This window comes from Paenibacillus nasutitermitis (genome assembly GCF_014641075.1).
Classification (GTDB): domain Bacteria; phylum Bacillota; class Bacilli; order Paenibacillales; family Paenibacillaceae; genus Paenibacillus_Z; species Paenibacillus_Z nasutitermitis.
Map to the genome: position 1 here is coordinate 2,133,846 of NZ_BMHP01000001.1, position 226,247 is coordinate 2,360,092.

Below are 226,247 nucleotides of genomic sequence, written 5' to 3' on the forward strand. Positions count from 1 at the left end.
CAGCTTGGAGCATTTGGTGACGTAGCTCTGCGCCATCTGGGTGCCAAGCCTTGGGATATTGGCGCCGCATCGGCAGCCTACGGCGCCCAGTCGTTCGGGACGCTGTGCAAAGATACACCGGACGGAACAGAAGCAGGTGCCGTCAGGCTGCAATTCAATGTCGGGCAGGGCAGAATAGACCGCTGGTCGGTCAATATTCCCAAGACGATCGTGATGTTCCAGCAGGGGACAGGTCCAGTGATTCACGACGGAGTCCCTGCCAGAGACGGAACGGGAAGTGTCGATGAAGGGATATTAAAGGCAGACGACGCTTGCGGGATGGACTGGGAGCTGGATCGTCTGCATACTGAGACGGGAGCACCTTATTTTGCATATCCTTATGCGGATATCTGGAGAGAACGGTTGATAGCACATCTGTTGCAAATTGTAACCGGCAAAGGAATGACAGTTCCCCTGATCGGCTACTGGCCCGACGGCGTTCCGTGCGTAGCGACAATTTCCCATGACAGCGATCATAATATCGACGAGAGTGCCGAAACCACGCTGGAGGTTCTGAAGGAATGCGGGATTCATTCAACCTGGTGCATGATTGAGCCGGGATACAGCCCATCAGTCTATGAGCGTGTGCTGCGCGAAGGACATGAGCTTGCCTTTCATTATAATGCGCTCGATGTGCAAAACGGGAGATGGGGCGGAGATGAATTCGGCCGGCAGTTCGAATGGCTGAAGCAGGCGACAGGACTGCATGCGGTCACCTCTAACAAAAATCACTATACCAGGTATGAAGGCTGGGGAGAGCTCTTTGAATGGTGCGAACAGAACGGCATCCAGGCCGACCAAACGAGAGGCCCGAGTAAAAAGGGCAATATTGGCTTTATATTCGGAACCTGCCATCCTTATTTCCCTATCGCTTGGTTCGATCAGCATAACCGCCTGTACGATGTTTTGGAGATCAGCTTCCTGACACAGGATCTGGATCATATCTCCTTAGCGGATTCCAGTGTCGTCATTCCCTTCCTGGAGCAAACGGCGAAGGCGGAGGGAGCAGCGCATTTTCTCTTCCATCAGATCCACATCCATCAGCAGCCTGCGGTGACGGATGCGCTGCGTAAGGTGGTTGACGAGGCGGTCAAGAGGGGCTTCCGCTTCTGGACGTCTGAGCAAATCAACCAATGGGAGCGTGCGCGCAGAGAAATACGGATCGACGGGATTGACGAGCAGGGAGAGATCCGGGCAAGCGGTACAATCGGAGTTAATGATATCATCGTCTATCTTCCTTCGCCGGATAAAGAAGCGGGGCCGGATATGGTGGAGCGTTTTGGTGTGCCATGCAGAAAGGTGGTACTCAACCGATCTGCAAGCAATCAACCCGTATAGGAGATTTTCGCTTGGCAGACCGAAAGTGATAGTCGGTCCGTTTATGGCAGCGGACAAGTGATTTCCTCCGATGCTACCGAAGGGGAGGAAATCACTTCCAGTCCGTTTACAGACCAGAGGAATGCATGCCGTCATCCGGTATCAGAATGCGATTCCGGTATTTGCCGATCTGAAGTCGCATACCTGCAAACATCCACACAAATTATGTCAACTTACATCACACATAATTATATATTATTGACATGATTAGAGCATCCCCAAAATAAGTGATTATCTTAAAAAAATTGATAGCGATTACATCTTAAAAATTATAGTTGACGTTTGTTTTTTTTAAAGAATATAATACAGGTATGATACATATAACATATTTGATTGTTAGTTTTGATAACATGAGGGAGGTTATGATTTATGAAAGCATCGAAACAAATTATCCATCTTATCATGATGCTGGCCTTAATCCTGATTCTTGGCGCTTGTTCTTCCGGGAACAAGAACAATGAAGGAAACGCGCCCGCAAATGCAGAAGCCGGTTCAAAAGGAAATGAGAAGAAGGAGGTCGTAGATTCCGGTACGGAACGCCTCAAGCTCAACTGGTTTGTCAATTCATCGGGAGATGCTGTACTTCCTAAAGGGAATACGGATTTCATCAGACAAGCGATCGAGCAAAAGTTTAATGTTGAACTTAATATCCAGCACATGCCGGCAGGTGGGGATTTCGAAAGCAAGATCAGCCTTCTGCTAGCTTCCGGAGATACCCCGGACCTGTTTACATCGACAGGAATCGCTTCCCAGAAATTTATTCTGGACGGAGTCACGGCAGATATGACCCCGTTTGTGACCCCTGAGAAAATGCCGAATTATTTCAAATGGATCAGCAATACAGAGCTTGAACGCTATGCGGTCGAAAAGAAATTCGAACGTGCTCCGGTTATTTTCCCCCGCGAAGTATACCGGTCCTATTATATCCGCCAGGATTGGCTGGATAATCTGGGGCTGAAAATGCCGACCAATTATGAAGAAATGCTGAAGGTGATGCATGCATTCACATTCGATGATCCGGATGGGAACGGCAAGAAAGATACGTTTGGTTTGACAGCCGCCGGGAACGGCACTACCCTGTCTTTTGATTTCCCCCAGTGGATCGAGAATGGGCTAATTGGAGCATTCATGGTGCGGGACAACAAAATTGTAGACGTTCAAAGCGATCTGGCTGTCGGTCAGGTTCTGCAGGGCGTGAAGGATATGATGAAGGAAGGTACGGTTGATCCTGATTGGTTCCTCCTTAAAGGCACCGAGCATATCGATAAAGCCGTTGGCGGCAAAGCGGGGATTGTAGTTGGCGGATCTCAGTCATTCGCTTTTGACAGCGAGCCAACGAGTATCCAGAACAAAACGAAAGCCATAAATCCTAAGGCGAATTGGATGCCATTCCATCCCTTTGCCGCAACAGGTACATGGACGGAGAACCTGCCTGAGACACCGTTCTTGTTCTCCCGCCAAACAGCGGAGAAAGAACCTGAGAAAATCGAGCGGATTGTACAAATTCTGGACTGGATGGCAAGTGAAGAGGGATTCCTGCTAATCAATTATGGGGAAGAGGGCAAGCACTATACACGTTCCGGCAAGACGATCACCGTGACGAGTTCCAATATGGATGCATACAACAAGGATGTTGTTGAGCAGGGGAATTTCCCGGATGTGTACCGTTTCTTCTATTCGCATAACCCGGAATATACGCCGCTTGGGCTTGATTTAGTGGATGAGAGACTGTCGGACCGCGACCGTCAAATCAACGACATGATTCAGACGTATAAGCTGATTCCTTCGATCGGAACGAATGTTTCTCCTCCAGCCGGTTTCAATCTTTCTGATTTCCGCAAAAAAATGAGGGAATATCACGTTCGTATTCTATTTGACGAGGCGGATGCGTCCAATTGGCCGAAGTATCAGGAAGAGCTGCTTACGAAGTTTGGCGGACAGCAGATGATTGACACCTATACCGAACAAATCAAAGCAGCTGGCGTCATCAAATAGTTTACATGAGCACGGGAAGGGGAGTATATGGATGAAGCAAAACGCAGTTCTTGAGCGCTCCCCTGTGGGTGCCAAACCGCTACGTCAGCGATTTTCCGGAGCATTACTCCGATATCGCTGGTTTTATCTCATGATGGTTCCAGGCTTGCTCTATTATGCAATCTATCACTACGTCCCGATGGCCGGCTTAATTATTGCGTTCAAGAATTACAGCCTGGGCAAAGGAATCTTAGGCAGTGAGTGGGTAGGCTTTGACAACTTCAACATCATCTTCCATACGCCTGACTTCTACAAACTGCTACGCAATACGTTATTGATCAGCGTCTACAGGATCCTGTTTAATATGGTGCCGGACGTCCTGCTGGCCCTCATGCTGAATGAGGTTCGTGTCTTGTGGTTCAAGAAGATCATCCAGACGGTTACTTACGGCCCTTACTTTCTGTCCTGGGTAATTGTATATGGTTTGGCTGTAGCTTTCCTGGCACAGGATTCCGGAATTGTAAATTACTATACCCGGGAGCTGGGCGGGACCGCAGTCAATTACCTGGCCAGCAACGAGTATTTCCGGCCGATCATCCTGCTTACCGATATGTGGAAAAGTACAGGTTTCGGAGCAATCATCTATCTTGCCGCGCTGGCTACAATCAACCAGGAGCTGTACGAAGCCGCAGTCGTAGACGGCGCAGGGCGATGGAAGCAGCTGTGGCATGTCACGCTACCCGGTATACGGGACGTGTTCATTCTGCTGTTGATTTTAAGAATCGGCCACATTATGGATGCAGGTTTCGAGCAGATCTATATCTTCCTAAACGCTCGTGTGTATGAGGTTGGAGACATCATCGACACCTGGGTGTTCCGCCGCGGGCTGGAAGAGCTTGAATTCAGCATTGCGATCGCAACGAATCTGTTCAAATCCGTGATCGGCTTCATTCTTATTATCGGAGCCAATAAACTGGCCAAAAAATTTGGTGGATCGGGAATCTGGTAGGAGGTCGAATGCATGTCCCTGTATAAATCAAAATCGGACCGAATTATAGATGTCTTGATCTACTTGCTGCTTGGCATCTTCGGCTTCCTTACTCTTTTTCCTTTGTATTATGTATTTGTTGTCTCGATTACCCCATATTCTGAAGTACTGCGGCACGGCGGATTCATTATGCTGCCAACCTCGGTTACGATGGACGCTTTCCAGGCGATATTCTCAAGTCCGACGGTTCCGCAGGCGCTTAAAATTACAATATTCGTCACTGTAGCCGGCACCTTTCTCAATCTTGCCGTGACGACGCTGCTTGCTTATCCGTTGTCCAAGAAATTTATACCTGGCCGGAATATCGTCCTGATAGCCATCGTATTTACCATGCTGTTCTCAGGCGGTCTCATTCCGCTGTACCTGGTCGTAAGGGCTACAGGCTTGATGAATACAGTTTGGGCGCTCATTATTCCGGGTCTGGTTTCAACCTTTAATATGCTGATCATGAAAACCTATTTTGAGAATTTGCCAGCCGAAGTGGAAGAAGCAGCCAAAGTGGATGGCTGCGGCGATGTCGGTACATTATTTAGAATCGTATTGCCTTTGTCAGCACCAATTATGGCAACGATCGGATTGTTCTACGGGGTGGGCCATTGGAATGCCTACTTCCAGGGGATTATGTATATTAACGACAAGACGCTGCAACCAATACAAGTTGTCCTGCGGAATATGATTCAGACGCCCAACGTAAGTCAGGAGCTTGCGATCTCCAACCCGATGCTGCTGCAGACGCTTCCTCCTGAGACAATCAAGATGGCAACCGTCGTAGTCGCGACCATCCCGGTTTTAGTGATATACCCATTTCTGCAGCGTTACTTCGTTAAGGGAATGCTGCTGGGTTCGATAAAAGGATAAGGAAAATAGGCGGCCGGGTAAGCTTGATATCTCCGGCTAGTCGAAACGCACGGAATTATGACCGGGATAAAATAAGCTTCACCCGGTCAGTCACTTCCGCGGCGGACTCCATACCGGTCCAGAACAGCGTCATTTCAGTCTCCAGCTCATCGACAAGACTTGCATCTTCAAAGATTTCATGCAGAAAATGACTCTTTTCGATCGAATTATCATAGATTTGGAGCGATTCCAGTCCGAGTTGGCTCCATGTCGCCTCGTTAATCGCTTTGCGGACGGAAATAAAACCTGTTGTCGCGCTCAACTGCTGCTGCACCTCCGGATTTACCGCTGTTTCCAGAAACGCCCGCGCCAGTTCAGGCTCTTCACTGTTCTTCGGAAGCATAAGAACGTTGGCGATCAGCATGGTCTGCTTTTGTTTTCCAAACGGCAGCGGTGCAATCTTGGGGGTGAAGGGCATCGTCTGGTGTCTCCAGCCGGCAAGCTCAATCGATGTCGTCAAGACCATGGCTGCCTTTTCCCGTGTGAATGCTTCTGAGTTGAGTGCATTTCGGGGTGTGAGAAAAGCAGAACGGCGTTTGTATAACAGGTCGTGAATGAACTCCAAAGTGTTCAGAATTGGTTCCGTACTGTCTACTTCCTTGAAATTCACGCCGTTCTGCAGTGCGATGACAGGCCAGCGGCTTAGGGACGACGCTAAAGAGAAACCATAAACGTCATTAATGCCATCGCCATTCAAATCCATCGTTAATTGCTCAGCGGCTTCGAGAAAATCATCCTGCGTCCAGAATGGAGATGGCTCAGTTACACCATGGCGCTGAAACAATTCCGGATTATAGGCCAAATAAACGGTTGAAAAAGTAACGGGCAGCGCCTTCAACCGCCCGGAATCGCTGAATGATTTCCATAAGCTCGGGTAAATGCCTTCCTGGCTGCCGCCAAGCTTGTCCTGCAGATCCGAATATTGTTCCAAATCTTCTACTTCGTAGAATTGGCGGTCGGACAGGAGGATAAGATCTGGCTTCAAGCCCAGATCAATGCTCGTATTGATAGAATCCCAGAAATCACCGGCCGAGAAACTCATACACTTGACTTCGACGCCCGGATTGTTCTTCTGAAACGCATCGATTACGTGCGGCATGCAAATATCATAGAAGTGGGAGGGGGAAGTAGCGAAAATGCGCAAAACCTTATTGGGCGACGCTTCAACAACAAAGTCAGGGGAAACGATAGTTCCCTGTCCGACCTTCTTGATAATTAGCTTCTCCAGCAAAAGCTGATCCAGCGATTTGCGCACCGAGCTTCTGCTCATGCCGTAATGCTTGCAAAGCTCATGCTCGGACAATAGAAATTCCCCAGGCTTGATGAAACCGGAATGGATTTGTTCACGTAGAATATTAGCCAATTTTAAATATCGGAATTCATTCTCTCTTCTCAATATAATGACTCCTATCTTTATGCTGGTATGATTATTACTTCAACATTGTAAAGCAACAACAAAAAGAATACAAGTAAAATACAGATGTTAGATTGTTGTAAGAAAGCCAACCATTAAATCTTTAAATATGGAGCAGGAAATCGAAAGCAGTTTTTGATTTAAACGGATAAATTAACATGGACATGATATGTATCTTTATTCTGAAAGATGAAAAGGGGGTGAGTGACGAGATAGGTTTGTCATATTGTGTAAACGAATTTAAATGAAGGGGAGGAAATTATGAAGCCTTTACTAAACCGATTGGTTATTGTTCAGCTGTCTGTGCTGTTGTTCGCGGCATCTGGACTGCCGGCGCCGAAGGCGCTGGCCGGGGAAGGAAGTTCGGAACAAGTGCGGAGTATGAGCTTAGGGAAAACGAAGTCGACTTATTATACGGCGGAAAAGGTGACGAATGCGCGCAGTAACATCGAAAAATATGACTGGGCGAAATCGATTCGCGACAACGCCGTCAAGAAAGCGCAATTTTTCTTAGACTTGGATGACGAATTTTTATGGCATTTTCCGACTTCGCAGGCGCTGCCCCGCAGTTTGGGCGTGCTGACGCGGTACAAGCAGCGGGTGAAGGGCAGTCCGGGTCCGGATGGGGCCGAGATCAACAAGTACGGCAACTACCCATGGATCATTGATCCGATTAATCATCCGTGGAAGCTGAAAAGTCCCGTAACAGGCGAACTATACCCAACCAACGATTTCAAGTCGTATTATGAGAGCGGTCTCAACGAGCAGGGTGAATTCGATCCGGAGCTGGCCAAAATAAATGGCTCGCAATTTTTGAAAAATGAGTTATACCCCGAACGGGGCGAAAATTGGGGCGTTGATGACGGCTGGGGATGGAAGGACGCGGATGGCGACGTCTGGACGTTCATTGCATATTACAACCATTGGGCTCATTGGGTGACCGGTGGCGGCAACGCCAACCACGGATATATTACGCGCGGATTGGACGCCTTGCGCGAAGCATATTTGTATACGGGAGATCCCAAATATGCCCATAAAGGGCTGATCCTGCTCGATCGGATCGCCGATTTATACCCGGATATGGACATTTCGGTCCATCATTGGGATTTGGGCTTTGACAACGGAGACCCCAGCGTTCATACCGCACAAGGCAAAATTGTACATGACATATGGGAAACGGGCATAGTCAAGTCGTTCACCTATGCTTACGATGCGTTTTACCCGGTGATCGATCAAGATCCCGAGCTTCTTTCGTTTCTTAGCTCGAAAGCGGAGCAGTATAAATTGGGGAAATCAAAAAATACGCCGGACGATATACGCAATAACATCGAGGACAACATTTTGCGCTATATTTACCCAGGTGTGCAAAACTCTCAGATCCGGGGCAACATCGGGCAGCATCAAAGCGCATTGGCGCTCGCCGCCGTGGTGCTTGACGAAGAAGGAACGAGCAAGGAATGGCTCGATTTCGTGTTCAAGCCCGGAGAGCTGATCAAGCAGCCCGACCCCAATGCGCCCTTCGGACGAAAATATATTTTGACAGGTGGAAATTTTGACCCTGTGTTCTATAACGACATTGACCGGGACGGCTGGGGCAATGAAGCATCGCCAGGCTATAACATGGGCTGGCTCGACAATTTCCAGATCGTCGCCGATGCAGTCGACGGTTACGAGCGTTACCCGGAGTATGATTTGTACAATAATCCGAAGTATTTGAAAATGTTCCAGGCGTATTATCCGATCATCATGCTGGACAACTATACGCCGACGATCGGCGATACAGGAAAAACAGGCAGTCCTGGACTGATCGGCAGCTTGGCGAACGATTTGATCGGCTTCGAAAAAACGGAGGATCCCATCCTGGCCCAGCTCGCCTACAAGCGGAACGGAAATAAGACGACGGGCATGCACGGCAGCATTTTCTCGGCCGATCCCGAAAAAATCGTCAGAGATATAGAGGAAGTGATCCGGACAAAAGGGGCGTTCCGGTTGGGCAGCACGCACGAGACCGGATTCGGGTTTTCAGCGCTCCGGGACGGCGATCAGGACAACCAGCGCGGCTTGTGGTCGTATTATGGCCGCAATACCGGCCACGGTCATCTCGATACGCTGAACATTGGTCTGCATGCGTTCGGAATCGACCTGTCGCCCGATTTGGGCTATCCGGAAGTGACGGGTACCGATCCGGAACGATTGAACTGGACCAGCGCAACGTCGAGTCATAATACAGTAGTTGTGGACCGGCAATCGCAGAAGCAACAAGTGGCGGCGATTCCCCGCCATATTGATGAAACAGAAACCGTCAAGCTTCTGGATATTGAAGCCCCGAATGTGTATCCAAAGACGGAGCTGTACCGTCGGACGACTGCTCTGATCAAAGCGGATGAAACGAATTCGTATGCCATCGACTTTTTCCGGATCAAAGGGGGGAGCGACCATGTGTTCAGCTTCCACGGGGCGGAAGGCACCGCGACGGTGGAAGGTCTGGAGATGGTCCCGCAAAGCGGAGGCTCTTATGCGGGGGCAGACGTTCCGCTTAAAGATCCTGACTATAACAAGAACGGGCTTCTCAGCGGCTTCAATTATTTGGGAAGGGTGGAGCGCGATCCCGATCCGACCGCAGCCTTCAGTGTTGATTGGAGCCTAAAAGATACGTGGAACGTACATCCGGTCGATCGGGACATTCATATGCGACTAACGATGCTTGGAGAAACCAACGATGTGGCACTTGCTGACGGGGTGCCTCCGCAGAACAAGCCCGGCAATCCGAAGACACTGCGCTATATGCTGGCGCATCGGAGCGGATCCAATTTGGAAAGCAACTTTACATCCGTGATAGAGCCGTACGAGAACGAACGATTTATTGCGGACATTCAAGAAGTGTCCGTAAAGACGAACGGCAAAGCGGCTACCCCATTAGAAGCGAAAGCGGTCAAGGTGACACTGCTTGACGGTCGGATCGACTACATCGTCAGCGCTTTGAATGAAGAAGCGTTATACGATGTTGATGACAAGTTCAAGTTCCAAGGAAGTTTTGGGATGATATCTTATCGGGACGATAAGCCGGTGTATACGTATATGCATGATGTATCCCGACTGAAGCCGGATAAGGGACCGATGCAAGCTAAGCTGCCAGCCATTCAAGGTACAGTCGAGAGCTTCACGAAGGAGCTGTCATCGCAGAACGAGATTGTTGTAGATATGAAGCTGAATCATGGCGTGAAACCCGAACAACTGGTCGGGACATTCATTCATTTGGAAACGGACGGAGTGCGCAACGCCTCGTACGAAATCAAGAGCATCGTGAAAACGGGTGGAGGTCACCGCTATGTGATCGGCATCGGCGACATAACCCTGATTCGCGGCATGCAGGATAAGACGGACCGGAGCAAAGGGTTCGTCTACGATATTGCGAAAGGTGCCTCGTTTACAATTCCGTTAACGTACGAAATACGCTAACTGGACTGACCGTTCTACTTCGACAAAAACGGGGCTCCTGGCTCATAGTCGATAAGCATTGACCGCATCCGTTAAGGCTGCCAGCAGATCGATTTGGCATTATAACGAGATCTGAGCTTGCAACAATGTTGAGCAGGGTGATACGGAATGACACAGTAAAAGCAGCTATGGCTTAATGCCTTAGCTGCTTTTGTGCTTTTTGATTTACAAGACAGAAGCAACGGATACGGTTTGGTTAGTCCGGTATCATTGAAGGCAGAAATTGAAGATTATAACCAGATCGATCAAATTTCCTCCATAGTACATCAATAAGCCACCTGTTTCACCCTGGACTTGAGGTATCCCTTCCGGAGGCCGCGCATAAGCTTGGATATTATTCCGTGACCTGCAAATGCAATGATCATCCTAATGGAACGCAGCATATAACTGGTTCGATGCAGGGTTACTTTGTAGCATTCCCGATAAAGTGTGCAATGCGAAGGCAAGCATGGAGAGCATGCCACAGGAAACAGACTGTAAACACTCCCATGCTGAGCGTGTTTTTACCTATTCCTTATACTGATCTATGCTGTCTCGCAGAAGCTGGAGCACCGCATCTCTCAGACGGGGTGGGGATAGGACCTGTACATCGGGGCCGAAGCGGATCAGTTTACGGGCCGTAAACGGAAATTCTTCTAGCGGAACCTGACCGCTCCAATGATCGTCCGTAACCGTATGAAAAATGGGGTCGTCTTTGGCGAGGCGCGCACCAAAAGAGGAAAACCGAAGTAACACTTCGGCTGTCTCACGATTATCGGGAGTCTGCCCCCACTCGGCGAGGGACGGAACTTCGAGATCAACCGGGCCAGTCCTCTCCACGTTTTGAATCCGATCCACCCGAAAGAGGAGTACCTTGTCCTCGTTCCGAGCAGGCATATACCAATAGCCGTTTTCGAAATATATGCCGAAGGGGTATAAGTTGTGCTCCTTTTCCCCATTGGCGGACCTATAGGCGATCCGGATTTGCTGCTTGGTAATCGCCGCCTCCAAAATTTCCGTCGTCCAAGGTGCAGGTTCATATAGTTGAATCATCCGGATGGAAATGTGGCTGCGCATCTGATCGATGTTCGTCTGCACATCGGAAGGCAAGCTTCCGTAATACTGTACGGCCAGGTGGGAACGAATCGCGTCAAATGGGAAATCAGGCACCTTCTCCAGTATTTCAAGCATCAGAAACAAGCCGAGCGCCTCGCTCCGGGTCAACTGCAACGGCGGCAGAATGCGGTTCTCCAGCGCGCGGTACCCGCCATGGGCCCCTTGTTCGCTGTACAGTGGAAAACCGATTTGCTGCAGGTAGTCCAGGTCGCGCTGGATGGTCCGAACCGAAACGTTAAAGCGTTCAGCCAGTTCGCGGGCCGTAAACTTCTTTCGGGAGTCGATGATCCGCATCATGGTTAATCTCCGCTCGTTCATGGCAACCTCCAAATTACGTCAAGTTTTGTCGTATTTCTATTGTAACATATAGGATAGAAGGGAGCGATCAAGCAATGGAAAACTCCGGACAGCATTGTTAAAAAGATATCCTCACTTACATTAATAGGACATATGGTGACGTATTTGAGGTCTATTATGGGTGGTAGATCAACGAAAGGAGTAACAAATTATGACGCGAAGAATAATTTTAGATTTAGCGGTTACTTTAGATGGTTTTATTGAAGGGAAAAATGGTGAAGTTGATTGGTGCATTATGGACGCTGAGCTGGGGTTCAATGATTTTTTAAATCAAATTGATACCATTCTCTATGGAAGAAAAAGCTATGATTTATGGGGACAATTTACTCCGGAAATGGAACATACGGATGCTGACAAAGAATTTTGGGAACTGGTTCATAGTAAAAAGAAATATGTGTTTTCCAGGACGCAGAAGGGGACTGATGATAAAGCGATATTCATAAATGATCGTATTCTTGAAGAAGTAACTAAATTAAAGAATAAGCCTGGCAAAGACATCTGGCTATATGGCGGAGCAAGTCTTATTACAACTTTTATCAATTCAGGGCTTGTCGATGAATTCAGATTATCTGTTCACCCTGTTGTTTTGGGAGAAGGGAAACCCCTGTTTGTGGATATAAAACAGAGGGTGAATTTGAAACTGGTTCATACAAGAGCGTTCTCCTCAGGCGTTGTACAACTTATTTATCATTTGGATGGGAACGAATAATATTGCCTAACAAACTTTATCTGCATGGAGAACATTCGTCTAATCATGACAATATAGAAATCGGAGGTGGAGTCTATGAACGTCAATGATATCGTAATTGAAGGAGCACGCGAGAATAACCTGAAAAACGTGAATGTCCGCATCCCGAAGCGAAAAATCACGATCTTCACCGGCGTCTCGGGCTCCGGCAAATCTTCTCTGGTCTTCGACACTATCAGCGCCGAAGCTCAGCGGCAGCTTAACGAAACGTTTTCCGCATTCATCCGCAATCGGCTGCCCCGTTTTAGTCAGCCGGATACCGATCTCATTGAGAACTTGTCTACCGCGGTAGTGATCGATCAGAAAAGGCTCGGAGGCAACTCCCGTTCGACGGTCGGCACGATCACGGATATTTATGCGATGTTCCGGCTGCTGTTCTCCAGAATCGGTAAACCTTTTGCCGGCAATTCGCATGTTTTCTCATTTAACGACCCAGCCGGCATGTGCCCGGAATGCTCCGGAGTCGGACAGGTGGTGCAGTTTGATGTGGGCAAGCTGCTTGACCGTTCCAAATCGCTGAATGAAGGCGCAATCCTGTTCCCCGTATTCAAAATAGGAAGTTGGTATTTGAATACGTATATCCATTCCGGCTTGTTCGACAACGACAAGCGGCTTGCCGACTATACGCCGGCAGAATGGGATACCCTCCTTAACGGCAAAGAAAGCAAAATCGTATACCGCACCAAAGGCGGCGATATTGAATCGAATTATGAAGGTCTGCTGCCCAAGCTCACCCGCTTGTATTTAAAACGGGACAGCAGCGAGATGTCTGATGCCAAACGCGAAACCCTATACCGCTTTCTATCCAATAGGGAGTGTAACCTTTGCGGGGGAAGCCGGCTTAATCAAGTGGTCTTAAACTGCCGGATTAACGGTTACAACATAGCCCAATGCACAGCCATGGAGATTGGAGAGCTAATACGTATGATCGAATCCGTTCGGGAACCCGTTGCCGGCCCGATGATTGACGGGATTCTGACCCGGCTGAACCATTTGGTCTCCATTGGGTTGGAGTATCTGAGTCTGGACCGACAGACCGCAACTTTGTCGGGCGGGGAATCGCAGCGCATCAAGATGGTCCGTCATCTGAGCAGCAGTCTTACCGACATGATCTACATTTTCGACGAGCCGACGGTCGGGCTGCATCCGCGGGATGTCCATCGTCTGAACGATATGCTGCGCCAGCTCCGGGACAAAGGGAATACCGTACTCGTCGTCGAACATGACCGCGAAGTCATGGAGATCGCCGATTACATCATCGATGTCGGACCTCATGCGGGAACCCGCGGCGGAGAAATCGTCTACGAAGGCGACTTTGCGGGCTTGCTCCAAGCGGATACCTTGACAGGACGGTACTTGAAGCAAAGTCTGCCCTTAAAAACTTCAACCAGGGTGCCCAAGGGTCGGATGACTGTAGCCGGCGCCAGCCTGCACAATCTGAAGGATGTGACAGTCGAAATACCCGTCGGTGTGCTGACCGTGGTAACGGGTGTAGCCGGCTCAGGCAAAAGTACGTTGATTAACGGAGCATTCCTACCATCGCACCCCGAGTCGATTGTCATCGACCAGTCGGCCGTGGGCACATCCATCCGCTCCAATACGGCCACTTATACGGGGATGATGGACGAGATCCGACGGCTGTTCGCAGCCGCCAACAAGGTGAGTGCATCGTTGTTCAGCTTCAACTCCAAGGGAGCCTGTTCCAACTGCCAGGGTCTCGGGATGATATACACGGATCTGGCCTTTCTCGAGCCAATAAGGACGATATGTGAAATTTGCGCGGGCAAGCGGTTCAGCGATGAAGTGCTGCAGTATACACTGAACGGAAAATCCATCAGCGACGTCCTCGCTATGACGGTACGGGAAGCTTCGGCGTTCTTCAGCGGGAAGGAACTTCTCCACCAAATGCGGACGCTTGAGGATGTAGGACTCGGGTACGTAACGCTTGGCCAGCCTCTGAGCACCTTGTCGGGCGGGGAATGCCAACGCATCAAACTGGCCGCGGAACTTCACAAGGAAGGCAGTCTCTATGTGTTGGACGAGCCGACAACCGGACTGCATATGTCCGATATCTCTCGTCTGATGGGCATTATGAACCGCTTGGTCGACGGGGGCAACACGGTGGTGGTCATTGAGCACAACCTCGATGTGATTAAGAGCGCGGATTGGATTATTGACATGGGTCCCGAGGGCGGCCACCGCGGTGGCCGAATTGTATTCGAAGGCACTCCTGTCCAGCTTGCTGCTGCCGAGCATTCGATAACAGGGGCGTATTTGGGCAAGGCAGTAAACGGCCAGGGAGCGACTTCCTGACAGAGTGCTTTGCAACGGGCTAACTTCTTGTCCTTTGCTAAGACAAGAAGTTGCACATTTCTCCGATAATGGACATAAAAATGATATGTTTTCCGCAATAACGAAACCATGAATATTCAGGATTTATTTTTCATCATGCAATAATCTGCGGTATTCCTTTGGCGTAACTCCATACAGGGAAATAAACTTCCTATAGAAAAATGATAAATTATTATAACCGATTTCTTTGGAAATCTCCTCAATGGTTTGATTGGTTAGCTTCAGCAGCAGCGCAGCATGTGTAAATTTCTGCTCGTGTACTAAAGTAGAAAAGGTTTTTCCGGTCACATTTTTGATGATCCTGCCTAAATGCGCTGCTGAATACCGAAAGTGCTCGGCCGTTTGTTCTAATGTCGTGTTTTGATAGTGTTTATTAATGAAAGCTATTATTTCGATTACAGAGATATTCGATTTTCTAACTCCTTTGTCCAAGAACATTTTGTAACGATCACTTTCTAATAGTTTGCTAAATAGGATGGTCAGATAAGATTTAATAATCTCCCGGTTCACATATCCACTTCCAAATGACTCGCATAAAATGTTTTGAATCGTTTGTTTGATTTGCCAATTATTTGACGTGTGGAATAACAGAAAATTCTTTTCTCTCGAAGCATCTGCGATAATCGAAGCAATTGTTTTACCGAGTATATTATCCCCAAGAATTTTGTAAATGAATGAACTGTCAAAAAACTCATTCTTCGCTAAAAAGTTGATGAGGATATCATTCTCACCACTTTTATCAATGGAATGCTCCACATTCTTATTGAGAATAATCAAGTCTCCCTCTTTTAATTCAAACCGTTCACCCTGAATTTCTTGATAAAAAGTACCGCTATAAATGTAATTCATCTCAAATAGGTTATGAGTGTGCTTTAGCATTTTTACAAACCTGGTATGTCTGGAGATGGTGAAGATTTCTCCAGTGACATTCAATTGAAGCGTATCCCCCTCCAACGTGTAATGGTATATGGGTGGGTGAGTAATTGCCTTAGACGGAGTAGATGCTTCACGAGAATTGTTTTGGACAGAGAATCTTTCCTCTGATAAGGCAGGGGAGAGAATCCGATTTTTAATGATTTCATCTGTCAGATCGTTATCTTTTAATTTAATCTCCAATTCTGTCAATTCAAATAACATACGGTCCAATTCTTCATAATCCATGAAATCGCCTCCTATAGATATTTTATCAGTTTTGGTTAGTAAAATAGGCGAATATGGACATTGGATAAGGAAGGATCATGCGTTACTATATCAGAAAAGGTTAGTTTCAATTTGCTCCTGCGATTAGTGCCATGATTGATGCTCGACGGTACTTGGAACTAAGATGCTATAGTTACGTTTTGTTCATGTATTGTAATCGGAGGTAATCATTATGAAGCTTGGCTATATTGAAGATGGATCATTGTTTTCAAACCAGGCCATCAGAAGCGTTGTTGAAGAAATGTTCATAGAAGGCGAACAATTGCTTCGAATTCATACCGCTTGGCAGTTAAAAAATGGTCAGATCCTACTCTATGAATATTCACCCAGAAACAGTCCCGCAAGTAATTTTTGCTTCATTGATTGTATGGAGGATTATAACGAACTGTGTAATGAACTTAAATGGGTCCATGGAAAATAGAGTTTAACAACGAATTAGGCGTATATTTGTGTCATTTATTCTTGACACAAATATACCCCATAGTAAGAGTTTGCCACAATACTTCCCTCAAATGGCGAGCTGGGGAAAGTAAGGGATGGTACATGAAGCGAGATCATTTGGCACAAATGCATAACCTCGCCACCAACCAGTCCGGGGTCTGATCATTCCAGTTCGTGGACAGCAACAGCAGAAAATAGCGGAAAATCCGCTAAACAAAAGCGCCGCAACCCTATCATTCGGATTGTGGCGCTTTTGTTCTCGTTGAATCATCCTTCTACCGTTCTTTGGCAAGCCGTGCTTCCAACTTGGCAATCAGCTGCTGCACATGTGCCCGCCATTCGTCCCAGCTCGACGATTCCCGCCACAGCTCCGCCAAATCCCCCTCGGAATCCCCCTCAATGTCAGTCCAAATCACGTTCAAATGCTCCAGCAAAGCCCCAAGCGCGGCACGATCGGCCGTGAACGCCCGCACTTGCGTCAAGGCGCGTTCTTCCTCCTCATGATCGTAATCCAAACTGCCATTAAGCACTCCACCGATTAATACTAATCTTTATTAAATTTATTATTGAATGTCCATTAAAAAACTGGTAAGCTACTTGGTGAAGGAGGTGCTAAGTGAAGAATATTGTGATTTCCGGTGGAACCGATAAGGCGCTCGCGCTTACATATCTAATCCGAAGGGATAACATCGTCATCATTGGCACACAAGGTGGCAAGTTGAACGACCTACTCGGTGTCGCCTTCGCTGACAAGTACGGGGCGGGCCGACCCGATACGTTTATGTTCCACCCGAGCACAAGTCCTTCAACAAGGACGCCACGAAGCGGCTCTATGACGTCACCCGGGAATTGCTGTCACATTGACATAAAGTTGTATGTACGAGGAGGTTAAAATAATGGCCAGACCCAGAGAGTTCGATACGACAGAGGTTCTTTCCAAAGCTATGAATTATTTCTGGAAGTTTGGTTATGAAGGTGCGTCCATGCAAGAATTGGTGAATCATGTGGGAATCAAGGCGCAAAGTCTTTACAACACTTACGGGGGCAAACGCGATCTGTTCTTCGCGGCGCTCAAGCATTATGTCAATCAAAGTACGGTGGTTCATACGCTCGAACATACGTCTTCGGGAAAAGAAGCCATCACTAAAGTGTTCCGTGAATTGCTTGCAGATCTTGCCCAATCGGATCGAACGAGGGGATGCTTCATAAACAATACTTGCGTGGAACTCGCGCCGCACGACTCTGAGATTGCCGATTTTATAGAAAAAGAAAGAATCCGTCTTGAACGCGCTTATTACCTTGCGTTGACCCGAGCCAAAGAACAGGGGGATATCAATGAGCGCTATCAGGATCTTATGGCTCTTGCGCGATATTTGAACAATGCGCAAGGGGGATTGATGGTTACCGCCAAGACAGTAACGGATATGACTGTTCTGGAGGATATCGCTGGGGTCACTCTTTCGATATTCGATTGAAAGAAGGTCCCCTTTTTTTCTTTGTTTTTTAATGATCGTTCAATAATATGATAGATAAAGGGAGATTGAAAATGAACAAGTACTTGGTCCTTTATTTACTTGCCTTTTGCGTATTTGTCATGGCATCTGCCGAAATTGTTGTAGCGGGTATTCTAGGAATGATTGCACAGGATACGAATGTGTCCGTAGGTATGGCCGGGCAATTGGTGACCGTCTATGCCATTGTCATTGCGGCTGGATCACCCATTCTGCTATCACTAACTTCAAGGATGGAAAGGAAAAAACTTCTTCTGCTTACCTTTTTTGTTTTCATATTCGGGAATTTTCTTGCCTTCTTCAGCCCAAATTTCACCATTCTCATGGCTTCTAGAATTGTTCAGGCGGCGAGTGCTGGTGTGTTTACAGTAGTCGCTTTGACTGTAGGCGCAAGTATGGCAGCGCCGGAGAAGCGTGGCAGTGCTATCGGCATCATTATCATGGGTGCAAGCACGGCCTTGGTCGTCGGCGTTCCACTTGGGACTTTAATAGGAGAATATTGGGGATGGCGTTTAGTCTTTATGTTTATCAATATTTTAGCCCTGTTTTCAATCATCGGGATTTCTGCTTCTGTTCCCAAAATGGAAAGTCAGGAATCGGTTTCGTTAAAAACTCAGGTTGCGGTATTACGGGATCGCCGCATAATTAGCGGATTGTTCATTACGTTTTATTGGGTCATAGGGTATCAATTAATATTTACCTATATCTCCCCCTTTCTACAGGAGGCTGCAAGCCTCAATACGACACAGATCAGCACAGCTCTATTCATATGCGGTATATTTGCAGTAATAGGTTCGCGTATCGGAGGATACGGCACTGACCGATGGGGGATTTACCGGACTCTGCTTGTCAGTCTGCTGCTCCACGCTGTGTCGCTAGCGGTACTTTCTTGGGTGGGAACAACATTTTTAGGGTATATAATAATCCTTTCCGTTTGGATAGGATCTGCCTATATGACAACGCCTGCACAGCAGTACTATCTTGTGTCGCTTTCTCCGAACTCCTCCGGTTTGGTGCTCGGCTTGAACAATTCCGTGCTTCAACTTGGAATTGCTGTTGGAGCCGGTGCAGGGGGATGGGTGGTAAATCAAACATCAGTCATGAATCTGGGCTGGATTGGAGCAATTAGTGTTGTGATCGGTATGTTTGTCGTATTTTACTCATTTACATTAAAAAGTAAACCACTAAAAGAACCGAATGCAACCTCATAAACCGGTTCCCTGTAAGCTACAGCGGTCCCTCACATGCCTATCATCCTAATATTTCTATTTCAACTACTATCAACCCACTCCTTAATTGATTACTAAAAATCATGATAAGTATAAAATTTATAAATTATACGCCATATAAGAACAAGTATACAATTCTATCTATGAGGAGGGATAGTAAATGGTGAACAATAAACAGTTACAATTTGAGTGGCAGAAACCCACAGCACATCTGGTGACTGGAGGTGGAGGCGTAAAGCTGCATGTCGAGGAGTCCGGCAATGCTCATGGCCAACCTCTCCTATTTATTCATGGAGGATCGCAGAGTCACTTATGTTGGAATAAGCAGCTTTATTCTGAGCTCGCTTCGGATTTTCGGTTGGTCACAATGGATTTGCGGGGTCATGGTCTTTCGGAGAAACCAAAAGACGGATATGGTGAAGCGCAGCTGTGGGCGGATGATATTCACGCCATCATCCAGGAGTTGAATTTAATGCAGCCGATATTAGTCGGTTGGTCGTTCGCGGGAATTCCAATTCTCGATTATATCCGGGTTTATGGAGAGAAAGATATTGGGGGCATTTATTTTGTCGGGGCTATAACCCGACTTGGCAGGGAAGCTTCTATGGTTGATTTGGGTAGTGCCACGCTGCAGTTTTCAACAAGTTTTTTTTCAAATGAACCGATGATAAGGGTACATGCACTAGATCAGTGGTTAAAGCAATGTGTTCATCACAAAGAGCTGTCACAAGAGGAGCATTATTTCTTTCTCGGATGTAATGTAATCGTTCCGGCTTATGTTCATCAAGGAATCTTCACCAGGCAAGTGACGAATGACGATCTGTTAGCATCCCTTACCAAGCCAGTCCTTGTAGCACAAGGAATGCACGATCGAACAGTTAATCTTGGAGTCGGGCAGCGAATCGCTGAAATCACCCCCAGCTCCAGATTATCGCTGTATGAAGAGGCGGGGCATGCCGTATTCTGGGATCAGCCGGAACGCTTTAATCATGAACTGCGAGAGTTTATAAACTCGATATCGTTGAACTAATGGGACGCTATAGTTTCACTAGGGGGCTGTCCCAAAAGTAGGTCTGCTCATTTGAAGAGACAGCCCACTTTATCAATAATGGGCAAAAATAAAGCAATGGCGGTACTAGGGAGTTATCCTTGTACCGCCATTGCTGGCTTTTGGTCAATTGCTGCTTTCTTGAGCAAATTGTGGGCGAGTGAAAGCCACCCGACCTCAAGACTACCGCCGGCTGCAGCTCTGACTTTTTGAGATAAATTCCTTCCTTTGCTATTCACTTAGTGTGACTTTTGGTTTGGGAGTTAGTTTGGTTTCAAATGTGTTCAATCGTATGTAGAATTCGGTTCATTGCAGCCAGCTTGAAAGCCTGGAAATGCGCAACAAATTGACCTTTAAGTCGTCTAAAATATAGGAATATTTTGGGGTTCGAGAATGAAACCCTGAAATCAACGTATATTCCTTTTCGGCATTGGTCGGAACGAACGATTAAAGGAGGTCACGATGATGAAAAAACTAACATGCATGTTGACCCTGGTTGGCGCAATTATGTTCGGATCGACGGCTGCAGCCGCGGGTAATATAGGAATTACTTACCTTGGGAAATTGGTGCAGACGGACAGCCCGCCCATTATCGACAAGGGAAGGGTGCTCATCCCACTTCGGGTTGTTTCTGAGGCATTAGGCGCCAAAGTCGATTGGAGTCAGCAGTCTCAAACAGTTACCATCGATAAGTGGATGCAGCATATGTCACTGACGTTAGGACAACAAGTCGCTATCATTGAAGAAAAGCATGCCAACGGAACTTCCAAAGAAACGGTCAAACTAGATGTGCCCGTCAAAGCGATCCATAATCGGATCTATATTTCAGTTCGATTCGCTTCAGAACATTTCGGTTACCGGGTCGATTGGGCCGATCGGACAGTGTCCATCAAATCGCCGATGAGTGATAGGGAGCGTGCCAATCTCTATACCGGTGACCTGACGACAGCACGAAAAATCGTTATTCATGCGAAAACATCTGGAGGCGGCGGTCATTACGAGTATCCAGCCTTGGAGACTTTACACCCGACGTTAAACTATGACAAAGAATTTCTCTTTCCCAAAGGTGAGGCGTTTCGATTCTTTTACATTTATGGTGATGAAACAGCTACGTTGTTCGAATACAAGGATGACTTTCCCGTGGCGACTTGGCAGGCTCATCTCGATCCGTACGCAGCGGATCCGTTCGTACAGTTGCTGAACGGACGATTCAAAGATGCTACAGGTCCGATGCCCGATATCGGCGGCCCCTTCCTCTACTACGAAACCGGCTTCTCGGGTCCCACGAGCTGGGAATCAAGCGGCCAAGTCGGAATGGATGGGAAGGTAGAAGTCAGGGCGTACAAAAATAAAGATGCCGCAGATGTAACGCATGTGTCCGGCACGATTGCGTATTCGCTGCCGGGGGAAATCCGCAAGGAGGCTGTCGAAATACCGAAGCTTTGACGTAATGGGGGGAACGTTAGATTGAAAGTACGGAAAGCAGCCATGACGGTGAAATGGACATAAAGCATCTAACCTCATGATACGAACCAGCTAATAATTTGTTAAACTAAAAATAGTTGCACCAAAGAACCTTTTTGTGATCGCCAGCGATTGAAATAACGGGTACGAGTGGAATAAATATTTTTATAAATCAATTTCAATTTTTCTTGCAGAAGGAGGAGGAAATTGGACAAGTTCCAAGAGAAACTGAGTGCGTTACATGAATGGGAAATTCGGGCGGTTCTTAATGACCTTTTGAAGATGGCAGATTATTCTACCACTAAAAGAGAAGGGGAGGAAAGGATACTTGGAGAGGGGATAATGAAGTTGTGGAACGACCGCATGGAAGAAGCGCGTAAACGTCGGATGGAAGACGAAGAACTACAAAGTGGCATCCATCTTGTGTTCAGTTTGTCCGATGCCGGTGCCTTAAAAGTAACGCTCAGCGAGATCGGCAAACGACGGGAAAACAAAGTTCTAGCGTTTAACGACCTGTTTTCAATTGGTCCGATTTTGCATTTAGATAAGCTGGAAGGACAGCAGCGTAGGATGCTTTGGTTAATGGAACGATTTTCTGACTATCATCTTAATAGCGTAATTAACCAGGAACATCAAATCGGGCAAATGATCGAAACGATTGCGAGAATTCCGGAACATAAGTCCATTACCATCTGGTGTGGTGATAACGCTCACGATCAGGTGGGCATGCGTTTTGCGCTTTATTTGTTGAGGGAAAGAGAGCAGCCTGTGAGGATAGTAAATGTATCGGAGATCTGCAAGGAAATGCCGCTGTACATTGAAGAGCAAGTACCTCCGTATGCGCAGGGCTTAATCGTAATAGACATTTATCGAGAGATTGTCAAAAGATACAACGACATTATGCTCGTGGAACCCAGTCGGAGACGGCGTTATGAATTGGAATGGTTAGAGATATCGGGTCAGGCTCATATGTTGCGTTTATGGCAGGATGGAGAGATCAAGGGCAGTGGAGTGGATGAACTGGACGGTGTTATCTTGGGAGCGATAACTAAACTTCATGAAGAAAAGAATGGGGGTGGTTTCGTTAAGGCGGGCAGTGTAGTGAACAAAGTGTTCGAAATTTCAAATCAACTTGTCGGGTTCCAATTTATTGAGTACAGAATTTGGACTTTAATTAGTGATGGTATTCTGGCTTTTAAAGGCCTTCCAGGCGCAATGCATCAATATTCAATACGGATTCTTTGAAATTACATACTACACGCTTCTCCACCCCGCCTTTGGAGGATTTCACTCCCATGTCTCAACGGGGGACTAAGCCCTTTAATTCCTCCCTTGTTACACCTGCCCAAGGGGTGGAGGCCGTCGGTGCCCTCTGGTGCATGAACGAGAAGCTGCTTTTATATAGTACATTCCATGATCTTAAGAGCAGTTCAGGTTTAGACACCGATAGAACTTTTCAAATTCTGACTTTCGGCTTAGTGAAATCGTGCACTTGCTTTGCCGGCAGGAGCGACAGCTCCTGCCGTTTTAATATAGTTGCATTACCATACATATATCAAACCTTGTGATCAAGACATGGAGTATTACGTATATATACAGTTAACATCCGCGCTATATCTTCGGGAGGAATTGCACGATCCGTCATAAACCAGTGTTGTATAATTCCAAATTGTGCATTTCCTAAATAAGCAATGGCATAATCAGTAAATAAGCGGCTTTCATTGTTCATAGTTGATTGGTCTCGTTTCAGATTTTCATACAAGCGTGTGCCTACTAAATACTGGAGCCGTTCTCTTAATTCTGCTGGAGCTCCCGAATGGAATAGTGCTCTAAAAAAGCTGGCATGCTTATGCATGTATTGAAAGGCTCTGGTGATTGGAGGATAAGCTCCTTGTTGATCAGGGTGGTGCATTAACTCCTGAATATGGATAGGTTCGAATACACTCAATAATCCTTGAATAAACGCCGTTTCCTCAATCAGATGAAAAATATCTTTATAATGCAAATAAAAGGTGCCTCGATTTATCCCTGCTTTTTCACAAAGGTTTTTAACTGTCAGCCCTTTAATACCTTCTTCCTCTAAAATAGACAACAATGCGTTCTCCATTAGCGTCCGACTGCGGATTACTCTCATATCCGTGCTATTTTCGATCATTTGTTTACCTCCTCTTATGAATGTTGGTTTTTTTTATCAACACTATTGACGTTATATCTATTAATCAACACTTGGCCTTTTATGTTCATTGATCTCCTCGTTATGCTTGATTATAATTGGTTCTACAGCCTTAATCAACACGAGTTCATTATCTTTGGGCTGTATAGATTAAAGGAGGAAAACCATGAAATACCGATATCTTGGAAGGATTGGTACAAAAGTCAGCGCGTTTGCGTTAGGCGGATCAAGTTTTGGTTCTAGGGCAAGCGAAGAAGAGAGCATAAAAATTATTGAAGAAGCTTTGGACTTTGGCATCAATCTGATTGATACATCTAATATTTACGGAAAGGGGGAATCAGAACGTATTATCGGTAAAGCGATTAAGAACAAGCGGCAGAATGTCATATTAGCTTCTAAATTCGGTGCCGAGGCTACTAATGAGTTCAATCAAAGTGGTGCATCTCGTCGTTGGATACGAACTGCTGTTGAACAAAGTCTATTACGTTTGCAAACCGACTATATAGACCTTTATCAACTACATCTACCTTTTGAATTTGTTGCCTATGAAGAGATTCTACTAACGTTGAACGATTTGGTGAAAGAAGGGAAAATTCATCATATCGGCACTTCAAATCACCTGGGTTGGCAAATTGTTCAAGCACAAGCCATTAGTGATCGGTATCATATTCAGCGATTTGCAAGTGAGCAAACACCATATTCCATTATTAATCGGCGAATGGAATTTGAACTTGCTGAAATAGCGAAACAGTATGACCTAGCTCTATTTGTGTACAGTCCCTTATCTGGTGGCTTACTAACGGGAAAATACACGGCTGGCCAGGCCCCGAAAAGCGATTCACGCGCTGCCACATTAAAAGGATATGTGGATACATTAGATCCTGAACTAGCTGAAAATGAATATAAGTTTAAGATCATTGAAAAGTTGCAACAGCTGGCAAATGAAGCGGGGATTTCACTAGCGAATATGGCGATAGCTTTTACACAAAGTCATCCATCCGTCACATCAACTCTATGGGGACCACGCACTTTAGAGCAATTGAAAGCCTATATTTCCGGTGCACAAGTGAGGCTAAGCACAGATGTGTTGGATGCTATTGATGCCATTGTTCCACCAGGCAAACGTATTGATGACAAGGAGCAAACCTGGACTCCTGAGTGGATGAGTACCGAACGGCGCAGGTGGCACATTAACTGAAGAGTCTATGGAAGAGGGGAGTAGCCTCCTCCAAATTCTGGCTCGATTTGAAGAGAACGCAGTTCAATTGACAACCACTTTATCCAGTTATTTACTTATTGTTTTTATTGACGTATAATGGATAAAATTGCATATCAATATAAATGCTTTGATGGAGATAAGTAATTCAATACCTTCTTACAGGGAGGAAACGCCGAAGACTGAGAGTGCTTCTGGGGAAAAGGATTGAATAAAGTTCGCTCTGGAGCAGTTCCCTTGAAACCATTTTCGGTAAGTAGAGGCAAACCGGTTTATCCTTTATATATTAAAGTGAGAGCTTTTCTGTTTTTTTGCAGGAAGGTTCTAATATAGGGTGGTACCGAGGCTCCTCGTCTCTTTCGGACGAGGGGCTGTTTGTATTTTCTAGCACCCAACAACAAGGCTCGAGCGAAAGTTCGGTGAAAACATGTCTGCTGGTTATGCCCGCAACAGCTGGTATACATGGCGAAGATCAGCCATTATACGTAAAATCACGCTTGTCGGTCTGCAGTCGGCTGGCGGCAGGACGGAATCCGCGGAGGAGTCGTACATGCGGAGCCTGATGACGGACGAGCTCTGCTTCGTTACTAAACAGGAACGCGGAGAACGTATTTAGGAAAGTGAAATGAATGAGACAAAGGAAAAAGTAATATGTCCCATATAAGATATAATTTACCATCCCACTTAGATCTTGCCTATGTAATAACGTTTATGGTTTCCATGGTGCCCTTATTTATTTTGTCGCATTATTAAATGGAATATATCGACCAAGGCGCATTAATACTAGCTCGAAAAGTTGAAAAAAAGATGACTGCATAACTTAAAAAAGCGCAGAGTTGAAACCAACAACTCTGCGCTTTTTTAAGTGCATATTACCATCCCTGCTGGTTTTCGTGTAAGTGGGAAACTTCAAAAACGTCGTTTTTTCATGGATACTATCGTTTTCTGGCCTTGATTACAAAAGTTACTGGAAGCATCTTTGCTTTTTTTGCAAAATCGCTGTTATCGTCCCGAGATTGCATAATTTCATCATCAGATTGCTCTATCATTTGCTCAATGACAAATCCCGCTTTTGAGAGTGCATTCACATAGGTTGATAGTTTACGGTCCGATAAGGTTAGCGTACTTTCGTCAAGAGATACCGAATACCAAGATTCATCGAAATAACATTTTTTAAAAACAAGCACATTATTTTCTGCAACAACACATTTGTGTATAGGGTGAGACCAACTGAAAATAAATACGCCGTCTTTTTTCAGGTAAGAAGCAATCCGGCAAAAAGTACCCTCAAGGTCGGTTGTCCAGCCTATGGCATAAATCGAATAAACAAAGTCAAAATAATCTACTGGCAGGCCGCATTCTTCTTCCATGGGAGAACAGATCAAGTTTGCTGAAAGACCGCACGCCGTCAAATGTTGCCTTGTCTTTTCAATTTGGTTCTCTGATAAATCCATTCCCCAAAGTTCAGATGCTTGGCGTTCCCCTTGATATTGCAATGATTGACCGCTTCCACAGCCTATCTCCAGCATCTTTTTTCCTGAAACATCGCCAAAAAGCTGGCACTTTTCTTCTGAGACAAAGGCTCCATAAAAAGGAAGGGAGGTTGCTCCTAAAACATCATTTCCTTTTGTATCCCAAAATAAGCTGTTTGTTGAATGAACAACATTCTTATCCATGTCGACCGTGACGGCGTCAACCTCACCACCGCCAATAATGTTTGTTTTATAAACAGAATTCTTGTCCACACCGACGTCCTCCCCAACTATAAACAATATGAGTCTAAACGTATATCCCGACTTGCGCATCCCCATACCACATATCAAACATGAACACTCTGCGGTACTAATCAAAGAATAATTTACCATTATTCTATAAGCAAATCTACCAGAAAACATCCATCCAGCATCCATTCGATCGCGCGGACATGCCCGCCACATCCTGTGGCAACCAGGGTAAGAATAGGGACTTGTATTGCGCTCCAAAATCAGAAACTCATAGAGCAAATTTTCAAAGAACAAGCTGAAATTGATAAACAGGTCAGAAGAAATACTACTCAAATAACAGTAAGGATGAATATATTTTCGCCAAGGTGAATTACTTTCATTTAATTACTCCCGGGACAAGCTCCTGTTTTCCTGATCCAACTGGATCTACGGTGGACCCCGGCTTACCGGCTGCAACTGCTACTGGTGTTAAACGCGCGTGTGCGACGGGAACGGTAAGCTGTTAATATTGCAGCTGTCCTTCTTCAGCACCGGGTTATAATCCGGGAGACTGGCATTGATTTTTAGGAAAACGGTTTCAAATGTCAGATGTTACGGGTCGGAGGGGCTGTTATAATAAAAACCAAGGCCGAGGTGCCCTCTGTCTGGGATGAGGAAGCCAAGCAGGTGGCGACGCTCATCGGGGCGGAACTAATCTGTATGGGCTTCCCCGACGAGTTTCGACGAGTCCCGTAGGAACGGGATGAGTCCGGCTTGCGCTCATCAATGTGACTCGCAAGTGCCGTCCCCACGTCATTCTGATCCATTGGCCCGGCGATTTGTACAATCCCGATCATAGGGTGACCGGACAGAAATTGAAGGATGTGGCGATCATAACGACGGTACTGATCATCGTCACCGAAAATCCAGGACGGCGTCCGTTAACTGGAAGGCTTCATACGCGCCAAGGCTTGGCCGCGTGGCGTTACGGGCACGCTGCTTCCGCAAACGGAAAAGTCTAACTAAAATTCGGAGGGAATGCAAGTGACTAGAAATCGAGTGGCAGTTGAGTGGAGCAAGGGGCCGGTGAGAGGAGGCATATCCGTGACCGGAGGAACGATCGTAGAAGAGAAGATCATCAAAGGGAACGGCGTCGTGTCGAATGGCAGATTCACGGCGGAAGGCGAGGCGGTCCGGCTCGAATTTGTTGTCGAGACGGCGTCGGGGGGAAGGAGAGCGAATCCGGCTATCGTTACGATCGATGTAGAGGAGAATCCGTTCAGCTTCTTCTTGCGCGACGTTCACAAGCAATATCCGATGTATATTCCGGCTTACGGGGTTTCCGTTACCGAAGCGGAGGACGGACGCTCCTACAGGCAAATCGAACAGGACATCCGGTCGAGAGGGCTGCTCAGCAACCTGCAGCAAATCGAAGCCGAGCCGGAAGAGAGTTACGAGCAGGCTGCCGCCCATACGCGCGAGCTGCCGTGCGAGACGTTTCTCGGCTTATCGCGGGACATGCGGATTTTCGGAATGAGCTTCCGCGGGGTCGGTTGGGGGGACCGGTTGTGGGACTGGGTGCAGCCGCGGTTTCACGGCTTCGAGACGAAGCTGCCGGAGGCCGAGGATAAGCCGGTCTGCTATCGGTATTTACTGGGTCGCGGCGTTGGCTGCGTCGAGGGCGTATCGCGGCGGCTGGAGAACGGTGTGCTGCCGATTCTTCATGCATCGATTGTCGATGAAGACATTACGTACAGCACCGTATCGTTCGCTTCCTACGAATCGAGCCCGTTGAACGAGCGGACGCTTTTGGGAACGGATTACCTGGTGGCGGACGGCTTCGGCCACGGCCATATGCTGACAGAAGCGCAAACGGAACGCAGGAATGAACGGCTGGAGCGGGAGATGAACCGGGAAGAGGAGACGGTACTGTATTTCCGCGCGGTGGCGACGAATACGGCCAAGGTGCCGCGATACGCCTGGTTTAAAAATCCGATCCCGAACGCTTTCGTTTTGAATAATGACAACCATTACACATTCGACGACCGGAACGGGTTCGTGAAATTTGCGGACGACCGCATCTGCTGCGTATCCAAGCTGAACGGGCAGCCGCTGACCGAAGAGGAAACCGCGATATTGATCCTGCCGGGGGAGACGGCCGTCTACGAATTTTATTTGCCGCATCGTCCGATTCCGCAAGCACGTGCCGAGCAGCTAAGCAGACAAAACTTCGACTCACGGCTAGAGGAATGCCGCGCGTTCTGGAACGGCAAGCTCGCCCACGCCGCCCGCATCAAGGTGCCGGAACGGCGTCTGGACGAGATGATCCGTGCCGGCTTGCTGCATCTTGATCTCATCGCCTACGGTTCGGAACCGGACGGAACGATCGCTCCGATGATTGGCGTCTATACGGCGATCGGCTCGGAGAGCTCACCGATCGTGCAATTTTTCGATTCGATCGGATGGAGTGATGTGGCGGCGCGGTCTCTTCAATTTTTCCTCGACAAGCAACATGACGACGGCTTCATTCAGAATTTCGGAGGATATATGCTGGAAACGGGCGCCGCGCTTTGGAGCTTCGGGGAGCACTACCGCTATACGCGGGACGAAACCTGGCTGGCCTCGGTCAAGGAGAAGCTGCTGAAGGCGTTTGATTATCTGGTTGCCTGGCGCAACCGCAACAAGACCGAGCAGCTCCGTGGTCAAGGATATGGCATGTTGGAAGGGAAGACGGCCGATCCCGAAGACCCGTTCCGCTCGTTCATGCTGAACGGATACGCATACATCGGGATGAGCCGGCTGGCTGAGATGCTGGCGGCTACCGATCCGGGCTCAGCCGAACGCATTGCCGTAGAGGCGGCCGAGCTTAAGGCGGATATTCGAGCGGGCTTCTTCCGTGCATTGGCGTTGTCGCCGGTCGTTCCGCTGGCCGACGGCAGCTGGGTGCCGACCGCGCCGCCTTGGGTCGAGCATCGAGGACCGTTATCCTTGTACGCCGAAAGCGCCAAATGGCTGACGCACGCCTCGATGGTCCTTCGCGATTCGCTGCTCGGCCCGCTGTATCTCGTCTTCCAGGAAGTGCTGGCAGCCGACGAGCCGGCCGCCGAGTTCCTGCTCCAGTTCCATAACGAGCTGATGTGCAGCCGTAATGTGGCGTTCAGCCAGCCCTATTACAGCATTCACCCGTTCGTGCATCTTCAGCGCGGCGAAGTGAAGCCATTCCTGAAGGCGTACTACAACAGCTTCACCGGATTGGCCGATCGGGAAACATATACCTTCTGGGAGCATTATTTCCACGCCAGCCCGCATAAGACGCACGAAGAAGCCTGGTTCCTGATGCAAACCCGCTGTATGCTCTATAAAGAAGACGGACAGACCTTGAACCTGCTGCCTGGCGTTCCGAGAAAATGGCTCGAGCACGGCAAGGAGATTGAACTGAACGGGGTCGCCACTTACTTCGGACCTGTCAACCTGCATGTAGAATCGCAGCTTGAAAAAGGGGTGATATTTGCCACGATCAAATGTGCGACGAATCGCAAACCGCAGACGGTGCGCCTGCGCCTTCCTCATCCGGAAGGAAGGAAACCGCGAAGCGTAACCGGTACGGGGGTCCGTATAACCGAACAGGAGACAGTAACGGTCGATTCGTTCGACGGCAGTGTCAAGATCGAATTGCATTTCTGATTGCACCCGGAATATTCATGAAGAGATTACCCTTCAGATGATGTCCGACAACTTTTCCATTAATCCAACTTACTTTTCCAGACTGTTCAAAACGGTTACGGGTCAAGGATTGTCAAGTATGTCATGGGCCTGAAAATCTAGAAGTTATTCGTTCTTCCGTGCGGTTATTGAATCGCAAAGATAAAGCGTCGGAGACAGTCTTCTGTCTTGGCGCTTTATTTTTTTGGACTATGGCATGCTTGTTCACAGAGCATGTTCAAGGACCACGACTTTACTTTTGTCATCTCTCATGTTTTAAAGCCGCAGGGATAATAGCAATGTCGGACTATCCTGTCTTCTTTTGAGGCAGGCTGGTCTTATTTTGTTGTAGAAATTCGAGTTTGTTTCAGATTGCTACAGTAAGCGTTTCGATTGTCGGATGTCAGTGAAGGGGAGTATTGATATAATAAAGTTGGATTTGGAAGCGGTTTCAATGACTCTCGCAATCTTGCCCCTAAACTATCCTGCCAAACATTCGATTCTAGGCTGACGCAAGATTACTGCGATTATGTATCGGGAAGGAGATGGTAGTTATAAAAATACGGTAAGGCGCTTCATGCGGGAAATGGGCTTCTTGGCTGTCGATCCGGCCCGAACCTGAGCAAGCTTGCCATCAGGCAAGCTTTATCACGGCGCAAGCCCGTGATTCATCAAATAAACTGACTACATCTTTGTAGCACCGTTTTCGGACTTTCAAAGTAAAGGAGACGATATGATGAGAAGAAGTGTCATGGCTGTTTTTGTCGCGGTGTTATGTCTGGTTGTGTTTTATTCGCAGGCGAGTGCCTATGTCCCAACGATTACCCCGTTTCCAATCGGCGTCTATTGGTCGCCGGATTCCGATCATACGACAGATGCGCGGTATAAGGAAATTAAGGATATGAACGCCAACGTCGTGTTTGCCTCGAATGGCATGGATACATTCAATGAGGTGGACGCTGCGCTTACCCATGCTGCCAACAATGGTTTGGTTGTCATAGCTTATGATCAGAGAATGGCGTGGAGGACTAATGTAGTGTCCCAGACCAGCACAGGGGCCGGGCTGTATGTTCGGAACAATAATCCGCTCGGCCAAACGTTTAAAACGCCAAGCGGCACGGGCTGGGCGCTTAACACCGTTGAGCTCTGCATCGACAAAAGATTTTGGCCGTCCGGCACAACGTTAACGCTCTCGATTTACGACAGTCCGAGCAAAACGACGTTGATTGGAAACTCTTCGATTACGGGTCCGGTAAGCACGGATTTCCCGGTATTCGATATTTCCAAAGCCATTAACTCCAATTCCACCTATTACATGGAGTTGACCAGCAGCAGTCCGAATAACGTAGGTTGGGTAACGACAAGTCTTGGCAATGCTTATGCCGACGGCCAATTGTACGAGAACGGTGTCGCGGCCGCCAAAGACCTGTACTTCAAAGCTTCCTTTTCCCAATTGACATACAACGACGGCGGACAGCCTTCCAACGCGGATATCGACGATATTGCCAACCACTATAAAACCAATGCCTCTTTGCAGGGCTACAATATTTTCGATGAACCGTCTATCGGCATGATGACGCGCATTCAAGACACTATGACGAGATTCAGGCAAACCGATCCGAATCATATGACCTTCGTGAATCTGTCGCCTTCGAACGCCTCGCCGACGGCACAAGGACTAACGGAGCAGACAGGTGCTTATGTCACTTCCGCCCAGCCATTGGGACAAACTTTCAAGACCAAGCCTAGTCAAACGACGATTTCCACGATTCAGATGTGGATTGACAGCACCCAGTGGTCCACAAACGAAAATTTAACTTTGTCGCTTTGGGACTCGCCTTCCAAAACAAGCTTGGTCGCCCAGAATACGCTGAATGGCGCATCCAACAATTGGGTTGTGTTCACTTTAAACGCCAGTGTAAGTCCAAACACCTCCTACTATTTCGAACTTACCCATAATGGTGGAGGAAACAATTCGGTCGGATGGGTGATTCGTTCCTTGACCGGCGCCGATTGGATCAACGACGGTACAGCGTATGTTGCAGGCACGCCTGTAGATGCCGATTTTTGGTTTACCATCGACCAGAATATACAGGGCGGCACGTATGAGGACTACGTTTATCGCTGGGTCAGCAAATCACCGGATGTACTCGTTTACGATCATTATCCGTTCCTGGTGGGCGGGGGAATGACAAGCGATTATTTCAACAATCTCGAGATCATCAGACGTCAGGCTTTGGCGGGCGGAGTCGATTTCTGGTCCTTTATCCAGTCCATCGGCATTACCGATTATTTAAGGGTTCCCAATGAGACGGAAATGAGGTATCAGATCTATACGAACCTTACTTACGGAGCAAAAGGGTATATCTACTTTACGTATTGGACGCCGTCGTCGGCGGGAGGGGAGAATTTTCATGACGGGCTCATTTTACCGGACGGCACGAAAAATGCTTCCTATACGTGGGCGCAAACGTTGAATGCCGAAGTATTGCAGCTGGGTCCCAAGCTCATGTCGCTGACTTCACAGGCGGTCTATCACACAGGAACGCTGCCGAACAACACTAATGCGCTTCCCGTAAGCTTTTTCATGCAGCCTGCCAATACGGCGGAACCGCTCGTGTTCGGTTACTTTACAGATGGCAGCGGGCGCAAGTATGTGATGGTCACGAATAGGGATATCACCAACTCAAGAACGGTTTCGTTCTCGCTCTCCCCGCTTCCGAGCGCAATGAAAGAAATATCGAAGGTGACCGGGGCGGAAGTCGCTACCAATTACAATAGTACGACAGGGCAAATGTCCGCAACCTTCGCGCCGGGCGAAGGGAAGTTATTCGTTCTCCCGAGCGGTTATTGAATCTTTAAAGCCATCTTTCATGCTTAACGATAAATTTGAAAACGTAGTGTTTCAGGTTTGGGAGATTCGGGATTTACCGACAAGGGGAGAGACTCAGATGTCATCCCCTTGTCGGTTGAAGTTGCCGGCACGCCTAGGCGGTCTAGGTAACATAGAGGGAGGATGATGGAATAAGAAGTCTTTGCAGTAAGTGCATGGTATACTAAAGTGTAATTTATTTAAAGGGGTTGATAAGGATGCGTTTATCAAATAAATTTGTGACTAGTTTTAATTATTCTTCACCCTAATCCAATTTACTTTGAGGAGAAATTAAATGTTAAAAATCGACGTAGATTTAGTTTCGAAGTTAATAAACAGCCAATTTCCGCAGTGGTCTGATTTAGAAATCAAGCCTGTTAAAAAAAGTGGGAATGATAATCGAACGTTTCACTTAGGTAAAAGCATGAGCGTTAGGTTACCAAGTGATGAAGCCTATGTTCCCCAAGTTGAAAAAGAGCAAAAGTGGTTACCCATTTTAGCCAAGCATCTTTCTATACCAATATCTGAACCCTTGGCTAAAGGAGAACCAAGTGAATATTACTCATATCCTTGGTCTGTTAACAAATGGTTGGATGGAGAGACATTAACGTTAGAAAATATAGATGATTTAAATCAATTTGCAAATGATTTGGGTAAATTATTAGTTGAATTACAATCTTTTGACGCCAGTGGAGGCCCCTTAGCTGGGGAACATAACTTTTATCGAGGCGGTGATATTGCTGTATACGATGATGAGTGCAGAGCTGCCATTAATAATAATATAAATACTTTTGACAAAGTCTTATTGGAAGGAATCTGGGAATTGGCATTAGCTTCAAAATGGTCTGGTGAACCAGTTTGGGTCCATGGTGATATAGCACCTGGTAATATATTAATTAAAAATGGTAAATTGTGTGCGCTTATTGATTTTGGAATATTGGGTGTAGGAGACCCTTCTTGCGATGCTGCAATGGCATGGACTTTTTTTGATGAAAGTAGCAGAAAGATATTTAAGAATGCATTGAATTTTGATCAAGAAACTTGGAACAGAGCAAGAGGTTGGGCTTTATGGAAGGCTTTAATAACCTACGATTATCATAAACAATCTGACAAAATAATTGCAGATGAATCATGTAATATTATTAATGTAATCCTTAATGATTACGAAACTGAAAGATTAAGGCATTAATATAGACATATTTATTGCATTAACAGAAGACTTTGAGTGGAGCAGCATGCCGTGGCAACTGCTCCACTTTTTAACTAACCGGAAGGAAGCGATATTCAGTTGGTGCACCGTGGTCGCAGGAGTCAGTCTAACGGGTAACGGGAGGGCTCAAACGCACCAAAATTCATCGACCTGCGCGACTATGTCTGTGGGGCGAAGCCTTCGAAGGCATCTCGGAACAGCTCCTCAAGCAGTTCATTTTTATCCTTATAGTGAAAATAGAACGTGCTGCGATTGTGACTTTAAAGCATCACATTTAACGAATAATAAATCCATTGGCTCCGGCGAGACTCATTGATAAGTCCGCCGGATAATATTTTTTTCAAGTGCTGACTGACGTTGGATTGTGCCGCTTAGCTGCTTTTAATTTATAGAAATAGAAATGTAAGTGGATCTTGAATATTCCATAGTTCGTTTCGAATACCAAAAGGCACGATTGGGCAGCGTTCTTGAATGACTTCACAACGTATAACTAATATATTGGTTTAAATAAATTACTTGAATTTTTCAACTAATAACAGTATAACAATAGTAGAGGTGATCCTGTGGAAGATGTAAGGTTGTTGTTTCAGCAGATCTATAAACAATTTGGGATGTTAAATAAGAATTGTTGTACGGTTGGCGGGCAAGACGTTTCGTTGATTCAAAGCCAGATCCTGTATGAAATCGATCGGCAGCATCAACCATCCATGCAGCAAATTGCTCACTCACTCGGATTGGATATTACGGCATTTAGCCATCAGATCCAAACCTTGGTTCGCAAAAACTTAGTAGCCAAGAAACCCTCTGAAACAGATAAGAGGGTGTCGATACTTTATTTGACGACAGAGGGAAAATTCGTTGCTACTGTAATCGATCAGCAAGTAAACGGGTACTTGACTCAAATATTTGAAGGTATATCTGACAAGGATAAGGAGAACGTTATTCAAGGATTGAGAATTCTTAACGATTCGATGAAAAAGGTTCCTGTTTGTTGCAGATAGTTCAGGAGAGAGCGAATGCTTCTCTTTCTCCAATACTTGAAATTTTCAACTATTTATTGAAGGGGTGATATGCATGATAGATCAATTTGATGTTATTGTTATTGGCGGGGGGCAAGCTGGACTTGCATCTGGATATCATTTGCAGAGAAGAGGCATTCGCTTCATCATTTTGGAATCGCAACCGCTGGCAGTGGGGTCTTGGCCGCATTATTACGAAAGTCTCAAGCTATTCTCCCCGGCTGAGTTATCTTCACTTCCAGGAATGAAGTTCCCTGGGCAATCGGATCGTTATCCACTGAGAGATGAAGTCATCCAGTACTTTAAGCACTACAAAGAAAACTTCAAGCTACCGGTGGAGACAAATCAGCGGGTTGCCAAGGTTTTGAAAGAAGACGGGTATTTCTCCGTCTATACGGCAGAAGGCAAAGTATTTCGATCCAAAGCGGTGATTAATGCATCCGGGAACTTCCGCAACCCGTATACTCCGGTTATCCCGGGACAAGAGCTCTACGAAGGAAGGACGCTTCATTCTTCCGCGTACCGAAGCCCGGAAGCCTTTGAAGGTCAGCGCGTGGTTGTCGTTGGTCGCGGTAATTCCGCGGTTCAGATTGCCGTGGAGTTGGCTGAAAACTGCAACACAAGTTTAGCCGTTCAAAGCCCCGTTCAGTTCGTTAAGCAGCTTCTTTTAGGCAAGGATGCGCACTACTGGTTACGCCGGACCGGATTTGATACGTTTCCATTTTGGCGAGTAGGGCTTTCTGCTCCAAATCCAGGTTCCGTTATCGATTTAGACCGCTATCGGGAGCGCTTGGAGTCGGGTAAACCGTACCAGCAGCAGATGTTTACTGCATTTTCGAAAGATGGCGTGGTTTGGCCAGATGGAGTATCAGAAAGAGTAGATTCCGTCATTTGGGCGACAGGGTACCGGCCCGGCCTGGAGCACTTAAATGCACTCAAGGCATTAGATCAGGAGGGCAGGCCTCTTCATCAAGCAGGGGTGAGCATATCAGAGCCAGGCTTATATTATGTAGGATTATATGGGCAACAATCTTTTGCTTCGGCAACCATACGCGGCGTAGGTGGTGACGCAAGATACGTGATACGCAAGCTATTGCGGCATATTCAAAAATTCTAAGACGAATGAGGCATAAAGGATTAGAGCTGTAAAACGGTAATACTTATAAATCAGTTTTTAATTGATTAATCCTTGATTTCCCTTTTTCTCCATGGTAGACTCACTTCATCAAGAATTTTTGATTAAGGTGGTATTGCCCCCAGTGATTAATTATTATGTGGTCGAAAAGTTAATGAAATTTCAACAAGCAGACTTGGAGCAAAAAGCTAGGCAAGCCTGGAAATGGGAGAAATTGAACAACAAAAAGCAAGTTGTGTATAAAGAACCTGTCTTTAAACAGCCGGCATTAGCCTGCTGTCCAGCATGCTGTTAACGGAGGCGATTTCGATGATTAAAGAATTTCCGGTCAACCTTTTGCCCGAAGAAGCCATTGATTTCGCTTCCTATGAAGCAAGGTTCAAAGCCTTATCCGATCAAAAGCGGCTGCTGATCATGTATGAGTTGACCCAGAAAGGCAGCGTTTGCGTTTGCGATTTGACGGATATCGTGGATATGCCTCAATCCAAGTTGTCTTACCATTTAAAGATTCTGCTTGATGCCAAGCTCATTAAACGCGAGACGAAAGGCACTTGGAGCTATTACGAATTAAACCATTCTGAGGTAAACCAACTACTTTCTCCCGAATTGTGCTGCATCTTCCGGAAAACCGATGACATTCCCGAGTAATTGTTGTTTATAAGCCCACATTGTGGGTTTCATTTATCCAATAAATCAAAATATATTGATTTAACAAGGGAGAGATTTTGCATGAGTCACGTTCAAAATGATCAAGTACGTCAGCACGTGCGCAATCGCTATAAAGAAATAGCGATTCAGGACAACGCCAACACTAGCTGCTGCTCGCCGGCTACATCGACTTTAAGCTGCTGCGGCACTGCCGACGAAGTATCCTCAAAGCTGGGCTATTCAATCGAAGAGCTTTCGGCGGTTCCACAAGGTGCAAACCTGGGACTCGGTTGCGGGAATCCACAAGCCATTGCTTCGCTTCAGTCAGGGGAGACAGTGCTTGACCTGGGTAGTGGCGCAGGGTTTGATTGCTTCCTTGCTTCGAAACAAGTAGAAGAGGCTGGTAAAGTCTACGGAATTGATATGACGCCTGAGATGGTCAGCAAAGCTCGCCAAAACGCTTTAAAGAATGGGTACTCGAACGTTGAGTTTCGGCTTGGTGAAATTGAACATTTGCCTATTGTCGATTCATCCATTGACGTCATCATTTCAAATTGTGTAATCAATTTGTCTCCTGATAAGCAGCAGGTGTTTAATGAGGCATTTCGAGTGTTGAAATCAGGCGGAAGGCTTGCAATTTCGGATATTGTCACAACAGCGGAGTTGCCAACGGAGATCAAAGAAGATATGGACTCCTTAGCAAGCTGTATATCTGGGGCTTCTTCAGTCGATGAGGTAAAAGCTATGCTGCAAGCTAGTGGTTTTATCGATATCGTTGTTGAACCAAAAGATGATTCCCGGGAATTCATCAAAGATTGGATACCAGGTGCGGATATGGATGCCTATATTCAATCGGCTATTATTAAAGCCAAAAAGTAAAGAAAACTGCCATCCTATAAAAAAGCCGCTACCAGACCTAAAACTGAACTGTAACCCGTAAGATGGACACTTAAAAAAAGTGACCTCTTGCGGGTTTTTGTGTTTTAATCATACTATCGAGAAAATACGGGGAATGAACATCTTGAGAAAAATCAGAACAGGATTTACAGAAGCAGAGATCAGATTGTTGGAGTCCAATCCGAACGTAAGCCGCATATCAGGTAGAAATATCTCGTATGCTCCAGGATTTAAACTTGCTGCCGTGCAATCTAACCAAGCGGGAGAGCCGAAGCTCGGATATTACTGTTTTTTTATGATCGTGCGCTCGGAAATGCGTCGAAGAGAAAAAAGGAAAAAGCAATACTGAAAAAGGCATCCCAATCAGGCTTCCGAACCTAATAAGGATGCTTCTTTTTGTATTAATTGCAGCATTTACATTTTTGAACTATTTCACAAGATCAAGAAATTTGTTCGCCGCATTAGATAACGGCATGTTCCGCATGATCATAAATCCAACTTGGGAAGGCGGCATCTTGATGTCTAATTGAATTTCGAAGAGGGAGCCTTCTTCCAACTCCTTGGATATGAATTCTTTTGTTATATAAGAGATCCCTAGTCCTTTCCTTGCGAATTCGATGAGAAGATCAACACTTCCCACCTCAATCTCCGGTTTAATCTGATAGCCGTAACTTTCGAATAGCTCTGTGATCGCCATCCGAACCCGGCTATTACGTGAGAATAAGACAATAGGGTACTGAAGCAGCAGCTCCAGTGAGAGCACTCTGTCCTTAAGCTCGGCATAATGAACCCCCGCTACAAAGCAATCCTGAAGCTCAATTCCCTTCAGCACCTCGAGCTGTGAATCGACAATAGGCATACGAACGACACCCAAATCAATTTTACCTTCTTTCAAGAAGGCGATGGTCTCCGGGGTCGTCCCATGATTCAGATGCAATTTAATGCCTGGATGCTTCTGATGATAGGTCTCCAAATAAGGGAGCAAGTAGTGCTTGAACAACGAATCGCTGCCGCCGATTCTAAGCTCCCCGCTGTCCAGATTTTTGAGTGCAGCCATCTTTTCTTCTGCGAGCGTGATCAGGATCTGAGACTTCTCGATATAGGAATAGAGAATGACGCCTTCCTGCGTCAGGTTAACGCCTTTGGAATTGCGGTAAAACAAAATGACGCCAAAGCTGTCTTCCAGCTGCTTGATGGCGTGGCTGACGCTTGGCTGTGTGATAAACAACGATTTGGCGGCCTTAGATAAGCTTCCCGTCTTGGCGGCCCAATAAAAAACCTTATATAGCTCATGATTGATCATAGACGTGGTCTATAGCTCCTGTGAAATATACTAATTACTTGTATAGGTGATATTCGTATTATAGTGGATTTAAGAAATAGAAACCAGAGCAAGTAATTTAGCTCTGCTGGAAGGAGAAGAAACACATGGAGTCTACCACGTTTGTCTTGTTTGGAGCGACAGGGGATTTAGCCAAGAGAAAAATTTACCCTGCTTTGTATAATTTATTCGTTGATCAGAAGCTTCCTGAAGCCTTCCGTGTTTTTGGCCTTGGAAGAAGGGAACTATCTGATGAAGCCTTTCAAACGAGTGTAGAGCAATCTCTTCGTAAGTTTTCCAGGAGAGAAGTGAAAGATCCTGTTTTGTTGAACAAGTTTTTGCAAACTTTCCGATATAGCGTTCTAGATGTTAGCCATAAAGAAGATTATCAGAAGCTGCTGCAGCTCGTTGAGCAGCAGGAAGAAGAGCTTCGTATGGCGCCGAATCGTATGTTTTATCTGTCCGTAGGCCCTGAGTTTTTTGAAACCATTGCAGCGAGCATCCAGGAAAGCGGACTTGGTTCTGCGAGTGGCTGGAAGCGACTCGTGATCGAGAAGCCATTTGGCCATGATTTGCAATCTGCTCGAGAGCTGAATAATAATCTGAGCAAATCCTTTACCGAGGATGAGATTTTTAGAATCGATCATTATCTCGGCAAGCCGATGGTACAGAAGCTTGAGATGCTGCAGCAGAGCAATCCGGTCCTCCAGGCCTTATGGGATAACCGTTACATTGCTAACGTTCAAATAACAGCGAATGAAATCGTCGGCGTTGAAGAGAGAGCAGGCTATTACGATCATGTTGGGGCTGTAAGAGACATGTTCCAGAACCATATGCTGCAATTGCTTATGATGCTGACGATTCACCTCCCGAACAACAGCACGTCAGAGAATGTCCGTTTCAAAAAGAAACTGGTGATGGAGGCACTGGAGCTGCTGCAAAAAGAGGATATTGGCTCTCATGTTGTTCGCGGACAATATGGAGCAGGAACGATTCAAAGCAAACCGGTGTTCGGATACACTTCCGAACCAAACATTCCTGCAGATTCTAGTAACGACACCTTTATCGCAGTGAAACTGCAAATCGATGACTATTCATGGCGCGGCGTTCCTTTTTACATCCGCACAGGCAAAAGAATGAAGGACAAATCGACACGAATTGTGATCGAGTTCAAAGAGCCTTTGAAGCAGTCCAAGGCAAACGATGATACGAAGAAGCCTAATCTTCTCGTCATTGAAATCAGTCCCAATGAAGTGATATCGCTGCAATTAAATACAAGGAATCCTCAGAACAAAGGGGAGTTCAAGCCCATGCATATCGATTTCCACGAGAGTGGAGACAACGTGCCCGAGGCTTACGAGAATTTGATCAGCGATGCTTTGCACGGAGATTCTACATTCTTCGCGCATTGGGACGAAGTTGAATTATCATGGCAATGGGTTCAGCCCATCTTAGATGCATACGAAGAGAACCGAGTGCCGCTTCATCTGTACGCAGCTGGTAGCAATGGTCCAACAGAGTCGGATGAGCTGTTAGCTCAGGACGGCTATCATTGGTGGTTTGACGAGATGACGGAACAACAAATCGAAACCAAAGAAGGAGAACACTATGCCTACCACACAAACAATTGATCAACTGGCAGTCGATACGATCCGCACCTTGTCGATTGATGCCATCAATGCCGCTAATTCCGGACATCCAGGACTTCCTATGGGAGCTGCGCCTATGGCGTATGCACTTTGGGGCAAACTAATGATTCACAATCCAGCACACGCAAAATGGTTCAACCGCGATCGTTTTGTATTATCCGCAGGTCACGGCTCGGCCTTGCTTTACAGCCTTCTTCACTTGTCCGGCTATAACGTCTCGATAGATGATTTGAAGCAATTTCGCAAACTGAACAGCAAGACGCCCGGCCATCCTGAATTTGGCCACACGGATGGCGTAGATGCAACCACTGGTCCTCTAGGGCAAGGAATAGCGATGGCGGTTGGGATGGCGATGGCTGAAGCGCATCTGGCTTCGAAATTCAATCAAAGCGGCTTTCCAGTGGTGGATCATTATACGTATGCGCTTGTTGGAGATGGCTGCTTGATGGAAGGTATCTCTTACGAGGCCATGTCAATGGCAGGACATATGAAGCTGGACAAATTAGTTGTCTTGTACGATTCCAACGATATCTCCTTGGATGGAGAGCTTAATCTTTCCTTTGGCGAGAATATCCAAAAGAGAGCAGAATCCGCTAACTGGCACTATTTGCGAGTGGAGGATGGTAACGATATCGAGCAAACTACAAAAGCGATCGAAGCCGCCAAGCAAAATCATACCCAGCCATCGATTATCGAAATCCGCACGATTATTGGTTTCGGAAGCAAAGTAGCGGGAACGAATAAGGCGCATGGCGTTCCGCTTGGCAAAGAAGAAGCCCTAGCAACGAAGAAAGCTTATGGCTGGAAGTATGAGGATGAGTTCACGGTTCCTGAGGAAGTTAAAGCTCATTTTGCCCAGCTCAAGCAAAATGGTGAAGCAAAAGAAGCGGCTTGGAACGAATTGATCGCTACCTATAAAGCACAGCATCCTGCACTTGGCGCAGAGCTTGAGCATGTTATCGAAGGCTCCGTCGTAATCGATGCCGCCGATATCCTTACCTTTGATACGTCCAAGACCGTTTCAACTCGTATAGCAAGCGGTCAAGCGATCAATCATTTTGTGAAATCAGTTCCTTCGATTTTTGGCGGCAGCGCTGATTTGTCACATTCTACGATGACGGATATTAGTGGAGAGCAAGTATTTGCTGTTGAATCCTATGCCGGACGTAATATTTACTTCGGCGTTCGAGAGCATGCTATGGGCGCAGCTGGCAACGGTATGGCGCTGCACGGTGGAGTGAAACCATTCGTTAGTACATTCTTCGTGTTCAGTGATTATCTGCGTCCGTCGATTCGATTGGCTGCTCTGCAGAAGCTGCCTGTGACCTATGTCTTTACTCATGATTCAGTAGCAGTTGGAGAGGATGGTCCTACACATGAACCAGTTGAGCAGTTGACTGCGCTGCGTACAATTCCCGGACTTACAGTCATTCGTCCTACCGATGCCAATGAAACCGCTAGCGCATGGGCCTATGCCCTTCAGCAAAATGAAGGTCCAGTTGCGATGGTGCTGAGCAGACAGAACCTGCCTATCTATGAAGCAACTAAAGGCAATGTTGATGCAGTAGCCCAAGGAGCCTATGTCCTTACGGAAACCAACAATCAGCCGGATGTGATCCTGATCGGGACGGGTTCCGAGGTTTCTATAGCTGTTGGAGCCAAAGCAGAGCTTGAGAAGGAGAATATCTCAGTACGTATCGTTGCGATGCCAAGCCGCGAGCTGTTCGATCGTCAACCCGATGCTTATAAGCAGTCCGTACTGCCTACTTCTGTGACGAAGCGTTTGGCTATTGAAGCAGGTATCTCGCTTGGTTGGGAGCGTTACACAGGGCCAACTGGCAGCGTATTGTCGATCGATACCTTTGGCGCTTCCGGACCAGGGCCTGAGGTCTTGGAACACTTTGGCTTCACTGTGGATAATGTGGTCCGTTTGACAAAACAATTACTATAGTAACGTAACAATTGAGAACAGGTGACTGGTGACACTGTTCAGACGCAGCTTTCTTTCGCGGATATGTGTATATGTTTAATCCTGTTAAATGATAACCATAAAAAAACGGAGGTAATAAATATGAAATTTTTTATCGACACTGCAAACCTGGTAGATATTAAGAAGGCATACAAAATCGGCGTTTTATCTGGTGTTACGACAAACCCATCCTTAGTAGCCAAAGAAGGCGTGAAGTTCGAGGATCGCATCGCTGAGATTTTACGTGAAGTAACAGAGGTGGAATCTGTTTCTGCCGAAGTTACGCCAGATGCTCTAACAGCTGAAGATATGATTGCGCAAGCGAATGAACTTATCAAAATCAACAACAATGATAAAAATATTACCATAAAGCTTCCAATGACGCTGGCAGGCCTGGAAGCCTGTCGTTACCTGACCAAAAAAGGGGTAAAAACGAACGTAACCCTGATCTTCACTGTGAATCAAGCACTCTTGGCTGCTCGTGCAGGTGCCACTTATGTATCCCCGTTCCTTGGACGTTTGGATGATATCTCAGAGGATGGCGTTCTACTTGTAACCAAAATCGCTGAATTGTTCCGTAAACATAATCTGGATGCGCAAATCATTGCAGCTTCTGTCCGCCATCCGGATCATGTGACACGTGTAGCTATGGCTGGCGCACATATCGCAACCGTTCCTTTCTCCGTAATTGAACAAATTTCCAAGCATCCACTAACGGATCAAGGTATGGAGAAATTCGCTGCCGATTGGAAAAAATCCGTTCAATAATTGTAGTTAGACAGTAAGAACAGGGAGGTAGAAACCGTGAAGAAACAACAAATTGGTGTGGTCGGTTTGGCTGTAATGGGTAAAAACCTGGCCTTCAATATTGAGAGCAAAGGGTTCTCCGTTGCGGTGTACAACCGCTCCGCAGAGAAAACGAAGGAATTATTGGCAGAAGCAGAAGGCAAAGATTTCTTAGGTACGTACACTGTCGAAGAATTCGTCCAAGCGCTGGAGTCACCGCGTAAAATCCTCATCATGGTCAAAGCAGGCCAACCAACGGACGATACCATTAATCAGCTGGTCCCATATCTCGATCAAGGAGATATTCTGATCGACGGCGGAAATGCCTATTTCCATGATACGCAGCGCAGGAATAAAGATCTTCAGGCTCAAGGCTTTCACTTCATCGGCGCAGGCGTTTCCGGAGGCGAAGAGGGGGCATTGAAAGGTCCTGCTATTATGCCAGGTGGGCAAAAAGACGCGTATGATCTCGTAGAACCAATTCTGACCGCTATCTCGGCCAAGGTGAATGGTGATCCTTGCTCGACGTATATTGGAGGAGACGGCGCTGGCCATTACGTCAAAATGGTACACAACGGTATCGAATACGGGGATATGCAGCTTATCGGCGAAGCTTATCATCTACTCAAGGATGTATTGAGCCTGAACACCAGCCAGCTGCATGACATTTTTACAGAATGGAACAACGGCGAGCTGGATAGCTATTTGATCGAAATCACAGCCGATATTTTCAAGAAAATTGATCCGGATACAGGCAAACCAATGGTGGATGTCATTCTGGACTCAGCTGGGCAAAAAGGGACTGGCAAATGGACCAGCCAGAGCGCATTGGATTTGGGCGTTCCACTGTCCATCATTACGGAATCAGTGTTCGCACGCTTTATCTCCGCAATGAAAGAAGAGCGCGTAGCCGCAAGCAAACAGCTTAACGGTCCTGCTATATCCAGCTATGACGGCGATCCTAAGGAATTCACCGAAGCTGTACGTAAGGCGTTGTATACGAGTAAAATCGCTTCCTATGCACAAGGCTTTGCCCAAATGAGAGCTGCTTCTGATGCCTACAACTGGGATTTGAACTATGGCAGCATTGCGATGATATTCCGCGGTGGATGTATTATCCGTGCAAGATTCCTGCAGAATATTAAGGATGCCTATGATCGGGATCCGGCTCTGAGTAATTTGTTCTTGGACGAATATTTCGACCAGATCGTTGATAACTATCAAGATGCATGGAGAAAGGTAATCGCGATTGCCATCACTAGAGGAATACCGGTTCCTGCTTTCTCCTCTGCTTTGGCTTATTACGACAGCTATCGCTCGGAGCAGCTGCCAGCTAATCTACTGCAAGCGCAAAGGGATTATTTTGGCGCTCATACATTCCAACGCGTTGATAAAGAGGGAAGCTTTCATTTCCAATGGATGGAGAATAACGAATAGTAAGAAATAACGATGAATGTTCAACTAACAACGAGAAAGACATATTAAAATATTAAATAAAAAAGCACTCCTGGTGGGAGAGCCCTGCAAAAGCAAGGCTTTGGCAGGGCTCTCTATATGAGGGCCTTTTTGCTTTGGTATTCGATTCACGCAAGCGCTGTCGGAAGTCAAGAACATTGTCCCATTCTCATTACTTAATTTTGATTCCAGATCATTTCATCCGCCTTTATGGGTGGCGTGAGAGTCAGGGCATGCGGCTCCTCCATCTTGAATTTGGAATGACAAGATTTCTAATATTATGTTCAATTATTAGAATGGAATACGCTTTCATTCCTTGGTTTAATGAAACCAGGAACGGCGTCGATCAACATGGAACGCACTGGAAGTACGCCAATGGATAGGAGATGAAGAGGATGAGTGAGGCTTTGCGGATCCTCCGTATGGTGGAAGAACACTGGGAGCAGCTCTTGAACAAAATTGAACAGACCGATAATGAATGGGAGAGGGAGGCCTTGGTCACAAGAGGCTTAATCAACCTTTTGTCACCTCTCTACTGCCATTCTGAATCCAACTATTACAGGGATGCAGCGCTGCTCCCTTGGATCGAACAGGGTGTGGAATGCCTTCTGAATGACCAATTAGACAGCGGATGCATCTCGTTGGTGAATTGCAACATTGACTCGCCGCCCGACACAGCCTTTCAAGTGCATGGCACTGCGGTCGCACTCCATGTATTGGAGCGAAGCGGTTTCCCTGAGCTGTCAAATGTGATCGGGGGGATTAAGCTGTTTCTGGAACGGGCGAAGCCTTGTTTGCTGACCGGTGGCATCCATACACCGAATCATCGATGGGTGATGTGCGGCGCCTTGGCCAACATGTATGAAATATTCGGCGACGAAGCATTCAAACAACGTGCCTTCCAGTTCCTCGACGAGGGTCTGGACATCACGGATTACGGTGAATGGACCGAACGCAGTAATGCAGTGTATAATTCTGCACTTGCCATTCACTTGATCGATGTCGCTGATGTGTTTGAACATATGCCATCGTACGAAGCAGTTCGACGTAATTTACTCATGATGCAATACATGTTCCATCCGGATAACCATATTGTGACCGAATATTCCGGGCGCCAGGATCTGGGTCAGCGCGCAACAATGAATGATTGGTATTACACATCCCTGCATCTTATGGCGTCGAAGGACCGCAATCCCGTCCTAATCGCCATGGCCGCGCTAGCGGAGGAAACGGCGCAGGTCGGGTCCAATGCCTTGATGTATTGGATGTTATACCCAGAGAAAATGACATTACCGGAAGGTCAGATCGAACCCATGTCCGAGAACTATACGGTATTACTTGGCGAAGGGCATCGGGTGAGAGTCCCAGTCGACGTTCCTTACGGAAATCAAATCAGAAGACATCCATATGGCGCACCGCTCGTACGGCATCGTCGTGGAAAGCTCAGCGTGACGGTCATGTCGGGTCAGCCTGAACTGCTCTATATCCAGTTCGGCAATTCCCGGATGGTGGGTTATAAGCTCGGGCTCGGCTGGTTCGGGATTGCAAACGTATCCTTCCCTTCGATCGAACAGGTTGGGGATTCTCGATACCGCATGGACATAGAGCTGGAAGGATGTTATTTCGATTACTTGCCGCCGGAGAAGGTGCAAGGCTTGAACGGGTCTTTTGTCGATATGCCTAATCTAGAGCGTACGAAGACGCACGTCTCGAAGCTTCAGGCGGCGGTGGAGTTCGAACTGCTGGACAACGGCTTGAATATCATGCTTATTTCCGACAACGTGCCCGGTATCTACTTTCAGCATGTGTTCCAGTTCGATCCGATGGGCAAGATCGACGGGGATGGGATACGGCCGACGGACATTCCTGGGATTCAACAGCTCGCGAAAGGGTATGCCGTCTACGAGTATGAAGGGGATTGCATTGAGATCGGACCTGGAGAGAAGAAACATCGGGATGTCGTGATGCGTAATGAAAAGCCGAATCCGGATGTGATCCGGTTGACGATTAATAGCGTCACCCCCTTAAGACAGACCTTATCGATTCGCTGTTATGAAGCGCGGCAGTAAGGACATATCGACTAGATGAACGGAATCGGGCTGTCATAGAGCGCCGGTTTCTCCATCCTCCCGGAGAATTGGTTCAATGGATATTGGCAGTCCTATTCTGAAAGGGAGCTACGAAGATGACTGTAAATCAGGTGTACCGGGTATCCTCGACAGAAGAATTGATTGCGGCATTGGCAGAGTGTCGCGGAATAACAGGTCTAACTGAAATTGTACTCGCAGAAGGAGATTATTTTCTTAGCAGCACTTTGGTTCTTGACGCAGCCTATCAAGACCTGGTTATGCGGGGGGAAGGGCGTGTAAGGCTCATTGGCGGCAAGCGGCTCATGGGATGGAAGCCGGTAGAGGAAGCGGAAGTATTGACCCGGTTGGACCCCGAGGTTAGAGGGCGAATAATGGTCTGCGATTTAACGAGTCTAGAGATCGAAGAAACGGGCGGTCTCGTGTCGCGCGGTTTCGGACGCCAGACGGCTCCTTCGCATGCCGAGCCGATCTGGAATGGCAAGCCGATGTCCCTCTCACAGTATCCCAAGCGGGGCGAGTTTTTGAAGATCACCGGATTTGCTCAGGGACGCATGAATGAGCTGGAAGAAATGGCGGGAATCCAGGAGCATGGTTTTAACTACGATGATGACCGTCCCGCTGCATGGGCAGCCAACGACGATCTCTGGGTGCATGGCTACTGGAGCTTCGATTGGGCACAGTCCTATGAACATGTCCAATCTATTGATTTGACCAGCAAGCATGTTCTCACGCAGCCGCCCTACGCGGTATCGCCGTTTCGTATCGGACAGCGCTTCTACTTTCTAAATATTCTCGAAGAAATTCGCTATCCCGGAGATTATTATCTTGACCGGAAGACCAATAAGTTGTATTTCTACCCGGATTCCGAAGCGTCGGATACGGATAATGAGCTGCTCTTGTCGATGTTAGAATCCCCGATCTGCAAGCTTGCCGGTTGTTTGCGGGTATCGCTTATTGGTGTGACATTCGAATGCACGCGCGGTGACGGACTGCAAGTGGATGAGGGGTCTGACGTAGTTATCGACCGTTGTCTGTTCCGCCACATAGGGAATACGGCGATTCATATGGAAGGCGGCGTACGAAATACCATCCGCAATTGCACGATCCATGACTGCGGAGACGGAGGAATCAACGCGTATGGCGGGGATCGCGTAACGCTTGCATCCAGTGAATTTACCATTACGAATAATCATATCTATAGGATCGGGCAATGGAGCCGTTGCTACAACACGGCGATCAATATTAAAGGTGTCGGTATTCACGCGACTCATAACCTGATTCATGACCTCCCGCATATTGGCATTCTGTACTGGGGCAATGACATCGTTCTCGAGCACAATGAAATTTACAGCGTGTGTATGGAGACAGGAGACGCGGGGGCGATATACTCCGGGCGTGATCTAAGTTCCAGAGGCAATCGCGTATGTCATAACTTCATCCATCATCTGGGCGGTGTCGGCCTGGGTACTATGGGGATCTACAATGACGACGGAATATCGGGAACCGTAATGGAGGACAATTTCTTCCTCAAAGTCGGCCGTGCTGCCTTTATGGGCGGCGGCGTGGATTTTGTGGTGAGGAATAATGTTTTCGTCAAATGTTATCCAGCAATAACGGTGGATAGCCGCATTGCGCATACGAAGTATTTCTGGGGACCGGCCTATGAGGTGCTTAAGAAGAGCTTCTATGAAGGGGCGTCATCTTGGCGCAAGGACCCGAGCGAACCTACACTTGACGCAAGTCAAAGTCCGTATATCGAACGGTACCCCGAGCTAGCCGAGATCGACCGGATGTTTAAAGAGAACCGTCCGATGACAGGCGCGGCACAAATCTCTCAGAATGTATTTTGCTCCAAAACGCTGTTTCGCTATTTCTATGACAAGCGGGATGAAAATAACAAGAGAATGTATAATGGAGGCGCTCTGATACAGCCATCTAAGGAACAGCTCTCTGTTATTCTTGATTCTAGGCAAGATATTCATATGGAATGGTCGGCTGGAAAAGGTTCATGGCTGTTCGAGAAAAATTTCACGGCCCAGCCTTCTGACTTTGAGGATGCCGAACTGGGCGAGATTGCAGTCCGCCAAGGATCCGAAGCTTACGACTATGGGTACGAACGCAGAGAATTAAGCACGATCGGGTTAATAGATGAGGATCGCGATGTAAATCCGCCCAAGATCATAACGAGCTTAACCTATTCATACAGGGGGGATAGGACGCTTATTCTGACGATTCGTAATGAAAGCAAACAGACCGTAAGTGGCGTGATCCAGCTTTATACGAGCAGCAATGTTCAGTTGGCTCATTACCAAGTACCCTTCTCGCTCAATCCCAAAGAAGAGAATTCCGTAGTCGTCGGAACAGTCGATAGGGATGACGAGTTCACAGTCGAGGCTAGGAGCGAATTGCCGGGCGTAAGGCCATCAAGAATCTGAATCGGAGGATTTCTTCCATACACGTTTCTCACATTATCCTCATCTACTTCTTCGTCATCATGTATGTAACCAATGGCCTCACTGGTAGGGAATGGGTCGCCAGAAAAGGGAAATAGCAGCCGATGCCGATTTGCTAGATCGGCAACAAACTGCTTTTCCGAAATAAGCGGACAGGCTCAGCAAGTTAGGGCTCATTTCAATAACTCTACTAGACTTGTAGGAGTTCAGTATCTTAGATGGAATGACAGAAGACCGACGCCCGCACAAATAAATAGTGCCACCCGAATAGTAGGTTACCTTTACTGTGTTCTTTATGAAGCCGTTACACTCTGTGAAACAGGGAACGTACTCCGTTGACGATTAAGGCGACTGCGAATACACTCACAACTATGATGCCTACCGCATCAAACAGAGATTCCAGGCTTGGCAGCAAATCGGATATAGGGACGTAAATGAGGCTGAAACCACCAATGACACCACCCAGGGAGCTTATAAACTTAGACATATTGTTACACCTCCTTAAGCGATAATACACAGTTTATGCATGAGAGATTAATAGTGTGATAGAATCACGAGGCTTCCAGTATGAAAAGGCTGCCTCGTTAAACGATAGAGCAGGATTGCTCATCATAGAATACCTAATACGATTTGAGGTTAGGAGGGCTGAAAATGGATTTCATATTTATTCGGCACGGCCATGGAGAACATCTCAACGATTATCCAAATCGGTTGAATACTCTGCATCCTAGTCTTACAGAGTACGGCAAATTTCAAGTATCGCAGCTACGAAATAAAATTAAAATGGATCCTGACGATTTAGTTCTTGTAAGTCCAACTAAACGTACAATTGAGACGTATGGAGATACTGAAATTCTTGATTTCAAGTTGGATTGCTGGAAAGAAGGGATTAATCGGATCGAACAAGATATTTTTGAAGGATTTGCTAAGCGGTTAATAGATTGGATCGGGGAAAGCTATAAAAAAATATTCATTATTTCACATGATGGTACGATAACGAATTATCGGATATTGCTTGGAGAAAAAGGATTGACCAGAAAAGATTTTCTCGGTGAGGCTGGGGTATATCGAATGAAGTTGTAGTCTGTATCAGCAGCCGGCCATATCATGCAACATTAAGGATACAGTTCTTTCATCCCTTCTAACTTACATTTTATATACGTTATGGCTTCCATCGGCTCTGCAATTTTTGCTTCTTGTCCCAGCTCCCATATCATATCCGTATAAAACTCCAATTTGTTAACCGGTATGTGCATACGAATAATTCCTCCTCCATCGTCCTGACTTTCGATGAAATCTCTCAACCTTCCGTTCTCCTCTAATTTTCTCATTCCTTCTTGTGTTACGTGAACACAAAATAAAGTTTTTTCTTGACGCTCTAACTCCTCCGCATCCCAGTTGAACACTGACTTCCTATCTACATCTTCAAGACAAGAAACGTTATCATTCAGACTAGCGGTCAAAATTCGATCCGCTCGAAATAGTCTGTACGCTTGTCTCGTAAAACAAAAAGCCGGACAGTACCAATAACCACGGTCAGAAAAAAGTCCAATGGGCTGAATTTTTCTGGTATCCGGTCCGTTTCCGCTTGAATTGTACTCAATCGTAACGGCAGATTTTATCATGATTGCTTGTAATAAAACGGAGAGGCATGTGACCGACATACTCCGGTTTGGGGACCAAATGGCTACTTTATCCTGTAATCGGTTAATTTGTTCTCTCACATCAGACGGCAAATAGTGATAGAACTTATCTAGTGCCGATTCCGCTTGATCACCGAACGGAAGTGCACCAAAGTATCGTAGAGACTGGACGGCGAAAAAAATCGCAATTGCCTCGCTTTCAGTAAACGCTATTGGCGGAAGTATACGCTCATTTAGAAGCCTGTAACCGCCACCACGGCCTTGAATGGAATAAAGGGGTACCCCTAGTTCTCCCAGATCGGTTAAATCCCTAGAAATCGTTCGTGGTGAAACACCTAAATCCATCGCAAGCTCCGGAATGGTAAATGATTTTTTTGCATTAATGATCATCATCAATCGCAATAATCGTTGAGATTTATACATAAGCCCGCATCCTTTTTTTTTTAATCATATCACATAAACATGTAAGTACCTGTCATGTTTATAGGATATTCTTGTTTTGTCAGGAGACAAGATTATCGTTTCAGGAGGGAATCAAAAAGTGATCGAGGTAAACAAGTTCGTTGAAAAGTATGTAGCGGTTTGGAATGATTCAGATGAAAGTACCCGGCGTATTATTTTAAAGAAAAAACGCCAAATTACTACGCATATCAATTTTGAGCAAGAGAGGAGTTTACCCCAATGATGAAGGATAATTATACAGGCCAGCCAAATGGAAGAGATGTGAAAACTTCGCCATGCAGTCGAGCCTTTCAGGCTTTTCGTTCAGCATTTGAAGATGGGGACACGACTGATTTCCTCGCCCTTGCTGCAGAGGAATTTCATTTCTCGATCCCTTTACCATACGATGATTGGAAAGATAAACAGGTTGGTAAGCAAAGGTTTAAAGAACTGGTCAGCTTTGAAAGGGAAGTGCTTCGCGTAAAGCTTACTCCCCTTATTGTACTTTACGATCTCCATGTTGGAGTCGTAGTTTTTCAGGCCGAGGGGACATTGAATAAACAACCTTATCGCAATGAACTAACGGTAGTTTTCGAATTTGAGGGCGATCAAATCAAATCATTCAAAGAATTTGTTGGTATGCCACTAAAAAGTTACGAGAATTAGATAAAAATTCCGTCAGTAGCATCGGTAATGTTCTATCCTCATCCCAATTTGCTCAATATACGGTAGTAGGGTATTCTATAGAAGTGTGAGCAGGATGGATAGATATCGAAAGGAGGTTGATAAGGTGGACCTAATCAATTCATCTATCAATCAGTTCCTGGAACAGATGAAATTTGCTTATCAGACCAAGGATCAAACGGAGCAGATGAGATGCAAGGGGTCAGCGGGTGATGGGTTTGTTATGCGATTGGTTCCCAGGCCTGATATGCTGATCATGATAACCAACTGCACCTTCGCTGAGGATACGCAGGTCAACTTTGCTATTGAAGAAGCGATGGTCGAGTTGATGATATGTTTTCAAGGTGAGGGTGCGGTTCAGGCAGCAGGAGTGTATGGCACAATTCGTCCGAATACGTTAACGCTTGGACTTATGAACGGCATAAAGGGAGAGTATTTTTTTGCCGGAGACCGGCCGATGATTACGTTAGGCATTCATATTTCGGCTGCTACATTCAATCGTTATCTTACAGGGTTAGACGGATCTCAATCGACGGATTTCAAACAATTGATCGGCAGTCGGCCGCTATTTCAGCTCCAGCAATCTATTCTTGATACACCGATCTTACAGTTGGCCACTCAAATTATGAATATTCCCTATACCCAAAATATCCGTAATATCGCGTTGGAGAGCCTAGCTCTGGAGATAATATCCTATGCTTTGCAGTGTTTCGTATTTGATTCGAATCGTCCTGACCTGCCGGCTGCGATAACCAAAAGTGAATTCCAGAGGCTGCAGCATGCGAAAGAAGTGTTGCTGCATCAGATGGATAATCCGCCCTCACTGCTGGAGCTGTCCCGCATCATTGGGATGAATGATTTCAAGCTGAAGCATCACTTCAAAGCAGTATTCGGTACGACAGTATTTGGTTATCTGCGAGATATACGGATGGAGAAGGCAATACTGCTGCTGCAAGATGGAATGACGAGTGTAAGTATGGCCGCGGCGCATGTAGGTTATACCAATGCGAGTTATTTTGCAAGTGCATTTCGTAAACGTTACGGGATGAATCCAAGCGAATTCCTTCATTATGCAAATAATATCCGCTGAGCATTGCTGCTATCCGTGAGGAGGTAGCATCCATGTTTATCCGTATTCTATACTAAAGCAACAGGTAGAATATGCGTAGACAAGGATGGGATAAGATGGATAAAATAATGGCTGACGATGCAGCGGCTTATAAACTTGACGGGAAGAAAGCCGTTCCATGGATTTTGTTCGTGATGTTCTTCGGCGTGTTAAATGAAACGGTGTTTAATATATCAACGCCCAAGGTAGCGGTTCAATATGACTTGTCACCTACAGGAGTCAGTTGGATTATTACAGTCTTCTTTATTACCTTCGGTATCGGAACAGTCGTATACGGGAAGCTTGCCGATATGTACAGCGTACGTGCGTTAATTACGAATGGGCTTGTCATTTATGCTCTCGGCGCTTTGGTTGGATTTCTTATGCAGCAGTGGTATGCAGCTGTCATTATTGGAAGGGCTATACAAGGTGTAGGAGCTTCGGCAATTCCGGCGTTGATTATGATTGTGACAGCCAGATATTTTTCACCGCCCGATCGGAGCAAGTTGTTTGGCATTCTGGCTTCGACCTCATCTTTTGCCATCGGCATAGGTCCCGTTGTAGGCGGCATCATCTCAGCCTATATTCATTGGTCAGCTTTATTTCTTCTTTCGCTCATTCCGCTGTTATCCATCCCGTTCTTCCGCCGAACGTTTCCTATTGAGGTAAAGCGAGAAGGAAGGTTGGATATACCGGGACTTCTAATGCTTAGCGTGAGTGTGACCACATTTGTATTCTGGTTCACAGATCCGTCATGGCTGTTGCTGCTGTTGGGAATAGCGGCACTAGGCGCCTTTATATGGCGGATACGCACAGCTGCAGAACCCTTCATACAACCTGAACTTTTCAGAATCCGTTCTTATCGCACGGGACTGCTGGCAGGAACGATCTTGTTCATTGTAATGACCGGAATGCCATTTGTTCTTCCACTTTTCTTAAGCGGAGTACATGGATTCAATACAGATCGGATCGGCCTCATGTTGTTCCCGGGTTCGATAAGTGCGGTCGTCTTTGGAACGATTGCCGGACGGTTGGCGGCGAGCAAGGGGGCCAACTATGTAGCTTATATCGGACTATTGCTTGTTGGAGCAGCCCTGCTCGGAGTCATGTTTATGATGACACAATGGATTTGGTACATCGCGTTCATGTTGATCCCCCTATATATAGGTTTCGCATTCGTCCAAACCGGTCTCTATGACAAGTTGGCCCAAGTTATTCCACTGGAGCTGATGGGTGTTGGAATGGGGCTCTTCGGGCTTATTGCTCAAATATCTGGAGCGTTCGGAACGGCTGCGATTGCCCAGGTGTTGAACAAGGATTGGCTTGGCCACAGCATTGTTCCGATGTTTGAACTGGGAGCATCGACAGCCTACTGGAATTTGTTAATTGGATTTATAGTGCTGATTATCGTAGCCTGGCTGCTATATCGGTTGGCATTCGGTCACAAGAGGCAAGGACGATGATGTGCTACTTGGGGGGAGCTGCTTGATCGGTTCGGCAAAAACTTACCGTTGGGGAGTTAAAGCAGGCCAAATCTAACCTTCTCCAATAATCTCCAGAAAAATCGAGCCTTTACGGCTTTTCATAAAAGTAGATATATTCGAGATATGCTCAAGGCCATTGAAAAAGTCCGCCCTTTAGAAAAAGGTACAGTACTTCAAGAAAATTGAAGAGACTATACCTTTTTCGCATGTTAAAATATTTGCTGTTGAAAGCTATTTTTGAACTTTCTAATGTCGAACATTTTCGATCGGTTGAAGTACGAGCTATCGTTCAACTACACAACTTATTATTTTGCTACTTCAAAAATGGGAAATAACATGTATGCCACTAAATGTCTGTGGGCAAGAACTTGCATCGTTTCCCGTCTGAGGACAAGAACTTGCATGGATTGACGTGCTCACCTCAGCAGCGCGGAGGAGCTGAATAACGGGCGGAACACTTCCAATATGCGTTAATATACAAATAATTACTTCTTTGCTCAAATTCAGAGGGGCAGGCCTTGAACTCGTTGGAAACTGAACTTGGAGGGAGTTATTGAAATGGCTAAACTAATCTATGCTGCCAACATATCTTTGGACGGTTACATGGAGGACGAGCGCGGCAATATCGAGTGGACGATCTCCGATGACGAGGTGTTTGCGTTCTGGACTGACTTCGAGCGGCCGATTGGCACCTACCTCTACGGGCGTCGAATGTACGAGTCGATGGTGTACTGGGAGACGGCGAGCGCCAAGCCCGGCGATCAACCGGAGGTAGTGCGGGAATTCGCGCAGATCTGGCGAACTGCTGAGAAGATCGTGTATTCCCAGACGCTTCAGGCGGTATCAAGCGCCAGGACTAGGATCGAGCGCGAATTCGATCCTGATGCGATCCGGAGGCTGAAGGAGACTTCAGGAGCCGACATTACGATTGGCGGACCCGAGCTTGCTGGGCAGGCGATGAGCGCGGGACTGATCGACGAGTGTCATCTGATCCTTAATCCGATCGTCTTGGGTAGAGGTAAGCGAGCATTGCCGGACAACCTCCGCATGCGGCTCGAGCTGCTCGGTGAGCGCCGCTTCCGAAGCGGCGTTGTTCATCTTCACTACCGCGTGATCGTCTGACCGCGACGCTAGAGTGAAATTCGTACGGCTCCTAGTCCAAAAATATCTAAGTGACTTCTATCAAGGTGCTTTTAAAAGAATAATAAAAATATTTAGTTTACTCAAAGGTGTTTTTCGCAAAACAAGCTGACTCCTGGCATGTTGATCAAGAAAAACAAGGAAACGAAACGATGAATATAAGGGGACAAAACAATTGCATTCATTGTTTTCCCTACACGATCGAACAACAGAACTCCTAATCAAATGGCCATAAAATACTGGAGGCTGAATGCATGTAACATGATTATTGTTACTCCTTCTTCACTTATCCTGTAATAATAATCGTTAACTTATACTTAACGTTCCGATAACGCCCACTGCATTGATGAGGATTTCCTTAAGACCTATACTGGTAACAGATCAAGCGGTTCTCATAACAAAGAAGGAAAAAAGGAACTGTTCGATGTTCAAACTACAGGGTTTAACAATACAATCCGTTGGAATGTCGACCATATCATTTAGTGGATGGATAAGTATTCTAACCAAAGCTTCGGCTCCCCGTCTGCTTGTTCATCTTCGCTCTGATTCACGAAGAAAGAGAACTCAATATTTTGAGCGACCAATAAACCATAATGAGGAGGTATTTCCCTTGAAACAATCCATAAGCTCCGTTACATCCCGAACTAGCGAAGGCTTTGATGCTTTCAAGCAAGCTTTAGAAACAGGGCATACAGAAGATTTTCTTAATAAGGTTACGGAAGATTTTTATTTCTTCGTTCCGCTCCCGCTAGAAGGGTGGAATCACAGGCAGCAAGGCAAGGAGCGATTCGAGGAATTGATCAGGTTCGAGCGCTCCGTATTTCAGATGCAGCTGACTCCGCTCATCGTGATTGAGAATGAGGACAACGGGATGGTAGTATTTTGCGCGGAAGGTTTATTGAATGGACAGCATTTTCGCAATGAGCTTGCAATCATCTTCAAGTTCGAGGCAGAGCGGATCTCCTCCTTCCGAGAATATGTAGGTATGCCGTTAAAAAACTACGAGAACCCGTAATAATCGGATTTCAAGAATATGTCCGATTCCAACCTGCGTAGTATATTCCTGAAAAAAACAAATGGAAGAAAAGCAAAGGCCGCGAAAATCGCGGCTTTTTGCATGAATGGGATCAAGTTCTTGTCTATGCCAAATGACAAGACCTTGATCCCATTCCCGACAGAACAAACAAGATGACTAAAAATCCTTTTCTAAGCTGAAATTTGAAGTAGTAAACTAAACCCGTGACTCCAGAAGTCAATGATTGGAATCCCTTTTTAAAACCAGATGCGTCGAAGATAACTAAAGTTTTTATTAGAAAATCATTAAATAGGTTTGCAAGGATCAATGGAAACTAGGCTGGGGTCTGGTATAAAGAACAGAACATTGGATCAATCGGTTCATTGAAATTTTAGGTTGTTTTTAACATTTTTTTAAGAATTGTAGAATTAGCTCACTGATCTCTTTAGCATGTGTTTCGAGAGCAAAATGCCCAGTATCAAGTAAATGGATTTCAGCAGATGGAATATCACGCTTATAAGCTTCAGCTCCAGCAGGGAGGAAGGCAGGATCATTTTTTCCCCATACGGCTAAAAGTTTAGGTTGATACTCCCGGAAATAAGCCTGAAAGTCAGGATAACGATCCACATTTGTTCTATAATCAAGGATCAAATCCAGTTGGACTTCTTCAGCTTCCGGGCGCGACATGTAAGCAATATCCAAGGAATACCCGTCCGGTGAAACAAGGCTGGCATCAGCTCCATGTAGATACTGAAAGTTGCGAATGGTCTCGGGGGTCAAGGAATCGCGGCATGCTTCACGATTTTCAGGTGTCGGAGAGTGCCAATACGTTTCCCAGGATCCCCATGCGTCACTAAATCCCTCCGTATAAGCATTACCATTCTGACTAATAATTGCTTGAACTCTTTGCGGGTGAGCCACTGCCAAACGATAACCAACAGGTGCACCGTAATCAAACACATAAAGCACATACTGTTTGAGACCTAATGCTTCAGTAAAACCTTCCATAACCTGGAACAGGCTGTCAAATGTGTAGTTAAATTGACTGCGTGGCGGAGTTATTGTCTGACCGAATCCAGCGAGATCAGGGGCAATGACACGGTATTGTTCGGCTAGTTTGGGAATTAGGTCGCGAAACATATGACTTGAAGATGGAAACCCGTGTAATAATAAAATAACTTGACCGTCTTGAGGTCCGGCTTCACGATAAAAAACTTCAACATCTCCAACTTTCTGCTGATGATAACTAGTCTTCATTTCTACATCTCCTTCTGAATATTCTTATTAAGATGACAAAATATGGTTTATTTCTAACCAACATCATTATGTTTCCGTGATTCGATGGTGTTACGGAAATTGGTTTTGAACTAAAGTTATCGTATAATAAAAATATATATTTGACTAACGAATAAATTGAATGCCTACTATTTCAAATTAGAATATATGAGGGTGGTCGATGTGATAGATTCATTAGAAGGCCGTTTTTTTCTGGCGTTTATTGCCTTACTTGAAGAGAAAAGTTTCAGTCGAGCTGCGGATCGCTTAGGTTATGTTCAGTCCACAATAACCACCCATATCCAACATTTAGAAAAAATTAGCGGACAAAAATTGTTTCATCGCTATCCACGAGGGATAGAACTTACGGAAGCGGGGAAGGTATTTTCAAAATATGCTTATCAGTATGTTCACTTAAGTCAATCCCTTAAAGAAAGTATGAATGAACTGGATCAGCCATGCGGAACCGTACGTATCAGAACACAGGAATCTTTTTTTCTTACACGTATGCTTCCCTTTTTTCAGGAATATACGAGAAATTCTCCAAGCGTAAATTTGCGAATTGAACAAGGATCACATCAAGATATCCTAAAAGGTATACTGGATTATGAGCTGGATTTTGGAATTGTTCCTCAAAATCCGGATCGCCATGAAATTCTTTTTTATCCCATTATGGAAGAGACGATCGTTTTTGCTGCATCTGAGGATATATTCCGGAAAGTGAGAAATGCTGGAGTCCAGATTCTAAATGACGAACTTTTTATCAGTAGCGGCACATCTTGTTTGTATCATACGACTGCTGTAGATGTTTTAAAAAATGCCGGGATTACGGTTAAAGATGCGTTAGAGCTTTCAAGTCTTGAGATGATAAAACAACTTGTAAGCTGTGGAAGGGGTTTTGCCTTAGTCCCTGAAATTGCGATCAACAACGAACTAAAGACTGGCAGACTAAAGCTTCTTCCGTTTAGTTCCAACATGAGATTTACACATGGTCTAATTGTTCATAAAAATCGTGAGCTTAGTTTTACTGCAAAGAGTTTTCAATCGGAACTCCTGTGTTTTTTTAATAGTTATATGAAAAAGAATATTTGACTACAGTATTGAAATTAGGTCAAGAATAATAGAACAGTGGGAGTAATCATCTATGAAAAAAACAATAATTGCACTATTACTTACTTTCATATGTACCTTACTAATCGGTAGTCCAGCGATAAGCTTCGCCAATAATCTTTCGAATACGGTTGACAATGGAAAAATTGTAAATGGACGAATGCTGATTCCATTACGTGCTGTTTCAGAGAAATTTAATTCAGAAGTGACTTGGAACCAGGCCAAAAAAAGCATTACGATTATTCGTGGCAAACAAGAGTTAACGCTGCTTGTGAATTCTCGTACTGCTTTAATAAATAACACTGCTCTCAGCCTTGATGTGCCAGCAAAAATTGATAATGGAACAACCTATGTTCCAGCACGTGTTTTTGCTGAAGCCTTTGGCGGTACAGCGCTGTGGTCCGAACAAGAACGTAAAACAACCATTACGATCGGTCTGCAACAGGTCTTTATCTATACAGAGCCGTCCAAGCCTTGGAGAATGAGTCAGGAGAGAATAAACGAACTTAATGCAAAGATCAATGAAGCCACCGATCTCTCAAGCTTTTCGCAAATTCGAACATATTTCAGACCTTATTTCACGGACTCATTTATTAACAAGATTATTCACAATAATGGCATTGAAAATAACGCGATACTAACAAAAAAAGCCGATATTACCTACAGCAGCACCACAGCGGCGAGAATGCACCAATCTGCCTACTTTGAAAGTGGCCCTAACAATCTCGAGCTCGTTGATCGTTATGTATTCTATAAATTTGTTGATAGCAAATGGAAGGTCGACGATGTAAATGTGGGCAGACAAATTATTGAGCCATAATTTGGATTTGCAGTTCATTAAGAGGCGCTTATTAGCGAGATAATAAATGAAGATTCAATTTTTCTTAGGTCAAGAAATACTGCTAATTTGTTAGAGGAAAGATAATGTTGCCGACGTTGCCGTCGTCGTTCATTGAAACAGCCGGTCATTCCGACCGACTGTTTTTTTCGATGTACGTTCTTTTAATTTACTGACAATATCGTTACAGCTTTGCCGCCAATACCGGGAATCGATTGGATACTGTAAGTAAAACAATTGCGAATAAGAAGGAGGGAGCCGCATAATTTGGCTTATTGGTCTTGGTGCCATTGCGGGAACGCTCTCGCGCTTTTACCTTGGTAAATTGATAAATTCCAAGATGACATCGGGTTTTTATGGGGAACATGGGTCATCAATTTAACAGGTCCATTTATCCTTGAGATTCTTTTTTCCCTATATTCGAAACATGAAATATCAGACTCGATGTGGCTGATATCAGGAACGATGGCGCTACGAATAGTCGGTAATACGATCGGTTTGACAATCAACCGAATTGGCTGTCTTGACATTAATACGAATTCGTACTAAACTGAACACAACCATTTACTATGATTTCGTACTAAAAGGAGAATTGGCATGCATCAGCTATACGAACTCTTCCTCAAGAGCGGTTTGCGTCCGTTCGCTTTTATGTCCGATACGCTGCAGCTCGAACAAAAACTGACGCGCTCCGATTTGTCAACTCTGCTTATTTTGCTCTTCAAGGGAGATATGACGATGTCGGAATTGGCGTCCGTGATGGGGGCCCCTCTAAGTACGATGACCAGCATCGCGAAACGGCTTGAACACAAAGGTTACATCGCCAGGGCTGCATCTGCTCAAGATCAGCGTGTTAAACTCGTGACACTGACGCAGATAGGACGGAACGTTGCGAAAGAATCGGAACAAATCATGTTGGCGACGCTCGGCAGGCTCGAGGCGGCTTTTACACCGGAAGAAATGGAGCAATTCATGACTCTCCTGTTCAAGGCAGCCAAGGTTTTTCACGACAAGGGTCCGATAATGCCCCAAGAAAAAAAGACCGTTCCGAAGAAAATTATTATTGAAGAATAACCGGTTCGAACCGGATTCTTTTTTACATATTTACTACGGAATCGTACTAAAAGGAGCGAGCAAGCATGAGGATTATTATTTTCACGGGCAAAGGCGGCGTAGGCAAAACGAGTGTGGCGGCTGCGACGGCTGTAAAGCTGGCCAAACAAGGAAAGCGGACGCTTGTTCTCAGCACCGATGCCGCGCATAGTTTGGCGGATTCTTTGGCCGTATCGATTGGACCGGAACCGGTCCAGATCGGCGAAAATTTGTGGGGACAGGAAGTGAACAGTCTTTGGGAAACAGAACGCAATTGGGGAATGGTTCAAGATTGGCTGACGAAACTGCTTGACAAAGCGCAGCTGAAAGACATAACAACCGATGAGATGCTGGTGTTTCCTGGCATGGAGGAGCTTTTCAGTTTATTGCAGATCAAGGAACACGCTCAGAACGGACATTTCGATGTGTTAGTGGTGGATTGCGCTCCCACGGGAGAAACGCTGCGGCTGCTCAGCTACCCGAATGTATTGAATTGGTGGTTGGAAAAAATATTTCCGGCAGAGCGAAAATTAATCAAGCTCGTTCGGCCGGTCGCCAAGCTTACCAAAAATATAGAGCTTCCTTCGGATGACGTGTTGAACAGCATAGAGCGGCTCGCTCGCGGGTTAGAGGAAATGCAGCGGATCGTCCTTAACCCGAAGATCACGTCTGTGAGGATCGTACTGAACCCCGAGAAGATGGTGCTTGCGGAATCGAGACGCTCCTTCACCTATTTGAACTTGTTCGGGTTCAGCACCGATGCGGTCATTGTGAACCGTGTGCTGCCCGATGAGGCAGGAGATGGGTTTTTCTCGCATTGGCGGGATATTCAAAGAAAATATGAGGAAGAAATCGAATCGAATTTCCACCCACTTCCAATTTTGAAAGCACCGATGATGCGAGAGGAAGTAATCGGCCTCCCCGCCCTTGAACAATTTGCCGATATCCTGTATGAATCCCGTGATCCCTCGGACATGTTTTATCGCGGCAGAACAGAAATGATACGGGAGGAGGACGGGGTCATGCTGCTGGAACTGATGATTCCATTTGTCGATAAGGAAGTTCTGGATTTAACGCAAGCTGGCGATGAATTGACAGTGGATGCGGGTGCCTATAAACGGAAGGTCATTTTGCCAAGATCTCTGATGGGTAGGCAGGTTGAAGGCGCGAGGTACGTGGAGGACCGACTGATTATCCGTTTCGGCAAACGGAAAAGAAGTGAGGATCAATGAGAAATCCTAGGGAGGTGAGAATGCTGGAGAATTTGACTGCTTTGGAACGGTTGTTCATTCACCTGGAGCGTTGACAAGCCAAAAAGCACGTAACACACGGCATCAAGGAATGGTTGCTCGCTTCCCGTGCGGTGATTGACAGCGTCATTGATACGTTAGAGGATGAGCAGGGCCGCCAAACCGCCCGAAAAATCGAAATATCGAAAGATTAGCTGCTTGCGATGCAGAGTAAATGGACGATAATGATACATTGAGAGGTGAACGCGCATGGATCAAATTTATACATTACTGGTTGGCATCCATATTTTTGCCGCTATTTTAGGTGCGGGCCCTTTACTCGGAAATGGTTATCGGACCTAAAATGAAAACGATGCATGAAATGATCAGAACCTGTGAAAGTGACGAGATTCCGCAACAATATAAAATCTTGTCTAGTAAACTGACTCCTTATGATTGGTTTGGTAAACTACTCGTCGTTGCCATTATCATATTGATGGTGTTAAAACCGTAAATGAAAAGCAGTGGGTCAGAGAGGGGTTTTTTGAGATGAAGCGAAGCATTCGGAGCAAACTGATAGAATCTATTTTATTAATGAGTGGACTAAAACAACGTTATTCAGACAAAGTGAAGTTTGCAAAATTCCTCGAGCAAAAGCGAACCGAGAATGCAAAACCATATATTTTGCCTGGAGAAATCCAACAGAAACTGGATATTACGATGGAACAATCGTATGGAAAGGATTGCTATATTTTACAAGGAAATAAGCAAGCCACTGAAAAATATATTATTTATTTAATCGGTGGTGGTTATATAAATCAGCCTCGGGGCGCCAATTGGAAATTCATACGTAAAATAGCAGACATGGGTAATGCCACGATGATTGTACCCGTCTATCCAAAAGTCCCTCATCACCAGTATCATGAATCATATGATCAAGTACTCCCCATTTATGAAAAGCTGTTACTGAAAACCTCTCCGCAAAATATTATATTTATGGGCGATTCGGCAGGCGGTGGATTTGCGCTAGCATTAGCTCAATTGTTAAAGGAAAAAAATCTTCCACAACCGAGTCGAATTATATTAATCTCCCCATGGTTAGATATCTCATTGTCGAATCCTGATATTCAGAAATTCGAGAAAAATGATGCCTCGCTAGGTTCATATGGACTCGCCATCCTCGGTAAACTATATGCTGGCGACACAGACCCGAATTACTATCTTTTAAGCCCAATAAACGGTCATATTCAAGGCTTGGGGGAAATTTCCTTATTTATCGGCACTCATGATCTGATGGTAGCTGATGCGCGAAAGTTTAGAGACCGAGCGAAGAAGGAAGGTGTCATGATCAATTACTACGAATATCCAAAAATGAATCATGTCTTTCCCGCGATGCCGATTCCAGAAGCCAAAAAAGCAATCAGACAAATCATTGATTTGATCTCTTGAAGTAAAATACGGAAATATTCCACCACATATTACTTACTATACGACCCGGAAAAGCGAATGGTCACGATTTTCATTACCGCCACCGAATTTAAAACTCAACTTATAAATGCATCAACGAAGAATTAGATGAGATGCCGGGTGACAAGAACATGAACTCATTGAAGGCCGCGTAAATCTCGGTTTTTTTGTTTTATGGGATAGGATTCTTGTCAAAGCCCAATGACAAAGAACCTTATCCCATTCCCGATTTTGACAAGAACATGATCTCATTTCCGTCGGACTGCAGGAAAGTGGAGATCTTAACGACTAAGCTAACAGACAGTTTAGCGCAACCGCCACTTATTGATTTTTCATCATTGAACGGACAGCAGTTAATTCATGAGAAATGACCGGCGTGAAAAAAATTATGTTCTACCCGTTTGTACGAAGTGCCAACAAGCGTTTCAGGTTGTCATCAATAAATTTATTATCGGCACTGTTGATTCCGCGACCAGCAAAGTGGCCCCAGTTCGATTCGATAGGATTAAAAACAGCATTAGGTATAAGATTAGCCTCGTATTCGTTATCGTCCGCTGTGCAGAAGAGATCCGTGCTCCCCGGCATAATGCAGGCAAGAGCTGTAATGCTCTTAAGCGCCTTATCAAAATCTCCGTTATAGGAGGGGTTTGCACTAATGTCCGCATGTTGGCCTGTCCATAACATGGTCAGGACATTGTGCGGGTCCATTTTCATAAAGCTATGTTCCCAGACGCCGACTACAAAGCTTTCCAAGGAGTCAAATCCCAGCTGACGGTACAGCTCCTCTCTATAAAACGAATGCGATAATCCCCATCCCGCATAAACCCGGCCAACGGCGCGCATGTCTGCAGAAGTCAACTGGTTGAGTTTACTTGCGTCAAAGCCAACCGCAGCTAGCAGCGCAGCTCTCATACCGTCCAATACCACAAATGTATGGGGCCAAGGCTTGGCAATTCCTCCGAAGGGTGCAATTCGTTCTACCATCTCCGGATAAGTTGCACCCCATTGAAATGCCTGAATGCCTCCCATCGACCACCCAACTACGAGAGCAATCTTTTGAATGCCGAATTTTTCGGTCACCAGCCGATGCTGTAATCTAACGTTGTCATAGATGGTGACCTGCGGAAAATGAGCACGGTCGAATGGGGGAGGCGTGTTGCTCGGAGACGAAGATAATCCGTTGCCCAGCAGATTGGGAACGATAATAAAATATTTTTCCGGATCCAGTGCCATTCCGCTGCCAATCAGCCATTCATTCTGAACATGCTGGTCACCAAAAGCTGTTGGATAGACGATGACATTATCTTTCTGTTCATTTAATTTCCCATAAGTCTTATATGCAAGAAAAGCGCTTGGCAACGTCACTCCCGATTGCAAGGTTACATCACCCAAATTCATAATCTCATAATCCATCGTATAGTCGCTCCCTTCACAATGAAACCACACCATCTGTGTGTGATTTTCTTGTGCTTAGTATAAAGCAGTGATACTCTCAATAAAAGTGAATTGAATTCACAGTTGTATTCAAAAATTTTGAAAGCATAGGAGGTCGAAAGATGGAGTTGCGCCAACTGAATACGTTCCGGACGGTTGCATCAACCTTAAATTTCACTCGGGCTGCAGAAGTGCTGAATTACGTCCCCTCCAACGTCACGATACAAATTAAAACATTGGAGGACGAGCTTGGTGTTCGTCTCTTTGATCGCTTGGGCAAGCAGCTCGTTCTCACAACTGCGGGTAAACGCTATTTAACGCATATCCAAGACGTTCTTGACAAATTGGACGAAGCTCGCATCGATATTCATGACAATGAAATTCTAAGCGGCACCCTAACGATAAGCGCCAATGAGGTTATTTGCGCCTATCGGCTTCCAGCTGTCTTTCAACGGTTTCGTTCGCAGCATCCGGGCGTTCGCCTGATCTTCCGCTCAGTTCCAAATCAAGAGCTTAAGCAAACCCTTTTTGAGGGAACCGCGGATATCGTTTATATGTTGGATGAACCCATTCGCTCGAACGGGCTTGCAGTGGAACCGTTGCTGGAAGAAACCTTCCGCTTGTTCGCTGCTCCAGACCACCCGCTCGCAAAGCAAACTGTGCTGCAGCTGGAGGATTTTCAAGGAGAAGTGTTTCTGACGAATGAAAAGGGTTGTCCCTATCGAACCATGTTCGACCGCTCCTTTGAGAAAGAGGGCATTGATAACATTACGTATTTAGAGTTTCAAAGTGCAGAAGCCATTAAACAATGTGCAATTTCGGGAATCGGTATTGCCTTTCTTCCTGAGATTGTAACGGAAGCCGAAGTTGCACGCGGAGAGCTTGTTGCCCTTCCATGGCAAATTCCGGACCTGCAGGTGTATACACAGATGTTGTGGCATAAAGACAAGTGGCTTTCGCCAATTATGTTATCTTTCATAGAAGCAGCAAGGGAGATTCTCACTATAGAGAACTAACGAAAGTGATAATACCAACACTGTTACGCTCGAATGTAACTGAATTTGTAAAGGACGAACTCCAGCAGGTTGTCGATCAACATGGGGGAATTATGATAGCAGCTCCTAACAATGCAAAGTTCTTGTCCCGAGACGAGGACAAGAACTTATGATCATAGCCGAATAGATGAGTGTCCAATGAGATTAACATTTACAAGAAAGTTACTTAAATTTCAGCATTCGTTGCTTTTGAAGGAAGCATAAACATGAGACCAGCCGCTATAACATAGCATGCAATCTGCCATGGAAGAATAGAGGTAAGAGCGTCGCCGTAAGCAATTAATTGATTCGCTCCATCTGCAAACGATGCATTTAATTTGGTGAAGTAAGCAACACCTAGGATGGCAACACCCGTGGTGTTACCGATTTGACCAACGGTAGTGAGAACTGCGCCAGCGGCGCCTGCGTCTTTGACAGGTACTCCTGCAAGAATAACATTAACGAGTATTGGTGCAGTGAGCCCGATACCCAGTCCGCCGATAATCATTGGCAGGGCAAGCGCCCAGTATGAGGGATCGGCACCGTTTCGGACTATGAATAGTAGAAGCAACTGAGAGAGAGCGAGGAGTAAACTACCGGATACTAGTAAGGCACGACCCGCACGGTTAGCAAATTGGACTCCTATGCCTGATGTAATGAGAGATCCAATCGCGTACGGAAGAATGATCATGCCAGTTTCGAGCGCATTCCGTTCTGTTCCGATCTGAAGGTAGAGTGAAAGCAGGAAAAAGTATGAGCCAATGCAACCGAAGAATAACAGCGAAGCGGACAGACCGCTGGTAAAAGCTCTGATGCGAAAAAGGGCAGGATCGAGTATCGGTTGACCGCCGCGTGCCGCTAAGCGGTTCTCTCTCACAATAAAGAGTGCTGTTGTTGGAATGGACAGGGCAAGTAGCGCGAAGCTCCACCATGGCCAACCCCACTCACGACCCTGAACGAGAGGCAATAGCACTAGAACGGTTGCAAGCGCAGCGAGTAATGCGCCAATCAGGTCGAGTCTCGTAGAGCCATGTTCTCGAGATTCGGGTAAAAATCGGATTCCAAGAAGTAGGCCTATGATGCCAATTGGAACATTTATCCCAAAAATGGTTCGCCAGCCTAAATCAAAAAGATTAGCATTCACAAGCAATCCACCAAGCAACGGGCCTGCCACAGAAGCTAGACCTAAAACACCACCATAGGCTCCATAAGCTTTAGCACGTTGAGAGGACGTGAACGATGAACGAATAATACCAAAGACCTGAGGGATCATTAAACTGGCCATCAACCCCTGGGCAATACGCGCAGAAATCAAGAACATTGGATTAGAAGCGAGCGCACATAAGAGAGAGGCTATCGTAAATCCGGCAAGACCTAATAAAAAGGCGCGCCTCCGTCCAAACTGGTCGCCAACCCGACCGCCAATTATTAAACCTGCGCCTAATGCAAGCGTGTACCCGGCTATCGTCCATTGGAGCTCCGATTCGCTAGTTCCGAGCGATGCAGATATCGAAGGAGCTGCGACACTCAAGATCGTTGCATCAAGCAATTCCATGAAAACAGCTACTAAGACTACAATTAAAGCGATAAACGGCGACCGTGAACTTCCTGATTCAGTATTCAACATCAACTACCTCCACAATAAAGTATCTTTACCATGAAGTATTATATCATTTTACTGAACAAAAATGTCAACATGCATTTTTTTCTTCCGCAACATCTGCTGTAACCGTCTCGGTCCACCCGATCTGGTTCACGCCTTTACATCCATTTGAAGGTACATTACGATAGAAAGGTGTAAGCTGCAGATCAGCATGGGAGAACGGAGATAAACACACAATAGCAAACAAAACTCAACTATTAATATTCAAGGAGAAAGAACCAATGGAAAATCCTGAAACTAGAGACGTCATTAAGCATCGTGAGCTCATTGTGAATGAGTTACGGCAGTTTGGCGCGAATTATGCTGAGTTATCACGCAGATTCGCAACTTGGCTGAAATTGCACTCTACAGACGCTACTGCGTTGGTTGAAATCTTCTACGCCGAAGATATCGGCTCTCCGTTGTCACCAGCGCGACTCAGCGAGCGCATCTCTTTATCATCGGGAGCAACTACTGCTCTGCTTAACCGACTTGAAAGAGCCGGACACATATTCCGCTCTCGCGAGGACGCCGATCGACGGATAGTGACTCTTCATAGCGGTCCAAAAGTTCATGAGTATACTGCAGAATTTTTTGGACCACTCGCTGACCATGTGGACGCAATGCTCAGGAATTATACCCCCGATCAGCTTGATCAATTTGAAAATTTCTTAAATTGTTTTAACAATACGATGAGGAAAGTTTTGGAGAAACAAAATCTAGAGCCAAAACCAGAATCTTGATCCTCTTTTTGGGCCCGGGGGGGGAGTAAACAGGTTCATTAATAATAGAGTCATAATCCGAAAGTATCGGTCAGAAAAGCTCCGGGGTTCCCCTCGGAGCTTTATAGCGTTCGGGGAGTCCTCCCCGATCAAGACCTCTTATTTTCAGCTCCAACTGCTTGTTGTATCATTCATGAAGAATTGGAACGTAATGTTAAAATGGTCTTTCACTATTCCGAAGCAGGGACTGAATTCAGTTTCTTGCAACGGGAACATCACTTGCCCTTTTTCGCTAAATTTATTAAACATTTCTTCAATCTCGCTTTGTTGCGTCGCTGTAATGCAAATATTCACCTGATCTCCGATTGCATAAGGTTGCCCCGGAAAGATATCAGCGACCATCAAATCATTTTCACCGGTTTGCAACACGGCATGGGAAATACGGGTTTTCACTTCTTCAGGCAAACTATTGGCATCCTTGCCTTCCCCGTACATCGTTTTGTACAGTAATTTCGAGTTCAACGCTTCCTGGTAGAACTCAATCGCTTCCGCAGCTTGTCCATCCAGCATAATGAACGATGTTGAGCGCATTGACATGTAATCAATCTCCTTTTAAATTAAATTGTCCAATTTTTGCAGCTTTGGACTTCATTAGCATCATATCGTACAATAGTGACAATACTTGTCGCAATACATGAAAAGGAGATTATAATGGCGAAGTCCAAAAGACTGATCGAAATTATGATGGCCATCAACAAAAAGAAATCTTTCAACGCCAAACAGCTTGCCAGTGAATTTGGAGTTTCCACGCGGACGATTATTCGGGATATGCAGGAGTTGAGCGCGTTGGGGGTTCCTTTTTATTCGGAGGTCGGTCAGCATGGGGGATATAAGATGATTAACGAGAGAATGCTGCCCCCAGTTGCTTTTACGGAAGGCGAAGCGCTTGCTGTATTTTTTGCCAGCCATGCATTGAGGCACTACGCGGATCTTCCGTTCGAGGCGGAAACAGATTCAGTGTTGCGGAAATTTTACTCCTATATGTCGGAAGATATTCGGGACCGTATCGACCGGATGCGGAAACGATTTGATCTGGTTACGCCGATGAGACGTGCAAGTACACCTTATTTGAGCTTGTTGCTGGATGCTGCGATCGATCAAAAAGTGGTGCGCATGGAGTACGAATCAATACAGCATAAGCAGTCAAGAGATGTTCAGCCGATCGGCATTTATGCCAGCAACGGGTTTTGGTATTGTCCGGCCTATTGCTTTCACCGCCGCGATTTTCGCTTGTTTCGCTGTGACCGGGTTAGATCTGTTGAACTTTCCAAACTGGAAGCGGTTAATTTGACGCAAGTGCATACAGGAAACTGGGATTCTTACATTGAAGAGAAAGGTCCAGCTATGGAACTTTATGTTGAGCTTACTGCAACAGGGGTGCAAAGATGCGAGTCTGAACTGTGGCCAGCGCACAAAATTCAAATTCAAGTTCGAGAAGACGGCACAGGATGGCTGGGCAATCAAATCCCCGCGAGCAGCCTTCCATTTTTCGGCCAATTTTTTATTGGATTGGGTACCGATGCAAAGGTAAAAGCGCCAGATGAGTTGATCTATGTTATGAGAGACATGCTGGACAAACTAATGGCGCAATATCGGTAAAGATTGTCTAACACGAAGGCTGCTTGATGGTCACGTTTTTGGGGTGCAAGGCTCGAAGGTTCCGCTAGCGCGTCAGCAAAAGCCCGGCTTGCATATTGATTTTTTCCTTTCTGTGAACGGGTGGTACTATGCCTTATATTGTGTACAAAAACAGCTCCGATAATCGCCTAGCTGCAGGAAGGTTCCAGTTTACAAAAAAGCGTGCCGACTCCAGGACGTTTTTTACATCTAATTGGACGGCCATCGGCGATCCGTCTGGTTCGTTAAAATGTTAGCGTGACCCCATGATCTCATTGAAGGCCGCGTAAATCGCGGCTTTTTTTGTTTTATAGAATAAGGTTGTTGTCATTGGGTTTTGACAAGAACCTTATCTCATTCCCGACGGACTGCAGAAAAGTGGTGATCTTAACGACCGAGCTATCGGGCAGGATAGTGGGGAAATATGGTAAAATAAGATCAGTAAATAAATTGGTTAAGGGTCAGGAAATTGATACTGGGAGGCTATTCATTGAAGTACTTTTATGGAATCTTAATGGTTTTTGGAATTGCGTTGCCGTATTCACAATTTCTTCCTTGGGTAATACAGAATGGCCTTGATATTTCACAATTAGTAGATGATATCACCCAAACGCGTATAGGATCATTTGCATGGATGGATGTATTAGTATCAGCAATTGTACTTATCGGATTCATCCTCTTCGAAGGTAAAAGAAAGGGTATGAGTTTGTTATGGTTGCCGATTGTCGGTACGCTTGTAGTAGGGGTTTCATTAGGCCTTCCTTTATTTTTATTTCTTCGTGAAAAACACTTAGAGAAGCGATAATCACAAGGCTGAATTCAGCACGCACCTTATTACGCTCCCTCGGGCAACTATTGCTTAACAATCACCAGGACAAGGCTACCAGTATGAAATGGCAGCCTCGTTAAGCTAATGGGGAGGATAGTTCAATGTTACTATCGAAAGTGTTGAGTTATATTATCATCGACATGCTGACTTTTCCGTGCAGAAAATGCACGGTATTCGTTTTTTATCTGCGATAAAATTTATCTTGAAAGGAGGGAAAACGATGGATTGGTTGGACAGGATGAATAGCGCCATGGAATATATCGAAACAAACTTAGCGGACAATATCTCATATGATGAAATAGCGCAGAGAGCCTGTTGCTCTACTTATCATTTTCAAAGAATGTTTCCGTTTATTACTGGAGTATCGTTATCTGAGTATATTCGACGTCGACGTTTGACATTGGCAGCATTTGAGCTGCAGACAACAGATAAAAAGGTTATTGATGTAGCTATGAAATATGGATATGATTCGCCAGAAGCGTTTGCTCGGGCGTTTAAGATTCTTCACGGGATAATGCCGATATCTGCGCGCGATAAAGGCGTTTCTCTAAAAGCCTATCCTCGAATGTCCTTTCATATTTCAATAAAAGGAGATGTCGAAATGAATTACCGCATCGAATCAAAAGGGCCTTTTGAGATGTTTGGAGCTTATGGTCTGGTCAATTCAGATCCCCAAAAAGTATATGCTGAAGTTGCTCAATTCCGCCAACAATGTGATGTAGATGGCAGTGTTGAAGGGATGAATGGATTACTGGGACGCTTTAGTAACACCGTATTGCACGCTGCCTTATATGATCACACTGCAGAATCTTTCAAATATATGGTATGTTATTTTTTACCAAATGGACTTGAAATTCCTGAGAGATTTACAAAACTTTCTGTCCCGGCATTAACATGGGCTATTTTCCCGGATCAGCAATGTGATTTAATAAAGTTATGGGGACGGATTTATTCCGAATGGTTTCCGACATCTGAATACGAACAGGTTGAAGGCCCTCATTTCGAAATGTATTATGGAATGGCTGGTCATATTACTGGGGAGATTTGGCTACCAGTAAAGAAAAAATAACTTTTTTCTCCATGCGACACGCCTGTGTTTCTCATCGGGCACCCGCCGTACTACATTGAGCTAAAGGCGAACGACAGCTTAATCATGACTTAGCGGCGGCCGGCCATTCGATCGGCTGCTTTATCATTAAGGGAAGGGCAGTTCACATGTGTGCTATACTTTCAAAGTAACAATATGACTCGTCGTGTTTGAAAAATGTCGTATTCAGGAGGGCCATATTAATGGGGAAGACATTCTACAAAAGAACTAAAAAGATAATGGTAAATGGCTCTCAATTTCACTGCGTTATTAATGAAATCCCTAGTAATAAATTCGTGAATTTTAAGGTCTATTCATCAAAAACCTCTTATTTCGAAGTTTTATTTACATGGGAAGGCAGCTGGCACTTCATTCCACATAAGCCAAAGAACTGTGAACGTTTAATAAGATATGCAATTGAAAACGGATGGGAATATAGCATTGAAAAGAAGACATTGAAAATCGAGCAAGGAGATTTTCTCATTGATAAGTTAGGATTAGATATATAACTTCACTTTCCTCATTAAGCAGTCTGGGAAATATAAGATGAAGCTGCCGCTAGGAGCTTCATTCGACAGCAGCCGGTTATCGACCGGCTGCTGTTTTCTTAACTTGCACCAGTGGGAAAAGAACGGAGAGTGATCGATCGATCCGAACTTATAAGTCAGACCTATTGTTAGATGCCGGGTGTAAATCGCGGCATTTTTTTGTTTTATGGGATAAGATTCTTGTCAAAACCCAATGACAAGAACATGATCTCATTCCCGACGGATTACGTGCAAACATACATTCGCTATTGTTCCTGAGCAATAGACCTGACCACTTGATTGTCATAATTCAAATCGGGGGAGGAATTGAACAGCTATATGTCCCAAGTAGCCTATTACAAGGAGATGGTTGGGTAGGGGAAGTAAATTCTTCACAGTTAAGCAACTGTCTTAAAAAATGTACTGAATTTATTATATAATTTCAAAAATATCCTAAGTATAATAATCACAAATATATAAGCATTGTGTGAACAAGAATAAGAAAAGGAGGTTTTACTCGATGTTTACCATCAAAAAAGCACGAAGTCTTTCTACGGTAACAGCTCCCTATGTGTTTATCGGCCCATCGATGTTATTTATCATTGTTTTATCCATATTACCTATTTTATACTCTTTCTATTTAAGTTTTTTGAGCTACAACTTATCTATGCCAGCCTCTACAATCAAATTCTTTGGGCTTCAGAACTACAGTTATATTTTAACCGACAAGACGTTCTTAGGGTCAATTGCATGGACGTTGAGCTTTTCAATCATTGTCGTAGCCTTGAATGTCATCGTGGGAATGTCCTTGGCACTTTTATTGAACGGTTCCTTGATGGAACGCGCGTCCAGCGTATTCAAAACCATTTTCATTTTACCTATGATGTTGGCACACGTCGTCACTGCGACCATATGGAAGCTAATGTTCTCACCAGTATACGGCATTATAAATAACGTATTGGTGATGCTGGGTTTTAACAAAGTGAATTGGATAGCCGACACGGAAAATGCGAGATTCTCGCTCATTATTGTGGAGTTATGGGGATCTACTCCATTTTGCATGCTTATCTTTTTAGCTGCTTTGAAAACGGTACCAAAAGAATTGTATGAATCTGCACTCATTGATGGAGCAAATCGGATTAGGACTTTTTTTGGCATCACCCTTCCATTGATTAGAAACTTTTTGGCATTGGTCGTATCGATTCGAATCATGGATTCACTGAGAATGTTCGATATTGTATACACCTTAACCAATGGTGGGCCAGGGAACGATACTGAAACGATAGGCACAACCATTTACAAAACTGCATTCCGCTATTCAGATATTGGGGCAGGTTCTGCAGGAGCCTTCATATTCTTCATTTTGATCGTGATCGTAACATTAGTTTTTCTCAAACTCATTCGCAAGGAATCTAAAGACTAATCCATACCGAAGCCGAACAGAAGGTATGAGGGGTCCTCAGGTTTTCTAAAGAGAGCGCTTACTAACTGCAACAGATTGACTACGCTGCGGGGGGTGATTGTATTGCCATAAAAAAGGTGTGCTCATGTGAAGGTGTCATCAACCTATCCAAGTTAAAAAAGTCCCTATTGTGCTTGTACTCAAGTTAAGGATTTCATAATTTCTAATTACAAACTGGAGAAATCGCATATGGCAGGATACCCACTGTACAAACATATCCAAGATATAATCGTTAATCAGATTCGTGAAGGCGCATTGCGACCGGGCGATCGGGTCCTGTCTGAAAGCGAATTGATGAATCAGTATCATGTGAGCAGTATTACGGCAAAGAATGCCCTGATAAGCTTGGCAGACCAAGGAATTGTTCTCAGAGTCCAGGGCAAGGGAACCTTCGTAGCAGATAGTGACATAACGAATCAATTACAAGATAAAAACAACAGGAGAGCTGCTTCTAATGAGACGAATACATTTGTCGGAATGATCATGCCTACCATGAAAACAAAGGTAGAACAGAGATTGCTATATTATGTTGAAAAATATTTACATAAAAATGGGTATCAACTACTTTTACGCATAACGGATGAGTCTCTTGCGGAGGAGACAGGAGCGATCGAGAAATTCAGGCAAATTGGTGTCGATGGGATGATCGTTTTTCCTATTCTCGATGAAAAGTATAATGAGGCAATTTTGAAGCTTAAAATCGATAACTTTCCATTTGTATTGATTGACAGATTTTTGAAAAGCATTGATACCTTCAACGTTACTTCGAATAATGTAGAAGGAACTTACCAAGCCATTTCTATGCTCTTAAATAAGAACCATCGTAATATTGCATTTATTTCTCCTAAGATAACGAATTCGGCAACAGAAGAGAGGGCATCTGGTTTTGAGAAAGCGTTCTTTGAGTTAAATCTGCCGATTAATAAAAACCTCTGGTGCATTCATGAATTGGAAATAATTTCGTCTAATCGTTCTTATTCGCACATTTTAAATTTTTTGAAGAATAATCCCGAAATCACCGCGATCTTTACTGTGAATGTTGAAATGGCTTTATTAACTTACAATGCTTTGAGCCAGTTATCTTTGTTGAGCAAAGTAGAAGTCATAACTTTTGACGAAGTAGGTCTGCCGGACGTCCATTTTATTAAACAAAATTATAGAGAAATGGGCAGGAACGCTGTACATTCTTTGATCTCCCAAATCAATGGAGAAAGCGTTGATAAACACATTGTGGTTCCCGTCGAGTTTCATCCAAGACCTTGATAAAGAGGATGGAAGTTTGGCTATCTTTTGCTTAGGGGGGTCGATCAAGTGAAGATTCAATCCGAGAGACTTATCATTTATTTTCTATTGATCCTATTTGCGGTTTTCTTTTTATTCCCGATCTATTGGACCGTTACGTTGTCTTTTAAAACACCGGGACAAATTTTCGTCACTCCTCCGGAGTTTTTTCCATCAAGTTTTCATTTGGACAATTATGCAGATATATTCTCTAAAGGCGGGGCCGGAACCTATTTCTTGAATAGTTTGATAGTTTCCATCGCAACCACAGTCGTAGCTGTCTTGTTTGCAACGATGGCGGGTTACGGATTCTCAAGGTATAAGTTCAAAGGAAAGTATACGGCATTATACACAGTCATCATTGTTCGAATGATTCCCGGTCTTGTTTATACGATTCCCTTTTATATTGTTTATCAGAATGTGGGTCTACTGAATTCCTTGACTGGATTAGTCATCAGCTACATTACATTTTCGTTGCCACTGGCCATTTGGTTGTTCATGGGGTTTTACGACCAAATTCCAACGGAAGTGTTTGAGTCTGCGATCATTGACGGCTGTAACGATTACGGTGTATTTAGGCACATTGCCATCAAACTCGTTGTGCCAGGGATTGTGGTAGCCTCAATCTTGATTTTTCTCGGCGCTTGGAATGAATTCGGTCTTGCTCTGGTTTTATTGTTCACTGATACGAAGAAAACATTGCCTATCGGGATCAATGGTCTCATCGTCTATCAAGAGGATACACCCTTTGGCTCACTTGCCGCGGCTGGAACGATTGCTATGCTTCCTGCTATCATTTTGTCGCTAACGACTCAGAAATATATCGTTCGCGGGTTAACGGATGGAGCGGTTAAAGGTTGATGGGCATAGGTACGCAATCAAAACCACCGTTTATCAAATTTCTGAATAAAATTATTAAGAATTTTAAAAAAATATGAAATTGGAGGATTTGAAATGTCTAAGGTGATGAAAAGCGGGTTCATTTTCATTTTGGCTGTTGTTATGTTGATTACCGGATGCAGCGGAAATAATGAACAGGCCGTGGATAACAAGGGGAACGAAGAGGCTGAACCGGCTGCTACCTTGAAAGACCTTCCCGAGCCGTTCGGTATCAAGCTGCAAGATATGGATGGCGGCGGCACCTTGAAAGGACAGTACAAAGGAAAAAAAATCACTGTGGCGGTTTCAAGCGGAAGTTTTGAAAATGCTATCAAGGCTGTTGCTCCCTATTTTGAACAGGTTTCCGGCGCAAAAGTAGAAGTGCAAAGTATCCCTTCAGAAAACTTGACGGATAAAGTACAATTGGATCTAAACTCCAGTCATATTTACGATATTATCATTACGCCGATCGCCTTCATGCATGGCTTCGCCGAAGGGGATCAATTGAAAGACCTCCAACCGTTTGTTGATAATCCTGGTATCGCAAGTCCTAATTTAGATATCGATGATTTCATTCCAAGCCTTCTAGATATATATGGTAGGTATAAAGGTAAACTTGTCGCATTTCCATACAAACCGGACGTTCAGTTATTTTTCTATCGAAAGGATTTGTTTGAAGATTCTAATGTTAAGGCTGCCTTTAAAGAAAAAAACGGAAACGAACTAAAAGTTCCTGAAACACCGGAAGAGTTTGTAGAAACCGCAAAATTCTTTACCAAAAGTCTGAATCCCGATTCACCCGTTACATACGGATACAGTACGATGGCATCCAAAGGAAGAAGTCGTTGGCTGTGGATAAACCGTCTGGCCTATTACGGCGGCACTAATGTAGATGAAAACTTCAAACCTGCCTTCAACAATAAAGCCGGCTTGGATGCTATGAATACGATGTTGGAAATTCAGAAAACTACGCCTAAAGATTTGCTGCAATTTGGATGGGATGACGCCAATAACTTCTTTGCCACGGGTGAAGTTGCCATGATGGAACAATGGCCAGGATTATATTCCGTTATCCAAGGCGATAAATCCAAGGTTAAGGATAAAGTTGGATTTGCCGTAACGCCAGGCCAAGCACCAACGCTAGGCGGTTGGGCAATCGCTATGGCAAAAACATCAAAGCAGGAAGAGTTAGCTTACAAATTTATCGAATATGTGACCTCCAAAGATGCGGAACTGTTGAAAGTCGAACATACGATGGATCCGACACGAAAATCAAATTATGATAGACCGGAAGTAAGGGACTCCCAATCATTCTACCCCGCATTATTGGAATCATTAAAAGCGGCCAAAATACTTGCGGATACTGACGTTCCCTTTATTTCTGCCAAGTTAAATGATATTCAGGAAGTGTCAACTCATAGTGTTTTAAACGGTCAAACGACGCCGGAAGAAGCATTAAAAAGCATGGCCGATAGTTTTGAAACCGAAATCGGTAAATTGAATTTGTCAAAGTAACAATGAATGTATGTGTACTGTACGGCGAATGATGGAGGGGGTGACAGTCCTTGGACCATAGAAGGAGAAAACCTCCTGCTGAGTAAACCGACGGACCCGTGGGAAATGCAAGGGGGTATGGCGATTAACGAGTGCCCGGCCATTTTGAAAAACAAGGGGAAGATTTTTCTTATTTTCTCGGCAAGCACTTGTTGGTCTGATGATTATTCGCTAGGTATGCTGACGTGCTCAGAGCAGAATGATATGATGAATCCAACATCCTGGATAAAAACCTTAAGTCCAGTATTTCAAAAGAACCTGGAAAACCAAGTGTTCGGTCCCGGACATAATAGTTTCGTTAAATCGCCTGATGATAAGGAAGATGTGCCTTCTGGCGAATAAGGAATAGGAATCGAAAATTGTGATGGGAGAGAGAGAAAATGATGCGTTTGGCTATATTCGGAGATTTGCATTTTTTTGATAACCAATTTGCACAAGGAAATGAAGCGTTATTGAAGGCTAAAGAGCGTTTCTATGAAAGATATTTGCAAAAGGTATTCGAAATCGAGGCGGACTTATACATTTCCCTTGGTGATCTGACTCACATGGGAACGGAGGAAGAATTTAATAACGTTTATCAGTATATTCGCAGCTCCGGTATACCTTTCCGTCAGATATTAGGAAATCACGATGCCTATGAGTTACCTAAAACTAAATTACAATCGTTAATGGATCATCCATTAAACGATGTATTTGAAACCGATGAGGCTCTGTTCGTATTTGTTGATTCGACTAGAGAAATGGACCCAAAAGATTATAGCGGACATCTTAAAGCGGACCAATTGGAATGGTTGGAGGCACAATTGCTCGTTTCTCCATCAAAGCCAATCTTTGTTTTTGCCCATCATCCCCTGCATAACACGACAACCGGGTCATTGGATGAAAAGATGCATATAGACCCGACCATTGATATGCGAGCCATTTTACGAAAAAGACAAGGAAACTGTTTTTACTTGAACGGCCACAATCACGTACACTCCATTGTAAGGGAAGAACAATGGAACTTTATTCAAACTGCAGCAGGCCTGTGTCATCCTTCCGTACGCATTGTGGAAATCGATAAGTCTGAAGTGCGAACGCGAATAGTAGCCATCGATGATGAAGAAATATTAAGAGCTGCGCAGTTCCTATTTGATCAATTACCACTTTATCATCGGCCTCCCAATGCGAATGGACTGGATACGGATCGGGATCATATCATGTTGTTTTAGAGGCGCAATCATAACCTCTCATTGGAGCAACCCTGGATTTAATAGGGCCAATGCGAGGTTTTATTATGAATTTAAGTGATTTATGGAGGTTGCGATAAGCGGATCCAGGAATGTAGTCCAAGCAGACTCAAAGCATACGCTTGGCAGCTAAAGATGTTGGTATCACCTGCTTGGCTACGACATTATGGCCGATGCTTTGCGTGAAGCATTGGAACATAAGGGGATTCAAATTTTTTTATACATAAAAACGGAGCGCTGCGGGTTTGCGGGCTCCGTTTTCTATTTGCCACTCTTATATTGGGCTTCAGAAGCGATTGCCGATCCGCGGTATCGTCATATTGCGGAGCTTCATGCCGATATGGTACTCAAAGAATTTATGCAAGAAGATGGATGAAAAATGGGGTGAAGGTCGATCGCCGTCCCATCCTCAATGTCATTCCTAATCCTCTTTTTTTGGTTTTTCACTTTATAACTCAGGCAAGTAGGTGAATGGATTAGTAACACTAGCGGAGCTTAATTCATACATATATGTCATGAACGATTATCGGCATATGACTCGTGAGAGTGCCGATAATCATCACATGAACATATAACGGAGGCTACAAGGATGAATGAATTTAAGAATGATCTTCAAAATCTGAATATGGATGCGTTTAAAGCGAGCGGCATGACTCCGAATTCGGGTCAAGGTCAAATGGATCCCAATAATGCTCGTCTGTGTATCGGCATTTGCTTCGGCTTATGTATCGGCTTTTGTTCATGCGGAGGCTGTGGAGGCTGCGGAGGCTGTGGCGGATGCGCCGGTTGTGCCAGATGTGGAGGCTTCCGCTGCGCTGGCTGCGCACGTTGTGCTGGCTGTGCCCGTTGCCGTTAATAAGTTAGCTATTGCACGTAAATAAAGGTTCAAGACACCTCTGCAAACGTTGTTTGGATGCAGGGGTGTCTTTCTATGCATGTGCTGGCATGATGGACAAATAGCCTTACATACCTTTATAGAGGGACTCAAGTTAAGAAAAGTTAGATTTCATATTAAGGAGGAATGAAATTTGGATCCTTCTATGCGCCTTAAAGTGAGAGGAGATACTTTTTTTCTCCCCAGCCCGGACGGAAGTGTCTATTTCCGCAACAATATCGGTTCATTCCGGATGGAAGGCAGCACGATTAATCAATGGATTGAAAAATTAATACCTGTACTTAACGGTGAGCATACGATGCATGATTTAACAGATGGATTGCCGGAACAATACCGTGATCATGTTTATGAGATTGCAAAAGTATTGTATGCGAACGGTTATGTCCAAGATGTAAGCCGGGATCGTCCGCATCAGCTGCAAGAGAGTATTGTTAAGAAATATGATTCACAAATTGAATTTTTGGACAGCTTTAACGGGTCAGGTGCATACCGATTTCAATTGTATCGTCAGTCCAGCGTGCTTGTTGTTGGCGCTGGTACTTTTTTGATTTCACTTGTCAAATCATTATTTGAATCCGGATTGCCGCAATTCCACGTGCTAAGCTTGAACTCGGAAACAGTGAATCGAAAACGGATTTTGGAGCTGGAGCAGCATTATCGCAAGTTTGATTCAGAGGTCAAGGTGGACGAGATCAGCCTGCCGAAGGATGGAGGAGTGGATTGGTCTTCGATTGTACAGCCTTATGATGCGGTATTATTCGTCTCAGATCAAGAAGGGGAATCTGAGCTAAGATTACTTAATGAAATTTGCCGACAAAAAAACAAGGTACTGCTGCCGGCTGTTATTTTTGGGCAGGCTGGACTAGCGGTTCCACTGTCGTATTCTAATTCGGGGGGTGACTTGGAATCAGCATTGCGCAGAGTCCATCATTCTGCCATTTATAAGGATACCAATGTTCACACTGCTTCGTCCATTGCGGAATCGCTGCTCGCTAACGTAATCGTCTTCGAATGGTTGAAAACAGCAGCAGAGGTAACGAAACTAGAGAATAATAAACTGTTTCTTCTTAATTTAGAGACGCTGGAAGGGAATTGGCATTCGTTTCTTCCCCACCCGTTGGTTAATGGTCAACGATTCATCGAGAAGATCGATGTTGAGCTGCAAACCGGAGCGGCTTCAGAGAAACGAGCTTCAAGTGAATTATTACCTTTCTTCAGTCAGCTAACATCAACGGAGACAGGCATCTTCCATATTTGGGATGAAGGGGAGCTGCGACAGCTGCCACTATCGCAATGCCGTGTTCAGCCTGTTGATCCCTTGTCAGTTGGCCCTGCGCTTCTTCTTCCTGAAATTATATGTAATGGTTATAACCATGAAGAGGCACGAGTGGAAGCGGGTCTGAATGGAATCGAAGCTTATGTGTCACGTATTGCGAATTTGCAAATCAATCAGGTGCAGGAGGAAAGCGAAAAACCTGATGTTCCAAAATTCGATGAGATTGCAAGCGTAGGTGCCGGTTTAACGATCGAGGAGGGCGTTTGCCGCGCTTTGCAAAAGTATTTAATGAATGAACGGATAAAGTTATACGAAGCACACACACCGTCTATCACGCTGGTGAAGCTGAGCCATGTAGCGGATGAACGATGCCGTTACTATATAAATGCCTTAACTACGATGCAAGGAGCACCAACGTTCGGACTGGGTGAGAACGTATTAGGTTTTCCTATTGTGTGGTTGCAAGCAAATGACCGCTGGTATGACGCCGCAGATCTCAATGTAACTCGAGCGCTTCGGAGCGTATTGATGATTGCCCTGTTTGATGCTCAAAACAAAGCTGATCCATTTGCGGGTAAAGTGCATCATGTAAATGTAAAAGAAGTTAAAATGGACTATATTTCAATACCCGCTTGCGATCCATTCGAGTCCCGAGAGGTTTTGCAGACTGCTGTGCAGCAATTGAATGACATTCACAAACGCCTGCTCGTATTCGACTTAACTTCAGAACCTTTTTTGAAAAAGGAGCTGGCCGGAGTATACGGCATCTCCCTTCGAGAGGAGGTTGAAGAATGAGCGCTATTGTGGCGGTTGTTGGTGTAGGCCAGCTTGTGGACTATGTAAACGATATATTGTCTGCAAATTGTCAGCTTGTAAGGATGAACGAAATGGCTGCCGAGTTACCGGAAAAGGCTGATCTTGCACTCGTGCTTAGTGATGGCTACGATTCTGCCTCTCATCTCATGGCAGAGAAATTATTCAAGCAATCTGGTATTCCGTGGCTGCGCGGGTTTGTAGCATTTGGTGAAGGCATCATTGGTCCGCTTGTCGTTCCTGGGAAAGAAGGCTGCTCACAATGCGCTGATTTGCGGCATTTAATGGCTGGAAATGATCGGAAGGACATGTGGGAGCTGCAGCAGTTGTTCATGCATGGAGAAGTTTTCCCCGATATTTGGTCTTCTCGCAGCGGTCTATTGCACATGGCTCACCTTATTGCAGCAGAAGTCCAAATCTTTCTTATCCAGAGTACTGCACCTCTTGAAAATCATATTAAACTCTTACACTTGCAAACGCTCAATTGCTCGACTCATTTTTATTTGCCAGATCCGCTCTGTACCGTATGTGGGGAAATACCGGAAGACTCTGCCATAGCTTCTCGTATAAAGCTGCAGCCCAGCCCGAAAATCAGTGAAAACAGCTACCGCACCCGTTCGATGGTTGAGTTAAAGGCAGTTCTTTCCAATGATTATCTGGACAATCGTAGCGGTTTCCTGAATGGAAAAATGATCGACCTGATGTCACCCTTTGCTGACGCCAGCATCATTTTACCGATGTTCTCAGGGGATGAAGGCTGCGCAGGGCGTACACATTCTTTTGCAGACAGTGAAATGACAGCGATATTGGAAGGTTTGGAACGTTATTGCGGCATATCGCCGCGGGGAAAGAAGACAGCGGTTCATGACAGTTATAATCATTTATCAGAGATAGCGCTGAACCCTTCCCGAGTAGGAATACATGATAAGGCGCAGTATGAGCGCCCCGATTTTCCGTTTCAACCATTTGATCCAAGCAGGAAAATCGATTGGGTATGGGGATATTCGTTCTTGCAGGAGAAGCCTATACTCGTGCCGGAGCTGCTCGCTTATTACAGCTCCGGCTGCGGTCACGGCTTTGTATATGAAACCTCAAATGGCTGCGCTTTGGGAGGAAGCTTGGAGGAAGCTATATTTTACGGCATATTAGAGGTTGTAGAACGGGATTCATTTCTAATGACGTGGTATGCGCAGCTGCCGCTCGCTCCTTTAGATCCCTATTCCTCAGGCGATCTTGAAATGAATTTAATGGTGGAGCGGCTGCGCGATGTTTTCGGTTATGATGTGCATTTGTTCGATTCGACGATGGAGCACGGCATTCCAAGTGTGTGGGTGCTTGCCAAAAACAGAACAGATCAAGGCGTAAATATGATTTGCGCCGCCGGGGCGCATCTTGATCCTGTAAGGGCGGCAAAAGGTGCAATTCATGAGATTGCGGGCATGCTGCTTGCGTTTAACGAAAAGTTAGAGGCGAACCGCGAGCAGTATGAACAAATGCTGCATGATCCTTTTCTCGTTCGGCAAATGGAAGATCACTCCATGTTGTACAGCTTGAAGGAAGCGGAAGAACGTCTGAATTTCCTGCTCAATAATGATCGTCCAGTCCTCTCGTTTAAAGAAGCTTTTAAACCAAGGGCATGGCATGCAGATTTAACGGATGAATTAAACATTTTTCTCCAGATTTTCAGAGAACTGAATCTAGAAGTAATCGTTGTTAATCAAACGACGCCAGAAACGTTGAGAAATGGACTTCATTGTGTGAAGGTGCTCATTCCCGGCATGCTTCCCATGACGTTCGGCCAACACCTAGTCCGCTTGACCGGCCTGGAGCGGGTACTGCGAATACCAGCAGAGCTGGGCTATGTGCAGGAGCAGCTCACACAGGAACAACTTAATTGTTATCCGCATCCGTTTCCATAAACAGATTCTTTTCGTGTACGATGGTTTTCCTTGTGCTGGGACATAGGAGGAGGAGAAATGAGTCTGAAGGCATTCTTGCACCAATTGCAATACGAGCCTGAAAAAACCAAACCACATGATGTTGAGGTTGATTGGGAGAATGCGCCTCTGCCGTATAAGCTATATCGTCATTTGCCTGTATTTCCTCTCGCCTCCGATGTTCCGCTAAAGCTAACGGGCAAACGAGCGCAAGCGGAGCCAACACTTCGGGATATCGGGTATTTTCTATGGTACACCTTCGGTCTGGCAAAGCTTAGTCATTCTGTTATTGAGCAAAATACGGGGAAGGAATGGGAAAGCTCATTTCAGCATTGCAGACGATTTGTTCCTTCAGGTGGAGGGCTGTATCCGAGCGAAATTTATTTGTATTTGAAGCTGGAGGAATTACCTAACGGAGTTTATCACTATGATGCGGCTCATCATCGTTTGATTTTATTGCGCGAAGGTCAATTTGATTCCTATGTGGGCAAGGCCTTAGGCAGTCGTTGCGACGTAACAAGCTGCTTCGCTGCTGCTTTTGTATCGACTTTATTTTGGAAAAACTTTTATAAGTACAATAATTTCTCGTATCGATTGCAGGGACTGGACGCAGGCTTGTTAATAGGCCAGCTGCTTGAGGTGGCGAAGCGTTTTAACTTTGAAACGGGAGTTTACTTTCAGTTTCTTGACCGTGCCATCAACCATTTGCTTGGACTGCCTGAGTCAGAGGAAAGTGTATATGCTGTAATTCCGCTTACGGTAAATTCAAGTATTGAATGGTTCCACCATGACATTAGCAATAAAACGTCAGCAGAATTATGTAATGAGCTTCCAATCATTAAGCACGATCACTATATGCGTTCAAAAAGAGTATTGGACTATCCGATGCTGACCAGGCTGAATGATGCCTCCATAATGGATTTTTCCCTTTCATTTAAACAGCTAGGATGGGAGCAAAAGACAGTCCATCAAAACGACGATAGTCATTTTTTGCCTCAAGTAAATAGACTGACATATGATTTATCAGAGGTGTGCAGGTGGCGTTACTCGCCAGAAAATGAATTTGTATTGGAAGCAGTGAGTGAGTCGGATTTGGCGGCACTATTGCAAGAGATTATGATTTCCTATCGCTATCGGAATGATCTGGATGGTTCGTTCCCGAGCCCCATATCTCGCGTAAAGCTGTATGGCTGCTTTTATGGCGTTGAAGGAATTCGTGATGGTGCTTATCATTATGATGTTATGGCGCATGCGTTGCAGCTTGTTAGGGGCGGCGATCGAAGGGCATGGCTTCAGGATGGGATGTCTTTGGATAACGTGAATTTATTCCAAGTGCCGCTGAGCTTTCATGTGGCGGGTGATCTGGGACATCTTCATGCCGAGCTTGGTTATCGCGGCTATCGGATTCAACAAATGGAGGCGGGAATGCTGGTTCAGCGCTTGCTGCTCGCTGCTGGTGCATCCGGAATGGGTGGGCGGCCGCTGTTAGGATTTGACGTTAGTTCCATGAATGAGCTTTATGAATTGGCTCCGCTCGGACAAACGAGTCTGATCCAAATCCCGATCGGACCATGTCGGAGTCGTTCATGGCTTGAGGGCAGCTTAGCACAATAATTGATTAGGGGATAAAAGGGCAGATTGAATGTCATTACTATTCAATCTGCCCTTTTATAATTTTAACCTTAAGGCTGGTGAACTGCTGGCTTCTTCTGCGGTTCACCAGTTGGTTGGGATGTAACCGGTAAGGAGGGATGAGGTGGGTGATGATGCATATGCATCATAGGATGAAACCAAGCATGATGATAATCTATAGTTGTGAGCTCCCATCCATCGTGATGATGATGGGGATCGAAGAACATGTGCTCATCCCACATTTCATCCATCATTGGATGATAATCATGCATCATTGGATGATAATCATGCATCATTGGATGATAGTCATGCATCATCGGATGATAGTCATGCATCATCGGATGATAGTCATGCATCATCGGATGATAGTCATCCATCATGGGGTGATGTTCATGCATCATCGGATGATAGTCATCCATCATGGGGTGATAGTCATGCATCATGGCGTGATAGTCATCCATATGATGGAAGTCGTGCATGTAAGGAAAGTGGTGCATGTGACTAAAATCATCGTAGGGCGGGGGAGCAGAAGCAGGAGCAGGGGCAGGAACAGGAACAGGCTGCATATTCACAGCTTGAGGTCCCAAATTGGCCTGCATCGGGCTTGTTTGCATTTGTTGGTAATACTCGGGCATTACTGCCGATTGTGGCAGATTAGATTGATTGCGTATCATGGTGTGCCTCCTTTTTTTCATACTCTACAATATGCTTTGGACGAAAAAAGGGCACTTATCCCTATAAAATGGGCTACAGTCTTAGGGATTTAAGAACGAAGACTGACTTCAATATGTGCCGATCGGAGATATTTGTTGCCTTTGCAAGCTTTCGCGGAAAGTCTTGCTTATCCCATTCCCGATTTTGACTAGAACATGTTCTTATTCCCGACAGAATGCAGGAAAGTGGGGAGCTTAACAACTAAGCTATTCCAGCTAATAGCTTGTCAATATTTAATTATTACTAGCTAAATCATCAGGTGGTATACTTAAAAAAGAGCATGGAATAGAGCCCTCCCACATAGCATGGAAATGAATTCCATATACCCCCATAATATGTTTCTTATTCTAACCGGAACGCTCTTTAAGTAGTCAATATGGCAAAAATCCGGTGGATGAGTTTATTCACATAAGCAATTATCGCTACTTTGAACAGCTTTCCTTCAGCACGTTTTTATCATAATAAGCCCTTTATTTTTTATTTCTGTTTTTTCGAATACCACATCGGACAGCTTGGTATAGGGCTGTGCGAAGCCTCCTGAAACCATGCTTAGTGATTTTATCTTGGGTAGCACTATCGCATGTGATACGGGATCAATGTCCCAACCAGCTTAACTATGGTTGAACAAGTAGGGGGGATGAACAGAATAGCTCTCGGAATCCAAGTCCCACAGGCAGAAACGTTCGATCCCCGGTTTCCGCTATCTTACGACCATACAAGAAAAAGGTCGACCAGAAAGATCTGGTGACCTCATAATACGAACGGGCAGGATAACGCAGCTTTCGTAATTGTATGAGTTTACATTAATCGGTTGCAATTATACAATTGGAATGGCTTTGGACTTCTTCTACGACTTCTATTCTGTACGATTCATTAAACGCAAACAAATTATTGGACAAGTAGCAAAAAGCCTTGAAAACGCCATTAATCGTAGTTTGGTGTTGAATAGGTTAAAAACTCGAGCGAGGATAGGTGAAATACTCTGAAAGCAAATCGGATGGAAGCGTTCAGTGATGGTGTACTGGCGATCATCATTACGATCATGGTGTTGGAATTTAAAGTGCCGGAAGGCCATGACTGGCATGCGCTATTTGAACTCGTCCCAAAGATTCTTAGCTACATCTTTAGTTTTGTATATGTCGGCATCTATTGGAACAATCATCATCATCTGCTGCACATGGTTCGAACGATGAACGGGCGGTTGATGTGGCTCAACTTGTTGCTTCTCTTCTGGTTATCCCTTATACCGTTCACGACAGCTTGGATGGGGGAAAGTCATTTTGCTGCCACGCCAACGGCGTTGTACGGAATTATTTTACTACTTGCGGCGCTTTCATACTGGCTGCTTCAGCGCGCAATTATTAACCAGCATTTTGGAGATTCCTCATTTGTTCTGGCGATGGGCAAAGACTGGAAGGGGAAATTATCACCCTTGCTCTACTTGTTCGCGGCCTTGGCCGCATATGTGAGTCCTTGGATATCCGGCATCTTTTTCGTACTTGTGGCCTTGATCTGGTTCTTACCGGATAAGCGAATCGAGCACATTCTGCAAGGCCGCTAAAGCTGAACTGTTGCTCTTTTCTAGATGATTGCTCTAACGAGGAACGAGTGTTATAGAATAGGGAGCATTTGCTGCGGCAGCTGCTCCCTGTTTTTGTTAATCGAAGTTTATTGAAAATAGTCTATACGCAGAGTAATTGTTAAATGAAGCGGTAATATCAAATCCAGGAACCTTGGGTACAACACTCCATAAACGTGGCAAGAGCGGCAGAATATATAGCAATCGATTTACTCCATGCTGGGTACGAAATCGACACAAATATAGACGCGATGTCATAGCTGCGCAAGGCTGTCGAATAGGCGATTTTTCAGTTCCGTAATACTTGGTCGGAAACCAAGCAATTGAAGAGCTTCCTAAGCTGTCATGTGATGTGGTGCTAAACGGTATTATTGGAGCAGTAGGCCTGAAAGCGACCTTGCGTTCAGGGAGCGTGTTCGCTCCGGCTAGCCCAATATTTGGTATAAAAGTTCTATTTTTTAATCATACAATGTGTTTGTTATTAGCAATTGCTCCAATTGCTTTTACTGACGGTGTAGGTGGAACGAATACTAACCCAAATAAAGAACCTCGGGAATTACTGATTATTATTACAGAAGGGGGGTTGGTTATGAAAAAGAAAACAGTATTAAATATTGCATATTGGGCTGTATTCTCTTGGGTTGTCCTCTATCTTTTATTACGTCTTTATCCGTTTTTAGTTGTTTTCTTTCCATTATTAATTATTTTTTACTCTTTTAATTTCTGGTTTCTTGTATTATCAATTCTCTTGTTAAGAAGAAGCAAAACGTGGTCATCCAGAGAACGTATTGTTGGTGTTCTTCTTTTTATTCCATTAGTTTCCACGATAATATTGCCAAAAGTTATAAATGAATTTTCTCTTCGTACTTTAGTACCTACCGAAACGATGATTAGATCTTACATAGAAAATGAATTAGTTTTTACTAACCAGGATATTTTTGATTTATCTTCGCCTCTCATGGAGTATAGCGCTGAAAATAAGACATTGAGCCTTTTTCTGAAGGCTAGACCTGATATTTATCTTGACAATTTTGAGGAGGATATCCAACATTTTGCGCCAAAAAATATACATAAACTTTTTATTAATGAATTTGAATATTATTTTATCACGTTACTTAAGGATCTTAGAGAAACAACGAAAGTTCCTGAATCTGTTACTCTCTATGGCTACTGGGGAGAGAAGCTACTATTCAAAGTATATTACAGGGCAAATGGAGATCAGTACTCAATGGTTGAACCATACCCTGATATATCATTTATTGGAAAGGGGGATAAATGGTACTTTAAATACAACGTAAATAATTTTGATGAGACTTTATTTATTAAAAATGAAAAAGGACCCGATTTCATTTCGAAATTAATATTGCCATAAAAAAAGTCCCGATACTCCAAAACGGATGAAAACAAGATCCAAGCGCTTTTGCTATACGAGCTGAAACTCCTCATACCTTTTTAGCCCCCAAATGATTTGGACAATACACCCTTTACTCCTTTACAATAATAGTGATGTGGAGGGGACAACATGAAAAAGAAGCAGTATGACCTGAACTTCAAGAAGATGGTGGTGCCCAAAGCGAAAGAAATTGGCAACATGACCGCCGTGGCCAGGCAGCACGAACTGGATCCGAAAATGGTGTTCCGGTGGGTAGAGCGTTGAGCCGAAAGGATCTCGATCAGTTACGCTGAGCAAGCTCTTGAGAGGGATATTCTCAAAGATCTATTACAAACCCGCACTTGCGGATAAAATAGAGATTGCCCAGAGGTATGGTACGCTTGGGCACAGCATTAGTTATGTCCTGCGGGTATTTGGTGCTTGTATTGTAATATGATGACCTCTCTTTTCTCTTGTAAAAAAGCCTGATAATAACAACTCTGGTATAAACAATCTCGCGGAAAAGGGTGCAGTGCATGAACAAAACGGATCGTTTGTTAGCCATAGTGCTTGAGCTGCAGCGTAACGAAGTGTTACGAGCCGAGGATTTAGCCGCTACATTTGAAACAAGCGTGAGAACCATTTACAGGGATATTCAGGCTTTGAGTGAAGCTGGCGTATCCGTGATAGGAGCGCCAGGGCAGGGATACTCCTTAATGGAGGGGTATTTCCTGCCGCCAGTCAGTTTTACGGTGGAAGAAGCAGTGACGTTACTCATCGGGACAGATTTTATCGAGCATTGGTTTGATGTTCACTATGGCAGTAAGTCTCGAACTTCAAGAGGGAAGATTGAAGCCATCCTGCCGGAACCGATCCGTAGTAGGGCATCCCGGATTCGCAAGAGCTTTCGTTTGCTTGCTTCCGTTGAAGATATAGTACGAATACAAGAGAAGGCATACTTGGAAGCGATTCGTCGAGCGATACTGGAGGAAAGAAAAATAAGATTCCGCTATTCCAAAAGAATTGCCGAGACTGATGGGAACCGCCAAAGTGTACGTACGGTTGCTCCTTATGGACTTGTACTTCATCAAGGGTCATGGGTACTCGTTGCACGGTGTGAATTGCGTCAAAACATCCGTCATTTCCGGTTGTCCCGGATGTCGGAGCTTATCGAGCTGGAAGATAGATTTATGTTGCCAGCAGATTTCCTTTTAGATGTATACCAGCCTCCAGACGATCGCGACGTCCGTGTGCGCATCTTGGTCCAACCTGACATTGCCGATAAGGTAAGGGAATCGAACAACTTCTATATAGAAACCATAGAGGATCATACGGAAGGGTTGCTGGTGACCTTACGTGTTCGGCAGCCTGAGGAATTGCTGCAGTGGGTGCTCGGCTGGGGAGGCGGAGTGGTTGTGTTGGAGCCGGAATCCTTCCGACATCGGGTTAGAAACGAACTGAAAAAAACGTTAAAACGCTACTGACATAATGGTGTCAGTAGCGTTTTTGTATACTTAGAAAAAAAGATGATTAGAGGCGATGATCGATGATGATTACAACAAAGTTAGCATTACAACGATTTGAGGAAACTGCGGCACATTATATTCATGAACTGGATCAATTCAGTCTGGAGCAGCTGAGGCAAAAACAAAGTGACAACGAGTGGTCAATCGGACAGATGATTCAACATCTCATTAGCTCGGCGCTTTATATGCAGCTTCGTAATATTGATCAATGCCTGATGCCAAGCCAAGATCCCATGGTACCTCAAACGGAAAAAACCGAGGTTGGTGCGGCTATATTTTCTCAAGGAAGCTTCCCGCCCATTCGTATTCATGTTCCGCCTTCCCCACAATATACTCCGGAGCAGCCGGAAAGCAAAGAGCAGCTAAATCAAGGCTTACACACTGTCAGCCAGAGAATGAAGGACATTGAACCTACCCTTGAAAAAGTGTCCAAACAACATAAAGTGTCCCATCCGAGATTCGGTGGATTGTGTGCGGAGGAATGGTTTCTGCTTGTTGAAATGCACTACCGTCATCATCTTCTGCAGCTGGACCGCTTAAAACAAGGATTGGTACGGGAAGCGACATAATCATTTATTAAATAAGGAAGGGATTTCGAGGTATGCAAATGGAAGAAATAAGCCAACAAAGCCGCTTCTGGATTGGTGTTGTGTCCGCATCCCATGTGAAGTGTGGAGAGTTGGAGGGATTCGCTCAGCTCTGTCACGGCAAGTCAGCACCTTTACGTAAGATGCGAGCAGGCGATTGGTTGATCTACTATTCCCCGCGAACAGAAATGAGGAAAGGGGCACCACTCCAAGCGTTCACCGCTATCGGGGAAGTGGATGGTGATAAAGTCTACGAATATCAGATGTCAGAATCATTTGTGCCACTACGCAGAAATATCCGCTATATTTCATGCCGTGAGGTACAGATTAGAGATCTATTAGAAAAGCTTAGCTTCACTCGCGGGAACCGAAATTGGGGATAATCCTTCCGCTATGGTCATTTTGAGATCGGTCGGGAGGACTTTTTGACAATTGCCAGTGCGATGCTAAAATGAGCAGATAGAATGTTCTTAAAACTTGCCGTTATAGATCGTGCAGCGAACCTTACCATAAGAAACGGAGCTGTCGATAGGGATGTGATTATAATCCCCGAATTAGGATGGTTGCCGCAGCTGACAAAGGAGAACGAAACAATGAAAAAGTACATACTCTTCGATCATGATGGTGTGCTGGTTGATACTGAATTCTGGTATTACAAAGCGGGAGAACGCGCTCTGGCTGACATTGGATTTACCTTGGATAAAGATCAATACCTCAGCGACATGACGCAGTCATTGGGCACTTGGTCCCAAGCTAGGGCGGCAGGTATTGATGAACAGACCATCAGCAATCAGCGTGAGGTCCGCAACGTCTATTATCAGGAATATCTAAGAACAGAAGCCATAGAGATTGAAGGCGTAGTTGAAACTCTAGCCGAACTGTCAAAGTACGTCCGCATGGCCATCGTGACGACTGCAAAACGTGCGGATTTTCAACTTATTCATGAAAAGCGCCAGATTAGACAATTCATGGAATTCGTCCTTGTTCGCGAAGACTACGAGCGCACCAAGCCGCACCCGGAACCATACTTGACCGGCCTAAAGCGCTTCGGAGCTAACAAAGAAGAGACCCTGGTTGTAGAGGATTCAAACAGAGGGTTGAACTCAGCCGTGGAGGCTGGTATCGACTGTGCTATTGTCCATAACGACTTCACAAAAACACATGACTTCTCACAGGCCAGCTATCGAATCAAGACTCTGATTGAACTAAAGGACATTATCCTGAATGTAACCTGAGAGCATCCGCCGGCGTGTCCCATACTCACTTTAAAAGTGAAGAGCAGTGCGGGCGGCGCGGACTCACGTGATGCAAGTGGAACGTGACAATAATAAACATAAACCAAGGCTGCCACGATAACTATCTGGCAGCCCTGGTTTATATAATTGCATCAACAATGAAATAGAAAGGCGCTCATAGTAGTACGTTTAAGCAATGATTATCAGCTATTAACATCGTGGCTTAATAATAAGGATGTAATTGAATTTTATGGTGATGCAAATGATCCTTTAAATTTAGCTAGTGTTATTAAAAAGTATGAAACTAGAGTTAAAGGACTTCATATGGTAATGCAGGATAGTTTGGGAGTGTGGAATTATATTTACTCAACAAACGGGCCATTTTGTAGAATAAAGGAGTACATTTTACAGGAAATTTAGTGGATTAGAGAGAATGGGTAATAAGGAAAAAAAAATTTATAGGCAGGTGTTAAAAATGAGTTGGGACGAAGCATATATCGATGGGAGTTTTCGGGATATGTGGGATCTTTCGTATCCGTCACAGGAGTTGGTTGCTTTTATTGCCACTATAAACTTTCCAAAGGAGACAGTGGGTTTGGATGTTGGTTGTGGAGCTGGTCGAGAAGCAGTTTTTCTTGCCCAACACGGATTGAATATGATTGGAGTGGATCTAAGTGCAGAAGCTTTCAGGATCGCTGCTGAAAGGGCAAAGGAGGCTGGGGTACAGGTTGACTGGCGTCATGGAAATGTCCTAGATTTACCGGTTGAGGACCAGTCCGTAGATTTTGTAAATGATCGCGGCTGTTTTCATTCAATTGCCGAAGAGGAACGAGATCAATTTGCACGAGAGATTGCCCGCATCCTCAAGCCGGGTGGCATGATGTTGCTCAGAGGTTGTCGTGAAAAAAAAGAAGAGGGTCATTTTGTCCCAGTGACAGGACAAGCAGTCGACCGACACTTCGGTAAATACTTTGACCGTGGAGAAGTGTTTCCAATCCAAATGGTAACCGGTATTGGTTTCGGCCGTGAAGGAATGAAAGGAAACCTAGTGGTGCTTAAAAAAAAGTGATTAAAGTGGTAGTGAAACCTCTCTACTGAACTGTGACCCATAAGAAGGACACTTTGAAAAAAAAGTGCCCTCTTACGGGTCTTTTGTGATTTAATCAGAGTAATGGTGTGGGAGCGGGATAAGAAGATGGAGAATTTAAATCGTACGTTATTCACAGAAGCGAATATGAAGAGATTAGAAACGAATCCGAATGTTCAATATGGATCAGTTGCTAAGAGCTTTACCGCAAATGGAAAGTATTGAAATGTGATTGGGGTGGGTGTTCGTCAGGTACGAGGAAACCCTTGTCCCATCTGCCTTGGCGAATGCCGAGAGGCTACTTTATTATTTAGGAGGCGCTGTAATTTTTGAAATAGTGCACTCCGTCGTGAGCGGTATCACCCGTTTTTGTTCTTCGATTGGTGTTGAACCAAAGTTTATCCCCTTTGCCGATTCCGACGCCCTCGATCTCAAAAAGGTTAGAGTATGCAGCGGACGTGATGCGGAATGAGTAATTTTTATCTGCTTTTATTGTACCCGAGGCAGTAGATATATTACGATAAACAAGTACAATGCTGATGTTTTTATATGTCATCGGAACATATATTGTATTTTTATGATAACCGAAACCCTGGAATGCATACGAGTTGATGTTAGATATGGTACTACCGTTAACCCGAGCATCTTCAATATTTAGATTAAAGCCACCGGTTACATTAATTGTACCACTTTTTGCGTTCAGTGGGAGTGAACCTCTGTATAAGGTCCGTCCGGATTTGAAGAGAAAGTGTATGTTGTTAGCGTCTTTGCTGGTAATTTTCACACCCGACATTGATTTGTTTGAACCTTTGTATTTGATTGTGTAGTTACCAACTTTGTAATATTTCGTTCCTACATACTTCAGTTTCACGAGACTCATACTGCCGGAGTTCATGGTGACGACGAACATATAATAATTTCCGCCAATTGTGCTAAGCACCAAATCGTTGGCGTGGCCGAGGTAGGTAGCATAAGTTGTCCCCTTATCGCCGTTTGTCATGAGCGTAGTGGACCCGTCGCTCATTTTGGTACGGTAAATGACTGCCCTAGTATTGTCACCGTTGACTTTTGCGGAATAGACGTAGGTAGATCCCACTGCAAATCCCTGTGCGGCGTAAGCATTATTTGCATTGTTGAGCTTTGCGACGGTGGTGTAGGTGTTGTAATATGCTGCACTGGCTGTGTTGGGTGTCAACATCGCTATGCAGAGGAGAAAGACTACAAATAGGGTAAAGCGTTTCATCGTTCCCATTCTTCTTGTAAACATACACTATACCTCCATAAAAATATTGTAGTTGCGACTTTTTTTATTTAAGGACGCCAGTTCTTGTCCGATTTGTAATGTCCAGATCCATATTATAGCGGTTTATTCAGCCAAGAACTAACCGGTCATCGGACAGCTTATTCCCGCTGATTTTCTCAAATTCCCCTAGAAGCTGCGCTACGGTTATGTCTTTCTTCCGCTCTTGTTCGAGATCCATTAAGACTCGGCCTTTATCCATCATGAGAAGACGGGTGCCCAGACGGATTGCCTGCTCCATATTATGAGTGACCATCAATGTAGTGAGCTTCATTTCGCGGACGAGCTGCTCCGTCAACCTGGTAATCAGCTCGGCACGAGAAGGGTCCAAGGCAGCCGTATGCTCGTCAAGGAGCAGAATATCTGGTTTGGTGAAAGTGGCCATTAACAAGCTGAGCGCCTGCCTTTCGCCGCCCGAAAGCAGGCCCACCTTGGCCCCGAGCCGATCCTCTAGCCCCAAGCCGAGACGCTGGATCTGTTCGCGAAACAGGGAGCGTTTGCGGGATGTTACCCCAAGCCGCAGCCCTCGTGATTGTCCGCGCTTATAGGCCATGGCTAAATTCTCCTCAATGGACATATGGGGAGCGGTGCCGGCCATCGGATCTTGGAAGACGCGTCCGATCCAACGGCTACGCTTGTATTCTGAAAGGTGATGGATCACATTGCCCTCAATGCGAACTTCGCCGTAATCCGGTTTCGTGACGCCGGAAATGATGTTCATCAATGTGGATTTACCAGCCCCGTTGCTTCCAATCACCGTGACGAATTCACCGGCTTTCAGCTTCAAAGTGATCCCGTTCAGGGCGACTTTCTCGTCCGGAGTGCCCGGATTGAACAACTTCGATATTTTCGATAATTCAAGCATTAGCGGTCACCCCCGGCTGTGTTATCGGTAGGAGTCCCGGCAAAGTAAGCGGAACGTTTTTTCGCCAAGTTTTTTTGCTTCCATGTTCGTCGAACCGAAGGAAGAACGAGAGCGATGATTACTATGACAGCAGTGATCAGCTTTAAGTCGGAAGTATCGAGCCATTCAACCTGAAGGGCGATGGCGATCACGATCCGATAGATGATGGAACCGAGCAAAACTGCTAGAGTCGCCCGGAAGACGGTAGAGGCTCCGAATATCGCTTCTCCTATGATGACGGAAGCTAAACCGATTACGATCATCCCGATCCCCATCGATATATCCGCGAAGCCGGACTGTTGCGTGATCAATGCTCCAGATAAGGCGACCAGGCCGTTAGACAGGCTGAGCCCTAAAATCGTCGTATTGTCCGTATTCGCGCCCAGACTGCGAATCATTCGGGAATTGTCGCCGGTCGCTCGAAGCGCCATGCCTATGTCGGTATGAAGAAAACCATCCAACAGCAGCTTAACTATGATCACCAAAATCGGCATAAGAACGAGTGGATGGACGACGGTGAATATCGTATCCACCCCGAGCAAGGAGACATTGGGTTTTTCCATTATTCTCATATTGATGGAGTACAAGGCGATCATCACCAAAATTCCGGATAGCAATCCGTTGATTTTGCCTTTGGTGTGTAAAAACCCCGTGCAAGCTCCCGCGACTAGACCTCCGATTAAAGCGGCTAAACAAGCCACCCAAGAGGAAGTCCCATGGGAGATGAGGATCGCCGCAATCGCTCCACCGGTTGTAAAGCTACCGTCAACAGTCAGATCCGGGAAATCCAATATCCGAAATGTGATGTACACGCCCAGCGCCATTAAAGCATAGAGCAGCCCCAGCTCAATCGATCCGGGTAAAGAGTCAATCAATGACTCCATCATAAGATTTGCCTCCTTTTTTTCATGTAAAGAGGGTGGACATTAGGCGTCTGTCCACCCCCTTAAAAAGACATTTATTGAATAATGTTATTCTTCTGGTCCTTGACCGCACTCTTCATAGCGTCGGTAACTTCGATTCCCTGAGCTTTGGCCGCTTTCAAATTCAAGATGAGGTCGAGCTTGTCCGGCACGGTTACTTTCATATCGGCCGGTTTCTTTCCGTTTTTCAAAATATCCGCTGCCATCTGGCCGACTTGGTAACCGTGGTCGTAATACTTGAAACCTACGGTGGCAAAGGCACCTTTTTCAACGGTATCGCGGTCGCTGGAGAAGAAAGGAATCTTCTTGTCGTTCGCGACTTTCAAGATAGTATCCACGCCACTGACGACGGTATTGTCCAACGTAATGTATATCGCGTCGACTCGGCCTGACAGCGATTCAGCAGCCTGCTTGACCTCTGATGTATTCGTAACCGGCGCTTTGATTAACTCGATACCGTGTTTGGAAAGAGCGTTTTTAGCGTGATCGGCCATTACGACAGCATTTGACTCCCCTTCATTGATGACGACACCGATTTTTTTCACCTTCGGGAAATTATTGGCGACAAAATCCATCAGACTTATAATGGCTTCCGGATTCGTATCGGAGGCGCCGGTGACGTTGCCTCCAGGCTTGTCCATATTGCTTACGATTTTGGCGCCAATAGGATCGGTAACGGCTGCGAACAAGACTGGCGTATTCTTGACCTGCTGAACGAGTGCCTGTGCGGAAGGTGTGGCGATTCCTATGACCAAGTCGTTTTTCGCCGAGCCGATCTTCTGGGCAATGGACAAGTTGTTGGCGGAATCGTTTTGTGCGTTGTTGTAATCGACCTTTAAGTTGCTGCCTTCCGTGATGCCGGCATCTTTCAGCGCAGCCAAAATGCCGTTGCGGGTCGCATCCAAAGAAGAATGCTCTACGTATTGGGATATCGCGAGTTTATAAGATTTCTTGTCGGTATTGTCGCCTCCGGATGCTGCATCCTTCGTTTTCTCTCCGCAGCCGAATGTTGTAGCCAACAGGGCTGCCATAAGAGCAATAATTCCTAATTTCCTTTTCATAGTCGAAAACCCCTCCAGTAAGATTGGTAGCGTTGACTGGCAAACTTTTATGCATGAAAGCGGTAAAGTAAGCGCGCACTAGGTACAGCCATTATTCTATAGTATCTGGCGCCTTACAACCCGTCAAAGGTAATGATTTTTTTATAATATCATGGGATGCTCCAGGCGGTCGTCGATGTGATGACAGAGATAATTATGCTCTTAAGGCTGTTCCGCTTAAGAAATATCATACAAATAGGTTTACTATTTATTAGCAGTTGCGACGAGTTATACAAAGGAAACCGGCTCCGAAAAGCATCCGGGCAGCTAGAGGAATACAAGAGAGAATACTTTTGCAGGAGTATAGACCTAGATGTAGAAATACTCATCTACTAAGCGAATCGGAAAGGATCTGTCTTATCACAAACTACGCATTAAAAATTCTTAACAATAGATATGGTAGGTAGCCCTGCCCATCATCCACTGTAAGGATTCTCGCGTGGACAAGAGAGATAAAGGCTAGAAAAGGATCCTAGACCCATTGATCGTACCACAAAATAAAAAGAATCCATTTTGATCAAGCATTTTTTCAAAATGGATTCTTTTTATTTATGGGTTTGTAGGATGTTCAATCTAATTATTTTGCAAATATAATCAAACCGTTTACAACCGCCCTTCGTTTCCTTTAATAGAACCAGTAAAAATCTTGAATGAAATGGAGGAAACATCATGAAAAAGACCGTATTCCTAACAGCTCTGCTGCTCTTTATCATTACGGCTGCCGGGTTATCAGCCTATGCAAAAATGGACGATAAGCCTCGGGCCCAGTCGACACTAAATTCCAGCCAAAGTGATCATGTCATCCGGGTGTACGGACCGGGCGGGCCATTTGGACCGATCAAGGAAGCTGCTGAACATTTTTCAGGTAAGACGGGAATCAAGGTGGAAGTAACAGCCGGACCAGAGGGCAATTGGATTGGCCAGGCAAAGCAAAATGCAGATATTATTTTCGGTGGCTCCGAGTACATGCTGCAGGACTTCATCTTTAACCACCCCGAAATGATCGACACTAAATCACGAACTGAGCTTTACCCGCGTGCTGCAGGGATATTGGTGAGGAAAGGAAATCCTAAGAAGATTGAAAGCTTGAAGGATTTAACAAAAAAGGGAGTAAAAATAATCGATGTGAATGGGGCTGGTCAGCTTGGCCTGTGGGAAGACCTGGCAGGCAGGAAAGGGCTGATCGATGGCATATCCCAAAATATTGACTTTTCTGTAAAGTCGAGTGCCGAAGCCATTGAACGATGGAAATCGAATTCCAGCCTGGACGCCTGGATTACCTATGAATCGTGGTATTACCGGCTTCAGGATGTGACAGACCTGGTCGAATTGCCCAAAGAAGATAAACTCTATCGCGGAACGCCGATCGCCCTGACGAAAATCACCGATCAGAAAAAAGAGGCACAGCAATTTATTGATTATTTAAGAACGGAAGAATCTCACCAGATCTTTCAAAAATGGGGCTGGAAGTAAGGATGCGCCTTGAATCTGAAAAAAATGGAGGAACATACATGAAAAAGGGAATTTTCACCCTCGCGATACTATCGATTATTTTCGCTTTGGCAGCTTGCGGAAAAAGCACTGAGGGAAAAACAGAGACGAATCAACCCACTCAAGCCCAAACGGATCAAACTAATTCGGAACAAGCCCCGGCTGATAGCCTTCAGCTTTTGAAAGATGATAAAGCTGGAGAGTACCTGGCGGATCCACAGGGAAGGGCCCTGTATTACTTTAAAAAGGACGAAGCAGGAAAAAGCAATTGCAGCGGAGACTGCCTGGCAAACTGGCCGGTATTTACCCAGGAGAATTTCGATGTCCCGGAAGGTTTTGACAAAAAAGATTTCAGTACGATCACAAGAGAAGACAACGGGGAGAAGCAGGTCACGTACAAAGACTTTCCTCTCTATTATTTTGCAAAAGACCAGCAAGAAGGGGATGTAAACGGACAAGGAGTAAAAGATGTATGGTTTGTCGTAAACAGCGGAACAGAATTTGAATAAGCCTGCCCAGGGAACGATCAATCGCGGTCGTTCCCATCTTTACTTTTAACGTAGTAAAATGGCAATATATTTTTATCCAATAGCAGGGAGTGCCATATGAAAGAAAAACAAGATGCGGAATTAATGAGATTGGTAAACGAAAAACATAGTCATGCATTAGAGGAGCTTTATGATCGATATATAAAGCTTGTCTATGGCTTCGTTATGAAATTTTGCAATGGGAATGAGGATAAGGCGAAAGAGATTATTCAGTTGGTCTTTCTGAGGCTATGGACAACAAACAGCCTTTACGATCCAAATCAAGGGAGTTTTGTAAATTGGCTCCTCACGATTACCCGCAATATTTGCATTGACTACCACCGCAAAGAGAAGAGGCATACGCAACAACATCAAGAGGAACATGAAGAGATCGCCGACCCAGCCAATGAAATCGAGCAACGAGTAAATACGAGTAATATTGCGGAGGCGAAAAACAAATTGCCGACGGCGCAAAGAAAATTAATCGATTTGCTTTATTGGAAGGGGTATTCTCTTTCAGAGATCGCCAAGCTGGAACAAGAGCCGCTCGGCACGATTAAAAGCAGGCTTCACCAGGCTCTTAAAGGATTGAGGAAGCATCTGAAACTGGAGGATATAAAATGAGAAGAGATTGTGATCATTTAATTCCATATATAGCAAATGAGCTCAAGGAGAGCGAACACATGGCCTTTGTTGAACATTTAAAGTATTGTGCGGATTGCAAGAAAGAATATCAGGAATTGTCCCAGGCCTGGCATGCTTTGCCTTTTGATTATACCGAAATCGAGGTGCCTGAATCGCTAAAAGGCGAAGTGATGGGGTTTGTTCTTGATCACAACAGAAAAAGCGGTGCGGAAACATTCATGGTTAAAATGAGCAAGCTTGCCATGATGCTCAAAAATCAGTTCACTCCTGTTTCAACCAGTATCGTGGCCGTCTTGTTGCTCGCATTTATTGCTCTTGGAATAGCGAATGTAGAGGGAAACAATCGCCATGCCGAAAATACCCCCATTGAAATTTTAACGGCCATTTCCTTAAAAGCAGCCAATCAAAGCCATCCGGGAACCAACGGTATCGCCTATATTATCCAGCAGGGATCAGAGAAAAATTTGGTGGTGCAGATTCACGAATTGCCCGGCGTCGAAGGTACACAGGTATACCAGGTTTGGCTGCTGAAAAACGGCTCGAGGGAAAATGGCGGAATATTCAAGCCGGACGAACACGGATCCGGAATATTGACCCTCCAGCTCGCCAAAGGGCAGACTTTTGATCAAATCGGCATCACCGCCGAACCGGACGCCAACAGCAGCCAGCCAAGGGGAAAAAAAATAGCCGGGTCATAGAGGGTAACTGAAAAGACAGATATATTTTGTTCTACATCGACCTGTTTAAAACCAAGGCGCTAGGAGGATAATCATGAAATGGAATGCCAGAAAAATCATTATCTGAATGGTTTGTTTTTGCAGACGAGAATGTGAAAGGGGGGAAATGGCTTTTTTGTCGCAACTAACGGGAACGATGCGAACCCGGGAACGAAAGAATTACCTTTTCGAATTGACGCTCGGAGAGCCACCTAGAGACGTTAAGCCAGTAATGACCGGTTGGTTCCATACCAACGATAGCCGCATTAAGCTCGCTTGCGACTTGGAGGGAACGGATCCAACGTAGAAGATTTTGAAATCTTAACGCTCTACAGGAATGCTAACGGAGCACGATATAGCTCAAATAATAACAAGACGGAAGCCGGGCAGAAGATCGGTTGCCGTTTTCTCAACTAAGACAGGTAGTACTGCGTAATAACAATCAGTCGGTAATGTTCCCTCGAAACTACTTCTATAAAATAACGTATAAATGATTATTGAGGAGGTGAATTAACATTAAAACTCATCATGTGCTAAGTTTGTTATTCGCGGTTGTTGGCATTTTCATATTCGGAAATATTTTTGACAATTATGCCGTTGGCATTATTTTTGGAATATCCATGTCGTTGATTATAATGATTAGTTTTAGCGGGGGTAAGAAGAAAGCCCCTCCAGCGAATGGCGAACCTCCCACATATGGTTAGAGAAAATCCTATTGACGTAAATGATACGATACTTCAGTTCCTGGAACAAAATAAATTGCTCCCAGCTAGTGAGATTCCTTGAAAAAGTCGACCAGGTCGACTTTTTCTTTAATTTAAAATAGGGGATTTAAACAATGTAAATGTATGTGCAACAATAGAAGTTGCACGTGGAGAAGAACATATATCCATTTGAGTCCGCGATTTTACGCGGATTTTTTTATTTAATACAACTATTTGTCTTTCCCTATAGACAGGAAATTGCACTGTTCTCCAATAATGGACATAAAAATGATGTGTTATACGCACATTAATTCTTCTGATGGGATTGAACTTTTTGTAATAGAAATTCAGGATAAAATTTAGATTGACCATTAAAGATCATGATGTTATTATGTATCTATTCAAATCGATTCTTTATCGTTGGCTATTTTAAAAATGGAAATGGGGGGTGTGATTGCAGTGGGTACCAAGAAAATTGCTATACAAACGCAATTATGGGGAAACAGCAATTTGGAGCAGGATTTTCAGCCGATTTTCGATGAAGCGCGGAATGCCGGATACGAGGGGGCTGAGTGTAGATTCACTGTTTTAAAGCAAAAGGAGCGACTCAAACTTTATTTGACGGAACATTCTTTCACCCTAGTGGGGGTACATGCTTCCCCGGAGGCCTTTTTTGATCATGGCATTCCGAAACCGGAATTGGATTCGATCCTTGCCGACATGCAAGATTTGAATGTAATGCGCTTACTTATAAGCGGCGGGAACCTTGCTAATCTTCAGGATATTATGATATTAGCAGATCGATGCCGCGCCGTTGGAATTGAATTGCTATATCATAATCACGCCTACGAGTTTGAGCCGGGCTACCAGATATTCGATGAATTGTTGAAGCATCCCGGCGTAGCCATCGCACTCGATATCGGATGGCTTTACAGAGCGGGGCATAAATTGGAGGATTTTCTGGATCGGTATGGAGAGAGAATTCGGTATTTTCATATCAAGGACACGACTCCCGATCAATGGAGGGAGCTGGGTACAGGGGATTTGGATATGAAGGCCGTGATTAAATTGATTGAGCAGATTCCGATGGATTGGTGGACGGTTGAGCAGGACAATTCAGAATTAAAAGCTTTTGAAAGCGCTGCCCAGAGCAGAAAGTTTTTAGCTCAATCCGATTATTGAGGGGGGACCTATGAATTCATTTCAGCGATTGGCTGATGTTCGTTCCTTGCTTCAGCGTTCGAATACGGATGCTGTACTTATGACGCTCCAAAAAAACATTTCATGGTTTACGGGAGGAAGAAGTCATGTCAATATCGCATCCGAACCTGCTTGCTGCTCCATTCTAATTACCAGGATCCACTGCGTTATTGTCATAAATAATATTGAGTCAGGAAGGCTGCTGGAAGAAGAAATGTCTTCTGAATTCGCGAAAGCAGTCACTTCATGGGAGATATGGAGTTGGCATGAACCCGGGAAGAAGGAGGCGCTTATCCGCAAACATCTGGCCGATACCGAATTCATGAAGACGGACGCCCAATTGGAACCGGAATTTCTTAATCTTCGGAGCATTATTCCGCAGGATCGTTTCCTTGAGATGAAAAGGCTGGGGCAGCTAACGGGAGAAGCGATTGAACAAACGGCTACTGAAATTCAAAAGGGCGATTCGGAATTTCTGATTGCCGGTAAATTAGCCTATAGGTGTTATGAACGGGGGCTGGAACCGATCGTCAATCTGGTTGCTGTGGATGAACGTGCCTATCAGCGGAGACATCCGCTGCCCACCGACAAGCGCTTGAATGCTTATGCTATGGTGGTCGTCTGCGCCCGCAAGAACGGGCTGATTGCTTCTGCGAGCAGACTCGTTCATTTCGGACGGATTCCCGATTCCCTGAATGAGAAGCAGCATGCCGTGGTCCGCATCGATTCGCGGTTAATGCATGCGACCAGACCGGAAACTTCATTAGACGATTTGTTCATGCAAATGAAGCAATTTTATCGGGACGAAGGATTTCCCGAAGAATACCAGAACCATCATCAGGGCGGTTTAACCGGTTATGCGACGAGGGAGAAACTGGCGGTCTCGGGGGAAAGCTATAAGCTTCGCGCAGGCCAATTAGTTGCATGGAACCCGTCTATAGCCGGCGTGAAATCAGAAGATACCCTACTCGTTCACCATGAAGCAAATGAATGGATGACTGAAACGAATCAATATCCGTACTTAGAGGTCAAGATAGATAATAAAGTATACAGACGACCCGCTATTCTGCAGCGTTGACAGAATGATCGTTTAAGCTTGACGGGTGTATTATAATGAGAAAAGGTCAAGTTTGAACGATTAGAAGGAGGCGCTTTTTTGAACCGGATTATACTGGATCATACATTACCAATCCCACTTTACCACCAATTAAAGGAAATATTTGATTTCAAAATTGAAAATGGTGATTGGAATCAAGGTCAATTAATTCCCACGGAAAATGAACTTATTTCCTATTACGAGGTAAGCCGAACTACGGTGCGTGAAGCTGTAAATGCTTTGGTTATTGAGGGAAAATTGGAGAAGAAGCAGGGGAAAGGCACTCTGGTTTGCAAACCCAAAATGGAAGAGATATTAGGGAGACTGACCGGATTCGCGGAAGAAATGGCGATCAAAGGGCTTGTGCCCAGCGCGAAAGTCATCGAGGTGATGGAAGTTGTTCCAACAGCTCTTGTCCGCGAAAAACTATTGAATGGTCAAAAGAATGGAAAAGTGCTGTATATAAAACGGCTGCGTCTAGCAAACGATGAACCGATTGCCATTGAACGGAGCTACTGGCCGGCAGATATCGGGAGGCTGTTCGGAAATCTCGATTTGTCAACGATCGCATTCTATGCCGTTCTGGAACAGAATGGCGTTCGTCTTCGATATGCGGATGAGAATATTAGCGCGCGTTCGGCGGACAAAGGAGATGCCGCGATTCTGGAAGTAGACGAAAAATCCGCATTAATGAGAATGGAACGGGTAACTTATTCAATCCAAGGGCTGCCGCTCGAATATACAATGACGGATTACCGCTCTGATCGCTACATGTATAAGGTTCGGCTGGAACGCTGACTCTTATTTCATTGAAAGATCATGATGTAGGGATGTTAGGACATATTTTCACACACTTGATGTAGGAGGAGATTACGAATGAAGAGCTATAAAGTAGCCGTTATCGGAGCAGGAGATATGGGAAGCAATCATGCAGCTGCATGGAAATTAGCGGGTCACGAGGTTATTTCCATAACTGATATCGATGAGCCGCGGGCACAAAGCATTGCTAATCAATACGAATTGGAGAAGGTTTATACCGATTATAAACAAGCGGCTGCTGATCCGGAGGCCGAAATTATCTCCATTTGTTTGCCGCTCCCATTCCATGCTCCTGTAACGATCTATGCTGCGCAGCAAGGCAAGCACGTTTTTTGTGAAAAACCTTTGGCAAATTCGTTTCAAGATGCTGCTGCAATGGAAGAAGCTGTGCGAAAAGCCGGAGTTCAGTTCGGCATTGGTTTCCAAAGAAATTTATCGAACAGCTTGAAGCAGGTTAAGCAATGGGCCGATGAAGGCAAATTCGGGACGCCGATGGTCATCAATTCTACGAATATGATGGAAGTCAGACCGAAGCGGATTATGCATGACGCGAACGGCAATAATGGTCCAATCATGGACACGGGCTGCCATTATTTCCTCATGTGGCAAACGATTTTCGGATCCAAGCCAAAATCGATATACGCCAGAGGCGGAATATTGGCGAAAGATCGTGCAGAACTTTCCCATATTCAAAGTCTTGCGATCGATACCGGAATCATAACCGTAGAATACGAATCCGGCGACATTGCGGAAATGACTGTTTCTTGGGGGCTGCCTGCAGGGTTTAAAATGGGGGGGCGCACAGACCGGATTTTCGGTCCCAAAGGTGGTGCCGAGGGCTCGTTCAATAATGTTACCGATAGGCTGATGCTGTATGAAGGAGGGGAGAAGGAGGAGGTGCCGGTCGATCGGAATCAGAATCTGCATCAAGACCAGTTTGCTTTGTTCGCGGAAGCGATCGAAAAAGGCGAGCCGGCGCCGGTCAGCTTCCAAGCCGGCAAAGAAATGTTAGCGGTTACACTTGCCATATTAGAGTCGATAGAAACGGAAAAAGTGGTTTCATATGTCCATCCATAAGTGAGGTTCTGCTGCATGTCTGAGAGAAAAAAGCTTCGTATCGGTATGGTCGGGTACAAAAAAATGGGGAAAGCGCATAGCCAGGCGTATCAAACGGTTAACCGTTTTTTCCGCACAAATGTAGACATTGAACTAAAGGCGATTTGCGGGCGCGATCTCTCAGCTGTAAAAGAAATGGCCCGTAATTTCGGCTGGGAAAGCGTTGAAACCGATTGGCAGAAACTAATAGCTCGCGAGGATATCGACCTCATCGATGTATGCGCTCCTAGCAATGTGCATGAAGAGGTTGTGCTCGAAGCTGTGAAAAGTGGCAAGCATGTATTTTGTGAAAAGCCGCTTGCGCTTGATTTAAATGGAGCTGTCGACATGCTTCAGGCGGCACAACTCGCAAAGGTTATACATATGGTCTCCTTTAATTACCGTTTCGTACCAGCCATACAACTGGCTAGACGAATCATCAACGAAGGGCGGATCGGAACTATCCGTCAATTCCGAGGCCATTTCTTCCAGGATTGGCTGGTGAATCCGGAAGCTACGCTGACCTGGCGCTTGAAACGGGAAGAAGCGGGTGCGGGCGCACTCGGCGATTTGGGAGCTCATGTCATCGATTTGGCTGGTTACTTGGTGGGGGAAATCAGCTCCGTTATCGGTTCGCGGGAAACCTTTGTTCCCGAACGGACTAATGCAAACGGAGTTAAGGAAGCGGTCACCGTCGACGATGCTTTCTCAGCTCTTGTTCGCTTCCGGAACGGGGCAATGGGGACGCTTGAATCATCCAGGTACGCTACCGGCCGCAAATGTCAAAACGCGCTTGAAATTTATGGAAGTGAAGGCGCCATTCTTTTTGACTTCCAGAAGATGAATGAGCTGCAGTTTTTCTCCAGGCGGGATGACCCGCATCTTCAAGGTTTTCGCACCATAAGCGCGACGGTGCCCCAGCAGCATCCCTATGCAGATGCTTGGTGGGGGCCTGGACATGTGCTGGGATTTGAAAGTACATTCGTACACACGGTTTATGAGCTTCTGACGGCTTTTCAAGAAGAACGATTACCCGAACCTAATTTTGCGGATGGCGTGAAGTGTCAGCAGGTTATCGAAGCAATCGAAGCATCCATCCACATGGGATGTTGGACAAAAGTTGAAGATCGACTAATAAAGCGAGGTTCTATGCCATGAAAATAGGATTTTATAATTCCTGCTTTATGGAGTGGGAGATCGAGCGAACGTTCGCGTGGGCGAAGGAGAACGGATTTCACGGAATTGAGATTCACGGCGGCCCCCGTTACAAGCATGTCGATTGGCGGGAAGTTGCCGAAGGGCGCTGTACGTCGTCGATCATGCAAGCGCAGGAGAAATTCGGCATACCGATTACCGGAATCATGTTTGGCGTTCTCCCTTTCCTGTCACCGGAAGAGGCGAAACGAATAGAGGCCCTTCAATATATCGAGACTTTGCTGCAGGCGGCGTCCAGGCTTGGCGTGAAGGTGGTCTCTACATTTACCGGACGCGACCCGGCAAAGACTTTGGAGGAAAATCTGGAGCTTTATGGACAGGTATTTCCAAAGGTGGCGGATATGGCGGAGAGATACGGGGTAAAGCTCGCTTTCGAAAATTGCCCAATGTACGAGTTCTGGCCTCCTGTATACAATATCGCAGTCTCTCCTTATATGTGGAGGGAGCTATTCGCAAGAGTACCATCCCCGGCATTGGGACTTAATATCGATCCTTCCCATCTAATCTGGCAGGGGATTGACATCGCTGAAGCTATCCATGCATTTAAAGACCGGATTGTTTTAGCCCAAGCCAAGGATACGGAACTACTGCCTGGCGTCATGAGGGATCAGGGAATGCTCACGTTAAGATGGTGGAGACACCGGATTCCGGGGCAGGGAAATGTGGATTGGAATGCATTTATTACGGCTCTTCACGAGATCAGCTATGACGGAATCTTAAGCATCGAGCATGAGGACCCGGTCTGGAGCGGTTCGGACGATAAGGTGGCAAGGGGGCTGCTGCTAGCTCAGAAACATCTTGAAAACTTCATTTAATCCTACGTGGAGGCGAACTTTCTATGTTTGATGTGAAAATTGCATATTTGCCGATTGGCCGCAAAACGTTCGATATCGAGTCCGCGAACCGGATTTTTGAGGAAACTCGGGATTATTTAACATCGGTCTGCCATTGCGTCCAAGCGCCGAAACAGATTATCACATCGCCGGATGAATTAGGGGAAGTACTGAGCGGCATGGTGTCGAATGATGTTGATTGTATTGTGTATCAGATGACGACCTTCGCCGATGCTGAATTTATTGTAAAGGTGATGGAGTCTTGCAAACAACCGATCGTCGTCTGGTCTGTCAGAGAGCCCGAGATTGGAGGGAGGCTTCGCCTGAATTCCTTGACGGGCGGGAACAGCTCCTGCCATGCGCTGCGGTATTATGAGCGCGACTTTGATTTTATTTATGGCAATCCTTCGGAAATAGGCGTTCAAGCGAAGCTGGAAAGTAAGTTCGCGGCGAAGCAGACGCATCGTAAATTAGCCGCTTTGACAGTTGGCGTATTAGGCGATCATCCGCCGGGTTTCTATTTCTCGGGTACGGATGAGGTTGAGCTGCATCGTAAGATTGGTGTCAACCTGCACCATATCGATTTGCATCGGATGTTCAAGGAAGCACTGGAACTCGATGAAGAAGCGTGGAAGCCGATGCTGGACCGGGCAGCTTCGATGGTTGTCGGTCTTGATAAAAGTGATGAATCTGCCGTGAAATTCGCCAAATTCTCAACTTGCCTGAAGCAGTATGTGGACCGGCATCATATAACAGCAACGGCGGTTCGCTGCTGGCCGGAATTTTTCGCAGAATTAGGCGCTGCCGCTTGTTCTACATTGTCGCAATTTATTGAAGACGGCATTGTATCTTCCTGCGAATCCGATATTCATGGGGCGGTTACGATGTTTATTCAAAGGGAATTAAGCGGGGGGCTCCCTCCTTATCTGGGCGACCTTGTCCTGTTGAATGAAGCGAACAACAGCGTTGTCTTCTGGCACTGCGGCGCCGGCGCTTATTCGCTCGCCCATCCTGCTGTCGGGGCCAAAGCGGGCGTGCAGCCAAACCGGAAGCTGGGATTCGCACTTGATTTTGGATTGAAGCCGGGGAAGATTACGATATCCCGCTTAAGCAAATCATTCGACGGTTATCGCATGCTGATCATGCGCGGAGAAGCATTGGATGAACCTCAGCCGTTCACCGGAACCTCCGTATCGGTGAAACTTAACGGCCAAGCTGATCAGATCGTTCATTCACTGATGCTCGGCGGCTTCGAGCCCCATTATTCTATTATTTACGATGATATTGTCGACAAACTGAAAGAACTGTGCAAGTTGCTGAAGATCGAATACGTAATTTTCGAATGACAGAAGGGATATTCATGGGTAAGCGTAAAAAAACGAAAATAGCCGTCGGTCAAGCAGGCGGGCCTACTGCCGTAATAAATGCCAGTTTATACGGGTTTGTAAATGAAGCCGGCGATGCCTATGAGATTGTAGGGATTCTAAACGGCTTTCAGGGATTGGCCAACAACCAATTTGTCACCTTTAACGGGGCCCTTAAACAAGAACTGAGACAAAGCCGCGATGTTCCGGGAGCTTTCCTCGGATCCGGAAGATGGACGATGGAACGGCAAGACATGGTTCAAGCGGTTCAAAATCTAAAAAAATTAGATATTCATTATCTGGTATTCATTGGCGGGAACGGGACGATGTGGTCTTGCAAGGAGCTTGAGGAGACCGCGAAGGAATTGCATTATGATCTAGCCGTGATCGGGATTCCCAAGACGGTCGACAATGACTTGTATGAAACCGATCATGCTCCCGGCTTCGCCAGCGCTGCCCGTTACGTAGCTCTCTCTGTAAGAGATATCGGAAAAGACCTGCAGGCGATGCAGAACTTCGAATCGGTTCGGATCATTGAAACGATGGGGAGGAATGTCGGATGGTTGACCGCTGCGAGCGCATTGCTGAAGGAGACGGATGCGCAGCCTCCCCATTTGATCTATACGCCGGAGAAATCTCTCTTGTTCCATAAGTTTCTGAACGATATTTCGGAAACGGTAAAAACCATCGGTTATGCCATTGTAGTCGTCAGCGAAGGCATTCGGGATGAGAAGGGGCAGATCATCTCGCAACTTGCGCTGAATGAGCAGTCACAGCAACAAGTGCTGGGCGGCGCTTCCAGCTATCTGTCCCGATTGATTTCACAAGAGACCAAGCTCTCATCCCGTTCCGAGATTCTGGGAATGAATCAAAGATGCTCCCAGTGGTCGGTTGCGGCGCAGGATCGGCTGGAGGCTGAAGAGATAGGCAAACAGGCGATGAATGGGATAAGACAGGGACTTTCCGGATTGATGCTCACTTTGCTTAGCAGTTCGGAACTCAACGAACCTTATGCTTTCACAATCGGTAGCTGTCCGTTTGAGAAAGTAGCCGGGCTGGAACGTCCTTTGCCAAGCTGTTATCTCAATGATACAGGAACGGAAATTACTGATTCGTATCGAAAATGGCTCCGGAGAATCGTCGGCAACGATATTCAGGGCTACCCCGATGGAATGACACTCTTAGGGAAGATTGCGAGGTAAGTATATGAAGCTGGTATCCGGCAAGGAAATGTTGTTAGAAGCGAAATCGAACGGGTTCGCGGTAGGTGCTTTCAGTGCGCATAACGCCGAAACCGTGCAGGCCATTCTCCTTGCGTCGGCGGAGCAGAAGGCACCGGTCATGATTCAAATCGGTCAACGTGTGATCCGTTCAATCGGAATGGATGCCATGGTCGGCTTAATTCACAGTCTGGGAAGGGATCTGGACGCCGTCGTTGCGATTCATCTGGATCACGGCAGCAGCTTTGAACAGGCGATGCTGGCCGTTCAATTAGGATTTCAATCCGTTATGTACGACGGCTCCCATCTTCCGCTGGATGAAAATATTCGTATTACCAGACAGGTAGCGGATGCCGCCCATGCGCTGCGTATATCCGTGGAGGGTGAAATCGGCCGGATCGGCGGCACGGAAGATGATAGAACCGTCAGCGAGGAAGAGGCGTTTCTAACCGATGTTTCAGAGGCGGTCTACTTCTCAGAGCAAACAGGCGTCGATTATTTGGCAGTTGCCGTAGGTACCGCACATGGATTGTATAAAGGCGAGGTCAAACTGCATTTGAACAGACTGCGGCAAATCGCGGAGCAGGTGGATAAGCCGATCGTGCTTCATGGGGGCTCCGGTGTACCGGATGCGCTTATTCATCAAGCGATATCGGCAGGAGTCTCCAAAATCAATGTCGACACGGAATTACGCCAAGCCTTCGCGCTTGCGGCACAGCGGGTGTGGCGGGATGATCCGGATGAATATCATTTGGCGGTTGTACTTGGCGAGGCCAGGGATGCGGTAAAACAAAAAGTGGCTGAAAAAATCCGGCTCTTTGGGCAGCGAGGAGAGGAGTAACCGTATGAATGGATTTATGTATCGGAATGGCCGATGGGAAGAAGCGATGGACGGCCGAAGAAAGCAAGTGACGAACCCGGCGACCATGGAAGCCGTCGGTTCCGTTCCAATTGCCTCCAGGGAAGACGTTGCATTGGCTGTAGATGCGGCTTCGGAAGCCTTTCCCGCATGGTCGGCAAGACCGGCTGCGGAGAGGAGCAGCCTCTTGTATCGCGCATACGAAGAATTGATCAAAAGCAGGGACGAGGTCGCTGAGATCCTAACGCTTGAGCAGGGAAAGCCGCTGTCGGAATCCAAAGGCGAAGTTCAATTTGCCGCAGAATTTTTACGTTGGTACAGCGAAGAGGCGAAACGGAACTACGGGGAAATGATCCCTGCGTCCGTCCCCAATAAACGGATTATGGTCATCCATCAACCGATCGGTGTGGTCGGAGCTATTACGCCATGGAATTTTCCTGTTTCCATGGTAACACGCAAGCTTGCCCCGGCCTTAGCTGCAGGCTGCACTGTTGTACTGAAACCGGCCGATTCGACTCCGTTAAGCGCTGTCCTGCTGTTCCAGATTTTTGATAGAGCTGGCTTTCCCCCCGGTGTCGCCAATTTGGTAACAGGGCGAGGCAGCGTCGTAGGAGCCGAGTTCATGGAGAATCCGAAGGTCAAAAAGATTACCTTTACAGGTTCGACGGAAGTTGGGAAGACACTGATCCGCGACTCGGCCCAGCAGGTTAAGAAGCTGTCCCTCGAGCTTGGCGGCCATGCTCCGTTTATTATTTGCGACGATGCGGATTTGGAAACAGCAGTGGATGCATGCCTCATCAGCAAATTTCGAAATGCGGGTCAAACTTGTATTTGCGCGAACAGGATCTATGTGCATCATTCCATAATGAGTTCGTTCTCCGAGAAATTAGCCGAGAGGACCGGGCAGCTAAAGCTGGGTGCGGGCTTGGACCCGGACGTCCAGATCGGCCCCCTTATAGATGAGCAAGCCTTGGAGAAGGTTGATCTCCAGGTGCAGGATGCCGTTACCAAAGGAGCCCGCATTGTAATAGGCGGTAAACGATGGAAAGGAGAGGGACTTGCGGGTGCGTTCTATGAGCCTACGGTGCTGAGCCATGTAGATAAGACGATGAAGATTTGCTCTGAAGAAACCTTCGGACCCGTTGCGCCGCTGATTGTTTTTTCAACCGAAGAAGAGGTACTGCAGCAAGCCAATGGCATCGATTATGGACTGGCCGCCTACGTCTTCACACAAGACCTTGGCCGGTCCTTCCGCATCGCGGAAGGTTTGGAATACGGCGTTATCGGCGTCAACGATGCGGCGCCGTCCGTGGCTCAAGCGCCCTTCGGGGGCTGGAAGGAAAGTGGAACGGGACGCGAGGGCGGGCAGTACGGGTTGGCCGCCTTCATGGAAGTCAAATACATTTCCTTAGGGATCGGCTAGCTGGATGATGCAAACAGAATTTTGCAAACGCAATCATTTTGCGAAAAACCCTTAAAAAGGCAGGTGGAAGGGTATGGAACGTGCTGCTGTAGAATATCGGGAGAAAGGCAATGAAGATGTAAAAAACTCGATCTGGAAGGAGTATAGAAAAAATAAATTTCTGCTGTGCTTGATTCTCCCCGGAGTCATCTGGTATCTGATTTTCTACTATGCTCCCTTATATGGGATTCAGATTGCATTTAAAGATTACAAAATCATGGACGGTATATTGGGCAGCAATTGGGTCGGTCTCAAGCATTTTATCCGGATGTTCACCGCTTCGGATTTTCTGGATATTATCAAGAACACGTTGATTATCAGCTTTTATCACATTATTTTTGGTTTTCCGGCTCCGATCATTCTGGCTCTGTTATTTAACGAGGTCCGCTTGCAGACATTTAAACGAATTGCACAATCGATCTCCTATGTGCCGCATTTCTTTTCCTGGGTCATTCTGGGTGGAATTATGGCAACCTTACTGTCGCCCACAACAGGAGTTGTGAACGAAATCATCAAGATGATCGGCTTTGACCCGATTTATTTTCTCGGGGATAAGCAATTTTTCCGCTTCACGCTGGTTATGTCGGGAATATGGAAAGAAATCGGATGGGGGACGATTATTTATCTGGCTGCGCTCTCAAGTATTGATTCCCATTTATACGAAGCGGCGGTCGTTGACGGAGCCAACCGTTGGAAACAAACGTTGCATATTACCATTCCGAGCATTATGCCTGTCATTGCCATCATGTTCATACTGCGGATCGGCAATTTGATGGATGCCGGTTTTGACCAGGTGTTGAACCTGTATAATGCCGCCGTTTATGAGGTCGGCGATATCATTGACACCTATGTGTACCGTGTCGGCGTGACCCAGATGCAGTACAGCTTCACCACTGCAGTCGGCTTATTTAAGAACGTAGTCGGCTTTGCCATGATCCTGATGGCGAATTATTCAATCAAGAAGTCTGGACAAGAAGGGTTGTTTTGACATGGTGCACATGACATTTGGAGAGAAAATGTTTCAATATGTGTTACTTATCTTCATTGTCTTGATTTGCGGAGTGATGATTTATCCGTTTATTCATATGTTGGCCGTATCTTTCAGTACGCCAATTGAAGCCATACGGCCTGGACTTCATCTGATCCCGTTGGAATTCTCGCTGGACGCTTACAAGCAAGCGTTCGCTTCTCAGCAAATCTGGATCGGATTCGGCAATACGATATTTCGGACGGTCGTAGGCACACTGTTAGGCCTGTTCTTCATGTCGATTACCGCCTATCCGCTCGCCAAGAAACAACTGCCGCATAGAAAATGGTTTACACTGCTCATTGTATTCACGATGTTTTTCCAAGGGGGACTTATTCCCACTTACTTGCTGATTAAAAACATTGGTTTAATCAACACGCAATGGGTGTATATCCTGGCGCCGCCTTTTCTAATCAGCACATTCTCTCTGATTATCCTGCGCAACTTCTTTATGAACATCCCGAGCGAACTTGAGGATTCAGCCAAGATTGATGGGGCCAATGAAGTTCGAATATTGTTCTCGCTGGTGATTCCGTTGTCCAAACCGATATTGGCTACGGTAGGGCTTTGGCTTGCAGTGAGTCACTGGAATGCGTGGTTTGACGGCCTCCTTTACATTCAAGACACGACGAAGATGCTTCTGCAAATTTATTTGCGGAGACTCGTTATCGATAACAGTCAGAATGAGATGTCGATGATTATGGATCAAATGGCCGGCGATGTCGTTCCGGAATCGATTAAGGCGGCGGTGCTGATGATTGCCACCATCCCGATTCTGCTGGTATATCCATTCCTTCAGAAGTATTTTGTGAAAGGGATATTCATTGGTTCCTTGAAGGGTTAACAACTTTTCTTCGAAGGAACGTCTGGATATAGTTTCAACAGACCAAACGAGGGAGGAAAACAGAGTATGGGGAAAACGAAGAAGCAGCTGCTGGTCCTATGTTTTGTATGTGTATTCGTTTTATCGGGGGTACTGGCGGGGTGCAGCTCCAACAACAACAGCAAGAAAAGCAGTGCAAATGAAACGGCAACAACGAAGAACACAGGAACTACGAATGAAACGGAAAACTCGAACGCTAATACCGATAAGCTGATTGAAATTAACTGGTTAAGCTTTAATCCGCCGGAAACCGATAACACCCCGGTACAGCAAGCATTGGAGAAAAAGTTTAATGTCAAATTCAAAAATATTCGCGTAGAGCGCGCGGATTACCGGGGACAAATTAATTTGAAGGTAAGCAGCGGCGATATTCCGGACGTTATGTATCTGGATGGAGGAAAAGATGTCTCCGATCTTGCCGAGCAAGGCATCCTGGCCGAAATGCCGATCGAGGAAATTCAGGCGAAAATGCCGGAATATGCTCCTACCGTGGATCAAGTGGATCCGAATCTATGGAAGTACGCATTGGTGGGGGATAAAAATTACGCAATCCCGCTGTATTGGGAAATCGGCAATATGCCGTTTCTGCCTGCTTATAATGGGGCCTGGTTGAAGAAAATTGGTTATGATCATGCTCCGACAACCTTGGAAGAATTCGAGGATGTGATCAGAAAGTTCCGCAATGACGATCCGGACGGCAATGGAAAAAAGGATACCTTCGGTTATTCCGGCCAGGGGGCCGACGGCCGGTCATTCACTCCTATATTTAGCGCCTTCGGCGTCAAAAACGGCTGGATGATGGATGAGAACGGCAGCATCGTTCATGGATTGATGACAGACGGGGCACGAGGCGCCTTTAAGCTGTTGAACAAATGGTACAAAGAAGGTCTTATCGATCCGGAATTTATCACGAAAAATGCCGATGATGCACATAATGACTTCATTAATGGAATTGTAGGTGTTCGCGACTGGCAATCCTATCAATTCAATACTGATACGGGCATTATCGGACCGCGGTTCAAAGCCAAAAATCCCGATTCGGAGCTGGTTATCGGCAAAATGTTAAAAGGAACGGTTGAATCGGTCAAAGCATACTCTTACGGAGCCCCAAACGGCTTTATTGCCTTAGGTGCGCAGGTGGCGAAGGATGAGGAGAAGAAGGAACGGATATTCCAAATTCTCCGCGCATTATCATCGGATGAAGAGACTTACCTGCTCTCCGCCTATGGGGTTGAAGGCGACCATTACGATATGGTAGACGGTGTTCCGATTGTAAAGCCGGAATATTCCAGTGAAGTGACGAGAAATAAAATAGGTGCGGGAACATTTTATTCATTCTTCTATACGAAGACGAAGCTTATGGAGAAATACGATTATACGAAAAGCGCATTGGAATACATTGATAGGGTTACAGAGGGAGTTGACGTATACCCGACAATTCCCGGATTCGTGTCCGCGCAGAATGATTATCCCGATGTCGGAAAAGTCGCAAACGCATATTTTATTAAATTTGTAACCGGGGAACTGGATGGGGATGCTAATTTCCAAAAGTTTGTTGATGAGTGGAACAAATCCGGCCAAGCCAAAATAACCGAAGAGTTTAATGAAAAGTATGGAGATATTTATAAATAAAACAGACCTATTGGGCAGGTGGAGCAGATGAAACGATTCGCGGCACATCTGGAAATGAATTTTGCAGCGTCGGTACCTTTTCATGAGCGTTGGCGTTTGACCGGTCAATTTGGATTTACAGGTTGCGAGTTTGTATGGAGAATACATGATCTGGCCGATGTGAGGGCGCTTCGCGAGAAGCACCCTCTCCAGGTAACCTGCCTGGGCGGTACATCCGGATTCGCTGTGGGAAGCGGACGGCCGGTGCTGGTCTGGCCAGAGGACCGCGAGCAGCTAGCCCGGGATGTGGAGAAGGCGGTTGAATATGCGCAGGCGGTGTCTTGCAGACGGCTTATCTTTGTCCCCGGTAATCTGATCTCAGGCTGGAGCCTGGAACGAAACCGGCAGGAGGCCGTCCTGTCCTTGAAGTATATTGCACCGATTCTCGAGCAGGCTGGCATTACGGCCATTCTCGAGCCTTTGAACAGCAAGGTGGACCATAAAGGCATCTATTGCGATACATCCGCCGAAGCCTTCCGCGTGATCGAGGAGGTAGGCAGTCCGAATGTAAAAGTGTTGTATGACGTCTATCATATGCAAATCATGGAGGGCGATTTGGTTCGAACCATTTCCAGCCATTACGATTCCATCGGCTATTACCATATAGCCAAGGTGTCAGGCAGAACCGAGCCTATCGGAGGGGAAGTGAATTTCCCTGCTGTATTGGAGGCCATTCGCAGTACGGGCTACTGGGATTATATCGGGCTGGAATACAAGCCTTCCATCAGCCATGACCATGCGTTTACTCAAATTAAAGACAGTTTTCCGTCTTATTTTCAAGGAGGTTCCGAGGATGCATAAATTTCTGATTCATAAGCAGGGCGACCACGTCGGAGTAGCCACTACCGACATTAACGCCGGTGAGAACATAATCGGGGTGTATATGGATACGGATACAAGCATCGAGGTGCTCGCGAAGGATTCGATTCCGCTAGGTCATAAGATTGCTGTAGCGAACGTGGATGAGAACGGCCATGTCATCGAATATGGCTTGCCGATCGGTTATGCGCCGGAGGGGTTTCATTTGGGCGATTATGTGCATACACACAATATTAGGACTTTGAGGTGGTAAACATGAAGCAGTTATTTGGGTATAGGCGTGAAAATGGTACAGTAGGCATCCGCAATCATGTCATCCTTCTTCCAGTGGATGATATTTCCAATGCGGCATGTGAGGCGGTAGCAAGCCATATTCAAGGCACAATGGCACTCCCGCATGCATACGGCCGACTGCAATACGGCAAAGACCTGGAGCTGCATTTCCGCACGATGATCGGTACGGGCTCCAATCCGAATGTGGCCGCAGTCGTGGTCATCGGCATCGAGCCGAATTGGACCCGAATTATTGCGGACGGTATCGCGAAAACCGGGAAACCGGTAGCCTCCTTCTCGATCAAAGGATACGGTGATTTGGAGATTATCCGTCAGGCTTCCCGTCAGGCCAAAGAATTTGTTCAGTGGGCAACGGAATTACAGCGCGAGCCTATTGAACTTAAGGATCTTACCGTCAGCATCAAATGCGGCGAATCCGATACGACGACCGGTCTTGGCTCTTGCCCGACGGTCGCTCAAGCCGTCGACCGGCTCGTTGATGCCGGAGCTACGGTGTTCTTCGGGGAAACCTCGGAGCTCACCGGTGGCGAACATCTGATTGCCGACCGCTGCGCCACGCCGGAGCTCAGACATAAATTTATGGGGATATACGATGACTATATTTCTGAAATCAAGGCTTCCGGTGTGGACCTGTTGGGCTCTCAGCCAACCCAGGGCAACATAGCAGGCGGGTTGTCAACGATCGAGGAGAAGGCGCTCGGCAATATTGAGAAGACTGGGTCCAAGCCGGTTATCGGCGTACTCGAGCCTGCCGAAATGCCGGAAAACGGTCCTGGACTTTACTTTATGGATACCTCTTCTGCGGCGGCTGAATGTATTACGCTTATGGCGGCGGGCGGAGCAGTCGTTCACTTCTTCCCTACGGGTCAAGGCAATATTATCGGCAACCCCATCGAGCCGGTTATTAAAGTCACCGCGAACCCGATGACAGCAGGCAGCATGAGTGAGCATGTCGATGTGGATTGCAGCGGTCTGCTGACCCGTGAAATGAATCTGACCGAGGCCGGTGATCAATTAATGGATTATTTATGCCGGGTTGTTAATGGGCGTTATACCTCTGCGGAGGCTCTTGGACATAAAGAATTTGTGATGACCAAGCTTTATCGAAGCGCCTAACATGAATGGTGTCTAGCTCTATATGCATAGTTGGATATCTGGCCGATATCCAACTTGCAATTTTTGTGAGGTGATCGCGTGTCGGAGACAGATGCTTCCACTTATCGGACAGCTGATTTAATAACATTCGGCAAACAGATATTTATGAAGCTGGGGATGCCGGCAGTGCACGCAGACATTGCCATCGAGTCATTGGTCAGGGCCGACATGGAGGGAAATGAAAGCCATGGAATCAGCCGGCTGCCCATCTATGCAAAACGAATGCAGGAGGGCCGGATTGCCCCTGACCCCGATATCAAAATGGTCAGAAACGGATCGATCCTGCAAGTTGATGGCGGAAACGGGCTGGGTCAGGTAGTGGCTTACCGTGCTCTGCAAACGGCGATTCCGATGGCGAAGGAATATGGGCTTGTGGGCATGTTCATCCGCAGCAGCAATCATTTCGGAACGGCGGCATTCTTCTGCCAGCAGATCTGCAAGGAAAACATGGCGTTAATGGCGATGACCAATTCCCCGCCGGGAATCCCCCCTTGGGGAGGGAAGAAGGCTTTCTTCGGGACCAATCCAATTGCCTTCGGTTTCCCGATCAGGCAGGGTCCTCCAGTCATTATTGATATGTCCTCAAGTATAGTAGCCCGCGGCAAAATCATCCTGGCGGACAAATTAGGCCAAGAGATTCCGGAGGGCTGGGCCATGGATGAGAACGGTGCGGATACGACAGATCCTGCAGCAGCGCTGAAGGGCGCCATTCTTCCACTGGGAGGGGTCAAGGGTTATGCGCTGGCTATGGCAATAGAAATTATGTGCGGGGTGTTAAGCGGTGCCGCATACGGTCCGCATGTCCGAAATCTTTATCAAGACGGAGATCCCGCGGCGAATGTCGGGCATAGCTTTATTCTTCTTGACATCTCCCGGTGGATGACACTGGATCACTATTTTGATCTGATGGAAGGATTTATTCAAGAGCTTAAAGATACGCCAACTACTTCACAGACGGATCGAATCTATTATCCGGGAGAGCGGCGGGATGAAAGGTATCGGCAGCGTTCCGCTTCGGGGGTAACCATCTCAGATGAAGTAACCTCAGAACTGACGCGACTGGGTGAAGGTCTTGGGATCGTTTTTTGCGAAAGGGTGAAGCAGCCATGAAGATCGTAATTACGGAATTGAATTGGCCGATCGGCATTGAAAGGCTTCGGGAACGCGGATGGGAAGTGGTTTACGATCCGGATCTGTGGCATAATCGTGTGCGCCTGAAAGAAGAGCTGGCATTGGCCGATGCCGTTATCGTTCGAAACCAGACCCGAGTAGACGCTAATCTTCTTGCCTGGAGCGACCGCTTGAAGGTGGTTGGACGTCTGGGCGTTGGACTTGACAATATTGATCTTCAAAGAACAGCGGACAGCGGCATTAAAGTGATTTACGGGAAGAATGCAAATGCGACATCCGTCGCCGAATATGTGATAGCCGGTATATTTGCTTGTAGCAGATTATTGAAGGAAGCGGCATCTGATGTCAAATCCGGCAAGTGGAACCGAATAAAATATACGGGCACCGAGGTGTTCGGCAAGACGCTCGGTCTTATTGGTCTCGGTGAAATCGGTCACCGTGTGGCCGCTCGTGCTAAAGCGCTGGGTTTGCATATCATCGGACACGATCCGTTTGTTTCCCCTTACGATTATCCCGTGATGGAAACCGGAATTGAGCTTGCCAGCTACGAGCGGGTGATTGCGGAGTCCGATTACATAAGCTTGCATATCCCATTAACTGCATCGACCAGAGACTTGATCCATCTGGAAACAATGAAAAGCATGAAGAACACGGCGATCCTCATTAACAGCGCCCGTGGAGGCATTATCCATGAAGCCGATCTGAACTTGGCGCTGGAACAGCGAATCATTGGCGGTGCCGTATTAGATGTTCTGGGGGGAGAACCTCCTGCAGCCGATCATCCCTTGTTGATGAGGGAAAATTGTTTGATTACGCCTCATATCGCGGGTTTAACTGAAGAATCGCAGATTCGAACGTCAGAAATGGTTTCAAATGAAGTAGCCAGCGAACTTGAAGGACGGCCTTCTTTGTGCCGGGTGCATGTCAACAGAACGCAATAAAAAGGTTTAATTCATCAAGGGAGCTGAAGCTATGCAAATCCCGACAACGACACTTCGCGGCAAACCGGGACTACCCGATGTCAGCAATGGTTGGAGAGGGCTGTCCAGAGGAATCGCGCTAACTGTGATCCTGGCTGTTCTGGCTGGACAAATCGCGGAACTGCCGGGGTTTTCGATTATGGGAATCATGATTCTATCCATCCTGGCGGGTGTTCTGTGGAAATCATGCATGGATGTGCCTCATGGAGCCACAGCCGGAATTACGTTCAGTAGTAAATTTCTTCTTCGGATCGGTATCATTCTAATGGGACTCCGTCTGAATTTGCAGCAAATCGCAGAAGCCGGCTTCCCGGTGCTGGCGATTGATGTGATCGTGATTGCTTTTACTTTGACGATTATGATCTACCTTGGCGGAAAATTAAAGGTGAATAAGCATTTAGCCATACTTATCGCGGTAGGAACGGCAGTTTGCGGCGCAGCGGCAATCGTAGCCGTTGCCCCTCTGATCGGAGCCAAGAAGGAAACGACAGCGCTCTCAGTAGCCTGTATCGCGATTCTTGGAACGATCGGATCGGTTGCCTATATTTTCTTGTTTCCCTATATGGGAATGGATTCGTATCTATATGGGGTTTTTGCCGGTTCAACCTTGCATGAGCTGGCGCATGTCATTGCTGCAGCTGTTCCGGCAGGAGATACTGGAGGGGAAGCCGCGATCATTGTGAAGCTGGGCAGAGTGGCGCTGCTCATTCCGGCTGCGCTGATATTGGGATATCTCTATCGCGATAAAGATGTGCAGAGGAATCAGGAGAAGAATCGTTTAAGGAGCTTGCCGATTCCATGGTTCATTTTCGGTTTTCTGGCTATGAGCGTGGTTAGAACGATCCACATTTTACCGGACTCTGTCGTAAACGCGTTTATAGCTGTCAGCATATTCTTATTATCGGCGGCTATGGCAGGGCTCGGCTTAAGCATTAAATGGAATGACTTTAAACAGATTGGAAATAAGGCGATTATGGTCGCGGTTATTGGTTTTGTCGCGCTATCCGCACTGGGTCAGCTGTTAATCGACTTATTCTATTAGCTTCTCTGTGGTAAGAGAGTACGATGTATCCTAAGCGGATGGGACTGACCTCTAAATATGAAACAGGGATGATGGATCAGCTGCGCAAAGTTGGACAGAGAAAATAAGGGCTGGTAGAATAAACCTATCATCCAGATTGTGAAGGAATATGACCGCACAGCTGCTTTGAATATGACAGTATAGGAAGGAGGGAATTCGAATTGAAATATGCAGGAATAGTGTTAACATTTAAATGAATATGGGGGTGAAGAAAATGTTTAAAAAAGACTCAGATAAGAACAAAGATTCAAAGAAGAGGTTTGAAGAAATCCATTCAGAAAATGGCGTGGCTAATGGAAACAGAATAATAGTAGATAATGAAACAGGCGTTCATTATTTATTTAGTTGGAGTGGATATTCAGGGGGAATTACACCGTTACTGGATAAGGATGGAAAACCAACGATAAAACCGATTAATGAATAACACTGATGAAGGATCATAATCGTTCAAGCTGTCATATGCAGTACCATCCTATTTATGGTTTTACCGCCTTTGTAACGCCATCTTGCGTATACGAGAGGCTCGGCAAGATGCTGCTCCCTTCCTTAGTCGCTTCTTTGTACTCTAACGGAGAACAATAATTCAATAACCAAATGAAAAAGCAGCCGGCTCATATGGCTGCTTTTCAGCGCTAACAGCCAGGTTCGTTGATTAAAATAAATCTATTCCAACAATTTGTGTTAATTAGATGATACAATCAACAATATTTGTTAATTCACGATTTCGATTTGCTGAGATGGTAAACCATACACGATTTCACATCAAGATCTGTTCCTTGCCAGCAAAGCGGCAATTGAAGCAGATGAACAGGCGATCATCTTGAAATAAGTACGGGTATTGGATGTAAATTAATATCGAGGGGGAGCCCAGGATGTGGTATCCGGATCATTATTTTAAGCATTTATACGAGAGCGTGAATCCCTCTGAGAAATTTCAAGCATCTTCACAACAGGAATGGAGCGAGTGGAAAGCGCGTCTGCGCAAACGGTTTGTAGAGTTGTTAGGTGGATATGCAGCGGAGAGTTCAGAGCTTGCTCCGGTTCTTCTTGAATCCGAAGATTGCGGTGATTATATTCGCCAAAGGATTCAAATAGAGACGTATCCCGGGCTCCTTATGCCGGTCTATGTCCTTGTTCCAAAAGAAAGCAACGGGCGATTAGGTGCCGTCATTGCCTGTCACGGTCACGGTTATGGAAGCAGGGATCTTGTCGGATTAACCCCGAGCGGAGAGAAGAAGACCGGTGATATCGGATACCAAAAAAACTTTGCCGTTGAACTGGTTAAGAGGGGACATATCGTGGTCGTGCCGGAATTGTTGGGGTTTGGCGATCGTATGCTGGTTGAGGATAAGGAAGCAAAAGAACACCATTCCTGTAATCGTCTTTCTACTTTTCTATTAGCAATGGGCCAAACGATGGCAGGATACCGAGTATTTGAAACGTTGCGCTGCGTCGATTATTTACTTACACGCGATGATGTGGATACGAATCGGATCGGATGTATGGGGATTTCTGGCGGAGGGCTTGTCTGCTCGTTTGCTGCGGCAATAGATGACCGAATTTCCGCAACTGTCGTCAGTGGATTTACCAACACCTTTCAAGAGAGTATTTTATCCATTCACCACTGTATCGATAATTATGTTCCGGGTCTTTCGCTAGTTGCGGAAATGCCGGACTTACTCGGATTGATTGCTCCAAATCCTCTTCTGGTCGAAGCCGGAACAAGGGATCCGATTTTCCCAGTTCACGGCACTATGGAAGCATTCGAGAAAATTCGGAACGTTTACCGGCTGTTGGATCAAGAAGATAAGCTGGAGTTGGATCTTTTTGAGGGCGACCATGAGATATCGGGAAAAGTAGCCTTCGATTGGTTTGGACGAGTCTGGTTATGATGCGATGCCTGCTTCTTTTTCACTAAAAAATACCTGGAGCGACGGAGAGGAGAACTGTCCAAGGACACAAAACAAGGGACATAACTTATTGAAAAAAGCTTGAGAAATCAAGCTTTTTTTTATTTTTATGTCCGAAATCTTCTGACGTTACTGCAAAAACTAAGCGAAAAGAAGACACTTCAGCTGTAACTCCGTTATTGCCTGAAATAAGGGCAAAGGGGCATCTTAGATGGAATCAAGTGAGCCGGCTGCGTGAAGCTTACCGTAAGGCCATTAAGAATGTTAGAGAGCAGCGTCTGGCACTTCCAATAGAATTTCATTACGATGAATCAGAATATGTCGGAGAACGATGGCATTTTATTCTTAGAGATCTTAAAGGCTTTGGCCAGTTCCAAGGTGAAAGTAAGCGTTATAGAGGTTTTTAAGATAAAGACTGCTATGTGGTGACGATAGATAAAAGTGTTAGTCCGCCAAGAAAAAATTACATTTTCAGGTTGATCCCTAAAGGCAGGGAAGTGCCTCTGCCGGAAGAAGTCTTTAAGTTTATGTCAGAAATTCTATAAATGCTAAAGGAATCCTATAAGTCTGATTCCATTCCAGAGGTCGAGTATGATGTTGAAAGCAGAAAACATCTAATGCCGCCGAAAAGATATATTTTCCAGTACCAATCGAGACATATTAACGTTATATCTCTTAATGCCATCATTCGTTTTCTTTTGCATGGTATTATAATTCAATCTGCCTAAGGCAATCAAGTTGTATTGAAAGCTCATCTGTTGAGACATGCATTTGCGACCCATGCGGTTCAAACGGAAAAAATACCGGTGGACATTGTGAAAACGTTGCTCCACCAAAAGGACATTGAGGTGACTTCATACTATACTGCACCCACAGCTCAACAGGTTTCCGAATCCATAAACTCACTTCACGAAAACTGGATTTCATATGTCGATATTCAGAAGGGTATTCTTAGGGGACCGGAAGATCTTAAAGAGCTTTATGAAGATTACCGCGAAAAAGTAGGAACCATGTCAAAAGTTGTGGGAGACATATGTACCGTAAATCCGTATCATCTCAAATAACTGAACTGGAATGGCTTCAAGCATCTTACGACAAGAAGAAAGTGAATTTGAGAAGTTTATCAACGAATGAATCCTATCTCTTTAACAAGCAATAACCTTCAAAGAAAAGGGCAGATTAACTAATTTCTGCCCTTTTCAGATTTTAACAAAAATGCTACAATTAACAAGAACAAACATTCCCATTTTGAGGTGAAAAGGATGGGGGATAAGCTCTGATTTCGGTTTTGAGACTTATTTTCAAGATTCACGCTTCCGAATCAAGTAGACCGATGAATTCCCGGATCAGCTTTGTCTAAATAAACGAAGGCATCAATGACAACAAAACAATTTGACGATGAGGTGTTTAAAAATGGCATTAATGTCCACATTCACGAGCTTCAATCTGCCTGTAAACAACGTAGAACAATCGAAGGCGTTCTTCACCGGGCTCGGATTCGAGCTCAACCCGCAATTCCCCGAGAATGAGAAGTCGGTAGCCATCGTGATCGGCGACAACCTGCAGGTCATGCTGCTCACCAAAGAACTTTTAAAGTCGCTCACGCAGAAGGAAACCGTTGATACGGAAAAGTATGCGCAAATGACGATCGCATTGGCCTTCGAGAGCCGAGAAAAGGTGGATGAAATCGTGAATACTGCGGTCTCCTTGGGCGGGAAATCGTACGAAGAACCTGAGGATTATGGATTCATGTATCATTGGGCCTTCGAGGACTTGGACGGCCATATGTGGGCAATCAACTACATGAACACGGATGCAGCTCAAGGTTAAGGATAACGGAGAGCGCACTCATACTTGGATTAACAAGGGAAGACGCCGGGCACCTTCCCCGGCGTCTTCTTCGCGATGATTAGTTTTGTTCGGTATAGGCTATGAAATTGTCCATAATCGCTTGCCAGCCTGCTTGCTGGAGCTCGACGGGGTTGGAGCTTTCCGCGTCGAACGTTTCAATGACCTTCGTCTCATTCCCTTGATCGACGAAAGTAATGTCTCGGTATCGCCAATATTCAACAATGATAACGGACCAATTCCCTGATTTGACCATCCAATCCGTAGAGTCGCTTGGTGAAGGATTTCGGAATTACGCGATCCTTGTCAATGGAGAATGGGTATTTCGCTTTCCCAAGAGTCAACAAGGAGCAGATGAACTGAACAAAGAAATTCAATTGCTGCCTCTACTGGTCAATCGTTTAAAGGTCGATATACCGGAGTTTGAATACATCGGATCACAGAGTGATGGAAGTCCCTTTACAGGCTATCGGAAAGTCCAAGGTGAGATCCTGGGGGAAGTCGGAATCGTCTCTATCTCCGATAATGCAAGAGATCGACTCGCTTTGCAGCTTGCTGATTTTATGAATGCGTTGAACGCATTTCCGGTTGATTCGGCTACTGCGGCTGGAGTTCCCGTTCGAAACCTCAAGAATGACATTTTCTTATTGATGGAAGCCACGGAGAAGCATGCGTTTCCGCTTCTTAATCCGTCTTTACGGGACTATCTCACGCAGCGCTTTCAATCCTATTTGGAGGATACGGCATATACTCGATATACGCCGGCGCTGATTCACGCTGGTCTATCGCCGGATCACTTTTTGATGGATTCACATATGTCAGCATTAACAGGTATTATCGATTTCGGCGATGCCGCGATAAGCGATCCTGATTACGACTACGTGTACCTGCTTGAGGATTGCGGCGAGCCGTTTACCCGGCAAGTGATGGCTTACAGGGGAGAGGTTGCCCTGGACGCCCGCATCCGAAAAGTCTTCTTGTTCGTTTCGCTTGATCATACCTGGTCGAGGGATTAGAGTCCGGGGATCAGAATTGGATTACAGAAGGGTTGGAGGTATTGGAAAAGGACATGAGGGTCAATGTGGAAATATAAGGGAATTTCCCTAATCCGGCGGTATTGCCTTCGTCCCTCGGGCGATTGAACAAGAAGTGATCCGGAAAGCGCTGCGCTGGAGAAGGTGGAATATTGTAAGAGATGTAGTTTCATTCGATTTCGACACAGACGCAAACCGTTGGGTTCGCGGCTGTTTGAAGTCCAGCAGACGTTAAACTGGGGCTGCATGCCTCTCAGGCGGCGGCAATACCGGGGACGCGGAAAAAAGCTTGCACAGTCCCGCCAGTTGTGCGAAGTTACTCCGGTTCGCTTATATGAAGATTGCTCCGGTATTCAGCCGGCCCGTAGCCGGTCCGGTCTTTAAAGGTACGGCTGAAATGCTTCCAGTCCTGATAGCCGAGCTGTTCGGCTACTTCATAGATTTTGATTCCCGGTTCCGCCAACAGCTTCTTGGCTTTCTCCATGCGAAGATCGGTCAAATATTCGATGAATGTTTGGCCGGTACGCCTGCGAAACAGCCTGCTCAGATGTGATCTGCTCGTAAACGTGACATGGCCGAGTTGTTCCAAGGTAATCGGTTCTTGTATATGATCGCGTATATATTTTTTGGCTCTGTTCATAATTTGTCCTTTCTGCCGATCGGGGTCGATGAGCAGGAATAAATCGTTCATCCATTGTTCCATCGCTTGCAGAAGGACCTCCGGGTTTCGGGACCATAGAAGTTTGGCGGCAAAATCGGACGCCTGTTGAGCGTTCACCGGAATACGGCCCGGCGCCGCCGCGAGCGCCCAGTGGTGGAGGGTGAATATTATTTTTTCTAACGTCTGGACGGTTTCAGTGGGAGGCATCGTTTCCAACCATTTGCGGGCGATGCCGAGCACCGTATCCGATACCCTGTCGTAATCGCGGACATCAAGCGAGGCGCTAAAGGAAAACGTCCGCACTTGTGGGGAGGGCTGAAGGCTTACGACGGCGACACCCCGATAAGCAACTCTGCGACTATGGATATTTGGCATACCCCGTATGGGGGACCAGAACAGGCGATCGACGCCGGCTATGAGATCGTGAACGTCGATTCCGGGTACAACTATATTATTCCCACGATGAAAGACTATGTGGACTCCAGACTGTTGTATAACGAATGGGAGCCTAACAAGTGGGAAGCGGCCTCATTGCCGTACGGACACCCGAAATTAAAAGGCGGAAAGTTTGCATTCTGGAACGATGTTTCCCATGCCAGCGGCGTTTCCATGGATGATTCTCATGTGCGCATGCTGCCGGCCGTACAGGTCATATCCGAGAAGACGTGGACGGGAACGAGAGTGGATAAGGACTTCGGCCAATTTGAACTAAGGGCGTCCGAAATCGGCGATGCGCCGAATGCTGACCTTTCCCGCAAGCTTCAAGTAGACAATCCGAAGGGAAAGGTGATCGAATATCGGTTTGAGAACAATTATACGGATAATTCGGGCAACGGATTTGAAGGAACCGGAAACAACGTAACATATGCCGGTGGCAAATTCGGGCAGGGGATTCAATTCGGCGGAGGAAACAGTTATGTGCAGACTCCGTTACGATCGCTGGGTTTCGGATGGACAGTTTCGATGTGGATAAATCCCGATGCCGGCAATCCGTCCAATGCAGTCCTGATGGAATCGCCCGAAGGTCAGTTGAAGCTTACGCAAGGAACGACCGGAAAATTGGGATTTTCCAAAGAAAACTATAACAGCGTGTTCAACTATCAGGGATGAAACGGGCTTGTTGAGGGCCAGATTGGTTTGCTCGATTAGCTCGAGAGGCCTGTTGTGGATCGTGACATGGTCGAGGGTCCCTTTGAACGAGTTCGTTGCGCTTCCTATTCTCTGGAGCGGTCCGATCGGAATATGGACGCATTTGGTTCTGACAGGGGATCGGAACGGCACATCCCTGTATGTGAACGGCAATCAGTATGTTGAAAGGCTGGAAGGTCAGACGCTTGAAACCTTCGTGCTGAGGAGATCCTTGCTTATTTTAACTGGGCAGACGAGAGTGAGAAGAGGTTTGAAAAACAAGGCTTACCTCTTGAAGCGAAGAAAATGAAAATAGCGAAAAACCGTGCCAAACATGAGCTAGATGAAATTCGACTTATCGAAAAATACCAAGGGGACGAAATGTATGAACCGGGAATCCGATTCTCCAACAATTGATTGGTTACATGATGTTTATGAAAAAAAGAAGAGGCGTGCGGTATATGAAGCTTTCAAAGTCAGAGCTTGTGGAGTTGTTAATCCAATCAGAGCAATACATCGCACAGAATAATAAGCTCTGGTTGAAAGAAGAATTTGAAAAGCACCAGTAAGCATTATGCTTCGCGGCATCCTCATCTGGAGTTGGTTTCTATGGAAGTTTCACTTCAAAGGGCAGCTAAATATTTTGCAAGGATTTTCAAGGAGTTCGTGGCGTACTTGGAGAAATACAAGCAACGTTTCACAGAATTGAGGAACAAACCGATTATATTTTTAAGATTTATGATCCTAGAACAGGAACGAATTCAAAGCGAATTAAAATAAGAACTAAACAAGAACAAGACAACAGTTGTTTGGTCTATGTTTATTCACGTGTCGATGATGACTTCAATGTTAATTATGATTTCTATGAGGTTTCAGATGAAAAAATAATTCCAATATTCACCTCTATTTATAAAGAACCTTTGCTGATCAGAAAACGAAGAGAGGTCTGGGAATTAAATAACCAATTGTTTCACCTGGATTCAGTTGAAGGTGTAGGGGATGTTTTTGAAATTGAGGTTATTAGAAATGATAACCATGCTTCCGATGTGCACTATGAACAATCAGGAACTATAAAGTTATTTGAAAACTTTTTGTCAAGTCAAATTCAGGGGTCTAATGAAGATTTAATAACGCCGAAGGAGTAATAAAAATGTATAAATATACCTTGTGCTTTATTAGAAAAGGAAATCAAATTCTAATGTTAAATCGTTTTTTTTCTCCGATTATGGGAAAGTGGAACGGAATCGGAGGGAAACTTGAAGAAGATGAAACACCATATCAATGTGTAATTAGGGAAACATTTGAAGAGACAGGTATAAATATACAAAATCCTGAGTTGGTTGGAAAAGTTACTTGGATAACCGAGAAAGGTACATCGGGAATGTACGTGTTTATTGCATCGGTTCCAACAACACTCGACTTCCTGACACCTACAAGTGTGACAGAAGGCATTTTAGATTGGAAAGAAGCTGGTTGGATTTTAGATGTTAATAACAAAGGAATAGCGAATAATATTCAAGAGTTCTTACCTATCATGTTGAATGGAGAACGATTTGACCATAGATATACTTTCAATGTTAATGAACAAATAATAGACTATAGTTTATTACCATTGTCTGTGTAAAGAGAACCGAGGAACGGGTGAAGTCTTGGATGCAGATGTTGTAATAGTAATGATGCCTGCGGGGTATTTCGGATGATAATTGAATGCACACAGACACATTCCGAAACACCAAAACACAAGGAGCAAGATCCACGGAGATCTTGCTTGTCGGATGACAAGAATATCTATACAAAGGAAGTCGCATACACTACGACTTTTTTATTTTATGTATAGAAGTTCTTGTCGTTTGCTTAAGACAAGAACTTCTATACAATCCCGCGAGCCAAAAAGTACACGAGTTATTAAACTAACAATAGAGAACTTTGATAATATATTGTTGTATAATATTTCTAAAAACTGTATATAAGGAAAGTTAATGAAAATCAATAATAGAAAAAATGGAGGAAAATATGGATCAGGTATTAAATAAGATAGCCAATTTGATTAACAGTGAGAGTAAAAGAGTTACCATTGGAATTTCGGGTCATGGTGCATCTGGAAAGACAACTTTTGCCCATAATCTTTTAAAGCTTCTGGGACATGATGATGTGAATTATATTAATACTGACCCCTATATTATCGGCTCTCATCTTAGGAAGTACACTTTTATCGACTATGAATATAAGAATGAACAACATCATAATAAAATGACAGCTTGTCATCCTGCTGCTCATAATATATTCGCTTTAGAGAGAGACATCCATATGATGAGAGATGGTTTGGATTTTTATACATTAGGCACGAATTATACAAAGAGTACGTTAATATCTTCACAAAACAAAATAAATATTGTAGAAGGCATGAGTGTTGCCTTTACAGACCCAAATTTGTATGATCGGAAAGTTTACTTATATACGGATGGAGAAACCGAGTTGAAGAGAAGGAGCATACGTGATGTTTCTGAAAGAGGAACAGATATTAATTACTTAAGAAAATCTCATGAAGAGCGTAGAATTCAATATGATTTATTTATGCATCCTTATCATCAAAATTTTGATATAGTTTTAAAAAATTCCAATGAAGATTATATTGTTGAAAAAAGCTTTTTTTAATGTGAAATAAAGACAATTTAAATTGATTAAGTGCAATTGACCATTGTGCGATGAATCATTTAACTCCCTCGGTACGACTTGCCGTTTCCAACAGCGTGGAGAACCGTATTATAGTGACGGCAAGTTTTGGTCAGTGCCTTACTGTTAAAAACGGTAAGGAATAATGAATGATGTTCTCCCTGCAGAGGTTGAACTTGATGAGTCGGGTGCCTAGAAATTTTTCCTGCTACTCTAAGAGAGAAGGGAGGTCATTGGATGAATATGCTCGAAAATTTGAATAAGGCTTTAGACTACATCGAACAGAACTTGGAAAATGAAATCGATGAAAACGAGTTAGCAAGATTTGCTCACTGTTCGGTTTATCATTTCAAAAGAATGTTTTCCTACTTGGCGGATATTTCGCTTCATGAATATATTCGTCGCAGACGTCTATCGCTCGCAGCGCTTGAACTGCAGAACAGCTCAGTCAAGGTGATCGATGTCGCAATGAAGTATGGATACCACTCGCCAGACGCATTTACACGCGCTTTTCAAGCCCATCATGAAGTAACGCCAACAGAACTGAGAATGTCGAGCCAGTCACTAAAACTATATTCTCCAATGACTTTTCGATTATCAATTAGAGGTGGCGAACCAATGAAGTTTAGAATTGAAAATAAGGAAGCATTCCAAGTGATTGGAATATCCAATCGGGTTACACCGATTGAAATGGGTGAACATCCTGGTGTCGAGCAAGTTTGGAGATCAACAAATCACGACACGTACGCCGAGCTGAAGTCACTTAATAACGTGGAGCCAATCGGTATTCTTCATGTGAATGTAGGCGAAGCGGTTGGGCCCAGAAAAACAGATTTCGATTACTATCTATCAGTAGCTTCTACGGAATCGTGCCCAGACAAGTTCACTCGATTATCTGTACCGGCAATGACTTGGGCCGTTATTGATATAAAAGTTCCTTGGGAACCAGAAAAATGGAAGCAAATTTACGGAGAATGGTTCCCTTCCTCAGGGTATGAGCAGGTTGAGGGACCAGTGATCCAATTAGGGCCGGAGATCCAAATCGGTGTGGAAAAGCAAAGTTACACAGAAGAAGTTGAAGTTCAGCTATGGATACCCGTTAAGAAGGTTCGGTAGAAAAAGCAGATGTACTTATGTACAAAAGGGCCATCCAATAGATATGCTCCCCATACGGTAGACAGGTGAAATAATAAAACCTGTCACTGTAAGGGGAGCATTCTTTGTGTCAAAACCTAAACTCAATGCTTTAGAGAAATTGGTTATTCTCCAAGAAAGCGGTCATATTGGTAGGAATGCCGCTGTTAGAAAGTACGGCTTTAACAAATCCACTATAACGAAATGGCAGCGTCTTTATCATTTGTACGGTTACGAAGGATTAGTGATCCGCATCCATAATCGTAGTTATTCTGAAGAGCTTAAATATCAAGCAGTTAAGGATTATCTGGGTGGGGGATTGTCGCAGTACCAATTTATCGAGAAGTATAAGAATCGCTAGCCGTTTTCATTAAATCCTATTCAAATGGGGAAGGCGACTTGCATGGATCGCTTTGCCGACCGGCATACGAAGAAAAACAACTTAGTATATCAATCTGCCGGATGACAAGAATATCTATACAAAGGAAGTCGCATACACTGCGGCTTTTTTGTTTTATGTATAGAACGAAGTTCTTGTCGTTTGCTTAAGTCAAGAACTTCTATACATAGCCGAATTAGGACAAGAACTTCTATACAATCCCGCGAGCCAAAAAGTACACGAGTTGGCTGCTTGCAACGGCACTGCTATTGTCGCCGTTATCGTCGATTTATCCGCAGTCGGTTGACGGGCAGTCGGCCATCCGCGTCATTCGACGACGATATAGCTATCGGGAAGAGCTGGAGACGGCCGTATGGGATGCGCTGAATCGCCTGCTGGGAGACTACCGCACGTTGCCCGCGCCGCGAGATATCCGCTCGGTCGGGGTCTTTTATTTCCTGTGGCACGGCTCGAACGATACGCGGGAATACAAAAATATTTACAACAATACGGAGACGTTTGTGGCGGATTCGCACGCTTACCTGGATCCGGCAAGCGACGTCTCGCCGGATCCCGGCCATTTTTCCTACTGGGTGGAACCGCTCTTAAGTTATTACCGTTCGGACGAAGCCTGGATCGTGCGCAGACATTTGAAGCTTCCGATCGCTATCTTTACTAAAAATGTAGATTTCTACAGGATTTTTGTTTATATTAGAATAAAGCAATGAAAATATTGAACAAAATGTACAGAGAACATGTGACTTGGAGGAATTGCCTTGTTGGAATTGAACATGGAAAATATTGGTGATATTCAAAAGATCGCTCATGCGCTATCTTCAGAAGAGCGTTTACAAATTATTAATTTACTAAATAGCAGAAATATGAATGTTAATCAGTTAGCTGAATCTTTAGGTATCCCTGTGTCAACTGCAGCTTCACATATTAAGATTCTTGAAAACTCTGGTTTAATAAATACCGAGCTTCGTCCGGCTAGCCGAGGATCGATGAAAGTTTGCAGACGTAATTTTGATGATATTCATATTCAATTAAATAGTAAAATGAATTTCAAAATGAATACCCAAAATTATTATGAAACGGAAATGCCAATCGGGCATTATATTGACTTCGAAGTTGCACCTACCTGTGGGATGGCCGATCATGAGGGGATGATTATCCCAGAAGATAATCCGGTACATTTTTATAGTCCAGATAGAACCAAGGCTCAACTTATATGGACAAGAAAAGGTTATTTTGTTTATAAATTTCCACTCGTAATTCCTGTGAATGCAACCATTGAATCCGTTCAATTTTCTATGGAGATATGTTCAGAGGCCCCACACTATGATAATAATTGGCCAACAGATATAACGGTATGGATCAATGATGTTGAAATTGGGACCTGGACGAGTCCTGGTGATTTTGGGGATCGCCCTGGGAAATTGAATTCGAAAAAGTGGAGTGAAACGACGAGTACGCAATATGGTATTTTAAAAACATGGAAAGTAACAAAAAAGTCATCAACCATTGATGATTTTCATATTTCTGATGTGACCGTGGATGAATTAGGCGTATTAAACAATATGTATATGTCACTCAAGATTGGTATTAAAGAAGATGCGATCCATAAAGGTGGTATGAATCTATTTGGTCGCGAATTTGGGGATCATCCGCAAGATATAAAATTATTAATGGAATATTCATAATTATAAAATGGCTTTTCCTCTTCGGGATAGGCAATTTAGAAATGAATTGCTTCATTTGCGCGGCGTGTGCATCTTCCTCAACCAAATATTATATTTGAAGTTTAACAAAATGGTGATGTGGCAGCAGTTTCTGTGCGCATTCCGTCAATAACAGGGCGTCCAACAGTCAGATTTCATCGACTTTCTGGACAGTCCTGTTTTTAATTACAAGAATTCTGTATCATTACAAAAAATTAAAAGAAATAGTGTTGACAAATCAATTATGAAAGCGTAATCTTTATTTTAGATACAATAAAGCTGTCTTAATACAAATTTATTGTATCTAATATGCAGCAAAATGGACTAATCCAGAAAGGAGGATTTAGCTTAAAAACGATATTGTTTCTTGGCAAAGAGTTACATGCTTCTATTGACGTCAACTTCATGAAGGATTTTTCGTAAAAGGAAAATTATTAAGGGGGATCAGTTTTGAAGAAAAGTGTCGTATCTCTTCTATTAGCTACATTTGTAGTCGTTTCAGCTTGTTCAAATGGTGATTCAAATGGTGGTTCAAACGAAGGTTCAAACGGAGGTTCAAAGCCGGTTGAACCTGTTAACACAGAAGCACCTACTAATTTTAATGCGGAAGGTTTTCCGATTGTCAATGAGCCCATTACATTAACTATGTTCGCATCCAGGTCTGCTGCAAACGGTCCGTATAAGGACATGTTTATGTTCCAAGAGTATGAGAAAATGACCAATGTTAAGTTTGAATATAATGATGTACCTGCTGAGGGATTTGATGAGAAGAAAAATTTAGTATTTGGTCAAAAAAAATTGCCGGACATATTTTATAAGTCATATATCTCCAATGACAACTTAATTAAATATGGCAGCAGTGGAGCATTAATTCCATTGGAAGGATTAATTAAAGACCATGCGCCAAACATTCAAGCCCTTTTTGAAAAATATCCTGAAGTGGAACAAGCGATAACCACACCGGATGGTCACATTTATGCATTGTCAAGTGTTATTGCGCCTTTGGTACAAAGAACTCAAAAGTTATGGCTAAATACGACAATGCTTAAAGAGGTCAATATGGGTGAACCTGCAACAACGGATGATCTATATAACATGCTGAAAGCGTTCAAGGATAAGTACCCCGAGAGGACGCCATTTCTAACAGCTAACGTACAAGACCTTATTAATTCGATTAGCGGGGCATGGGGATTGTACCAGCAAATGGGCTATAGAATGAATATTGAAGATGATAAGGTTCATATTTGGTTGACGGATGATAAGTATAAAGAATTGTTAATGTATTTAAACAAACTGTATAAAGAAGGTTTAATTGGCCATAAAGTTATGGACCAAGAATTTGCTGAATACCTTTCCCAGATGCAATCGGGTAATCTCGGATTGTTTATAAACCAAGCAACAGACGCTTTCCCGCAGGTTGCTGAACAATACGAAGGTATGACGCCTGTTAAAGGCCCGCATGGGGATCAAGGATTTAACTCGAGTGCAATTCCTCGCGATTTGGGAACATTCGCAATTTCTTCTTCGAACAAACATCCGGAAGCGTCTATTCGCTGGATAGATTTCTTCTACGGGCCTGAAGGCGGTATGTTCTTTGGACATGGCGTCGAAGGAGAGACGTTTAATTTTGATGAAAATGGTATCCAACAGTACACGGATGAGGTGAAAAATTTACCCAAAGGCACTGGATCCGCATTCCCATGGCCAGGAGGCGGTACGCCACAGCATTCAACTGTGAAAACTGCAGTACACGTAAATACACCAAGAGATGCTGCGGCAGCTGCAAAGGTTGAGCCTTATGTTTTGAAGAGAGTGTATCAGGCGCCAATGTTTGAAGCAGATATATCGAAAAAGGTATTCGACTTGCGTAATGATCTTGACACCTATACCAATGAAAGCAGAGCGAAATTCATCACAGGAGATCTTAGCTTTGATGCCTGGGATGAATATGTAGCAACTGCAGAAAAAATCGGCATAGAAAAACTTCAGGAATATTATCAGGCTGCCTACGATAGACAATATAAATAAACAATAGGTAATTGGGCAAATCACTAGATTTGCCCACCCCCCTTTTCTTTATGCGGAGGTTAATGAATGAACAATAAACATGAAATGGCTTATCGTCCCCAAAATAAGTACTGGAAGCAATTTTTGAAGCGGTATGATCTCTATTTAATGCTATTATTGCCCTTAGCTTGGTACATTATCTTTATGTATATGCCAATGTATGGACTGCAGATCGCATTTAAAGACTATTTGCCCTCAAATGGATTTTGGGGAAGTACATGGGTTGGGTTTGAACACTTTGAACGGTTTTTCAATTCATTCTATTTTTGGAGACTGATAGAAAATACAGTTGTTATTCAAATTTTCTCCTTGCTTATTGGTTTCCCAATTCCGGTACTGTTAGCTTTGTTGATCAATGAAATCAGAGTGAAAAAGTTCCAAAAACTGCTTCAAAATATCACTTACATTCCTCATTTTATTTCAGTAGTGGTTATTGTAGGGATGTTAAGTTTGTTTTTGGATCCAGAAAATGGGATTATCAACAATGCGATGAGTCATTTTGGCGTCGACCCAGTACCGTTTATGCAAAAGCCGGAATGGTTCAAATCTCTTTTTATCTCATCCAACATATGGCAGAGTATGGGCTGGCAGTCCATTATTTACGTTGCTGCACTGAGTGGCGTGGATCCACAATTGTACGAAGCGGCTAGAGTTGATGGCGCCTCTCGTTTGCAAAGGGTTATACATGTTTCAATTCCTGCTATTTTGCCTACAATTATCATTCTTTTAATTTTGGATATCGGTAATTTTATGGACATTGGCTTCCAAAAAATACTATTGATGCAAAATGATCTAAATATGTCTTCGAGCGACGTTATTGCAACCTTTAATTATCGAAAAGGTATTTTAGAAGGTGACTACAGTTACACAACTGCAATCGGCCTTTTTAATGCAGTAATAAATTTCATATTGTTGATAACGATTAATCAGATAGCGAGGAAAAAAGCGGAGACTAGTTTATGGTAAGAAAGTGGGGTGAGTACGATTACAAATGTTAAACAAAAAATCTCCGATGATAAGGCTTTTGATGTAGTCATTTACATTATTGCGTTTGTTATTATTGCCATTGTTTTATATCCATTGCTTTTTGTTGTAAGTGCATCGTTTAGTGATCCCGCAAAGATCATAAATGGAGAGGTGTGGTTATGGCCAAAAGGGGTTACTCTCGATTCTTATGCAAATGTATTTAAAGATGAACGGATTTGGAATGCCTATAAGAACACAATTATGTATACAGTAGTTGGTACATTTATAAATATCGTATTAACTACTTTACTTGCATATCCACTGTCGAGAAAAGATTTGCCGGAAAGAAACTTTTTGATGCTTTTTATTGTTTTTACAATGTTCTTCTCGGGTGGAATCATCCCGACCTACTTGGTTGTACAAAACCTAGGGTTGATTGACAGTATTTGGGCTATGGTAATTCCAAGTGCCATTGCAACCTATAATGTTATTGTTATGCGCACGTTTTTCCAAAGCAGTATCCCATGGGAATTACAAGAAGCGGCTCTAATTGATGGTTGCAGTAATTTTAGACTGTTTCTGAGGATTATACTGCCTTTGTCAAAGCCAATTATTGCCGTCATGGTGCTTTTTTACGCTGTAGGTCACTGGAATTCCTTTTTTAGCGCTTTAATATATTTAAATGACGATCATCTGTACCCCCTTCAGATTATTTTGAGGGAAATACTCATTCAAAATCAGTCAGCTACTGACATTGGTCTTACGGACTTTGAAATGGTGAAGCAGATCATGTTGGCCGAAAGTATGAAGTATGCGGTTATTGTCATTGCTAGTTTACCGGTTATTGTTATGTATCCATTTGTACAAAAGTACTTTGTCAAAGGGGTAATGGTTGGTTCTATTAAAGGATGATTGCGCTTAAACGTTGCGATCATGGTACACGCCACGGGTCCCGCTGCTAGCGGAAGGGCTGGGCCCGGCTAAAGCCAGAGAGATCAAGCACAGCATCTATGATAGGAAGCAATCTTTGGACAGGCAGCTATCCATATGAGGAGTCAGTACAATAATAAGGAGAATACATCTAATGAATCTCAATCAAATTCCAAGAAAAGAATATCCTAGACCTCATTTTGATAGAGGGGATTGGTTAAATCTAAATGGGGAATGGAACTTCTCCTTTGACGAAGCCAATATAGGAGAAAAGGAAAAATGGTACGAATCTGGAAATCTCGAAAAAAAAATAATCGTTCCTTTTACGTATGAAACAATAGCAAGTGGAATTGGCGAAGAGAAGTTTTGTCCCAATATATGGTATTCAAAACGAGCTGCGGTTCCTAAAGAATATGGAGACAAGCAGGTTGTTTTGCATTTTCAAGCGGCGGACTACATCACTAAGGTTTGGGTAAATGGCAAGTTTGTAGGAAAGCATCAAGGGGGACAAGTCGCTTTTTCCTTTAATATTACAACGTTTATTGATGAAAATCGTGAGTTTACGATAGTCGTGAAAAATGAGGATAGCTTAAGCTGTCATCAACCAAGAGGAAAACAACGTTGGATGGATCAAAATTTTGGTTGTTGGTATGTACAAACAACGGGAATTTGGCAGACGGTTTGGCTTGAGTTTTTGAATGAATCCCATTTGGATTCAGTGAAAATAACACCGGATATTGATACGGAATCGGTGGAGTTTTCATTTAATTTCGCAGAAGAGATTGATTTTAATGAAAACTTAACGTTAAAGACGGAGATCACTTTTGATCAATTGTCAATCAAATCCTTTAGCACTGATGTTAATCGCCAGAAATATACCACGAGGGTAAACATTTCGAGTAATCGCTTTGATTGGAACGTGAAAATGTGGAGCCCTCAACATCCTAATCTCTATGACGTCGTATTTACTCTTTATAGAAATGGAGAGATATTGGACCGGGTGGCTTCCTACTTTGGAATGAGAAAAATATCTATTGACCATGGAAATGTATTATTAAATAACATTCCGATATACCAGCGCTTGCTTTTGGACCAAGGTTATTGGAAAGAAAGTCATTTAACGCCTCCATCTGAAGAAGCGATACTTCAGGATATCGATAAAACAATGGAAATGGGTTTTAACGGTGTCAGGAAACATATGAAAGTAGAAGATCAACGTTATCTCTATTGGGCAGATAAAAAGGGGTTGCTCGTTTGGTCGGAAATGGCGGCAACGTTTGAATTTTCCGATGAAGCGGTGCAGAATTTTACAGAGGAATGGATGGAGATCGTGAAACAACAATATAATCATCCATCTATTATTACTTGGACTCCTTTTAACGAATCATGGGGAGTTAAAAATATTTACACAGATGTAAAGCAACAGAAATTTACGGAGGGAATCTATAATATTACGAAGGCGTTTGATAGCATGAGGCCGGTAATCGTCAACGACGGCTGGGAGCATACGGTTTCGGATATTTTGACTTTGCATGATTATGTGGAGTCGGGTGCAGAATTTTCAGAGCGATACAAAGATCAAGAAAACATTGTCGGCAATAAGATTGCATTCAATAAACATAAGCATGCAATGGCTCAAGGATACGAATATAAGGGTCAACCCATTATTATAAGTGAATATGGCGGCATCGCTTTTTGCTCGGAAGAAGGTTGGGGCTATGGGAATCAAGTTAAAAATGAGGAAGAATTTTTGAAAAGATTCGAATCGGTCACACAGGCCATTAAGGATATCGATTATATTAGTGGATTCTGTTATACCCAAATCACGGACGTTCAACAAGAAGTGAATGGATTACTTACAGAAGATAGACAGCCAAAAATTGAGTTGAAAAAGATTAGGGAAATAACCCTAAAGTGATAGCCCGGGGGAGTCGACTCCTCAATGATTTTAAAAGAAAGAAGGTTTTACATTGACGAAAGATACATTCCAAAATCCTTTATTGAATCCGGGAGCAGATCCGTGGGTTTATAAGGATTCCAACATGTATTATTTTATGGTTACTAGAAGATCCCATATTGATTTATTGAAATCTCCTACATTGAGCGGTATTGCGAATGGAGAATGTAAGACAATTTGGACATCACCACAAGAAGGCATCAACAGTAACAACGTTTGGGCGCCGGAAATCCATAAATATAATGGAAAATGGTTTGTCTATTTTACTGCAAACGATGGAGATGGTGGTGACAAAACACGAAAAATATTTGTTTTGGAAAATGAATCGCTGGATCCTTTTGAAGGTGAGTGGATAGAGCGAGGGTATATAAATACGGAACACCCTGGACTCGACGGAACGGTCTTCGAGCATAGCGACCAATTATACTTTGTTTATGCGGGATACGGTTTCTTTCCAAGCTATGGGTCCGCGCTTTATATTGCAAAAATGGAAAATCCCTGGACATTGACTGGCCCCAATGTATTGATATCGAAACCGGAATACGATTGGGAGATGCAAGGGGGAATGGCAATCAACGAAGGACCCGTCATGTTGAAAAGGAATGGAAAACTATTCCTAATCTATTCGGCTAGCACTACATGGTCAGATGATTATTCACTTGGCTTGTTAACCGCTTCCGCGGAAGCTGATCTGTTGAATATTCAGTCTTGGGATAAATCGCCTCAACCTGTTTTTAAGAAGTCGGTAGAAAATGACGTGTTCGCTCCCGGCCACAATAGTTTTACACAATCTCCAGATGGTACGGAGGATTGGATTGTTTACCATGCCATTCCTGAATCGGAAGGCGGCAATGATCGACGCAGTACTCGAATTCAGAAATTCGGATGGAAGGCAGATGGTACACCTGATTTCGGGATTCCGTTATCAACCTCGGTACAAATTCAATTGCCTTCTGGAGAGAGGTAAAGGTAAACCGTTTCAAATGATTACTTACTCCATTTAGTGGCTTGTGATTCGGAAGGGGAGTTTTCGATGGATATTGTTCATATCCCGCATCAAATGAAAGCAGTAGTCGCATATTCGCCTGGCGATTATCGGTTGGAGACTGTGGACGTGCCGAAGGCAGGTGCCGGCGAGATCGTTATAAAAGTCGAAGCCTGCGGCATTTGCGCCGGCGATACGAAAGCCTATGATGGCGCGCCCAGCTTTTGGGGAGATGAGACACAGCCGGCTTATATTAAAGCGCCGATGATACCAGGGCATGAATTCATTGGGTTTGTCGTTGAAATTGGCGAGGGAGTGGAAGGATACGCCATTGGCGACCGCGTCATTTCCGAACAGATCGTTCCTTGCTGGGAATGCCGCTTCTGCAAACGGGGGCAATATTGGATGTGCGAGAAGCACGATCTGTATGGCTTTCAGAACAATGTAAACGGTGCAATGGCCGAATATATGAAATTTACGAAAGAAGCGATCAATTACAAGGTGCCGCACGATTTGCCGATCGAGAAGGCCATTCTAATTGAGCCATATGCCTGTTCGTTGCATGCGGTGCAGCGCGCGCAAATCGAATTGGGCGATACGGTCGTTATATCCGGAGCGGGGACGCTCGGTCTTGGCATGGTCGGCGCTGCGAAAAAATCTGGTGCAGGCAACCTGATTGTGCTCGATCTATTCGACAGCCGCCTGAAGCTGGCAAAGCAATTCGGGGCGGATATTGTGCTGAATCCGAAGGATGTTGATGTTGTTAAAGAAATCAAGCAAATGACGGAAGGCTACGGCTGCGATATCTACATTGAAGCGACCGGCCATCCGAAGTCGGTCGAGCAAGGGCTGTCGATGATCCGCAAATTAGGCCGCTTTGTGGAGTTTAGCGTATTCAAAGATCCGGTGACAGTAGACTGGAGCATTATCAGCGACCGCAAGGAGCTTGATATCCTTGGCTCGCATCTGGGGCCCTACTGCTACCCGCTCGTGATTGACGGTATTGCTAAGGGCGATTTTCCGACAGATGGGGTAGTGACACATCAGCTGCCATTGGAAAAGTATCTGGAGGGCTTTGACTTAATGAAAAAGGGAGGAGACTCGCTCAAAGTCATCCTTATCCCATAACTGAAACGAAAGGAACGTAAACATGAAAATTGCAATTGGAGCCGATGAGGCGGGATTTACACTAAAAGAATCTATCAAAGATTTTTTGCTGGAGAGGCAATCGGACGTCACTGATTTCGGCTTAATGGACGGATCCCAGATGATCGATTATCCGGATGTCGGATTTGCCGTTGCGGAAGAAATCGCCAAAGGGAAGTTTGAGCGCGGGATACTCATTTGCGGTACAGGAATCGGGATGACGATTACAGCCGACAAGGTCCCCGGCATTCGGGCGGCGTTATGCCACGACACATACTCCGCAGAGCGGGCTGTTCGAAGTAACAATGCGCAAGTGCTGACTATGGGAGCGAGGGTAATTGGCCCTGAGCTTGCCAAGCATGTTGTGCGAGCCTGGCTGGATGCGACCTTTGATCAAGGTAATTCGGCAAGAAAAGTACAGAAGATCATGGACGGCGAACGTCGGCATCAAGCTGCTGGCGGCTATCAGCCGGAAATCAATTCTTGTTCCACTACTCAAGATTAGAAAGGGTGGCTGGCTTGAAAAAGCTGATCAACGATCCGAACGCAGCAGTAGATGAAATGATAGAAGGTTATGCAGCAGCCTACGCATCTTTTGTAAAGGTGCTGCCGCAAAATAAACGGGCTGTTGTCCGGTCGGCCCCTGGGACACCAGGCAAAGTAGGTATTATGATTGGCGGCGGTTCTGGACATGAGCCGGCTTTCATGGGGCTGATTGGACGCGGCTTTGCCGACGGTGTACCGGTCGGCAATGTATTCGCTTCGCCGCCGCCAGCCCCAATTCTTGAAATAACGCGTGCAGTCGATCAAGGGGCAGGCGTGCTTTATATGTACGGCAATTATGCCGGGGACTGCATGAACTTCGATATGGCGGCTGAGCTCGCGGCCATGGAAGATATACGCGTGGAGACTGTGCTGATAACAGACGATGTGGCTTCGGCTCCGGCTGGCCAAGTGGATCGCCGCCGAGGCATCGCCGGCGGGTTCCTTGTGTTCAAAGCAGCGGGAGCCGCTGCGGATAAAGGCTGCGACTTGGATGAAGTCGTCCGCCTGGCACGCAAGACGAATGACAGCCTTCGAACCATGGGGGTAGCGCTCTCGCCGTGTTTCGTCCCGCAAACGGGTCAGCCCAGCTTCGTGCTAAGCGACGATGAGATGGAGATTGGTCTGGGCATTCATGGCGAGCCCGGCGTGGAGCGCGGCAAGCTGAGTACAGCCAATGAAGTGGCTGACTCGCTGCTGGACCGCATTTTGCAGGATTTGCCTCTCGGGTCCGAGGATCGCGTTGCCGTCATGGTGAACGGGCTGGGATCGACGGCTTATATGGAGCTGTTCCTGGTATACCGTCGCGTAGCGAAGCGGCTTGCGGAGCTTGGCGTCCATATTCATCGCTCCTTTGTGGGAGAGTATATGACCTCACTGGAGATGGGCGGCTGCTCGGTCTCCGTTCTGAAGCTGGACGACGAGCTCGCCGAATTGATCGATGCGCCGGCAGACACGCCGATGTATGCGCAGCATGAAGCAAGGCAGAAAGCGGGGGACTAAAAAGATGGCAATCGCCATAGAGGAATGGAAAAGCATCTTTGTGCACATTGCATCACGAATAGAAGAGAAAAAAGAGGAGCTGTCCGAACTGGACCGAGCGGTTGGCGACGGCGACCATGGCGTGACGATGTCGCTTGGCTGGCAGGCGATTCTGGAGACCATCCATACGTATGACAGTCCGAATTGCGGGGCGCTGTGCAAAGAAATGGCGATGTCGTTTTTGAATGCGGTAGGCTCCTCCGTAGGGCCACTGTATGCGACGGCTTTCATTCGCGGCAGTGCGGCGCTGCAGGATAACGAACGGCTGGATGAGGAAGACATCGTGCAGTTCTGGCTGGCGATGGTGCGCGGCATACAAGAACGCGGCAAAGCGAAGCTGGGCGATAAGACGATGTTGGATACCTGGCTGCCGGCAATGGACGCGCTTGCGAGCGCATGGGATGAAAGCAAGTCGCTGACGGCAAGTCTGGACGAGGCTGTCCGGGCAGGGAAGGCCGGCATGCAATCGACCGCTCAGTTGGTTTCGCAAATGGGCCGCTCCAGCCGGTTGGGCGAACGTTCGGTCGGTCATCTTGATCCGGGAGCAGCTTCCGCTTACTACATCATGGACGCCTTCGCCGAGCAGTGGAAGCGTATTGAGGCAGAGAGCAGAGTATGAGGCAGCTTGAGCTAGAGCTAGAGGAGAAGAGGATGAATCAAATACGTCTAATTGTTTGTGATCTGGATGGCACGCTGCTGTCCGACGATCATGCTCTCACCGAGCCGGTCAAAGCGGCGGTACGTGGCTTCAGGGAAGCCGGCGGGATGTTTACGATTGCCACCGGCCGATTCGCTCCCGCAGTAAGCGATATTGTCGAGGAACTGGAAATCGACATGCCGTATATTTTATGCAATGGCGGCGTCATCGCCGACCGCATGCAGGTGAGATCGGCAGCTACATTAAGCTTGGAGGCGCTTGCTCCGCTGCTGCTGGAAGCCGATCATTCAGGGATATCCAGTTTGCTTTTTGACGACTCGGATGTCTATACGTTCCGGCGGACTGCAGCTGTTGAGCGGTATGAGCACAAGGAAAAAATGAAGTGCGTGCTTCTCGATCTGCACGCCAAGCATTGGCAAGAACGCATTGTGCAGAAAGTGCTGCTCATTGGCGATATGGCGCCCATAAGAGCGCTGTGGGCGCGATATGAGCCGTTGTTCGCAATATCTTATAATACGATCCAGTCCGAGGACGACTATTTTGAAATTGTCCCTCCGGGCATTAGCAAAGGAGCGGCACTGAAAAAGCTGATGGGTATGCTGCAGGTCGATCCGTCCGAAGTGCTCAGCATCGGCAATCAGATGAACGATCTGGATATGCTGCTAAGCTCGGGCGTAGGCGCTGCGGTTGCCAACAGCCATCCAGAGCTGCTGGCCCATGCGTCTTTCATTTGCAGCCGCAGTAATGGGGATGGCGTCATCGAAGTCATGGAAGCGCTGAACTTGCTTCCGCTCAACCAATAATCAAAAAAAGGAGAACGGACATGAAAAAACTAATTAAAGGCATCGCGCACCGGGGTTATCCAGGCAAATACCCTGAAAATACACTGAAATCGTTTCAAGCTGCTTGCGATTTGAATTTCTCTCACCTGGAGCTGGATGTTCAATTAAGCAAGGATGGTGTACCTGTTGTTATCCATGACCTTTCTGTCAATCGCATGACCGACAACGGCAAGGGGCGGGTAAAGGATTTGACGCTGGCCGAGCTGAAGGAACTGACGATTAACGGGACAGAGCGCATTCCTACTTTGGAAGAAGCGCTTGATGTACTAAAGGATCAGATCATTGTGGATATTGAATTGAAGCAAATGGGCGATCTTTACCCGGGGATGGAAGAGCTTGTACTCGATATAGTCAAGAAAAAAGGGATGCAGGAGCAAGCCTTCATCACCTCCTTCGATCACTACAGCCTGCAAAGAGTGAGACAGCTTGACGATAAAATCGGCCTTGGCATGATTAATATCGGGGCATCGCCAGCCTTTTTCCCGTTCGCCAAAGAGATTAATTGCGGCTACCTCTCGATTGAACATCAACATGTTACCGAGACGGTTATCCGTCGCTGCGAAGAAGAAGGCATTCAGCTCATCCCATGGACAATCGATCAGGAGAGCGAAATGAAAAAAATTGCTCAATATCCTTCTTTGCTTGTTTGTACGAACGAGTTGGAGCTCTGGGCGAAGGTATCCGGCCAGAACGGCTAACGATTGCCGTCCCATTTATAACATTTCCAAGGTGACGACTTCAAGAAAACGTTGATATCGCAGTGAAGAATGGTAATCGGACTGACGCTGCCACCCATTCTATTATAGACGTAGCGACTCGATGTCATATGAGTACGATGAAATCGCACACGTGCAGGACGTCAGGCTACTCGTAATTCGGCTAAGCGTTTCGAATCCAATCTGATCTGGCCTGTCACGAAGCAGTATAAGGGGTAATGGCTAGATGGAACAATTAGGAGATTACGTATCCGCGTTCTTCCGAGAGTATGAGTTGTACTTCCGCATTCTGATCAGTGCGGTACTCGGATTGTTGATCGGATTCGACAGAACTCACAAGAACAAGCCGGCGGGTGTCAAGACGTTTACATTCGTGACAGCGGCTTGCGCTCTGATCACCATCGTGTCGATCGAGAGCGTGGAAGCGTACAGTCATCTGCACGAACGAACGATGATGGATCCGATGCGACTAACCGCACAGATCGTAACCGGACTTGGTTTTCTTGGCGCCGGCTTGATCATGAAATCGGGCTTCGAGGTCAAAGGGCTTACGTCCGCGTCCATGATTCTGTTCACCGGTGGGGTAGGCATCGGCATTGGGGCCGGCTTCTACGGCATTGTGTTGTTCACGATCGTCGTGATCTTCGTGCTCGTCCGCATCGGAGGCCGGATCGAGAAGCACGAGCAAAACAAAATGCAGGCTAAATCTAAAAAAGACATGTCGATTTGAGGGGCTTCTATGCCCCTCATGTTCTTATCCAGCATTCCCAGCAAGGGAAATAATGTAGCAGGAATTGAAAGAGGACATGAACATATATCCATTTGAGTCCGCATTTTATGTGGATTTTTTATTTTATGGATACAACTTCTTGTCCTTTCCAAAAGACAAGAAGACAAGGGGTGTGATATCCTCATGGAGACATCAGGAAATGCCGAGGCGATTACCGCTTCAACCGCTCATATCAAGAGAGGCCACAAAGGGGGAGAAAAGAGATTAAAGGTATAGTATTCGATTTTGACGGGCTAATTATTGATACAGAAAGCGCATGGTTTGAAGCGATTGGTGAAATCTATGTTGAGCATGGCGCGATTCTTCCATTAGAGACTTGGACGAAATGCATAGGGACAAGTCATGATGTATTTGATCCGTATTTGTACCTGGCAGAGAAAGCAGATCGACCGGTAAATATTGAACAGATTAAAGAGGCTGCCTTAGTGAGGCATGGCCAAATTATGCTGGAACGTGTGTTAAGACCAGGTGTAGAAGACTATCTAAACACAGCGAAACAATTAGGCTTGAAAGTCGGCATTGCATCCAGCTCGCATCTTGACTGGGTGCAGAGATTCGTGGACAAGTTTGAAATTGCAGGTTATTTTTCCTGTATCCGAACAGCGGACTTCGTGCAGAAGGTAAAGCCAGATCCAGAGCTCTATCTTCAAGCGTTGGCGGTGCTGGAATTGAGGCCTGAGGAGGCAATCTGTTTTGAAGATTCTCCGAATGGAGCTAAAGCCGGACATGCAGCAGGCTTGAATGTCGTCATCGTGCCGAATGTCATGACACAAGGATTAACGTTCGGTCCGCATAAGCTGCGCTTGAATTCAATGGCGGAGAAATCGTTGGAAGAGGTTATCGCGATTGTGACTTCGAAATAAGGATAAGTAAATGCACATCCTTCGTTGATTTTCCTTTACTGTAGAGCAGATGTGCTTTCGCAAACTGGTAGTTTGGCGACCATGATACCATTCCGACGCTAGAAGAAACGATGAAGCTGGTAAATTGAATGTGATGGTGGAGCTGAAGCAAGCTGGCGATCTGTATCCAGGGCTGGAAGACCGATTATCATCAGCTTTGATCATTACTGCATACCGCGGCTTAGAGCCTTGAGTCCGGATATTCGGTTAGGCATCACAACATCCAACAGCTTGCCCTATGTATTCTTGTGGATGAAAGGAATACAAATGTGAGTTCGGGAAGCCAATTGCGGGGCGGAGCAAGGCTTCCAGGACATCATTGTCGGCATGGAACCTACGGGCCATAATTGGCTAGATCGGTATTTTCCAGAGTTCCTTACGGTATTTAAGGAGCAAGTCAGCCATCCACTTATTAAGCCATTATTTACTGCCTCATGAGCTTGTTTCTCTTTCAGACGAAACCTTGCTTCTACATCTAAGAGGTAAAACCCGAATTGCCCCCTAGATGCGAAGCATCCGTTTTCCCTCCGGGACCGCTGCTTGCAATAAAAAACGTATCCACTTCTCTAATCCATTGATTTTGTTCCGGGGTCAGTTCCCCCTGTCTGAGCAGTCCCGTTAATACGAACCCGAATTTGCTGTTCAAAGTCAATAACGATGAGACCCGCATTCCGATTGTTTTCGATATTCAAAATAAACGGATCTTGAGGAACAAATAGGGCGTTTATCTCTAATGACTTCTGATCCGTCACTTGTATCATTCCAGGGGACCCTGTAATAAGAGACGCCCAAAATTACAATTTATTATATATACCCTAGGCCTGCACTTTCTTTGGATTGTAACGAAAAGCGCGGACAGCGATAAAAACAAAGCTCAGAATCATGAACAGGATGCCTATCCAAATAATCGATCTTGTCCCAAAATCAGCGATAGCCGCTCCCCCAACAAAGGTTCCCAAAGCTATTCCCATATTCCCTAACGCTACGAACAGGCCATTGGCAAACGTTGGGGCTTCAAATGCTGCGGTAGTAATCGAATTCTGGCAGATGTTAAGCCCAATTGTATACAATGTTCCCCACAAGGCAATCAATAGGGTCATTGGGATAGAGTAGTCTCCCAACACAAAGACCAGCAGGTAGACGATCCCGAAGATAATTGGAAAAACCAATGCAGTTCGCATCGCACGTTTTTGCAGTAAGAAACCCGATATTAGATTACCAATTAATCCCATTGCCCCAAAAATAAACAGCATAACGCTGATTTGTCTACCAGTCATTCCAGTGATTCCATCCAGAAATTCTGCAAAGAAACTGAAAGTCGCGTACATACCAGCATTCAGTAGAATCATGGTGATGATACTATTCCACACGATCGGTTTGCGCAACACGCTTAATTGCGATCCATACGTAAGTTTTTCTTTGACAGGCATGGACGGAACAAAGATCATTATGGATATAAATGCAATTACATTAACGATGGCAAAGAAATAGAGGGATGCCTGCAGAGATAGAACATCTGCGAGCAAGGCTGCGATGGGGGATCCAATAACCATCCCGGCACTGCTACCCATTAATATTCTGGAGTTTGCTCGCGCAACGTACTCTTCACTTACTGAATTAGCTGCAGCAACGAAAGCAACCGAGAAAAAAACGGGGTGTAAAAAAGCCGGGATAATTCTCGCGACAAGAAGCATCTCGAAGCTTGGCGCATAAATAGAAACAAACCCAGATATTGTAAACAACCCCATGGAAATTAACAGGGGGATTTTGCTGTTTATTCCCGAGAGAAGCAAGGGCATAAACAGTCCAGAAATCGCCACTGCCAGAGCAAATAAGCTGACAAGCAAACCCGCTTGTGATAATGAAATGTCAAAACGCTCAGTCAGCTGAGGTAAAATACCAATAAAGCCCATCTCGGTGTTAACGATCCCAAAAATACCGAATGCCAGAATGAAGATAATAAAAGATGATTTGTTACGAGACATTTTACCACTCCTATGTTTTGTATTTAAGTACTAATATATTAGTACTACTGTATTTAAACATCCCGTAATATCTGTTGTCAATAAAAAACTATTATACTAGTTGTTTGGTATACTAAGATATTGATAATAAGGAATGACTGTGATATTCTTTAATTATGAGAAAACCTTATCAACCTAATGTAAGCGATATTCGATTGATGCCAGTTCTTAATGCGTTAAGTGATCCTCGTCGTCTACAAATGGTTTTAACGCTGTATGAACTCGGCGAGCAGAATTGTTCGGTGTATAAGGGTTTAATGCCTAAATCCACTCTAACTCATCATCTCAAAACCCTTCGAGAGGCAGGTGTGATTAAACTAAGAGTCGACGGGACACAGCATTTTTACTCGTTACGAATGGAGGAGTTAGAGCAACTATTCCCTGGCTTGATGGGAGTCATCCTCAATGTTAAACAGGAGCTCATCGAGTAGGCTTTTTGAAGAAAAAATAAAAGCTCAATGAAACAGTTCGACTGTTTCATTGAGCTTTTTTCGCTTCAAAGCGGCCGGGGAGGAGGAGGCGCGCGTGTCCAATGACACAAAAATGCCTACATAACCCTATGCTAAAAAGCTTGATAAATCAAGCTTTTGTTTTTTTATGTAGGGAAATTTGTATCATAGAAAAATGCACAAATTTCCCTACATTGTATTCCAGTGATGTGAACCTTATCCCATTTCCGATTCTGACAAGAACATGATCTCATTCCCGACGGACTGCAGGAAAGTGGAGATGATTGTGTTATTATTTGGAAAAGGCTAACAAAGGAAATGGAGTTGGTTAAATGAAGTTTGTTGAAGATAGATTATATGCAGAGCAGTTGTTAAATGAAGCAGCGATATTAAATCCTGGAACTTGGGTTCAACACTCAATAAACGTGGCAAAAGCGGCGGAATATATAGCATTAGATTTACTAAAGGCAGGATACGAAATTGACCCAAATATAGCTTATACAAGTGGACTATTACATGATATTGGTCGGTATGTAGGTTTTACCCCATCAGTCATTCATGCACTGGATGGTTATTTATTTATGATTAATAAGGGCTTCGAGGGGACTGCTAATGTTTGCGTAACGCATGAAATCCCATCAACAGACTTAGAGGTAATTAATGGTTGGAAGGAAATTCCCTTGCACGTACAAATACAATTAAGTGAGATAATAGATCAAATTGAATGGACTATCTATGACAAACTAATTAGATTATGTGATGCATTAGCAGATGATAAGGGATTTTCAACAATAGAAAAGAGAATTGTATCAGCTGCCAGTAGAAATGGAATCAATTCTAATTCACCAATTTCATGGAAAAACTACTTCACTATTAAGCAGGAAATTGAAAATATAATACATAAATCAATTTACAGGTTGCTTCCTAACATTGAGGAATCTATATATACGGATATGGCGTTAAAAGGAACAGTAAGAATAAAATAATCCAACTAAAGATAACGTATATGGCATAATTCTTGTTAAGTAAAACTTAAGAAGAATTAAGATAAGGGAGGAACGCACATATGTTTTTTGATTTGCACGGCGAGGCTAGCATGACTCCGATTGTGGGGATGCTATATTCGGCAGTAAAACAAAACGGTGCACGACTCAAATCGATTACTATTGGCATGTCGCAAGAAGAAATGGATTACAAAGGGCCTAATAATAACTATAATAGTACCGCTCAACTGATGAGACATATATTGTACGTGGATATTAAGTGGGTCTATCGAATAAAAGGAGAGGATCTTCCAACTATCTTGCAAAAGCAATACGGCCCTATGATCGATCCGAATAACAAGCTGCCGATGATTAAGGGGATTGCCTGGGATACACTTACTTCTCAATACGATGCTGTGATCGTAATGTTGAAAGAAGCGTGCCAACAGCTAACAGATTCTGATCTTGATAACGTTATCAGGTTCGGACATGAGAACGAAAAGCAAGCAACGATTCGGTGGGGATTATGGCATATGGCTGACCATAGCCGCTATCATCAGGCTAATATTAATCAACTTAGAAAATGGTATACGCAAACAGAATAGAATTGGGAATTACCGAAGGTTATTTGATTTATTGGAAGATTAATGCGTTGGGTGGGGATACTTATCGATCGAATGTCCAATATCGTATTACGTGAGGACATGCAGCCGTCGCATCATAGGATATGGGAGGGTTGACCTCCATGAGTTAATATGGAGATCCAATAAGTATAACCATACTTTACCGATGGAGCCACTTTTTACAGAGGGAGGGTCTAGGTAAGAACTTTTTGTGCATTTGCCGACCCCACATATTTCTTTACCTCCAATTAAATTCCATAAATATTTCATCTGGCACATTACTATCACGGTCAGATTCTATGAATACGTGAGCATTTAAGAGCAAAACGTTCTCTATTGAGGCAGGATAGCTAAATGACTTCGCGAATACTTTTTGAGACGGAATATTCACGAACTTCGATTATCACGTGATGTGAAATCACAGTAATATAATAAGTTAACATTTCAAGGAGGATTATATGAACACCATCATCTATATGGTTAGGCATGCTGAATCACCATACAATGAAGGAACAGAAAGAACAAGGGGACTTACCACTAAGGGCAAGGGCGATATTGAAAAAGTTACAGAAATTCTTAAAGAAGAAGGAATTGATGTCATTATATCTAGCCCGTATAACCGAGCAATTCTGAGTATTGAGGGATTGGCACAAAACTTGGGATTAGATATCGAAACATTTGAAGATCTCAGGGAAAGGCATTTTGCTAGAGAAATTATTGAGAATTTAATGTCCGTCATTAGTGAGAAATTTTATGATTTTGATTATTCTTTACCGGGTGGGGAATCTAATTCTGATTGCCAGAATAGATCGATATCAGTGATAAAAACCATATTAAAAGAACACTCTGGGAAAAAAATAGCTATTGGAACACATGGACTTGTAATGACATTGATGATGAATTATTTTGATTCAAGTTTTGGTTTGGATTTTTTAAATCAGTTAAAGAAACCAGATATTTATAAATTAAGTTTTGAAAATTTAGATCTAAAAGAAGTAATAAGATTGTGGAATGGGGATTTTTGATTAAGCTCCATCGAAATGATTCAGATTCCTCACTCGGACTCATGAATTCGCAGGATTTCATCCTTTAGTTAAAGTGAGGAAGAGGATGATGAAGCAGGCTGTGGCCGAGGGATGGAAAATTGGGCGTGCGGAAATAAAAGGTGAATAGGAATCACCCATATTGTTCCATAATTCGCACGTCTCCATTTCGCCCTAGCGATTCGCGTAAATCGCGGCTTTTTTGTTTTATGGGATAATGTTCTTGTCAAAACCCAATGACAAGAACATTATCTCATTCCCGACGGACTGCAGGAAAGTGGAGATCTTAACGACTAAGCTAACGAGCAGTTTAGCAGAATAACTGGATTAATTCGTAAATGGATTGTAACGATTTCGCCCGAATATATACATAGATTTTTTAAGGAGACGATGCAATGAATGTATTCAATCGTGCACGAAGTAAAGAAATCAAATATCATGATAAGTTTTATGCTGAGACTACATTATTCCAATCTGGCAGCTGGCTTTCCCGCCCAGTAAAAGTTGTACTCGAAAATCTAACACATATAGAAAAGAACAAGATTCAAGTCCTTGACCTTGGATGTGGGGTCGGAAGAAACAGCATACCCATTGCTCAACAAATTCAGGCGTATAATGGGAAGGTACATTGTATTGATTTGCTGCCTTCAGCTATCAAATTATTAAACCAATATGCGGAGCATTATGGAGTTACCAATACAATCGTTCCACAAGCGGTTGATGTGGAGAATTTTCTAATTAATAAAAACACATTCGACTACATTATCGCTTGTTCATGTTTAGAGCATGTTAGCTCAGAAGCGGCATTTCAAACTAAACTTGAAGAAATGAAAGCAGGAACAACAGATAAAGGTATTAATTGTATATTAATGAGCACTGAAGTAAAAGAAATAGACGTACTTTCTGGAGAGGAACAGGTAGGCTTAATTGAATTAAATCTTTCAACAGAGAAGGCATTTGCTTACCTTAGGGATGTGTACACTGGCTGGCAAGTATTGATAGAAAAAAGTGTTCAACAGGAAATTCAGGAAGAAAAGGATGGTAGAGCAATTATTTTTAGAAGCAATTGGATTACATTTGTAGTTCAAAGCAAGGGATTGAGCTAACGGGAGACGTTAGTTCAACAAATAAGGAGCAGATTGCCGCGGCAGCCTGCTCCTTGCTTTCATTAATCTAACGGACAGATTAATGGAGTATTTACGTTTTCTTCTTGTTACTCTTGTCATTTTGCCATGATCTGTTTTATCAACAACACAGAAAAAAGACGATAGTGGAACTTGAGATAGGGAGTCGTCGACATAAGTTATAACAAATCATTTTCTCCAAAAAAGAAAAGGAGTCTGATGTATGGTTAATTGGCCGGTTGTTGTAATTCTGTTCTTACTCTTTCCGATTTATGTGGTATTCAGGCTGGAAACCCTAGTAAGGAAATTAGCTAAGATCGAGCGGTGGCAAAGGGACCAGAAGAGGGATAATATAAAAAAACATAATGCTCGGATAATAGCTGACCAACAACGGGAGACAGAGGGCTCTACCGACACATAACGGAAAATAATAACGGAATGCCGATGAGATGGGATTTGAATGGGGAAACCAACTCTCCTAGCCTCCAATGAAATAACGGTCGACGGCTATGATGAACTGGACCGAGAACAAGTCAGAACAAAGATTGAAGGTGGACTGCCAGAACAAAGTTGATTGAACTAACGAGGACCGATAGCTTAACGGGTCAAAGGGCAATTGCTGACGGAAGTTGCTCTGTTTTTTTATAAGGAAGCGAAAAGCATTTACTTCCATTACCGTCAATAGGTTATCAATGGCTGTTTGTGAAAAAGTTTATAAAAGCATGATTGGATTGGTTTGTGTAGCTGTATTTAGTGCAGGGATCGCTTAGCATCTACAACTCCCAAAATATTTGGTTCGAGTTTTATTATGATGTTATTTGGTGCGATAGTAACAGTTTGCATTATTATAGGAGGTTTAAACTCACCGGAGAATCCAACACAAAGTTCTTAGTGCCGAAAAGGGTTACAGGATGGATTGAAGTTTTATTACGAACTGTCTGGTTATCCGGCTTTAATTAAAGAGGGCAATACTATTATCTTTGTTAAAATATTGATAAAATCATGGGCTTAGAAAAATTATAAATTTGTTGGGGGGATATTATTGATTTTCAGAACGATTGATATTAAAAGGGATAGGGATACTATTGTGGCTTTTCGTAAAGATTCGTACGTTGTGAGCTACGGAAGCGATGAAGGCTTTGGGGACGAAGAAGAATATGTAATACGAATTAGGGATAGGGTGAATCGCTTCCCTGAGGGATTGGTTCTTGTCGAATATAATGATATAACCATTGGGCAAATTGAACTTCAAATTCTAAATTACGAAGAGACGGATATCGGATATGTGAATTTGTTTTATCTAATGCCTGGGTATCGCGGCAAAGGCTATGGAGATCGGCTATTGGAATATGCTGAAAACTTTTTCCGTAATCATCATGTAAGAGAATACCATTTAAGAGTCTCTCCTTCAAATCATGTGGCTGTTAAATTTTACGAAAAACATGGATTAAAAAAGTTAAAGGAGGAGAAACAAAACTATATAACATGGCGAATGGCAAAGGAGTTGAACTAACAGGCAACGTTAGATGCAGACTTGAATAGAGGGGGAGAGTGTAATTAGTACTCATCATTTTGAAGATCTAGCCCAACGTTCTAAGAACAAGGAGTTAGGCATTGAAGAACTTCAGAGTAGATTAAATACTGCTGCGATACTAAACCCCCAAATCGATGGGTTTTCAGCTAAATTGCAAAAAAACGAGCGCCTCGGTACGATGGGAGTACGCAACGGGTCATCGCCCTTTATAATCCCATCCTCCAGGAGGACGCTCTGAAAATAAGTCTCAAAACCTTTGCTGGGCATCAATGACAACAAAACAATTTGACGATGAGGTGTTTAAAAATGGCATTAATGTCCACATTCACGAGCTTCAATCTGCCTGTAAACAACGTAGAACAATCGAAGGCGTTCTTCACCGGGCTCGGATTCGAGCTCAACCCGCAATTCCCCGAGAATGAGAAGTCGGTAGCCATTGTGATCTGCGACAACCTGCAGGTCATGCTGCTCACCAAAGAACTTTTAAAGTCGCTCACGCAGAAGGAAACCGTTAATACGGAAAAGTATGCGCAAATGACGATCGAATTGGCCTTCGAGAGCCGAGAAAAGGTGGATGAAATCGTGAATACTGCGGTCTTCTTGGGCGGAAAATCGTACGAAGAACCTGAGGATTATGGATTCATGTATCATTGGGCCTTCGAGGACTTGGACGGCCATATGTGGGCAATCAACTACATGAACACGGATGCAGCTCAAGGTTAAGGATAACGGAGAGCGCACTCATACTTGGATTAACAAGGGTAGACGCCGGGCCTTCCCCGGCGTCTTCTTCGCGATGATTAGTTTTGTTCGGTATAGGCTTTGAAATTGTCCATAATCGCTTGCCAGCCTGCTTGCTGGAGCTCGGCGGGGTTGGAGCTATCCGCGTCGAACGTTTCAATGACCTTCGTCTCATTCCCTTGATCGACGAAAGTAATGTCTCGGTATCCTACTGGAGTGCAATCGGCATCGCATGGGGACTTAGCCGTCAAGCACTGATTTTAAGGTTGAGCCAAAAAATTATGCAACTAGAGAACGTACACAAACATGAATGATAAATCCGGCAATTGAAGAGGGTTTGACATCGCTTGGCCTTTCCGTTGGCGGTACCGGAGTACAGTATTCAAAGAAAAAGCAAGATAGGGGAACTTATAAAAAAACAGAACGAAAATCGAGCTATAAGGTGTATGTGTCGAGTTACAAGAACTTACGTCCTTAGCCGACTTATGACAACAAACCTCCTTAACCGCGGCAACTTATTTGTTAACTAACTGGATGTGTTAACGGTAGCACAATCGAAATTGAATATTGCCGTTAAAACCATCAGTTGTTTGATAATAAGGTATGGGTGCCATAGACATCCGTTTCTTCAGGAGAAAGGAGTTTCGCGTCCGCAACGATCCAGACAAGGATTGGGGATTTGACAAGGTGAAGAAGTGGTGACATAATATTTACATTGAATAAATTATTCAATCAAAAATACTGGGATATTGCAGGGAAATTTGGTGCTCCTAAATCTTAAGGAAATGAAGGGATTCAATTGAAGGATGAGTTTCTACCGTTGTTCGAACCTGTTGATCTGCCGAGTGGAGTTCAACTAAAAAACAGAATTGTGATGGCGCCAATGACTCATACGGCGTCACATTTGGACGGCTCTGTTTCAGAAGTAGAAATCAAATATTATGTACGACGCGCAAGAGGGATCGGTATGCTTATAACGGGTTCGGCAGCGGTTATGGCAAACGGAGGCTTTCCGGGATCAGCAGCGGCCGACCGAGACGAGTTGATCCCGAGTTTGCGTAATCTCGCTTCTGCGATCCAGAGCGTAGGCACAAAAGCTGTATTGCAAATCGCTCATGGCGGCCGCAAATGTCCGCCGTTTATGGATGATATTGTGGGTCCGAGCTCCGTCCCCGAATCTAAAGAAGGTGCTGTTGTCCCGCGTGAGTTGACCGCTGAAGAAATCCCTGACATTATCCGTGCTTTCGGCGAGGCGACAAGACGAGCGATTGAAGCGGGTTTTGACGGAGTGGAAATCCACGGCGCCAACGGATTTCTCATTCAACAGTTCTATTCGCCCCATGCTAATAGGCGTGATGACCAATGGGGAGGATCAAGGAAAGAACGAATGAGACTCCCTCTAGAAGTGGTAGATGAAGTTAAGCGTGTCGTCCAACTGCATGCCAAACAATCATTTATTGTTGGTTATCGGATAACACCGGAAGAAGCCGAGACGCCGGGCATTACGCTGGATGACACGTTGGCGCTCGTCCAAGCTCTTGCGTTGAAGAAGATGGATTACCTCCATGTTGCGCAAAATGACATTTGGTCGGGTTCTCAGCGTGCTAATGTCGACACTCGACCGTACCTTGAAATCATTAAAGAACACGTCGGCAATCTTCCCATTATCGGGGTCGGATCGATTCGTACAGCTGAAAATGCCGCCCAGGCATTACAAGCGGGGGTCCCTCTGATTGCTTTGGGGCGAGAACTTATTATAGACCCTGAATGGCTGAAGAAAATAGCACAAGGGCGCGAAGACGACATCAAAACAAAGCTAGCTAAGACGGATCAACTCCAATTGGAGATACCCGATTCGTTGTGGGGAATGATTATGCGTGTCCCCGGATGGTTCCCGGTCGAAACGGAAGCATGAGTTAACGATGAGAAATTTACATACCAAGGAGGAAATTTCAATGCGAGGAAAAGGGATTACGTATGAGACAGGATTTATTAATGAGTCGGGCACCATTACCCGTGAAAGCTTTAATGCCACAATCGTCGAGCGTGAGATGCGCATTATCCGGGAAGACCTGCACTGCAATGCGGTCCGTATCACTGGCGGTGATGCGGATCGTTTGGAAATGGCGGCCAGATCAGCAGCCAATGCCGGATTGGAAGTGTGGTTTTGCCCATTCACATGCGGTTTGACCATTGACGAGCAATTCGACTTTATCGTCGATTGTGCCGAGCGTGCCGAGCGGATACGCAAACTGGGAGCGGAGGTCGTATTTCTCACCGGATCTGAGATTAGCCTTTTTACTGTCGGGTTTCTGCCCGGTGAAACACTTCAAGATAGACTATCCTTGTTTGCCGCTCCAGAGAGGCTTCGCGAGGTATTGACTACAATTCCCTTGCAGATTAATGAATTTTTAAGCAAAGTCGTTGTGCTTGTCCGGGAAAAATTCGGCGGAAAGCTCAGCTATGCCTCGCTTCCTTTTGAAGGGGTGGATTGGTCGCTCTTTGACATCGTCTCGACAGATGGAGGGTACAGGTCGGTCGAAGTTGCCGACCAAATTATCACCGGCACGCGAGCTTTGCTGGCTGTAGGAAAACCCGTAGCCATAACCGAATTCGGGTGCACCACCTACCGTGGCGCGGCTGACCTAGGGGGACGCGGCGACAAGATCATTGTATGGGACGATGCAGGCAAACCGCTCAGACTCAACGGTAACTATATCCGTGACGAGGCTGAACAAGCCGCGTACATTCGTGAATTGCTGGACATTTACAACAGGGAAGGGGTCGACTATACGTTTGTATGCTCTTTTGCTTATTATCATCTGCCACACCGCAGTGACCCACAAGAAGACTTAGATATGGCCAGCTTCGGGATTGTGAAGGTATTTGAAGACCGTATGGGATACACGTATTCCGATATGCCTTGGGAACCCAAGCTGGCATTTACCACCCTCGCTGACTACTATCGCGGTTGATCGCATCTTCGCTTGAGATTGACAAAGCATTGTGGTGGTATAATAATGATTTTATAGTTGAATAAACAAATTAATCATTATTGGGGTGGTAACAATTCCACGGAAAGAAGAAGAAAATAAACGCATAAGAGAGGCACAGCGTATAAGCATCCTGGAAGCGGCGAAAGACATCTTTGCCCGCAAAGGCTGGTCAACTACCATCTTAGATATTGCCTCTGCTGCTAGCGTAAGTCCAGGATTGATTTATCATTACTTCGCGAACAAAGAAGCTATTTTTTGTGAACTGTTAGGTCAAACTATTCAATCTGATTTGGATATATTCCAGCAACTCATGCAATCCGGGGATACGGCTGCGCAGCGTCTGGAAGTGCTTATCTCCAGCATGCTCAAATTCAGGCAGGATCAAATTAAACGATTCGGAATTACTGTACAGGCTGCGAAGGAAACATCGTCGTCCGGCAACGAACTTGAAATCATGCAGAGGATTTTCAAAAATCTCAAAAGCGATGATTCGAAAGCCAAGGATTTGCAAGAACTGATGATGAAACGAATGCAGACCATACATGAGATTGTATTGCAATTGATTGTTGAGGGCCAAAAAAACGGAGAGTTTGCTCCAGATCCGCCTCACAAATTGGCCTTGATGATCTTCCAATCTATCCAAGGCTTAACTACGCTTGCACTCGACAAGCCAGAAGAATATGAACAACATTATCCTTATACAGACATCATCATGCGGATGCTGAATTGTAGAAACATCTAGGGATGTGTATAACAAGGGGCGTTGTGCTTTTCAAAAAAGTAGACGCCTCAAAGCATTCGGTCTGTTAAAGAGGAAGGGGGTGTCTTAAAGAGCCCCTCCCTATTGAGTTATAAAATTGCGTTTCATATTTTCCACGGGACTAAATTTCTTATGCTGCTGCTTGATATCGCTGCTGAACAACTCCACATAATAATCGACCATTTTCAATGAAGCATGGCCGAGAATACATCTAAGCGTAAACGGATCTCCGCCGTTAAAAATATTAAATTGGGCCATTTATGCCGGAACTCATGTGGGGAGACTCTGACACCGGTAATGCCCGCTGCGTTAACATAGGCCTGCATTTTGTCTTGCAAGGCTCGTGTACTGATTTGTTCGTTGTCCATGTTGACGAATAAGGCATCCGTCTCCAAATCGCCTCTTACATCCAAATATTTGCGAATGATTTTCCCGCAGGTTTGTTGGAACGGCACTCTGCGTGACCGTCCGCCTTTTCCCTTCGTAATTCGAATCTCCAATAGTTTGTTGCCAGAGCAAACGCTCGAGAGAATTAACGGTCTTTCGGGTTCCCCAGTAATTATCGATTTTAAAAATTTTCTTTAGAACAGGGCAATACATGTCGGGTGACAAGAACATGATCTCATTAAAGGCCGCGTAAATCGCGGTTTTTTTGTTTTAAGGGATAAGGTTCTTGTGAAAATCCAATGACAAGAACCTTATCTCATTCCCGACGGACTGCAGGAAAGTGGAGATCTTAACGACTAAGCTAACAGGAGATTTGCACAATATTGTTGTTTTCGAAGAAAATCCAGATTTTCACTTGAACCTTACGTAACGTAATGATTTATAGTGAACGTAAGAACAGGACGAACACGGGCCTACTGCCAAAAAATCGAGCAAATATATTCGAAATCGGAGGAGAAACAAAAATGAGAAAACTCGTATTGTTCATGCATGTGTCGCTGGATGGGTATGCGTCGGATTCGAATGGAGGACTGGATTGGATTCCGTACAACGAGGAATTAGAGAAATACGCCGAGGAGGTTGTAGCCGAAGTCGGCTCTCCCGTATACGGACGCACGACGTATCGGATGATGGAGAGCTACTGGCCCACGGTGCTGGACAATCCGAATGCGTCTACGCACGATATGGAGCATGCCAAATGGGTGCAGGATGTTAAGAAGATCGTCATTTCCGGCTCGATGGACAAGGCGGAATGGAATAATACGATACTGATCAAGGACAATATCGCAGAGGAAATCAAGGCGCTCAAGGAGCAGCCAGGCAAAAATCTCGTTATCTTCGGCAGTCCGGGGGCGGCGAAAACGCTGCTTGAGCTTGGCCTGATCGACGAATTCATGCTGACGATTTGCCCGGTCATCCTTGGCGGTGGAAAATCGGTATTCCACGGCGACGGTGAGAAAATCAGGCTCAAGCTGCTGTCCAGCCGAACGCTCAAGTCGGGCATTATCGCGGCCCGCTATGAGTTGGAGAAATAGCCGTGCCGTACAATAAGAATTAATAAACCAAAAAAACCATTTCCAATAATTAGTGATGTTTTTTTATGTACTGGGCCGACATTTCTAAGTAACGCAAAAAAAGTGGTCTGGAACAGATCTAATATCCCAAATCCAGGAGTAACGAGGAACTTATGATCTAGTAAATTCAGTTAGAAGTAACGCGGAATACTGGGAAACTCGTACGTTCCGTGTGGAACAGGAGAAAAGCTGGAGATAACATTAAACGCCCCAAATAGATAATTGAGATTGGAAAAAGTAAATGTCACCACATCGAAAGGCAAAGGAATTTTAAATAAGGTTTATGTGATAGGCTTAAAAAAAATCAAAAGGAGTAGATCACATGAAAACTGAAAATAATACGCAATTACCAAACATTGTGTCCCGAGATGAGTGGCTTGTTGCTCGCAAAGAGCTGCTCAAAAAGGAGAAGGAACTCACCCGTGCACGAGATGCGCTGAATGCCGAACGCCGCCGACTGCCGATGGTCGAGATTGATAAGGATTACGTTTTCGATGGATCGGACGGCAAGGCCAGTCTGCTTGACCTGTTCGAAGGACGCCACCAGCTCTTCATTCGCCATTTTATGTTTGATCCAAACTGGGACAGGGGATGCCAAAGTTGTTCTGCAGCGGCTGACGAAGTATCTGACGGCCTTCTAAAGCACTTGCACGCTCGTGATACGACGTTCGTTACTGTCTCCCGTGCACCGCTGAACAAAATTGAAGCGTACAAGTCACTTAAGGGTTGGAATTTCCCTTGGTATTCCTCATATGGCAGCGACTTTAATTATGACCACCACGTTACACTGGATGAGTCCGTTGCTCCCATCGAGTACAACTACCGTACCAAGGCAGAACATGAACAGGCAGGAATGACCTATTTCACAGAGGGGGAACAGCCCGGTCATAGCTGTTTTCTACGTGATGGGGACAAAGTCTTTCACACATACTCCATGTATGCCCGTGGCGCCGAGATGCTTGGGGGCTCGTACTATTTCCTTGATTTAACTGCGCTTGGTCGACAGGAAGAATGGGAGGAACCGAAGGGTCGTGCAGATGCCATGCATGGTGCAAATCCCAACTTCTTGGATTGAAAAGCGAGTGGAAAATTCTAGTGTTGTTTTTTAAGTAAGCGTCAAACCTAACCCACCTTTAACCCAACGGATCTCCAAGAGAAAATGAAGACAACCTAATCGTTCATGTTTAAATCTGAATTAGACATAATCTCAATTTGATGACGAGGTGGGGCTGTTTGATACTTATCTCTTATCTCTTATCTCTAAAGGGCCGTAGGGATTGATCATACTTGCCCCCAAGGGCGGATATCAGAAACTCAAGTCATTTTCTTTTGGGGGTGCTATTTAGTTGAGATTTTTAGAACATGAGAAGTAACTCCTTTATTTATGGATAAGAGGCCCTCCCATATTTACAGTTGAATGTTGTTGCGCATAACAAATACTGTTAATAATCGGAGGTAATAAAGATGAAAAGAGATAGACAATTTTTAGATATCATAGCAAATGCAAATCAAGACTTTTCAGGATGGGATTTCTCCTATATTACAGGGACTGGTCGAATGGCAAGTCAATTGCTCACTTGGTCCTATGGCAGTATGGCAGTATCTATGGTTCAGCATGCTACCTCTATGTTGGATATGGGAACCGGAGGTGGTGAGTTCCTATCAATGTTAAAGCCTCTTCCTAAACGAGTGTTCGCTACTGAAGGATACTTTCCTAATGTTCCAGTAGCCAGAGAAAGATTGGAACCATTAGGTGTAGAAGTTGTACAGGTTGGGGAAGATTTAAAACTCCCGTTTGAAGACAACCAATTCGACCTGGTCTTGAACAGGCATGAAGCCTATTCTTCAGAAGAAGTAAGAAGAGTTATGACAGAAGATGGGATATTTCTTACTCTACAATCAGGTGAGCTCGATTGTCGTGAAATAAATGAAACATTTGAAGTTCCGCTAAATGACGAATACAAACATTGGAACTTAGAAACGGCAATAAGGCAAGCTAGGGCGGGAGGCTTTGAGGTTCAATCAAGTAAGGAAGAATTCCCGATTCAAAGATTTTATGATGTAGGCAGCTTGATTTACTTCTTAAACGCAACACCGTGGCAAGTTCCGGGCTTTGAAACTGAGGAATATCTAGTGCAGCTATATAAAATTCATCAAACCATCCAAGAACATGGTTATTTTGATGTAACACAACATCGCTTTTTCATCAAAGCACGATCAATTTAGAAAGTGGGGGCCTTCTAAGCGGAAGGCTCCTTTTTCAGCATGGTGAGCGAATATCGGGACGAAACGTTTCATTTGTAACAACACATCGTAAAACAGTCCTTTTCCGATCAAGGTGAGGGCTATTTGACGCTTACTTTTTTAAACAAACGGGCGCATAATGCTCCCCCAATGTAGTTCCGTCGTTAACAGCGATCGACACCTGTAGTTGCAAAAGATTGACATCATTGACGGTCCTTAAGGGACAAGTCAAGCTTGATGAGTATAACAATAACGCTAGGAAGGAGTCGGGTAATGGTCGCGAGTCAACCTCTCTGGATTTTTATAATTTAACTATATCAGCCCCCACAATGAACTTGAAGTGCCCAAAATTCAATAAATAGTGTGCTTTTTTATTTATTTCCGTTAAATATCCTTATACTCGCTTGGCGTGTAGCCCGTTCTTTTTTTGAAAACCTTATAGAAATACTTCACATTGTTGAAGCCTACCATTGCAGCGGTCACGTTTACGTTGTGTATGCCCGCCCGAAGCAATTCTTTTGCTTTTTCGATTCGATAATTGCTCACGTAGTCTACGAAGTTTCCGTTCATTTCCTTCTTGAATATGCTGCTGAAGTATGTCGGCGTTAGGTGGATGTGTTCGGCTACGGACTCCAAGGATAGTTCTTTGGCGTAGTTTTCATGGATATATCTGCGTGCCTTTTCGACGATCCGTTTATTCCCCTTTTCTCTGGCTTGTTGTAACGCCTCGAAGCTGATCTTTAACGTTTCGTGGAACCATCCGATAATTTCATCAATATAGGTACGCTGATTGACTTCTTCATAAAGCGTGAGCTCATCGCCTAATAACGCCATAGGCGCAACATCCAACCGTTCAAGTATTTTATGGATCAATAAAATAATCTGGAAATTCAGTTTCAACAAGCTGGCCCTGTCCACGAAATCAAGCGAGAAAAACGGGGTATACAGTTCCTTGACAATATTCATGGCCGCTTCTTGTTCGCATTTTTCAAAAGCCGAGAGCATTTCTTGCTCAATTTGAAAGCTGAGCACCTTGAATTTCTCGCGTCGAACGTCGGGATTTTCGAAGGGAATTACGCAATTTCCGCCCCTGATCAGACGTTGCGACAGTGCTCTTTTTGATGTTTCGTACGAATGGATCAGGTTGAAGAAATCGGTCGTCGTCGTGCCGATTCCAATCGTCACTTCATGCTGCAAAAACTTCAAGATGCTATCTTTTATTTCGATGCAAGGCTTCATGATTGGAGACATATCCGCATTCGGGTCTTCGTCGGGAAAGTTGACAAGCAAACCGAGCCCATCCTCTAAATCAAATGCAAACGAGAAGAAGCCACGGTTCATGAATATTTCACCGGCAATATTTTCAATGCCATATTTGATCAAGGAGATTTCATTCGGCGAAAAGCGTTCGACTAATACGATGTATCGATCCAGACTGATGCTGAGAACGCAAAACGAGCGGTGTACGAAGCTGATTTCCAACTCATGAAACTGATGTCGCAAGTAGTTTTCCGAGTTCGATTTTTGGGTTACGAGTTCTTCGATAAAGTGGCGCCTCATCGATGAGATGCCTTGGTTCATCTTAATCTTCATGAGCAAGTTGGATTCGTGAAAGCGACTTTGCTGATTCAACTTCTTTTTCAACTTATGAATCACGACCTCGAGCTGCCGGGCAGAGACGGGCTTCAACAAGTATGAAAGGGCGCCGAGATCCAGCGCGGTTTGAACGTATTCGAACAAGTCGTAGCCGCTTAACAATACGAAGAAGGTTTCGTCGTTCATTTGCTTTAACTTCGCCAGCAACTCGATACCGTCCATTCTCGGCATTCGAATGTCGGCAATAATAAGATCGGGGCGATGGCGCTCGATTTGATGCAAAGCTTCAATGCCATCCACGGCTTCCTCAATGTCGCTGAAGCCTAAGCTCTCCAAGCTTTGAATCACGGAATCTCTGACAAGGTTTTCATCGTCTACGACAAGTATTTTCATAAGCGTTCTCCTTCCGGCGTTGTCAGTGCATAATTCGGCTTGTCCAGCGTTTCGGCAGGCAGTGTAATTTTGACGACCGTCTCCGAGCGATTGTTCATGTACAGCTTTAATCCATACTGGGCCCCGTAAGTCAGTTTGATTCTGGCGTTCACATTGAAGATCCCCATATGTTCGGAATAAAGATTTGTCGTGAAATCTCCGTTCCATTCCAAGGATTGATTAATAAGAAGCAGTTTGTCCCTTTCTATCCCTACGCCATTATCGACAATATAGATGAAGAACATATCCTTGGAGGATTTCGCGGTTATTTTAAGCGTTCCTTTTCCTTCTTTTGGGTCCAGGCCATGAATAAAGGCGTTTTCGATCAAGGGTTGAAGGGATAACCGAACGATGCCGTACGACAGAACGTCATCGTCGATATCATAGCTCACTTGGTACCTGTCGGAAAATCGGCATCCTTGAATATATATATACTTTTTGACATGCTCAAGCTCTTCCGAGAAGGAGACGATGTATTTTCCCTTGTTCAGGCTATATCTGAACATGGCGGAAAGGCTTTTGATCATGGTAGCGGACTTGGCGAAATCCCGCTTGTCTATGACGGATAAAATCGAAGTCAGCGTGTTGAATAAAAAATGCGGATTGATCTGGCTTTGGAGCGCATCCAACTCGGCTTGTTTTTTTAATAGGCGGATCTGGTAGTTTTGCTGAATCAGATTCTCGATGTTCTGGACCATCGCGTTAAAGGTAACACCGATCTGGCTAAGCTCATCCTCTCCCTTGACGGCAACCCGTGTACTGAAATCCCCTTTTGACAGCTCCCTCAAGGAGAAGAGGAGCTTCTTCAACGGGATCGTGACGATATACGAAAAGTATAAGGAAAGAACGAAAGCGAAAAGAATAAGGACAATCAATAAAACCAAATTGATATTGCGCAAAAATAAGTTCTTTTTCTTCAACTCTGACAAGGGAATAGCGGAGATCACCTTCCATTGATATTTTTCGGAACCGCTGAAATTGACAAGCCATTTATGGTCCGCGATTTTGGGCTTGAATGACCCGGAAATATTCGTTTGCGCATGTTTGATTAATTTTTCGTAATAAGCCGGAGAAAGCGCGGCATCCGAATAAATGACCGCGCCGCTTTTCCCTACAACCATGAAGTGTTGATTATTTTCCCACTCGATGGTGGAAACGATGTTGGAAAATTGGGATATTTCCTGATCGAAAACGATAATTCCCATCGGCTGGCTTGTTTGCAGATTAATAATCGAGCGCGAGATGGAAATGACGGATTTATTGTTAGGTGAGCCTGCATCAATGAATTTATTGCGATGCGGTTCCATGGTAAGGGGCATTCCTTTAAGACTCATGGTTTCCGTGAACCACGGTTCATCTTTAACATTGTAAAGATTAATCGCATTGCCTTGTTTGCTGGAATAATAGAGGACGCTTCCGTCTGTGGATAGAAGTGTTATCGCGTACAGGTTTTCATTGCTTTGAAGCAGGCTGTTTAAATAGTTGGACACTCTGCTATAAGTGGACAAATATTCAGTGCTCATGCTTTCGCCGGGGCTGGCCAGCACATGAATGATATCGCTCAGGTTTGAATATACCGCCATGGATTGGCGCGTCAAATTCATAATATTCTCTTCCATGGTTTTGACGATCTGCAGGTTTAACCGCCCTTGATAATTGCTATAGTCTCTCTCCAAACTCGATGTGGACATGGTGTACGAGATACCGCCAAATAGGATAATCGGCAAGGTTATAACAGCGACGTATATAATAAAAAGCTTGCTTTTAACGCTTTTACGAATGAGCTTGATGAACGTTATCAACTCCTATCTCCTTATCGCGGTCGGTAGACTAATTTACTTTACCATCAGAATTCGCAACTTAGCAATATGAGCAAATAGGAAAGCGTCTTTTGGTAAGTACTTCAAGTGATTGTAGTAGCGGTCAGGCTTCACATAGCTGCATAAAAAAGTGTACCTTTTATTGAATTTTGATCACTTCTCGCTTCTCGCTGATGACCTTATAGTTGAGTAGCAGGGACAAGCATCTAAAACGACAAGGGTGGAATGAACATGAAAAAGAAATGGTTGGGGTTTCTTAGCTTCACTTTAATTGCGCTGTTAGTTTCCGGTTGCGGGGCGAATGGGAACAATGAATCGGTACAGCCGACCAATGAAGCAAGTCAATCGGCACAAGCGAGCAATGAGGCCAGTCAGCCGGCAAGCGAGGAGCCCGAGGAAGAGGTTACGATAAAGTACGCTTCATGGATGTCGAAGGGTGAGGACAAGCCTACGATAGAAGCGTTTATGAAGGCGAATCCGCATATTAAGGTCGAGGAGGAAGTCATCGACGGCAAGCAGTACGCCCAATTGATTCAGACAAGAATATTATCGGATGACGCTCCGGATGTCTTCATGTTGCCTTTCGCTCAGTATACGCAATATGCCAAAGAAGGACATTTGCTAGACCTTACCAACGAGCCCGGAATGAAATTAATGATTGATACTCCCGCGGTTGATAAAGTCTTTACAGTCGAAGGGAAGAGATATGGATTTATGGGCAGTTCAGGCGCGCCAATCAATCCAATTTATTTCAATAAGAAAATTTTTGAAAAGTACAACCTTGTTCCGCCGACCAATGCCGAGGAATTTCTAAAGGTGAGCGAAGTTCTCAAAGCGAATAACGTTGAACCCCTCGTATTCGGAGCGAAGGATGCCTGGACCATATCGGGAACACTCTTTACGGCCATGTTCCGATCCTATGCATTGCCCAAAACCGATAACGATTTCAACTATGCTCTGGCCAAAGGCAGCGTAAAGCCATCAGAGATTATGGATTATCCGCTTTCCTTCATTGGTGAGCTTGTGAATAAAGGTTATATTTCCAAGGCATCGTCCACGTTAACCTATGACCAGTCCGTACAGTATTTTGCCGACGGGAAAGCGGCTATGCTCCCTCAGGGCACCTGGGTTCCGACATTGGATCCTATCGTCAATGCAAACAAGGATGAATTTGAATTAGGCGCTTTCGTTCCACCGGTTCCGGAAGTAAATGGCGTTAAATACGCCGTAAGCAACGGGGACAGAATTCTGGTTATCTCCTCCAAAACCAAAAATCCGGAAGCTGACAAGAAGCTGTTTAATTTCTTCGTTGAACCCGGAAACCTGAAAGTGTATCTGGAGTCGCAATCGCTGCTCTCAGTCTTAAAAGGGCTGGATTTAAAAACGGTTCCTGTATTGCAAGATTATGTCAGCAGCATTGCATCTGACAGCTTCTCGGTTACGATCGGCAGCAAATCTGCTTTAACGCCAGCCTTTAATAAAGAAGTGGATATTGCGCTTCAGAATATTCTGGTCGGCTCGAAAGTGGAAACGGAATTAAAGCGGCTGGATGAAGAATTCGAGAAAACGAAAAGCCAAATGATCATTTCGGAATAACAAAAACGTTGGGGAGGCGGTTAGAAATTATCCGCCCTCCTCACTAAATGAAATGAGGCAAGGATATGATGACTAAACGTAAAAGACGAGATTTTATATCTGCTTGTCTTTTTATCGTCCCGGCGTTATGCGTATTTTTAACCTTTAAGTATTATCCGCTCTTGATGACATTGTATTATTCATTCACCGATTGGAATGGATTCAACAGAGATTTTCAATATGTCGGATTTCAGAATTTCATAAATATCTTTCATGAAAGCAAGATTTATGGCGCTTTTCTGAATACGATTTACTTTGCCGTTATCAGTATATTGGCAGGCACGGTAATCCAGTTGGGACTAGCCTTAATATTAGTCAATAAGTTGAAGGGCAATCGGTTCTTCAGGACGATATTATATATCCCCTCCGTTATCAGCTCCCTGATCATAAGTTTAACGTGGATTTCGTTCTTTCAATATAACGGTATCATTAATCGGGTTCTTGAATCGATCGGCCTTGAAATGCTGATTCGCGATTGGCTGGCGGATGTCGATATTTCCATGAACGTGTTGGCGGCCATCAATGTTTGGCAATGGGCGGGGTATGGCATGATCATTTATATTACAGGCTTGCTAAGTATCCCTACCGAAGTCAATGAAGCGGCCTCGCTGGACGGTGCCACGGGGTGGCGTAAATTTGTGCGGATTACACTGCCGCTTATAATGCCCGCAGTCACGGTCAATATGTTTATTTCAGTCACCGGCGCTTTAAAGGTGTTCGAGCTTCCTTTCGTGCTTACCGGCGGCGGTCCGATGAATTCGACGAACACCGTCACCATGCAAATTTATAACACGGCCTTCCTGTCCAACCAGTTCGGGTATGCAAGCAGTATCGGTCTGACTTTCTTCATCTTCATCGCCACACTTACCCTTATACAACTGAGAATAACGAGAAGGATGGAGGTAGAGTACTAAATGGTGAGAAAATTACAGTATCTGGTGCTTTACTTCGCTACTGCGGCCATTTCCATTCCGGTGCTTAACATAATATTGAGCAGCTTTAAAACGAATGAAGAAATAAACCGCGTATTTACGCTTCCTGCCTCGCTTAATTTTTCCAACTATATCAGAGTATTTGAATCTTCCTCTGTGTTGATGAATATTCTTAATTCCCTCGCCATAACCGGCAGTGCGATCCTGATTGCGATCTATCTGACATCGATGGCCTCCTATTCGTTGGCCAGAAGGGCTGAAGCTTTTTTTCAATTCCTGTATCTGGTCTTTATCAGTGCGGCTATGATTCCGGTCGCTGCCAATCTGGTGCCCTTATATGTGCTGATTAATAAGCTCGGACTAGTCGATACGCGGACGGCCATTGTTCTCATCAGTACGGCAGGCGCTATTCCAATGGGGATTTTGTTATACACGGGTTTTATCAAAGGGATTCCCAGAAGCCTGGAGGAGTCGGCAAGTATAGATGGGTACGGCAATTTAAGCATTTTTCTGAAAATCATATTACCCTTGCTCAAGCCTGTGACGGTTACTTATGCGGTCATTTCAACCATCGGCATATGGAATGACTTTTTAATGCCATTGTTGTTTATACGCACCGAATCCAAAAAAACAATTACGCTGGCGGTATATTCTTTCATGAGCGAATATGTCAATGATTGGGGAGCCATCTACGCGCTGCTGACCATTGCTTTTATAATACCGGTGTTGTTCTTCATCCTGAACCAGAAGCACTTCTACCATGGGGTGACGGACGGCGCGGTCAAAATGTAAATCTATAGCGAAAGAAGGGGAATAGGCAGTGAGCGAAGCCATTTATGATGAACCGTCCAAAGAAATTCCGATTCTGGTTACGGCGGATGTCGTCGTCTGTGGAGGCGGCCCCGCGGGGGTAGCGGCAGCAATCGCTTCGGCGCGCGGGGGAGCCCGCACGGTTCTGCTGGAAAATCAAGGCTGTCTCGGGGGCATTTGGACTTCCGGATTGCTCTCATGGATTATCGATGCCGGCAACAAGAAAGGCATCATGCAGGAAATTATGTCCCGTCTGGATCGCCGTAAAGCGAGAATTCCCAGCGTTTGGGAGGATTTTACTTACGATGCCGAAGAAATGAAGCTGCTGCTGGAGGAAATGTGCGTTGAAGCCGGCGTGACGGTTATGCTGCATACTCGCGTTGTTCATGCGGCTGTCGAGGGCGCGAGGCGGCTTTCGCTTGCAATTACCGAATCCAAATCGGGCAGGCAGGCGTGGGCCGCGAGCATTTTCATCGATGCTACCGGCGATGGCGATCTGGCAGCTCGCGCGGGCTGCCGCTTTGATCTGGGCAGGCCGCTCTCGGAGGAAACCCAGCCGATGAGCCTGATGGCATTGGTTGCGGGGCTTGATCCGGAAAAAGTGGCTGAATACACGATGAACGGCGTGAGCGAGTCGCCTAGGGAAAGACTGCTTGAACGGATGGAGAAGGCAGGGCATAGGCCATCTTATGCTTCTCCATCGTTATTTCATATTCGCGATCAATTGTTCGCGTTGATGGCCAATCACGAATATGGGGCTTCCGCGCTTCATGCGTCGCAGGTCACCAAGGCTACGATGCATGCAAGGAAGGAGCTTCATCGCCTTATCGACGGGCTTAGATCGCTCGGAGACGCTTGGGCGAATATTCGGATCGTCAACACGGCCAGTCATATCGGGGTACGCGAGGGCAGGCGGATTCATGGACGTTATACAGTGAATGAAAGGGATTTGCTTGCGGGGGCAACGCATGAAGATGCCATATGCCGCGTCCGTTACGGAATCGACATCCATTCGACCAATCCGGAGCAGGGCAATGGGTTCGGCGACGATGGTAAGAAAAGCTTGCCCTACGATATCCCCTTCCGCGCGTTAATTGCCGCCGACGTGGACGGCTTACTTATGGCCGGCCGCTGCATTAGCGGAGATTTTATCGCTCATTCGAGCTACAGGGTTACGGGCAACGCGGTTGCCATGGGACAAGCCGCCGGAGCGGCAGCGGCAATCGCCGCGATTACGAATGTATTGCCGCAGCACTTGAATGGGGCGGATATCACCAAAGCGCTGCAGCGATTGGAGGAAACGAATTGAAACCCAAGCTTTACATGGATCTATCGAACGATGGCGGGCAAATCGGTATTTGCTATGAAACTGATGCGGACAGCTTTGCGTTTCATTTCGGCTTCTGCATCAAGCTGGGGACAGGAACCGCCCTGACGGAACGGGATTTCACCAGGGGAAGCTACGAACGCCTTGGCGAGATCGACGAAGTGCAATCGTATGCAGTTCATTATGAGCATTCGCAAGTGGAGCTTGTACTTCGCCTGGATTTGGCGGAAGCACGCCAGTATGCGGAATGGTCGGTTCAGATCTTAAACCGCAGCGACAATCCGTTGGAGATCGAAAGCGTGGACATTGGCGACGGACTACTGACGCGATTCGGCAAACAGCCGTCGAACGCGCCATGGAAGGCGCTGAATATTGGCCTGCAATCTACGGACGAACACGTTGGAATCGAAACCTTGAAGCCCGATCGCCAGCATTATTTCGATTCCGTGACGATGCTTCACCATACCACGACCCAGAGGAACATTCTGATTGGCTGCTGCACATTCAAGCGCTACTTTCCCCACCTGCTGGTGCAGGCACGAGAAGACGATGCATGCTCCTTTATTATTTCCAATGTAATGGATCATTCGCTCCTGCTGCCCGGGGAATCGGTTGAAACCGAGAAAGCGATCCTGATGGTCGGAGGGCGGGACCATGACGGCATGTTCAGTCTGTATATGGACAGGGTGTGCCGGGATATGAAACCATCAAGCCGGTTTCGCAAGCCGCCTGTAGGGTGGCTGTCGTGGTATTACTATTACGGGACCGTGATGGAGCAAGACATCCTGGATAATGTGAGCGGTTTACAAGAGTATCCCGACATTCGTCCGGAATATATCGTCATTGATGCCGGATGGTTTCTGGAGTCGGGGTTCGGAGATTGGGAGGCGAACGATAAGTTCCCGCACGGGATGAAGGGGCTGGCGGATCAAATTACGGCGGCGGGCTACAAGCCGGGGCTGTGGTTCTCGCCGTTTCTGGCGGACGCGGGCTCGATGATGGTGAAGGCGCATCCGGACTGGCTGCTCAGGAAGAATGGCATCCCGGTCGCAGGCATGAATCCGACGGGAAGCGATGTGCTTGAGTTGCATGAGAAGAACAAAATCAAATTCGTGCTGGATTTAACGCATCCCGAAGTGCTGGCTTATCTGCATACCCTGTTTCATCGCGCGGTTCACGAATGGGGCTTCAAATATATCAAGCTGGATTTTCTGATCCGTTCGTTGTTTACGGATCAAGGCAACCATTCCAGCCTGACCCGCGATCAAGTATTCTTTCCGGGCACGACCACGGCTCAAGCTTATCGCAACGCAATGCGTATCATACGGGAAGCGGCAGGGGAGGATTGTTACATTCTCGGCTGCGCCGCCCCTCTCTTTGCCAGCATCGGGAATCTGATCGACGGCAACAGAATGACGCCCGACATTACGCGAAGGAACTATACACCCGACCAAATCAGGCCAACCGGCTGGGAACTGGTGAAGATGTGCTCCAGAACGATGGCGGCCCGATATTTCTTGCATGGCAGGGCGGGTTTCAACGATCCCGATGTGCTTGTCGTCCGGGGGCACGAACCGGAAGGGATCACTGATGAATATATGCCTACGCTCGACGAAGCCCGCGTCTGGGCAGGTGTTGTCGCGCTTTCCGGGGGCCTGCTGTTCTATAACGACAAGCTGGCGACGTTGGAAGAGGAGCGCAAGCCGCTGCTTAGTCAGCTGTTTCCCGTCGGTCCGGGCGCAGCCGTCCCGGTCGACTTTTTCCATACCGACGCCCCGGAAATTTGGAAGCTTCCGGTGCAACGAGGTGCGGATAGCTGGACGGTTCTGGGCTTGTTCAATTGGGGAGAGACGACCAAAAATATAGAAGTCGATTTAAGAGAATTGGGCTTTCACGAGGAGGAGGATATACATGGCATAGAACTGTGGTCGCAAGCTTACGTTACGGGCCGAGATCGGTTTACAGCGCACGATGTTCCGCCGCACGCGATGCGATTAATCTCTCTGCATACCAAGCTCGACCGGCCGCATGTTATCGGCACGGAGATGCATTTTACGCAAGGATGCGCCGAATTCGGTCATGTGGTCTGGGAGGATCGAACCTTGATGTTGGCATGGCATTCCGATTATACGCGGCGCGGGAAAATATCGATCTATGTTCCCCCTGCGTTTATGGAAGATGCGATCGAGAGCAACGCGAAGGAAACGAGGCTGTCAGGCCATGTGCTGACGATTGATCCGAAAGAGGACGACGGCAGGATGTTGTGGGTGAGATTCGATCAGAACAATCATTGATCCGTGAACGAACACAAAATGGGGGGAGATGATCATGATATTGCGCAGGAGAGTAAGTGTAAAAAAGTGGTTAGTCATCATAAGTGCCAGTTTTGCCTTGTGTTTGCTATTGAGTTGGCATACCATGAATTTCGTTAGCGCTTCGGGCGTCATTCAAGGAGAATGGCATTTGGACGAAGGAAGCGGAACGTCCGCAGCGGGTGCATCGGGCAATAACAATAATGGCACGTTAAACAACGGAGCGGGATGGACAGCCGGAAAGATCGGTAGCGCGGTCAGCTTAGATGGCGTTAACGATTATGTTAGCATTCCCGACAGCGGCACCTTAGATGGCATGAGCACGCTTACTGTCTCGGCGTGGATTAACCTCGATCAGCTGCCGACGAACAATTACGATGTAGTAGGCAAAAATGCGAATGGAAATTCCTATCGTCTGGCCGTAAGCTTAACGGGCAATAGTTCTTTTGTCGTGAAAACAACCAATAACGATTGGTATACTGCAGGCACTGCAGCCAATAGCTCGACCGCTTTGTCACCGGGCACCTGGCATCATCTGGTCGGCACATACGATGGAAGCTATGTCAGAATCTATGTTGACGGCGTTCTGCAAGGCACAGGTGCGCAAGCGATTTCAGGCAGCATTCATAATAGTGCAGCGTCGCTGAAGTTCGGTTATAGCAGCGGTGCGAATATCGACTATACGAAAGGTAAAGTGGATGAGATTCAGATCTATGACACCGCACTGGATGCCGCGGGGGTACGGTCTTTATACCAGTCCTATGTAACGGTATGGCAGCCCATTGAGCTTACCTTTGCTGCAAGCGCTTCCTATACAAACCCGTATAAAGATGTGGATTTAAGCGCTACCTTTACCGGCCCCAATCTGGAAAGCATGACGATACCCGGCTATTGGGATGGGGGAAACGTATGGAAGATCAGATTTTCGCCCACGTCTGCAGGCACATGGACATATACGACCTCAAGCACGAATAGCGACGATACGGGCTTGCACAATCAGTCGGGCACACTTCGGGCCGGCGCTTATACAGGCAATCTAGACATATATAAGAAAGGGTTTCTGAAAAAGAGCGGCAACAACCGATATTTAACCTATAATGACGGCTCTCCGTTTTTCTGGTTAGGCGATACTCACTGGTTCGGCTTGTCCCGGGAATCCTGGAGCAGCTCGAACGATTCCAGATGGAGCTCGCAATTCAAAGGCATGATAGATAAGCGGTCCGAAGACGGCTTTACCGTGTACCAGACGAGTCTATTCGTCGGTGAATTGGGCGATGCGGGAGGATACGGAACAAGCAACGAGGGCGGATATGTATGGGGATTCGAGGGGTATCCGATCGGCGCATCTACCGTGGATACGACAGGCTATTATAAAACGGCGAACAAGGCTTTCGACAGCAACGTGAATACGAAGTGGGCCGCCAAGGATAATACCTTCCCGCAGAAGCTGTATATCGACCTGAAGCAAAACACGACACTAAGCAAAGTGGACACTTATTTCGATTATTCGGATATCTGGAATTACAAGATTGAGGGTTCGACGGATGGCGTGAATTATACGGTGTTGGCAAACAATGTGTCGGGAAAATCTGGCCAGCAGGTGACGGACACGACGAATGCGACGGCGCGCTATGTCAGAATTACGATCACTGGCAATAGCTTGAACTCTGCGGCGGCGATCAAAGAATTTAAGGTATACGATTCGAGCAACAATCTTATGAACAACGATCACAAATGGGACTTGCCCAATGTCGCGTTCTGGCAGGATGTAGACCGCAGGCTGAAATATATTGCGGATAAGGGCATGGTAACGGCACTTGGCCTGGATTGGGGCAGGGAGCTGGAGCCTGTTCTGGAGAACGATTTCAAGCGAATGTCAAGGTATGTGGTTGCCAGATACGGCGCTTATGCCATGACATGGATCCACGCCGGGGAATATGCCTATGGCGACGATCAGACATGGGGGGATATAGCCGCATACACACGGTCGATCGATCCGTACCGGCAAATAGCGACGCTCCACAACACGGCCGACAATCCGAATCTGTTCAGGAACGAGACATGGTACGACATCGACTTCCTACAAGGCGCGCACGATGCGAGAAGGGAAATCTCCTTCTGGAAGGAGCGTTACGACCTGACACCGACCGTGCCTGTGCTGGAGTCGGAGATTGATTATGAATCGATACTAGGCATACCCGAATACTACACGAGGGAAGATGCGTACAGAAGCTTTATGGCGGGTAGCTTCGGCTTTACCTACGGGGCGGAAGGCATCTGGAATGACGTGAAGAATTGGAACGATTCGTTCCAGACATGGGGGAAATCTCCGCGGCCCTGGTACAGCGGTATAGACTTGCCTTCTGGAAGTCAGCTGAAGTACTACAAAGATTTTCTATTGGGGATCGATTGGCCGTCTTTAGCGCCAAGCACGACAGCGATCACCTGGGGGAGCGGAGCGCCTGCGTCAGGCATACGACAGCCGTACCAGAAGTCGAATGCCGCACGCACTTTGGTCGTGGCGTATTTGCCAAGCTGGGGCGGACAGTATACGGGGACGGTCAATAGCCTGCCAACCGGGAATACCTATACAGCCAAATGGTTCAATACGCAAAACGGCAAATACACGACGATTAGCAGCAATTTCAGTCCCAGCGGGAACGGCACTTGGAGCATCCCGGCTCAACCCGACGGCTCCTATGATTGGGCGTTATTACTGTATGCCACGACGAATCGGGTCAATCAACCGGTGGCGTCCGTTGCGGGAGGCACATTCGCTAGCGCCCAAAGCATAACGCTGTCCTCATCGACGTCGGGCTCAACGGTCTATTATACGACGGACGGCACTGCACCAACGGTTAACAGTACGCCGTATACCGGAGCGTTTACCATCAGCGCGAAGCGTACGCTGAAAGCTATTGCCGTGAAGAGCGGCATGACGCAAAGTATCGTAACGACGGAGTATTACAATTTCAGCAGCGGAACGGTAGCCATGCCTTCGGCTGATGTGGTAAGCGGTTCCTATGGCGGCTCGCAGGCCGTTACGCTGACATCGGCTACATCCGGCGCAAGCATCTACTATACGACGAACGGAACGCCGCCGTCGACGGCAAGCACGTTGTATATCGGCACAATTACAATTGATAAGACAAGTATGCTGCGGGCGATTGCGGTCAAGAGCGGGTATACGAACAGCGAAGCCATGGAGAAGCAATATCGCATTCGTTCGAAAGATCTTATTTCCAAATGGAAGGATGTCAAAGCATCGTCCAGGTTAAGCGGGAATGAGGAGGATTATGCGGTTGATGGCGATCTCCAAACCTGGTGGAGTCCAAACAGCTCGCAGAACGAGTGGATCGAGGTCGATCTTGGCAGGCATTACGATATCAGCTTGATCAACTTGAGGTTCAAATCCGCAGCACCCTATTTCTATCGGATCGATGTCAGCGGCGACCGTTCGACCTATACGACGGTTGTCGACAAATCCGCGACAAACACGCTCAGCAATGGAACGGCGCATGATTATCCTATAGCGGCAACCAAGGTAAGATATGTCAAGCTCACCATAATCGACATTTACGAGGCCAAGTCGGATGGGAAGTTTGCATTTCCCGAGATTAGCGTTTACGGCAATAACGTTAATCTATTGCAGGAATTGGCTTTTGGCAGCGAAACGAATTTGGTATATGGCAAGCCAATTAAAGCATCCTCTTATTTAAATAATAGCTACGGCGGGAGGAATGCAGGTGACAATAATACGGTTACGTCCTGGCAGGCGGCAACCGGCCAGTTTGCTGGTGAATGGATCGAAGTGAATTTCGAGGAAAATAAAACTTTTAACGTCGCGAAGCTTATGGAGTACGGCAACCGAACGAGCGGCTACAGAATCGAATATTGGAACGGCTCCGCTTGGCAGACAGCCTATACGGGCACGACGATCGGCACTGCGAACCAGTTTAAGACGGTAAGGTTTCCGGCGGTAACCGGCAGCAAGGCGCGGCTATATTTCACCTCGGGTACGTCGCAGCCGATCATTTACGAGTTCCAGCTATTCAGCAAGACCGATCAAACTTCCGCTTCCTCCCAGTTTAGCGAGAGCCACATTTCCTCGAACGCTTTCGATGGCAATCGCAGCTCGGCTTGGCAGGCAGCGGTCGGAAGCTATGCCGGTGAATGGATTGAGCGGGATCTCGGTGTGAATATAACATTTAATACCGCGCAATTATCGGAATACGCCAATCGCACAAGCGGCTATCGAATTGAATACTGGAATGGGTCGTCGTGGTTGACGGCATACACGGGCACGACGATCGGGGACATCAGTACGGTAAGCTTCCCCTCAGTGACGGGCAGTAAAGCAAGGCTGTATTTCACGGGCGGCAGCCAACAACCGGCGATCTACGAATTCGAAGTGTACAACAGAACCTATACGGCATCGTCCATTTATAATGGCGATAACACCTACGCTGCCAGCAAAGCATTTGACGACAATGCGGGTTCGGCCTGGCAGGCGGCAAGCGGACAATTCGCCAATCAATGGTTGGAAGTAGATATGGGCCGGGATACGATCTTCAGCCAGGTCCAGATTTCGGAGTGGGGCAACCGCACAACCGGCTATCGCATCGAATATTGGGATGGGGCTGGCTGGCAGACGGCATATACCGGAACAACCATTGGCAGCGGCAGCACGGTGGAGTTCGCTTCCGTTGTCGGCAGTAAAGCCAGAATCTATTTTACATCGGGCAGCCAGCAACCTAGCATCTATGAGTTTAAAGTGCTCGCTGAAAGCAGGGATCTCTCGCTGAACATCACCGCGTCGGCATCCTCCTTTAGCAACGTTAATCACACGGCCGCAAAAGCGGTTGACCGAAATACGGGAACGTATTGGTCTGCTTCGTCCGGCACATTCCCGCAGTGGTTAAAGCTGGATCTCGGACAATCCCGTTATATTACAAGCATGAAACAAACATTTAATAACAACACGACCTGGAAATTTAATATTGAGGTGTCCGATGACGACTTGAATTATGCGACATGGGTAGACAACACTTCAACTGGGGATGCTGGGACGAATTTCAATTACAATTTCGAAGTCAAGGCAAGGTACGTAAAATTAACCGTAACTCAAAGCTCATCGGGGGATTGGGTTACAAGCAACGAGTTTGTCGTTTCCGGCAGGTAATAAAATGGGATCGGGGGCATAAATGCAATATTTATGCTCCTTTTCCTTGAAGGGGCATTGCATGGTGTACCAGTTTCAAGTGGGCTTTCCGATTGCCGACGAATATGATGTCGTTGTTCTGGGCGGCGGAGCAGCGGGATGCACGGCGGCGATTCAAGTGGTGCGGGAAAGCGCTCGAACAGCCCTGATCGAGAAAAACGGCATTCTGGGGGGCACTGCGGTTGTCGCTTCCGTCGATTTTCCAGGACTTTTTCATACATCGGGTGGGAAATCATCGAAAAAACGGTAGCGCGAGGCGGGGCGAAGCTTCCCGATTTTTCGATTCCTTTGATGATAGATGGCGCCTATTTAGTAACTAGAAAGACGAGAGCCCCTAAGGTGCCATCTGGCTTCGTTTGTATTCTGTCGGGGTCGATCCGGTCCACTGCTTGAATAACTTGCTGAAATAATAAGGGTCCGGATATCCCACCTGCTCAGCGATATCCTTGAATAGCAGCCGGGGATGCTCACGGATCAGTCGCTTGGCCTCTTCTACGCGCAGCTCGATCAGGTAATCGGACGGAGACTTGTTCTTCTTGCTCTTGAACACGTAGCTCAGATAAGAAGGGTTCAGCTTGAATTTCTCGGAGAGATCGGTTAGGGAGAGAGGAGAAACGAAGTTTTTCTTCAAGTACGCCTCCAAGTCGGTGAGCCAGTCTGTTTCTTCCGATTGTTCGTTCTCATGGAACAGGTATCCGAATATACGCTTCGCATGCTCCGGCAATTCATCCGCATTCGCGGCACCCCACACGGCCTGCTCGATCTCTTCTTCCATGCTTCTGGCAGTTGTCGAACGGATGGGGGGTACAAGACTCGCTTCGAGCGTCTGAAGGATATGCTGCAACGTGCGAATTCCCGTTATTCTTGGCAAAGCTTCCACACCGGAGGCCGCTAGGAACGATTCGAGCTGCTTCATGAATTCCGTCTTCTTCTGCTTGCGCAGAAAAGAAAGCAAGTGGTTCAACGAATTCGCAGGCAATTCAATTTTCCTTGGTTCATGAACGGTGTCGTTCGGATTGAGGAGCACGAAGGAAGGTTGATGAGCGTAATTGTTGAAACTGGCGGCCTTGCGCGCTTTCAAGAGTAATCCCGGAACCTTTGTGATCCAGCCATCTATTGGCGCGAGCACGAAAGTTACGGAATCGATACCGGATAAGCGCATCCATATGTTCTCGAGCTCCCGATATCTCATATCAAGAAGCTCGTGCAAGCCGAGAAGGACGATGCATTCATTGGCTAAAGACGAAATAGGATATTGCCGCTCCCCTTCCTTGAGCCATACCGAAGAAGCAGACAGCAGCGGTTGTCCGGAGAGGTCGCGCTGCAGTTCGGGCGGTATCCACGCATACAGCAAGACATAGCCCGAATGATAGAAGTATTCACGGGCTAGAATCTCCGTCTTCGCTTCGTTCTCATAACCTTGCTGTTTCGGGAAAATCAATTGCTGAATAATTTCCGATTCGATCAGGGATTGATTCTGCATCAGCTTTATTTTGACGGAGGTAAGCAATTCCGCGATGGATTGTTCCGTCGGAGGCTTCAGTAAATAATCGGTGATGCCTTTGCGGATCGCCATTCTGGCATACTCGAAGTTCTGATAACCACTTAGAATGATGCAGACCATATCGGGATACTTCTCCCGAACCTTCTCAAGCAATGCGGGTCCGTCCATGATGGGCATACGCAGATCCGTGATCAGTACGTGCGGCTTAATGATGTCCAATTCAAGAAGAGCCGCTTCCCCGTTATGGTACTCTCCAACAACCTTGAAGTCCGGGTCCGTCCGGGCTATCTTTTCTTTTATGCTGCGGATGATCGGGGGTTCGTCTTCTACGATGATGATTCGGAACATGGGTATCGTCACTCCTCGATTCGTTGTATAAGAAGCTTGACTTCGGAACCTTCAATCAGATTGCGCAAGGTGAACCGGACCCGATCGCCCCAGTACATCCGGCATCTCGTCAGTGTATTCTCCATCCCAACGTTACCCAGCCCCCGCGACGTAATGCTCTGAAGCTCGAGCGCCTGTCCGGAATGAAGCAGATCGATAACACCTTGAATGCGGGCGAGCGCCGCTGGTTCAAAACCGATTCCGTTATCAATAATGGCTATACTCCATTGGTTCGATTGGTGGACATCCGCGGGTTCATGTTGAATAACGATCCGAAGCGTCCAAGGCGGCTCGACCTTCAGAAAGCCGTGCGAGAAGCTGTTTTCGAGCAGAGGCTGCAAGATCAGCTTCGGCACGGATTCGATTTCCAGTGTCGAATCGCATTTCGCCTCGTAATGGAATTGATGCTCGTACCGCAATTTCATGAGCTCAAGATAGGAGACCGCATGCGTCAACTCCTCTTGCATTTCAACTGGTTCTGCTAAGGAAATGGTGCTGTATCTCATCATTTTAGTAAGCTTGTAGCACATCTGGGCGACTTGCGGATCAGCCGATTCTTCCGCCCTTCTGCCGATTGATGATAATGTATTATAGAGAAAATGAGGATTCATCTGCGCGTACAACGCTTGCATCTGGGCGATATTTTGCCGCTGCTGCAAGTCGATGACTTGATTCATAGAGCTATGAAGGCCTAGAGTCATCTTGACGAAGGTTTCATACAGTTCGTTCACCTCATACGAATATTTGAAATCAACGGGTGACAATGCTGTCGGAACATTGTCCAACTCGACCTTGCGGACGAACCGTTGCAGCTTGAGAATGGGGGAAGTAATCGTTCTTGCGATCCAGTAGGAGAACAGCAATGCCAGCAGCTCTGCCGCGCCGATAATAATATAACTAAGCATGTGCAGTTGGCGGATCGGCTTGAGCAGGACGGCTTTCGGTTGAAGCAGCGCGATATTTAATCCGGTATACGAGGAATGAGTGAGATTGATAATGTTGGTTTCCCCCGTTTCCGAATGCACGATCTCCGTGCCGTTAGGATCCCCGTTCGATCGATCCGCATTAAACGGAGTACGGGGGAGTTTATAAGGGTAGAAGATCCTCCCCGCATCATCGTAGATGTAAATACGGGCGGCGGATTCCGGCGTAATGCCGGCCGTAATCGTCTGTTCCAGCAAGGTATACGGCTGTTGGATTTCAATTATGGTTCTGCTGTTCATGGACCTGGCAATCGAGAAGACAACCTCTCCCGTCGATTGCCATTCCGTTGGACGAGGCGGAATCAATTGTTTATCCCCGTTCTTCGACAATACCGGTTGGATCCAATCAGCATAGGAGAAACGGTCGCTAAGACGGGGATATGTATCCCAATTCAAGCCGTAATCAATATAATCGCCGTTTAGATTGAAGATGATAATCCGTTTGGCCGTTAAGGCCGGACCATTCAAGTTCTGTAGCAATGTCGTTAATTTCAGCAGCTTGACGAAGGTGGGATAGGAATCGTCGAAGTTCGGTTTCGGCGAATCGAAATGGTTGTTGATGTCCATGTCGTACATGATTTGCGCCGAGATCCGGTCGATATCCTTGTAGATCCGGTCGACGGATGAGCTGAATCGGAAGAGCATTTGCTGGGAGGCTTCCCTGTTGCGCTCCCAGATAACATTCGAGGTTTGCTGCAAGTAGAGATAGCTTAAGAGTCCGATAATAAGATTCATGCACAACGTGAAAGCAAGAAAAAGTTTAGTCCGGATACTAAGTCTCCGCAAGCACCAATCACCCCTCGAAGTCTATTATAGCACGGTTGAATTGAGGCGGATGCAATCTATGGATTTTACAAAAGACATCTGGTAATTTTCCATTTGCATTCGGGTGAAAGGGACGTATTGTTATTCGTGTAATCGCAATCATTCAACATACAATGGAGGGTAATGGAATGAGAAAAGCAAAGCGGATTTGGGTGGTTCTGCTGGCATTACTACTGATGGTTGTCATATCGGCATGCGGCGGGAACAACAACGAGCCACCGGCGGAATCGAGCGATTCGCAAGCCACGTCAGAATCCACTTCCGAGCCGGCACCGGAAACGGAGCAAGCTTCGGAGACGCCTAAGAACGATCCGGTTACGCTAACGGTCATGATGCACGCCGATTGGGCCAAAGGCGGACCCTGGGAAGAAATCATAAAGGGCTACGAAGAGAAAAGCGGCAATAAAGTGGATCTTCAGATCGTCTCGGACAACTTCGAGCAATTGGTATTGACGAAGATCGCGACGGAGGATGTTCCGGACGTATTGTTCTTCTTCAGCCAGAGCAGCATGATCAAGAAGCTGAATCCGGAGAAAAACCTGGTCGATCTGACTAATGAACCGTACATGTCGCGGGTGAATCCGACGATTACGAAGTATTACTTGAACGATGGCGGCAAAATTTACGGAATTCCGACAAGCGGAATGAACGTATCCGGCGTTCTCTACAATAAGAAAGTATTTGCCGATCTGGGGCTGGCGGTTCCGCAAACCTACGACGAGCTGCTGGCGATCAGCGAGCAAATCAAGGCGGCCGGCATTACGCCGTTCTATGAAGCGGGCAAAGACGGTTGGCCGTTGCAGGTGTTCTCCTTCAGCGGATTCGCCAACGTATTGGATAAACAGCCGGACCTGATGGAAAAGCTGAATTCCCATCAGATCACGCTGGACCAAATCCCGGAATTCATCGATATGCTGCAGAAGCAAGTGGATATCGTGAACAAAGGCTACGTGAACAAGAATATATTCTCGGGCACTTATGATCTTTCCCTTGACGAGCTCGCGACGGGTAAATCGGCCATGGTTGTGAATGCGGACTGGGCATTGCCGACGCTGTTGGCCAAGTACCCAGATGCACAAGTCGGAATGTTTCCGCAGCCATTCGAAGCGGGGAGCTTCGTCGGAATTTCCGATCCACAAGCCGCATATACGTTCAAAGCTTCGAAGAAAGTGGAGCAAGCCAAGCAATTGCTGACGTATTTAGCGGAACCGGAAACGTTGAAGAAGTACTACGATGCAGCCAAAACAATGCCGAGCTGGCTGGAAGTTGATGCGGAGTTAAACGAAGGTACGGCGGATCTGAAGCCGATCGTGGACGCGGGGAAAGCCGCGCCATTCTTCAATGGCTTAACGACGGTGCCGATCGGTGACTTTGCCAAAGAATTGCAGTCCTTGTATGGCGGTGACAAGACACCTGTCGAAGTCGCGAAGGCGTTGCAGAAGAATTTGGATACGGCTGCCAAGGCCGCGGGTCTGTCGGGTTGGTAAACGGAATTCGGACGTTTAATAGGCGCTTGCGAGGTTGCAATAGGCAATAGTAACAGCCTCATGTAGAGAAAGTATTTTACGGGCAGGAGGTAAGAGTAAATCATGCACATCAGGAAGATGTATCCTCTATGGCTTCTGCTGCCAGTGTTATTGATTTATGGATCGCTGTACATCTTTCCGACGCTTTCCGGGTTTTATTATTCCGTGACGGATTGGAACATTTACAAGGAAAGTATCCAGTTCGTAGGTATTCAGCAGTACAAGGATCTCTTTGCAGCCGGGGATTTGATGAATGCCATGAAACACACCGTTATATACGCGGTTATCGTTACGATCATGCAGAACGGGCTGGGCCTCGGCCTAGCCCTCGTTCTGACAAGCCGAATCGCCGGACGGAACTGGTTTCGGACGATTTTCTTCTTGCCTTGTGTCCTGAGCACATTGATCATCGGGTACGTCTTCTCTGCGATCTATCAGCCGGAGGGCATCCTTAACGAGTTTCTCAGGTTTCTAGGCTTGGACTTCATGACGACGGATTGGCTCGGCAACGCGGACGTTGCGTTATACTCCATCTCTGCGGCCAACATCTGGCAATATTCCGGATTTACGATGGCTATTTATATTGCCGGAATTCTCATGATTCCCAAAGAATTGACCGAAGCGTCAATCATCGACGGCAGCAGCTATTTCAAACGAGTCAGGCACGTGATTTTCCCATTGCTGGCCCCCTCCTTTACGATTAATGTGATCTTAAGCTTGATCGGCTCGCTCAAAGTGTTCGACACTGTATTCGCTTTAACCAGCGGCGGTCCGGGAGATGCGACGGAAGTCGTTAATACGTATATATTCGATCAGTTCTCGGACGGCATGTATGCCTACGGAACCGCGGCGAATGTTTGCTTGTTTATCGTTATAGCCGTTATCTCGTTCGCGGCCTTGTCCGTATTGCGCAAGCGGGAGGTGCAACTATGACAACCCGAACCATATTTCCGTATCTTAAGTTCGTGATCATGGGTTTGCTGAGCTTGCTGATCATTATCCCGCTTCTCTTCATCTTGCTAAGCTCAGTGAAAACGGCGCAAGAGGCGGCACTTATGACGTTAGCGCTTCCGAGCGAATGGAAATGGAGCAACTTCACAGTCGTATTCGAGCAAGGGAAAATGCTTCGCGGACTGACGAACAGCGCCATCGTAACGGGAGGTTCCGTGCTCCTGACGATCGCGATCGGAGTGCTTGCAGCGTTCATCCTCGCGCGGCGCTCGGGTAAATTCATGATCTTCGTATATCTCTTGTTCGTTGCCGGGCTCATTGCGCCTCCATCGATTATTCCGACGATTAAATTTCTGCAGATGATTCATTTGAACAATCAATTCGTCGGGGTCATCCTCCTGTACGCCGCTCTGCATTCGCCGTTCATTATTCTGATGATGACGGGCTTCGTCAAGTCGATACCGAAGGAGATCGACGAATCCGCCTTCGTGGACGGCTCCAGAGGACTGGGCTTATTCATCCGAATCATCTTCCCCTTGCTCCTGCCGTCGATTACGACGGCGACCGTGTTCGTGTTCCTGGGTGTCTGGAACGATTTCCAATGGCCGCTTTATTTGCTCGGCAATTCGGAGAAATGGACGATTCCGATGTCCGTCTATATGTTTAAGTCGAAATTCGGCACCGATTGGAACTATGTCTTCGCCGATCTGATTATTGCGATGCTGCCTGTTCTGCTCGTCTATTCGGTTGCCCAGAAGTTCATTATCGAAGAGATGACGGCGGGAGCAATCAAAGGGTAAAGGGATACGATATTTAAGACCAGAATAGAATGGTCTGCCGGTCGGTTGCCCGCCTTCCCCTAGGGGGGCTAGTCGGGTACCGGCCTTTAGCCCGTTTCCGGATTCAGGGTCAGGTGCCGAAGCATGAAATCCCGGTAGGCTTTCGCCAATTCATCCTCGCCGCCTGCCACCCAGGCGGCCTGCAGCCATACCGTACGGTAAGGCTTCGACGGATGGCATCTGGGGCGACTTGCCGGCTGTCTCGGAAGAAGGCCGAAGCTTCTTCGGCTACGTGTTATCCCTTTATAAGCAAGTCAGAGACGACATAACGGAGAGTTATCCGGTGCGCGAAGGTGAAACGGGGAGCGCGCTGGAAGTTCACGAGAAGCTGTCGTCCCGCAGCGGTAATGGGGCAGTCGCCTTATTTTCATCCACGGCAGGCACTTACCGCTATGTCACCAAGAGTAAACCGGATCAACGGTTGTGGCATACCGATAGCGTTGCCGCGACCTTCGACCGTGAGGGTCATGCGGTTATCGAGGTTTCGTTCCGTGAACCCAGTGCCTGGGTCATTCTGTTTGGTGTAGACGTTTGATCGATAAAATTTACAAATCCCGATCTGGGGATTTTCCATTTTCTTTCAAGGAAGATGGACGTATCTTTGAATAGCGTAAGCGCTTTCGTGATGAAGCTTCTGGACCGCCGGGAATCGCGAGCCCGATCCGTGCCGGGAATCCAATGAAGGAGGAATCGTAATGATCAGAAAGCTTTGCAGCTGGACATTGTCATTCGTTCTGGTATTTAGCGTGTCCGTGATCGTATTGCCGGGGCTGGGCGCTTTTGCAGCGGGGAATGCTTTCGAGGATTCGTTCTCAGGGGGTAGCGGGAGCTGGAAGCCGCTATCGGGCAGTTGGTCGGCGGCTAATGGTGAATACGTCCAGAGCGCGACGGCGAACTCAACGTACTGGACCGCGATCAAGGACAAGCGTTGGGGCGACGCCACTTATGAATTCGATATGAAGTTGCTGAACAACGGCGGCAGCAATCTGAGCTGGGCGGGTTTTCAATTCAAGAAGATGCTTCAGGATGACGGACCGTTCGACAGCGGTTTCATGCTTTACGTCAGGGCGAACGGGACCATCGAGCTGTATAAGGTGAACAAGGTTCTTGATTCTGCGGCTACGGGGCTTAGCTTCACGACGTCCCGCCATGTGAAAATCGTGAATAACGCTCACAATATCAAGGTGTACGTAAATAACGAGGCGACTCCGCGAATCGACTACACGGATAAGACATTCGCCAGCGGGTATTCGGGTCTGGCCGCCAGCACGAGCAGCTGGAGCTTTGATAACGTCTCCGTGAAGGGCGGCGACCTGCCTTACACGATCCATGTCGGGAATGAGAACTTGTTGTATACAGATGCCCAGATGCCCAGATGCCCATTACGATGGATGCCTCCTTCGCCACGATGAAGGAAAACGACAATACGCTGCATTACTACCACGGCCCTTTTTTGCAGCATTTCAAGGGACCGGCAGATAACCCGCTTCAGACGTATGTGACGCCAGGCGGAAACCTGATCGACGAGAACGGGCACGACGCGGCTTGGGCCACATACCATATCTGGATCATGAATTTCTATGAGATCGGACCGGGCGAGCTGATCGGGTTCACGCATAACGAGAGCTGGCCGGCGTCCCAACCGACAGGGCTTCCTTACTTCAGTCTTGGCGTAGCGTATTCCAACAATAACGGCGCCACCTGGGAATATTGCGGGGAAATATTAAAGCCGAAGAACGTAAGGTTAAACGTGGGAGGCGTTCCCTACGTGATTTCGGGCAATGACTTCTACCTGTATTACAACGATGGCATATATGGCGAGAATGACGGCATGGGTTATCCGCGGCATGTCTCGGTAGCGAAGGCCAACATCCAAGATGTCATTACCGCGGCAAGAAACCACCAGAATGCGACATGGACCAAATATGTGAACGGCAGCTGGAGCGGCAACGCGATGACGGGACTCGGAAGCGCGATTATCGATAATACTTATATCAAGGAAGATACCCATTCCGACGCCGTCTATAATACGGCGATCAACAAGTATCTGATGACAATTCAGACGCACGATTCCAGCAGATTGAACTTATACTCTTCTTCGGATGGAGTGACTTGGAGCATGGAGGCTAACGTGGACGCGATGTCTCCGGGATCGGTCATGCAGCCATACTCCACCTTTGCCGATTATGTCGGCGGGACGAGTGACGGAAGAGAGGTGGATGGCGAATTCTCTATCATCTATCCACGGAAGAACTGGAACAACTACAATGAAGATAACTTGTTCCAAAGACAGGTTACGATCACGACGAACCAGGCGGACAAATACTCCGCATCCGGCGGATTCAGCCAGACGCAAGGAACGAACCAATGGTCTTACGAGCAATGGAATGGTACGGTCTATAGCAATATGACTTGGGATTCGGGCAACGTCAGATGGAACGGCGCGCAGAGCAACGTTCTCGTCGGAGGCGGATGGCAGCATCCCGACACGAACGATTCCGTGCGGACGTGGACTGCTCCGAAAGCTGGCGTAGTCAATGTTGCGGGTATCGCGAAGAAAGGGGACAATTCCGGCGGCGGGGATGGCGTTAACGTCAAGATACTGAAGAATGGCTCGCAGATTTGGCCAGTGAGCGGATGGCAAGCGATTGGCAGCAACGACTTCAACGGCTACGCGCACAATCTAACGGTTAGTGTTGTCCAGAACGACAAGCTGCGCTTTATCGTAAACAAGGGTGGATCGTTCAGCTTCGATACGACGTTCTGGGATCCGACTATTGCGTACGACACGTATTCCGCCTCAAGCGGTTACAGCACGACGACGCAAGGCGCGAACCAGTGGCACTACAAGCAATGGAACGGCACTACTTACAGCGATATGACATGGGATGCCGCCAACAGCCGTTGGAAAGGCGCGCAAACTTACGTGCTGATCGGCAACAACTGGCAGCACCCGGATACGAACGATTCGGCAAGAGCCTGGATGGCACCGAAAGCGGGTAAGATCCGGATTACGGGCATCGCCAAGAAGGAGGCTGGCAGCTCAAACGGCGACGGCGTCAACCTTAGAATCATGAAGAATGGAACGCAGGTATGGCCAAGCAGCGGCTGGAAATCACTTGCCTACAACGATTTCACCGGAATCTCCCATGATATCGCGATAACCGTCGCGGCGGATGATTATATTTATTTCGTCGTGAACAAGAAAAGCAATATTACCGCGGACGGAACAGTATGGGATCCGTTAATTCGTTATACCGGTCTGTAAATGAGTTAGCCGATTTGCCTGATTTGCAGAAAAAAGCCGTCCCCAGCTGATTAGCGTTAAGAGGGACGGCTTTTTTTGCACTTTCCGATCAATCACTCTGAAGCCGATATTATACTTGCGGTTGTGCGATTAGTGTTCTGTGAAAATAAAGTATTTTCTTAGTGCTTAGGTTAAGATAAGTCCCCTGTTTAAGCACTACATGCTACCCGCGTACGTTCTTTAATAGGTGATTGGAAATGGAATATAATGAGGAGGACGTAGCCAAAGCGAAGGCGCGGGAGCGTTCTTTTTATTGAACTACCGGGCAGTTTACGTTAATTACGAGTGGATTTTCGAGTATTATGCAGGTTGCTAATATACACGATTGACATCTGAATTCTAACTGGCTAAAATAACAATAATTAGGAAATGATATAACTGAAATCAATGAATGAACAAAATATGCTACATTTCGTTCAGAGAGGGATGTTTTGGTGTGAAATCCTACGAAACTTAGTATGTTGCCGGTTCAGGAGTGCGGTTAATGCCCGCCGGTTTGACTCGTTATAGTCAATTGAGCTGATTGTATCGCTAAATGCGAAGACAATAACTTGGGTGGTACCGCGATTAATTCGTCCCAATCTTGGGGCGTTTTTTTGTTGTCTAAAATAGAGTGAAAGGAGAAGTATCAATGAAACTGTATACATCTGAAGAGATTAGAGTGAAGTATATTCAGTTTTTTCAAGAAAAAGGTCATGCCGTCATTTCTAGCGCTTCCGTTATACCCGATAACGATCCCACCGTATTGTTTACGACAGCGGGCATGCACCCGCTGGTGCCCTATTTACTTGGAGAGAAGCATCCATCTGGAACGAGGTTAACCAATGTTCAGAAGTGTATACGTACTGTGGATATAGATGAAGTCGGTGATGATACCCATTGCACCTTTTTTGAGATGATGGGCAACTGGTCACTTGGCGATTATTTCAAACATGAATCCATATCGTGGAGTTGGGAGTTCGTCACTTCGCCGAACTGGCTCGATATACCCAAGCATAAAATTGCGGTTACTGTATTCGAAGGAGATGATGATGCTCCCCGTGATCAGGAGTCGTACGAGATATGGTGTGCATTAGGTCAATGTGAGGAAGAGATCTTCTTCTTGCCTAAAGCCGATAATTGGTGGGGGCCAGCAGGTCAAACAGGTCCTTGCGGTCCCGATACGGAAATCTTCATTATCTCGGATAAAGAACGTTGCGGTCCTACATGTTCGCCAGCATGTGGATGTGGGCGCTATGTTGAATTCTGGAATAATGTATTTATGAAATATAACAAAACGGCGGAGGGAAAGTTTGAACCGCTTGATCAAAAAAACGTCGATACGGGAATGGGCTTAGAGAGAGTGCTAGTCGCTTTGAATGGAGGAACAGTCTATGATAGCGACCTGTTTACTACGATATTCTCACGAATTGCAGAACTGTCGGAGACGGCATACGAAAATCAACCCAAAGCGTATCGAGTTGTTGCGGATCATACCCGCACGGCAGTATTTATCCTTGGTGATAATCACGGCATTACTCCGTCTAATGTCGACCAAGGCTATGTGCTGCGAAGATTGATTCGCCGAGCTGTTAGATTCGCAATGCAATTGAGTATTCAAGAAGGCGGTCTAGCGGATATCGCTAGCGCTGTGATTGACAAATACGAGCTAATATACCCAGAGCTGCAAAGCAATCGCGATAAAATTATTAGGGAACTCCAAGCGGAAGAAGCTCGTTTTCAAAAAACGCTCGCGCAGGGACTTCGTGAATTCGATAAGCTTTCGATTTCATTAGTAAATGGTCAAATAGACGGTGCAGCTGCATTCAAACTTTATGATACGTATGGGTTTCCCATCGAATTGACCATGGAACTGGCAACAGAGCGTTCCATCGCCATCGATCTGGAAGGATATCTAGAGAAATTTCAGAAGCATAGAGAGTTATCTCAAGCCGGAGCAGCCCAAAAGTTTAAAGGCGGTTTAGCAGATAATTCTGCACAGACGGCAAATCTGCATACGGCAACTCATCTTCTGCATGCTGCACTACGAAAGGTTCTCGGAGATGAGGTGGCGCAAAAGGGCAGCAATATAACGGCTGAGAGACTGCGCTTTGATTTTTCGTTCCATCGTAAAATGACTGAAGAAGAGCTCGTGGCAACCGAGCGGCTGGTCAATGAAGCGATTGGCGAAGGCGTCGGGATTACGTTCGAAGAGATGACGCTTGAAGATGCACGTAGAACAGGGGCTATTGGTCTATTCGAGAGCAAGTATGGCCAGATGGTAAAAGTATATACGATGGGCAAATTCTCCAAAGAGATATGCGGCGGTCCTCACGCGGTGAATACGGCTGACCTTGGTACTTTTAAAATTGTTAAGGAAGAGAGCTCGTCTTCTAGCGTAAGGAGGATAAAGGCAGTACTTGAAAGCACTGATGCTTTACGCTAACGGGAAACGATAGCACCACGACAACCGGCTGCCGAGATCATCGGCAGCCGGTTCAGCTAACTGGCAGATTAGCGTAATTGCCATTCAAAATAATATGTCCATACAGTATCAAAGAAGGAGTGTTTTTTAGTTCTATACACACGAACATTTGTTTGATATTATTTTAGTGAAATTTGGGAGGTGAAGTATTTTGGACAGTTCCAATATTGTGATTGACCATCTACTAATTAAATACAAGGCAGATCAGAAGTGGACCCGCAAGGTGATTGAGCAGTTAACCGAGGAAGACCTCGTCTGGTCACCTACGCCAGAGAGTAACAGTATCGCGAATTTGATATCGCACATTTCAGGGGCAGCGCGTTATTGGTTTGATTCTGCATATTTCGGTGCTCCATTAAACGAGTATACGAATATCGAATTTGATCGCGGTTTACAGATGACGAAAGAGCAGGCAATGGAAATTTCGAAAAAAACCTATGACAGCATCATTGGGGTTCTTGAAATGATGAAAGCAAACCCTGAAAGACTGCTGGAACAGCCATATTTGGATTATCCGTCGTTCGACTCTGCCGCCTTAAACAATAAATCAACCGTGCTAGAAATGCTTCTGCATCAGTTCAGACATTTGCCAAGCCACACGGGGCAAATCATATACATCGCAAAAATGAGGAAGGGGAATTTGGTGTGGGATTGAAATTTAATTCAACATATTTAACCATTCCCGTCAGTAGCTTTAACAATTCTGTGGATTGGTATGGAGAACATTTCGGCTTTAAGGTAACAACAGTGGACCCGAATTACATAGAATTACATAATGAATCAGGCATAAAGGTCCTATTCCAACAAAATGAACATAACCTCAATTCTCATTTCATATATCCGAATGGCGCGGTTCAATCGTCGTATGGGTTTATGGTGGACGATGCTGAATTTGCGTATCGGTATTGCATTGAAAAAGGGATTAAGGTTGGAGAGTTTTTTGATTATCAAGGCAAATCATTTTCATTCTACGACCTGGATGGAAATTTCATTGAAGTTTGGAGCTTACCAGAAGGTAAGGATTGTTGATATTAACGGGACACGATAGCATTCCTGTAGAGCATTAAATTTCCGCTTTGCAAAAAAACGAGCGCCTCGGTACGAAGGGAGTACGCAACGGGATTGGCATTTTGCAAATACAGGTTAACGACTTGAAAGGCCAATGATAGTGCCAAGTCATATGTCGTAGTTCTCCTATAGTTTTCTTACCTTGATTACAAAAGTTACAGGAAGCATCTTTGCTTTTTTTTGCAAAATCGCTGTTAGCCCGCGATTGCATAATTTCATCATCAGATTCTTCAATCATTTGCTCAATTATAAATCCCGCCTTTGGCCACGCAATCACATAGGTTGATAGTTTACGGTCCGTAACAATTTAAAATAGTGTCAGGTGACAAGAATATCTATACAAAGCCGAATCAGGACAAGAACTTCTATACAGTCCCGCGAGCCAAAAAGTGCACGAGTTATTAAACTCCCTCCGGGGCACGATAGCTTAATAAAGAACTAAGACGCGGCTGCTGGCATCGCGCAATAAAGTCGACAACTAGCTTGGTGAAATTTTACAGAGTTTTGTGCCATAATATATGTGTAAGACCTAAGGGGGGATTATGTGATCAAACGTTCAATTGAAGGTATATTATCAATGGTTGAAGGAAATGAAGTAACTGCGTCTTTAAAATCTCCTGAAATCATAAACGTCCAGGGGATATCAATCGATTCGAGAACACTAAAAGAAGGTAATTTATTTGTCCCAATAGTGAGAATCGACGATGGGCACAAATATGTAAAGCAGGCTTTTGAAAATGGAGCAGTCGCTTCCTTGTGGCAAGCAGACCATTTTCCACCTCCAGAAGGTTTACCACTCATAATTGTAGATGATACGTTAAAGGCTTTACAAAATATCGCGCAATCCTATCGAGGACAATTAGACTGTAAAGTAATTGGGGTAACAGGGAGTAATGGAAAAACCACAGTTAAAGATATTGTAACTTCGATATTGAGTACAAAATATAAAGTTCAAAAAACTTATGGGAACTTAAATGGAGAGTATGGTCTCCCCTTATCTTTATTAGAAGTTGAAGAAGATACTGAGATTGTTGTTTTAGAAATGGGAATGAGTAATGCCGGTGAAATGAAAGTCCTATCGGAGATTGCGAAGCCCGATTTTGGAGTAATTACAATGATTGGTGTATCACACCTGTCGAGTCTTGGGTCGAGAGAGGGAATTGCTTTAGCCAAGTTAGAATTACTTGAAGGTTTAAACCCTAGTGGAGCCATTGTTATCCATGGGGATGAACCATTACTCACTCAGGCACTCACGGAAAGAAAACTCCCAGAAACACTGTCGGTTATTCGATTTGGAGAATCTAATACCAATGATTACTTTCCACTAGCAATTGACCATAATCAATCCAGCATTTCTTTTAGATTGAACAGGTATAGTGATAAATTTTCTGTGCCTTTACTTGGAAGGCATAACGTATTAAACGTGCTTGCTGCGATTGCTTTGGCAGATCGTTTTCAAATAACTCAACAGGATATTCAGTCTGGACTTACTAATTTAGAGGTTACCGGAATGAGAATGGAACGGATCCCTACCCCAAAAGGATTCTTAATTATTAACGATGCATGGAATGCAAGTCCTGTTTCGATGAAAGCAGCAATAGAGACAGTATCAAATCTAGATGGTTTTAATAATAAGGTTTTGGTTTTAGGTGATATGTTGGAATTGGGAGATAAAGAAAATGAATTTCATGAAGAAATAGCTAAAAGTATTGATACGTCAAAAATACACTCCGTATTTACTATTGGTAATTTAAGCAGAATTATATCTGATACACTTAGTGGTTCAAAATTCGAAGGAGTAGTGAAGCATTTTACCTCAAAAGAAGATCTTGTATCTGAATGTAAACGAATATTAAAAAAAAATGATATCATATTAATTAAAGGATCACGAGGTCTAAAGTTAGAGGATATTTGTGAATCGTTAAATAAATAATAGAACTCTAATTTCCCCAATCTGATTTCTTTGGGTTACTGAATATTAATAATGATTCAAAATTCAATTTAGTTAAACAAACGAAGGAGCAGTTTTGCCATGGCAGCTGCTTCTTCTTTCTATTAAGCTAATGGGTAGATTAACTTAGTAATCGATAAAGAATACCTTCAATTAGTTGCTAAAATATGGTATATTAGTTCATGGTAAATCGGAGGTGGTGTTCAATGGGTTCAAGGATTATGCATTACTGTGTTGCCACATTAATAAGCCAGCAAATTGAAATTGAGAATACAGATGAATTTATTCTTGGCGGCATCACCCCAGATGTTCATTATTACATGAATGTACATAAAGACCTTACACATTTTGTAGATAGAGATGAAAATGGCAAGGGACACGTTAACTACCTTCGTTTTTATGAAAAGTATAGAAACACGATTAGGAAACCATTTTACTTAGGATACCTCTGCCATCTAATTTCTGATGATATTTGGTCAAAGGATACGTATTTCAAAATTGTTGAATTTCTTTCTATGGAAGAAAGGAAAGAAAAATTACAGATTAGCTATCGAGACTTTTGGAGACTCAATGGAAGAATTATCACAGAATATAACTTGATATTACGGGAGCATTTAATACCTGTTGAACTGGAAATTGAAGAAATTAATTTTAATTCCTTACCTGTACTTCTTGATTGGATGAACAAGGACTTCTCTTACGAACAAAAAGTGGCAAAAGAACCTTTAGAACTTTTTAGAAATGATAATAGTCAGATAGTCGACTATATTGATAAATCGGTAAAACAAAGTTTGCAATTCATGAAAGACAATATGTTATTAAGCTAATGGAGAACGTTAGTCCAACACACTTGGAGCAGTTTGCTGACAGCAACTGCTCCATTTTTCATTACGCTAACGTGCAGATTTGCTTAGATTAAAGCAACAAAACTCAGTATTAATGGTGCAATATTCCACAATTAACATTTCGTTTTATTTCGGAGGGGAATATGGTAACGAAAATAATCGAAGATGTTACTTTTGAGCTGAAAGAAGATTTTAGTTTTTATTTTCTGTCCGAGTATGGCAAGGTCTTTACAGTATTCGACAAGCAGGATTCTGGTTACATATGCTTTGGTGTTCAAAACGGATATAAAAAATTGTTTCTGAAGGTAGCAGGAGCACCAACTGTAAGTAGTAATGTCAGTCCGGATGTAGCAATAAACCGACTTAAAACAACTGTATCCATTTACCAAGATTTACGTCATCCCAAGCTTATTGAAATAATTGAACATAAGGAAATCAAAGGCGGATATCTTACTGTTTTTGAGTGGTTTGAAGGCGAATGTATGGGGAAACAGTATGGTAAATTTAATGAATTTATAGATTTGTCACTAGAGGATAAATTCAATATTTATAAAGATATCCTTTTGTTTCATCAACTTGTTAACCAGCAAGGATATATAGCGATTGATTTTTATGATGGCTGCATCTTGTATAATTTCACTTCCAAACAAACCATGATCTGCGATATAGAATTTTACTGCAAAAAACCGGTAATAAATAATGTTGGACGAATGCCGGGATCAAGTCGATATATGTCGCCTGAAGAATTTCAATTAGGCACAGAAATTGATGAAAGGTCAAATGTTTTTCTTATGGGAGCTACTGCATTTCAGCTATTTGGTGGAGGGAGTGATCGTTCTTAAAGAAGTTCTATCCACGAGAGAGGGGAATGCTTATTGCTGCAGAGATACATTAGATCAGACCAGGACAAATTGGAAGGGGTTATGAAAACTATGTATGTTTCCAGAGGATATGTCTTTGATCCTGAAGGGTCGCATTCAGATACTAGAAGTATTGAACAACTTATCTTGAAACCGGAGGAGGATTCTGGTTATTGAAGGAAGAACAGAGCGTTATTGGGACTATTGGTTTAAAGGGTATTGATTCTGAAAACAGAATTGGTGATATAAAGAGGTTCTTCGTCTTACCTGAATATCAAGATAAGGGTTACGGCAAAAGCATGATGAGCCAAATATTAGAATTTGCAAGACAAGCTGGATTGATAAAGCTGAGGTTGAACACTGAGAAACAATCTTATAAAGCGATGTCAGTGTTTCGAAGTTTTGGCTTTTATGAGATACCAAATGGAGAGTGATCATCGTGAACAAGTGGGTCAAAACAATGGCAAGCGCCGCGCTGGCAAGCTGCATCCTGTTGGCCGGAACTTCTGCATACGCAGCATCGCCCGTCTACGTTAATGGCCATTATCAGCAGAGCATCACAACGCCGGAAGGGAAAGTGCTTGTCAAACTGCGGGTGCTGAAGGATCCGGGCTGGCTCGTATTCGCTTACGATTCCGCTACACATACCGTCACGGCCCATACGAAAGACAATTCCGTGATCGTATCGCTGCGGGAAGGGGAGAAGAAGGCGCTTGTCAACGGCAAGGAAGTGCCGCTGGACACTGCTGTCGTAAACAAGAACGGCCTGACCTACGTTCCGCTCCGTTTCCTGAGCGAGACGCTCGGCCTGTATGTCCACTATTTCGCCGAAGATAATCATGTGATCGTCCGTACGCCAGCCGGTCAGGCGGACTACGAGACGATGATGAGCGGAGATTTGACGGAGGCGCGCAAAATCGCACTGTCCGTGGATAACATCTCAACGGGGCATAAACTGGAGCCGCTAAACGTGGAAGGATGGCATACCACGACGCATATTTTTCCTGTGGGAGAGGCGCTACGGTTTTCGGAGGAAATGCTAGGTGTTACAAGCTTTTACCGGATCAACGAGGAAGGGCTTGCCATCCTTACCGGGGAACAAGACCCTGATCAAAAGGGCGGTTGGGGGACAAGCCAGGCGGATTTCGGCAACAGCTACTATTTTATTGACGGATTTATGGGAGGTCTGCTGCAATACGGCAAAGTGGACGAGAAGTGGACGGAGCTTGGACGCATATACGACAGCAGCGAGGCTAGGTATCCGCTCGTCATGCCGATCGAAGGAGAAATGCGGAAGGACTCCGTGCCGCAGCCCGACGACACTTCGTCATCACACGCGACGATAAAGTAAGATTAAAGATCCCAGCTAATATAGAAGATTACGAACTCCAGGCGGATGAGTTAGCAGATGTTTTATGAACAACAGTTTCTTACACTGGCTTTAAATAGAACATAAATAGCACATTGCAAAAACGTGTATGAGGAAAATGACGTCTGCCGGGTGACAAGAACATGATCTCATTCCCGACGGACTGCAGGAAAGTGGAGATCTTAACGACTAAGCTAACGGGCAGTTTGAGTCAACGAACTAGGGAAGAAAGGAATTAGGTATTTCCCTAACGAACAAGTAGACAATAAGGCGATTATTGATCGAGGAGGTTTGTTAGATGTCTTTCCCTTCGATTGCATTACTGATTTCATGTTCTTTGAAACTGAGTTAGGACAGGCAGATGTTATCTTAATTCCAGGAGCAAGTCATCCTCAATTAATGGAACGTGCGGCGTTATTATACCATCGGGGGGATTGCTCCATTTATTTTACCTTCGGGGGGTGTAACTTCTCATGTAGAGACAACCGAGTGGGAGTTTCTGCGGAATATAGGCACAGAGTTAGGAATACCTTCAGAAGCAATACTCAAAGAAGAGAAAGCCTCGAATACGTTTGAAAATGCTCAGTTCTCATTGGAGGTGCTAAACCAACATGGACTTCAACCAAAGAATTTCGTTTTGGTGAGTAAAAACTATCACGCACGGAGGGCACTTTTAACTTATCAATTTGTTTTCCCACGAGAGACCGTATTCTATGTCTTGTCCGGTTATTGATAAGACGGGAATTTCAAAAGATAACTGGTTTCTTTCTGAGGAAAAAATCAACTGTGTCATGAATGAACTTGAAAAGGTCGGAAAATATTTTAGGCCGGCTATACATCGTATTGGGTCAGGTAGCATGTTACGCCAACGGGACACGATAGCCCAATAACCAGAACGGCAGCCGATTCGATACGGCTGCCCTTTTTCAACTAACGGGCAGGATTCCTTAATGAATAAATGGAATTTTTAAGGAAAAATTCATTGAATGGTTAGGGGGGCGGCAATTGATTAAACCAAATTTTATAGAAATACTGAAATTATTAGAGGGTAAATTATCCAAGGCAAAAATTAATTGGGCTTTGACAGGAAGTACAAGTTTTGCGTTGCAAAGATTGCAGTATGAGCCAAATGACATAGATATTCAAACAGATCAAAAAGGAGCATATGAAATCCAATCCTTATTTAAGGAGCACGTAAAGAGAGAGGTTTCATTCTCAACAAAAAACAATATACGATCATATTTCGGTGAGCTAAACATAGATGGCGTTTCTGTTGAGATAATCGGGGATATTCAAAAGTTTGATGGAACTGAGTGGGAAAGAACGCCTAACCTTCACGAAATAAAACACTACATCAACGCGTTTAACCTGGAATTACCAGTTTTAACTTTAGAATACGAAGTTGAAGCCTATCGAAGGATAGGTCGAGTAGAAAAGGCTGAAGCCTTAGCAAGATTTATTTCGAAGTCATTAACCTAACGGGTGACTATAGTTCAATCACAATATAACGGCAGCCGGTACACGATCGGCTGCCGTTGTCAGTTGAAGTAACGGGCAGCATTCCTATTATGAAGAAATACGGATTCGCAGCGTTACTGAAGGCAGCTTAAATATAGGTATGATGAGAAATTAAGATCGTAGCGACAACAGATAAAAGAAGCACGGATGAGTCGGAACGCAACTATCTTACGGACGAAGATCCTGCCTTCGCAGCATATCTGCCTCCACCTCATGGACAGGTTGAATGAAGGAATGTGGGAGCATAGACTCTGTGAGACATGGGAGGGTTGACCTCCATGAGTTGATGTGGAGATCCAATAAGTGCAACCATACTTTACCAATTGAGCCACTTTTTACAGAGGGATGGTCTAGGTAAGAACTTTTTGCGCATTTGCCGGCCCCACATATTTCTTTATCTTCAACTAAGTTCCATAAGAATTTCATCTGGTACATTCTAATTACGGTCAGATTCTAAGAATACGTGAGCATTTAAGAGAAAAACGTTTCTCCATAGAGGCAGGAATGCTGGGAAATGGAAACGAATACATAATTTAGCTTCCCGAAATAGGTTGATTAACGTGATTTCAACATTCGAGTAATGGAAGCATCATTAAACTAAAAGGAGTAACTTTTACTATGAAGGATTTACATAATTTTGTATCAGAGTATACGAAAGATAAGAAACATTTACATCTTGCGATCGGGATTATTAGAGAGGATGATATTGAATACTTTTCGTTTTGTAATAATAAAAAGAAAAGTATGATCCCTCCTGAAAATATGTTGTTTGAAATCGGCTCCATAACCAAAGTATTTACATCAATACTTTTATTAGAAATGGAACGGGAAAAACTGGTTTCCTCGGATGACATTGTCGGTAAGTACGTGCAAAACGTTGAAAACGATTATTTGAATAAGATTACCTTGAAAAGTCTTGCTACTCATACCTCAGGATTACCTATATTGGCAACAAATCACGTTTTGTCTAAAAATAGATCGAATCCTTATTCAACTTATACCGAGGAAGATTTAACAGCTTTTTTAGCTAATGCTGATTACACTGATAGCATTGGTTCGTTTGAATATTCCAATATCGGTGTGGGCTTACTGGGAAATATTCTATGTAAGGTGTCAGGAAGTAAGTATGACGAACTGTTAAAAAAATATATAACGAATCCATTAAAGATGAATGAGACAGCCGTTATGCTTGATTCAGTACAAAATGACAGGTTTTTGAATGGACATGCTTCAACTGGGAAAAGAGTCCCTCATTGGGATCTTTCTATACTTGAAGGAGCTGGGGGGATTAAGTCATCTGTTAGCGATTTGAGTTTATTTGTCCAAGCCAATCTAAATGATGATAATCCGATAGCCTCTACACTACAAAAAAGTCATCTCCCTATATGGATCGGAAATTCAAACCGTTATTTTGGCTGGGGTGAGGATAAACTTCTAGATAAATGTAACCTCTGGCATAACGGGGGCACTTCTGGCTTTAATAGTTATCTAGCTTTGAATAAGGAACTTAGTGTAGGAATTGTATTACTATCCAATTATTCTTTTTTCTCCAATGTGCTTATGGATTATTATGTTGCTCAATTCATAAAATGGATTACTAAAAAAGAGCCTTCTCAAGGAACCATGATAGACATTACAGGTAAAAAAATACTTGAAGCCATCCTAAGTAGTGAAATGTCATTAAACTAACGAGCACGTTAGCTGAAGAAATAAGGAGCAGTATACTATGGCAGCTACTCCACTTCTTTGTTTAGCTAACGGGCAGATTTGCTCAACAAACTAGATTACCACCAAGGTTTTATTGAGGCATTATTACTTCAGAAAGCCCGAAAGCAGTGGCAGCAGGGTTTTTGCGTTAACCATGTGGTCTTGGCCTGCAAGTTGTACAAACTTTGCGTTTGAAATTGCCTTCGTTAGTTGGCGGCCGACATCATGTATTGAGGCGGGGCTTTTTTCGCCAACGATGATTTGCGTTGGTACGGAAATTCGAGTAGCTCGTTCAACTGGTGGCATGTCCTGAGTTAGAGCAATATCATAAGCAAGGGTTGGAGCGAGTGCTTTCATAGTTCGCCAGCCAGGAAATAGCGGCAACAACAAAACAAATACTTTTGGCATCCCAATACCCTTCAAAAAGGCGCTCATTGCTTTTGCATTTTTGCCGTTATCGAGAAGTTTGTGTATTGTTTGGCTTAATCGTTTGTATTCGGCCTTTTCTTTCTCGTCATGTACATATGACGCATCATACATAATTACTTTTTGCACTTTGCTGCCAAGTCTCAGTGCAGCCTCAAGTGCTAGCACAGCACCCGAAGAATGGCCATACAAATACGCCATGCCGCCTGCTGTATCAATCATGGCTTCGATATCTTCGATTTCGCGTTCCATAGAATAAGGCAGTGTGTTGCCACTATCGCCGCGTCCACGGCGGTCGTAATTGTAAACGGAGAATTCAGTGGCAAATATTTTGGCATCTTGCATTATCGGCTTAAATGAGCGGTGACAGCTCGCTCCCGTTATGTAAATGAGCGCTGGACCACTACCGTATACATCGTACGCTAAGGTTGTGCCGTCTTTTGACTTGATTGTTTTCATAGATATCTCCTTTTTTTTTGAAAAATGCATGAACTTTACTCCTCTACAACCGCCAACATATTTCCAGCCGAAAGATGGCTATATCTGGGCCCGCTTCCTTGGTTTCCATCCATTGTTACTTAAGGTGTAAGTCTTACTTTCATCCGCTATTCCCCCCTTAGGTTGGATTAAGTACTTTGTTCCAATTATATCAAATCTTTTTTTATTTATTTCTTTTCGATTGCTTAACTTAACTGCATATCGTAGCTAACTTTTTAACTAACGGGGAACGTTAGTTCAATGTGGACCGGTTTGCCCGATCCATTCAGCTTGAACCTGCGGTGGCAGCGGGAAACGAATAAGAGCCGAGAGACCGCTTCGGACGCGGGTTTGGGGGCTGTGACAGGTTGCCGGGAAGCGGGCTGTTGCGGCCCTCTTTGGGTTTTCTGTCAACAGCTTGCAAACAAGAAGTCGAGGAAAGCAGTTGTCATACCGACTTGATTAGAAAAGACTTGAACAGGTCGGACCAACTCACTGATCGTACCCTTGTTAAGCCGATACGCAAGTCTTCAGCTCGGCCACGACGCCCGCAATATCCCGACCGGACTCTGGCGTTACTTTGAAGTATTTGCTCATGTCCGGATGCGTCGTGACCACGCAGCCCTTCGCGTAGGCCCTCATGCACTTGCCGAGTCCGACTTCTACTTCGTGCTGCATGCCTAGCCGCTCAACTTCGTTGCGGATGGAAGCCGCGACGGCCTCGATTCCTTCTTCGCCGTTTTTTTTAACGCACATCTTACCCGCGCACACCATGATTTTCATAGTCATATTTGAAATCCTCCTCGTTATGATCGCTTAATTTCACTTCATAACGTCATAATAGGGGAACAAATATGACAGCATTATGTCGGTGTTTGGAAGCCGGTGATGAGGTTTTTGTCATAGTGGAGTAACCGTAAGACGCGAATGGAGTGAGTAGGATGAAGTTGGAGCGCATGATCTCGATGATCTATATGCTTCTTAATAACGAAGTGGTGTCAGCCTCCGCGCTGGCCGAAAAATACGGCGTATCCCAGCGGACGATCTACCGGGATATCGACGCGATTTGCGCGGCCGGCATACCGGTCGTATCGTATCAAGGAATGAATGGCGGTTACGGCATCATCGATTCCTATAAAATGGACAAAAGCCTGCTGGGGTCTTACGACGTGGAGTCGCTCATCACGATTCTTCACGGCATGTCGACCGTTTTCGACGACGAGCGGGCCATGGAAACCGTCCGCAAGCTGCAAACGATCTAGAAGGATGACCGTCCACCGAACTTGTCTGTGGATATGGGGAGTCTCCGTCCTTATAACGAATCGCTTCGCGTACTTAAAAATGCCATTGCGGATCGGCATGCCGTTCGGTTCGAATACGTGAGCGGCAAGAACGAAAGAATGCATCGGTCCGTGGAGCCGGTCAGTCTCCATTATCAATATGACACCTGGTTCTTGTTCGGCTATTGCAGGTCGCGCAACGATTATCGGGAGTTCAAGCTTTCGAGAATGGCGGAAGTGCATATCCTGCCCGATCGGTTCGAGAGGAATCACGATGCCGCGCCGCAACAGATGAATTTCGAGAAACTGCGTTGGAACAATCATGTCAACGTCGAGTTGCGCTTCTCGAGCGAATCGATCGCCAAAGCCTTGGATTTCTTTTACGATGCGGAAAGAAGCTTTAATCCGGACGGGTCGCTAACCATCAAGCTGAAGATGGACAATAACGCGAGAGAAAAATGGCTTCTCTCCGTCGTGCTGAGTTTCGGAACCGACGTGGAAATCGTCGAGCCCTACGACCTTAGACGAACGCTAAAAGAGAACCTCGAAAAAATGTTGCAAACGTACGCCATGGTTTGAAAACATTTTCAACATGGGATGAATCGAGCGTACGCTCCTAGCCCCACAATACGCTGTATAAACAGAGGACCGGGTCCGTCCGCCGTTACAACAGCTTGCAGACTATGATAAATATGAGGTTATTGATAAATATGGATATATGGAAAAAGCAATTAATTAAGCAAATGCTGGAACATGTGCAAGCGGAAATGGGGGAACCATCTTTTCAAGAGGTTGAGTTCATCACTACAGGGTGTGAGAAGGATGTCTTGATTTTAGATAAGAAAACTGTAATTGCTTTCTTTCGTAAGGGATTAGAGATTGGACGGTACAGCGTACGACAAGAACTGATTCGCAGATTAGCAGGGCAGTCAGAGGCCGTTTTGCCAGAGTGCTTGTATATTTCTCCAACTCAAAATTTTGTGGTGGAAAAATACGTACCAGGGTCTCAAATTGCACCTCAAGCAGGTTAATTTAATTACGTCGCGAATATAGATGCTACGCTTTATAACTAGTAGTCGCATATCCTTATGGGACACCATGAATAAAGAATATCGGAGAAAACGACATCTTCTTATCTAATTACAATTAAAAATATGACGTTGGAGGACAATTGTATGAAGTTAACTCACACTCGCTTGCTTGTGGATTGCTATAAAGAATGTTTTCTTTTTTACCGAGATATAATGGGATTTGAGCCTGTTTGGGGAACAGAAGAGGGCAGATATGCTGATTTCAATGCTGGCAACACCACACTCGCCCTTTTTGATAGAAAATCCATGGCCGATGCGATCGACGGATCTTACTCTGTAGACGATCATTTTAATGATAGGACAGTAATTGTCTTTCAAGTGAATGACGTAGACAAGACATTTCTTGAATTGAAAGAAAAAGTTAACTTTATTTCGGAACCGGTCTCAAGGCAATATGGGATTAGAAGCGCAAATTTCAGAGATCCAGGAGGAAACTTAATCGAGTTATATCACGAAATTCCAATGGGGTAAGGTGTTGACTTTAAAATGGGTACTTTAAATTATGAAGAATTTGTACGTTTGGTTGAAAAATATAAGATCCTTCCGTTCGCATCGTTTATACCAGATTATCCATCGCTGACAGCTGAGACCGATAATAACGATTGGCATTCAGGAAGCGGTACAGATCCTTGGGTGTGGCGGATTCGGATTGTACAAGACGGCGTCGCTGCGTATGGAAAATTTTTCGGTGATAAGGCCTGTTTTATACATAGCGATTTTTTCCCCATAGTCAGGTCCGCCATGTCATCTAGTAAGACCATTGAGGAACGGTATAATGACGGGCTGATTTCAAGAACTGCAAATCATATTTATAAAATATTGTGCGAGCATGGAAATGTAGATTCGCGAAATTTGCGAAGTTTAACCGGTTTAGATAAAAAGGAAAATAAGAAGGAGTATGAAAAGTCACTAGTTGAACTTCAGAATTATGGGGATGTGGTCATCACTGGAGCAACCAAACAGAACGATAATGATTCAGGTTGGAGCAGTATGTGTTACCAACCTGCCGAGTTATGGCTGAGAACGATTCAAGCACGAACTGATAATGTTTCCGTTGAAAATGCGAGAAATCAGTTGATGACGGAATTATCCAGAATTTGCTCTGACAAATCCCTTAATTTCTTTGCAAAGAAGCTAAAGCTCCATTAAATGCTTGAGAATTTAGAATATCATTTAGCTTCAGAACAACACGTTAACAATTAGAATGTCCGTATCAAGATGAACGGAGCAAAGAAGAAATCCAATCAATGATTTCGTTTACACCTCAGAAAATTGCCATGATGATTATAATGAGCAACCCCGATGATGAGAATATCCAGCTCCAAAAATCGTCGGTTGATCTATATTGTAAAAAATTGAATTTCTAAAAACCCGTTGATGATTTAAACGAATTAAATCCAACGGGTTTTTATTTGTGTTATAACTTACTTTACAAAGGCGAAGGTGAAAGGGCATGCAATTTACAGCAATAGGTACAAGTTTTTGTCCTCCGACATTGTCGGATGACAAGAACATTGTTACATTCCCGATATGATGTCATCGACATCGGCAATTAAAGACGGTGTACCAATTTCCTTTTGCAACCTTTCTCAATAATCTTTTCTTTGAACATTTCGCCGGTCTTCAATACCAGCGGCGGCGGCGCGCTGATCGGCCTGATGTTCGCGGCAGCCTTGCAAACCACGTAATCGTTACGCTGCTTTTGCCTGAACCCGAGGGACGTCTATCGCCTTACGATATCAACCGGAGCGTTATCGCTTGTCGCCCAAAACGATCATGGAGCAGTTTGCTACGTAAGCGTCAAATCCTGCACACCTATTAAGCATATCTATCTTGCGAGCTTGTAATGGCCGGTGTCGGCCTATATACTAGGGATAATAGAAGGATGGAGTTTCTTCAGTACAATAGAGTAATGAGATGGAGAATTAAATCAAAGAGCAATTTTCAAACAGATTTCAAGGAGGGATAGGCAATGACCGCACGATCCGGGCAGGCGTTCGAGACCGAACGGGTGCTATCCGATGTCGAAGCTCTGCTAACCCAGCCCATACCGACGGCCGGTCCGACGGTCAGTGAGGGAGAGACTGACACGGGGGAGTGGACCCTAACCAGGGGTGAACGCTTCTTGATCATCCCGCTCTGGGAGAGTGACGACCTCACGGGGCTCTACGAGCCCGAGTGGAACGAGGCGGTGGAGACCGCCGAGGAGTATCTGGCGAATCTCGTACGGGAATTGGACCACCGATGGGGTACTCACCGGAAGGTGGCCATGCATGTGCCGCTGTTCCGGAAGCAAGCGGGCGAGCCTTTGTCCCCACTGTTCCAGGCGCTGTTGGATAATGACTGCTACGGCGATCTTGCGGTGTGGGGGCCGGTATCCGCCCGTCGATGGGTCGCAGTCTCCGTCGGCCACAGCGACGGAGACGCCCCGATGATCATGGTGGCTGCCGTCTGCGACCTGCCGATTACCGAACTGGAGGAGCAGCCATAAGCGTGAGCAGAATTATTATAGCCTCACGCCGTCACACGAGAGAAAGGCTGGCATAAAGTTTGGTTTGACATCGCTTGGCCTTTCCGTTGGCGGTGCCGGAGCACAGTATTCAAAGAAAAAGCAATTCGGATTAAATCCGAATTGCTTTTTTACTGCAAGAAAGGGAACAGGGAACTTATAAAAAAACAGAACGAAAATCGAGCTATATGGTGTAGTGTAAGAGGACAAGAACATATATCCATTTGATTCCGCGTTTTACGCGGTTTTTTTATTTTATGGATACAACTTCTTGTCCTTTCCAAAAGACAAGAAGATGCACTGTTCTTCAGTAATGGACATAAAAATGATGTGTTTTCCGCAATAACGAAACGATGCATATTTAGGGTTTATTTTTCATCATACAATACACCTTCGTGTCCCATAATTCGGAATGATCAGGCTTATTTAGAGTTTAACGGAGCCGTAAACTATGTCATAGAGCTTGCGGGGCTGAATCTGAAAGAAAACACCTCCGGTAAGCACAAGGGGCAAGCTAAAATTACGAAGAGAGGCAGGAAACGGCTTCGAGCCTTACTCTTCCGTGTGATGATGCCGTTGGTGGCCAAGAACGCAGCCTTTAAAGCGTTGCACGAGTATTACACCAAACGACCGGATAATCCGTTGAAAAAGATGCAGTCCCTCATCGCTTTATGCAACAAGCTCATTCGGGTTCTGTTCGGCATCTTGAAAAAGGGACACGAATTCAATGAAAGCAAAATGATGCAAGATATCCCTCGATTCGCAAAGTTATTGAAGGCAGCTTAAATGTAGGTATGATGAGAAATTAAGATCGTAGCGACAACAGATAAAAGAAACACGGATGAGTCGGAACGCAACTATCTTACGGATGAAGATCCTGCCTTCGCAGCATATCTGACCTCCACATCATGGACAGGTTGAATGAAAGAATGTGGGAGCATAGACTCAGTGAGACATGGGAGGGTTGACCTCCATGAGTTGATGTGGAGATCCAATAAGTGCAACCATACTTTACCGATGGAGCCACTTTTTACAGAGGGGTGGTCTAGGTAAGAACTTTTTGCGCATTTACCGGCCCCACATATTTCTTTATCTTCAATTCAGTTCCACAAGAATTTCATCTGGCACGTTCGTATTACGGTCAGATTCTAAGAATACGTGAGCATTTAAGAGCAAAACGTTTCTCCATAGAGGGAGTATAGTTTGGTTATAAACGTACTTTCCAAAAAAGTGTGTGATAAACTGTTTGAAGTACAAGCCTAACTATACTGCGGATGACTTTTTAAACGATGAAAAGCTCTTTTACTTTACTTCACATGAGTCCAGCAGAATTGAAACAAGAATTGGCGAAGGGACTTGAAGACGAAAGCAGTTAGCGAATGTAATGTGCCCCCCTGTCAAGTGTGTGTAAGTTAAATAGGTAAACAAATGAGCAGCGAACAAAATTTGTATTAGGAGGAGTATCCGCCATGCGCATAGAAACTCAAAATGTTGTTATAAGAACCTTGGAAAAAAAAGATGCTAAAAGATTTTATTCAATCGCCAGGGAATCGGCTGTATACCGTTATATGCCAGATTGGGCTGACGGACGCGCACATCCGAAGGATTATTATGGATTGATTGATCAGTATCAAAAGCAATCGGATAATACGGATATTTCCATTGGCCGCTCCTACGCGATTGCCTTGCCAAACACCGATGAGATGATTGGCAGCATAGGGGTGGGGCTTAAAGAGAAGCTAAATGAAATCGAACTGGGATATTTCATGTCGGAAAAACATCAAAGGAACGGATATACCAGAGAAGCGATAAGTGCCTTGGCAGAATGGTGCTTTGAGGTATCTGATGTTAAGTATTTAATCCTGACAATTAATTGTGCCAATGTTCCCTCGAACAAATTGGCTGAAAAATGTGGATTTAAATTGCTTGAAAGACGAACGCCTATAGGGGATAACCAATTTTATATGGAAAATGATAGTTACTTTTATTACAGAAGCTACAGAAAATAAGCATTTGTTTCCGATGGCTCCCAATCAGCCGTAAGCGATTTGTTGCGTCCAATCAAAACTAATAATGCTTTGATATTGTAAGACGACAAGAAAAAAGACAAGAACGTATATGGTTAACCGTGATTGATATGGATTCTCATTACAGATGTAGTTTTTAGCATTTTATAATACGTGGCTGAGCAGGGTTGAAAGAAGCACCGAGTGCGATAAGCTGATGCCCGCAAAAACGGAGTTCCAAAGCTAAACTGGCTTCAGGCATTAAGCTAACGGGTAACGTTAGTTCAATGCACCATGGAGCAGTCTGCACCTTGCAGCTGCTCCATTTTTCATTACGCTAACGGGCAGTTTAATGCAACAATAGGTAATTTTTATCGTAGTAGCTCCAAGGGTGAGAAAACCTTGGGGGGACCTAAATTAGAGAACGGCTTTAGCCGTGAAACAACGAGAGGGAGTGTGAAATTACGCATGAAAAGTAATAAAACAATCCCCATTATCTTATTAGTAGCAGCTTTAGGATTTGCATTTGGGTGGTTCATGAAACCAAATGATGTAATGGCCGAGAATTGGACTCCGGATAAGATTAGTCTTTATTATAACGAGGTACAAAAAGACGTTACAAAAATAGAGCAATCGCAATATTTCAAGCAGATACTCCGTTTCATTGTGTTTGAACAAGGAGATATGATGTCAGGAGGGAATCCTCCAGTTTCAGAAAATGACGTCAATGAAATGAAAAAATCCACCGTAGAATATGTCTATACGAAACCGATTTCCATCCAAATAAATAATGGCAACGATAAAATAGAAAAAATACAATTCACATCCATACTTTTTCCTTTAGATAATAAATGGAACGGAGCTGCTTATATCAGAACAACCGATTTAATTTATTTATATCTAACATCAAGACCGAGTCTGGATTTTATTCTAAAGCATATGTAAGAAAAGAAATCTGTACAGTGCAATGTCCAAACGTTTCGTATTGCTCTACAGCTTATGTAAAGGGAAGTTACTAAGCTAACGAAGAACGGTTGACATAAAGGACGGCGAGAGAATAAGCTCGTTTGGATCATGCCTATGTTGATTCGGGCTGACAAAGGAGTTCCAGAGGAAGGACATATATATAAGGTTGAAGGGTGAATAATAATGGAAAACCTTATCCGTCTATTCGGGTAAGGTTTTTTTCGGGTTTAAGGCGCTCTGTAATGACTGTTACATGCGGTAGTGTATGGGGCGCCCCATTCGTAAATGATATAACCCGGCTTATCAAATAATACGTAAGCTGTGTGTCCATAGCGGGGACCTCGTCGTCCTGAAAGCGACAGTATAAATTCTGGGCGAAATCGATGAAACGTCAGCGTTTGATTGCATTATTGTCCGGATTGGAGGCGGGGTTGTAAACCGGATTGTCAGGAAATTGAATGACAATGTTGGACTTCGGCTTCGTCGTTCCGGGCCACATTAATTTTGCCATAAGAGCTTCTCCTCCTTCCGTAATCACACTTTTATTTACCCGTGGCCTCTCCGTACAAACCCGTCTCCTGGCTATATTATTCTGGCGAATCGCGTATAATACCCCGCTTGTACATCTATATTCGATTTTATACTTTCTTTAGACTTGGTTTACGGGCGGTTTAGAGTTGGCGTTTATTCTGTTTACAGGGAGCTTCGAGAGAAGAGGAAGCTTTCAAGAACAGGAGGGAAAGAAAATGAAGAAAAAATGGTTGTCCTTAGGCGTTCCGGCAGTGGCCGGCGCAATGTTGATGCTCGTCAGCGGTTTCTCCGTCAGCGCAGGCACATCGGGTTACGAGGTGTATAAGGAAGCGTTGAAAACAAACGCCAATGTGAAGAGCGTGACGGCAGATGTGCAAATCTCGGTTACCGATAACGGGCAAGAAACGGTGAAGGCGCAGGCGAATCTGAAGCTGGACAAAGATCGGAACGCGGCGAACGGCTCAGTATCGCTCGGCGGTGGCGGAACAGAGCCGCGTACGCTGAACGTCTTCCATCAAGGCAAACAGGTCGTTGTCAAGAACGGGACGGACGATGTCTACTATGTAGTCGAACCGCAGGATGGCGACAGGCGTTTCGGTCATAAGTTCAAAGGCCAGGGACAGGGCGAAGGCGGACCTCCCAAAGAGTTCGAAAATGTCATCGATGCGCTGGTCGGCAATTTGAAGCAGCAGATCGAGGTGGATCAGCAGGCGGACGGAAGCAAACAAGTTTCCTTGCATCTGACGGGCAGCCAAATTCCTGCAGTTGCCAATGCAGTTGGCTCGCTGCTCGTGAAACAAGCGGGAAGCGCCGATAAATTCGGCGACGAAACACAGCAAGGCGATCAGGATGTTTCGATGGCGAAGCGGTTGCTAGGCGGGGATTGGAAACCTCAGCTTCCGGAATTAACGCAGGATGTCCGGATCGAAGCAGTGAACGTGGACGCCGTTATCGGCAAGGACAATCATATCCAGCAACAAACCGTGCAAATCTCGGTTGGCGGCAAAGACGAAGCCGGCGACGTTCACGAAGTGTCGGTAACGGTGGATGCGAATTTCTCGGCTTTTGACAGCACGACTTCGGATAACGTGGATTTGAGCGGCAAGAAAGTGGAGACGATTCAAACGGAAGGCTGGAACGGCAAGAGACATCCATAACGGTCATCTGAAACTTAATTAAGACCCGGCCGGGCGGGCAGCGTGCGAATGAGCGCCTGCGTTGTCCGGCCATACAACTAACCATGGAGGAGCGTGATTCATAATGACCGTGCAGACAGATGAGTTGATTGCGGAGATAGATCGCGTTACGAAGACGTACAAGAACGGCCGGGGGATCAAGGATATTAGCTTCACCCTCGGTAAAGGCGATATATTCGGCCTGTTCGGTCCCAACGGGGCCGGGAAGACGACACTGCTGAAGATCATGACCGGTTTATGTACCGCCGATTCGGGTAACGTCAGCTTATTCGGTTGCGGAATCACGGACCGGTTCGAGCAGGCAATGGCGCAGGTAGGCTGCGTCATTGAGACGGCTGACTCCTATGAATATATGAGCGGTCGCGCCAATCTGAAGCTGGCGGGCAGATTCTACCGGGGGCTGCCGGAGAAGCGGATCGACGAAGTGCTTGAATGGGTGGGTCTCGCATCGTACGCCAATGAACGGGTGAGCGGCTACTCTCTGGGCATGAAGCAGCGGCTTGCACTCGCAGGTGCGTTGTTATCCTCTCCGAAGCTGATTGTTCTGGACGAACCGACGAACGGTCTCGACATTGAAGGCATCATTGACGTACGCAATGTTATTTTGCGTCTCGCTGAAACGCAGGGTATCGCTTTTCTGATTTCCAGCCACATGATGAGCGAAATGGAAATGATCTGCACCCGTGTCGGAATTATATGCGGCGGCCAGCTGATACGCGAGGGCGGGGTCCGGCAATTATTGGCCGACGGAACCACGATGGAACAGTTCTATCTGTCATCGATCCAACAATGGAAGGAAGGGAACATTCATGTTTAGCTTAACTGCCAACGTGCGCAATGAGATTGAGAAATGGTGGCTGCAGCGGAAGACGAAATGGTTTCTGCTGTTCATTGTACTGATTCCGGTACTTATCGCCTGGCTCGTCGCAGGCATGCAGGGGAATATCGGCATATCGGCCATTCTCGGTACGGACTTCCCGCTGATTATGCTCGGATTGCTGACTTCCGTACTGCTGCCGCTCTACTTGTTCATGGCCGCGGCGGATTCGTTCTCCGGGGAAGCAGCTTCGCGAACGTTGAAGATCGTGCTTGTCCGGCCAATCTCCAGAGCAAAGGTATTCGCATCCAAAGTGCTGGCGCTTGCTTTTATCGCCATAGCCGTACTTGCCGGGGGCTGGGTCGCTTCGGTTCTCTCCGGACTGTCCCTGCCGGGCAGCGGAAGCGCCATAGGTATATGGAACGGGATGACCGCTTATTTCGCGGCTATCTTCCCGATGGTGACGATCGCCATCTTCGCGGTTCTTGTCGCACAGTGGTTCAACAACAGCACTACGACGCTTGTCATCTGCATCGTATTGTATGCGGCCGTAAAGGTATTGCCGTTCTTTCTTCCGGAAGCTGCCGTATGGTCGCCCTTCGCTTATACCGATTGGCATACGATGTGGACCTCGGGCAATGTATCTGTGCTTAAGCTGTTAAATATAATCGTCTTTCTCGGATCGTGCAGTATAATAGGATATACCGCCGGTTTGTACCGATTCGCGGCAAGATCACTATAACGGGAGCGTAACGTATGTCCATCCGGAAAAAACTGCTGCTTTCTTATATCGCGATGATTGTCGTTCCCATTATCGTATTTGGGCTGACCGCTGCGCTTGTGGTTTCAATGTTCTTCAACAACCAAACGGGGATCGCCCCGCTCAACAAATTTTTCGGCGAATTCAAGAACGTCAAGGAATTCAGAGATAAGATGGACAAAAGGTCGGAATGGGCCTCGGCGATTACGTTCTTCGCCGGGCACGAGCCGGAACGACTTGCCGATTCTGCGTTCCTGGTCGAGGCGGAGCAGGAGTTGAGCAGTCTTAATATCCGGCTTGTTATCGAGCGGGACGGGCAACTGAGTTACATCTCGCCGGCAATAGCGGGAATTGGCGATCAGATCACCGACAAGCTCACGCCATTTCGTTCGGATAAATCGCAGGGTTTTCATAATAATCAGTTAAAGCTTAATGGCAACGCCTATACGGTGTTAAAAAAGGATTTTCAATTTGCCGACCACAGCGGCGGTATAGTTTATATATTGGAAGAAGATTGGTTCTCCAGTATCGGCCGGATCTTTTTCATTACTATCTTTCTCTTCGTCGTTCTGGTTATCGGGCTCACCAACGGGCTGTTGACCTATTTTGTATCCCGGGGTATTGTCAGACCGCTGTATAAGCTCAAGCAGGCCGCGGAGCAAATCAAGGACGGCAATCTTGACAACGAGCTGAAGCTTGTGAGAAAAGACGAAATTGGCCAATTAAGCGCCGCATTCGAAGAAATGAGAATCAGGCTGAGGGCATCGATTTATGCCCAGCTGCAGGCCGAGGAGAACCGCAAGGAACTGCTCTCCAACATTTCGCATGACTTGAAGACGCCCATTACGGCGATTTCCGCTTGTGCCGAGGGAATGAGGGACGGCATAGTCGATACCCCCGAGAAGCAATCCAAATATATCGATATGATTTATTCGAAGGCGGCCCACATGGACAACTTGATCGACGAATTATTTCTTTACTCCAAATTAGATTTGAAGCGGCTGCCGTTTCATTTTGAACAGACTGATATGAATGCTTATTTGCAGGCTTTCGCGGAGGAGCTCCAGCTTCATCCGCAGTACAAGGGGATTCGAATCGTATATGATCATGCTCCCGGCAGATCGGTTGCCGTTATGGCTGACCGCGAGAAGCTGGGCAGAGTTATCGCCAATATTGCCGGCAACAGCATGAAGCATATGGATAAGAGCGAGAAAGAAATCCGTATCGAGCTGAATGAGAACCGACAGGATGAGGAAGTTACGGTTAAAATAATAGACAACGGACGAGGCATCGACGAGGCCGGATTGCCTCATATTTTCGATCGTTTCTATCGGACCGATTCGTCCCGAAACACCGACACAGGCGGCAGCGGGCTTGGCCTTGCCATTGTGAAGCAGATTATCGAAGCGCATGGCGGCAGAGTATGGGCGCAGAGCGTCCCAGGCGAGGGAACGGCCATTCTGTTTACGTTGAAAACACCGGAAGGGTACAAGGGAGAGAGCCATGAAAAAAATACTGGTCATTGAAGATGATTCCGTCATCTCCGAAGTGCAGAAGGATTATCTCGAAACTAGCGGTTATTCTGTCGACATTGCATCAAGCGGCGATATTGGCCTGCAGAAAGCGATGAACGATCACTTCGATTTGGTCATTCTCGATCTGATGCTTCCGGGCGTCGATGGGTACGAAATTTGCAAGGCGATCCGTTTGGAGAAGAATGTCCCGATCCTGATGGTTTCCGCCAAACGGGAAGAAATTGATAAAATAAGGGGCTTCGGGCTCGGCGCGGACGACTACATTGTGAAGCCTTTCAGTGTCGGCGAGCTTGTGGCGCGGGTCAAAGCGCATCTGGCCCGCTTCGAGCGGCTGACCGGCGGTGCAGGACAGCAGCTCAACCCGAAGGATCAGATCCGGATTCGCAGCCTGTTTATCGACAAGCTGCCGCGGAAAGTGTTCGTGGAGGAGCAGGAAGTGCAGCTGACGACCAAAGAGTACGACCTACTGCTTTATTTGGCGACGAATCCGAACCGGGTATTCACCAAGGAGGAGCTGTTCGAACGTATATGGGGATTGGACTCGATGGGGGACCTGCCTACCGTTACGGTCCATGTCAGCAAGCTGAGGGAGAAGATCGAACAGAATCCGTCAAAGCCGCAATTTATCGAGACCGTCTGGGGCGTAGGCTACCGGTTTAATTTGTGAATCGGGCATTGAAGCCCGGCAAGTCCAGCCCGGTCTCTTTGACAAAGCGGAGAGATCTCAATCAAGATCGAAGAACCATGGGGAGATGCATTGAGAAAATATGCTTTATTATTATGTCTTATGGCAATCCTGGGAGGCTGCTCTAACAGTTCTGATAACTCCGATAATGTTGAGGAGTCCAAGGTACGGGCGGTGGATACCGCATTAGTAAAGCAAGATGGTTTATAGCACTGGAAACAGGTGATGCTACAAGAAGCACGGATGAGTCGGAACGGTACTATCCTTACGGACGAAGATCCTGCCTTCGCAGCATATCTGACCTCCACCTTATGGACAGGTTGAATGAAGGAATGTGGGAGCGTAGACTCTGTGAGATGTGGGAGGGTTCACCGCCATGAGCCATGTGGAGATCCAAAGGTGCAACCATACTTTACCTGAGTATCCACTTTCTACAAGGAGTGGTCTGGGAGGAGACTTTTTGCGCCTTCAACAGCCCCATAAATTTCTTCATTTATAACTTTGTTCCATTGAGATGTTATCTGTTAAGAAGAACACTTGGCCAAAAACCTAAGAAAATGCGAGCATTTAAGAGCAAAGTGATTCTCCATAGAGGGAGGATAGTTCAGGTACTTCGCGAATAAATTTATGTATGTGTGTTTACGAAGTTCGTAAATAAGACGTTTTATGAAACCTGGCTAAGAGAGGTATCATTGAGAGGAGGCTAGCGACAATGTCATTCATCGCGGGAAAGCTCGTCACCGAGTCGCTCGAGTACGATGGTGGTCGGCAAGTTACGGTGTACGTCCCTCCGGACCCGCCCCAGGCATTCGTGTTTGCCGGTGACGGTCAGTTAATCTCGCAGTGGGGCGGAGTCCTCGAGAAGGCCATCGCACCGTCCACGATGATCGTCGGCGTGCACCGACTGGCCGATGAGACGCTGCGGCTCCATGAATACTCACCAGGCTTTAGCCCGGAACGATTCGCGGCACACGAGAAGTTCTTCGTCGAGGACGTTCACCGATGGGCCCAGTCGCGTTTCGGAGTCACGCTAACCACCGAACGCACCGCGGTGTTCGGTGTCTCCGCGGGTGGAGAGCTCTCGCTCGCCATTGGCCTTCGGCATCCGGACATCTTCGGTGCAATCTTCTGCGCCTCGCCGGGCGGGGGTTACCGACCACCTGACGTGATGCCGAGTTCGATTCCGCGCGCGTACCTCGTCGCCGGTACGCTGGAGCCGTTTTTCCTCGATAACGCAACCCGATGGGCGGCTGCGCTGCGCGAGGCAGGTGCGGACGTGGAAATGAGAGAGCAGGTCGCGTCACACGACGATGTGATGTGGCGAGAAGAGTTCCCACTGATGGTGGCGTGGGCGTTTGGACGATAAAACATCAAAAGAGCCCGGGTTAAGAGGGTTTGATTCGCATCCGCCCCGCCTAATCCGACGACATTGCTGTTTATATTGCATGATTCGCATCATAAAGAACAAGTTGAACGATATCTTACTTCATCATTCCGCTAACGGAAAACGTTAGCGTGGAGTAGCTTGCTGCGGCAGCTGCTCTTTTTCTATTGAAGTAACGGGCAGAATAACGTAATCCAATCATTAACTCATGATACTCTTAGCGGAAGCTAGTAGTTAAACATGACGAAATTAGGTTTCGATGGCTTGTCTAGGTGTTCATTAAAAATAAACAATTAGACTGAAAAATAAAGTATTAGACAGAGAAAATAAAGTGTTAGACTGACCGCAATGCATTGAACGGGCAGTCTAACTGATAAAACGTATCTGTGATCAAGTAACTGGCATAACAATTCAAAAGGAAAATAATTGTCAAAAAATAACTTCGAGCAAGGTAGTTTGTTACGAATTTATTGTTTAATGGATAGAAGATTATTTAGTGCATCATTAATGAATGAGATATCAGGCTGATGAATACCCCTTCCAGCAAAATGTCCCCAAATGGAGTCTATTGGATGCAAGCATGCGTTCGGCATATGATCGACTTCGTACATGCTATCATCGTGCGTAAAATAGAGATCTGTTGCTCCTGGCATGATGCAGGCTTGAGCCTTGATGCTGTGGAGTGCCTTATTGAAATCACCCTTGTACAAGGGATTATCACTGATGTCGGCACGTTGCCCTGTACGAAACATTGCTAATAAGTTATTAGGGTCAAGAGTTAGAAAGTTTTGTTCCCAGAAACCAGTAATAAACTCATCTAATGAATGGTATCCTAGCTCCTTGTAGCAGCCATTACGATAGAACGCATGCGACAATCCCCATCCGGCGTAAATACGTCCCACAGCTCGTAAGCTTGTGCTCGTGTCGTCAGCCTCCAGTGGAGCCTTTACACCTTCAAAGAAGGCATAGGTGTGTGGCCAAGTCTTGGCTGTTCCGTTAAAAGGGGCTATCCGTTGAACCAAATTGGGATAAGCGGCTCCCCATTCAAAGGCTTGCATAGCTCCCAATGACCAGCCTGTGACCAGAGCAATCTTCTTAATCCCTAGTTTGTACGTCATGAGATGGTGCTGTATTCGCACATTATCATAGATGGTAATGAGAGGAAAGGAGTTCTTATCTGGAGGTATTTCTGTGTTGCTAGGGGATGATGACAAGCCGTTTCCCAGCAGATTTGGAACAATAATAAAGTATTTATTTGGATCCAGTGCCATACCTTCGCCGATCAACCATTCATTACTTCGGTGGGTATCGCCCAGAGCTGTTGGATACAAGATAACATTGTTCTTCTCAGCATTCAAAGTCCCATAAGTTTTGTATGCGAGAAAAGCGTTATTTAACACTGTACCGGACTGCAAGGTGTAATCACCTAACTCAAAAATTTCATAGTCCATGATAAAAACCCTCCCAAAACTGAATTGATTTCATTCTAACCAAGTGATAGTGTTAAGTATATTGAATGAAATTGAATGTTTAATTCAGTATTTTTAAACCTAGGGGAGGGAATGATGTTTGGAACTTCGTCAACTGATTACTTTTCGCATGGTTGCCTCAACTCTTAATTTCAGCCGGGCTGCAGCCGCGCTTAACTACGTACCTTCGAATATAACCCTGCAAATACAAGCATTAGAGGGAGAATTGGGTGTTCGTCTATTTGATCGTTTAGGCAAACAGGTCGTGTTGACAGATGCTGGTAAGCAGTTTTTGTTTCACGTTGATCGTGTGCTTAATAACATTGAGGAAGCACGTCTTTCCGTTAGTGATAATCACGACATGACCGGAACGGTCACGATTGGCGCCAATGAGATGCATTGCGCTTATCGTCTTCCTAAAGTTCTACAGCTCTATCGGAAGCGTTGTCCTGATGTTCAACTTATTTTTAGGCCTACACCTAACGAGGATTTGAAACAGAGTCTATACGACGGTAGAAATGATGTTGTGTTCATACTTGACCAACCCATGAATTCATCGGGACTTTTAATTGAGCTCTTAATAGAAGAACCATTTAGACTCTACGCGGAACCAAACCATCCCCTAACGAAAAAAAGTGAAATTCATTTGGAAGATTTACGTGGAGAACTCCTGCTTCTGAACGAAAAAGGCTGTACGTACAGAACCTTTTTTGATCAGGCCTTAGTTCGGGAAGGAATCGATAGATTACATATGAATTTGGAATTTTCAAGTGCTGAAGCAATAAAACAATGCGCAATCTCCGGCATTGGAATTGCATTTCTTCCTCAACTGGCCGTATCGGGTGAGCTGGAAAGAGGAGAACTCGTTGTCCTTCCTTGGGAGATGTCAGAGCTTAGAGTAGCGACACAGATGGCCTGGCATAGAGAAAAATGGATTTCCCCGGCAATCCTTGCTTTTCTCAATGTTGCTCGCGAATCCCTATCGAGGATTTCCTGTTAACGGGGAATGATAGTTTAATCATTTCAGCAGCCGCAGTCTAAGACTTTATTTACAAGTCTCAGACTGCGGCTGCGTCTTTACGGAGTTCAGTCTAATACTTATTTCTCAACAGCTGACGGTTCTCCATCACCAAAACCGCGCCAAATTAACAACTCCACTCTAAGTCTTTATTTTCTTCGAACACTAGGCCAAGATTTACTTATGTTATAATTATGAGAAATTGTATACTCGTTTCAAAGAGAAAGTTTCACCGGGAGCGTGACGCAATGCTGAAGGGAAACAAGAAAACCATGATTAGACCGTTCGCAATATTGCCCTTTATAATAAAGCCACAAATTCATTCGAGTTTCAGGATTACAGCCAATGCGATACGATCTTAATAGCGCAAGGGAATTGGCTATTCGCGTGTGTGTTGCTGCTGGTGCAAGCATGGCGGTGGCAATTTCTCTTGCTGAAGCAACTGTCGATGCAGAATGTTCAGGTCGGAGTTCAGTTGGATTTGCTCATCTTCCCGACTATTTGGAAGGCTTTTTATGCGGACGCATTTCTGGTACAGAAGAGCCAGCGCTTTTCTATCCAACCCCTACTCTCATTCAGGCCGATGCCAAGGGTGGTATCGCCCAACTTGGTTTCGATCGCGCTTTCGAGGAACTTCAAACACGGGCAAGCGCTTATGGCGTAACCGTATTTTCCTTAAATAACAGCTATACTGCTGGAGAGCTGGGCTATTATGTCAGGCGGCTTGCCCATAAAGGATTGGTAGCTTTGGCTACAAGCAATGGACCTGCTTTAATGGCTGCGGGACAAAGTAAGGAGGCTGTCTATGGCACTAATCCACTCGCATTTGCCGCGCCTGTCGATAACAGGGCACCCTTGGTTTTTGATCAGGCCTCTAGCGCCACAGCGTTTGTCAATATACGGAAAGCGGCAGAACGGGGAGAGATAATTCCCGAAGGCTGGGCCATCGATGGGAGGGGGCAAAGTACCAATGATTCACGTGAGGCGCTCAAGGGGGCTTTGCTTGCTTTTGGGGGATCACGTGGTGCCAATATAGCTCTCATGGTTGAAATACTCGCCGCAGGTACGACGGGCGCAAATTGGTCGCTTGATGCTCCATCCTTTGATGAAGGGAGAAACTCGCCTGGTGTAGGCCTATTTATAGTGGCTCTAAACCCCGAACTACTCTCTCCCGGTTTCTCCACACGATTAGCGTCTCAAATTGAACGATTGTCCTCCAAAGGGATTCATATCCCAGGAGGAAGCTATATTAAGGATGAAATAGACATTCCGTCTTTACTTGTTACGACCCTTGAGGGGTATTGTTTCAAGTGAACAAGTTTACCCCTCATCGCTCTCGTGAAACGAATTTAATCGGGAATACAGGAGCTTGATGAGGCTAGAACGATTCTACTGATGTATTTATAAAAATGCTTAGAACATTGAGCTCCCATGAAAATTAAATTAGCTCAAAACTAGTAAAAGAGTATAAGAAAGAAAACCCAGAAAAACGCTTTATAAAAAAGGCTGAGCCTTATGAGTGCTTATATAGAGTTAGGCAGACCGAAAAACTAACATACTTCCTTCAACATCCAAAAAAGGCTAGGCTGGTGCAATAACCAGAGTAGGATTAATCTCCCATGAGTGCTTCCCAAAAGGGAGCGACAATCTGTGATGCACCGTGGTCGTTGGAGTCAGACTAACGGATGGGCTCTAAGGCACCATAGCTCATCGACCTTCTTCGCCAGCCGTACTATCAGTATAGACTGATTCTAACCATTTTCATAATCTGTGGTGCAGCGCTTGCGCTGCATGCGTGGCTAACGGGTAGGATAGTTTGGATAAATGGAGAATAATACAACAATAAAGTAAAAAATAGATGGGCAAATGCGAGGTTAATAAAAATGTTTACAATAATTGCATATGTATCTCTTATTGTTTCTATTATATCCGTTATTTTCGCCATAAAGGGTATCCATCAGCTTTATTGGATTTCAGCATTAGGTATTTACATTTTTAGTTTCTTAGCGGGTTTCACAATTGGTCAATTTACCGTTGCTTTAACATTTATTTTCCTTAGCTTAGCTATCGGATATTCTTTAGGTCGGATTAAAGGAAAGGCTGATTATTCTTTATTCTCGGGAGTAGGCATTATTACTGGCATATTATTGGTGGTTTATGTTGGGGGTTGGGTATTCCTTCCTTTCTGGAAACTCCTGCCGACTCCTTTATTCAGCTAACGGGCAGGTTAGCATAATATTGAACTTTATAAAAAAGGAACTTTTTATTAACGATGTGCGTCTATACTTACGTGAATAATGATTTCCAATATTGTCCAACGAGAAGATTTTCCCGAGGATTAATCACCTTTTTGGAGAGGAGTACTCAAATAAAAAAATGTTAGGGCTAAATAGCTACCACATTTACTTTTGATAAAAGGAGCTTTTAAAATGAAAAAGGTTTTCTCAGGAGTATTCCTTGCATTGATTCTAATCATTACATCTTCGACTACTTATGCAGCAGATACAAACATCAAAATAAAAGTTGACGGTTTTGTTATTGCATCCGATGTGAAACCCGAAATTAAGAACAATCGTGTAATGGTGCCGTTACGTGTTATCAGTGAAAATTTGGGAGCTAAGGTCAATTGGACAAATTCTGAAATTACACTTACTAAAAGCAAAATAAAAGTAACATTAAAACTAAACAGCAGTACAGCAGTCATAAACGGTAAAACGGTACTGCTTGATGTAAAACCATTTATAAAAAATAATCGCACAATCGTTCCACTTCGCTTTATTTCAGAAGCATTTGGCTGCACAGTCAATCACAAAAACTCCATCGTAACCGTTGATACTGAGCTATTAGTCATAGACGGTATAAAAGTGAATGCATTGCAGCAGGAATACCACATGACCATGGGTGGCGTAGTACAGCAAATTAATGGGAATGCATATAACGAAACAATTTATAATATTTTTGTAGAAAACAAAGGTAAAAGGGTCGAAGCTCCTGCTAACTACTCTTGGAAACTTAATCTTGACATACCTGGGTCTTATTATAAAGATAGACAATATGATTTTGTAGACCACAAAGGTAACAGCTTAGTTCGTTTTGATGTTTATTCTTTAATTCGTTCTTTTCCATCTGAACTTTTAACAGGATACCCAGAGATCTTGATTCATGACGTATTTAAAGATGAGTGGTATTTGTTTAGCGATACCGCAATACAATCCATTAATCAGCTAATTGATACCTCTGCAAAGAATGGTTTTCTGACGATTATAAGTAATACAGTCGTATAAAAGTATTTTTTCTTATTGCACTAACGGGAAACGTTAGTCCAACACACTTGGAGCAGTTTGCCGACAGCAACTGCTCCATTTTTCGTTACGCTAACGGGCAGATCAACTTAACAAATAGTGGGAATTATATGACCAAAAGAGTAAACTCAGATTATTAATGGTTTGAAGGGGTTGGTCTAATGAGGCTTAATTATAGAAATGCAATTTCTAAAGATGAAGAAGAATTGTTTGATCTATCCGCTAAGCTTTCGACAAGTTTTAAGTTGAATAAAACGGATTTCAAACGAACCTTTCTTAATGTTTTGAGTAACAAAGATGCGGACTTATTAGTCGCAGAGATTGAAACAGGTATAATTGCATATGTATTAGCCTTCCATCACTCCACTTTTTACGCAAATGGTTTAATAAGCTGGGTTGAGGAATTATTTGTACTAGAAGATTACAGGGGTAAAAGTGTTGGAAAGAATCTTATGGTACTTATTGAAGAAAAAGCAGTCCAGCGTGGTTCAAAGCTGGTTGCACTTGCCACAAGAAGAGCAAGCGATTTCTATAAGGCTATTGGCTATGATGAATCCGCTGTATATTTCAAAAAATCTTTATCAAAAGCTGATTAAGCTATCGGGAGACAATAGCTCAATAAGCAACCAGAACGAGGTTGTTGGTATAGATCGGCAGTCTCATTGCGCTAACGGGCAGTTTAATTGAATAAGCTGCATTTGGGATATATATATAAATCCCAAAGGAGATTATACAAATGTAGTGTTTACGCTTAAAATTATAGACATGAGTTGAATAAACAATCAATGTTCAATTCGGTATGAGCGGCAGTACGGCAGAAAGCGGGGCGAATCACGGTCGCTGTCTTAACTCGATGATCAGCACTCGAGCCTAAAGTGTAAGCGGTCAACGTATCTTCCAGAGCAAGGTAAAGTGTACCACATTTCAGCGTTTCAAACTCCCAAACCTTTTCACCACTAGAAACCTGCTGACATATCCATAATGATAGCCACGACTTACCGATTTTAGCACTCCCCGAAAGGATATGCAGTCCGACTGGAAGAAACCGTGATATGATAAACTTTGGTGGCTCAACATCAAGAGCCAACAGGCTTTTACCGTCTATGACGGATAATGATTTAATTCCTTGCATTTGTAATCACTCCTTGTAGTTTTTGTTGTATACAAAAATCCCCCAAACGGTGTGAACTGCCTGCCGTTTAGGGGATTGAGTGTATCTGTATTTAGTTTTGGTCGATAATCTGATTATTACGAATAGCGGTTGTTTAGCTGTCTTTGGCATTTAATGCTTATACTGTAGGGTAAAATCTATAATATTTATAGTCAGAATGCTTACCCTCAGGTTGTTGCATTAAAGATGTTCTATAGTCGATAAATTGATAACCGCTTCGTTCCAAGACTTTTTGTGATTTAATGTTATCCACCCCAACAGTTCCGATTAAATATGGTATTTTGTAGTATTCAAAAACCCACTTTGTAACTGCTATAGCAGCT

199 protein-coding genes and 10 pseudogenes (1 of these 209 only partly in view) are annotated in these 226,247 nt (G+C 45.4%); 174 read left to right on the forward strand and 35 right to left on the reverse strand.

Annotated features, from left to right (window positions below; translation table 11 throughout):
• The 4 genes from IEY46_RS09060 to IEY46_RS09075 form a co-directional block, all read left to right on the forward strand.
• Nucleotides 1-1,377, forward strand: partial view of a polysaccharide deacetylase family protein gene (locus IEY46_RS09060; RefSeq protein ID WP_188991148.1) — the 3' portion only. 336 nt of this gene lie to the left of the window's left edge; 1,377 of the gene's 1,713 nt are visible here — the last part of the coding sequence; the start codon falls outside the window, past its left edge; its stop codon occupies nucleotides 1,375-1,377.
• A 408-nt stretch (nucleotides 1,378-1,785) separates the two neighbouring features.
• Nucleotides 1,786-3,411, forward strand: coding sequence for a type 2 periplasmic-binding domain-containing protein (locus IEY46_RS09065; protein WP_188991150.1), 1,626 nt, complete (start codon nucleotides 1,786-1,788; stop codon nucleotides 3,409-3,411).
• A 31-nt stretch (nucleotides 3,412-3,442) separates the two neighbouring features.
• Nucleotides 3,443-4,399 carry an ABC transporter permease gene (locus IEY46_RS09070; RefSeq protein WP_188991152.1) on the forward strand — a complete coding sequence of 319 codons (957 nt, stop codon included), beginning with the start codon at nucleotides 3,443-3,445 and terminating at the stop codon, nucleotides 4,397-4,399.
• A 12-nt stretch (nucleotides 4,400-4,411) separates the two neighbouring features.
• Nucleotides 4,412-5,296, forward strand: coding sequence for a carbohydrate ABC transporter permease (locus IEY46_RS09075; RefSeq protein ID WP_188991154.1), 885 nt, complete (start codon nucleotides 4,412-4,414; stop codon nucleotides 5,294-5,296).
• Nucleotides 5,297-5,351: 55 nt separating this feature from the next.
• On the opposite strand, the gene IEY46_RS09080 is transcribed toward IEY46_RS09075, so the two are convergent.
• The gene (locus IEY46_RS09080) at nucleotides 5,352-6,731 is read right to left on the reverse strand and encodes an extracellular solute-binding protein (RefSeq protein WP_188991156.1); all 1,380 of its coding nucleotides are present in this window, start codon (nucleotides 6,729-6,731) and stop codon (nucleotides 5,352-5,354) included.
• Nucleotides 6,732-7,010: 279 nt separating this feature from the next.
• Between IEY46_RS09080 and IEY46_RS09085 the strand changes: the two genes are divergently transcribed.
• Nucleotides 7,011-10,208, forward strand: a complete 3,198-nt coding sequence (locus IEY46_RS09085; protein WP_188991158.1) for a heparinase II/III domain-containing protein — start codon at nucleotides 7,011-7,013, stop codon at nucleotides 10,206-10,208.
• A 546-nt stretch (nucleotides 10,209-10,754) separates the two neighbouring features.
• On the opposite strand, the gene IEY46_RS09090 is transcribed toward IEY46_RS09085, so the two are convergent.
• Complete coding sequence (locus IEY46_RS09090; RefSeq protein WP_188991159.1) at nucleotides 10,755-11,660, reverse strand: helix-turn-helix transcriptional regulator; 906 nt, start codon at nucleotides 11,658-11,660, stop codon at nucleotides 10,755-10,757.
• Nucleotides 11,661-11,850: 190 nt separating this feature from the next.
• Here IEY46_RS09090 and IEY46_RS09095 point away from each other — a divergent pair, with 190 nt between their 5' ends.
• On the forward strand, nucleotides 11,851-12,408 hold the full coding sequence (locus tag IEY46_RS09095) for a dihydrofolate reductase family protein (protein WP_188991161.1): 558 nt from the start codon (nucleotides 11,851-11,853) through the stop codon (nucleotides 12,406-12,408).
• A 75-nt stretch (nucleotides 12,409-12,483) separates the two neighbouring features.
• Nucleotides 12,484-14,760, forward strand: coding sequence for an ATP-binding cassette domain-containing protein (locus IEY46_RS09100; protein WP_188991163.1), 2,277 nt, complete (start codon nucleotides 12,484-12,486; stop codon nucleotides 14,758-14,760).
• A gap of 123 nt (nucleotides 14,761-14,883) precedes the next feature.
• Here the strand turns inward: IEY46_RS09100 and IEY46_RS09105 are convergent, their stop codons facing one another.
• Nucleotides 14,884-15,960: an AraC family transcriptional regulator gene (locus tag IEY46_RS09105; RefSeq protein ID WP_188991165.1), complete on the reverse strand. Its 1,077-nt coding sequence runs from the start codon at nucleotides 15,958-15,960 to the stop codon at nucleotides 14,884-14,886.
• A 211-nt stretch (nucleotides 15,961-16,171) separates the two neighbouring features.
• Here IEY46_RS09105 and IEY46_RS09110 point away from each other — a divergent pair, with 211 nt between their 5' ends.
• Entirely contained in the window at nucleotides 16,172-16,420 is a 249-nt protein-coding gene (locus IEY46_RS09110) for a hypothetical protein (protein WP_188991167.1), read from the forward strand.
• A 295-nt stretch (nucleotides 16,421-16,715) separates the two neighbouring features.
• Here IEY46_RS09110 and IEY46_RS09115 read toward each other — a convergent pair whose 3' ends face one another.
• Nucleotides 16,716-16,922 carry a hypothetical protein gene (locus tag IEY46_RS09115; RefSeq protein ID WP_188991169.1) on the reverse strand — a complete coding sequence of 69 codons (207 nt, stop codon included), beginning with the start codon at nucleotides 16,920-16,922 and terminating at the stop codon, nucleotides 16,716-16,718.
• A 414-nt stretch (nucleotides 16,923-17,336) separates the two neighbouring features.
• Between IEY46_RS09115 and IEY46_RS09120 the strand changes: the two genes are divergently transcribed.
• The 5 genes from IEY46_RS09120 to IEY46_RS09140 all read left to right on the forward strand — a co-directional run bounded on the left by IEY46_RS09120 (nucleotide 17,337) and on the right by IEY46_RS09140 (nucleotide 22,937).
• A complete protein-coding gene (locus IEY46_RS09120; protein WP_188991172.1) occupies nucleotides 17,337-17,915 on the forward strand; it encodes a TetR/AcrR family transcriptional regulator in 579 nt (192 codons plus the stop codon).
• A gap of 71 nt (nucleotides 17,916-17,986) precedes the next feature.
• On the forward strand, nucleotides 17,987-19,162 hold the full coding sequence (locus IEY46_RS09125; protein ID WP_188991174.1) for an MFS transporter: 1,176 nt from the start codon (nucleotides 17,987-17,989) through the stop codon (nucleotides 19,160-19,162).
• 178 nt (nucleotides 19,163-19,340) lie between these two features.
• Complete coding sequence (locus IEY46_RS09130) at nucleotides 19,341-20,210, forward strand: alpha/beta fold hydrolase (protein ID WP_188991176.1); 870 nt, start codon at nucleotides 19,341-19,343, stop codon at nucleotides 20,208-20,210.
• Between the two features lie 480 nt (nucleotides 20,211-20,690).
• Complete coding sequence (locus IEY46_RS09135; RefSeq protein WP_229750166.1) at nucleotides 20,691-21,674, forward strand: copper amine oxidase N-terminal domain-containing protein; 984 nt, start codon at nucleotides 20,691-20,693, stop codon at nucleotides 21,672-21,674.
• Nucleotides 21,675-21,899: 225 nt separating this feature from the next.
• Entirely contained in the window at nucleotides 21,900-22,937 is a 1,038-nt protein-coding gene (locus IEY46_RS09140; RefSeq protein ID WP_188991179.1) for a DUF1835 domain-containing protein, read from the forward strand.
• A 310-nt stretch (nucleotides 22,938-23,247) separates the two neighbouring features.
• On the opposite strand, the gene IEY46_RS09145 is transcribed toward IEY46_RS09140, so the two are convergent.
• A complete protein-coding gene (locus tag IEY46_RS09145) occupies nucleotides 23,248-23,847 on the reverse strand; it encodes a TetR/AcrR family transcriptional regulator (protein WP_188991181.1) in 600 nt (199 codons plus the stop codon).
• Between the two features lie 184 nt (nucleotides 23,848-24,031).
• Here IEY46_RS09145 and IEY46_RS09150 point away from each other — a divergent pair, with 184 nt between their 5' ends.
• Both IEY46_RS09150 and IEY46_RS09155 read left to right on the forward strand, forming a co-directional pair.
• Nucleotides 24,032-25,063, forward strand: a complete 1,032-nt coding sequence (locus tag IEY46_RS09150; protein ID WP_188991184.1) for an aldo/keto reductase — start codon at nucleotides 24,032-24,034, stop codon at nucleotides 25,061-25,063.
• 445 nt (nucleotides 25,064-25,508) lie between these two features.
• Complete coding sequence (locus tag IEY46_RS09155) at nucleotides 25,509-25,697, forward strand: hypothetical protein (protein WP_188991186.1); 189 nt, start codon at nucleotides 25,509-25,511, stop codon at nucleotides 25,695-25,697.
• Nucleotides 25,698-26,016: 319 nt separating this feature from the next.
• Here the strand turns inward: IEY46_RS09155 and IEY46_RS09160 are convergent, their stop codons facing one another.
• Nucleotides 26,017-26,826 carry a class I SAM-dependent methyltransferase gene (locus tag IEY46_RS09160; RefSeq protein WP_188991188.1) on the reverse strand — a complete coding sequence of 270 codons (810 nt, stop codon included), beginning with the start codon at nucleotides 26,824-26,826 and terminating at the stop codon, nucleotides 26,017-26,019.
• Between the two features lie 746 nt (nucleotides 26,827-27,572).
• Here IEY46_RS09160 and IEY46_RS09165 point away from each other — a divergent pair.
• From IEY46_RS09165 to IEY46_RS09185, 5 genes are all read left to right on the forward strand, one after another.
• Nucleotides 27,573-27,806 carry a hypothetical protein gene (locus tag IEY46_RS09165; RefSeq protein WP_188991190.1) on the forward strand — a complete coding sequence of 78 codons (234 nt, stop codon included), beginning with the start codon at nucleotides 27,573-27,575 and terminating at the stop codon, nucleotides 27,804-27,806.
• 22 nt (nucleotides 27,807-27,828) lie between these two features.
• Nucleotides 27,829-30,468, forward strand: a complete 2,640-nt coding sequence (locus IEY46_RS09170; protein ID WP_188991192.1) for a glucosidase family protein — start codon at nucleotides 27,829-27,831, stop codon at nucleotides 30,466-30,468.
• Entirely contained in the window at nucleotides 30,443-30,601 is a 159-nt protein-coding gene (locus tag IEY46_RS37010; RefSeq protein ID WP_373288775.1) for a helix-turn-helix transcriptional regulator, read from the forward strand. The genes IEY46_RS09170 and IEY46_RS37010 overlap by 26 nt, the downstream gene beginning before the upstream one ends.
• 621 nt (nucleotides 30,602-31,222) lie before the next feature.
• Nucleotides 31,223-33,340: a hypothetical protein gene (locus tag IEY46_RS09180; protein ID WP_188991196.1), complete on the forward strand. Its 2,118-nt coding sequence runs from the start codon at nucleotides 31,223-31,225 to the stop codon at nucleotides 33,338-33,340.
• Nucleotides 33,341-33,653: 313 nt separating this feature from the next.
• Nucleotides 33,654-34,547, forward strand: coding sequence for an aminoglycoside phosphotransferase family protein (locus IEY46_RS09185; protein ID WP_188991198.1), 894 nt, complete (start codon nucleotides 33,654-33,656; stop codon nucleotides 34,545-34,547).
• Between the two features lie 290 nt (nucleotides 34,548-34,837).
• Here IEY46_RS09185 and IEY46_RS37015 read toward each other — a convergent pair.
• A pseudogene (locus tag IEY46_RS37015) lies at nucleotides 34,838-34,936 on the reverse strand (ArsR family transcriptional regulator); the annotation flags it as partial.
• Nucleotides 34,937-35,131: 195 nt separating this feature from the next.
• On the opposite strand from IEY46_RS37015, the gene IEY46_RS09190 reads away from it, so the two are divergent.
• From IEY46_RS09190 to IEY46_RS09210, 4 genes are all read left to right on the forward strand, one after another.
• Nucleotides 35,132-35,569, forward strand: coding sequence for a MarR family winged helix-turn-helix transcriptional regulator (locus IEY46_RS09190; protein WP_188991200.1), 438 nt, complete (start codon nucleotides 35,132-35,134; stop codon nucleotides 35,567-35,569).
• Nucleotides 35,570-35,642: 73 nt separating this feature from the next.
• Nucleotides 35,643-36,704 (forward strand): NAD(P)-binding domain-containing protein, encoded by a 1,062-nt coding sequence (locus IEY46_RS09195; RefSeq protein WP_188991202.1) that lies wholly within the window; start codon nucleotides 35,643-35,645, stop codon nucleotides 36,702-36,704.
• A gap of 327 nt (nucleotides 36,705-37,031) precedes the next feature.
• Complete coding sequence (locus IEY46_RS09205) at nucleotides 37,032-37,370, forward strand: ArsR/SmtB family transcription factor (protein ID WP_188991206.1); 339 nt, start codon at nucleotides 37,032-37,034, stop codon at nucleotides 37,368-37,370.
• 81 nt (nucleotides 37,371-37,451) lie between these two features.
• On the forward strand, nucleotides 37,452-38,249 hold the full coding sequence (locus tag IEY46_RS09210; RefSeq protein WP_188991208.1) for an arsenite methyltransferase: 798 nt from the start codon (nucleotides 37,452-37,454) through the stop codon (nucleotides 38,247-38,249).
• Between the two features lie 445 nt (nucleotides 38,250-38,694).
• On the opposite strand, the gene IEY46_RS09215 is transcribed toward IEY46_RS09210, so the two are convergent.
• Complete coding sequence (locus tag IEY46_RS09215) at nucleotides 38,695-39,570, reverse strand: LysR family transcriptional regulator (RefSeq protein ID WP_188991210.1); 876 nt, start codon at nucleotides 39,568-39,570, stop codon at nucleotides 38,695-38,697.
• Between the two features lie 125 nt (nucleotides 39,571-39,695).
• Here IEY46_RS09215 and zwf point away from each other — a divergent pair, with 125 nt between their 5' ends.
• The 6 genes from zwf (at nucleotide 39,696) to IEY46_RS09245 (ending at nucleotide 49,972) form a co-directional block, all read left to right on the forward strand.
• Nucleotides 39,696-41,219: a glucose-6-phosphate dehydrogenase gene (gene zwf, locus IEY46_RS09220; RefSeq protein ID WP_188991212.1), complete on the forward strand. Its 1,524-nt coding sequence runs from the start codon at nucleotides 39,696-39,698 to the stop codon at nucleotides 41,217-41,219.
• A complete protein-coding gene (gene tkt / locus IEY46_RS09225; protein WP_188991214.1) occupies nucleotides 41,197-43,188 on the forward strand; it encodes a transketolase in 1,992 nt (663 codons plus the stop codon). Before zwf ends, tkt begins: the two co-directional genes overlap by 23 nt.
• A 120-nt stretch (nucleotides 43,189-43,308) precedes the next feature.
• On the forward strand, nucleotides 43,309-43,974 hold the full coding sequence (gene fsa / locus IEY46_RS09230) for a fructose-6-phosphate aldolase (RefSeq protein WP_188991216.1): 666 nt from the start codon (nucleotides 43,309-43,311) through the stop codon (nucleotides 43,972-43,974).
• A 36-nt stretch (nucleotides 43,975-44,010) separates the two neighbouring features.
• Nucleotides 44,011-45,429 (forward strand): NADP-dependent phosphogluconate dehydrogenase, encoded by a 1,419-nt coding sequence (gnd, locus tag IEY46_RS09235; protein ID WP_188991218.1) that lies wholly within the window; start codon nucleotides 44,011-44,013, stop codon nucleotides 45,427-45,429.
• Nucleotides 45,430-45,842: 413 nt separating this feature from the next.
• The gene (locus tag IEY46_RS09240; protein WP_188991220.1) at nucleotides 45,843-47,516 is read left to right on the forward strand and encodes a hypothetical protein; all 1,674 of its coding nucleotides are present in this window, start codon (nucleotides 45,843-45,845) and stop codon (nucleotides 47,514-47,516) included.
• Nucleotides 47,517-47,632: 116 nt separating this feature from the next.
• Nucleotides 47,633-49,972, forward strand: a complete 2,340-nt coding sequence (locus IEY46_RS09245; RefSeq protein ID WP_188991222.1) for a right-handed parallel beta-helix repeat-containing protein — start codon at nucleotides 47,633-47,635, stop codon at nucleotides 49,970-49,972.
• A gap of 322 nt (nucleotides 49,973-50,294) precedes the next feature.
• Here the strand turns inward: IEY46_RS09245 and IEY46_RS09250 are convergent, their stop codons facing one another.
• Nucleotides 50,295-50,477 (reverse strand): hypothetical protein, encoded by a 183-nt coding sequence (locus IEY46_RS09250; protein WP_188991224.1) that lies wholly within the window; start codon nucleotides 50,475-50,477, stop codon nucleotides 50,295-50,297.
• A gap of 164 nt (nucleotides 50,478-50,641) precedes the next feature.
• Here IEY46_RS09250 and IEY46_RS09255 point away from each other — a divergent pair, with 164 nt between their 5' ends.
• Nucleotides 50,642-51,073, forward strand: a complete 432-nt coding sequence (locus IEY46_RS09255) for a phosphoglycerate mutase family protein (protein ID WP_188991226.1) — start codon at nucleotides 50,642-50,644, stop codon at nucleotides 51,071-51,073.
• 32 nt (nucleotides 51,074-51,105) lie between these two features.
• Here the strand turns inward: IEY46_RS09255 and IEY46_RS09260 are convergent, their stop codons facing one another.
• Nucleotides 51,106-52,056 (reverse strand): helix-turn-helix transcriptional regulator, encoded by a 951-nt coding sequence (locus IEY46_RS09260; protein ID WP_188991228.1) that lies wholly within the window; start codon nucleotides 52,054-52,056, stop codon nucleotides 51,106-51,108.
• Nucleotides 52,057-52,132: 76 nt separating this feature from the next.
• On the opposite strand from IEY46_RS09260, the gene IEY46_RS09265 reads away from it, so the two are divergent.
• The 6 genes from IEY46_RS09265 to IEY46_RS09290 all read left to right on the forward strand — a co-directional run bounded on the left by IEY46_RS09265 (nucleotide 52,133) and on the right by IEY46_RS09290 (nucleotide 57,505).
• A complete protein-coding gene (locus IEY46_RS09265) occupies nucleotides 52,133-52,318 on the forward strand; it encodes a hypothetical protein (RefSeq protein WP_188991230.1) in 186 nt (61 codons plus the stop codon).
• A complete protein-coding gene (locus IEY46_RS09270; RefSeq protein WP_229750167.1) occupies nucleotides 52,315-52,740 on the forward strand; it encodes a nuclear transport factor 2 family protein in 426 nt (141 codons plus the stop codon). The genes IEY46_RS09265 and IEY46_RS09270 overlap by 4 nt, the downstream gene beginning before the upstream one ends.
• A 124-nt stretch (nucleotides 52,741-52,864) precedes the next feature.
• Nucleotides 52,865-53,848, forward strand: a complete 984-nt coding sequence (locus tag IEY46_RS09275; protein WP_188991232.1) for an AraC family transcriptional regulator — start codon at nucleotides 52,865-52,867, stop codon at nucleotides 53,846-53,848.
• 95 nt (nucleotides 53,849-53,943) lie between these two features.
• Entirely contained in the window at nucleotides 53,944-55,329 is a 1,386-nt protein-coding gene (locus IEY46_RS09280) for an MFS transporter (RefSeq protein WP_188991234.1), read from the forward strand.
• Nucleotides 55,330-55,908: 579 nt separating this feature from the next.
• Nucleotides 55,909-56,472, forward strand: coding sequence for a dihydrofolate reductase family protein (locus IEY46_RS09285; RefSeq protein ID WP_188991236.1), 564 nt, complete (start codon nucleotides 55,909-55,911; stop codon nucleotides 56,470-56,472).
• A gap of 628 nt (nucleotides 56,473-57,100) precedes the next feature.
• The gene (locus IEY46_RS09290) at nucleotides 57,101-57,505 is read left to right on the forward strand and encodes a nuclear transport factor 2 family protein (protein ID WP_188991237.1); all 405 of its coding nucleotides are present in this window, start codon (nucleotides 57,101-57,103) and stop codon (nucleotides 57,503-57,505) included.
• 402 nt (nucleotides 57,506-57,907) lie between these two features.
• On the opposite strand, the gene IEY46_RS09295 is transcribed toward IEY46_RS09290, so the two are convergent.
• Entirely contained in the window at nucleotides 57,908-58,762 is an 855-nt protein-coding gene (locus IEY46_RS09295; protein ID WP_188991240.1) for an alpha/beta fold hydrolase, read from the reverse strand.
• A 201-nt stretch (nucleotides 58,763-58,963) separates the two neighbouring features.
• Between IEY46_RS09295 and IEY46_RS09300 the strand changes: the two genes are divergently transcribed.
• The 6 genes and pseudogenes from IEY46_RS09300 (at nucleotide 58,964) to IEY46_RS09320 (ending at nucleotide 64,498) form a co-directional block, all read left to right on the forward strand.
• Nucleotides 58,964-59,872, forward strand: a complete 909-nt coding sequence (locus IEY46_RS09300; protein ID WP_188991242.1) for a LysR family transcriptional regulator — start codon at nucleotides 58,964-58,966, stop codon at nucleotides 59,870-59,872.
• A 52-nt stretch (nucleotides 59,873-59,924) separates the two neighbouring features.
• On the forward strand, nucleotides 59,925-60,710 hold the full coding sequence (locus tag IEY46_RS09305) for a stalk domain-containing protein (protein WP_188991243.1): 786 nt from the start codon (nucleotides 59,925-59,927) through the stop codon (nucleotides 60,708-60,710).
• Nucleotides 60,711-61,325: 615 nt separating this feature from the next.
• The gene (locus tag IEY46_RS09310; protein WP_188991246.1) at nucleotides 61,326-61,802 is read left to right on the forward strand and encodes a MarR family winged helix-turn-helix transcriptional regulator; all 477 of its coding nucleotides are present in this window, start codon (nucleotides 61,326-61,328) and stop codon (nucleotides 61,800-61,802) included.
• 65 nt (nucleotides 61,803-61,867) lie between these two features.
• On the forward strand, nucleotides 61,868-63,052 hold the full coding sequence (locus tag IEY46_RS09315) for an ArsA family ATPase (RefSeq protein WP_188991248.1): 1,185 nt from the start codon (nucleotides 61,868-61,870) through the stop codon (nucleotides 63,050-63,052).
• Nucleotides 63,053-63,141: 89 nt separating this feature from the next.
• A pseudogene (locus tag IEY46_RS37260) lies at nucleotides 63,142-63,264 on the forward strand (hypothetical protein); the annotation flags it as partial.
• A gap of 334 nt (nucleotides 63,265-63,598) precedes the next feature.
• Nucleotides 63,599-64,498, forward strand: a complete 900-nt coding sequence (locus IEY46_RS09320; protein ID WP_188991250.1) for an alpha/beta hydrolase fold domain-containing protein — start codon at nucleotides 63,599-63,601, stop codon at nucleotides 64,496-64,498.
• Between the two features lie 411 nt (nucleotides 64,499-64,909).
• On the opposite strand, the gene IEY46_RS09325 is transcribed toward IEY46_RS09320, so the two are convergent.
• A complete protein-coding gene (locus tag IEY46_RS09325) occupies nucleotides 64,910-65,929 on the reverse strand; it encodes an alpha/beta fold hydrolase (RefSeq protein ID WP_188991252.1) in 1,020 nt (339 codons plus the stop codon).
• A 143-nt stretch (nucleotides 65,930-66,072) separates the two neighbouring features.
• On the opposite strand from IEY46_RS09325, the gene IEY46_RS09330 reads away from it, so the two are divergent.
• On the forward strand, nucleotides 66,073-66,966 hold the full coding sequence (locus tag IEY46_RS09330) for a LysR family transcriptional regulator (RefSeq protein ID WP_188991254.1): 894 nt from the start codon (nucleotides 66,073-66,075) through the stop codon (nucleotides 66,964-66,966).
• Between the two features lie 205 nt (nucleotides 66,967-67,171).
• Here IEY46_RS09330 and IEY46_RS09335 read toward each other — a convergent pair whose 3' ends face one another.
• Entirely contained in the window at nucleotides 67,172-68,611 is a 1,440-nt protein-coding gene (locus IEY46_RS09335; RefSeq protein ID WP_188991257.1) for an MFS transporter, read from the reverse strand.
• Nucleotides 68,612-68,868: 257 nt separating this feature from the next.
• Between IEY46_RS09335 and IEY46_RS09340 the strand changes: the two genes are divergently transcribed.
• On the forward strand, nucleotides 68,869-69,369 hold the full coding sequence (locus tag IEY46_RS09340) for a MarR family winged helix-turn-helix transcriptional regulator (RefSeq protein WP_188991259.1): 501 nt from the start codon (nucleotides 68,869-68,871) through the stop codon (nucleotides 69,367-69,369).
• A gap of 144 nt (nucleotides 69,370-69,513) precedes the next feature.
• Here the strand turns inward: IEY46_RS09340 and IEY46_RS09345 are convergent, their stop codons facing one another.
• Nucleotides 69,514-69,945 (reverse strand): VOC family protein, encoded by a 432-nt coding sequence (locus IEY46_RS09345; RefSeq protein ID WP_188991261.1) that lies wholly within the window; start codon nucleotides 69,943-69,945, stop codon nucleotides 69,514-69,516.
• 114 nt (nucleotides 69,946-70,059) lie between these two features.
• On the opposite strand from IEY46_RS09345, the gene IEY46_RS09350 reads away from it, so the two are divergent.
• From IEY46_RS09350 to IEY46_RS09420, 14 genes are all read left to right on the forward strand, one after another.
• Complete coding sequence (locus IEY46_RS09350; RefSeq protein ID WP_188991838.1) at nucleotides 70,060-71,007, forward strand: helix-turn-helix transcriptional regulator; 948 nt, start codon at nucleotides 70,060-70,062, stop codon at nucleotides 71,005-71,007.
• 508 nt (nucleotides 71,008-71,515) lie between these two features.
• Nucleotides 71,516-71,830: a DUF2834 domain-containing protein gene (locus tag IEY46_RS09355; RefSeq protein ID WP_188991263.1), complete on the forward strand. Its 315-nt coding sequence runs from the start codon at nucleotides 71,516-71,518 to the stop codon at nucleotides 71,828-71,830.
• A 244-nt stretch (nucleotides 71,831-72,074) separates the two neighbouring features.
• Nucleotides 72,075-72,923, forward strand: coding sequence for an AraC family transcriptional regulator (locus tag IEY46_RS09360; RefSeq protein WP_188991264.1), 849 nt, complete (start codon nucleotides 72,075-72,077; stop codon nucleotides 72,921-72,923).
• A gap of 221 nt (nucleotides 72,924-73,144) precedes the next feature.
• A complete protein-coding gene (locus IEY46_RS09365; RefSeq protein ID WP_188991266.1) occupies nucleotides 73,145-73,450 on the forward strand; it encodes a hypothetical protein in 306 nt (101 codons plus the stop codon).
• A 538-nt stretch (nucleotides 73,451-73,988) separates the two neighbouring features.
• Nucleotides 73,989-74,891: a carbohydrate ABC transporter permease gene (locus IEY46_RS09370; protein WP_188991268.1), complete on the forward strand. Its 903-nt coding sequence runs from the start codon at nucleotides 73,989-73,991 to the stop codon at nucleotides 74,889-74,891.
• A gap of 228 nt (nucleotides 74,892-75,119) precedes the next feature.
• Complete coding sequence (locus IEY46_RS09375; RefSeq protein ID WP_188991270.1) at nucleotides 75,120-76,193, forward strand: GntR family transcriptional regulator; 1,074 nt, start codon at nucleotides 75,120-75,122, stop codon at nucleotides 76,191-76,193.
• Between the two features lie 48 nt (nucleotides 76,194-76,241).
• Nucleotides 76,242-77,072, forward strand: a complete 831-nt coding sequence (locus IEY46_RS09380; RefSeq protein WP_188991272.1) for a carbohydrate ABC transporter permease — start codon at nucleotides 76,242-76,244, stop codon at nucleotides 77,070-77,072.
• 93 nt (nucleotides 77,073-77,165) lie between these two features.
• Nucleotides 77,166-78,605, forward strand: coding sequence for an ABC transporter substrate-binding protein (locus tag IEY46_RS09385; RefSeq protein WP_188991274.1), 1,440 nt, complete (start codon nucleotides 77,166-77,168; stop codon nucleotides 78,603-78,605).
• A 6-nt stretch (nucleotides 78,606-78,611) separates the two neighbouring features.
• A complete protein-coding gene (locus IEY46_RS09390; protein ID WP_188991276.1) occupies nucleotides 78,612-78,986 on the forward strand; it encodes a family 43 glycosylhydrolase in 375 nt (124 codons plus the stop codon).
• A 38-nt stretch (nucleotides 78,987-79,024) separates the two neighbouring features.
• Entirely contained in the window at nucleotides 79,025-79,855 is an 831-nt protein-coding gene (locus IEY46_RS09395) for a metallophosphoesterase family protein (protein WP_188991278.1), read from the forward strand.
• A gap of 667 nt (nucleotides 79,856-80,522) precedes the next feature.
• Nucleotides 80,523-80,729 carry a hypothetical protein gene (locus IEY46_RS37020; RefSeq protein WP_505812637.1) on the forward strand — a complete coding sequence of 69 codons (207 nt, stop codon included), beginning with the start codon at nucleotides 80,523-80,525 and terminating at the stop codon, nucleotides 80,727-80,729.
• A 184-nt stretch (nucleotides 80,730-80,913) separates the two neighbouring features.
• Nucleotides 80,914-82,839 carry a putative thiazole-containing bacteriocin maturation protein gene (locus IEY46_RS09410; protein WP_188991840.1) on the forward strand — a complete coding sequence of 642 codons (1,926 nt, stop codon included), beginning with the start codon at nucleotides 80,914-80,916 and terminating at the stop codon, nucleotides 82,837-82,839.
• Nucleotides 82,836-84,776, forward strand: a complete 1,941-nt coding sequence (locus IEY46_RS09415; RefSeq protein WP_188991285.1) for a TOMM precursor leader peptide-binding protein — start codon at nucleotides 82,836-82,838, stop codon at nucleotides 84,774-84,776. The genes IEY46_RS09410 and IEY46_RS09415 overlap by 4 nt, the downstream gene beginning before the upstream one ends.
• Before the next feature lie 57 nt (nucleotides 84,777-84,833).
• Nucleotides 84,834-86,408, forward strand: a complete 1,575-nt coding sequence (locus IEY46_RS09420) for a SagB family peptide dehydrogenase (protein WP_188991287.1) — start codon at nucleotides 84,834-84,836, stop codon at nucleotides 86,406-86,408.
• Between the two features lie 68 nt (nucleotides 86,409-86,476).
• On the opposite strand, the gene IEY46_RS09425 is transcribed toward IEY46_RS09420, so the two are convergent.
• Complete coding sequence (locus tag IEY46_RS09425; protein WP_188991289.1) at nucleotides 86,477-87,100, reverse strand: hypothetical protein; 624 nt, start codon at nucleotides 87,098-87,100, stop codon at nucleotides 86,477-86,479.
• Nucleotides 87,101-87,503: 403 nt separating this feature from the next.
• Nucleotides 87,504-87,712: pseudogene (locus IEY46_RS36305) on the reverse strand (IS110 family transposase); the annotation flags it as partial.
• Nucleotides 87,713-88,122: 410 nt separating this feature from the next.
• Here IEY46_RS36305 and IEY46_RS09430 point away from each other — a divergent pair.
• The 8 genes and pseudogenes from IEY46_RS09430 (at nucleotide 88,123) to IEY46_RS09460 (ending at nucleotide 94,508) form a co-directional block, all read left to right on the forward strand.
• Nucleotides 88,123-88,701: a TMEM175 family protein gene (locus IEY46_RS09430; RefSeq protein WP_188991842.1), complete on the forward strand. Its 579-nt coding sequence runs from the start codon at nucleotides 88,123-88,125 to the stop codon at nucleotides 88,699-88,701.
• 322 nt (nucleotides 88,702-89,023) lie between these two features.
• Nucleotides 89,024-90,091, forward strand: coding sequence for a hypothetical protein (locus IEY46_RS09435; RefSeq protein WP_188991290.1), 1,068 nt, complete (start codon nucleotides 89,024-89,026; stop codon nucleotides 90,089-90,091).
• A 150-nt stretch (nucleotides 90,092-90,241) separates the two neighbouring features.
• A complete protein-coding gene (locus tag IEY46_RS36740) occupies nucleotides 90,242-90,376 on the forward strand; it encodes a hypothetical protein (protein WP_268239491.1) in 135 nt (44 codons plus the stop codon).
• A gap of 251 nt (nucleotides 90,377-90,627) precedes the next feature.
• Nucleotides 90,628-91,575, forward strand: a complete 948-nt coding sequence (locus IEY46_RS09440; RefSeq protein ID WP_188991292.1) for a helix-turn-helix transcriptional regulator — start codon at nucleotides 90,628-90,630, stop codon at nucleotides 91,573-91,575.
• A gap of 65 nt (nucleotides 91,576-91,640) precedes the next feature.
• Nucleotides 91,641-92,186 carry a DinB family protein gene (locus IEY46_RS09445; RefSeq protein WP_188991844.1) on the forward strand — a complete coding sequence of 182 codons (546 nt, stop codon included), beginning with the start codon at nucleotides 91,641-91,643 and terminating at the stop codon, nucleotides 92,184-92,186.
• A gap of 38 nt (nucleotides 92,187-92,224) precedes the next feature.
• Nucleotides 92,225-92,659: pseudogene (locus IEY46_RS09450) on the forward strand (EVE domain-containing protein).
• 138 nt (nucleotides 92,660-92,797) lie between these two features.
• Nucleotides 92,798-93,439: an HAD family hydrolase gene (locus IEY46_RS09455; RefSeq protein ID WP_188991294.1), complete on the forward strand. Its 642-nt coding sequence runs from the start codon at nucleotides 92,798-92,800 to the stop codon at nucleotides 93,437-93,439.
• A gap of 433 nt (nucleotides 93,440-93,872) precedes the next feature.
• Nucleotides 93,873-94,508 (forward strand): class I SAM-dependent methyltransferase, encoded by a 636-nt coding sequence (locus IEY46_RS09460; protein WP_188991295.1) that lies wholly within the window; start codon nucleotides 93,873-93,875, stop codon nucleotides 94,506-94,508.
• Between the two features lie 328 nt (nucleotides 94,509-94,836).
• On the opposite strand, the gene IEY46_RS09465 is transcribed toward IEY46_RS09460, so the two are convergent.
• The 4 genes from IEY46_RS09465 to IEY46_RS09480 all read right to left on the reverse strand — a co-directional run bounded on the left by IEY46_RS09465 (nucleotide 94,837) and on the right by IEY46_RS09480 (nucleotide 98,714).
• Nucleotides 94,837-95,793 (reverse strand): hypothetical protein, encoded by a 957-nt coding sequence (locus IEY46_RS09465; protein WP_229750170.1) that lies wholly within the window; start codon nucleotides 95,791-95,793, stop codon nucleotides 94,837-94,839.
• A 103-nt stretch (nucleotides 95,794-95,896) separates the two neighbouring features.
• Nucleotides 95,897-96,691, reverse strand: a complete 795-nt coding sequence (locus IEY46_RS09470) for an ABC transporter ATP-binding protein (RefSeq protein ID WP_188991297.1) — start codon at nucleotides 96,689-96,691, stop codon at nucleotides 95,897-95,899.
• On the reverse strand, nucleotides 96,691-97,617 hold the full coding sequence (locus IEY46_RS09475; protein WP_188991299.1) for an ABC transporter permease: 927 nt from the start codon (nucleotides 97,615-97,617) through the stop codon (nucleotides 96,691-96,693). Before IEY46_RS09475 ends, IEY46_RS09470 begins: the two co-directional genes overlap by 1 nt.
• Before the next feature lie 71 nt (nucleotides 97,618-97,688).
• Complete coding sequence (locus tag IEY46_RS09480) at nucleotides 97,689-98,714, reverse strand: ABC transporter substrate-binding protein (protein WP_188991301.1); 1,026 nt, start codon at nucleotides 98,712-98,714, stop codon at nucleotides 97,689-97,691.
• Between the two features lie 708 nt (nucleotides 98,715-99,422).
• Between IEY46_RS09480 and IEY46_RS09485 the strand changes: the two genes are divergently transcribed.
• From IEY46_RS09485 to IEY46_RS09500, 4 genes are all read left to right on the forward strand, one after another.
• Complete coding sequence (locus tag IEY46_RS09485; RefSeq protein ID WP_188991303.1) at nucleotides 99,423-100,226, forward strand: extracellular solute-binding protein; 804 nt, start codon at nucleotides 99,423-99,425, stop codon at nucleotides 100,224-100,226.
• Between the two features lie 38 nt (nucleotides 100,227-100,264).
• Nucleotides 100,265-100,753: a hypothetical protein gene (locus tag IEY46_RS09490; RefSeq protein ID WP_188991305.1), complete on the forward strand. Its 489-nt coding sequence runs from the start codon at nucleotides 100,265-100,267 to the stop codon at nucleotides 100,751-100,753.
• A gap of 96 nt (nucleotides 100,754-100,849) precedes the next feature.
• Entirely contained in the window at nucleotides 100,850-101,395 is a 546-nt protein-coding gene (locus tag IEY46_RS09495) for an RNA polymerase sigma factor (RefSeq protein ID WP_188991307.1), read from the forward strand.
• A gap of 59 nt (nucleotides 101,396-101,454) precedes the next feature.
• On the forward strand, nucleotides 101,455-102,114 hold the full coding sequence (locus IEY46_RS09500) for an anti-sigma factor (RefSeq protein ID WP_229750171.1): 660 nt from the start codon (nucleotides 101,455-101,457) through the stop codon (nucleotides 102,112-102,114).
• A gap of 190 nt (nucleotides 102,115-102,304) precedes the next feature.
• On the opposite strand, the pseudogene IEY46_RS37215 reads toward IEY46_RS09500, so the two are convergent.
• A pseudogene (locus IEY46_RS37215) lies at nucleotides 102,305-102,451 on the reverse strand (IS110 family RNA-guided transposase); the annotation flags it as partial.
• 805 nt (nucleotides 102,452-103,256) lie between these two features.
• Between IEY46_RS37215 and IEY46_RS09505 the strand changes: the two are divergent.
• The 23 genes and pseudogenes from IEY46_RS09505 (at nucleotide 103,257) to IEY46_RS09620 (ending at nucleotide 127,891) form a co-directional block, all read left to right on the forward strand.
• Nucleotides 103,257-104,018 (forward strand): sugar phosphate isomerase/epimerase family protein, encoded by a 762-nt coding sequence (locus IEY46_RS09505; protein WP_188991311.1) that lies wholly within the window; start codon nucleotides 103,257-103,259, stop codon nucleotides 104,016-104,018.
• Between the two features lie 10 nt (nucleotides 104,019-104,028).
• Complete coding sequence (locus IEY46_RS09510) at nucleotides 104,029-105,114, forward strand: M24 family metallopeptidase (RefSeq protein ID WP_188991313.1); 1,086 nt, start codon at nucleotides 104,029-104,031, stop codon at nucleotides 105,112-105,114.
• Nucleotides 105,115-105,192: 78 nt separating this feature from the next.
• Nucleotides 105,193-105,930, forward strand: a complete 738-nt coding sequence (locus tag IEY46_RS09515) for a GntR family transcriptional regulator (protein WP_188991315.1) — start codon at nucleotides 105,193-105,195, stop codon at nucleotides 105,928-105,930.
• Between the two features lie 78 nt (nucleotides 105,931-106,008).
• The gene (locus IEY46_RS09520; RefSeq protein ID WP_188991317.1) at nucleotides 106,009-107,028 is read left to right on the forward strand and encodes a Gfo/Idh/MocA family protein; all 1,020 of its coding nucleotides are present in this window, start codon (nucleotides 106,009-106,011) and stop codon (nucleotides 107,026-107,028) included.
• Nucleotides 107,029-107,043: 15 nt separating this feature from the next.
• Entirely contained in the window at nucleotides 107,044-108,204 is a 1,161-nt protein-coding gene (locus IEY46_RS09525; RefSeq protein ID WP_188991319.1) for a Gfo/Idh/MocA family protein, read from the forward strand.
• Nucleotides 108,201-109,076, forward strand: a complete 876-nt coding sequence (locus IEY46_RS09530) for a sugar phosphate isomerase/epimerase family protein (RefSeq protein ID WP_188991321.1) — start codon at nucleotides 108,201-108,203, stop codon at nucleotides 109,074-109,076. The genes IEY46_RS09525 and IEY46_RS09530 overlap by 4 nt, the downstream gene beginning before the upstream one ends.
• Before the next feature lie 23 nt (nucleotides 109,077-109,099).
• The gene (locus IEY46_RS09535; protein WP_188991324.1) at nucleotides 109,100-110,440 is read left to right on the forward strand and encodes a hypothetical protein; all 1,341 of its coding nucleotides are present in this window, start codon (nucleotides 109,100-109,102) and stop codon (nucleotides 110,438-110,440) included.
• Nucleotides 110,441-110,454: 14 nt separating this feature from the next.
• Nucleotides 110,455-111,660 carry a diphosphate--fructose-6-phosphate 1-phosphotransferase gene (locus IEY46_RS09540; RefSeq protein WP_188991326.1) on the forward strand — a complete coding sequence of 402 codons (1,206 nt, stop codon included), beginning with the start codon at nucleotides 110,455-110,457 and terminating at the stop codon, nucleotides 111,658-111,660.
• Nucleotides 111,661-111,664: 4 nt separating this feature from the next.
• On the forward strand, nucleotides 111,665-112,519 hold the full coding sequence (locus IEY46_RS09545; protein ID WP_188991328.1) for a class II fructose-bisphosphate aldolase: 855 nt from the start codon (nucleotides 111,665-111,667) through the stop codon (nucleotides 112,517-112,519).
• Nucleotides 112,520-112,523: 4 nt separating this feature from the next.
• Nucleotides 112,524-113,960 carry an NAD-dependent succinate-semialdehyde dehydrogenase gene (locus IEY46_RS09550; RefSeq protein WP_188991330.1) on the forward strand — a complete coding sequence of 479 codons (1,437 nt, stop codon included), beginning with the start codon at nucleotides 112,524-112,526 and terminating at the stop codon, nucleotides 113,958-113,960.
• Between the two features lie 73 nt (nucleotides 113,961-114,033).
• Nucleotides 114,034-114,987, forward strand: a complete 954-nt coding sequence (locus IEY46_RS09555; protein WP_188991332.1) for an ABC transporter permease — start codon at nucleotides 114,034-114,036, stop codon at nucleotides 114,985-114,987.
• Between the two features lies 1 nt (nucleotide 114,988).
• The gene (locus IEY46_RS09560; RefSeq protein WP_188991334.1) at nucleotides 114,989-115,870 is read left to right on the forward strand and encodes a carbohydrate ABC transporter permease; all 882 of its coding nucleotides are present in this window, start codon (nucleotides 114,989-114,991) and stop codon (nucleotides 115,868-115,870) included.
• Between the two features lie 66 nt (nucleotides 115,871-115,936).
• Nucleotides 115,937-117,541 carry an extracellular solute-binding protein gene (locus tag IEY46_RS09565; protein ID WP_188991336.1) on the forward strand — a complete coding sequence of 535 codons (1,605 nt, stop codon included), beginning with the start codon at nucleotides 115,937-115,939 and terminating at the stop codon, nucleotides 117,539-117,541.
• 27 nt (nucleotides 117,542-117,568) lie between these two features.
• The gene (locus tag IEY46_RS09570) at nucleotides 117,569-118,381 is read left to right on the forward strand and encodes a hydroxypyruvate isomerase family protein (protein WP_229750172.1); all 813 of its coding nucleotides are present in this window, start codon (nucleotides 117,569-117,571) and stop codon (nucleotides 118,379-118,381) included.
• A complete protein-coding gene (locus IEY46_RS09575; protein WP_229750173.1) occupies nucleotides 118,374-118,652 on the forward strand; it encodes a UxaA family hydrolase in 279 nt (92 codons plus the stop codon). Before IEY46_RS09570 ends, IEY46_RS09575 begins: the two co-directional genes overlap by 8 nt.
• Nucleotides 118,653-118,654: 2 nt before the next feature.
• A complete protein-coding gene (locus tag IEY46_RS09580; RefSeq protein WP_188991340.1) occupies nucleotides 118,655-119,809 on the forward strand; it encodes a UxaA family hydrolase in 1,155 nt (384 codons plus the stop codon).
• Nucleotides 119,810-119,887: 78 nt separating this feature from the next.
• On the forward strand, nucleotides 119,888-120,958 hold the full coding sequence (locus tag IEY46_RS09585; RefSeq protein WP_229750174.1) for an Ldh family oxidoreductase: 1,071 nt from the start codon (nucleotides 119,888-119,890) through the stop codon (nucleotides 120,956-120,958).
• Nucleotides 120,955-121,920, forward strand: a complete 966-nt coding sequence (locus tag IEY46_RS09590) for a hydroxyacid dehydrogenase (protein ID WP_188991342.1) — start codon at nucleotides 120,955-120,957, stop codon at nucleotides 121,918-121,920. The genes IEY46_RS09585 and IEY46_RS09590 overlap by 4 nt, the downstream gene beginning before the upstream one ends.
• Before the next feature lie 31 nt (nucleotides 121,921-121,951).
• Nucleotides 121,952-123,001: a YeiH family protein gene (locus tag IEY46_RS09595; protein ID WP_188991344.1), complete on the forward strand. Its 1,050-nt coding sequence runs from the start codon at nucleotides 121,952-121,954 to the stop codon at nucleotides 122,999-123,001.
• Nucleotides 123,002-123,254: 253 nt separating this feature from the next.
• Complete coding sequence (locus IEY46_RS09600; RefSeq protein WP_188991346.1) at nucleotides 123,255-123,464, forward strand: DUF6440 family protein; 210 nt, start codon at nucleotides 123,255-123,257, stop codon at nucleotides 123,462-123,464.
• A gap of 448 nt (nucleotides 123,465-123,912) precedes the next feature.
• Nucleotides 123,913-124,932, forward strand: coding sequence for a dienelactone hydrolase family protein (locus IEY46_RS09605; RefSeq protein WP_188991348.1), 1,020 nt, complete (start codon nucleotides 123,913-123,915; stop codon nucleotides 124,930-124,932).
• A gap of 1,431 nt (nucleotides 124,933-126,363) precedes the next feature.
• Nucleotides 126,364-126,780, forward strand: a complete 417-nt coding sequence (locus tag IEY46_RS09615; RefSeq protein ID WP_119149554.1) for a VOC family protein — start codon at nucleotides 126,364-126,366, stop codon at nucleotides 126,778-126,780.
• A gap of 215 nt (nucleotides 126,781-126,995) precedes the next feature.
• Nucleotides 126,996-127,891, forward strand: a pseudogene (locus IEY46_RS09620) (phosphotransferase family protein).
• A 257-nt stretch (nucleotides 127,892-128,148) separates the two neighbouring features.
• Here IEY46_RS09620 and IEY46_RS09625 read toward each other — a convergent pair.
• Complete coding sequence (locus tag IEY46_RS09625; protein ID WP_229750175.1) at nucleotides 128,149-128,868, reverse strand: helix-turn-helix transcriptional regulator; 720 nt, start codon at nucleotides 128,866-128,868, stop codon at nucleotides 128,149-128,151.
• Here IEY46_RS09625 and IEY46_RS09630 point away from each other — a divergent pair.
• The 24 genes and pseudogenes from IEY46_RS09630 to IEY46_RS37220 all read left to right on the forward strand — a co-directional run.
• The gene (locus IEY46_RS09630; protein ID WP_229750176.1) at nucleotides 128,854-129,603 is read left to right on the forward strand and encodes a glycoside hydrolase family 20 protein; all 750 of its coding nucleotides are present in this window, start codon (nucleotides 128,854-128,856) and stop codon (nucleotides 129,601-129,603) included. The two genes, IEY46_RS09625 and IEY46_RS09630, sit on opposite strands and share 15 nt — an antisense overlap.
• An 82-nt stretch (nucleotides 129,604-129,685) precedes the next feature.
• Nucleotides 129,686-129,931, forward strand: a complete 246-nt coding sequence (locus IEY46_RS09635) for a hypothetical protein (RefSeq protein WP_188991356.1) — start codon at nucleotides 129,686-129,688, stop codon at nucleotides 129,929-129,931.
• A 75-nt stretch (nucleotides 129,932-130,006) separates the two neighbouring features.
• The gene (locus tag IEY46_RS09640; protein WP_188991357.1) at nucleotides 130,007-130,150 is read left to right on the forward strand and encodes a hypothetical protein; all 144 of its coding nucleotides are present in this window, start codon (nucleotides 130,007-130,009) and stop codon (nucleotides 130,148-130,150) included.
• A gap of 154 nt (nucleotides 130,151-130,304) precedes the next feature.
• Complete coding sequence (locus tag IEY46_RS09645) at nucleotides 130,305-130,766, forward strand: CYTH domain-containing protein (protein ID WP_268239498.1); 462 nt, start codon at nucleotides 130,305-130,307, stop codon at nucleotides 130,764-130,766.
• 5 nt (nucleotides 130,767-130,771) lie between these two features.
• The gene (locus tag IEY46_RS09650) at nucleotides 130,772-131,245 is read left to right on the forward strand and encodes an NUDIX hydrolase (protein ID WP_188991359.1); all 474 of its coding nucleotides are present in this window, start codon (nucleotides 130,772-130,774) and stop codon (nucleotides 131,243-131,245) included.
• 389 nt (nucleotides 131,246-131,634) lie between these two features.
• The gene (locus IEY46_RS09655; RefSeq protein ID WP_188991361.1) at nucleotides 131,635-132,276 is read left to right on the forward strand and encodes a uridine kinase family protein; all 642 of its coding nucleotides are present in this window, start codon (nucleotides 131,635-131,637) and stop codon (nucleotides 132,274-132,276) included.
• A 255-nt stretch (nucleotides 132,277-132,531) separates the two neighbouring features.
• The gene (locus IEY46_RS09660; protein WP_188991363.1) at nucleotides 132,532-133,410 is read left to right on the forward strand and encodes an AraC family transcriptional regulator; all 879 of its coding nucleotides are present in this window, start codon (nucleotides 132,532-132,534) and stop codon (nucleotides 133,408-133,410) included.
• A 106-nt stretch (nucleotides 133,411-133,516) separates the two neighbouring features.
• Nucleotides 133,517-133,789, forward strand: a complete 273-nt coding sequence (locus tag IEY46_RS09665) for a helix-turn-helix domain-containing protein (RefSeq protein ID WP_188991365.1) — start codon at nucleotides 133,517-133,519, stop codon at nucleotides 133,787-133,789.
• A gap of 287 nt (nucleotides 133,790-134,076) precedes the next feature.
• Nucleotides 134,077-134,535 carry a hypothetical protein gene (locus IEY46_RS09670; protein ID WP_188991367.1) on the forward strand — a complete coding sequence of 153 codons (459 nt, stop codon included), beginning with the start codon at nucleotides 134,077-134,079 and terminating at the stop codon, nucleotides 134,533-134,535.
• Nucleotides 134,536-134,586: 51 nt separating this feature from the next.
• On the forward strand, nucleotides 134,587-135,510 hold the full coding sequence (locus tag IEY46_RS09675) for an ArsR/SmtB family transcription factor (RefSeq protein WP_308422783.1): 924 nt from the start codon (nucleotides 134,587-134,589) through the stop codon (nucleotides 135,508-135,510).
• Between the two features lie 468 nt (nucleotides 135,511-135,978).
• On the forward strand, nucleotides 135,979-137,556 hold the full coding sequence (locus tag IEY46_RS09680) for an extracellular solute-binding protein (protein ID WP_188991371.1): 1,578 nt from the start codon (nucleotides 135,979-135,981) through the stop codon (nucleotides 137,554-137,556).
• 66 nt (nucleotides 137,557-137,622) lie between these two features.
• A complete protein-coding gene (locus tag IEY46_RS09685; protein WP_188991373.1) occupies nucleotides 137,623-138,561 on the forward strand; it encodes an ABC transporter permease in 939 nt (312 codons plus the stop codon).
• Nucleotides 138,562-138,570: 9 nt separating this feature from the next.
• Nucleotides 138,571-139,473: a carbohydrate ABC transporter permease gene (locus IEY46_RS09690; RefSeq protein ID WP_188991375.1), complete on the forward strand. Its 903-nt coding sequence runs from the start codon at nucleotides 138,571-138,573 to the stop codon at nucleotides 139,471-139,473.
• Between the two features lie 172 nt (nucleotides 139,474-139,645).
• Entirely contained in the window at nucleotides 139,646-141,409 is a 1,764-nt protein-coding gene (locus IEY46_RS09695) for a glycoside hydrolase family 2 protein (RefSeq protein WP_188991377.1), read from the forward strand.
• A gap of 52 nt (nucleotides 141,410-141,461) precedes the next feature.
• A complete protein-coding gene (locus IEY46_RS09700) occupies nucleotides 141,462-142,415 on the forward strand; it encodes a glycoside hydrolase family 43 protein (protein ID WP_188991379.1) in 954 nt (317 codons plus the stop codon).
• A gap of 66 nt (nucleotides 142,416-142,481) precedes the next feature.
• Nucleotides 142,482-143,561 (forward strand): MDR/zinc-dependent alcohol dehydrogenase-like family protein, encoded by a 1,080-nt coding sequence (locus IEY46_RS09705; RefSeq protein WP_188991381.1) that lies wholly within the window; start codon nucleotides 142,482-142,484, stop codon nucleotides 143,559-143,561.
• A gap of 22 nt (nucleotides 143,562-143,583) precedes the next feature.
• Nucleotides 143,584-144,084: a ribose 5-phosphate isomerase B gene (rpiB, locus tag IEY46_RS09710; protein ID WP_188991384.1), complete on the forward strand. Its 501-nt coding sequence runs from the start codon at nucleotides 143,584-143,586 to the stop codon at nucleotides 144,082-144,084.
• 14 nt (nucleotides 144,085-144,098) lie between these two features.
• Nucleotides 144,099-145,124 carry a dihydroxyacetone kinase subunit DhaK gene (locus IEY46_RS09715; RefSeq protein WP_188991386.1) on the forward strand — a complete coding sequence of 342 codons (1,026 nt, stop codon included), beginning with the start codon at nucleotides 144,099-144,101 and terminating at the stop codon, nucleotides 145,122-145,124.
• Nucleotides 145,125-145,128: 4 nt separating this feature from the next.
• A complete protein-coding gene (gene dhaL, locus IEY46_RS09720) occupies nucleotides 145,129-145,782 on the forward strand; it encodes a dihydroxyacetone kinase subunit DhaL (RefSeq protein WP_188991388.1) in 654 nt (217 codons plus the stop codon).
• Between the two features lie 32 nt (nucleotides 145,783-145,814).
• The gene (locus IEY46_RS09725; protein ID WP_188991390.1) at nucleotides 145,815-146,624 is read left to right on the forward strand and encodes an HAD family hydrolase; all 810 of its coding nucleotides are present in this window, start codon (nucleotides 145,815-145,817) and stop codon (nucleotides 146,622-146,624) included.
• Between the two features lie 20 nt (nucleotides 146,625-146,644).
• Entirely contained in the window at nucleotides 146,645-147,361 is a 717-nt protein-coding gene (locus IEY46_RS09730; protein WP_188991392.1) for a glycerophosphodiester phosphodiesterase, read from the forward strand.
• A 244-nt stretch (nucleotides 147,362-147,605) separates the two neighbouring features.
• Nucleotides 147,606-148,109 (forward strand): MgtC/SapB family protein, encoded by a 504-nt coding sequence (locus IEY46_RS09735; protein ID WP_188991394.1) that lies wholly within the window; start codon nucleotides 147,606-147,608, stop codon nucleotides 148,107-148,109.
• A gap of 272 nt (nucleotides 148,110-148,381) precedes the next feature.
• Entirely contained in the window at nucleotides 148,382-149,032 is a 651-nt protein-coding gene (locus IEY46_RS09740) for an HAD-IA family hydrolase (protein WP_268239499.1), read from the forward strand.
• Nucleotides 149,033-149,413: 381 nt separating this feature from the next.
• Nucleotides 149,414-149,552: pseudogene (locus IEY46_RS37220) on the forward strand (IS110 family transposase); the annotation flags it as partial.
• 85 nt (nucleotides 149,553-149,637) lie between these two features.
• Here IEY46_RS37220 and IEY46_RS09750 read toward each other — a convergent pair.
• Together IEY46_RS09750 and IEY46_RS09755 are read right to left on the reverse strand one after the other, a co-directional pair.
• Nucleotides 149,638-149,832, reverse strand: a complete 195-nt coding sequence (locus IEY46_RS09750; protein WP_188991396.1) for a pyridoxamine 5'-phosphate oxidase family protein — start codon at nucleotides 149,830-149,832, stop codon at nucleotides 149,638-149,640.
• A 54-nt stretch (nucleotides 149,833-149,886) separates the two neighbouring features.
• Nucleotides 149,887-151,056, reverse strand: coding sequence for an MFS transporter (locus IEY46_RS09755; protein ID WP_188991398.1), 1,170 nt, complete (start codon nucleotides 151,054-151,056; stop codon nucleotides 149,887-149,889).
• An 820-nt stretch (nucleotides 151,057-151,876) separates the two neighbouring features.
• Between IEY46_RS09755 and IEY46_RS09765 the strand changes: the two genes are divergently transcribed.
• The 9 genes from IEY46_RS09765 (at nucleotide 151,877) to IEY46_RS09810 (ending at nucleotide 161,330) form a co-directional block, all read left to right on the forward strand.
• Nucleotides 151,877-152,530, forward strand: a complete 654-nt coding sequence (locus tag IEY46_RS09765; protein WP_188991403.1) for an HD domain-containing protein — start codon at nucleotides 151,877-151,879, stop codon at nucleotides 152,528-152,530.
• An 80-nt stretch (nucleotides 152,531-152,610) separates the two neighbouring features.
• Nucleotides 152,611-153,132 (forward strand): DinB family protein, encoded by a 522-nt coding sequence (locus IEY46_RS09770; protein ID WP_188991405.1) that lies wholly within the window; start codon nucleotides 152,611-152,613, stop codon nucleotides 153,130-153,132.
• A 476-nt stretch (nucleotides 153,133-153,608) separates the two neighbouring features.
• Nucleotides 153,609-154,175, forward strand: coding sequence for a histidine phosphatase family protein (locus IEY46_RS09775; protein WP_188991407.1), 567 nt, complete (start codon nucleotides 153,609-153,611; stop codon nucleotides 154,173-154,175).
• A 413-nt stretch (nucleotides 154,176-154,588) separates the two neighbouring features.
• Nucleotides 154,589-155,299, forward strand: a complete 711-nt coding sequence (locus IEY46_RS09780; protein ID WP_188991409.1) for a class I SAM-dependent methyltransferase — start codon at nucleotides 154,589-154,591, stop codon at nucleotides 155,297-155,299.
• A gap of 1,060 nt (nucleotides 155,300-156,359) precedes the next feature.
• On the forward strand, nucleotides 156,360-156,830 hold the full coding sequence (locus IEY46_RS09785; protein WP_188991411.1) for a GNAT family N-acetyltransferase: 471 nt from the start codon (nucleotides 156,360-156,362) through the stop codon (nucleotides 156,828-156,830).
• A 327-nt stretch (nucleotides 156,831-157,157) separates the two neighbouring features.
• Nucleotides 157,158-157,574, forward strand: coding sequence for a VOC family protein (locus tag IEY46_RS09790; protein ID WP_188991413.1), 417 nt, complete (start codon nucleotides 157,158-157,160; stop codon nucleotides 157,572-157,574).
• Nucleotides 157,575-158,391: 817 nt separating this feature from the next.
• On the forward strand, nucleotides 158,392-159,507 hold the full coding sequence (locus tag IEY46_RS09800; protein WP_188991415.1) for an NADH-dependent flavin oxidoreductase: 1,116 nt from the start codon (nucleotides 158,392-158,394) through the stop codon (nucleotides 159,505-159,507).
• A 40-nt stretch (nucleotides 159,508-159,547) separates the two neighbouring features.
• Nucleotides 159,548-160,567, forward strand: a complete 1,020-nt coding sequence (locus tag IEY46_RS09805) for a glycoside hydrolase family 113 protein (RefSeq protein WP_188991417.1) — start codon at nucleotides 159,548-159,550, stop codon at nucleotides 160,565-160,567.
• 85 nt (nucleotides 160,568-160,652) lie between these two features.
• Nucleotides 160,653-161,330, forward strand: a complete 678-nt coding sequence (locus IEY46_RS09810; protein WP_188991419.1) for a TetR/AcrR family transcriptional regulator — start codon at nucleotides 160,653-160,655, stop codon at nucleotides 161,328-161,330.
• A 203-nt stretch (nucleotides 161,331-161,533) separates the two neighbouring features.
• Here the strand turns inward: IEY46_RS09810 and IEY46_RS36315 are convergent, their stop codons facing one another.
• Complete coding sequence (locus IEY46_RS36315; RefSeq protein ID WP_229750177.1) at nucleotides 161,534-161,803, reverse strand: tyrosine-type recombinase/integrase; 270 nt, start codon at nucleotides 161,801-161,803, stop codon at nucleotides 161,534-161,536.
• A gap of 456 nt (nucleotides 161,804-162,259) precedes the next feature.
• Between IEY46_RS36315 and IEY46_RS09820 the strand changes: the two genes are divergently transcribed.
• From IEY46_RS09820 to IEY46_RS09830, 3 genes are all read left to right on the forward strand, one after another.
• Nucleotides 162,260-162,829 (forward strand): dihydrofolate reductase family protein, encoded by a 570-nt coding sequence (locus IEY46_RS09820; protein ID WP_188991421.1) that lies wholly within the window; start codon nucleotides 162,260-162,262, stop codon nucleotides 162,827-162,829.
• Nucleotides 162,830-163,190: 361 nt separating this feature from the next.
• The gene (locus tag IEY46_RS09825) at nucleotides 163,191-163,943 is read left to right on the forward strand and encodes a DUF899 domain-containing protein (protein ID WP_188991423.1); all 753 of its coding nucleotides are present in this window, start codon (nucleotides 163,191-163,193) and stop codon (nucleotides 163,941-163,943) included.
• A gap of 389 nt (nucleotides 163,944-164,332) precedes the next feature.
• Nucleotides 164,333-165,094, forward strand: a complete 762-nt coding sequence (locus IEY46_RS09830) for a class I SAM-dependent methyltransferase (protein ID WP_188991425.1) — start codon at nucleotides 164,333-164,335, stop codon at nucleotides 165,092-165,094.
• Between the two features lie 402 nt (nucleotides 165,095-165,496).
• Here the strand turns inward: IEY46_RS09830 and IEY46_RS09835 are convergent, their stop codons facing one another.
• Together IEY46_RS09835 and IEY46_RS09840 are read right to left on the reverse strand one after the other, a co-directional pair.
• Complete coding sequence (locus tag IEY46_RS09835) at nucleotides 165,497-167,101, reverse strand: response regulator transcription factor (RefSeq protein ID WP_188991427.1); 1,605 nt, start codon at nucleotides 167,099-167,101, stop codon at nucleotides 165,497-165,499.
• Entirely contained in the window at nucleotides 167,098-168,942 is a 1,845-nt protein-coding gene (locus IEY46_RS09840) for a cache domain-containing sensor histidine kinase (protein WP_188991429.1), read from the reverse strand. Before IEY46_RS09840 ends, IEY46_RS09835 begins: the two co-directional genes overlap by 4 nt.
• 249 nt (nucleotides 168,943-169,191) lie before the next feature.
• Between IEY46_RS09840 and IEY46_RS09845 the strand changes: the two genes are divergently transcribed.
• The 7 genes from IEY46_RS09845 (at nucleotide 169,192) to IEY46_RS09875 (ending at nucleotide 181,447) form a co-directional block, all read left to right on the forward strand.
• Entirely contained in the window at nucleotides 169,192-170,556 is a 1,365-nt protein-coding gene (locus IEY46_RS09845) for an ABC transporter substrate-binding protein (RefSeq protein ID WP_188991431.1), read from the forward strand.
• Nucleotides 170,557-170,621: 65 nt separating this feature from the next.
• Nucleotides 170,622-171,509 (forward strand): carbohydrate ABC transporter permease, encoded by an 888-nt coding sequence (locus IEY46_RS09850; protein ID WP_229750178.1) that lies wholly within the window; start codon nucleotides 170,622-170,624, stop codon nucleotides 171,507-171,509.
• Nucleotides 171,510-172,319 carry a carbohydrate ABC transporter permease gene (locus tag IEY46_RS09855; protein WP_188991435.1) on the forward strand — a complete coding sequence of 270 codons (810 nt, stop codon included), beginning with the start codon at nucleotides 171,510-171,512 and terminating at the stop codon, nucleotides 172,317-172,319.
• A 28-nt stretch (nucleotides 172,320-172,347) separates the two neighbouring features.
• Nucleotides 172,348-173,646 (forward strand): FAD-dependent oxidoreductase, encoded by a 1,299-nt coding sequence (locus tag IEY46_RS09860; RefSeq protein ID WP_188991437.1) that lies wholly within the window; start codon nucleotides 172,348-172,350, stop codon nucleotides 173,644-173,646.
• Entirely contained in the window at nucleotides 173,643-175,958 is a 2,316-nt protein-coding gene (locus IEY46_RS09865; RefSeq protein WP_188991439.1) for an alpha-galactosidase, read from the forward strand. Before IEY46_RS09860 ends, IEY46_RS09865 begins: the two co-directional genes overlap by 4 nt.
• Nucleotides 175,959-176,082: 124 nt before the next feature.
• A complete protein-coding gene (locus IEY46_RS09870) occupies nucleotides 176,083-181,158 on the forward strand; it encodes a discoidin domain-containing protein (RefSeq protein WP_188991441.1) in 5,076 nt (1,691 codons plus the stop codon).
• A gap of 61 nt (nucleotides 181,159-181,219) precedes the next feature.
• Nucleotides 181,220-181,447 carry an FAD-dependent oxidoreductase gene (locus tag IEY46_RS09875; RefSeq protein WP_188991443.1) on the forward strand — a complete coding sequence of 76 codons (228 nt, stop codon included), beginning with the start codon at nucleotides 181,220-181,222 and terminating at the stop codon, nucleotides 181,445-181,447.
• A gap of 84 nt (nucleotides 181,448-181,531) precedes the next feature.
• Here IEY46_RS09875 and IEY46_RS09880 read toward each other — a convergent pair whose 3' ends face one another.
• Together IEY46_RS09880 and IEY46_RS09885 are read right to left on the reverse strand one after the other, a co-directional pair.
• Nucleotides 181,532-183,049, reverse strand: coding sequence for a response regulator transcription factor (locus tag IEY46_RS09880; RefSeq protein WP_188991445.1), 1,518 nt, complete (start codon nucleotides 183,047-183,049; stop codon nucleotides 181,532-181,534).
• An 8-nt stretch (nucleotides 183,050-183,057) separates the two neighbouring features.
• Entirely contained in the window at nucleotides 183,058-184,857 is a 1,800-nt protein-coding gene (locus tag IEY46_RS09885; protein ID WP_229750179.1) for a sensor histidine kinase, read from the reverse strand.
• Between the two features lie 167 nt (nucleotides 184,858-185,024).
• Between IEY46_RS09885 and IEY46_RS09890 the strand changes: the two genes are divergently transcribed.
• The 9 genes from IEY46_RS09890 to IEY46_RS09930 all read left to right on the forward strand — a co-directional run bounded on the left by IEY46_RS09890 (nucleotide 185,025) and on the right by IEY46_RS09930 (nucleotide 195,012).
• Nucleotides 185,025-186,383 (forward strand): ABC transporter substrate-binding protein, encoded by a 1,359-nt coding sequence (locus IEY46_RS09890; protein ID WP_188991449.1) that lies wholly within the window; start codon nucleotides 185,025-185,027, stop codon nucleotides 186,381-186,383.
• A 102-nt stretch (nucleotides 186,384-186,485) separates the two neighbouring features.
• Nucleotides 186,486-187,355, forward strand: a complete 870-nt coding sequence (locus tag IEY46_RS09895; RefSeq protein WP_188991451.1) for a carbohydrate ABC transporter permease — start codon at nucleotides 186,486-186,488, stop codon at nucleotides 187,353-187,355.
• Nucleotides 187,352-188,173: a carbohydrate ABC transporter permease gene (locus IEY46_RS09900; protein ID WP_188991453.1), complete on the forward strand. Its 822-nt coding sequence runs from the start codon at nucleotides 187,352-187,354 to the stop codon at nucleotides 188,171-188,173. Before IEY46_RS09895 ends, IEY46_RS09900 begins: the two co-directional genes overlap by 4 nt.
• A 322-nt stretch (nucleotides 188,174-188,495) precedes the next feature.
• Nucleotides 188,496-188,747, forward strand: a complete 252-nt coding sequence (locus IEY46_RS09905) for a hypothetical protein (RefSeq protein WP_229750180.1) — start codon at nucleotides 188,496-188,498, stop codon at nucleotides 188,745-188,747.
• Between the two features lie 160 nt (nucleotides 188,748-188,907).
• A complete protein-coding gene (locus tag IEY46_RS09910; protein ID WP_188991457.1) occupies nucleotides 188,908-189,624 on the forward strand; it encodes a 3-keto-alpha-glucoside-1,2-lyase-like domain-containing protein in 717 nt (238 codons plus the stop codon).
• Complete coding sequence (locus IEY46_RS09915; protein ID WP_188991459.1) at nucleotides 189,588-191,480, forward strand: hypothetical protein; 1,893 nt, start codon at nucleotides 189,588-189,590, stop codon at nucleotides 191,478-191,480. The genes IEY46_RS09910 and IEY46_RS09915 overlap by 37 nt, the downstream gene beginning before the upstream one ends.
• A gap of 670 nt (nucleotides 191,481-192,150) precedes the next feature.
• Nucleotides 192,151-193,944, forward strand: coding sequence for an alanine--tRNA ligase (locus IEY46_RS09920; RefSeq protein WP_188991461.1), 1,794 nt, complete (start codon nucleotides 192,151-192,153; stop codon nucleotides 193,942-193,944).
• Between the two features lie 190 nt (nucleotides 193,945-194,134).
• The gene (locus IEY46_RS09925; protein WP_188991463.1) at nucleotides 194,135-194,638 is read left to right on the forward strand and encodes a DinB family protein; all 504 of its coding nucleotides are present in this window, start codon (nucleotides 194,135-194,137) and stop codon (nucleotides 194,636-194,638) included.
• The gene (locus tag IEY46_RS09930) at nucleotides 194,629-195,012 is read left to right on the forward strand and encodes a VOC family protein (RefSeq protein ID WP_188991465.1); all 384 of its coding nucleotides are present in this window, start codon (nucleotides 194,629-194,631) and stop codon (nucleotides 195,010-195,012) included. The genes IEY46_RS09925 and IEY46_RS09930 overlap by 10 nt, the downstream gene beginning before the upstream one ends.
• Before the next feature lie 165 nt (nucleotides 195,013-195,177).
• Here the strand turns inward: IEY46_RS09930 and IEY46_RS36320 are convergent.
• Nucleotides 195,178-195,355: pseudogene (locus tag IEY46_RS36320) on the reverse strand (class I SAM-dependent methyltransferase); the annotation flags it as partial.
• A 240-nt stretch (nucleotides 195,356-195,595) separates the two neighbouring features.
• On the opposite strand from IEY46_RS36320, the gene IEY46_RS09935 reads away from it, so the two are divergent.
• The 8 genes and pseudogenes from IEY46_RS09935 (at nucleotide 195,596) to IEY46_RS09970 (ending at nucleotide 203,283) form a co-directional block, all read left to right on the forward strand.
• Nucleotides 195,596-196,984, forward strand: a complete 1,389-nt coding sequence (locus IEY46_RS09935) for a UDP-N-acetylmuramoyl-tripeptide--D-alanyl-D-alanine ligase (RefSeq protein WP_188991467.1) — start codon at nucleotides 195,596-195,598, stop codon at nucleotides 196,982-196,984.
• A 224-nt stretch (nucleotides 196,985-197,208) separates the two neighbouring features.
• Nucleotides 197,209-197,829, forward strand: coding sequence for a zinc dependent phospholipase C family protein (locus IEY46_RS09940; protein WP_188991469.1), 621 nt, complete (start codon nucleotides 197,209-197,211; stop codon nucleotides 197,827-197,829).
• Between the two features lie 161 nt (nucleotides 197,830-197,990).
• On the forward strand, nucleotides 197,991-198,689 hold the full coding sequence (locus tag IEY46_RS09945; RefSeq protein WP_188991471.1) for a protein kinase family protein: 699 nt from the start codon (nucleotides 197,991-197,993) through the stop codon (nucleotides 198,687-198,689).
• A 182-nt stretch (nucleotides 198,690-198,871) separates the two neighbouring features.
• Nucleotides 198,872-199,141: pseudogene (locus IEY46_RS09950) on the forward strand (GNAT family N-acetyltransferase); the annotation flags it as partial.
• Between the two features lie 5 nt (nucleotides 199,142-199,146).
• Nucleotides 199,147-200,058 (forward strand): copper amine oxidase N-terminal domain-containing protein, encoded by a 912-nt coding sequence (locus IEY46_RS09955; RefSeq protein ID WP_229750181.1) that lies wholly within the window; start codon nucleotides 199,147-199,149, stop codon nucleotides 200,056-200,058.
• A 424-nt stretch (nucleotides 200,059-200,482) separates the two neighbouring features.
• Nucleotides 200,483-200,809, forward strand: coding sequence for a YdcF family protein (locus IEY46_RS36895; protein WP_308422784.1), 327 nt, complete (start codon nucleotides 200,483-200,485; stop codon nucleotides 200,807-200,809).
• 272 nt (nucleotides 200,810-201,081) lie between these two features.
• Complete coding sequence (locus IEY46_RS09965; protein WP_188991475.1) at nucleotides 201,082-201,555, forward strand: nucleotidyltransferase domain-containing protein; 474 nt, start codon at nucleotides 201,082-201,084, stop codon at nucleotides 201,553-201,555.
• Nucleotides 201,556-202,212: 657 nt separating this feature from the next.
• Nucleotides 202,213-203,283 (forward strand): serine hydrolase domain-containing protein, encoded by a 1,071-nt coding sequence (locus IEY46_RS09970; RefSeq protein ID WP_188991477.1) that lies wholly within the window; start codon nucleotides 202,213-202,215, stop codon nucleotides 203,281-203,283.
• A 123-nt stretch (nucleotides 203,284-203,406) separates the two neighbouring features.
• Here the strand turns inward: IEY46_RS09970 and IEY46_RS09975 are convergent, their stop codons facing one another.
• Nucleotides 203,407-204,216, reverse strand: coding sequence for an alpha/beta fold hydrolase (locus IEY46_RS09975; protein WP_229750182.1), 810 nt, complete (start codon nucleotides 204,214-204,216; stop codon nucleotides 203,407-203,409).
• A gap of 498 nt (nucleotides 204,217-204,714) precedes the next feature.
• Complete coding sequence (locus tag IEY46_RS09980; protein ID WP_188991479.1) at nucleotides 204,715-204,993, reverse strand: (2Fe-2S) ferredoxin domain-containing protein; 279 nt, start codon at nucleotides 204,991-204,993, stop codon at nucleotides 204,715-204,717.
• Nucleotides 204,994-205,145: 152 nt separating this feature from the next.
• On the opposite strand from IEY46_RS09980, the gene IEY46_RS36325 reads away from it, so the two are divergent.
• The 15 genes and pseudogenes from IEY46_RS36325 to IEY46_RS10050 all read left to right on the forward strand — a co-directional run bounded on the left by IEY46_RS36325 (nucleotide 205,146) and on the right by IEY46_RS10050 (nucleotide 218,946).
• Nucleotides 205,146-205,466 carry a helix-turn-helix transcriptional regulator gene (locus tag IEY46_RS36325; RefSeq protein WP_229750183.1) on the forward strand — a complete coding sequence of 107 codons (321 nt, stop codon included), beginning with the start codon at nucleotides 205,146-205,148 and terminating at the stop codon, nucleotides 205,464-205,466.
• 27 nt (nucleotides 205,467-205,493) lie between these two features.
• Entirely contained in the window at nucleotides 205,494-206,063 is a 570-nt protein-coding gene (locus IEY46_RS36330; protein ID WP_229750212.1) for a helix-turn-helix transcriptional regulator, read from the forward strand.
• A gap of 131 nt (nucleotides 206,064-206,194) precedes the next feature.
• Nucleotides 206,195-206,515, forward strand: a complete 321-nt coding sequence (locus IEY46_RS09990; RefSeq protein ID WP_188991480.1) for a hypothetical protein — start codon at nucleotides 206,195-206,197, stop codon at nucleotides 206,513-206,515.
• Between the two features lie 144 nt (nucleotides 206,516-206,659).
• A complete protein-coding gene (locus tag IEY46_RS09995; RefSeq protein ID WP_188991482.1) occupies nucleotides 206,660-207,046 on the forward strand; it encodes a VOC family protein in 387 nt (128 codons plus the stop codon).
• 15 nt (nucleotides 207,047-207,061) lie between these two features.
• Entirely contained in the window at nucleotides 207,062-207,724 is a 663-nt protein-coding gene (locus IEY46_RS10000; RefSeq protein WP_188991484.1) for an AlkZ-related protein, read from the forward strand.
• 823 nt (nucleotides 207,725-208,547) lie between these two features.
• Nucleotides 208,548-209,066: a hypothetical protein gene (locus IEY46_RS10005; protein ID WP_188991486.1), complete on the forward strand. Its 519-nt coding sequence runs from the start codon at nucleotides 208,548-208,550 to the stop codon at nucleotides 209,064-209,066.
• A 477-nt stretch (nucleotides 209,067-209,543) separates the two neighbouring features.
• Nucleotides 209,544-209,870, forward strand: a pseudogene (locus IEY46_RS10010) (transposase); the annotation flags it as partial.
• Between the two features lie 683 nt (nucleotides 209,871-210,553).
• Nucleotides 210,554-211,093: a GNAT family N-acetyltransferase gene (locus IEY46_RS10015; protein WP_126999121.1), complete on the forward strand. Its 540-nt coding sequence runs from the start codon at nucleotides 210,554-210,556 to the stop codon at nucleotides 211,091-211,093.
• A gap of 399 nt (nucleotides 211,094-211,492) precedes the next feature.
• A complete protein-coding gene (locus IEY46_RS10020) occupies nucleotides 211,493-212,035 on the forward strand; it encodes a hypothetical protein (protein ID WP_229750184.1) in 543 nt (180 codons plus the stop codon).
• Between the two features lie 767 nt (nucleotides 212,036-212,802).
• A complete protein-coding gene (locus IEY46_RS10025; RefSeq protein ID WP_188991490.1) occupies nucleotides 212,803-213,744 on the forward strand; it encodes a hypothetical protein in 942 nt (313 codons plus the stop codon).
• A gap of 103 nt (nucleotides 213,745-213,847) precedes the next feature.
• The gene (locus IEY46_RS10030; protein ID WP_188991492.1) at nucleotides 213,848-214,600 is read left to right on the forward strand and encodes an ABC transporter ATP-binding protein; all 753 of its coding nucleotides are present in this window, start codon (nucleotides 213,848-213,850) and stop codon (nucleotides 214,598-214,600) included.
• Nucleotides 214,593-215,342: an ABC transporter permease gene (locus tag IEY46_RS10035; RefSeq protein ID WP_188991494.1), complete on the forward strand. Its 750-nt coding sequence runs from the start codon at nucleotides 214,593-214,595 to the stop codon at nucleotides 215,340-215,342. The genes IEY46_RS10030 and IEY46_RS10035 overlap by 8 nt, the downstream gene beginning before the upstream one ends.
• Nucleotides 215,343-215,356: 14 nt before the next feature.
• Complete coding sequence (locus IEY46_RS10040) at nucleotides 215,357-216,886, forward strand: sensor histidine kinase (RefSeq protein WP_188991496.1); 1,530 nt, start codon at nucleotides 215,357-215,359, stop codon at nucleotides 216,884-216,886.
• Nucleotides 216,864-217,562: a response regulator transcription factor gene (locus IEY46_RS10045; RefSeq protein ID WP_188991498.1), complete on the forward strand. Its 699-nt coding sequence runs from the start codon at nucleotides 216,864-216,866 to the stop codon at nucleotides 217,560-217,562. The genes IEY46_RS10040 and IEY46_RS10045 overlap by 23 nt, the downstream gene beginning before the upstream one ends.
• A gap of 730 nt (nucleotides 217,563-218,292) precedes the next feature.
• Complete coding sequence (locus IEY46_RS10050; protein ID WP_188991500.1) at nucleotides 218,293-218,946, forward strand: alpha/beta hydrolase; 654 nt, start codon at nucleotides 218,293-218,295, stop codon at nucleotides 218,944-218,946.
• Nucleotides 218,947-219,431: 485 nt separating this feature from the next.
• On the opposite strand, the gene IEY46_RS10055 is transcribed toward IEY46_RS10050, so the two are convergent.
• Entirely contained in the window at nucleotides 219,432-220,415 is a 984-nt protein-coding gene (locus IEY46_RS10055; protein ID WP_188991501.1) for an alpha/beta fold hydrolase, read from the reverse strand.
• A gap of 118 nt (nucleotides 220,416-220,533) precedes the next feature.
• Between IEY46_RS10055 and IEY46_RS10060 the strand changes: the two genes are divergently transcribed.
• The 5 genes from IEY46_RS10060 (at nucleotide 220,534) to IEY46_RS10080 (ending at nucleotide 225,349) form a co-directional block, all read left to right on the forward strand.
• A complete protein-coding gene (locus IEY46_RS10060; protein ID WP_188991504.1) occupies nucleotides 220,534-221,433 on the forward strand; it encodes a LysR family transcriptional regulator in 900 nt (299 codons plus the stop codon).
• A 363-nt stretch (nucleotides 221,434-221,796) separates the two neighbouring features.
• On the forward strand, nucleotides 221,797-222,765 hold the full coding sequence (locus IEY46_RS10065) for an Ldh family oxidoreductase (RefSeq protein WP_188991506.1): 969 nt from the start codon (nucleotides 221,797-221,799) through the stop codon (nucleotides 222,763-222,765).
• A gap of 569 nt (nucleotides 222,766-223,334) precedes the next feature.
• On the forward strand, nucleotides 223,335-223,670 hold the full coding sequence (locus IEY46_RS10070; protein WP_188991509.1) for a hypothetical protein: 336 nt from the start codon (nucleotides 223,335-223,337) through the stop codon (nucleotides 223,668-223,670).
• Between the two features lie 210 nt (nucleotides 223,671-223,880).
• Complete coding sequence (locus IEY46_RS10075; RefSeq protein ID WP_188991511.1) at nucleotides 223,881-224,735, forward strand: copper amine oxidase N-terminal domain-containing protein; 855 nt, start codon at nucleotides 223,881-223,883, stop codon at nucleotides 224,733-224,735.
• 179 nt (nucleotides 224,736-224,914) lie between these two features.
• Nucleotides 224,915-225,349, forward strand: coding sequence for a GNAT family N-acetyltransferase (locus IEY46_RS10080; protein ID WP_188991513.1), 435 nt, complete (start codon nucleotides 224,915-224,917; stop codon nucleotides 225,347-225,349).
• Nucleotides 225,350-225,510: 161 nt separating this feature from the next.
• On the opposite strand, the gene IEY46_RS10085 is transcribed toward IEY46_RS10080, so the two are convergent.
• Both IEY46_RS10085 and IEY46_RS36335 read right to left on the reverse strand, forming a co-directional pair.
• On the reverse strand, nucleotides 225,511-225,885 hold the full coding sequence (locus tag IEY46_RS10085; protein ID WP_188991515.1) for an AAA family ATPase: 375 nt from the start codon (nucleotides 225,883-225,885) through the stop codon (nucleotides 225,511-225,513).
• Between the two features lie 157 nt (nucleotides 225,886-226,042).
• On the reverse strand, nucleotides 226,043-226,247 hold a 205-nt coding region (locus IEY46_RS36335), incomplete at its 5' end, for a GNAT family N-acetyltransferase (protein WP_229750185.1).

What these genes read in the sequence shown, in the direction of transcription:
- IEY46_RS09065 (WP_188991150.1), top strand. Translation starts at nt 1,786, where the DNA reads ATGAAAGCATCGAAACAAATTATCCATCTTATCATGATGCTGGCCTTA.
- IEY46_RS09070 (WP_188991152.1), top strand. Translation starts at nt 3,443, where the DNA reads ATGAAGCAAAACGCAGTTCTTGAGCGCTCCCCTGTGGGTGCCAAACCG.
- IEY46_RS09075 (WP_188991154.1), top strand. Translation starts at nt 4,412, where the DNA reads ATGTCCCTGTATAAATCAAAATCGGACCGAATTATAGATGTCTTGATC.
- IEY46_RS09085 (WP_188991158.1), top strand. Translation starts at nt 7,011, where the DNA reads ATGAAGCCTTTACTAAACCGATTGGTTATTGTTCAGCTGTCTGTGCTG.
- IEY46_RS09090 (WP_188991159.1), bottom strand. Translation starts at nt 11,660, where the DNA reads ATGAACGAGCGGAGATTAACCATGATGCGGATCATCGACTCCCGAAAG.
- IEY46_RS09095 (WP_188991161.1), top strand. Translation starts at nt 11,851, where the DNA reads ATGACGCGAAGAATAATTTTAGATTTAGCGGTTACTTTAGATGGTTTT.
- IEY46_RS09100 (WP_188991163.1), top strand. Translation starts at nt 12,484, where the DNA reads ATGAACGTCAATGATATCGTAATTGAAGGAGCACGCGAGAATAACCTG.
- IEY46_RS09105 (WP_188991165.1), bottom strand. Translation starts at nt 15,960, where the DNA reads ATGGATTATGAAGAATTGGACCGTATGTTATTTGAATTGACAGAATTG.
- IEY46_RS09110 (WP_188991167.1), top strand. Translation starts at nt 16,172, where the DNA reads ATGAAGCTTGGCTATATTGAAGATGGATCATTGTTTTCAAACCAGGCC.
- IEY46_RS09120 (WP_188991172.1), top strand. Translation starts at nt 17,337, where the DNA reads ATGGCCAGACCCAGAGAGTTCGATACGACAGAGGTTCTTTCCAAAGCT.
- IEY46_RS09125 (WP_188991174.1), top strand. Translation starts at nt 17,987, where the DNA reads ATGAACAAGTACTTGGTCCTTTATTTACTTGCCTTTTGCGTATTTGTC.
- IEY46_RS09130 (WP_188991176.1), top strand. Translation starts at nt 19,341, where the DNA reads ATGGTGAACAATAAACAGTTACAATTTGAGTGGCAGAAACCCACAGCA.
- IEY46_RS09135 (WP_229750166.1), top strand. Translation starts at nt 20,691, where the DNA reads ATGATGAAAAAACTAACATGCATGTTGACCCTGGTTGGCGCAATTATG.
- IEY46_RS09145 (WP_188991181.1), bottom strand. Translation starts at nt 23,847, where the DNA reads ATGATCGAAAATAGCACGGATATGAGAGTAATCCGCAGTCGGACGCTA.
- IEY46_RS09150 (WP_188991184.1), top strand. Translation starts at nt 24,032, where the DNA reads ATGAAATACCGATATCTTGGAAGGATTGGTACAAAAGTCAGCGCGTTT.
- IEY46_RS09155 (WP_188991186.1), top strand. Translation starts at nt 25,509, where the DNA reads ATGTCTGCTGGTTATGCCCGCAACAGCTGGTATACATGGCGAAGATCA.
- IEY46_RS09180 (WP_188991196.1), top strand. Translation starts at nt 31,223, where the DNA reads ATGAGAAGAAGTGTCATGGCTGTTTTTGTCGCGGTGTTATGTCTGGTT.
- IEY46_RS09185 (WP_188991198.1), top strand. Translation starts at nt 33,654, where the DNA reads ATGTTAAAAATCGACGTAGATTTAGTTTCGAAGTTAATAAACAGCCAA.
- IEY46_RS09195 (WP_188991202.1), top strand. Translation starts at nt 35,643, where the DNA reads ATGATAGATCAATTTGATGTTATTGTTATTGGCGGGGGGCAAGCTGGA.
- IEY46_RS09205 (WP_188991206.1), top strand. Translation starts at nt 37,032, where the DNA reads ATGATTAAAGAATTTCCGGTCAACCTTTTGCCCGAAGAAGCCATTGAT.
- IEY46_RS09210 (WP_188991208.1), top strand. Translation starts at nt 37,452, where the DNA reads ATGAGTCACGTTCAAAATGATCAAGTACGTCAGCACGTGCGCAATCGC.
- IEY46_RS09215 (WP_188991210.1), bottom strand. Translation starts at nt 39,570, where the DNA reads ATGATCAATCATGAGCTATATAAGGTTTTTTATTGGGCCGCCAAGACG.
- zwf (WP_188991212.1), top strand. Translation starts at nt 39,696, where the DNA reads ATGGAGTCTACCACGTTTGTCTTGTTTGGAGCGACAGGGGATTTAGCC.
- tkt (WP_188991214.1), top strand. Translation starts at nt 41,197, where the DNA reads ATGCCTACCACACAAACAATTGATCAACTGGCAGTCGATACGATCCGC.
- fsa (WP_188991216.1), top strand. Translation starts at nt 43,309, where the DNA reads ATGAAATTTTTTATCGACACTGCAAACCTGGTAGATATTAAGAAGGCA.
- IEY46_RS09240 (WP_188991220.1), top strand. Translation starts at nt 45,843, where the DNA reads ATGAGTGAGGCTTTGCGGATCCTCCGTATGGTGGAAGAACACTGGGAG.
- IEY46_RS09245 (WP_188991222.1), top strand. Translation starts at nt 47,633, where the DNA reads ATGACTGTAAATCAGGTGTACCGGGTATCCTCGACAGAAGAATTGATT.
- IEY46_RS09250 (WP_188991224.1), bottom strand. Translation starts at nt 50,477, where the DNA reads ATGTCTAAGTTTATAAGCTCCCTGGGTGGTGTCATTGGTGGTTTCAGC.
- IEY46_RS09255 (WP_188991226.1), top strand. Translation starts at nt 50,642, where the DNA reads ATGGATTTCATATTTATTCGGCACGGCCATGGAGAACATCTCAACGAT.
- IEY46_RS09260 (WP_188991228.1), bottom strand. Translation starts at nt 52,056, where the DNA reads ATGTATAAATCTCAACGATTATTGCGATTGATGATGATCATTAATGCA.
- IEY46_RS09270 (WP_229750167.1), top strand. Translation starts at nt 52,315, where the DNA reads ATGATGAAGGATAATTATACAGGCCAGCCAAATGGAAGAGATGTGAAA.
- IEY46_RS09280 (WP_188991234.1), top strand. Translation starts at nt 53,944, where the DNA reads ATGGATAAAATAATGGCTGACGATGCAGCGGCTTATAAACTTGACGGG.
- IEY46_RS09285 (WP_188991236.1), top strand. Translation starts at nt 55,909, where the DNA reads ATGGCTAAACTAATCTATGCTGCCAACATATCTTTGGACGGTTACATG.
- IEY46_RS09295 (WP_188991240.1), bottom strand. Translation starts at nt 58,762, where the DNA reads ATGAAGACTAGTTATCATCAGCAGAAAGTTGGAGATGTTGAAGTTTTT.
- IEY46_RS09305 (WP_188991243.1), top strand. Translation starts at nt 59,925, where the DNA reads ATGAAAAAAACAATAATTGCACTATTACTTACTTTCATATGTACCTTA.
- IEY46_RS09310 (WP_188991246.1), top strand. Translation starts at nt 61,326, where the DNA reads ATGCATCAGCTATACGAACTCTTCCTCAAGAGCGGTTTGCGTCCGTTC.
- IEY46_RS09315 (WP_188991248.1), top strand. Translation starts at nt 61,868, where the DNA reads ATGAGGATTATTATTTTCACGGGCAAAGGCGGCGTAGGCAAAACGAGT.
- IEY46_RS09320 (WP_188991250.1), top strand. Translation starts at nt 63,599, where the DNA reads ATGAAGCGAAGCATTCGGAGCAAACTGATAGAATCTATTTTATTAATG.
- IEY46_RS09325 (WP_188991252.1), bottom strand. Translation starts at nt 65,929, where the DNA reads ATGGATTATGAGATTATGAATTTGGGTGATGTAACCTTGCAATCGGGA.
- IEY46_RS09330 (WP_188991254.1), top strand. Translation starts at nt 66,073, where the DNA reads ATGGAGTTGCGCCAACTGAATACGTTCCGGACGGTTGCATCAACCTTA.
- IEY46_RS09335 (WP_188991257.1), bottom strand. Translation starts at nt 68,611, where the DNA reads ATGTTGAATACTGAATCAGGAAGTTCACGGTCGCCGTTTATCGCTTTA.
- IEY46_RS09340 (WP_188991259.1), top strand. Translation starts at nt 68,869, where the DNA reads ATGGAAAATCCTGAAACTAGAGACGTCATTAAGCATCGTGAGCTCATT.
- IEY46_RS09345 (WP_188991261.1), bottom strand. Translation starts at nt 69,945, where the DNA reads ATGTCAATGCGCTCAACATCGTTCATTATGCTGGATGGACAAGCTGCG.
- IEY46_RS09350 (WP_188991838.1), top strand. Translation starts at nt 70,060, where the DNA reads ATGGCGAAGTCCAAAAGACTGATCGAAATTATGATGGCCATCAACAAA.
- IEY46_RS09360 (WP_188991264.1), top strand. Translation starts at nt 72,075, where the DNA reads ATGGATTGGTTGGACAGGATGAATAGCGCCATGGAATATATCGAAACA.
- IEY46_RS09365 (WP_188991266.1), top strand. Translation starts at nt 73,145, where the DNA reads ATGGGGAAGACATTCTACAAAAGAACTAAAAAGATAATGGTAAATGGC.
- IEY46_RS09370 (WP_188991268.1), top strand. Translation starts at nt 73,989, where the DNA reads ATGTTTACCATCAAAAAAGCACGAAGTCTTTCTACGGTAACAGCTCCC.
- IEY46_RS09375 (WP_188991270.1), top strand. Translation starts at nt 75,120, where the DNA reads ATGGCAGGATACCCACTGTACAAACATATCCAAGATATAATCGTTAAT.
- IEY46_RS09385 (WP_188991274.1), top strand. Translation starts at nt 77,166, where the DNA reads ATGTCTAAGGTGATGAAAAGCGGGTTCATTTTCATTTTGGCTGTTGTT.
- IEY46_RS09390 (WP_188991276.1), top strand. Translation starts at nt 78,612, where the DNA reads ATGTATGTGTACTGTACGGCGAATGATGGAGGGGGTGACAGTCCTTGG.
- IEY46_RS09395 (WP_188991278.1), top strand. Translation starts at nt 79,025, where the DNA reads ATGATGCGTTTGGCTATATTCGGAGATTTGCATTTTTTTGATAACCAA.
- IEY46_RS37020 (WP_505812637.1), top strand. Translation starts at nt 80,523, where the DNA reads ATGACTCCGAATTCGGGTCAAGGTCAAATGGATCCCAATAATGCTCGT.
- IEY46_RS09410 (WP_188991840.1), top strand. Translation starts at nt 80,914, where the DNA reads ATGCGCCTTAAAGTGAGAGGAGATACTTTTTTTCTCCCCAGCCCGGAC.
- IEY46_RS09415 (WP_188991285.1), top strand. Translation starts at nt 82,836, where the DNA reads ATGAGCGCTATTGTGGCGGTTGTTGGTGTAGGCCAGCTTGTGGACTAT.
- IEY46_RS09420 (WP_188991287.1), top strand. Translation starts at nt 84,834, where the DNA reads ATGAGTCTGAAGGCATTCTTGCACCAATTGCAATACGAGCCTGAAAAA.
- IEY46_RS09425 (WP_188991289.1), bottom strand. Translation starts at nt 87,100, where the DNA reads ATGATACGCAATCAATCTAATCTGCCACAATCGGCAGTAATGCCCGAG.
- IEY46_RS36740 (WP_268239491.1), top strand. Translation starts at nt 90,242, where the DNA reads ATGAAAAAGAAGCAGTATGACCTGAACTTCAAGAAGATGGTGGTGCCC.
- IEY46_RS09440 (WP_188991292.1), top strand. Translation starts at nt 90,628, where the DNA reads ATGAACAAAACGGATCGTTTGTTAGCCATAGTGCTTGAGCTGCAGCGT.
- IEY46_RS09445 (WP_188991844.1), top strand. Translation starts at nt 91,641, where the DNA reads ATGATTACAACAAAGTTAGCATTACAACGATTTGAGGAAACTGCGGCA.
- IEY46_RS09455 (WP_188991294.1), top strand. Translation starts at nt 92,798, where the DNA reads ATGAAAAAGTACATACTCTTCGATCATGATGGTGTGCTGGTTGATACT.
- IEY46_RS09460 (WP_188991295.1), top strand. Translation starts at nt 93,873, where the DNA reads ATGGGTAATAAGGAAAAAAAAATTTATAGGCAGGTGTTAAAAATGAGT.
- IEY46_RS09465 (WP_229750170.1), bottom strand. Translation starts at nt 95,793, where the DNA reads ATGTTTACAAGAAGAATGGGAACGATGAAACGCTTTACCCTATTTGTA.
- IEY46_RS09470 (WP_188991297.1), bottom strand. Translation starts at nt 96,691, where the DNA reads ATGCTTGAATTATCGAAAATATCGAAGTTGTTCAATCCGGGCACTCCG.
- IEY46_RS09475 (WP_188991299.1), bottom strand. Translation starts at nt 97,617, where the DNA reads ATGATGGAGTCATTGATTGACTCTTTACCCGGATCGATTGAGCTGGGG.
- IEY46_RS09480 (WP_188991301.1), bottom strand. Translation starts at nt 98,714, where the DNA reads ATGAAAAGGAAATTAGGAATTATTGCTCTTATGGCAGCCCTGTTGGCT.
- IEY46_RS09485 (WP_188991303.1), top strand. Translation starts at nt 99,423, where the DNA reads ATGAAAAAGACCGTATTCCTAACAGCTCTGCTGCTCTTTATCATTACG.
- IEY46_RS09490 (WP_188991305.1), top strand. Translation starts at nt 100,265, where the DNA reads ATGAAAAAGGGAATTTTCACCCTCGCGATACTATCGATTATTTTCGCT.
- IEY46_RS09495 (WP_188991307.1), top strand. Translation starts at nt 100,850, where the DNA reads ATGAAAGAAAAACAAGATGCGGAATTAATGAGATTGGTAAACGAAAAA.
- IEY46_RS09500 (WP_229750171.1), top strand. Translation starts at nt 101,455, where the DNA reads ATGGCCTTTGTTGAACATTTAAAGTATTGTGCGGATTGCAAGAAAGAA.
- IEY46_RS09510 (WP_188991313.1), top strand. Translation starts at nt 104,029, where the DNA reads ATGAATTCATTTCAGCGATTGGCTGATGTTCGTTCCTTGCTTCAGCGT.
- IEY46_RS09520 (WP_188991317.1), top strand. Translation starts at nt 106,009, where the DNA reads ATGAAGAGCTATAAAGTAGCCGTTATCGGAGCAGGAGATATGGGAAGC.
- IEY46_RS09525 (WP_188991319.1), top strand. Translation starts at nt 107,044, where the DNA reads ATGTCTGAGAGAAAAAAGCTTCGTATCGGTATGGTCGGGTACAAAAAA.
- IEY46_RS09530 (WP_188991321.1), top strand. Translation starts at nt 108,201, where the DNA reads ATGAAAATAGGATTTTATAATTCCTGCTTTATGGAGTGGGAGATCGAG.
- IEY46_RS09535 (WP_188991324.1), top strand. Translation starts at nt 109,100, where the DNA reads ATGTTTGATGTGAAAATTGCATATTTGCCGATTGGCCGCAAAACGTTC.
- IEY46_RS09540 (WP_188991326.1), top strand. Translation starts at nt 110,455, where the DNA reads ATGGGTAAGCGTAAAAAAACGAAAATAGCCGTCGGTCAAGCAGGCGGG.
- IEY46_RS09545 (WP_188991328.1), top strand. Translation starts at nt 111,665, where the DNA reads ATGAAGCTGGTATCCGGCAAGGAAATGTTGTTAGAAGCGAAATCGAAC.
- IEY46_RS09550 (WP_188991330.1), top strand. Translation starts at nt 112,524, where the DNA reads ATGAATGGATTTATGTATCGGAATGGCCGATGGGAAGAAGCGATGGAC.
- IEY46_RS09555 (WP_188991332.1), top strand. Translation starts at nt 114,034, where the DNA reads ATGGAACGTGCTGCTGTAGAATATCGGGAGAAAGGCAATGAAGATGTA.
- IEY46_RS09560 (WP_188991334.1), top strand. Translation starts at nt 114,989, where the DNA reads ATGGTGCACATGACATTTGGAGAGAAAATGTTTCAATATGTGTTACTT.
- IEY46_RS09565 (WP_188991336.1), top strand. Translation starts at nt 115,937, where the DNA reads ATGGGGAAAACGAAGAAGCAGCTGCTGGTCCTATGTTTTGTATGTGTA.
- IEY46_RS09570 (WP_229750172.1), top strand. Translation starts at nt 117,569, where the DNA reads ATGAAACGATTCGCGGCACATCTGGAAATGAATTTTGCAGCGTCGGTA.
- IEY46_RS09575 (WP_229750173.1), top strand. Translation starts at nt 118,374, where the DNA reads ATGCATAAATTTCTGATTCATAAGCAGGGCGACCACGTCGGAGTAGCC.
- IEY46_RS09580 (WP_188991340.1), top strand. Translation starts at nt 118,655, where the DNA reads ATGAAGCAGTTATTTGGGTATAGGCGTGAAAATGGTACAGTAGGCATC.
- IEY46_RS09590 (WP_188991342.1), top strand. Translation starts at nt 120,955, where the DNA reads ATGAAGATCGTAATTACGGAATTGAATTGGCCGATCGGCATTGAAAGG.
- IEY46_RS09595 (WP_188991344.1), top strand. Translation starts at nt 121,952, where the DNA reads ATGCAAATCCCGACAACGACACTTCGCGGCAAACCGGGACTACCCGAT.
- IEY46_RS09600 (WP_188991346.1), top strand. Translation starts at nt 123,255, where the DNA reads ATGTTTAAAAAAGACTCAGATAAGAACAAAGATTCAAAGAAGAGGTTT.
- IEY46_RS09605 (WP_188991348.1), top strand. Translation starts at nt 123,913, where the DNA reads ATGTGGTATCCGGATCATTATTTTAAGCATTTATACGAGAGCGTGAAT.
- IEY46_RS09615 (WP_119149554.1), top strand. Translation starts at nt 126,364, where the DNA reads ATGGCATTAATGTCCACATTCACGAGCTTCAATCTGCCTGTAAACAAC.
- IEY46_RS09630 (WP_229750176.1), top strand. Translation starts at nt 128,854, where the DNA reads ATGGATATTTGGCATACCCCGTATGGGGGACCAGAACAGGCGATCGAC.
- IEY46_RS09625 (WP_229750175.1), bottom strand. Translation starts at nt 128,868, where the DNA reads ATGCCAAATATCCATAGTCGCAGAGTTGCTTATCGGGGTGTCGCCGTC.
- IEY46_RS09640 (WP_188991357.1), top strand. Translation starts at nt 130,007, where the DNA reads ATGAACCGGGAATCCGATTCTCCAACAATTGATTGGTTACATGATGTT.
- IEY46_RS09650 (WP_188991359.1), top strand. Translation starts at nt 130,772, where the DNA reads ATGTATAAATATACCTTGTGCTTTATTAGAAAAGGAAATCAAATTCTA.
- IEY46_RS09655 (WP_188991361.1), top strand. Translation starts at nt 131,635, where the DNA reads ATGGATCAGGTATTAAATAAGATAGCCAATTTGATTAACAGTGAGAGT.
- IEY46_RS09660 (WP_188991363.1), top strand. Translation starts at nt 132,532, where the DNA reads ATGAATATGCTCGAAAATTTGAATAAGGCTTTAGACTACATCGAACAG.
- IEY46_RS09685 (WP_188991373.1), top strand. Translation starts at nt 137,623, where the DNA reads ATGAACAATAAACATGAAATGGCTTATCGTCCCCAAAATAAGTACTGG.
- IEY46_RS09695 (WP_188991377.1), top strand. Translation starts at nt 139,646, where the DNA reads ATGAATCTCAATCAAATTCCAAGAAAAGAATATCCTAGACCTCATTTT.
- IEY46_RS09705 (WP_188991381.1), top strand. Translation starts at nt 142,482, where the DNA reads ATGGATATTGTTCATATCCCGCATCAAATGAAAGCAGTAGTCGCATAT.
- rpiB (WP_188991384.1), top strand. Translation starts at nt 143,584, where the DNA reads ATGAAAATTGCAATTGGAGCCGATGAGGCGGGATTTACACTAAAAGAA.
- dhaL (WP_188991388.1), top strand. Translation starts at nt 145,129, where the DNA reads ATGGCAATCGCCATAGAGGAATGGAAAAGCATCTTTGTGCACATTGCA.
- IEY46_RS09725 (WP_188991390.1), top strand. Translation starts at nt 145,815, where the DNA reads ATGAATCAAATACGTCTAATTGTTTGTGATCTGGATGGCACGCTGCTG.
- IEY46_RS09730 (WP_188991392.1), top strand. Translation starts at nt 146,645, where the DNA reads ATGAAAAAACTAATTAAAGGCATCGCGCACCGGGGTTATCCAGGCAAA.
- IEY46_RS09735 (WP_188991394.1), top strand. Translation starts at nt 147,606, where the DNA reads ATGGAACAATTAGGAGATTACGTATCCGCGTTCTTCCGAGAGTATGAG.
- IEY46_RS09750 (WP_188991396.1), bottom strand. Translation starts at nt 149,832, where the DNA reads ATGATACAAGTGACGGATCAGAAGTCATTAGAGATAAACGCCCTATTT.
- IEY46_RS09755 (WP_188991398.1), bottom strand. Translation starts at nt 151,056, where the DNA reads ATGTCTCGTAACAAATCATCTTTTATTATCTTCATTCTGGCATTCGGT.
- IEY46_RS09765 (WP_188991403.1), top strand. Translation starts at nt 151,877, where the DNA reads ATGAAGTTTGTTGAAGATAGATTATATGCAGAGCAGTTGTTAAATGAA.
- IEY46_RS09770 (WP_188991405.1), top strand. Translation starts at nt 152,611, where the DNA reads ATGTTTTTTGATTTGCACGGCGAGGCTAGCATGACTCCGATTGTGGGG.
- IEY46_RS09775 (WP_188991407.1), top strand. Translation starts at nt 153,609, where the DNA reads ATGAACACCATCATCTATATGGTTAGGCATGCTGAATCACCATACAAT.
- IEY46_RS09780 (WP_188991409.1), top strand. Translation starts at nt 154,589, where the DNA reads ATGAATGTATTCAATCGTGCACGAAGTAAAGAAATCAAATATCATGAT.
- IEY46_RS09790 (WP_188991413.1), top strand. Translation starts at nt 157,158, where the DNA reads ATGGCATTAATGTCCACATTCACGAGCTTCAATCTGCCTGTAAACAAC.
- IEY46_RS09805 (WP_188991417.1), top strand. Translation starts at nt 159,548, where the DNA reads ATGCGAGGAAAAGGGATTACGTATGAGACAGGATTTATTAATGAGTCG.
- IEY46_RS09820 (WP_188991421.1), top strand. Translation starts at nt 162,260, where the DNA reads ATGAGAAAACTCGTATTGTTCATGCATGTGTCGCTGGATGGGTATGCG.
- IEY46_RS09825 (WP_188991423.1), top strand. Translation starts at nt 163,191, where the DNA reads ATGAAAACTGAAAATAATACGCAATTACCAAACATTGTGTCCCGAGAT.
- IEY46_RS09830 (WP_188991425.1), top strand. Translation starts at nt 164,333, where the DNA reads ATGAAAAGAGATAGACAATTTTTAGATATCATAGCAAATGCAAATCAA.
- IEY46_RS09835 (WP_188991427.1), bottom strand. Translation starts at nt 167,101, where the DNA reads ATGAAAATACTTGTCGTAGACGATGAAAACCTTGTCAGAGATTCCGTG.
- IEY46_RS09845 (WP_188991431.1), top strand. Translation starts at nt 169,192, where the DNA reads ATGAAAAAGAAATGGTTGGGGTTTCTTAGCTTCACTTTAATTGCGCTG.
- IEY46_RS09850 (WP_229750178.1), top strand. Translation starts at nt 170,622, where the DNA reads ATGATGACTAAACGTAAAAGACGAGATTTTATATCTGCTTGTCTTTTT.
- IEY46_RS09855 (WP_188991435.1), top strand. Translation starts at nt 171,510, where the DNA reads ATGGTGAGAAAATTACAGTATCTGGTGCTTTACTTCGCTACTGCGGCC.
- IEY46_RS09870 (WP_188991441.1), top strand. Translation starts at nt 176,083, where the DNA reads ATGAATTTCGTTAGCGCTTCGGGCGTCATTCAAGGAGAATGGCATTTG.
- IEY46_RS09875 (WP_188991443.1), top strand. Translation starts at nt 181,220, where the DNA reads ATGGTGTACCAGTTTCAAGTGGGCTTTCCGATTGCCGACGAATATGAT.
- IEY46_RS09880 (WP_188991445.1), bottom strand. Translation starts at nt 183,049, where the DNA reads ATGTTCCGAATCATCATCGTAGAAGACGAACCCCCGATCATCCGCAGC.
- IEY46_RS09890 (WP_188991449.1), top strand. Translation starts at nt 185,025, where the DNA reads ATGAGAAAAGCAAAGCGGATTTGGGTGGTTCTGCTGGCATTACTACTG.
- IEY46_RS09895 (WP_188991451.1), top strand. Translation starts at nt 186,486, where the DNA reads ATGCACATCAGGAAGATGTATCCTCTATGGCTTCTGCTGCCAGTGTTA.
- IEY46_RS09900 (WP_188991453.1), top strand. Translation starts at nt 187,352, where the DNA reads ATGACAACCCGAACCATATTTCCGTATCTTAAGTTCGTGATCATGGGT.
- IEY46_RS09910 (WP_188991457.1), top strand. Translation starts at nt 188,908, where the DNA reads ATGATCAGAAAGCTTTGCAGCTGGACATTGTCATTCGTTCTGGTATTT.
- IEY46_RS09915 (WP_188991459.1), top strand. Translation starts at nt 189,588, where the DNA reads ATGCCCATTACGATGGATGCCTCCTTCGCCACGATGAAGGAAAACGAC.
- IEY46_RS09920 (WP_188991461.1), top strand. Translation starts at nt 192,151, where the DNA reads ATGAAACTGTATACATCTGAAGAGATTAGAGTGAAGTATATTCAGTTT.
- IEY46_RS09940 (WP_188991469.1), top strand. Translation starts at nt 197,209, where the DNA reads ATGGGTTCAAGGATTATGCATTACTGTGTTGCCACATTAATAAGCCAG.
- IEY46_RS09945 (WP_188991471.1), top strand. Translation starts at nt 197,991, where the DNA reads ATGGTAACGAAAATAATCGAAGATGTTACTTTTGAGCTGAAAGAAGAT.
- IEY46_RS09970 (WP_188991477.1), top strand. Translation starts at nt 202,213, where the DNA reads ATGAAGGATTTACATAATTTTGTATCAGAGTATACGAAAGATAAGAAA.
- IEY46_RS09975 (WP_229750182.1), bottom strand. Translation starts at nt 204,216, where the DNA reads ATGCATTTTTCAAAAAAAAAGGAGATATCTATGAAAACAATCAAGTCA.
- IEY46_RS09980 (WP_188991479.1), bottom strand. Translation starts at nt 204,993, where the DNA reads ATGACTATGAAAATCATGGTGTGCGCGGGTAAGATGTGCGTTAAAAAA.
- IEY46_RS36325 (WP_229750183.1), top strand. Translation starts at nt 205,146, where the DNA reads ATGAAGTTGGAGCGCATGATCTCGATGATCTATATGCTTCTTAATAAC.
- IEY46_RS09990 (WP_188991480.1), top strand. Translation starts at nt 206,195, where the DNA reads ATGGATATATGGAAAAAGCAATTAATTAAGCAAATGCTGGAACATGTG.
- IEY46_RS09995 (WP_188991482.1), top strand. Translation starts at nt 206,660, where the DNA reads ATGAAGTTAACTCACACTCGCTTGCTTGTGGATTGCTATAAAGAATGT.
- IEY46_RS10000 (WP_188991484.1), top strand. Translation starts at nt 207,062, where the DNA reads ATGGGTACTTTAAATTATGAAGAATTTGTACGTTTGGTTGAAAAATAT.
- IEY46_RS10005 (WP_188991486.1), top strand. Translation starts at nt 208,548, where the DNA reads ATGACCGCACGATCCGGGCAGGCGTTCGAGACCGAACGGGTGCTATCC.
- IEY46_RS10015 (WP_126999121.1), top strand. Translation starts at nt 210,554, where the DNA reads ATGCGCATAGAAACTCAAAATGTTGTTATAAGAACCTTGGAAAAAAAA.
- IEY46_RS10025 (WP_188991490.1), top strand. Translation starts at nt 212,803, where the DNA reads ATGAAGAAAAAATGGTTGTCCTTAGGCGTTCCGGCAGTGGCCGGCGCA.
- IEY46_RS10030 (WP_188991492.1), top strand. Translation starts at nt 213,848, where the DNA reads ATGACCGTGCAGACAGATGAGTTGATTGCGGAGATAGATCGCGTTACG.
- IEY46_RS10035 (WP_188991494.1), top strand. Translation starts at nt 214,593, where the DNA reads ATGTTTAGCTTAACTGCCAACGTGCGCAATGAGATTGAGAAATGGTGG.
- IEY46_RS10040 (WP_188991496.1), top strand. Translation starts at nt 215,357, where the DNA reads ATGTCCATCCGGAAAAAACTGCTGCTTTCTTATATCGCGATGATTGTC.
- IEY46_RS10045 (WP_188991498.1), top strand. Translation starts at nt 216,864, where the DNA reads ATGAAAAAAATACTGGTCATTGAAGATGATTCCGTCATCTCCGAAGTG.
- IEY46_RS10050 (WP_188991500.1), top strand. Translation starts at nt 218,293, where the DNA reads ATGTCATTCATCGCGGGAAAGCTCGTCACCGAGTCGCTCGAGTACGAT.
- IEY46_RS10055 (WP_188991501.1), bottom strand. Translation starts at nt 220,415, where the DNA reads ATGGACTATGAAATTTTTGAGTTAGGTGATTACACCTTGCAGTCCGGT.
- IEY46_RS10065 (WP_188991506.1), top strand. Translation starts at nt 221,797, where the DNA reads ATGCGATACGATCTTAATAGCGCAAGGGAATTGGCTATTCGCGTGTGT.
- IEY46_RS10070 (WP_188991509.1), top strand. Translation starts at nt 223,335, where the DNA reads ATGTTTACAATAATTGCATATGTATCTCTTATTGTTTCTATTATATCC.
- IEY46_RS10075 (WP_188991511.1), top strand. Translation starts at nt 223,881, where the DNA reads ATGAAAAAGGTTTTCTCAGGAGTATTCCTTGCATTGATTCTAATCATT.
- IEY46_RS10080 (WP_188991513.1), top strand. Translation starts at nt 224,915, where the DNA reads ATGAGGCTTAATTATAGAAATGCAATTTCTAAAGATGAAGAAGAATTG.
- IEY46_RS10085 (WP_188991515.1), bottom strand. Translation starts at nt 225,885, where the DNA reads ATGCAAGGAATTAAATCATTATCCGTCATAGACGGTAAAAGCCTGTTG.